At 56.1% G+C, this 174,240-nt stretch carries 143 protein-coding genes, 5 tRNA genes, 1 CRISPR repeat array and 1 riboswitch (1 of these 150 cut by a window edge); of the genes, 103 read left to right on the forward strand and 45 right to left on the reverse strand.

Annotated features, from left to right (window positions below; genetic code table 11):
* The 4 genes from HMPREF1628_RS04745 to HMPREF1628_RS04760 all read left to right on the forward strand — a co-directional run.
* Positions 1 to 1,261 carry the 3' portion of an ABC transporter substrate-binding protein gene (locus HMPREF1628_RS04745; RefSeq protein ID WP_156956886.1) on the forward strand. Its footprint begins 131 nt before the window's first position, so only the last 1,261 of its 1,392 coding nucleotides appear in the window; the start codon falls outside the window, past its left edge; it ends in the stop codon at positions 1,259 to 1,261.
* Between the two features lie 65 nt (positions 1,262 to 1,326).
* On the forward strand, positions 1,327 to 2,313 hold the full coding sequence (locus HMPREF1628_RS04750) for a carbohydrate ABC transporter permease (protein ID WP_034508623.1): 987 nt from the start codon (positions 1,327 to 1,329) through the stop codon (positions 2,311 to 2,313).
* Positions 2,306 to 3,250, forward strand: a complete 945-nt coding sequence (locus HMPREF1628_RS04755) for a carbohydrate ABC transporter permease (RefSeq protein WP_034508999.1) — start codon at positions 2,306 to 2,308, stop codon at positions 3,248 to 3,250. The genes HMPREF1628_RS04750 and HMPREF1628_RS04755 overlap by 8 nt, the downstream gene beginning before the upstream one ends.
* A gap of 376 nt (positions 3,251 to 3,626) precedes the next feature.
* On the forward strand, positions 3,627 to 4,970 hold the full coding sequence (locus HMPREF1628_RS04760) for an AGE family epimerase/isomerase (protein ID WP_034508625.1): 1,344 nt from the start codon (positions 3,627 to 3,629) through the stop codon (positions 4,968 to 4,970).
* 91 nt (positions 4,971 to 5,061) lie between these two features.
* On the opposite strand, the gene HMPREF1628_RS04765 is transcribed toward HMPREF1628_RS04760, so the two are convergent.
* The gene (locus HMPREF1628_RS04765; RefSeq protein ID WP_034508629.1) at positions 5,062 to 6,204 is read right to left on the reverse strand and encodes a zinc-binding dehydrogenase; all 1,143 of its coding nucleotides are present in this window, start codon (positions 6,202 to 6,204) and stop codon (positions 5,062 to 5,064) included.
* 113 nt (positions 6,205 to 6,317) lie between these two features.
* On the opposite strand from HMPREF1628_RS04765, the gene HMPREF1628_RS04770 reads away from it, so the two are divergent.
* The 5 genes from HMPREF1628_RS04770 (at position 6,318) to HMPREF1628_RS04790 (ending at position 10,821) form a co-directional block, all read left to right on the forward strand.
* A tRNA-Ser gene (locus HMPREF1628_RS04770) sits at positions 6,318 to 6,407 on the forward strand.
* 334 nt (positions 6,408 to 6,741) lie between these two features.
* Positions 6,742 to 8,016 carry an esterase/lipase family protein gene (locus HMPREF1628_RS04775; protein ID WP_034508633.1) on the forward strand — a complete coding sequence of 425 codons (1,275 nt, stop codon included), beginning with the start codon at positions 6,742 to 6,744 and terminating at the stop codon, positions 8,014 to 8,016.
* Between the two features lie 204 nt (positions 8,017 to 8,220).
* A complete protein-coding gene (locus tag HMPREF1628_RS04780) occupies positions 8,221 to 8,766 on the forward strand; it encodes a hypothetical protein (RefSeq protein ID WP_034508636.1) in 546 nt (181 codons plus the stop codon).
* A gap of 91 nt (positions 8,767 to 8,857) precedes the next feature.
* A tRNA-Ser gene (locus HMPREF1628_RS04785) sits at positions 8,858 to 8,947 on the forward strand.
* A gap of 296 nt (positions 8,948 to 9,243) precedes the next feature.
* On the forward strand, positions 9,244 to 10,821 hold the full coding sequence (locus tag HMPREF1628_RS04790; RefSeq protein ID WP_034508639.1) for an SLC13 family permease: 1,578 nt from the start codon (positions 9,244 to 9,246) through the stop codon (positions 10,819 to 10,821).
* A gap of 92 nt (positions 10,822 to 10,913) precedes the next feature.
* Here the strand turns inward: HMPREF1628_RS04790 and HMPREF1628_RS04795 are convergent, their stop codons facing one another.
* A complete protein-coding gene (locus HMPREF1628_RS04795) occupies positions 10,914 to 13,898 on the reverse strand; it encodes an ExeM/NucH family extracellular endonuclease (RefSeq protein ID WP_232219386.1) in 2,985 nt (994 codons plus the stop codon).
* 324 nt (positions 13,899 to 14,222) lie between these two features.
* Between HMPREF1628_RS04795 and HMPREF1628_RS04800 the strand changes: the two genes are divergently transcribed.
* Positions 14,223 to 14,615, forward strand: coding sequence for a rhodanese-like domain-containing protein (locus HMPREF1628_RS04800; protein ID WP_034500404.1), 393 nt, complete (start codon positions 14,223 to 14,225; stop codon positions 14,613 to 14,615).
* 96 nt (positions 14,616 to 14,711) lie between these two features.
* Positions 14,712 to 14,787: transfer RNA gene (locus HMPREF1628_RS04805), tRNA-Arg, on the forward strand.
* A gap of 139 nt (positions 14,788 to 14,926) precedes the next feature.
* Here HMPREF1628_RS04805 and HMPREF1628_RS04810 read toward each other — a convergent pair.
* From HMPREF1628_RS04810 to HMPREF1628_RS04820, 3 genes are all read right to left on the reverse strand, one after another.
* On the reverse strand, positions 14,927 to 16,258 hold the full coding sequence (locus HMPREF1628_RS04810) for an MFS transporter (protein ID WP_034508644.1): 1,332 nt from the start codon (positions 16,256 to 16,258) through the stop codon (positions 14,927 to 14,929).
* 35 nt (positions 16,259 to 16,293) lie between these two features.
* The gene (locus tag HMPREF1628_RS04815) at positions 16,294 to 17,022 is read right to left on the reverse strand and encodes a glycerophosphoryl diester phosphodiesterase (RefSeq protein ID WP_034508647.1); all 729 of its coding nucleotides are present in this window, start codon (positions 17,020 to 17,022) and stop codon (positions 16,294 to 16,296) included.
* A gap of 435 nt (positions 17,023 to 17,457) precedes the next feature.
* Complete coding sequence (locus HMPREF1628_RS04820) at positions 17,458 to 18,327, reverse strand: fructosamine kinase family protein (protein ID WP_034508652.1); 870 nt, start codon at positions 18,325 to 18,327, stop codon at positions 17,458 to 17,460.
* Between the two features lie 180 nt (positions 18,328 to 18,507).
* On the opposite strand from HMPREF1628_RS04820, the gene HMPREF1628_RS04825 reads away from it, so the two are divergent.
* Genes HMPREF1628_RS04825 through HMPREF1628_RS04835 form a run of 3 tightly spaced genes read left to right on the forward strand, consistent with a single transcriptional unit; the run spans position 18,508 to position 20,467 of the window.
* Complete coding sequence (locus HMPREF1628_RS04825; protein ID WP_034508656.1) at positions 18,508 to 19,404, forward strand: ABC transporter ATP-binding protein; 897 nt, start codon at positions 18,508 to 18,510, stop codon at positions 19,402 to 19,404.
* Complete coding sequence (locus HMPREF1628_RS04830) at positions 19,401 to 20,243, forward strand: ABC transporter permease (protein WP_052038881.1); 843 nt, start codon at positions 19,401 to 19,403, stop codon at positions 20,241 to 20,243. The genes HMPREF1628_RS04825 and HMPREF1628_RS04830 overlap by 4 nt, the downstream gene beginning before the upstream one ends.
* On the forward strand, positions 20,243 to 20,467 hold the full coding sequence (locus tag HMPREF1628_RS04835; RefSeq protein WP_034508659.1) for a helix-turn-helix transcriptional regulator: 225 nt from the start codon (positions 20,243 to 20,245) through the stop codon (positions 20,465 to 20,467). The genes HMPREF1628_RS04830 and HMPREF1628_RS04835 overlap by 1 nt, the downstream gene beginning before the upstream one ends.
* A gap of 129 nt (positions 20,468 to 20,596) precedes the next feature.
* On the opposite strand, the gene HMPREF1628_RS04840 is transcribed toward HMPREF1628_RS04835, so the two are convergent.
* Positions 20,597 to 21,583 (reverse strand): diaminopimelate dehydrogenase, encoded by a 987-nt coding sequence (locus HMPREF1628_RS04840; protein WP_034508662.1) that lies wholly within the window; start codon positions 21,581 to 21,583, stop codon positions 20,597 to 20,599.
* A 272-nt stretch (positions 21,584 to 21,855) separates the two neighbouring features.
* Here HMPREF1628_RS04840 and HMPREF1628_RS04845 point away from each other — a divergent pair, with 272 nt between their 5' ends.
* The 11 genes from HMPREF1628_RS04845 to HMPREF1628_RS04895 all read left to right on the forward strand — a co-directional run bounded on the left by HMPREF1628_RS04845 (position 21,856) and on the right by HMPREF1628_RS04895 (position 35,713).
* The gene (locus HMPREF1628_RS04845; RefSeq protein WP_034508665.1) at positions 21,856 to 24,753 is read left to right on the forward strand and encodes a CRISPR-associated helicase/endonuclease Cas3; all 2,898 of its coding nucleotides are present in this window, start codon (positions 21,856 to 21,858) and stop codon (positions 24,751 to 24,753) included.
* Positions 24,746 to 26,416, forward strand: coding sequence for a type I-E CRISPR-associated protein Cse1/CasA (casA, locus tag HMPREF1628_RS04850; protein WP_052038882.1), 1,671 nt, complete (start codon positions 24,746 to 24,748; stop codon positions 26,414 to 26,416). Before HMPREF1628_RS04845 ends, casA begins: the two co-directional genes overlap by 8 nt.
* Positions 26,406 to 27,020, forward strand: coding sequence for a type I-E CRISPR-associated protein Cse2/CasB (gene casB / locus HMPREF1628_RS08645; RefSeq protein ID WP_052038883.1), 615 nt, complete (start codon positions 26,406 to 26,408; stop codon positions 27,018 to 27,020). Before casA ends, casB begins: the two co-directional genes overlap by 11 nt.
* Positions 27,017 to 28,144, forward strand: a complete 1,128-nt coding sequence (cas7e, locus tag HMPREF1628_RS04860; RefSeq protein WP_232219387.1) for a type I-E CRISPR-associated protein Cas7/Cse4/CasC — start codon at positions 27,017 to 27,019, stop codon at positions 28,142 to 28,144. The genes casB and cas7e overlap by 4 nt, the downstream gene beginning before the upstream one ends.
* Positions 28,141 to 28,848: a type I-E CRISPR-associated protein Cas5/CasD gene (cas5e, locus tag HMPREF1628_RS04865; RefSeq protein ID WP_034508668.1), complete on the forward strand. Its 708-nt coding sequence runs from the start codon at positions 28,141 to 28,143 to the stop codon at positions 28,846 to 28,848. The genes cas7e and cas5e overlap by 4 nt, the downstream gene beginning before the upstream one ends.
* Positions 28,849 to 28,850: 2 nt before the next feature.
* Entirely contained in the window at positions 28,851 to 29,522 is a 672-nt protein-coding gene (gene cas6e, locus HMPREF1628_RS04870; RefSeq protein ID WP_034508672.1) for a type I-E CRISPR-associated protein Cas6/Cse3/CasE, read from the forward strand.
* 8 nt (positions 29,523 to 29,530) lie between these two features.
* Complete coding sequence (gene cas1e / locus HMPREF1628_RS04875; RefSeq protein ID WP_034508677.1) at positions 29,531 to 30,460, forward strand: type I-E CRISPR-associated endonuclease Cas1e; 930 nt, start codon at positions 29,531 to 29,533, stop codon at positions 30,458 to 30,460.
* 8 nt (positions 30,461 to 30,468) lie between these two features.
* On the forward strand, positions 30,469 to 30,864 hold the full coding sequence (gene cas2e / locus HMPREF1628_RS04880; protein WP_034508681.1) for a type I-E CRISPR-associated endoribonuclease Cas2e: 396 nt from the start codon (positions 30,469 to 30,471) through the stop codon (positions 30,862 to 30,864).
* Between the two features lie 61 nt (positions 30,865 to 30,925).
* Positions 30,926 to 32,786: a CRISPR direct-repeat array (repeat unit 29 nt; unit sequence ATGCTCCCCGCGCATGCGGGGATGACCCC).
* A gap of 115 nt (positions 32,787 to 32,901) precedes the next feature.
* Entirely contained in the window at positions 32,902 to 33,087 is a 186-nt protein-coding gene (locus HMPREF1628_RS04885; protein WP_034500319.1) for a hypothetical protein, read from the forward strand.
* Between the two features lie 552 nt (positions 33,088 to 33,639).
* A complete protein-coding gene (locus HMPREF1628_RS04890; RefSeq protein WP_034508686.1) occupies positions 33,640 to 33,825 on the forward strand; it encodes a hypothetical protein in 186 nt (61 codons plus the stop codon).
* Between the two features lie 370 nt (positions 33,826 to 34,195).
* Entirely contained in the window at positions 34,196 to 35,713 is a 1,518-nt protein-coding gene (locus HMPREF1628_RS04895) for an MFS transporter (protein ID WP_052038886.1), read from the forward strand.
* 79 nt (positions 35,714 to 35,792) lie between these two features.
* Here the strand turns inward: HMPREF1628_RS04895 and gluQRS are convergent, their stop codons facing one another.
* Together gluQRS and HMPREF1628_RS04905 are read right to left on the reverse strand one after the other, a co-directional pair.
* Positions 35,793 to 36,701, reverse strand: coding sequence for a tRNA glutamyl-Q(34) synthetase GluQRS (gluQRS, locus tag HMPREF1628_RS04900; protein ID WP_034508689.1), 909 nt, complete (start codon positions 36,699 to 36,701; stop codon positions 35,793 to 35,795).
* A gap of 39 nt (positions 36,702 to 36,740) precedes the next feature.
* The gene (locus HMPREF1628_RS04905) at positions 36,741 to 37,502 is read right to left on the reverse strand and encodes a hypothetical protein (protein WP_034508694.1); all 762 of its coding nucleotides are present in this window, start codon (positions 37,500 to 37,502) and stop codon (positions 36,741 to 36,743) included.
* Positions 37,503 to 37,582: 80 nt separating this feature from the next.
* Here HMPREF1628_RS04905 and HMPREF1628_RS04910 point away from each other — a divergent pair, with 80 nt between their 5' ends.
* The 5 genes from HMPREF1628_RS04910 (at position 37,583) to HMPREF1628_RS04930 (ending at position 41,135) form a co-directional block, all read left to right on the forward strand.
* Entirely contained in the window at positions 37,583 to 37,984 is a 402-nt protein-coding gene (locus HMPREF1628_RS04910) for a fluoride efflux transporter FluC (protein WP_034508698.1), read from the forward strand.
* On the forward strand, positions 37,981 to 38,394 hold the full coding sequence (locus tag HMPREF1628_RS04915) for a fluoride efflux transporter FluC (protein ID WP_052038887.1): 414 nt from the start codon (positions 37,981 to 37,983) through the stop codon (positions 38,392 to 38,394). The genes HMPREF1628_RS04910 and HMPREF1628_RS04915 overlap by 4 nt, the downstream gene beginning before the upstream one ends.
* 113 nt (positions 38,395 to 38,507) lie before the next feature.
* Positions 38,508 to 39,497 (forward strand): methionine ABC transporter ATP-binding protein, encoded by a 990-nt coding sequence (locus tag HMPREF1628_RS04920; RefSeq protein WP_034509024.1) that lies wholly within the window; start codon positions 38,508 to 38,510, stop codon positions 39,495 to 39,497.
* Complete coding sequence (locus HMPREF1628_RS04925) at positions 39,494 to 40,198, forward strand: methionine ABC transporter permease (protein ID WP_034508702.1); 705 nt, start codon at positions 39,494 to 39,496, stop codon at positions 40,196 to 40,198. The genes HMPREF1628_RS04920 and HMPREF1628_RS04925 overlap by 4 nt, the downstream gene beginning before the upstream one ends.
* Positions 40,199 to 40,298: 100 nt before the next feature.
* The gene (locus tag HMPREF1628_RS04930; protein WP_034508706.1) at positions 40,299 to 41,135 is read left to right on the forward strand and encodes a MetQ/NlpA family ABC transporter substrate-binding protein; all 837 of its coding nucleotides are present in this window, start codon (positions 40,299 to 40,301) and stop codon (positions 41,133 to 41,135) included.
* 85 nt (positions 41,136 to 41,220) lie between these two features.
* Here the strand turns inward: HMPREF1628_RS04930 and upp are convergent, their stop codons facing one another.
* Positions 41,221 to 41,859, reverse strand: coding sequence for a uracil phosphoribosyltransferase (gene upp / locus HMPREF1628_RS04935; RefSeq protein ID WP_034508711.1), 639 nt, complete (start codon positions 41,857 to 41,859; stop codon positions 41,221 to 41,223).
* Positions 41,860 to 41,940: 81 nt separating this feature from the next.
* Between upp and tadA the strand changes: the two genes are divergently transcribed.
* Together tadA and HMPREF1628_RS04945 are read left to right on the forward strand one after the other, a co-directional pair.
* Positions 41,941 to 42,579 (forward strand): tRNA adenosine(34) deaminase TadA, encoded by a 639-nt coding sequence (tadA, locus tag HMPREF1628_RS04940; protein WP_232219388.1) that lies wholly within the window; start codon positions 41,941 to 41,943, stop codon positions 42,577 to 42,579.
* A 25-nt stretch (positions 42,580 to 42,604) separates the two neighbouring features.
* Positions 42,605 to 42,690 (forward strand) — tRNA-Ser (locus HMPREF1628_RS04945).
* A 1,445-nt stretch (positions 42,691 to 44,135) separates the two neighbouring features.
* Here HMPREF1628_RS04945 and HMPREF1628_RS04950 read toward each other — a convergent pair.
* From HMPREF1628_RS04950 to HMPREF1628_RS04970, 5 genes are all read right to left on the reverse strand, one after another.
* The gene (locus HMPREF1628_RS04950; RefSeq protein WP_034508713.1) at positions 44,136 to 44,543 is read right to left on the reverse strand and encodes a hypothetical protein; all 408 of its coding nucleotides are present in this window, start codon (positions 44,541 to 44,543) and stop codon (positions 44,136 to 44,138) included.
* Positions 44,544 to 45,476 carry a bifunctional DNA primase/polymerase gene (locus tag HMPREF1628_RS09290; RefSeq protein WP_034508715.1) on the reverse strand — a complete coding sequence of 311 codons (933 nt, stop codon included), beginning with the start codon at positions 45,474 to 45,476 and terminating at the stop codon, positions 44,544 to 44,546. It lies immediately after the preceding gene.
* The gene (locus tag HMPREF1628_RS09295; protein ID WP_084703243.1) at positions 45,473 to 45,718 is read right to left on the reverse strand and encodes a helix-turn-helix domain-containing protein; all 246 of its coding nucleotides are present in this window, start codon (positions 45,716 to 45,718) and stop codon (positions 45,473 to 45,475) included. The genes HMPREF1628_RS09290 and HMPREF1628_RS09295 overlap by 4 nt, the downstream gene beginning before the upstream one ends.
* Before the next feature lie 415 nt (positions 45,719 to 46,133).
* On the reverse strand, positions 46,134 to 46,337 hold the full coding sequence (locus tag HMPREF1628_RS04965) for a helix-turn-helix domain-containing protein (protein ID WP_034508720.1): 204 nt from the start codon (positions 46,335 to 46,337) through the stop codon (positions 46,134 to 46,136).
* Between the two features lie 243 nt (positions 46,338 to 46,580).
* A complete protein-coding gene (locus HMPREF1628_RS04970) occupies positions 46,581 to 47,669 on the reverse strand; it encodes a tyrosine-type recombinase/integrase (protein WP_198030404.1) in 1,089 nt (362 codons plus the stop codon).
* A gap of 765 nt (positions 47,670 to 48,434) precedes the next feature.
* Here HMPREF1628_RS04970 and HMPREF1628_RS04975 point away from each other — a divergent pair.
* Positions 48,435 to 50,795 (forward strand): glycogen/starch/alpha-glucan phosphorylase, encoded by a 2,361-nt coding sequence (locus HMPREF1628_RS04975; RefSeq protein ID WP_034508727.1) that lies wholly within the window; start codon positions 48,435 to 48,437, stop codon positions 50,793 to 50,795.
* 86 nt (positions 50,796 to 50,881) lie between these two features.
* Here HMPREF1628_RS04975 and HMPREF1628_RS04980 read toward each other — a convergent pair whose 3' ends face one another.
* The 4 genes from HMPREF1628_RS04980 to HMPREF1628_RS04995 all read right to left on the reverse strand — a co-directional run bounded on the left by HMPREF1628_RS04980 (position 50,882) and on the right by HMPREF1628_RS04995 (position 54,479).
* On the reverse strand, positions 50,882 to 51,766 hold the full coding sequence (locus tag HMPREF1628_RS04980) for an NAD(P)-dependent oxidoreductase (RefSeq protein ID WP_034508731.1): 885 nt from the start codon (positions 51,764 to 51,766) through the stop codon (positions 50,882 to 50,884).
* Positions 51,767 to 51,793: 27 nt separating this feature from the next.
* Positions 51,794 to 53,227, reverse strand: a complete 1,434-nt coding sequence (locus HMPREF1628_RS04985; RefSeq protein WP_034508734.1) for a four-carbon acid sugar kinase family protein — start codon at positions 53,225 to 53,227, stop codon at positions 51,794 to 51,796.
* Between the two features lie 206 nt (positions 53,228 to 53,433).
* The gene (locus HMPREF1628_RS04990; RefSeq protein WP_034508737.1) at positions 53,434 to 54,129 is read right to left on the reverse strand and encodes a FadR/GntR family transcriptional regulator; all 696 of its coding nucleotides are present in this window, start codon (positions 54,127 to 54,129) and stop codon (positions 53,434 to 53,436) included.
* Positions 54,130 to 54,287: 158 nt separating this feature from the next.
* On the reverse strand, positions 54,288 to 54,479 hold the full coding sequence (locus tag HMPREF1628_RS04995) for a PspC domain-containing protein (protein ID WP_016444584.1): 192 nt from the start codon (positions 54,477 to 54,479) through the stop codon (positions 54,288 to 54,290).
* A gap of 211 nt (positions 54,480 to 54,690) precedes the next feature.
* Here HMPREF1628_RS04995 and HMPREF1628_RS05000 point away from each other — a divergent pair, with 211 nt between their 5' ends.
* Positions 54,691 to 55,449 carry an ABC transporter ATP-binding protein gene (locus tag HMPREF1628_RS05000; protein WP_084703249.1) on the forward strand — a complete coding sequence of 253 codons (759 nt, stop codon included), beginning with the start codon at positions 54,691 to 54,693 and terminating at the stop codon, positions 55,447 to 55,449.
* On the forward strand, positions 55,446 to 57,950 hold the full coding sequence (locus HMPREF1628_RS05005; protein ID WP_034508741.1) for an ABC transporter permease: 2,505 nt from the start codon (positions 55,446 to 55,448) through the stop codon (positions 57,948 to 57,950). Before HMPREF1628_RS05000 ends, HMPREF1628_RS05005 begins: the two co-directional genes overlap by 4 nt.
* A gap of 80 nt (positions 57,951 to 58,030) precedes the next feature.
* Here the strand turns inward: HMPREF1628_RS05005 and HMPREF1628_RS05010 are convergent, their stop codons facing one another.
* On the reverse strand, positions 58,031 to 58,660 hold the full coding sequence (locus tag HMPREF1628_RS05010; RefSeq protein WP_034509031.1) for a superoxide dismutase: 630 nt from the start codon (positions 58,658 to 58,660) through the stop codon (positions 58,031 to 58,033).
* 244 nt (positions 58,661 to 58,904) lie between these two features.
* Between HMPREF1628_RS05010 and HMPREF1628_RS05015 the strand changes: the two genes are divergently transcribed.
* The 18 genes from HMPREF1628_RS05015 (at position 58,905) to HMPREF1628_RS05100 (ending at position 83,285) form a co-directional block, all read left to right on the forward strand.
* Entirely contained in the window at positions 58,905 to 60,413 is a 1,509-nt protein-coding gene (locus HMPREF1628_RS05015; protein WP_034508745.1) for a DUF7059 domain-containing protein, read from the forward strand.
* A gap of 131 nt (positions 60,414 to 60,544) precedes the next feature.
* On the forward strand, positions 60,545 to 63,277 hold the full coding sequence (topA, locus tag HMPREF1628_RS05020; RefSeq protein WP_034508749.1) for a type I DNA topoisomerase: 2,733 nt from the start codon (positions 60,545 to 60,547) through the stop codon (positions 63,275 to 63,277).
* A 63-nt stretch (positions 63,278 to 63,340) separates the two neighbouring features.
* The gene (gene tmk / locus HMPREF1628_RS05025; RefSeq protein WP_034508753.1) at positions 63,341 to 64,003 is read left to right on the forward strand and encodes a dTMP kinase; all 663 of its coding nucleotides are present in this window, start codon (positions 63,341 to 63,343) and stop codon (positions 64,001 to 64,003) included.
* Entirely contained in the window at positions 64,000 to 65,181 is a 1,182-nt protein-coding gene (locus HMPREF1628_RS05030) for a DNA polymerase III subunit delta' (RefSeq protein WP_034508756.1), read from the forward strand. Before tmk ends, HMPREF1628_RS05030 begins: the two co-directional genes overlap by 4 nt.
* A gap of 7 nt (positions 65,182 to 65,188) precedes the next feature.
* Positions 65,189 to 66,748 carry an alpha/beta hydrolase gene (locus HMPREF1628_RS05035; protein ID WP_052038888.1) on the forward strand — a complete coding sequence of 520 codons (1,560 nt, stop codon included), beginning with the start codon at positions 65,189 to 65,191 and terminating at the stop codon, positions 66,746 to 66,748.
* 173 nt (positions 66,749 to 66,921) lie between these two features.
* A tRNA-Thr gene (locus tag HMPREF1628_RS05040) sits at positions 66,922 to 66,994 on the forward strand.
* Between the two features lie 399 nt (positions 66,995 to 67,393).
* On the forward strand, positions 67,394 to 68,401 hold the full coding sequence (locus tag HMPREF1628_RS05045) for a LacI family DNA-binding transcriptional regulator (protein ID WP_232219392.1): 1,008 nt from the start codon (positions 67,394 to 67,396) through the stop codon (positions 68,399 to 68,401).
* A 168-nt stretch (positions 68,402 to 68,569) separates the two neighbouring features.
* Positions 68,570 to 70,012: a hexose-6-phosphate:phosphate antiporter gene (gene uhpT, locus HMPREF1628_RS05050; RefSeq protein WP_052038889.1), complete on the forward strand. Its 1,443-nt coding sequence runs from the start codon at positions 68,570 to 68,572 to the stop codon at positions 70,010 to 70,012.
* Positions 70,002 to 70,787, forward strand: a complete 786-nt coding sequence (locus HMPREF1628_RS05055; protein ID WP_034508763.1) for an inositol monophosphatase family protein — start codon at positions 70,002 to 70,004, stop codon at positions 70,785 to 70,787. The genes uhpT and HMPREF1628_RS05055 overlap by 11 nt, the downstream gene beginning before the upstream one ends.
* A 277-nt stretch (positions 70,788 to 71,064) precedes the next feature.
* Entirely contained in the window at positions 71,065 to 72,261 is a 1,197-nt protein-coding gene (locus HMPREF1628_RS05060) for a cobalamin-independent methionine synthase II family protein (RefSeq protein WP_034508767.1), read from the forward strand.
* 167 nt (positions 72,262 to 72,428) lie between these two features.
* Entirely contained in the window at positions 72,429 to 73,646 is a 1,218-nt protein-coding gene (locus tag HMPREF1628_RS05065; protein ID WP_084703251.1) for an ATP-binding protein, read from the forward strand.
* 181 nt (positions 73,647 to 73,827) lie between these two features.
* Positions 73,828 to 74,757 carry a carbohydrate ABC transporter permease gene (locus HMPREF1628_RS05070; RefSeq protein ID WP_034508770.1) on the forward strand — a complete coding sequence of 310 codons (930 nt, stop codon included), beginning with the start codon at positions 73,828 to 73,830 and terminating at the stop codon, positions 74,755 to 74,757.
* Positions 74,754 to 75,653, forward strand: coding sequence for a carbohydrate ABC transporter permease (locus HMPREF1628_RS05075; protein WP_232219389.1), 900 nt, complete (start codon positions 74,754 to 74,756; stop codon positions 75,651 to 75,653). Before HMPREF1628_RS05070 ends, HMPREF1628_RS05075 begins: the two co-directional genes overlap by 4 nt.
* 62 nt (positions 75,654 to 75,715) lie before the next feature.
* Positions 75,716 to 77,020, forward strand: coding sequence for an ABC transporter substrate-binding protein (locus HMPREF1628_RS05080; protein ID WP_034508773.1), 1,305 nt, complete (start codon positions 75,716 to 75,718; stop codon positions 77,018 to 77,020).
* 158 nt (positions 77,021 to 77,178) lie between these two features.
* Positions 77,179 to 78,270 (forward strand): ABC transporter ATP-binding protein, encoded by a 1,092-nt coding sequence (locus tag HMPREF1628_RS05085; RefSeq protein ID WP_034508776.1) that lies wholly within the window; start codon positions 77,179 to 77,181, stop codon positions 78,268 to 78,270.
* 149 nt (positions 78,271 to 78,419) lie between these two features.
* Positions 78,420 to 81,623, forward strand: coding sequence for a DEAD/DEAH box helicase (locus tag HMPREF1628_RS05090; protein WP_034508779.1), 3,204 nt, complete (start codon positions 78,420 to 78,422; stop codon positions 81,621 to 81,623).
* A 76-nt stretch (positions 81,624 to 81,699) separates the two neighbouring features.
* Positions 81,700 to 82,398, forward strand: coding sequence for a TetR/AcrR family transcriptional regulator (locus HMPREF1628_RS05095; protein WP_034508782.1), 699 nt, complete (start codon positions 81,700 to 81,702; stop codon positions 82,396 to 82,398).
* A 149-nt stretch (positions 82,399 to 82,547) separates the two neighbouring features.
* The gene (locus tag HMPREF1628_RS05100) at positions 82,548 to 83,285 is read left to right on the forward strand and encodes a phosphoglyceromutase (RefSeq protein ID WP_034508785.1); all 738 of its coding nucleotides are present in this window, start codon (positions 82,548 to 82,550) and stop codon (positions 83,283 to 83,285) included.
* Between the two features lie 96 nt (positions 83,286 to 83,381).
* Here HMPREF1628_RS05100 and phoU read toward each other — a convergent pair whose 3' ends face one another.
* Positions 83,382 to 84,032, reverse strand: a complete 651-nt coding sequence (gene phoU, locus HMPREF1628_RS05105; protein WP_034508788.1) for a phosphate signaling complex protein PhoU — start codon at positions 84,030 to 84,032, stop codon at positions 83,382 to 83,384.
* Between the two features lie 177 nt (positions 84,033 to 84,209).
* Between phoU and HMPREF1628_RS05110 the strand changes: the two genes are divergently transcribed.
* The 6 genes from HMPREF1628_RS05110 (at position 84,210) to HMPREF1628_RS05135 (ending at position 90,277) form a co-directional block, all read left to right on the forward strand.
* Positions 84,210 to 85,394: a sensor histidine kinase gene (locus HMPREF1628_RS05110; protein ID WP_034508791.1), complete on the forward strand. Its 1,185-nt coding sequence runs from the start codon at positions 84,210 to 84,212 to the stop codon at positions 85,392 to 85,394.
* Complete coding sequence (locus HMPREF1628_RS05115; protein WP_034508794.1) at positions 85,395 to 86,090, forward strand: response regulator transcription factor; 696 nt, start codon at positions 85,395 to 85,397, stop codon at positions 86,088 to 86,090.
* Between the two features lie 58 nt (positions 86,091 to 86,148).
* Positions 86,149 to 86,655, forward strand: coding sequence for a CarD family transcriptional regulator (locus tag HMPREF1628_RS05120; RefSeq protein ID WP_034508797.1), 507 nt, complete (start codon positions 86,149 to 86,151; stop codon positions 86,653 to 86,655).
* A 156-nt stretch (positions 86,656 to 86,811) separates the two neighbouring features.
* Positions 86,812 to 87,576 (forward strand): 2-C-methyl-D-erythritol 4-phosphate cytidylyltransferase, encoded by a 765-nt coding sequence (ispD, locus tag HMPREF1628_RS05125; RefSeq protein ID WP_034508800.1) that lies wholly within the window; start codon positions 86,812 to 86,814, stop codon positions 87,574 to 87,576.
* Between the two features lie 68 nt (positions 87,577 to 87,644).
* Positions 87,645 to 89,030 carry an MFS transporter gene (locus tag HMPREF1628_RS05130; protein WP_034508803.1) on the forward strand — a complete coding sequence of 462 codons (1,386 nt, stop codon included), beginning with the start codon at positions 87,645 to 87,647 and terminating at the stop codon, positions 89,028 to 89,030.
* A gap of 5 nt (positions 89,031 to 89,035) precedes the next feature.
* On the forward strand, positions 89,036 to 90,277 hold the full coding sequence (locus tag HMPREF1628_RS05135) for an MFS transporter (protein ID WP_052038891.1): 1,242 nt from the start codon (positions 89,036 to 89,038) through the stop codon (positions 90,275 to 90,277).
* On the opposite strand, the gene ispF is transcribed toward HMPREF1628_RS05135, so the two are convergent.
* Positions 90,274 to 90,768 (reverse strand): 2-C-methyl-D-erythritol 2,4-cyclodiphosphate synthase, encoded by a 495-nt coding sequence (ispF, locus tag HMPREF1628_RS05140; protein WP_034508806.1) that lies wholly within the window; start codon positions 90,766 to 90,768, stop codon positions 90,274 to 90,276. The two genes, HMPREF1628_RS05135 and ispF, sit on opposite strands and share 4 nt — an antisense overlap.
* A gap of 68 nt (positions 90,769 to 90,836) precedes the next feature.
* On the opposite strand from ispF, the gene cysS reads away from it, so the two are divergent.
* Genes cysS through rlmB form a run of 3 tightly spaced genes read left to right on the forward strand, consistent with a single transcriptional unit; the run spans position 90,837 to position 93,936 of the window.
* Positions 90,837 to 92,267 carry a cysteine--tRNA ligase gene (gene cysS, locus HMPREF1628_RS05145; RefSeq protein WP_034508809.1) on the forward strand — a complete coding sequence of 477 codons (1,431 nt, stop codon included), beginning with the start codon at positions 90,837 to 90,839 and terminating at the stop codon, positions 92,265 to 92,267.
* The gene (locus tag HMPREF1628_RS05150; RefSeq protein WP_052038892.1) at positions 92,252 to 92,905 is read left to right on the forward strand and encodes a rhomboid family intramembrane serine protease; all 654 of its coding nucleotides are present in this window, start codon (positions 92,252 to 92,254) and stop codon (positions 92,903 to 92,905) included. The genes cysS and HMPREF1628_RS05150 overlap by 16 nt, the downstream gene beginning before the upstream one ends.
* Positions 92,906 to 92,964: 59 nt before the next feature.
* Positions 92,965 to 93,936 carry a 23S rRNA (guanosine(2251)-2'-O)-methyltransferase RlmB gene (rlmB, locus tag HMPREF1628_RS05155; protein ID WP_034508812.1) on the forward strand — a complete coding sequence of 324 codons (972 nt, stop codon included), beginning with the start codon at positions 92,965 to 92,967 and terminating at the stop codon, positions 93,934 to 93,936.
* Positions 93,937 to 93,964: 28 nt separating this feature from the next.
* On the opposite strand, the gene HMPREF1628_RS05160 is transcribed toward rlmB, so the two are convergent.
* The 4 genes from HMPREF1628_RS05160 to HMPREF1628_RS05175 are packed head-to-tail and all read right to left on the reverse strand — an operon-like array spanning position 93,965 to position 98,226.
* Complete coding sequence (locus HMPREF1628_RS05160; RefSeq protein WP_034508815.1) at positions 93,965 to 94,801, reverse strand: energy-coupling factor transporter transmembrane component T family protein; 837 nt, start codon at positions 94,799 to 94,801, stop codon at positions 93,965 to 93,967.
* Positions 94,802 to 94,803: 2 nt separating this feature from the next.
* On the reverse strand, positions 94,804 to 96,762 hold the full coding sequence (locus HMPREF1628_RS05165; protein ID WP_052038893.1) for an ABC transporter ATP-binding protein: 1,959 nt from the start codon (positions 96,760 to 96,762) through the stop codon (positions 94,804 to 94,806).
* A 7-nt stretch (positions 96,763 to 96,769) separates the two neighbouring features.
* Positions 96,770 to 97,324, reverse strand: a complete 555-nt coding sequence (locus HMPREF1628_RS05170; RefSeq protein WP_034508817.1) for an ECF-type riboflavin transporter substrate-binding protein — start codon at positions 97,322 to 97,324, stop codon at positions 96,770 to 96,772.
* Between the two features lie 44 nt (positions 97,325 to 97,368).
* On the reverse strand, positions 97,369 to 98,226 hold the full coding sequence (locus HMPREF1628_RS05175; protein WP_034508819.1) for an SAM hydrolase/SAM-dependent halogenase family protein: 858 nt from the start codon (positions 98,224 to 98,226) through the stop codon (positions 97,369 to 97,371).
* Between the two features lie 279 nt (positions 98,227 to 98,505).
* Between HMPREF1628_RS05175 and putP the strand changes: the two genes are divergently transcribed.
* On the forward strand, positions 98,506 to 99,996 hold the full coding sequence (gene putP / locus HMPREF1628_RS05180; protein ID WP_034508821.1) for a sodium/proline symporter PutP: 1,491 nt from the start codon (positions 98,506 to 98,508) through the stop codon (positions 99,994 to 99,996).
* 198 nt (positions 99,997 to 100,194) lie between these two features.
* Complete coding sequence (locus HMPREF1628_RS05185) at positions 100,195 to 103,791, forward strand: bifunctional proline dehydrogenase/L-glutamate gamma-semialdehyde dehydrogenase (protein ID WP_034508823.1); 3,597 nt, start codon at positions 100,195 to 100,197, stop codon at positions 103,789 to 103,791.
* 83 nt (positions 103,792 to 103,874) lie between these two features.
* Here the strand turns inward: HMPREF1628_RS05185 and HMPREF1628_RS05190 are convergent, their stop codons facing one another.
* Together HMPREF1628_RS05190 and HMPREF1628_RS05195 are read right to left on the reverse strand one after the other, a co-directional pair.
* Positions 103,875 to 105,563 carry a glycoside hydrolase family 13 protein gene (locus tag HMPREF1628_RS05190; protein ID WP_052038894.1) on the reverse strand — a complete coding sequence of 563 codons (1,689 nt, stop codon included), beginning with the start codon at positions 105,561 to 105,563 and terminating at the stop codon, positions 103,875 to 103,877.
* Between the two features lie 20 nt (positions 105,564 to 105,583).
* A complete protein-coding gene (locus tag HMPREF1628_RS05195; protein ID WP_034508826.1) occupies positions 105,584 to 106,606 on the reverse strand; it encodes a LacI family DNA-binding transcriptional regulator in 1,023 nt (340 codons plus the stop codon).
* A 288-nt stretch (positions 106,607 to 106,894) separates the two neighbouring features.
* Between HMPREF1628_RS05195 and HMPREF1628_RS05200 the strand changes: the two genes are divergently transcribed.
* The 12 genes from HMPREF1628_RS05200 to HMPREF1628_RS05255 all read left to right on the forward strand — a co-directional run bounded on the left by HMPREF1628_RS05200 (position 106,895) and on the right by HMPREF1628_RS05255 (position 123,584).
* Positions 106,895 to 108,118: a sugar ABC transporter substrate-binding protein gene (locus HMPREF1628_RS05200; protein WP_034508829.1), complete on the forward strand. Its 1,224-nt coding sequence runs from the start codon at positions 106,895 to 106,897 to the stop codon at positions 108,116 to 108,118.
* 66 nt (positions 108,119 to 108,184) lie between these two features.
* A complete protein-coding gene (locus HMPREF1628_RS05205; protein WP_034508832.1) occupies positions 108,185 to 109,804 on the forward strand; it encodes an ABC transporter permease subunit in 1,620 nt (539 codons plus the stop codon).
* Complete coding sequence (locus tag HMPREF1628_RS05210) at positions 109,804 to 110,709, forward strand: sugar ABC transporter permease (protein WP_034508834.1); 906 nt, start codon at positions 109,804 to 109,806, stop codon at positions 110,707 to 110,709. The genes HMPREF1628_RS05205 and HMPREF1628_RS05210 overlap by 1 nt, the downstream gene beginning before the upstream one ends.
* 249 nt (positions 110,710 to 110,958) lie before the next feature.
* A complete protein-coding gene (locus HMPREF1628_RS05215) occupies positions 110,959 to 112,248 on the forward strand; it encodes an adenylosuccinate synthase (RefSeq protein WP_034508838.1) in 1,290 nt (429 codons plus the stop codon).
* 276 nt (positions 112,249 to 112,524) lie between these two features.
* A complete protein-coding gene (locus HMPREF1628_RS05220) occupies positions 112,525 to 114,354 on the forward strand; it encodes a phosphoenolpyruvate carboxykinase (GTP) (protein WP_034508842.1) in 1,830 nt (609 codons plus the stop codon).
* A gap of 123 nt (positions 114,355 to 114,477) precedes the next feature.
* Positions 114,478 to 115,767 carry a phosphoribosylamine--glycine ligase gene (gene purD / locus HMPREF1628_RS05225; RefSeq protein ID WP_442853078.1) on the forward strand — a complete coding sequence of 430 codons (1,290 nt, stop codon included), beginning with the start codon at positions 114,478 to 114,480 and terminating at the stop codon, positions 115,765 to 115,767.
* Positions 115,768 to 115,801: 34 nt separating this feature from the next.
* Positions 115,802 to 116,821 (forward strand): hypothetical protein, encoded by a 1,020-nt coding sequence (locus tag HMPREF1628_RS05230; protein ID WP_232219390.1) that lies wholly within the window; start codon positions 115,802 to 115,804, stop codon positions 116,819 to 116,821.
* Positions 116,821 to 117,687 (forward strand): phosphoribosylaminoimidazolesuccinocarboxamide synthase, encoded by an 867-nt coding sequence (locus tag HMPREF1628_RS05235; protein ID WP_034508849.1) that lies wholly within the window; start codon positions 116,821 to 116,823, stop codon positions 117,685 to 117,687. Before HMPREF1628_RS05230 ends, HMPREF1628_RS05235 begins: the two co-directional genes overlap by 1 nt.
* A 206-nt stretch (positions 117,688 to 117,893) precedes the next feature.
* A complete protein-coding gene (locus tag HMPREF1628_RS05240; RefSeq protein ID WP_034508853.1) occupies positions 117,894 to 118,151 on the forward strand; it encodes a phosphoribosylformylglycinamidine synthase subunit PurS in 258 nt (85 codons plus the stop codon).
* The gene (gene purQ, locus HMPREF1628_RS05245; RefSeq protein ID WP_034508856.1) at positions 118,148 to 118,825 is read left to right on the forward strand and encodes a phosphoribosylformylglycinamidine synthase subunit PurQ; all 678 of its coding nucleotides are present in this window, start codon (positions 118,148 to 118,150) and stop codon (positions 118,823 to 118,825) included. The genes HMPREF1628_RS05240 and purQ overlap by 4 nt, the downstream gene beginning before the upstream one ends.
* Before the next feature lie 322 nt (positions 118,826 to 119,147).
* Positions 119,148 to 121,601, forward strand: coding sequence for a phosphoribosylformylglycinamidine synthase subunit PurL (gene purL / locus HMPREF1628_RS05250; RefSeq protein ID WP_034509066.1), 2,454 nt, complete (start codon positions 119,148 to 119,150; stop codon positions 121,599 to 121,601).
* 237 nt (positions 121,602 to 121,838) lie between these two features.
* Positions 121,839 to 123,584: a helicase HerA-like domain-containing protein gene (locus tag HMPREF1628_RS05255; protein WP_034508859.1), complete on the forward strand. Its 1,746-nt coding sequence runs from the start codon at positions 121,839 to 121,841 to the stop codon at positions 123,582 to 123,584.
* A 17-nt stretch (positions 123,585 to 123,601) separates the two neighbouring features.
* Here HMPREF1628_RS05255 and HMPREF1628_RS05260 read toward each other — a convergent pair whose 3' ends face one another.
* Positions 123,602 to 124,084, reverse strand: a complete 483-nt coding sequence (locus HMPREF1628_RS05260) for a flavin reductase family protein (RefSeq protein ID WP_052038895.1) — start codon at positions 124,082 to 124,084, stop codon at positions 123,602 to 123,604.
* Between the two features lie 291 nt (positions 124,085 to 124,375).
* Here HMPREF1628_RS05260 and gdhA point away from each other — a divergent pair, with 291 nt between their 5' ends.
* Together gdhA and HMPREF1628_RS05270 are read left to right on the forward strand one after the other, a co-directional pair.
* Entirely contained in the window at positions 124,376 to 125,710 is a 1,335-nt protein-coding gene (gdhA, locus tag HMPREF1628_RS05265) for an NADP-specific glutamate dehydrogenase (RefSeq protein ID WP_034509073.1), read from the forward strand.
* Positions 125,711 to 125,778: 68 nt separating this feature from the next.
* On the forward strand, positions 125,779 to 126,132 hold the full coding sequence (locus HMPREF1628_RS05270; RefSeq protein ID WP_034508863.1) for a sterol carrier family protein: 354 nt from the start codon (positions 125,779 to 125,781) through the stop codon (positions 126,130 to 126,132).
* Between the two features lie 92 nt (positions 126,133 to 126,224).
* On the opposite strand, the gene ptsP is transcribed toward HMPREF1628_RS05270, so the two are convergent.
* Entirely contained in the window at positions 126,225 to 127,898 is a 1,674-nt protein-coding gene (gene ptsP, locus HMPREF1628_RS05275; RefSeq protein ID WP_034509075.1) for a phosphoenolpyruvate--protein phosphotransferase, read from the reverse strand.
* A 171-nt stretch (positions 127,899 to 128,069) separates the two neighbouring features.
* Here ptsP and HMPREF1628_RS05280 point away from each other — a divergent pair, with 171 nt between their 5' ends.
* Entirely contained in the window at positions 128,070 to 128,327 is a 258-nt protein-coding gene (locus tag HMPREF1628_RS05280; protein WP_034508866.1) for an HPr family phosphocarrier protein, read from the forward strand.
* Positions 128,328 to 128,400: 73 nt separating this feature from the next.
* On the opposite strand, the gene HMPREF1628_RS05285 is transcribed toward HMPREF1628_RS05280, so the two are convergent.
* Positions 128,401 to 128,664, reverse strand: a complete 264-nt coding sequence (locus HMPREF1628_RS05285; protein ID WP_034508870.1) for a DUF4235 domain-containing protein — start codon at positions 128,662 to 128,664, stop codon at positions 128,401 to 128,403.
* 131 nt (positions 128,665 to 128,795) lie between these two features.
* Positions 128,796 to 128,895, forward strand: a riboswitch (TPP riboswitch).
* Between the two features lie 60 nt (positions 128,896 to 128,955).
* Here HMPREF1628_RS05285 and HMPREF1628_RS05290 point away from each other — a divergent pair.
* Genes HMPREF1628_RS05290 through HMPREF1628_RS05300 form a run of 3 tightly spaced genes read left to right on the forward strand, consistent with a single transcriptional unit; the run spans position 128,956 to position 132,733 of the window.
* Positions 128,956 to 130,017 (forward strand): thiamine ABC transporter substrate-binding protein, encoded by a 1,062-nt coding sequence (locus HMPREF1628_RS05290; RefSeq protein ID WP_034508878.1) that lies wholly within the window; start codon positions 128,956 to 128,958, stop codon positions 130,015 to 130,017.
* Between the two features lie 19 nt (positions 130,018 to 130,036).
* Positions 130,037 to 131,740, forward strand: coding sequence for an ABC transporter permease (locus HMPREF1628_RS05295; RefSeq protein ID WP_034508881.1), 1,704 nt, complete (start codon positions 130,037 to 130,039; stop codon positions 131,738 to 131,740).
* A 12-nt stretch (positions 131,741 to 131,752) separates the two neighbouring features.
* A complete protein-coding gene (locus tag HMPREF1628_RS05300; protein ID WP_034508883.1) occupies positions 131,753 to 132,733 on the forward strand; it encodes an ABC transporter ATP-binding protein in 981 nt (326 codons plus the stop codon).
* A gap of 47 nt (positions 132,734 to 132,780) precedes the next feature.
* Here HMPREF1628_RS05300 and HMPREF1628_RS05305 read toward each other — a convergent pair whose 3' ends face one another.
* The 4 genes from HMPREF1628_RS05305 to HMPREF1628_RS05320 form a co-directional block, all read right to left on the reverse strand.
* Positions 132,781 to 134,097: a DUF4921 family protein gene (locus HMPREF1628_RS05305; protein ID WP_034508885.1), complete on the reverse strand. Its 1,317-nt coding sequence runs from the start codon at positions 134,095 to 134,097 to the stop codon at positions 132,781 to 132,783.
* A gap of 191 nt (positions 134,098 to 134,288) precedes the next feature.
* Entirely contained in the window at positions 134,289 to 134,696 is a 408-nt protein-coding gene (locus HMPREF1628_RS05310; protein WP_034509081.1) for an ACT domain-containing protein, read from the reverse strand.
* Between the two features lie 142 nt (positions 134,697 to 134,838).
* Positions 134,839 to 136,731, reverse strand: coding sequence for an ABC transporter ATP-binding protein (locus tag HMPREF1628_RS05315; RefSeq protein ID WP_034508888.1), 1,893 nt, complete (start codon positions 136,729 to 136,731; stop codon positions 134,839 to 134,841).
* Complete coding sequence (locus HMPREF1628_RS05320; RefSeq protein ID WP_034508890.1) at positions 136,728 to 138,458, reverse strand: ABC transporter ATP-binding protein; 1,731 nt, start codon at positions 138,456 to 138,458, stop codon at positions 136,728 to 136,730. The genes HMPREF1628_RS05315 and HMPREF1628_RS05320 overlap by 4 nt, the downstream gene beginning before the upstream one ends.
* Before the next feature lie 86 nt (positions 138,459 to 138,544).
* Between HMPREF1628_RS05320 and HMPREF1628_RS05325 the strand changes: the two genes are divergently transcribed.
* Positions 138,545 to 139,162, forward strand: a complete 618-nt coding sequence (locus tag HMPREF1628_RS05325; protein WP_156956892.1) for a hypothetical protein — start codon at positions 138,545 to 138,547, stop codon at positions 139,160 to 139,162.
* A gap of 7 nt (positions 139,163 to 139,169) precedes the next feature.
* On the opposite strand, the gene HMPREF1628_RS05330 is transcribed toward HMPREF1628_RS05325, so the two are convergent.
* Positions 139,170 to 139,559, reverse strand: a complete 390-nt coding sequence (locus HMPREF1628_RS05330) for an RNA-binding S4 domain-containing protein (protein ID WP_034508892.1) — start codon at positions 139,557 to 139,559, stop codon at positions 139,170 to 139,172.
* Positions 139,560 to 139,597: 38 nt separating this feature from the next.
* On the opposite strand from HMPREF1628_RS05330, the gene HMPREF1628_RS05335 reads away from it, so the two are divergent.
* On the forward strand, positions 139,598 to 141,172 hold the full coding sequence (locus HMPREF1628_RS05335; protein ID WP_034508894.1) for a TrkA C-terminal domain-containing protein: 1,575 nt from the start codon (positions 139,598 to 139,600) through the stop codon (positions 141,170 to 141,172).
* Between the two features lie 66 nt (positions 141,173 to 141,238).
* Here the strand turns inward: HMPREF1628_RS05335 and HMPREF1628_RS05340 are convergent, their stop codons facing one another.
* On the reverse strand, positions 141,239 to 142,519 hold the full coding sequence (locus HMPREF1628_RS05340) for a M18 family aminopeptidase (protein ID WP_034508896.1): 1,281 nt from the start codon (positions 142,517 to 142,519) through the stop codon (positions 141,239 to 141,241).
* Positions 142,520 to 142,528: 9 nt separating this feature from the next.
* Positions 142,529 to 142,963, reverse strand: coding sequence for a GNAT family N-acetyltransferase (locus tag HMPREF1628_RS05345; protein ID WP_034508897.1), 435 nt, complete (start codon positions 142,961 to 142,963; stop codon positions 142,529 to 142,531).
* 146 nt (positions 142,964 to 143,109) lie between these two features.
* Here HMPREF1628_RS05345 and thrC point away from each other — a divergent pair, with 146 nt between their 5' ends.
* Positions 143,110 to 144,555, forward strand: coding sequence for a threonine synthase (thrC, locus tag HMPREF1628_RS05350; RefSeq protein WP_034508898.1), 1,446 nt, complete (start codon positions 143,110 to 143,112; stop codon positions 144,553 to 144,555).
* Between the two features lie 40 nt (positions 144,556 to 144,595).
* Here the strand turns inward: thrC and HMPREF1628_RS05355 are convergent, their stop codons facing one another.
* Positions 144,596 to 145,258 (reverse strand): LysE family translocator, encoded by a 663-nt coding sequence (locus tag HMPREF1628_RS05355; protein WP_156956895.1) that lies wholly within the window; start codon positions 145,256 to 145,258, stop codon positions 144,596 to 144,598.
* Complete coding sequence (locus HMPREF1628_RS05360) at positions 145,258 to 145,638, reverse strand: metallopeptidase family protein (protein ID WP_052038897.1); 381 nt, start codon at positions 145,636 to 145,638, stop codon at positions 145,258 to 145,260. The genes HMPREF1628_RS05355 and HMPREF1628_RS05360 overlap by 1 nt, the downstream gene beginning before the upstream one ends.
* A gap of 231 nt (positions 145,639 to 145,869) precedes the next feature.
* Here HMPREF1628_RS05360 and dnaK point away from each other — a divergent pair, with 231 nt between their 5' ends.
* The 5 genes from dnaK (at position 145,870) to HMPREF1628_RS05385 (ending at position 152,134) form a co-directional block, all read left to right on the forward strand.
* Positions 145,870 to 147,735, forward strand: a complete 1,866-nt coding sequence (dnaK, locus tag HMPREF1628_RS05365) for a molecular chaperone DnaK (RefSeq protein ID WP_034509092.1) — start codon at positions 145,870 to 145,872, stop codon at positions 147,733 to 147,735.
* Positions 147,732 to 148,358, forward strand: a complete 627-nt coding sequence (locus tag HMPREF1628_RS05370) for a nucleotide exchange factor GrpE (RefSeq protein ID WP_034508901.1) — start codon at positions 147,732 to 147,734, stop codon at positions 148,356 to 148,358. Before dnaK ends, HMPREF1628_RS05370 begins: the two co-directional genes overlap by 4 nt.
* 29 nt (positions 148,359 to 148,387) lie before the next feature.
* On the forward strand, positions 148,388 to 149,404 hold the full coding sequence (locus HMPREF1628_RS05375) for a DnaJ C-terminal domain-containing protein (RefSeq protein ID WP_034508903.1): 1,017 nt from the start codon (positions 148,388 to 148,390) through the stop codon (positions 149,402 to 149,404).
* A gap of 11 nt (positions 149,405 to 149,415) precedes the next feature.
* The gene (locus HMPREF1628_RS05380; protein WP_034508904.1) at positions 149,416 to 149,871 is read left to right on the forward strand and encodes a heat shock protein transcriptional repressor HspR; all 456 of its coding nucleotides are present in this window, start codon (positions 149,416 to 149,418) and stop codon (positions 149,869 to 149,871) included.
* Positions 149,872 to 150,136: 265 nt separating this feature from the next.
* Positions 150,137 to 152,134 (forward strand): KAP family P-loop NTPase fold protein, encoded by a 1,998-nt coding sequence (locus HMPREF1628_RS05385; RefSeq protein ID WP_034508905.1) that lies wholly within the window; start codon positions 150,137 to 150,139, stop codon positions 152,132 to 152,134.
* Between the two features lie 57 nt (positions 152,135 to 152,191).
* Here HMPREF1628_RS05385 and HMPREF1628_RS05390 read toward each other — a convergent pair whose 3' ends face one another.
* The gene (locus tag HMPREF1628_RS05390) at positions 152,192 to 152,833 is read right to left on the reverse strand and encodes a hypothetical protein (protein ID WP_034508906.1); all 642 of its coding nucleotides are present in this window, start codon (positions 152,831 to 152,833) and stop codon (positions 152,192 to 152,194) included.
* Positions 152,834 to 152,931: 98 nt separating this feature from the next.
* On the opposite strand from HMPREF1628_RS05390, the gene HMPREF1628_RS05395 reads away from it, so the two are divergent.
* From HMPREF1628_RS05395 to HMPREF1628_RS09255, 3 genes are all read left to right on the forward strand, one after another.
* Complete coding sequence (locus tag HMPREF1628_RS05395) at positions 152,932 to 154,170, forward strand: MurT ligase domain-containing protein (RefSeq protein WP_034508908.1); 1,239 nt, start codon at positions 152,932 to 152,934, stop codon at positions 154,168 to 154,170.
* Entirely contained in the window at positions 154,167 to 154,904 is a 738-nt protein-coding gene (locus tag HMPREF1628_RS05400; RefSeq protein ID WP_034508910.1) for a type 1 glutamine amidotransferase, read from the forward strand. The genes HMPREF1628_RS05395 and HMPREF1628_RS05400 overlap by 4 nt, the downstream gene beginning before the upstream one ends.
* Before the next feature lie 94 nt (positions 154,905 to 154,998).
* The gene (locus tag HMPREF1628_RS09255) at positions 154,999 to 156,012 is read left to right on the forward strand and encodes a hypothetical protein (RefSeq protein ID WP_052038898.1); all 1,014 of its coding nucleotides are present in this window, start codon (positions 154,999 to 155,001) and stop codon (positions 156,010 to 156,012) included.
* Between the two features lie 137 nt (positions 156,013 to 156,149).
* Here HMPREF1628_RS09255 and HMPREF1628_RS05410 read toward each other — a convergent pair whose 3' ends face one another.
* Positions 156,150 to 158,213 carry a prolyl oligopeptidase family serine peptidase gene (locus tag HMPREF1628_RS05410; protein WP_034508912.1) on the reverse strand — a complete coding sequence of 688 codons (2,064 nt, stop codon included), beginning with the start codon at positions 158,211 to 158,213 and terminating at the stop codon, positions 156,150 to 156,152.
* Between the two features lie 170 nt (positions 158,214 to 158,383).
* Here HMPREF1628_RS05410 and clpB point away from each other — a divergent pair, with 170 nt between their 5' ends.
* Positions 158,384 to 160,978, forward strand: coding sequence for an ATP-dependent chaperone ClpB (gene clpB, locus HMPREF1628_RS05415; RefSeq protein WP_034508915.1), 2,595 nt, complete (start codon positions 158,384 to 158,386; stop codon positions 160,976 to 160,978).
* Between the two features lie 101 nt (positions 160,979 to 161,079).
* Here the strand turns inward: clpB and HMPREF1628_RS05420 are convergent, their stop codons facing one another.
* The gene (locus HMPREF1628_RS05420; protein WP_034508918.1) at positions 161,080 to 161,895 is read right to left on the reverse strand and encodes a serine hydrolase domain-containing protein; all 816 of its coding nucleotides are present in this window, start codon (positions 161,893 to 161,895) and stop codon (positions 161,080 to 161,082) included.
* Positions 161,896 to 161,904: 9 nt separating this feature from the next.
* On the reverse strand, positions 161,905 to 162,666 hold the full coding sequence (locus HMPREF1628_RS05425; protein WP_034508921.1) for an exodeoxyribonuclease III: 762 nt from the start codon (positions 162,664 to 162,666) through the stop codon (positions 161,905 to 161,907).
* Positions 162,667 to 162,731: 65 nt separating this feature from the next.
* Here HMPREF1628_RS05425 and HMPREF1628_RS05430 point away from each other — a divergent pair, with 65 nt between their 5' ends.
* From HMPREF1628_RS05430 to HMPREF1628_RS05445, 4 genes are all read left to right on the forward strand, one after another.
* On the forward strand, positions 162,732 to 163,493 hold the full coding sequence (locus HMPREF1628_RS05430) for an SDR family NAD(P)-dependent oxidoreductase (RefSeq protein WP_034508924.1): 762 nt from the start codon (positions 162,732 to 162,734) through the stop codon (positions 163,491 to 163,493).
* The gene (locus HMPREF1628_RS05435; protein ID WP_156956897.1) at positions 163,490 to 164,680 is read left to right on the forward strand and encodes a sensor histidine kinase; all 1,191 of its coding nucleotides are present in this window, start codon (positions 163,490 to 163,492) and stop codon (positions 164,678 to 164,680) included. Before HMPREF1628_RS05430 ends, HMPREF1628_RS05435 begins: the two co-directional genes overlap by 4 nt.
* Positions 164,677 to 165,291: a response regulator transcription factor gene (locus tag HMPREF1628_RS05440; protein WP_034508931.1), complete on the forward strand. Its 615-nt coding sequence runs from the start codon at positions 164,677 to 164,679 to the stop codon at positions 165,289 to 165,291. Before HMPREF1628_RS05435 ends, HMPREF1628_RS05440 begins: the two co-directional genes overlap by 4 nt.
* An 83-nt stretch (positions 165,292 to 165,374) precedes the next feature.
* Positions 165,375 to 167,006, forward strand: a complete 1,632-nt coding sequence (locus HMPREF1628_RS05445) for an MFS transporter (protein ID WP_052038899.1) — start codon at positions 165,375 to 165,377, stop codon at positions 167,004 to 167,006.
* A 41-nt stretch (positions 167,007 to 167,047) separates the two neighbouring features.
* Here HMPREF1628_RS05445 and HMPREF1628_RS05450 read toward each other — a convergent pair whose 3' ends face one another.
* On the reverse strand, positions 167,048 to 168,469 hold the full coding sequence (locus tag HMPREF1628_RS05450; RefSeq protein WP_198030406.1) for a YkvI family membrane protein: 1,422 nt from the start codon (positions 168,467 to 168,469) through the stop codon (positions 167,048 to 167,050).
* Between the two features lie 166 nt (positions 168,470 to 168,635).
* Here HMPREF1628_RS05450 and pyrE point away from each other — a divergent pair, with 166 nt between their 5' ends.
* Together pyrE and HMPREF1628_RS05460 are read left to right on the forward strand one after the other, a co-directional pair.
* Positions 168,636 to 169,202: an orotate phosphoribosyltransferase gene (gene pyrE, locus HMPREF1628_RS05455; protein ID WP_034509104.1), complete on the forward strand. Its 567-nt coding sequence runs from the start codon at positions 168,636 to 168,638 to the stop codon at positions 169,200 to 169,202.
* Positions 169,203 to 169,357: 155 nt separating this feature from the next.
* Complete coding sequence (locus HMPREF1628_RS05460; RefSeq protein ID WP_034508935.1) at positions 169,358 to 170,443, forward strand: Fic family protein; 1,086 nt, start codon at positions 169,358 to 169,360, stop codon at positions 170,441 to 170,443.
* 121 nt (positions 170,444 to 170,564) lie between these two features.
* On the opposite strand, the gene HMPREF1628_RS05465 is transcribed toward HMPREF1628_RS05460, so the two are convergent.
* On the reverse strand, positions 170,565 to 171,422 hold the full coding sequence (locus tag HMPREF1628_RS05465; protein WP_034508938.1) for an HAD-IIA family hydrolase: 858 nt from the start codon (positions 171,420 to 171,422) through the stop codon (positions 170,565 to 170,567).
* A gap of 126 nt (positions 171,423 to 171,548) precedes the next feature.
* Between HMPREF1628_RS05465 and HMPREF1628_RS05470 the strand changes: the two genes are divergently transcribed.
* From HMPREF1628_RS05470 to HMPREF1628_RS05480, 3 genes are all read left to right on the forward strand, one after another.
* Positions 171,549 to 172,223: a TrmH family RNA methyltransferase gene (locus HMPREF1628_RS05470; protein ID WP_034508941.1), complete on the forward strand. Its 675-nt coding sequence runs from the start codon at positions 171,549 to 171,551 to the stop codon at positions 172,221 to 172,223.
* A gap of 105 nt (positions 172,224 to 172,328) precedes the next feature.
* Positions 172,329 to 173,354 (forward strand): class II fructose-bisphosphate aldolase, encoded by a 1,026-nt coding sequence (gene fbaA, locus HMPREF1628_RS05475; protein ID WP_034508945.1) that lies wholly within the window; start codon positions 172,329 to 172,331, stop codon positions 173,352 to 173,354.
* Positions 173,355 to 173,475: 121 nt separating this feature from the next.
* Positions 173,476 to 174,240 (forward strand): sulfite exporter TauE/SafE family protein (locus HMPREF1628_RS05480; RefSeq protein ID WP_034508949.1); only part of this gene is annotated, 765 nt, incomplete at its 3' end.

Here is a 174,240-nt window from a genome sequence, read left to right on the forward strand (position 1 = left end):
CGAAGCTGGTGGAGATACCGATTGCTCCGCGTTTGAGGAGTACGGCCACTTCGATGGCGAATCCGTTTCGCTATTCTCGTCCATTCGTGAGGTTGAGGCCGATCAACTTCAGCAGACGTTTGATAAGTTCACCGAGTGCACGGGCATTGATGTTCAGCACAACGGTGTTGGCGAGTTCGAATCTCAGGTTGTCGTCCAGGTTGAGGGCGGTAATGCTCCTGACCTAGCGATCTTCCCGCAGCCAGGCCTGTTGGAGCGCATGATCAAGGATGGTCACGTAATTGCGGCTCCTGCAGAGGTAGAGAAGAACGTTGACGAGGGCTGGTCTGAAGATTGGAAGGCCTACGGCACGGTTGATGGCAAGTTCTACGCTGCACCGCTCATGGCTTCTGTGAAGTCGTTCGTGTGGTACTCGCCGTCCATGTTCAAGGAGGGTGGCTACGAGGTTCCACAGACTTGGCAGGAGCTTCTTGATCTGACCGAGAAGATCGCTAAGGATCACGAGGGCGAGGATGTGAAGCCCTGGTGTGCAGGCATTGAGTCCGGTGGCGCTACCGGCTGGCCGGCAACCGACTGGGTTGAGGATCTAGTTCTGCGCTCGGCAGGTGCTGATGCTTACGACAAGTGGGTTGCGCACGACATTGCGTTCAACGATCCGGCTATCGAGAAGGCAACCGAAGAGGTTGGCAAGATTCTGCGCGATGACCGCTATGTAAACGGTGGTATTGGTGACGCTCGTTCGATCGCTACGACCTCGTTCAATGATGGTGGTCTGCCGATCCTTGAGGGCCAGTGCTACATGTACCGCATGGCTTCGTTCTACGAGGCACAGTGGCCGGAAGGCACCGATGTTTCTGAAAATGGCGACGTATTCGCTTTCTACCTACCGGGCATGACTGCGGACGAGAAGCCGCTTTTGACCGGTGGCGAGTTTGTTGGTGCGTTCAATGACCGCGATGCAACGAAGGCTGTCCAGGCCTACATGTCCTCGAGCCTGTGGGCAAATACTCGTGTTGAGATCGGTGGCGTGACCTCCGCAAACAAGGGTGTTGACCCGTCGCTCGCAACGTCTGACATTCTGCGTCTAGCAATGGAGCTTTTGCAGGATAAGGACGCGGTGGCTCGTTTCGATGGCTCTGACCTGATGCCTTCCGAGGTTGGTGCAGGCTCCTTCTGGACTGCAATGACTCAGTGGTTGAATGGCGAGAAGGACATTCCGACCGTCCTTGGAGAAATCGAAGCCTCTTGGCCAACTAAGTAACAGGTGCTGAGCATCTGATTTTCAAGAGCGGGGCGTACCAGTTACGTCCCGCTTTTGGAGGATCAATGGACTACTTTCTAAATACAAAGATTGGCCAGATGATCTTTGCGGTCATCTTGCTGGCAGTTGTGGTGCTGGTGCTGCTAGGTTTGGCTTCACTGGCAGACAGGATGAAGGGGCGCGGGCGCACGGTCGCAAGTGTGGCAGTGTTCCTCGGTCCCGGTCTGCTGCTGTTGGCACTCGGCCTCATTTATCCGGCTATTCGAACGATTCTCATGTCGTTCATGGATAGGCGTTCAACGCAGTTCGTGGGCTTTGATAACTACGCATGGTTGTTCACGGCCACTGACTCTAAACAGGCGTTCATCAATACGTTCTTGTGGGTGCTTCTCGTTCCAATCATCTCCACTGTTGTCGGTTTGCTGTATGCGATCCTTATTGATGGCAAGCGTTTTGAAAAGCTAGCGAAGTCGCTGTTGTTTATGCCCATGGCTATCTCGTTCGTGGGTGCGGGCATCATTTGGAAATTCGTTTACGAATACCGTGGTGCTTCTCAAACTCAGCGCGGCTTGCTAAACGCGATCATTGTGGGGCTCGGCGGCGAGCCCGTGCGTTTCTTGCAGGATTCACCTTTGAACACGATCTTCTTGTTGATCGTGATGATTTGGATTCAGGCTGGTTTCGCTATGATGTTGCTGTCCGCAGCTATCAAGGCGATTCCGCATGACATTGTCGAGGCTGCAATGCTTGACGGCGTGAGCCGGTGGCAGATGTTTAGGAACATCACGGTCCCGTCGATTCGCCCAACCCTCGTGGTGGTGCTGACAACTATCACGATCGCAACCTTGAAGATCTTCGATATTACGCAGACGATGACGGGTGCGAAGTTTGGCACGCAGGTGCTGGCGAACATGATGTATGACCAGTCTTTTACGTACGGCAACAATGGGTACGGTTCGGCGATGGCGGTTGCCATCTTCGTTCTTGTTATTCCGATTGTTCTTTACAACGTGCGGCAAATGCTGATCAACAAGGAGGTGCGTGGTGCCTAGCTCTGTAGATGTTGCGCAAAGTCCTGCCGCGCTGGAGGTGAAGAAGCCGGTGCGAGGCGAACGTAAGACTGCTTCTGCGGAGGCAAAACGCGCCCTCTCGGGTAGGTTTGGATCGTTTGTTGCGATACTGATCGCAGTCTTTTGGACGATTCCGACGTTTGGCCTGTTCATAACCTCGTTCCGGCCAGAAGCTCAGATTAAGAGTTCGGGGTGGTGGACATTCTTTGCTAACCCGGATTTCACGCTGGAGAACTACCAGACGGTGTTATATGGAGCGAAATCGCAGGGGGATCTCGCCTCATATTTCATTAACTCCCTGGTAATTACGGTTCCGGCAACTCTAGCGCCACTGTTGTTTGCAACGATGGCGGCGTACGCGTTTTCGGTGCTTAAGTGGAAGGGTCGCGACACGGTTTTCGTGATTGTGTTTGCCCTACAGATTGTGCCGCTACAAATGGCGCTGATTCCGCTTTTGCGCGTGTTTTCTGGGACTGCGGTTGCGAGTGCTTTCCCGTTCTTGTCGATCTGGGTGGCGCACACTATTTTCGCCCTGCCTCTAGCTATCTTCTTGCTGCACAACTTCATGGCTGAAGTTCCTAAGGAGCTTGTGGAGGCTGCACAGGTTGATGGAGCGGGGCACGTGAAAACATTCGTGTCGGTCATGCTACCTCTGATGGTTCCTGCGATCGCGTCATTCGCGATTTTCCAGTTCCTGTGGGTGTGGAATGACCTGCTGGTTGGTCTGACCTTCTCGGGCGGCATGGAGCTGACCCAGCCGCTAACTGCGCGCTTGGCTTCCATGGCTGGCTCGCGTGGTCAAGACTGGCACTTGCTGACTGCAGGCGCGTTCGTTTCAATGATTATTCCGCTGGCAGTGTTCCTAACTCTGCAACGCTACTTCGTGCGCGGCCTGATGGCCGGATCCGTGAAGGGATAGCGGGTGTAGGTGCCCTGAAATGGCGGACATGCTTAGAGCCCCGAGCTTTTGCTCGGGGCTCTAAACTATCCCATCAACACAGTGCGAGTTTCTTAGCCTCTGGAAAGTCCATGAAATCTCGAACCCTTCAACCAGTCGGTTTAGCCGATCTGGCGAAGTTATTTCTAACAGTAGGTTTTGAATCTGTGCGTAGGTTGAAATGAATCTTAGAGTTTCCTGAAAATTTGGAAATAAAATGTGAGCCGCGTCTCATTTAGGTGGTGTTGGGGCCGGTTTTCATTTTGAACTTAAATTCTCTTTGCGAATTAACTTAGGCGCAGACAGGGTAACCTCAAAGAGTTAGCAATGTTGCTTCTTTAAAACCAGGGGGATTCACTTGGGTTGGATAGAGTCTGTTGAACATAACCGCTGGCTGAGCCACCAGATGCAGGCCTTGATTTGTGCGGGCCGTAAGGCAATGGTTGAGACTGGCTTTGGTTTTGTCACATCCGAGGGCGAGATTGATACGTCTCAGCCGGTTGATCTTGCAATGACGGGGCGTTTGACGCACGTGTTTTGTCTTGCAACCCTCATGGGCTTGCCCGGTTCTCGTAAGTATGCGGATCACGGTATTAAGTGTTTGCGAAAGTATTTTGTTGACCCGGAGCACGGTGGTTGGTATCCGGCCATTAAGCATGAGCTTGATGCGGATGGAAACGGAATTCCGTGTGAAGAGGCGCTGGAGTCGAAGTCCCAGTACGCGAACTCATTCATGATGTTGGCTGCGGCTTCGGGCGTGGCGGCAAACCGTCCGGGAGCGCATGATCTGCTACTGGAAGTTATTCGTGATCAAGAGGCGCACTGGTGGGATGAGAGCGTAGACCGTGTTCGCCACCGGTATTCGCGTGACTATTCTGAGGTTGCGAAGTACTACGGTATGGATTCGAACTTGCACACCACCGAGGCCTACCTCGCGGTTGCAGAAGTTATGAATGATCCGATTTGGATTGACCGCGCTACTTCAATCCTGAAGTTTGTTTACGAAGAGGCCGGTCGAAATGATTGGCGCATTGGCGAGCATTACGACGAGAACTGGCGTGCCATGCGTGAGCATTACGGTCATTCACGTCTGGATAAGTCAGTGCCGTACGGCGTAGTGATTGGACACCAGTTTGAGTGGTCCAGGTTGGCGTTGCATGTTCGTGCCGCTAACCGCACGCTGGGTAGGCAAAGCCCGGATTGGTTGCTGGAGTTTGCGCGCGAGATGTTTGAGCGCACTCGCGTTGACGGATGGCGCCGTAACGGCAAGCCGGGGTTTGTGTACACGGTTGATTTTGAAGGCAATCCGGTGTCTACGAACCACATGTACTGGGTGGCTGCGGAGGGTATTGCCGCAACGGTGGCTTTGCGCCGCGCTCATCTTGATGACGGTGCCAGCTTGGGTGAGGTGGAGCATTACGACCACTGTTACCGCTCGTGGTTGGACTTCATTGAAGAGTTCGTTATTGAGGAGCCGGGTCAGTTTAGGCGCGAGCTTGATGAGAATAATGATGTTGTGGAGTCCAGCTTGCCGGGCTTGCCGGATAACTATCACGCCGTGCAGGCTTTGCTGATTCCGAGGTTGCCGTTGTGGCCGCCGTTTGCGTCCGCACTGTCGCGTGGCTTGTTGGATCATCCGCAGGAGCCGCCCAAGGATCGCAAGGGGTTCAACCTGTTTAAGCGTCGTGACGCTGAAGACTGATTAGGTAGTCAAATGAGTGGTGGTCATCTGGAAATCCGGGTGGCCGCCACTTTTCTGCTCGCGGGCTGCGCGGAAGGTTAGCCGGGCTTTGCTAGAGGGTGATTACGATCTTTCCGAAGGCGGAGTCGCCGCGCCCAGCAATCGCCTTGTGGGCGGCAGCGATTTCTTCGAGTGGGTAGGTCGCTCCTATGACCGGCTTGATCTGGCCCGCTTCAACAGCTGGCCACACGTACTCGCGCAGTTGTTGAAGGATCTCGATCTTGCGCTTTGGTGTTTGGGAACGCAGGGTTTGCGCGGTGATAGAGGCGTTTTTGGCGAGGAGGTAGCCCAGGTTAAGCTCGGCTTTCGCCCCTTGGAGCAGCCCGAGAACAGCGAGGTGTCCATATCGCGCGAGAGCTTTCAAATTGGTGCTCAGGCCGCCTGCTCCAAGTACATCCATGATGACGTCCACGCCGCTTGGTTGTAGCTCCTTCAGTTGCTCAAGCCACGCGTCGTGGTAGTCAAAACACTTGCTGGCGCCAAGGTCTTGCACTCGCTTGCACCGCTTGGGTGATCCCGCGGTTGCGTACACGGTATTGCCCGTCGAGTTAGCTAGCTGCACAGCGATGGAACCGACTCCGCCTGATGCCCCGTGAATAAGAACGGACCGGCCCGGGTTTGACGCAAGCTTGCCGATGTTTTCCAAGATCATCCACGAGGCCGCCGCTGACTCCACAAGGCCCATTGTCGCTACGAGTGCCCCCATGTCCGGGGCGCTCGCGGCCGCAATGTTAGAGGTTTCCTCTGTAGCGGGGATGATATTGTTTGCTCGGTTCGCCTCGGCTCGCAAGGCAGCGGTCGCGGCGTCGGGCAGTGTGGGGATGGGGAGCACTTGCTTGGCGTCAACAACGGCGTAGTCGGCGTACCCGCCACCTTCCAGCAGTGCGCACGCAGCTACTCCCTCATGAATCCACGAACAGCCGGGTAGAGAGGTAGCTTCGGCGCCAACTTGATCGATGATTCCAGCGCATTCGAGGCCGAGGACGCGGCTAGCTCCTTGCGGGGCAGGGTACGCGCCCTTTGATTGCAACACGTCAGCGGGGTTCACTGCGGTTGTGAGCACTTTGATGCGAACCTGGTTGGGTGCAGGGTTTGGAGGAGTGGTGTGGATCAGCGAAAGACGATCGCTGAGCTGCGTCACGCCGGTGGCGTTTGCAAAGTGGGTTTGGTCCGCGGCGCTGATGATTGCTCTCATGGTTCCATGATGCCCGCAATGTGGACAAAAATTTGGAACCGCGCCTGTGGTGCACTTTGCAAATGGCAAGTTTCAGGGTTTAAGTAAAACCGGGTTACACTAGGGAATCATCAGGAGGGTTGACCGAGCGGCCGAAGGTGACGGTCTTGAAAACCGTTGTGTCCTCACGGGCACCAAGGGTTCAAATCCCTTACCCTCCGCCATGAAACCCGCGCTATTGCGCGGGTTTCGTTTATACCCCGGCGTCTGCCTGTAAGCGGTCTGCGATCGAGAGTGCATGCCCCAGTGCGGCGACTTTAACGCCTATCTGGAGACCGGCGCGGCGGCTTATAGTCCGTTTTTCGGGTTGTTGTTGCCTGAGCGTTTGTGCCATCGTATAGGACTTAAGGTATACATACGTGCGATTGAGGGTTGATTGGACATATCGAAGATTCTCTTTGTTAGCCTAAAAACGCGCTGAGACGAAGCTGTCGAAGGCGAATTATTAGAGCTGGCACGTGTACAGGGTTGTGCATGTGACTAAGGGGAAAGATAATAGTGAAACTCAAACCACTTTCTTATAGCGCTGCTGCGTTGTCAGTATTTGCCCTTGTATTTGGGGCTGCGGTTCCCGCCTATGCGGAAGAAGCGCCATCTGCGGCACCTGCCGCTGACGAGTCTGCTGTTGTAGAGCAGGACGTTAATCGAGAGCCGGATGTGAATGTTTGCTCCAGGTACGTGGGCCATCCGCAGCTCCTTGACTCAGACACGCAACCTGATGGCTCGCCAATCAAGGCGCAGAGTACAAAAAATGCCACCCCGGTTGTCCTCGTTCATGGCTGGGTTTCGTACTTCAAGCACGATGATGACCATGACGGTTACTTTTCTAAGTATGTAGATCGCACCGCAAATGGTCACGCAGGCATCCTCCTTGCGGATTCCGACGTTAAATCTTCAATGATCGGAATTGCTCAGCAGGTTCCGGGCGCCCAGGTGTACACCTTTGATTACTCCGAGGTTGCCGCTCACTGGGTTGCTGACCCGTACATTGGCCCTAACCTAGCTAAAGGTATCGAATGTCTTGCTGAAGCCTATGGCAACAAGGTGGTTTTGGTGGGCCACTCAATGGGTGGTTTGACGATTCGTGAAGCTCTGTCGCATGATACCTCGGCAGGCGCTCCGGTTTCTGATTTGGTAAGCCAGGTACTTACCATCGGAACTCCAAATACCGGCTCAATCTACGCCGAGCTTGGCGGCACGGTATTTGAGAATGCTTCCACTTCAAAGATCAGTGCGCTACGCGTGCCTTCGAAACTCGTTTGGGATGCGCTTGGAGTGTGCAACAGCCTGTATGAGGCGAATGTGAAGTGCACCCCGATCCCCGCGCTTAACGCTTTCCGTGGCGAGGGAGGACAGGCTTTGCGTACCGGTTCGCAGGAGTTGCGAGATTTGGCTCCTATGCCCGAAAACGTGAACTACACGGCAGTGTCTGGCGATATTCAGCTAGGTGGTTTCAGCCTGTTTGGCAAGACCAGTGATCCCATCGTTTCGCTGGGTGACCTCCTGGTGGATCAAAAGTCCGCTACCTTCGCTGCTGATAAGCAAGTGAACAATGTGTGTAAGTACGGCGTGGTTTCCAAGTGGTCCGCTAAAGAAAAGATCCAGCGTATCGAGGCTATCGGTAAGCCCGGTTCGGAACGCCCCGCTTCCCTGGCCTCCACCCCATGCTGGCATGAAGCGTTGTTGAAAGAGACCAACACTGCCAACACCCTCGTTGACGTTATCAATCACGCTGTGATCGAAAACGGTTCACTCGTTGCGGATGGGGAGTAGTCGCTAACTTAAAATGTTTCTGGCCCCAGCGGTGGATTTCGCGGGGCCAGAAACATTTTCGCGTCCGATCGTTGTTGCGTTTGATCAAGCCAGGGGTTTGAAAGCTAGAAGATGGGACGCAACGGATGGGGCGCAATAGGGTGACGATGGCAAACGGCCTTGTGGATTGTTCAAAAACTAGGTCTAGAAAGAGTTGAGATTAGCGTGAATCGAAAAAAGGTGTTGATTGTAAGCGCTGTGGTAGTGCTTATAGTAATAGTTGGCTTAGTTATCGCCTCCGTGCGGTCAAGTAATCCGTCTGCAAAGGTTGAAAATGCTACGACGTTAACCTCGTCAACGTTGGAAACAGACCCGTCTGCCAGTGAATCGAGCACAACTGGTACCACAGCGGGCGAGGCCCTCGATTCTGAAGCGCCTGATAGCTACGCCCCAGTTGCGGATTCTCAGCTACCCGACACGGATAAAGCCCTCAATAATCTACGAGATTTGCCCAAAGCGCCAGAGACGATGATTGAGCCGGAGGTGGCGCAAAATTTTGACGTTGATTTGGCGGATATGTTTGCAGATGGCACCACTCTAGTTCCCTACCCGCAGACATGGACTGATATTGATGAAACCACTGCCATGGTGGTCGTGAAGATGGCGAAGCCTAATCAGGATCCCGAATACTACTCGGCCCTGCTTGAGCTGGTAGATGGCGAATGGAAGCTTGTGGCTACCGTGGACTACGAGGGTGACATTCCCGAATAGAAATTATTTGCGAACGAAAATCTAGTTTTGCAGTCAAAAGTAGGTGCTCGTTTGGAAACGCGTTGTCCTACCCCTTAAGATGGGGTGGTCTGGAGCTGTCGCATAGTGGCCTAGTGCGCCTCCCTGCTAAGGAGGTTGGGGCGTTCGCCCCTCGCGGGTTCAAATCCCGCCAGCTCCGCCAAGTGAAGTCTCGCGACAAAGTCCCCGCTGTGTCGCGAGATTTTTTATTGCGCGAAGGGGCGTAGATCCTGCGTGTGGATGCCGGTCCGGGATTCGTTTCAGTGGCCCTGAACGTTTGCTCGAATCGTTGAACTGGTATACCCCGAGGGGTATCGTTGTCGATAACTCGTTCTCGAGAGTCCCTAAAAGCGAGATGTAACGCTCCTTATCGTGAGATGAGGTGTTCTGGGACTCTGGATGCGAGCAGGTCCCTGTCCTAATCACGCGAGTGCAAAGACGTACTCGAAGGAGATACTCATGAGCTCCCAGACGAAGAACTCTTCTTGGATGCCTCAGGAGATTCTCGATTCAGCACCATCTCCTCTTGAATGGAAGCGTCGCTGGATCGGACTCCTGCTAGGTGTTGTTCTAGCCGGCATTGTCTATCTAATTTTCCCATCGAGCGGAGCCGACCTGGTGAACGCTACCGTTACCGACGGAGAAACTGTTTACAGCCTCACTTCGCTTAGACTCACCGCAGCGGGTGCGGTACTGATGGGTGTTTGGTGGATGACCGAAGCGATCCCGCTGGCAGCCACTGCGCTCGTGCCACTGGTTCTGTTCCCGACCTTCCAGGTCATCGACTTCAAGGCCATCGCAGCTCCGTATGCCTCTTCGACAATCTTCTTGTTCATGTCCGGCTTCATTCTGGCTCTTGGCATGCAGCGTTGGAACCTCCACCGTCGCCTGGCCCTGCTGGTTGTGCGCACGGTTGGAACCAGCCCTAAGCGCCTCATCGCTGGCTTCATGATCGCCACCGGATTCTTGTCAATGTGGGTTTCCAACACGGCTACCGCAGTTGTGATGCTACCGATTGGCCTGTCCGTCCTCACGCTCACGGCTGATCGCGTGGGCGGATTCAAGAATCAGAAGAACTTCTCTACGGCGCTTATGCTCGCAATCGCGTACGCCGCATCTATTGGATCGCTGGGCACCGTGATTGGTACGCCGCCCAATGCGCTACTGGTTGCATACCTATCGGAAAACCACGACATTCACATCGGATTTGGTCAGTGGATGCTGGTTGGCGTGCCACTATCCGTGGTGTTTATGATGCTCGGCTGGCTGTTGCTAACCACCATTTTCAAGCCGGAAATGGACACGATTCCGGGCGGTCGCGAGCTGATCGGTGACGAGCTGAAGAAAATGGGGAGGATGACGCGCGGCGAAAAGATGACCGGCGTGATCTTCCTACTTGCAGCACTATCCTGGGTGTTCATTCCGATCATCTTGAAGATCACCGGATCGAGCCTCAACATTGCTGACGCTGGCATCGGTATGACTGCGGCGCTACTCATGTTCCTCATTCCCGTTGATGCGCGCCGAGGAATCCGCGTTATCGACTGGAAGACGGCCGAGCGAATCCCGTGGGACGTCCTCCTGCTGTTCGGTGGCGGCCTCGCCCTGTCCAAGATGTTCACCGAGTCGGGGCTGTCCATTTGGATTGGCCAGGTTGCGCAAGGACTATCGGTGCTGCCAACCCTGCTCATTGTTGTTGCGATTACTGCGCTCATCATCTTCCTCACCGAACTCACGTCCAACACGGCAACCGCAGCTGCGTTCCTGCCGATCATCGGTGGCGTGGCCGTGGGCATCGGCCTCACGGATGGCGCACCGCAGAACGTCATGCTGCTAACCATCCCGGTGGCGCTTGCCGCGACCTGTGCGTTCATGCTTCCTGTGGCAACTCCTCCGAACGCCATCGCGTTTGGTTCTGGCTATGTGAAGATCGGCGAGATGGTGAAGGGCGGCCTGTGGCTGAACCTGATCGGCATCGTCCTCATCACGATCACAACTTACGCTCTCGCGGTTCCGGTGTTCGGCCTCGTCCTGTAATCACCAGCCGCTTAGATAAGTCAGTCCCCCGATGGTTTCACATCGGGGGACTAGCCTATTCAGTTGCTATAGCGCTGATTTGTGAGGTGGAATCACTTCACTCGCGAGGCGCGAACCGCGCCAACTCCAGCACCTGCAAGCATTAGGGCAACAATGGCGAGAAGCCCCGTCTCAACACCGGTCTTAGCCAGTGGTTTGCTTACACCCGTGTTGCACTTGCCGTTCATCATTGCGGTCCAAGACCATTCGGTCTTGGCGTTTGGTGCGAACGTGAATCCGTCTACCGGCTCGGCCTTGACGATGATCGTCTTGCCGTAGGGGTAGACGAACTTGCCCTCGGCGTTAGCCTTGAGCTCCTTGCCGTCCACGGTAACCGTGTACTTCACGCCCTCCATATCCTTAACCGTTGCGAACGGCTTAACCGTGCACGAGGCCGGATCGGAGGCAGACGGATTGATGAACTCCGGCGCAGCTGGGGTCACAACCATGCCCTCACCGGGATCGCCGGGTTCTGGCGTCTTCTCGAACGTCTTTAGCCCCATCTTGAGTGGGTTGTGGTCAGACGAACGGTACGGCGTCAGATCGAACAGCTGATCCGCTTTCACGTTGTAGTTGTAACGCGAGTATTCGAATGCAAGCGGCTCCATCGCGTTCACGTCCCAAACGTCAGCTCCGACCACCAGATCTTTCGCAAGATCATTTGCGAGGCCGTGATCAAGCGAGCCAACGCGTGCGCCAAACAGGTAGGAAGCATTCTGGATGTTGAACATGTCAGCAACCGAAGTGTAGCCGGCCTCCTCGATGGTAAGAACAGGATCTTCCTTAGAGTAGGAGTTCAGATCACCAAGCAGAATGGCTGGCTTGCCAGCAAACTGAGCGGCCACCCAGTTGGTGACTTCCTGAGCCTGCGCGATGCGGAGCAGGTTGTTGTTGCCCTGCCACTCGTCCTCGTCATTTTCGAACTTCTTCGCAAGGGAACCCTTGGACTTGAAGTGATTAACAACGGTTACGAACTTGGTGCCAACCGGTTGCCCCTCGTCAAGTGCCTGCCATTCTTGGGCCAGCGGTTCGCGAGCGTAACCCGTGAACCATTCGCTACCCATCAGGATCGAGGAATCTCCAATGGGGGTTACCTCTGCCGGCTGGTAGATGTAGGCCAAGCGGATGACGTCCTCGTCTGCGGGAACGTCCTCAGGGGAAGGAACAAAAGTCCACTTGTCGGCACCTGCCGCCTTGTTCAGCTCTTGTACGAGTTGCTTTAGTGACTCGTCTCGATCGTGACCGAACTTGGCTGAATTCTCAATCTCTTCCAAGCCAACGATGGAGGAATCCAACTCGTTAATGGCAGCAACAATTTTTGCCTGCTGACGTTCGAAAGCAGCCTTGGAGTATGCGCCGCGAACATTGCAGTAGTTGGCGGTCACGGGCCGAGCCTCGCGATCCTGGTAGTACTTACAACCTGCTTCGTTCTCACCCAGGTCGGTGAAGTAGTTCAGGACGTTGAAAGAGGTGAGGGTCAGGTTAGCGCCGGCTTCGCTGAAATCACCCGGGGCTGCTGGCCGCTCGTTGTTAGTGATGTCGATCCACTGATCGGTGTTGTCCACGCCCTTAACATTCACCGGCTCGGTTGGCTGGTAGTTCCATTGGAAGCGGAAGTCTAAAACCACCGGCTTCTTGATGGTGACCTTCGAGCCTACGCGGAGCGGGTCATTGACGTTCAGGTACGGAACCGGAATGAGGTGGTTCGGGTACTTGAAATTGGTGTAATCCGTAGATTGGCCATCATCGAGAGCAATAATAGAGGCCTTGTTAGCAGCTTCGAGTGCCCCAATCTCATTGGGATTACTTGCCGGATGGTAAACGTCAGAGGGTTGGCGTAGAGGCTTGTCCTGCGTGGTGAATAGCACCGTGCCGTAGCGGTTAGTTCCGTAGTTATCGGTAACCGTATGAGCCTTGGTGATCCGCAAAAGCATGCCCTCGAGAGCCTCGCGGCCTTCCTCGGTATCTGGCGCCGCTTCGAGCTCTAGAGGCTGGATTGCTTCCACGCCCTCGGGACGATCAATCTTCTTGAACGACGTGGCGGAGATTTGCGTTGAAGAGGTGGTAGCACCCTTAGTCTGGTATTCGCTTACCTTGCCGGTCACCTCAACGAAATCGCCAATCTGGAACTGCTTGGCGAAGTCCTTCGAGTAAATGAAAATCGCGTCCGAAGCGTCCGGGTTGGTGCCGTTGAACTGAATGTAAGCGCCGTTGAAACCGCCGGTGGGGTAGATCGCAGTGACTTCGCCGCGCGTGGTCACCGTTTGGTTCACCATCGTTGAGGCTGGTCCGGTGCCCTGAATATCCTCAATCGAAATGATGTTGGCTACCGGCTCGGGGTTTTGCGGATCAGACGGTTCTGGCGTTTGCGGATCGGTAGGTTCTGGAGCGGTAGTAGTGCTCTTGCTGTTTTGTGGGGTAGTAGTCGATACTGAGAAATCGGAAGCATTGTTATTGGTGTCCGCACCGCTCGCGCGTTGGAACGATTTGTCGTCCTTTGACTTGTTTGCATTTGCAGCGGACTCAAAAACCTTTGTGTCGCCCCATCCAAAGGCATCAACTACATTTGCGTCTGCGGAAGTATCGCCCGCAACCGTTAGAGCTTCAGTGCCTTTTGCCAGGATGACGCTTCCATCATTTCCGGCAAGGCTGAAGTTGCCCTGAGCGTCCGGATCGTACTTTTGGAAGGCTTCGTGTTGACCGTTCTTGTCTGCCGAGTTTCCAGCAAGCAAGAAGTATCCTTTAGCTGCAATCGTTCCTTGCAGAGGAGAGACGCTGGCTTTCGTGGCAGTTAGGTTCTTTTTGCTGAAGTACTGAAGTGACATGCCGTCAAGCGAGATCGCTTCAGTTGTTGGGTTGTACAGTTCAACAAAGTCACGAAGCGTGCCGTCGGCACTGTCTCCGCGCGTGTAAACTTCGTTGATTACTACGTTGTCGCCCGCTGGGGTTGCCAGGGACGGCACGGGGGTGAGCGGGGTTAGAATCAGGGCGCCCGCAGCGGCTACCGCAATCCCACCCGCAAAGCGTTTGAGCTTCACCATAAGATTCCTAGTCTCTTTGAGATTTCTTATTCACGTCGCGCTGAGGCAAATATGTACGTCTTTGTAACAGCGGCAACGCATACCTTCGGCACCTCCGGTTGCGCGCGCGTTATTCAAGGCGTTTTGCTCTTGGCCAGCCGGTTGGGAGGTTGTCCTGACCGAACTCGCCGTTTAATGCTACTAAACGGAAAGGGTGTACTTTTCACATTTAATGCGTGACTTTTCAGCGTTGTGTCGTTGATGTCCAACTAGACAACTGTTGTTAATACCGGCAAGCTTTTGTTAAATGACCATTTCCGCATCTGTGTATTGGAGGATCGCGTGAAGAAGTTGGTTGCCCAGGCGCTCGCGGTGTCGCTCGCGGCCTTCGCTTTAGCTGGATGCGCTGGGGATAGTCAGACTGAAACAAAAGAAAATGAGGGAGTAACCATGGAAAGCGTTGTTGAAGCTGGCACCATCTTGGACGTGCGCACGCCGGCAGAGTATGCGGAAGGCCACTTGGAAGGCGCAGTGAACATTGACGTTACTGATCCGGGGTTCGAGGACGCCATTGCCTCTCTGGATCCTAATGGGGCTTACTCCGTTTACTGTCGTTCCGGTCAGCGCTCCGGCAAGGCGGTAGCGATCATGGAGCAGAAGGGTTTCAAGAACGTAACTAATGTTGGTGGGGTTCAGGATGCCTCGGCGACGTTGGGGATCGATATCGTCAAGTGACGGTTCGCCTGCCGCTTGGACTGTGGCGAGTATGACAACCTGTTGATTTGGTTGTTTGCCGGAATACCCACTAAACTTGTTCAGGTAACAACCAATGCGCTCGTAGCTCAATGGATAGAGCATCTGACTACGGATCAGAAGGTTGGGGGTTCGAATCCCTTCGAGCGCGCCAAAGCACCCACTCGGTGAGACCCATCGGCTGGGTGCTTATCCAATTGTCCAGCGTATTAATCGGCACTGGCTTCGGGCAAGCAAAGGGGCGCCCGGCTGATGCCAAGCGCCCCTCTTAGTGGACAAACTCAAATGATGGTTTACGCAGCTACCTCAGCTTTGCGTGCGATCCGCCTATTGGTGTAATCCAACGCCCATGCGGCAAGCGCACCAACAACCGAAGCGCCCACGGTAATCATGAACACCTGCTGGTATCCAGCCGCGGGGTTACCCGCCTCGGTTGCGCGATCCACCAGGCCAGCCGTGGTGGGGTTGCCCCACAGGATCGAAGCGTAAGCGAGGAATGAGCCTACAGCCATTGCCGAGCCGTTGATCTCGTCCGGAAGGTTCAACTCGGCAATCGGGGCGAGGATAACTGCCTTACCCATGAAGACGCCGAACGCCATGATGAACAGCAGAACCATCGCAACCCAAATGTTGGTGGGTGGAAGCATGAAGATCGCGATCGAACCAATAGCCGTAACGGTTAGTGCCACGGCCATCATGCGAGTGGAGGACTTGAATACGTAATCCGCAAGAAGACCAGCTACCAGGCCTGCGAAAATGCCGACGAGGCCCGTGTTGAAAATGCCGAACGCGCCAGCCTGCGCATCCGTTGCCTTGAACACCAGGGAAAGGTACGGAGCGGAGGAGTAGATCAGGTTGACGTACGACCAGTAGACGCACAGTGCGGCAATGCCAGCAGCCCAAACGCGCGGACGAGCAAGAACGTGAATGAGGCCGCGCAGAGCAGCCTTGTTCTGCGTATCGCTTTCGCTTTCAGCCTGCGCAACAGCGTTCTTAGGCACCCAACGAAGGATTGCGAAGATCAGCGGGATCAGAATGACCGTGTACAGGATTGCCATGATGCGCATGACGCTGGTGGCGTGGTCTGCAAATACTGCGAGCAGACCAACAACGATGAGGTTCATCAAAAACTCAGCGGCGCGGCGGATGGACTCAAGCAGACCCATTGCAAGGCCGCGACCCTCTTGATCTTCGTCCTTAGAAATAAACGCAACACCGTTAACCACTGCGGGCCAGCCGATGGCGTCCCAAACACCCCACGATATTGCGATCGCGATCATTACGTTGAAGCTAAGACCGGGAATCAAGAAGAGGATGAGCGCGGTGGCACAGCGCCACGCGGACCAGGCAACCAGGAGCTGGCGGATGGTGAAGCGGTTGTTCACCCAGCCTCCTGGCACGTAAAGGAACATCGCGATGCCTAGCCAGCCCATGAGGATACCGAACTGGCCAATCGAAATGCCAAGGACGTTGGTCAGTGGGATCATCAACGATCCCTTGAATGCCTCGAATGCGGAGTACGTTAGCTGACCGGCCATTACCACCGTTAGGAACGGGGCGGCCTTGCCGCGGCGCAAAAACGCCGGGAGGCGGCTCTTCTTTCCAGAAGCTGCTGCACTTTCCATTTGTATTTCTTTCTCTTAGTCGAAATGTGATGGGTTTATTTCTTTAGCATCTGGTGTGCGACGTCGGTGAAAATACCGGTCACGCCCCAGTTGAAAAGCTCATTTGCCCGCGCGGGGGAGTTCACCGTCCAAACGTTCACCCCGTATCCGGCCTCGCGGAACGCCTGCACCTGCGCGCGGGTCAGTGCGGAGTCGTCAGGGTGAATGTAGTCGGCTCCTACGAGCTCGAGGATGGACTTCCAGTCATCCCATAGGTTTTCGGCCACGAACAGTGCGCCTACACTGTATTGGGGCGCCTTGTCCTTGAAGATTTTCAACAGCACGTGGTTGAACGAAGAGATGATCACCTGCGGACCATCTAGGGCTTCGAGTTCTTTTAAAATCGCGTCAACCAGTTGGAGGCTCATTTGCGCTCCGGCCTCGTTCGACTTGATTTCGATGTTCGCGTTAAGGCCCGTCTCGTTCATGACAGCCACGAGCTGCGCTAACGTGGGGATTCTTTCGCCCGCGAACTCGGGGGAGAACCAGGAGCCTGCGTCAATGTCATCCAAGTCAGAAACCGTGAGGTCGTAGTAGCTACCAGACCTGTTCGTTGTGCGATCCAAAGACGAATCATGAATGAGGATTGGTGTTCCGTCCTTCAGGACGTCCACATCTGTCTCGATCCAGGTGGCGCCGGCCTCGACTGCTTTCTTGAAAGCGGCCATGGTGTTCTCGGGAGCGATGGCACTGGCGCCGCGGTGAGCGAAAATTGTCTTATCCATTTTTAAAACCTCTTTGTTAACCGATAAGGATCCCAGATTACCGTCAAATTGAGTAGGTAAAATCAAAAATGCTGCTCAGACGTGTTTTGCTGACCAAAATGTGCAGTTCTTCTAACGAGTTTTCCAGCTTGGGAGGACAGAAATAAACATGACTAATGTGAAAATTGAGTGTCTAACGCGTTAACAATGGGTTAACAAGGTGAGCTAGGTCACTCCTCTGAGCAGAGTTTTGGATCTTCTCCCGAGTGCCTGACGTCTGTTCAAATGTTTGGCTAGCTGTTTGCCTGGCGTATCTAATAGCTCTCTGCTCGCGAGAGCAGGGCACCGTCTGTGTTGCCTAATCTCCGTCTTAGTGGTTTAAGATTGGCGGCGTGTGAGTGCCCGCAGTAGTGCTTGCTTCTTACGCTTTCGCGCCTTGTTCCCAGGGGCTTGCGGTTATGCGTAGCGCCTGCAGGTTGCTATCACCTGGTCCCCGTAAGAACCGCCGAACAGCTCCGCGTGGATCATCAAAATGTGAAGCTGATGTAAACCAATGCGTTCTTGCCAGCCGGGTTCAAGCTTAGATTCGGCCTCGTAACCGGCATAAATGTCACCCAGGTAGGGCTGGCCGAACACGCTTAGGTCAGCCAGATCCTTCTCCGCATGGCCGCCGCATGCTGCCGGATCGATCAGCACCCCTACTGTTCCTGGTAGGTCTTGATGAGTGGTGCCGAGTCCGGCATTTGCAGGCGCCCAATCAAGTAGGTCAGAGCGCGACCACAGTACGTTTCCGCTCCAAAGATCGCCGTGGATCCTGGAAGCAGATGTTTTGACGAGGGCGGGCTCGGGCGCATCAAAATCACCGTCGCGAAGGCGTTCGCACACCTGGTCAACAACCCGCATGTATCCGCGCGGAATCGCTCCATTGTTAATGGCTGCTGGAAGGTGTGGCAAGATGCGTTCTTGCGCAAAGAAATCGCCCCACGTGCAGTATTCTCCGGGCCTTGTGAATGACAGGTTAGCCATCCCCATCCAGCCGCGGCCCTCCCAGCCCATGGGAGCCTGCCCATAGTAGTCCGCTCCCTGCGCGTGTGTTAGCGCCAAAGCTCGACCAAACTGGAACGCCGCTTCCTGCGTGACCGAGCTGCTTTGCACCGCCCTCGTCGAGATTTCTCCATCTTTAACGCTGACGACGGGCACCACGTGTGCTCCACCAAACTCCATGGCTTCACCAAGCCACTGCAAACCCAGCGCTTCCAGTTGCGGTGCATCTGGGTTTGCTGAATCAGTTTTGACAAACACGTCGTTATTGCGGCGAACACTCATGCTTCCACTATTGCAAAGCAGGCGTGGATGCGCGAGTGACCGGGGTGCGATTGGTGTGGTTATGCAGGTTCGTAGGCGTAGAAGTTTCAATTACCAAGAGTAAAGTAGCTGAGGTCTTGTCAAATATAGTAGAAGTGCTATATTTAGAAATGTAAGTTATATAGATTGTTGGGAGGGTGCATGGTTGCCTTGATAGAAGCGCACGATCTGCATTTCGCCTACGGGAAAGTGCAAGCCCTGCGTGGCATTGACCTGTCGATCAGCAGGGGAGAGGTGGTAGCTATCCTCGGCCCAAACGGTGCTGGCAAAACAACCTTCGTTGAAACCCTCATGGGCTCCATTCGGCCAGACGAGGGTGACATAAAGGTATTCGGAAAGAATCCGTCTGAGTTTTCTGCCCGTGAGTGGACGCGGATCGGCCTCGTGCAACAACACTGGAAAGACCACGAAAAGTGGCTCGTAGAAGAGCACCTGAAGTGGATCCAATACGCACATGAGAGTATCGGCGCAGACACGTATGACCCGTTCGAGCTGTTGGCAAGCCAGGGTCTGGGGGATAAAAGAAAAGCGAAAATGAGTTCTCTATCTGGCGGTCAACGCCGGCGCGTAGACTTCATCGCCGCCATGATTTCCAAGCCCAACCTGCTCTTGCTCGATGAGCCAACCACCGGCCTCGACCCGGAGGCGAAGGCGATGATCCATGACATAGTGAGTGCCTCCGCAGACCTTGGAGCAACCGTTGTGCTAACAACTCATGACCTGCATGAAGCTGAAAAGCTGGCGTCGCGCATCCTCATTATCAAAGACGGCAAGCTCATCGCGGATGCCAGCGTACCTGAACTTAGTGACCAGCTTGTAAAACCTGCACAGATTACGTGGAAACAAGACGGCAAACGTTTTGTTCACGCTACCAATCAGGTGGAACCGTTTGTGAAAACGTTGGATCTAGACGTTATAACCGGCCTTTCAATCTCGCGGCCCACGTTAGAGGACGCCTACCTTGCCCTCGTCGATGACAAGAAAAACAACTATGCGGTGGAAGTGAAACCAGCCGAGGCTACGGGAGGCGCGCTGTGAAAGTGTCTGGATTCTTGAAAATGATCGGCATGCATGTGAAGGCCGAGATGCGCATAAACCTACTGGGCGCTGCTATCTTCAATCTATTCTTCACACCCCTGGTGATTTTAGGTGTTGGCAAATGGATAGATGGCAAAGCCTTGGAGCAGATCGGGACCTCGATCGGCAGGTACATGGTCATTTCGATGACTGCGGGACTTTCGATGCTAATCATCATTCAGCTGACTTCAGAGATGATGATGGAACGTAGTTCCGGGGTTCTGTTGCGCGCCAGGTCGCTACCGAATGGGCCGATGGCGTGGGCGATCGGTAAATCAATTTCGACCGGCATCGTTGTGTTACTTATGCAGATTCTAATTCTGATCGGTGGATTCGTTTTCTTTGATATGAGCCAGTTGGGTACGGGAACCATCCTGCTGGTAGTGCTGGTTATGCTGTTCGCTGTTGCTACGCACGCTCCCATTGGGTTGATTCTCGGAAGCCTGGTCCGAGAAATGTATGGAAATGTTGTGATTGTTCTGGGCGTGTTCGCTCTGTTCGCGACTTCCGGGATCGCGTTTCCTTTAGATATTTTGCCCCGACCGGTGCAGGCGGTGCAGCTGGTTTTGCCAACGTTCTGGTCTGGCCACCTTGTGCGCTCCGTGGTGATGCCCGCCCAGGCCGGCGCCGCGGAGGTAGTTGGATCGTTCCAGCCCTTGCTAGCCTCGGGTATTCTTGCTCTGTGGCTCGTAGCCGGGTATTTCGTTGCATCGTTCTTGATCAAACGCTTCTTCCGCCACGAGTCCATAGGAGCAATGCAGAAAATGCAAAATAATCTTCGTAGTCAATTGGGTGCGTAATGGCTGAGGATCGAGTTTACAACCGCATCGCAGTTATGCGGGCAGACAGGGGAGTCTCGCGACGCGAACTTGCCGATGCCCTTGGCGTGCACTACCAGACGGTTGGCTACTTAGAGCGCGGCGAGTATGCCCCCTCGCTTGCCCTTGCACTCCAACTGGCTGCGTTCTTCGACGTTCCAGTTGAGTCCCTATTTTCTTTAAAAGAATTCCCGCCTTTGCGCTGATTTGTTATTCGCCGGTGAGGCTGTTGCAACCAGCCGCCGATAGCAAACACAGTAGGAGAGTAGATGGGAGGCCGGCCCTTGCACGCGCAGGGGCCGGTACATTTATCTGACTGTCTCGCGCTTTGCGGTTTAGAGAAGTTCCTTGCGAAGCTGTGCGGGCGTTTTTGGCGAGTAGTAGGCCGGGGGAATATCGAAAACGGTTGCCGCCCCGCGCTTGCCAGCCTCGAATAGGCGTGCGGTTGCCCGTGCGGTTGCGGCAACCATGGCGCCAGTGAACTCGGGATTAGATTCGAGGGTGAGACTGTATGAGATCGCCTGGTGTGTGCCCGGGGACGTCTCGCCGGCTCGAATCACTTCGCCGCCGTGCGGCATGCCCGAATGGTCACTGGCCATCTGCTCGGAGCTAATGAACTCAACCGTCGTGTCATAGTCTGCGAAATAGGCAGGCATAGTGACGATAGCTTCGCGAATCGCGTCCTTGTCAGCGCCTTCTTGCGCAACCACGTAGACAAGGCGCGTGTGCTTGTCCCGCGTGGAAAGCTCAGTGTTCTGGCCGACGCGAACGCTCTCTTTCGCAGCTTCTACGGGAAGCGTGTACTGGACGGCGTCAGCCACGCCCTCGATGCGGCGAACCGCCTGCGAATGCCCCTGCGATACTCCCGGCCCCCAAAACGTTGTAGTAGAGCCGTTTGGCAGTACAGCCTCCGCCATGAGGCGGGTCAGAGAGAACAGGCCGGGATCCCAACCGGAACTGATCACGCTGACGTGGTCCGCGGCTTTGGCGGCCTCGTCGACCGAATCAAAATAGGCGGGAATGTTGGAGTGGTTGTCGTAAGAATCAACCGTGTTGAACAGCGCCGCAAACTGCGTTCCTTGATTTACGAGGTCGGTGGCCGAACCCCCACAGTTCACGCAAACATCCACTTGGCCCACGTACTTGGGGGCGTCCTCAATGGGCGCTGCCGGGGCAAACTTGGTTCCCAGGCTTGCTGGGTCGCGGCGGGTGAAAATGGCAACGAGCTCCATGTCGGGGCTTTCATGTACGGCCAGCTCAACTGCGCGGCCCAGGTTTCCGTACCCGTTAATGGCAACTCGTATCTTGCGTGATTCTGACATGACCTCTCCTTTCGTTGCCTATAGTGTTCCGCGTTTACCGCGCCCCTCGCATCCGCAGTTCATCATGTGGTTCGGGGCAGGTGGGTTTCATTCTTCTTGCGCGTGTGGGGTTTGCCGCCTCGTTTGTGCTGATCACGATTGGTGGTACATGTGCTCCGCGTGTGTGGGGTTTGCCTTGTCGCCAGGCGAGTGATTAGTGGGTTTCAAAAATAATGTCCGTACCCTCTGCTTAGATAAAAACAACCTAAAAGATGACACTTTGTGAGGGGCAAATGCTTAACGCAGCGACGCGAAAACTTTGGGCGAAGAGCTCGAACTATGAGGGTGGCCAACCAACGGCCTGGCTGCCCCTGTACTTGCATTCCATGGACGCGATGGGGGTGGCTGACAAATGTTTAGAAGAGTGGATCGCGCCCATGCAGTTCGAGACGCTGATGAATCAATCCCCTAGAAGGCTTTCGAAAGAAGCGGTCAAAGCACTCGCGCGATTCCTTGTGGGCGCCCACGATATCGGCAAGGCAAGTCCGCCGTTTTCGGGGAAAGTGCCTGCGCTACACGTGAACGTGATTGATTTAGGATTCGATAATCCTTCTATGCTTCCGAAAACTCGTTCAGTTTTGAAGCATGGATTGGTTGGTGCGGAGTTTGTGACCGACTACCTGTTGGGACGTTCATGGGGACGGAGTACAGCGGTTGCATTAGGGTCGGTCGTTGGTGGTCACCATGGGGTGCCTGCTTCGATTTTTGACCTTAATGATGTTCGGGGTTCACAAAACGCTTTGGGTTCTAAAGGTTGGGTTGAGTCCAGAGCCGAGCTTTTGGATTGGCTTTTCGAGCGTTCAGGGATGAAGGCTTTTGAGGATGAAGTTAGGGATACGCACTGGACGCAAGCGGCGTTAGTGGTTCTTGAAGGGCTGACTATTATCTCGGACTGGATTGCTTCAAATGACCGCTATTTTCCGATCTTCCCCGTGGGGTCGCAGGAGCCGCAAAAATATTTAGAAAATGAAGAACTTTTCCGTCAGCGCGTGGAACGCGGTTGGAATCTGGTTCATATTTCCCCAACTTGGGAAGCGACAAGCTTGGAGGGTGACGCTGATGAAGTGGTTAGGCGCAGGTTCGGGTTAGGGCCGTCTGCGGTAGCGCGTCCACTTCAAGCAGAGGTATTGAACGTTGCGAGAGAGATGGACGCTCCGGGAATTCTTTTGATTGAAGATGTCATGGGCGCGGGGAAAACAGAGGCAGGATTGCTCGCGGCAGAGATTCTCGCTCAAAGGAGCGGGGCTTCCGGAATTCTGATGGTGTTGCCTACCCAAAGCACTACGGACAGCATGTTCGCTCGCGTTAAAAATTGGGTTGAATCTGGTACGGATCTTGCCGGTAACGCAAGTCGAGCGACTATGGCGCTGATGCATGGAAAAGCTCAGATGAATGAACTGTATCAGAACATGGAATTCGCGAATTCGTACAGTGCGTGGGACTTCGGGTTTGACTCAGAAAGCTACACTCCTTCCATTCCAGACGCGTCTGAGAGTAAATTGAGTGTTACTGGAAAGACGGTTCGCTCGCCATGGATGTCAGGCAAGAAGAGTCTCTTATCTGAGATCGTTGTTGCAACAATCGATCAACTGTTGATGGTTGCTTTGCGAGCCAGGTATTTGGCGCTTCGGCACATGGGGATTAGTCGAAAAGTTGTGGTCATTGACGAGGTGCACGCTGCTGACGTTTACATGCGTGAATACCTTTATACGGCTTTGGAATGGTTGGGTGCTTATGGCGTACCGGTCGTAGCACTGTCGGCAACCTTAAGTCCGAGTATTCGGCAAGAGATCACCGATGCGTATGGGCGTGGAGCAATGTTGCGAGACGAAGTGGGGGAGAAGAAAACGGCCCGAGCCAGAAAGATTAGTGATTCTGTAGATGGCAAACCAGATTTGCCTTATCCAGTACTCACCTACACGAAACGAAAAAGGGCAACGAGTCTCGAAATGCCACAGGCTTTGCCCGCAAAGTGCGTCAATTACGAGTTCGTTGAAGAGCGAGACATTCCTGGCCTTGCAAGCCGTTTACTTGACGATGGTGGCTGCCTGCTAGTAGTTCGCAATACTGTCAAGGATGCGCAGAAGGTGTACGGCGAGCTTCAAAAGCTCTTCGGAGAGGACGTGCGGCTCGTGCACGCTCGATTCACATCTAAGCATCGTTCAGAAAACGATGGTTGGTTGCTTAAGAGATTCGGGAAGCCCGACCCGGATGTACAGAGGCCGAAAAGGCAAATCGTGGTAGCAACTCAAGTAGTTGAGCAAAGCCTGGATTTAGATTTCGACGCAATAATCACTGATTTAGCGCCTATCGACTTGGTTTTTCAGCGGATTGGTAGGGTTCATCGCCATGAACGTGAGCGGCCCGAACGGCTTCGTACACCCAAGTGCTTCTTAGTTGGTGTTCCGGATTTAGGTAACGACACTCCGCAAGAGATGAAATCTATCAAGTGGAACGTCTACGAACCGTTGCATCTGCTTCGCACCGCCGAGTTGCTACGTATGAAGCAACCGCGTCAGTTGGTGATCCCAGATGAAATACCGGAACTGACATTTCAGGTGTTTGATTGCGCGGGTGCAAGTAACCCCAGGTGGGAAACGGCTGAATCCGGGTTAGAACAACAAGCCGCCGATGTCGTGCGGTTTCGCAAAGGAGGCGCAAACGCATTCCGCTTGCGTAGCCCAAGTGAAGGCAAGAAAGGATTAACCGATTGGCTCTATGCATCAACCACAGATGATGATGCGTTCGCCAGAGCTAAAGTCCGTGATGGAGAAGATTCAATAGAAGTCCTACTCGTTGAAGATGAGGGAACTGCGGAGAACCCGGTGTGGAAGATTTTTGATCCGGGAAGTGACCGCGATGCTAGGTTCCTGCCAATGAACGGGCCTATATCTGACGAAGAAGCGAGACTTTTGAGCGAATCATTGGTGCGTTTGCCCGGGTTCGCCGCAGATGTTCGCTATATTGATAAAATATTAGATCAACTTAGTTATCATGTTGATGACTGGCAGAAAAACAGGCTGATTGCAGGCCAACTTGTTTTGCCGCTTCGAGATGGGCAGGTCGTGTTGGCTGGAAGAAAATTGAGGTACACACGAGAAAGAGGTCTTGAGGAGGTCAAGGATGACTGATAGATACTTCAATCTTGTAGAAGAAGGGTGGCTTCCCGTGACCCTCCTTGACGGGAGTGTTCGTGAGCTTTCATTGAGAGAAGTATTTAGGGATGCCGAGAATATTCGATCTATTTCATCGGAGTTAGGAACGATGGATGGCGCGATTTTGCGGCTGCTACTGGCAATCGTGTATTGCGCTTATCGTGAGTTTGACGACGAGGATGTTGTTGAGATCTTTGACTTTGAAAACTGGGAAGACGCGTGGAAAGATCCGACGCTGATGTATTCCACGGTCGAAGAATACCTTGACCGGACAATAGATCGTTTTTGGCTTTTTGATGCGGATTCGCCTTTCATGCAGGTTGCGGATCTCGAAACTAAGTCAGGTAAGACGGATTCGATAGCGAAGATCATTGCGGAGATTCCGGATCGCGAGCCTTTCATGGTCATGCGAAGCGGAGAAGGGGCGGAGTCGGTAAGTATCGCTGAAGCTGCAAGGTGGCTCGTCCACTGTCAGTCTTACGATACATCTGGGATCAAGTCGGGAGCTTTAGGCGATCCGCGAGTAAAAGGCGGGAAAGGCTACTCCATAGGTACAGGTTGGGCAGGCCAACTGGGACTGATTTGGGTTGAGGCCGAAAACCTGCATCAAACGATTCTTCGTAACCTGGTTCCGATAGATTTTTTCGCGGATTTTCAGCTTGAATACCCGAATCCGGCTGGTGATCTAGCGCCCTGGGAGAGAGCGCCAGACACTTCGCAACAGCGAGGCCCAGTGGGTGCTGAACAAGCGCCGCTTAACGGCATTGTCGAGCTTTTGACGTGGCAGTCACGCCGCGTCCGGCTCTTTAGGGAACGGGATCGCGTTCGCTCAGTTTTGCTCGCGCAGGGAGACAAAATTCTTCCGCAACACAAGCAGGCTTTTGAGACGATGAGTACATGGCGGTATTCGGATCCGCAGTCAAGAAAATTTAAGACTGATGTGTATATGCCGCGAATGTATGACCCGTCCGTTGCAATGTGGAGAGGTTTGGAATCGGTACTGGTCGGAACCAGTCCTAAATATCTCGGTCGTAATAAGACGGAAGTTCCTCGCTACTTGCCCTCCGCAATCGTCAAATGGAATGCGCACCTGGTGTGGCAACGTTTTGTGAACGGAGAAGAGATCATTCCACTGCGGGGCGTGGGTTATGTGTACGGGTCGCGGTCATCGTCCTATGCTGAGTTATTCGACGATCGTATTCTTCTTCCTGCCTCTTTGTTATCGAGCACTTCGATGCGGCGACTTATTGTAGACACGCTCTCATGTACCCAAGATGTGGTCACGCAGATTTCTTATTTTGCTTCCAACTTGTTGAAGGCAGCGTCGATAAGTGCATCCTCTAATCAGGCGTCTCTGGCCCGAGCGAAAGAAAAACAAATTGTTTTCTTCATTCTGGATGAACTATTCAGACGCTGGCTTGTTTCAGTTGGTTCAAGTGAGAAACAGGCCCGTCATCGATGGGCGGATCAGCTTAGAAATGTTGTGCGACAGCGTGAAGAAGAGCTGTCAAGATCGGTCAACGAAGCCGCCTACTTGGGGAACGAGTCCATGAGTTTAGGGAAGGCGCAAATCTTCCTGAGGATGGCTGTTAGTAAAACTTTGAGAAAATACGAGGGGGATGAAACTGATGAGCAGTGAAGCTCAGTTGTTGAGTTACACCGAGAAAAGAAACCAACTCGCAAAACTGGTGGTAGCCAGAATTCGCTCGTTGTATGCGAAAGCAGAAGCTGGTGATTCCACTTCGAAAGGTCAACTTGCCACCATGCGGAGGTCTGTTTTTTCTCCATATGCGGCAGACCCGCAGGTTTGGGATTTAACGCATGTGCCTGATGGGTTGATGCCTCCTATCAGAGGCGAACGGTTAACTCATGAAGAGCGGGTGGTTCATGCCGCGATGTGTCTGTTTGCGCGTCACCAGCAAAGCAAGTCGGATCTGATGCACAAGGAAGGTGTCAGCTTTGCTGGGGCGGCGAGGCAGCTGGCTTTTATAGAGGGAAGCGAGTCTGAAGGGGTGCGAAGGCGTATGAACGCAGCCGCTACAGCAGTCTCGTTTGACGAGTTAGTTCGCCATATTGCATCTCTCATATCAATGATGCGCGGGGCGAATATCAAGCTCGACTACTACAAGTTGGTGCAAGACCTATTCGACTATGATTCCGCGTTTGGCCGGGAACGGGTTCGGCGGGCCTGGTCACGAGACTACGTATCTAACAATCTTGATAAAGAACTAACTGACAAGTGAGGACTCTCATGTTTATTGACATTCACGTTATTCAACCGCTGCCTTCTTCCAATGTGAACCGTGATGAGACGGGAAGCCCAAAGACTGCGCTATACGGTGGTGTTAGGCGCCACCGAGTCTCTTCGCAATCTTGGAAGAGAGCTACCCGCGAGACGTTTGCAGATTTCGTTTCGGAAGAGTATTTGGGCACTCGCACTAAGCGCGCTATTGAACTGGTTGCAAAAGAAATTGTTCAACTGGACCCAGAGGCAGCTGAGCGGGCAGTTGTTCTAGCTGAAGGCGTATTCAAACCGCTTGATCTTGGCATGGAAGCCGTAACTGAGACTGACGGTGATGGTGAGGAGAAGGCTAAGGAGCTGAAGACGCTGTTCTTCCTCTCTAAAACCCAGGTTCGGGCCCTGGCTAATCTGGCGTTAGAGAGCCAGGGTAAGCCGAAGAAGGCTGAAGCTATGAAAGCCTTGCAGTCTGATAATGCTTTCGACATGGCCCTGTTTGGGCGTATGGTGGCTAATACGCCTGCTTTGAATATTGATGCTGCATGTCAAGTGGCCCACGCTATTTCTACGCATGCTGTTGAAGCCGAGTTTGACTACTTAACAGCGGTTGATGACTACAAAGCGATGACTGATAAGACTGACGCGGGTGCTGCGATGATAACAACCGTAGAGTTCGTATCTTCCTGTCTGTACCGTTATGCGACGATCAATGTGCGCCAGCTAATTTTAAATCTCGAAAGTTCAGATGATGCGCGCAATGTTGTGGAAGCTTTCCTTAAAGCATTTGTTAGTTCTATGCCTTCAGGCAAGGTGAACACGTTTGCTAACAACACGCTGCCGGCAGGTGTTTATGTGACTTTGCGTGAGGGGCCGATGTCTTTGGTAGGAGCGTTTGAGTCCGCAATTCGTTCCGACCGCGGCGACGGGTACGTGAAAAAGTCTGTTGATTCGCTGGTCGACTATGCGCAAACCATGTACGAGGCTTATGGGGATCCAAAGGACCAGTTTGTAATGGTTGCGGACAGAGCTGCTGGCTCGCTTACAAAGCTTACGGATAACAAGTTCTCGCTAGATTCGCTTGCGACGCAAGTGGCGGCTACCGCAATTCCGACAGGTGATGGCGAGTGACTACGCTTCTGATTCGAGTTGCGGGACCTCTTCAATCGTGGGGTGATTCCTCGAGGTTTACGGTCCGTGGTACGAGACGGGAGCCAACTAAGTCCGGAATTGTAGGGCTTTTGGCTGCCGCTCTGGGCCGGCCTCGCGATGCGTCTGTAGATGATCTAGCGCGCCTGAAAATGGCTGTGCGAACCGATCAGCCAGGCACACTCTTGGAGGATTTTCAAACGGCTGAAAATGACAGTGGGAGGAAGATGCCTTTGACGCGGCGACTTTATCTTGCTGATGCGGTGTTTACAGTTGCCCTCGAAGGGGACCGTGAATTTTTAGAAACCGTCAAGGATGCGTTAAACGCACCGGTGTTTCCCCTGTTTTTGGGTAGGCGCTCTTGCCCTCCAACGACTCCCCTGGTTATCGGCATGTCTGACCTGGGGGTGAAGGAGGCGCTGGAGCCACCTAACTTGCCATGGCAGGCGAGTGACTGGTTTAAGAAGAGGCAACTTCGCGTTGGATACAGGGCGGATCTGGTATTTGACGCAAATGCTGAGAATGATGCCGATCCAGCTTGCTTTGTTGAAACCGCGCGGGACGTTCCGGTTAGTTTTGACCGCACGTATCGAAAGTATGCTTGGCGAAGAGTTGCGCGAACCTCGGTGGTAATGCTTGAAGCAACCAAGCCGGTTCATGACCCGATCAGTGCATTGGAGGGATAGCTGTGTATCTCAGCAGATGTGAGTTGAACCCCAACAAGCGTGGCGCGCGGGAACTGCTTGGTAGCCCGCAACGCATGCACGCTGCTGTGCTTAGTTGTTTCCCTCGATCGATGGCTGATGCTAACGGCCGCGTACTGTGGCGGGTAGATTACGATGATCGGGCTACCTACCTCTATGTGGTTTCTGAAATGAAACCGGACCTGGCGGTCATTCAAGAACAGGCGGGCTGGCCCGAGACTCCTACGGCAGTGAGTAGAGATTATTCACCGCTTGTTGAGAATCTGGCTAAGAGGCAGCAGTTTCATTTCCGTCTGACTGCGAATCCTGTGAAACAGGAGTTTGTGAGGGGTGGGAGAGGCAAACTGGTTGGACACAAGACTCCTGAACATCAAATACGTTGGTTGTTGGAGAGAGCGTCTCAGCATGGCTTCAAAGTTGTGTCACAAGCTCTTCCTGACGGGTCAGAGGCTCCGGCTGTTGATGTAACCAGAAGTCAGCAGCTCTCTTTCTCTAAGGGTGCGGATCGAGGCCGCAGGGTTTCGCTACGCGTTGTCACGTATGAGGGTGTTCTAGAAGTGGTCGATCCAGATCTGCTACGTATTGCGCTCGTTGGAGGGATCGGGCGAGCGAAAGCATATGGATGTGGGTTGATGACTTTGAGTCCTGCTAGGTAGGAAATGTAATGAGTTCACGTCCCCCGCTCGAACGTGTCGCATTACCGCGTGTAACTGATCGTCTTTCATTTTTGTATGTGGAGAGGTGCGTTATCCACCGCGATCAAAACTCTTTAACTATACGAGATGAGAAAGGCACGGTTCGCTTACCAGCAGCGAGCATTACAACTTTGCTGTTAGGGCCTGGAACTAGCGTTAGTCATCAGGCGGTTTCGTTGGTGGCGGAGTGCGGTGTTACATGCGTTTGGGTGGGGGAGAACTCTGTGCGCTATTACGCGCACGGCAGGTCGTTGGCGCAGTCTACGGCTCTATTACAAGAGCAGGCGAGAAAAGTTTCAAACGAGAGGCTGCGTCTTGAGGTTGCGCGATCAATGTACAGTCTGCGTTTTGCCGGAGAGGATGTCTCTGCGTTAAGTATGCGTTCACTGCGGGGGCGTGAGGGCGCACGCATGCGGGAGATATATAAGGAGAACTCGCTACGGACGGGAGTGCCTTGGACTCGGAGGGCTTACGATCCTAATCGGTTTAGTGATGGCGATCCTGTTAATCAGGCTCTTTCGGTTGCAAATTACTCGCTTTATGGCGTGATACACGCGGTCATAGTGTCATTGGGTTGTTCTACTGGTCTTGGCTTTGTACATGTGGGGCATGACAGGTCTTTCGTTTATGACATAGCAGATTTATATAAGGCTGAGACTTCGATTCCTATTGCGTTTGATGTTGCTCGTGACTATCCGGATGATTGCGTTGTAATGGCGAGGAAGAAGATGCGGGACAGCATATTTGAGAAGAAGATCATTGAACGTGCTGTTCGTGATGTGAAGATTCTTTTAGAGGGCGAGACTGTGACGGCTGAGCAGTTGGAAGCGAACGTAGTTTCGTTGTGGGACTTGAAGCAAAGTTCTGTGGCTGCTGGTACGAATTACGCTGATTTCTAGGGCTTTTCATGATGGTTCTGGTAACAACTGCAGTGTCAACGGGTTTGCGTGGCGAGTTGACGATGTGGTTGCTTGAAGTGTCGCCAGGAGTTTTTGTAGGAACGGTGTCTGCACGAGTTAGAGATCAGATTTGGGAGTTTACTTGCGAGAATATTGGTAACGGCAGGGCCACCTTGATCTTTCCTCAAAGGAATGAGCAGCGTTTAGGGATTAAGACGATTGGTGATGCTTGGGAAGCTACTGACTTTGATGGCATGACTCTCATTCGCAGGCCTGACTTGTCGGGCAAGGAAGTTACGGGCAAAGTGACGGATCGTGCGAAGGTGCGCGAGGCTTCGGGATGGTCGATTGCGGGGCGTAGACGTTACTATAAAAACTCGATCGAGCGTCGGCAACGCAAATAAAGTTGGTCAGAAACACGGTTATGATTTAATTAATTCCTTAGGAAATCAACGATTTTTAAGTATGCTCCCCGCGCATGCGGGGATGACCCCGCACAGACCGCAGAGACAAAGCGTACAGGCGAATGCTCCCCGCGCATGCGGGGATGACCCCCGTCAATGCCAACTTGGATTGTGTACCGGGTAATGCTCCCCGCGCATGCGGGGATGACCCCAACCGACTGATCCTCAAGCTGGTTGGGGTTGTATGCTCCCCGCGCATGCGGGGATGACCCCCGCAAAACGGTTCCGGAGGGTGAAGAACTACCATGCTCCCCGCGCATGCGGGGATGACCCCAGGCAGACAATCCAGACCCGCGCGGCCACGTGATGCTCCCCGCGCATGCGGGGATGACCCCGGGCGACCCGGAGTTGCGTTACACGCCTAGTGATGCTCCCCGCGCATGCGGGGATGACCCCGCTCTCAGGCAAGAACTAAAAGAACAGGCGGCATGCTCCCCGCGCATGCGGGGATGACCCCAGTCACCGGTCTCGACCTCCATACACATCATTATGCTCCCCGCGCATGCGGGGATGACCCCGGTTAGAGACGCGGCGCGGGCCGCTTCCTGAAATGCTCCCCGCGCATGCGGGGATGACCCCCCGGTGGCGGCGTGACTAGCTGCGCCACGGACATGCTCCCCGCGCATGCGGGGATGACCCCATCCTTGATGCCGCACCAGTGATCGCACAGCGATGCTCCCCGCGCATGCGGGGATGACCCCGATCACTACCTTGTTGGCGGCGGGCACGTTAGATGCTCCCCGCGCATGCGGGGATGACCCCTATGCGAGGACTGACACAAGAAGAACTCGCAGATGCTCCCCGCGCATGCGGGGATGACCCTCGACTCGCGCGCCTCCGTAGCCTCATCCCACGATGCTCCCCGCGCATGCGGGGATGACCCCTTAGCAAGGCATCAATTCGGGGGAGTACGGACATGCTCCCCGCGCATGCGGGGATGACCCCCCAACGCATAAGGGGCGTGTTATTCAAAAAGTATGCTCCCCGCGCATGCGGGGATGACCCCGATTCACGCTACAAGGCGCGCGGATCACCACGATGCTCCCCGCGCATGCGGGGATGACCCGGATCGAGTATCAGAGGACAGGACACGGAACGAATGCTCCCCGCGCATGCGGGGATGACCCCCCCCACAACGAGGCCTCCAAGGCAAACAGGCCGAATGCTCCCCGCGCATGCGGGGATGACCCCATTGACGAAGAAGTCGCGAACACGGCGCGAGGATGCTCCCCGCGCATGCGGGGATGACCCCGATTTTGGTTCTCACCCCGTAGCGGGCCGCATATGCTCCCCGCGCATGCGGGGATGACCCCGGTGTTAAACCCGGTTTCACTGCAACGCTCCTATGCTCCCCGCGCATGCGGGGATGACCCCCACTAGCTCCTGCCGGGCCAGACGCTCCAGGCATGCTCCCCGCGCATGCGGGGATGACCCTGGTATTGGATCTATGGCCGGCGCGATCTGGGAATGCTCCCCGCGCATGCGGGGATGACCCCCGTGGTGTCAAGCTTGCCGCCACGTTGCGTAAATGTTCCCCGCGCATGCGGGGATGACCCCGAGTACAACGCCGGGTCTTTCCGGTGCACAGTATGTTCCCCGCGCCTGCGGGGATGCCCCCTGGACAGCATCACCAGGATCAATAGATACAGGATGTTCCCCGCGCCTGCGGGGATGACCCCTGGTACAACAAACAACACGCAGGCAAGGCAGCATGTTCCCCGCGCCTGCGGGGATGACCCGTCCAAGAAGCATGGATCTTAGAACTCGGCGAGATGTTCCCCGCGCCTGCGGGGATGACCCCTGCGAGATAGCTGTGGTGATTATGCTGGTTGCATGTTCCCCGCGCCTGCGGGGATGACCCCCGGCTAACCCCAAGCCAGCTCATAATCTACGGGCAACCAATCAGTCGCGATTACGCGAACACGCGCGTAACCTACTATGGCAACGAGCAAATCAACCGGCTAAGGAGAATCACAAATGACCCGCACTAACCCTAAGAACCCCCGCCGCCTCACCATCCAAGAAAAGTGGGCGTTAGACACCGGCGAGAAAGCAACCGGAGGAGGCAAGCAGTTCAAAGAGGCGCGTGAATACATTAAGCAATACGAGGCTAAAGAAGCGAAGCGAGAAAAACAAGCCAAGAAAGACAAGCGCACCAAGTAACAACACCAAACACAATCCCCCCGAAAGGCCGGGAAACCTATAGCGGTGTGAGGACAAAAGGCGTAAACTGCTGGCTTGAGGGGTCCCCCGATGTCCTGAAATTATGGACTAGACCAAGGTTTAACGATCGGGGCTTGCCCCTCGTTTTCTTTCAACCTTAATTTGGTCTCGTTTCCCGTCATGTGAGGACAAGACTCATAAGCTTCGAACCTAATAGTTCTAACTTCGTATATTTAACGCTCCTTACGTATACAGGGTGATCTCACATGCGGCCAACAAAGACTAGAATGCTATGTGTGTTCCCTGCACTTGCGGGGATGACCCCATTTTTTCAATTTCTGGTTCAAACACGTACCATTTCTCCCCGCGCTTGCGGGGTTTACTTTATCGCCAGTCAAGCGACTAGCGGGTTTCAAAAATAATGTCCGCACCCTCTGTTTAGATGAAAATGTCCGCCTTACAGGCGGGGCTTCCTAAATCGACCGGCTAAGGAGAATTACAAATGAAACCCCCTATCCCTAAGGCCCCCAACCGCGTCACTATTCAGGAAAAGTGGGCGCTAGATACCCCGGCACAGTAACCGGGGAAGGTAAACATTCCAAAGAGATGCGTGAATACCTTGAGGAATTGGAAGAAGAAGCCAAGCGAGCCAAGGAAGCCGAACAAAAGAAGCGCGCCGAGGAAGCCGCTAAAAACAGTTTGGTCGCCAGCCCTGAGGAAGGCTCGGCACCTGATTAGCAATAGCTAGGGACCTAGGGACGCCACTACCCGTGAAAGACCCGAAAGGGTAGGAGGCGCGTTGCGGCACGACTCCCGACCAGGTCAGGATCATGACACTCAACCTGACTCGGCCAGCACCGCGCTGCTAGTTTCACGCGGCACATACCCAAAACGTACCACGCCAGGCACCAACAACTGCCCCAAACGCGAGGCCCCGTTCCGCGCGCGCTCGTAATCACGCGTGAGCCCGCGATCGAGCACACAACCAGAGCCTTTACAACGGGCACCTTTACAACGGGTGCCCGCACAACGGCTGTCTTATGCATCCACCCGGGCGGATGCTTATATTTAACAATGTTGAGCGTTTGAAGAAATAAGGAGGAAAGCGGTGGCTGACAGTTTCTCCCCGGGCGACTCATTTGACGGAGAAATCCGCGTACCCGGCGTAGACCGCGTTTACAAACCCCGCAAGATCCTCGCAGTCCTCCTCATCCCCCTAGCCATGTCACTAATCGCAGTGTCATCCGTCAACGTAGCCCTCGCCACCATCGGCGTAGGCCTGAACGCCACCGACTCTGACCTCCAATGGGTACTCTCCGGCTACGCCCTCGCCATCGGCATCGTGCTAGTACCAGCCGGGCGACTCGGAGACCTCATCGGACGCGGCACCCTCTTCCAAATCGGCCTCATCACCTTCGTAGTCGGCTCCATCCTCTCCGGACTCGCACCAGACCCCACGTTCCTCAACATCGTGCGGATCATTCAAGGCATCGGCGGCGGCCTCTTCTCACCCCAAGTCATGGGCATCATCCAACAAACCTTCAAAGGCCAAGCCCGTGCCAAAGCCTTCGGCCTGTTCGGCATGACCGTAGCCGTCGCCGTCTCAATCGGCCCCGTCCTCGCCGGCGCCCTCATCACCCTAATCGGCGAGGAAAACGGCTGGCGCTACACCTTCTTCATCAACGTCCCCTTCGGCATCATCGGATTCATCCTCGCCCTCTACTGGCTTCCCTTCGCCAACGAACGCAGACGCGCCGCTGCCCGGCGCGAACGCCGCCAAGCCAAGAAAAACTGGCAAATCCTCCCCGCCAGGCAGCGGCAAAAAATCGACCTCGACCCCATCGGCATCATCCTGCTCGTCACCGCCGTGCTTGGCATCATGTACCCATTCACCGTGCGGCCACTCCGCTGGCAGCTCGCCCTCATCTTCGCGCTTGCCGTCGCCCTCCTATACGCCTGGTGGCAATGGGAAGCCCACTACACCAAACGAGGCAACTACCCCCTCGTCAATCTTGACCTACTAAGAATCCCATCATTCTCCATGGGCACTATCGTTGCTGGCGCCTACTTCCTTGGCTCCACCACCACCTACACCATCATCGCGATGTACCTCCAAATAGGGCTCGGCGCCTCCGCCATGGTTGCAGGCACCATCGCGCTACCCAGCTCGTTCTTCTCCGCAGTAGCCGCCCGCTGGGCATCAAACCGCGCCCTCAAAGCCGGCCGCAAAGTCGTGCAAATCTCCCTCATCCTCATGATCGTAGGGTCACTACTCACTGCCGTTTCAGTGGCCCTCATCGCCAGCCACGACATCAACCTGTGGTGGATGGCCGCGCCCCTCTCCCTCTTCGGCTTCGGTCAAGGCGCATTCGGAGCCGTCAACCAAACCCTCGCCCTCCAAGACGTCCCCATCCAACACGGCGGCACCGCCGGCGGCGTCAAACAAACCGTAGAACGTATCGCCACCGCCATCGGCAACGCAATCATGACCGCCATCTACTTCGCCACGGCCCCCATGTACGGCTTCCACAATGCCGTCCTCATCGCCTTCATCGCGATCATCACCGCGCAACTCTTCGCCCTGCTAGTCGGCTACCTAGACCTACGCCGCGCCCGTAAGGCATAACAGCATTCACGAGGAGGCCACCAACCCCTCAATCACGCGCCTTCCCACTGGCTACGCGGGCCGGCGCCCGCCCCCTCAACTAATTAGCGGGGCCAGCCGCAGGAGAGAACACCCACGGAGTGCGCACCATCTTGCGCTGATCAAACACGTCCAGGAACTGCTCCGCCGACCTCGCCTCAAACCCGAGCGACCCTGCGATCTTGCTCACCACGTCCGCAACAGTCCAACCCAAATCGAAGAACTCGCGCAACGTAACCGCACCATCACGCTTAGCCAGCCGGTCACCCGCCTCATTAATCACTAGAGGCACGTGCGCATAACGGGGCTGCTCGAGCCCCAGGGCGTGTGCAATATAAGCCTGCGCGGGCGCTGACGATAGCAAATCATCGGCCCGCACCACCTGATCCACACCCTGAAACGCATCATCCACAACCACCACCAGGTTGTACGCCAAGGTGCCATCACCGCGCTGCAACACCACGCAATCGATCGGCTCCGTCACCGTGCCAAACAAGTCATCTTCAACCGACCATTCATCAACCGTCGGATTCAACCGCAAAGCAGGTCGCCGGCCCACACTCGCCAGCTCCGCCCTGCGCTGCTCACGTTCTGCCGGCGACAAATCGCGACAAGTTCCCGGATACGAACCCGGGCGCACATGCGGAGCGCTTGCCGCCTCCTTAATATCCCTACGCGAGCAGTAACACTCAAACAACAAGCCCGCTTCGCGTAGCTGCGCAATCGCAGCCTCATGCGCCGGCCTGCGAGTGCTCTGGAACAGCACATCGCCATCCCAATCAATACCCAGCGTCGCTAAATCCTCAATCTGGCGCTGCGCCGCGCCCGGTTTCACCCGGTCAATATCCTCCACGCGAAGCACAAAATCGCGGCCCGACTGCCGCGCCCACGCCCAAGCCAACAACGCCGTGCGCAGATTCCCAATGTGCATATCACCCGACGGACTCGGCGCAAACCTACCAGCAGCCACGCGGCCTCCCCTCCACACGCTCAATGCGTAAAAACAAGCCTACCGCCGCAAAAACCATGACAGCGAAATCATGCCCGCACCCAAAATGCCAACCAGAACCGCATACAGCGACACTCCGCCCACCACAAACGAGGCCGCCGACAACGCTGCAAACCCCAGGCCAGCCACCAGCAGAATCCGCGCATTCGGGCGCGCATTATCCGGGCTCTTCAATACAAACTCAGCCGCCACCTGCCACGGGTCACCAAATGCTTCCTGCAACGGCAATCCAGCCTCATTTGCGCTCGCGGTTGTAGCCTCCACTGCGTGCCTCACCGCCTCATCAGGCCATGAATAATACCGAGACAACAGGGCCGAAAGCTGCGTCCGCCACGCCTCGTCACCGCGCGGAACACTAGGCCAGCGCGCATTAGATGCTCGAAACGCCATCACCGTTGAAGCCACCCCCAGCAACGCTAAAAGAGGGCGCGGCAAACCAACCGTCACCACATCCAAACGTGAAACTTCAGCAAACGCGCGCACAAACACAACCGTTGCCACCAGCCAACCCAACACCACCAGCACCGCATTGGAATCACGGCCAAATGCCCACTCTCGATGCACCACGGGAGCCGCGAATAACGCCATCGCCACCACCGACGCAAACATCAAATAACCCGGCTTCGCCACCACGTCAGCCGTCAGCGACCCGGTGGAAAACACCGCCAAGAAGAAAGTGAAAAATGCCAGTGCTGCCCAAATCGTCTTCGGATTCGACCACAGCCCAGAACGCGTCTCGCCGGGCAACTCGCAACAAGACATGGCCGTGAACCTCCCCAAAATCCCGTCTACCACTAAGAGTAGACTGGCTGGCGGCACCACTCACAGCAAGTAGAGAGATTATGTACGAGATAAAACCAGGCCTCCTCGTGTTCCTTGGCGCAGCGCTGGGAACCCTCTCGCGTGCCCTCATCGACACCCTCATTGCAAGCACCTTCGCAGGCATCAACGTGTCCACCGTTTTTGTGAATATGGTTGGCGCATTCCTCATGGGCGGCCTAATCACCACGTGGAGTGTTCGACGTGGCATGCACCCCCTGTGGGACCGCATAAAAATTTTTGCCGGCACCGGCTTTCTTGGAGCCTTCACCACATACTCCGCCTTCGCCCTCGCTATTGCGCGCGGCACTAACCTTGCCCTTGCGCTAGGCGCGGGCGCCCTCACCATCCTTTCCGGCATTGCGGGCGCATGGCTTGGAACTCGACTTGCGAAAGACCTCGCCGCCAAAGGAGTGCAAGCATGACCTGGCTCTACCTGGCCCTTGCCGGCGGCCTCGGCGCCTATGCGCGCTACCGCACCGACCTAGCCCTCCAAAACCTGCTCAAACGCCGCGGCCTCATTCCCGTCAAACCCAACGCCGGACTGATTCGTCGCACCGCCCTGGCCTGGCCCATCATCACCATCAACATAATCGGGTCCTTCCTCGCCGGCCTCCTAGTTGGACACCTCAGCGCGGAAACCTGGCTGATCATCGGCACCGGACTACTGGGAGGCTGGACCACCTTCTCCACCGCAATGGTCGACGTGCTTAACATCCTCACCTTGCCCGAGGCCCGCAAAACGAGCATCACATCCGGCGTGATCACCGCAACATTTGGCCTACTAGCCAGCGTAGCCAGCGCCCTCCTTGGCCTTGCAATCAGCGGGATGTGAGGTAAACCTCGCGCCAAAAGGTGGACACGAAGAAGGGATTTGAGGCAACTCGTCCTAGAATCGTAGACATCCTCAAGAACGTCAGACATGAAGGAGGGGACATGAGCCAGCCTATGATCAAGCTCGAAAACCTCTCCAAAACGTATGTCCTGCGCGGCGGAAATGAAGTGCGCGCACTCAGCGACGCAAACCTGACCGTAAATGCGGGGGAAATTCATGGCATCGTTGGCCAGTCCGGAGCGGGCAAATCAACTCTGATCCGTTGCCTCACCGGTCTTGAACAGCCCACCGATGGCTCCGTATACCTGGACGGCACAGACCTATCCGGCCTCGGCCACTCGGCCCTTCGCAAAGCACGCCGCAAGATCGGCATGGTCTTTCAATCCGCTAACCTAATGGACTCGCGCACCGCCCTTGAAAACATTGCATACCCGCTCAAAATTGCGGGGGTGTCCAAAAAAGAGCGCCTTGAGCGAGCAACAGAACTACTCAAAGTTGTCGGCCTTGAGAATCGCGCCGGCTCCTACCCCTCCCAACTTTCGGGTGGACAGCAACAGCGCGTAGGCATTGCGCGCGCCCTCGCCACCAAACCAGCCGTGCTGCTGTGTGACGAGCCCACCTCCGCCCTCGACTCTGAAACCACGCGCCAAATCCTGGCGTTGCTACAACAAATCAGGGACGAAGTTGGCGTAACCATCGTTATCATCACGCACGAAATGGGTGTTGTGCGTGAAATTTGCGATTCCGCAACCATGCTTGAACACGGGCAGATCCTCGAATCCGGTCCCGTCCACGAGATCGTTGCAAACCCCAAATCGAAACTTGCGCGTGAACTCGTCCCCATGCCGTCCATTGACGAAACCGATAAGGACGCCAACTCGACGATTCTTGACGTCATGTTCACGTCAACCCCCGGCGTCCCAACCGGAGCCACCGTCCTTGCCATGGCATCACGAATGGGTGGCGACGTAACGGCAGGAACATTTGAAACCCTGTCCAACGTCCAAGTAGGACGCCTTGCTTTAACCGTGCCCACCATGCACTTAAAGCAAATCATGGAAACTTTGGAACAGAACGATGTAGCAGCGGAGGTGCGATCATGAGCGTAGCAACAGCGCTAGTCGCTCTCGCTGCTGACAGTCAGTGGCTAGATAACCCCGCCATTAAAGAGGCATTCTGGCCGTCCGTATGGCAAACACTAGGCATGACCGCATGGGCAACCGTGATCACCGTAGTGATTGGAACCCCGCTCGGCCTCTTCCTGGTATCTACAGCCCGCGGTGGCCTCACCCCAAACCGGGTAGCAAACCAAATACTCGGATTCATCGTTAACGTTGGCAGGTCAATCCCATTCATCATCCTGCTAATTGCAGTTCTTCCATTTACTCGCTTCGTTGTAGGCACCACCCTCGGCTGGAAGGCTGCAGTGGTGCCGCTCAGCGTTGGCGCAATCCCATTCTTTGCCCGCATCGTAGAAACAAACGTGCGCGGCGTCAGCGCCGGCAAGATCGAAGCCGCCCACATGATGGGTGCCAGCAGGTGGGAAATCATGTTTGGCGTACAGGTACGCGAAGCTCTACCTGCCCTCATTGACTCCGTAACAGTTCTTGCAGTCACCCTCATCGGCTACTCCGCAATCGCGGGCGTGCTCGGTGGCGGCGGCCTCGGCCAACTCGCAATGAACTACGGTTACAACCGATTCCAAGGAGACGTCATGCTAGTTTCCGTGGTGGGAATCGTAATCATCGTTCAAATAGTCCAAGTTGTTGGAGACATGCTGAGCCGGCTGGTGGATCACCGCTGAGCTCTCCACCAGCCGGGATAACAATCCTGGACTTCCCGGGCAACACGTTTGCCATCACTCCAACAAATTTCAAACTTGAACACAGAAAGACTTGATTACAATGCGTAAGACCCGTGTATTTGCCGCAGCAGCAGCTGCGCTAGCCCTAACCCTCGCAGGATGCTCCTCTTCCGGCGGAGAAACCAGCACTGAAAGCCAGTCGGCTTCCGAACAGGGTGTCACCACCCTCACGGTTGGAGCTTCCCCCGCACCTCACGCGCGGATCCTGAAGTTCGTTAAGGATGAGCTCGCTGCTGACGCTGGCATTGATCTCAACATCGTTGAATACACCGACTATGTCATCCCTAACCAGGCCCTAAAGTCCGGCGATATCGACGCTAACTTCTACCAGACTGTGCCTTACCTCGAGGGTCAGAAGAAGGAACTAGGCGTTGACTTCTCGCACGGCGAAGGCATCCACTTGGAGCCCCTCGCGATCTACTCAGACAAGATTGAGAAGCTAGACGACCTCAAGGATGGCGCCAAGATCGGCATCATCAACGACACTGCGAATCAGGGCCGCGCCCTCGACCTGCTTGCAGTCGCCGGCATCGTGAAGGTTCCCGAAGGTGAAGACGCAACGATCTTCAATGTCGAGAAGCTAAAGAACGTTGAGTTCGTTGAGGTTGAAGGCCCGCAGCTAGTGCGTTCCCTCCCGGACGTTGACATCGCGGTCATCAATGGTAACTACGCCGAAGAGGGTGGCCTGTCCTCTGCAAAGGACGCTCTCCTCGTAGAGAATCCTCAAGGCTCGCCGAACGTCAACATCCTTGTATGGCGCGCCGAAGATGACAACAACGAGGCCATCCAGACCCTTGACAAGCTCCTGCACTCGCCAGAAGTTGCACAGTTCATCAAGGACACCTGGCCCGATGGCTCGGTTATCCCCGCGTTCTAACAACGTGAGAGAAGCTGACTGAATAGGTAAAAGTTGAGCCCGGATCGTTTGATCCGGGCTCAACTTCTATCTCAACAAGAAAAGATTAGTCCAAAACTCCGTACAGGCGATCGCCCGCATCACCCAAACCGGGAACAATGTAAGCGTTCTCGTTCAAACACTCATCCACAGATGCGGTTACGATCTGTACATTAGCGCGGTCGCCAACAGCCTCCTCAACCGTCTTCAATCCTTCTGGAGCGGCCAGCAGACACAGGCACGTCACATCGCGTGCACCGTGGTCAAGCAAGTAGTTGATTGCCGCAACCATGGTGTGGCCGGTAGCCAACATCGGATCCAAAATGAAGCACTGACGCCCCGACAGGTCATCAGGCAAACGATTCGCGTAAGTCTCAACCTCAAGCGTCTCGTGGTCACGCCTCATGCCGAGGAAGCCAACCTCAGCGGTTGGAAGCATCCGCGTCATGCCCTCCAGCATGCCCAAACCGGCACGCAAAATCGGCACAACCAGCGGACGCGGACCAGTGATCTGCTTACCAACAGTCTTAGTAACCGGAGTCGTAATTTCGACGTCCTCAACCAGGACGTCGCGAGTGCCTTCATAGGCAAGAAGCGTAACGAGTTCGTCAGCAAGAAGACGGAACGTCGCAGACGGCGTCCTCTCGTCACGCAAAACAGTCAATTTGTGAGCAATGAGGGGGTGTTCAGCAACATGTAAACGCATGCTTATACCGTACCTTGACCAGGTACGAGGAAGTTAATCTTTGCGGCATTCTTTGCAAATAGTTCGCTAAAATCAAGCATTATGGCTGATCATTCATTTCCGAGTCGGGTAGAGATACACGGCACCCAAAACCTCAAAGCACACCTTGAGCAAGCCGAAAAACAAGCCAGGGCCAGGGCTCGGCTGGCTGAGCAAGAGGCACGCACCAAAGCTCTGAGTGCGCGTGGGGAGCGCAGGAATCCGCCTACGCCCTTGGAAATGAAATCCATCTACGAAAACGCCATGAGCCGCGCCCTCTACCTGGCTGACCGGGCGCGAGCCGCGGGAGACGTGCCCGTTGGGGCTGTTGTGATCGACGAATGGGGCACGATCCTGGGGGAGGGGTGGAACACTCGAGAAGCGGAATCCGATCCTGCCGGCCACGCCGAAATCAGTGCGCTACGCGATGCCGCGAAACTCCGCGGCACGTGGAGGCTAGATGACCTCACCCTTGTGGTCACTCTTGAGCCGTGCACAATGTGTGCCGGCGCAATAGTGAACGCGCGCGTAAAACGCCTAGTGATGGGCGCGTGGGATCCAAAAGCAGGGGCTGCAGGATCAATTCGAGATGTGGTTCGCGATTCGCGTCTCAACCACCAGGTGGAGGTAATTCCCGAGATTTTGCGCACGGAATGCGAAATTCAACTCCGCGGGTTTTTCTCAACGCGTCGCACCATGTAGTATGAGGGCCGGATGAAAGTCCAAAGGTAGCGTGTCCGAGCGGCCGAAGGTGCAGCACTCGAAATGCTGTGTGGTTAATAGCCACCGTGGGTTCAAATCCCACCGCTACCGCCCCTGTAAATCCCGGAATCACGCGGAAAAGTGGTTCCGGGGTTCTTTGTTTGTAGCGTGCGTGCAACATATGTGCAACATCTTTTTTAGTTTTAGATTCACCACCAACAGGCCGCCACTGTCATAGCGTCACCCGCGAGCGCAATAAGCCTCCGTTGTTTAGCTATTACAGACGGCAATGGGGGCTTTGTTGTAGAAACATTCGTCACGCTCAAACAGCCATGCCGCTTCTAAGGTGCCTAACAGCGCTTTTAACGGCCTAACAGTTTGCGCCCGCTATCTTCCTACGCGCGAGCGTTGTACGCCGCTTACAGCGCAAATCGAACACGTATGCATGCCGGGAGGTATCCCTTCCCCTGGGCCAGTTTGCACCGCAAGCGTGATAGGTCATGGAAAACGGTACGGGTTACAAGGTCGATTTGCCAAAGTGATTGTAAGCTTGACGGGTTGATTCAGTTGACATATGGGCGTTGAAGTTACTAGCCCGCTATGTTGAGGGGCGGTAAGTCTGTTTTGCTTATGCTCTCATCTCAAAACGCCGCCGGGTGAAAGCCTAAGACAAGGGCAATACCTAGCAGATCGTGGGCTCTGAAACCGCCGCGCTACCTAACCACGTACTGATGAACCGCCTGCGGATCGCCCGCAATCTCTATCGTGATAGTCTTGGTGTTATGTATCGCTTGCTTCTTTGCTTTGCGATACTGGCCGGCTAGGGTTGTGTTCTTTCTCCCCTTCCGGTCGGGAGGCGCGTTGCCGCGCGCCTCCCACCCTTATAAGGGACTTTTACAGGTCAACCGGGTAGCCGTCCGTGATGCTGTAATAACTTTCTTGCTGGTTCTCACGCCCTAGCATTTCGGCCTGCTCTGCCGTATCTACAAGACGCGAAACATCAAGCACAAACCCGCCGCGGTCTCCCTTAATTCGTATTTTGAACGTGCTGTGAGGAATCCTTGTGCGTCTACATAGTTAAGCGTTACTCATACTTTTAGCGTCTACCTGTGTTCCGATTAGTCGCCTAACACGTCCTAAGAACTCTTGCTTACTCATCGCCATAACCGAACACTGGCTTGGGGCGTTAGCGATTAGATTGACGCTTGAAACTTTCATCAATGAGTTGCACTGTCTTTTACTGCGCGCGCTGTCGGTGCGCACGCGTCAAACTCTCCGCCCGCTCTTATCAAGTGCAAGCTGTTAATCGTGAGTGCTACGTGCGGGGGCTTTCGCTACTGCTTGGTTACATAGTTCTTATAGTTATATGGGTAGGACACTTGTCCGCCCTTTAGGTAGGACACTTGTCCGCCCTTTCTTGATTTACACACCTTGTTAAAGGTAGGACACTTGTCCGCCCTTTCTAGGAATACGAGAAAGCGCCACCGAACAACGGGTTAAGGTTGCTCAGTGGCGCTACTCAATCAATAGCGCACCGCTAAGGGAGCGCCAAACGTTTACACGCTCGTAGTAATACCCCGCCTTTCTGCAACGCCAGCGGCTTGCCGTTTCATTTCTTCAAAGGGCGGGATGCGGTACACGCAAGCGTGCCCGTTAAAGGCGTACACGGGTTTTCCGTTCTTACCGGGGTTGATAGGGACGCGCCAATCAATGCCTTGCTTTGCAAGCCTTCGTTTAACGCGCCCTATAGATTCGGGTTTAACCCCTCCATATTTAGCCGCCATAACCTCTTGCGTAATAAAGCATTCACGCGCCCTATACGTCCTACCTTCAACCTCACGATCAGTCTTCTTATCTGTTTCGTGTGGTGCGCACCCTGCTATGACTAACAGCAAGCTGAGTTCGCTACGGGATAGCACCCCCGCGAAAGCCTGGTGAACTTCGTCTTGGAGCGTGTAGCTCACTCACAAACCACCACCCGCCACGCGCTTACGTGCTGAAGCGATTGTGCATCGCACTTCGGTAAGGGTTAGCCCCTTAGATATAGCTACACGCTCAAGCTCTGATAGTTCGCCCTCCGTTACATCGCGCTCAGACAGGGTACACGCGACTTTAAAAAGCAAGTTGTTGCGCTGACCAGGTTTAGCGTTGTCCTGATACCACGCGATCAAAGCGTGGTTAGCCCTCGCGCACCGTCTTGGTGACATTGCCCCCATGTATATGTGACCACTTACCACCGCCCGCCGCGCGCCGTGCTGTCCACCGCTCGCGCTCGCGGGTCGGTAGTCTTTATCAAGCGCCGCTTGCTTTAGTATTAACGCCGCTCTTTCAGGCAGCTCGGCTATCGGATGCGGTACTAGCTTGTAAGGCAATCTCGTTTGTGGGTGCAATGACGGGGGAAACATTACGCCCCACCCGCCACCCTTTGACCGTGTGAGCACGTCAAACCCGTTACCCAACGCGGACGCGTGCTGAGGAATGCTCCAAGCGTCAATGCCCTTGCACTTGAACCACAAGTGCACGCCGCCATCACCGCGCCCGCTATGCACTTCAAACGTTTCGGGTAGATCGCCTACCACGTCTTTTAAGTGCCAAAACATATCCATCAAGCCGGGACAGGTTACCCCGTGGGGGTTGAAGTTGCGAACGTCAAGATCAAATATCACTACGTCGCTAGGAATCAACACGCCAACGTTGTGATTAGGGTTCGCCCTCCACCACGCGCGCACCTGTTCAAGGTCGCTAGTAGCGTTTGTGTTTCCTTTAATCGCGGGGCGTTTCGTCCTCGGCTTGCAAGGATAAACTTCTAAGCCAGCACGCGCCGCCGCGAGCGCCCCTGCCAATAGCGGCACCCCTGAATCTATGCGTGTTAGCTCGTCATGGTTTATCACGCTCATATGCGGGCCGCCTTCCTAGTAGACCCAACACATCCCGCATAGTTTATTGATCGCTTTTGTGATGGCGTTGTCGCTAACCCGCGGTTTGCAATGTCATTAAGTACGTCACGCTTAATCATTCGCCGCCGCCCTAATCTCACGGTAGGAATCACACCGCGCGCCACTAGGTCACGCAAGTGACATAGGCTCATGCCCAACGCGTGCGCCGCCTCTTCGGTTGTGAACAAAATCTTTTCACTCATCTAGTTCACCCCCTCGCACACGAAAGAAACGGCCTCGCGTTTAAGATCACGTTTCACACGTTCAATATCGTGAACTGATTTTGCAGTCCTTCGCCTGCGCCACCCTTTACCGCCCGCGTCGCTCGCGGACATGTAGGCGTTGATACGATACCGCCCGTTATCTAACGGTTTGGTAGTGATTGTTATTCGCGTGGTCGTCTCGTAAACAGTCTTGACGCTCGCGCCGGGTGTCCCGTCTAATGCTGGGCTGTTGCTTGCCGCCCTATTGTCAACGGGTATAGATTCAGCCCCCACCCTACAGACGTGCCCCATATCACTGCTGGTATTAGCCGGTGACTCTGTATAATCGTTTATGTTATATCTCTTCCCTTTAAGACCTTCCACAATCATTAAAGGGAGAATTATTTGAATGTTGCTACTCACTGGCAACACCTCTTTCGAGGTCGAGCCCGGTGGTAGCAACATTTTTTATTAGCTGCCCATCGAGCTTGATTCGTTTTCCGATTCTCACACTCGGAACCAAACCCTTCGCTATCCACACGTACAGCGTCTTTCTAGACACCCCTAAAAGGTCCGCCGCTTCCTCAACGGTTAGTGAACCGCCAACGAATTGATTCACCCATCCACCTACTTTCATTAACATAACGTCTTGAGATTTATCTCAGACACTTGAAAGATAGAACAGACGTTCGAACCTGTCCAGCAAGTCCGGCAAGTCCGGCTCGTCGTTTTGGTGCAACCTGTGGATAACTTAAACACGCTCAGGTGTACATGACCTTTACGGGGGCGTACACGAGCGTACTGGACACATGAGCCACCGCTAACCGTGTGACCGGTTTCACACGCCGCGTCGCGTTCGTATTTACTCTTCGGTTCCGGTCGGTAGTTCAATGACGTTGGACGGGCCGAAGATAGCGTCGCTAACCCCTTCGGCTAGGCGTTGTTGTGCCTGCTGGGTGGCGTGCATATAAGTCAAACTCATGTTCGGGGTTGAGTGTCCTAACAGGTGTTGAATGTCTCGCACACTCACACCGGGCACACTCGCGGCTAACGTCGCCCCCGTGTGCCTTAGGTCGTAGGGCGACGCGGTTTCTAGCCCTAGCCTTTTCATAGCCCGCCTAAGGTTAATCTGCATGGTTGATTCGCCTATATGTTTACGGGGGTTTTGCGAGGACGGGAACACTAAATCATCCTTACCTTTAAGTAGGGTTTTACTTAACGCGTCTTCAATCACCGCGAGCGCTTCATCAGTAAGCGATAACGTGCGCACCCCGTCCTCAGTCTTAGGAGCGCCAACTGCTTTGCGTTTACCGTCACCGGAACATGAACGCCTAATAGTAACCGTCCTACCTTCAAGGTCTATATCCCCGCGTCTTAGCTCTCGTGCTTCCCCCGGTCGTAGTGCAAGCAAGACCTGTAAAAGAAATATCCCTTGCTGGGATGGGGGCAGGTCGTTAGCAATCATAAGTATTACGTCTGGTGATAGCGCTCGCGGTTCGTGCCTACGCGACTTAAAGCCCTGTGCTTTGCGGGCTTTTGGCATTCCCTTAGGTGGCAGTGGGGAAACGTCTAAGTACTCATCGCTAATAGCTTCGTTGATAATGGCTCTGAACGTGTCGTAGACGGACTTCAAGGGCAAGCTTTTACCCTTGCGTTTAGCCACTAGCTCGCTGTCTCTCCACTGTTGCACGTCGCGTCGTGTGATGTCTTTAAGTGCCACGTTAACCCACCGCTTAGAAATGTGGTTCCGGTAGTGGCTTTCATAGGCGTGCCAAGTAGTGCTTGCAAGCGTGCCCGATTTGCGCGGCGCGTAAACCTCTTCCCAATACTCGCCTAACGTGTACCCGTCAATGAGTGCTTGTCGTTCCGCTTCGAGTCGTTCCGCTTCAAGCTGCTCGGGTGTCTTCCACTCACCGCGCTCAATCTCACCAGAGATTTCAGCTATCCACATATTAGCTTCGCGGCGTGTAGCGAAAGTGTAGGGGGCGTTAATGCGTCGACGTTTGTTACTCGTAGACTCCGGATGCTCTACGCTCGCTTGATACCGTCCCGATTTTAGCTTTCTAACTGAGCCTACCGATGACCTGGGCATGATTATTCCTTGAGTTAATAAGGGAAAGTGAATGAAGGAGTGTGCAACAAGCGTGCAACATATGTACAACATCTCGACATGTTTTAACCCTACTAGACCATAATTGATAGATCAAGTAGATTAGCACTTTTGCTTGTTATATCAGGGAAAAGGTCGCTTTTGCCCGGAATCTCAAGGCGCTCAAAATCGCGTAGCGTGTCTTTCAAATCCCACCGCTACCGCTGAGTGAAATCTCGCGACATATGTTCTGCATATGCCGCGAGATTTTTGTTATGGCGCCCCGCCCGCCCCTCCGATCTGGTGTGGCTGTGAAATAGAAGAGGTGGGACAAGCGCAACGCAGAAGAGAAGTGGCCCCCTTGATCGCCTATTCACTGATGCTTGCACCGGCCTGGATTGTCATCACCATCGTTCGGTTATTTATCTACATATTCAATAACAGCGGTGACATTCTAGGCCCGTACAACGACTGAGCGCTTTTTACGGGTGTCTTTGAGCACAAAACGGGGCTTTATTGCATTGGAGGATTCGAGCAATGGACGCCATCTCGGTAAACTAGCGACGATGTTCAAGCTCGCTTGGCTGAAACGGTTTGGCGAGTCTGTTCACTTTGGAAGGATAACTAATGACCGACTTTACGACGGCATCCGCTGGAGCGGTTCGCGCCGTCTCTGGACGGCCCCCGGCAGTTTCAACTCCGATGGAGTTCTGGCAAGGACTATCCGCATCAGTGGTAGACCAGATTGCTGACAACTGGTACGCAACCAAAGAGCTCTACCGCAAGGGAAGGCGTCAGCACTACTTCTCCGCTGAGTTCCTCATGGGCCGAGCCCTCCTCAACAACCTCCTCAACCTTGGCCTGGTAGATCAGGCCGAAGAGGCTGCAAAAGCATTTGGTCAAGATCTGTCACAGATCCTCGAAGAGGAACCCGACGCTGCCCTCGGAAATGGTGGCCTTGGACGTCTAGCAGCATGCTTCCTGGATTCTTGCGCAACCCAGGACCTCCCCGCAGTAGGTTACGGCATCCTGTATCGCTACGGGCTTTTCAAGCAAGAGTTCCGTAATGGTTTCCAGACCGAGCATCCCGACTCCTGGATGGAAGAGGGATACCCACTGGTCATTCGCCATGAGGAAGAGATGCGTATCGTTGACTACGCCGACCTCAAGGTAAGGGCTGTTCCATACGATATGCCGATCACCGGCTATGGCACGAAGAATGTTGGCACGCTCCGCCTGTGGAAGGCCGAGCCGATGGAAGAGTTCGACTACGACGCGTTCAACTCGCAGCGCTTCACCGACGCTATCGTGGACCGCGAGCGCACACACGACATTTCTCGCGTGCTCTACCCGAACGACACCACGTATGAAGGCAAGGTGCTGCGCGTACGCCAGCAGTACTTCTTTGTCTCTGCTTCGTTGCAGGAAATCGTTGAGAACCACCTGGAAGTGCATGGCACGTTTGAGAACTTTGCACAGTACAACTCGGTGCAGCTGAACGATACGCACCCGGTGCTCGCCATTCCAGAGCTCATGCGTCTGCTGATGGACGAGCATGGCCTCGGCTGGGTTGAAGCTTGGAAGATTGTTTCTAAGACATTCGCCTACACCAACCACACGGTCCTTGCTGAAGCGTTGGAGACTTGGGAGATCTCGATTTTTGATCGCCTATTCCCGCGCATCATGGAGATCGTTTGGGAGATCGATCGTCGCTTCCGTATGGAGATGAAGGAGCTCGGCCTCGATGACGGTCGAATCAACTACATGGCTCCCGTATCCAACGGTGTTGTCCACATGGCGTGGATTGCGTGCTACGCGTCCTACTCCATTAACGGTGTTGCGGCCCTCCACACAGAGATCATCAAGCGTGAAACGCTTGGCGAATGGCACGACATTTGGCCGGAGAAGTTCAACAACAAGACCAATGGTGTAACGCCGCGTCGCTGGCTTAACCAGTGCAACCCGCGCCTCGCCGCCCTCCTCAACGAAGTGACTGGCGGAGATGAGTGGGTGCGTGACCTCGATGTGTTGAAGAAGTATGTAGACGCCGGTAACGACGAAATCTATGATCGTCTGAACGAAATCAAGCACGCAAATAAGGTTGATTTCGCGAAGTGGATCAAGAACCGTCAGGGTATTGACATTGATCCGGACGCTATTTTTGACGTTCAGATCAAGCGCCTCCACGAGTACAAGCGTCAGTTGCTCAACATCATGTACGTGCTTGACCTGTACTTCCGTCTAAAGGATGACCCGAAGGCAGATATTCCGCCGCGCGTATTTATTTTTGGTGCTAAGGCAGCTCCCGGCTATGTGCGTGCCAAGGCGATTATCAAGTTGATCAACGAAGTTGGCCGCCTAGTCAACAACGATCCTGATGTTTCTAAGGTTCTGAAGGTCGTATTCGTGGAGAACTACAATGTTTCGCCAGCTGAGAAGATCATTCCGGCGGCGGACGTTTCAGAGCAGATTTCTACCGCAGGTAAGGAGGCGTCTGGCACCTCGAACATGAAGTTCATGATGAATGGCGCCCTGACCCTCGGCACGCTCGACGGTGCAAATGTGGAGATCGTGGATTCGGTTGGCTACGACAACGCTTACATTTTTGGTGCGCGTGAAGAGGAGCTCCCCGAGCTTCGACGCACTTACGACCCGCGCCACCAGTACGAGAGCGTTCCGGGCTTGCGCCGCGTGCTTGACGCGTTCACCGACGGCACTTTGGACGACGGTGGTACGGGAATGTTCCACGATCTGCGCTGGTCCCTTCTCAACACGAACGGCTATGAGCCGGCCGACATGTACTACCTGCTCGGCGACTTTGAGGACTACCGCAAGGTGCGCGACCAGATGGCTAACGACTACGCGGACCGCAAGAAGTGGGCGGCAATGACTTGGAAGAACATCACCGAGTCCGGTCGCTTCTCTTCTGACCGCACCATCCGTGACTACGCGAACGAAGTGTGGAAGATCGAACCAACCAAGATCTAACACGCGAAAATAGTTTAGGCTCTCAACCCAACGGTTGAGAGCCTAAACTATTTAGATTTCAACGAAGAAGCATTCGGGCTAACGTGTTAAGCCTGCGGTGCCACCACGCGGATTACAGATGAATCATCTTTCGCGGCCATACCCTGAGCAACCCCGATGAGGTATTCCTGTTGTGCGGCTGCCGCTACCGGAACGGCCAAACCTACTGATTTAGCGGCGTCCGTGACGATTCCCATGTCCTTCACGAAAATATCGAGGCGTGATTTAACTTCGACGTCCTCTTCTTCATACGCCCGCAGCATCCGCTCGCCGCGGTCCCCGAGCATAAACGATGCTGCCGCGCCTGACATGAGAGCATGGAGTGCCTGGGGGACGTCAAGCTCAAGCTTTCGCGCTAGTGCGAGTGCCTCGCCAGCCGCTGCAATATGAACGCCGCAGAGTAGCTGGTTTACAGTCTTCATGGCCTGTCCCTTGCCGGCCGTGTCGCCAACTTTAACGAGAGTTCCGGCCATTTCCTCAAGTACAGGTAGTGCCCTCTCGTATACCTCGGGCACCGCACCGACAACTACCAGAAGGTCTCCCTCACCTGCGCGCACGGGGCCGCCTGACACGGGGGCATCGACCAAACCGATACCCTTTTGTGAAAGAGGTTCCTGGGCATTGGAGGCGACGTCGACACCGACAGTTGAAGTCAAGATGATGGCAGCGCCCTCGTTGAGCACCGCTACCACGCCGTCCTCGCCGTAAAGAGCGTTGTCAAGCTGCGCCTGGTTACGTACAGCCAGTACAACAAAATCTGCGCCATTGGCCGCCTCGCGCGCCGACGAAAACGTAGCGATACCGGCATCTGCGGCAAGTGCGGTTCGCTCTGCAACGGGGTCGAAACCGGTAACCGTAAACTTTTTGTTCAGGTTAGTGGCGATGGGCAGGCCCATAGCTCCAAGTCCCAAAACAGCGATTTTCTTAGACATTTTTGATCTCCTTTGATCCTTAGAAGATTAGTTTGAAAGTTTTTCTACGACGGCGGCCAGTGAAGTTTCATTTCCCACATTGCCTGCGAAAACAATGTAAGGAATGCCGCGAGCAGGCTCGTTCTGTCCGCTCCAAAGTGAAACAATTCCCGGAAGCATGGGGCCAATAACGGTTGCGCGCCTAATGCCCAATCCCTTCGAAGCCACGTCAGATGAAGTGATTCCACCTTTAGCAATCACGAATCGAGGAGTGGTGCGTCCAACGATTCCTCGCACGACGTTGACAACTGCTGCTGACACCCGCCGGGAGATTTCAAGTGATGAAGCACCATCGTTACCTCGCACCAGTTTGCGTGACGTGCGAACAACTACGTGGCCATTATCAAGACCCGAAATCGCACTGCTTACAACGTCGGCGATATGCGAGTCTCTAGCGTTGTCATCAAGAATTTTTTGAACATCGATCTCATACTCTTCCAGTTCAACGTTGTCGCGCAAATAGTTCAACTGACGAGTGGTTAGATCTACGTGGCTTCCGATAACGATCAGCCCGCCTGGCACAGTGCTTCGTCCCTGTCGGGAAGATTCCACCTCTTTTGTTGTAAGCGGGGATTTAGGATCTTGTCCGATGCGGGCCCTAACAAACGGGGGGCCAACTCGGTATATGAAGCTTGAACCAGACGCCTCCGCACGATTCAACGCAAGTGAAAGAAGCCGCAGGTCATCTTCAGTGACAGAATCGCAAATGATCGGCTGCCTGTTTTTAGCGGCACGCAATTTTTCGACGACAGCGTCAAGATCGGTTCGAAGTGTCGTTAAGTCGATTGCAATGACGTCGCTGGCCTTTGTAGCACCGCCTGTTTTTTCTTCAATCCACGCGGCCAACGCCGAGGAACTGAAACCGAACGTTGCGTCTTTGGCGAACTCGGTTTCACCCACAGGCGTGAAACCATCAGCCTCAGACCCCGCATAGTGGATCCCGTCTACCGTGATCCTGCCAGCATCTGCAAACGCGGGAAGAACCACGATGCCATCAACGTCGCGCCCCGTCTGCTCTTTCATCGCGTCGGCTAGAGTGTTCGGCTCAAGCGGGAAATGACCGCGTAGCGTTGAATCAGATCTGGATACAAAACTGATTTCCAGACCATCGTGTTTTTTGATCGCCTTGTAAGCGGACTCGGCTACCTCGCGATTTATCTGCTTCGCATCTTCGGGGGAGAGGGAACGGGAGTTTGTCATCACGTAGATAGCTGGTTTTCCCGTGCTGAATCCCCATTCGAGGTCTTCGGGCTCCCAGGACGTTAGTACAGGCAAGTCGGATACGGACTGCGTACCGGTGGGGTCGTCGTCGAGCACCACAAGGATGGGCGGCGAGGTCCGAGCGTTTTCATCACGCACTCGTTGCGCGTCGACGTTCACGGCCGGCGGATGTGCCGCAGTTAGTTCAGCTAGCGTCTTCATGCAACAACTCCTTTGTTGAAACCCTAGAGACCTTAGACGTCAGAGGTCTAAGACAATTTAAGAATAGGTTTACCCGGTTGAGGTGTCAAGGTTTCAATGAATGGAGCTTCAACGGTGCAGGGCGAAGGGGTAAATCGCTATCCGACCGCAACAGGCGTGAAAGCAGCAGTCGGGTGCAAACAAGCGCTTTTGGGGCCTCTAACTGGTTAATCCGACAGGTGTGTCTCAATGTCAGAACTCGTCTGAGTCATGTGAGATCGCATCGCATCCTTCGCCCTTTGCGCATCGGATTGTTCAATGGCCTCCAAAATCTCAAAATGGTGATGCCTAGCCCGCTTGCGAATCTGGGGAACAGAGGTTGTGAGAAGCCTAGAATCATGGAGCGCGGTAGAAAGTGGGGTCATGATCGAAGCTAGGAAAGGGTTTTTAGAGGCGCTTAAGATGGCTTGATGGAACTCGAGGTCGGCGCGAGTAGCTGCCTCGATATCGCCCTGCTCGCTTGCGGCATCATATTCATCTAGTTTTTGTCTCAAATGTTCGATATCGGCATCAACGCGACGTTCTGCAGCTAAACCGCATGCGCCAACCTCTAGCATTCGACGAACTTCCGAAAGGTACATTCCCAGCTCTTTTGGAGACGACGTTTGCGATATCCACCAAATAATCGAACTGAGGTCCGTCCACTCGGCCGGGTCAACTACAAACGTTCCTCGGCCGTGCACCACGTTTACTACACCACGCTCAGTAAGTGTTCGCACAGCCTCCCGCATCGTTGGACGCGCAACTTGCAACCACTCCGCAAGCTCAATCTCAGGAGGGAGGGCTTCACCAACTTTGAACTTCTTTGAAACGATTGCGTCAAGAATCATCGTTGTCGCTCGTTGGACGCGGTCGCTAGGCATGAATTTTTACCTCAGTGAAGAATGGGTTATTGCCCAATTAAACAACGAAATGAACCGAGATATCTAGTCTTACGCCAGAACGCGCATCAGCCGATCGTAAAACAAGGGTGTGGGACTCCGGAAGAGCCCCACCCCCTTGCAAGCGAAACAAATAGAGATCAGTACATCGGTTCAAGCGGGACGATCGCCCACAAAATCAGGTATACAAGCAGGCCCGAACCCATGCCCAGAATCAGCAGTAGCGCAACAATTCGTACAAGGGTGGGATCCCAGTTGTAAGTCCTAGCAAGGCCACCGCACACGCCACCGATGTAGCGGTCCGTGCGCGAACGGTAAAGACGTGGTGCCATGATTTCCTCCAACCACTAGGTTTTTCGTACTTCCATTATGGAATTAGGCGGATTGTAAAACTATCGGGGATAACCCTGATTTTTAACCAATAACCCGCAAAATTAACCGGCTTCGTAACTCAGGGATAAACCAGGGTGTTACCGGATAACGCGAAAACATGGCTGTCGATAGTTTGGAAACAACGATTTAAACCTATCGAAAGAGGAAATAATGTCCGCTCACAAAATGCCGGTTGCAAGGCGCGCAAGTAGCCAACGCACACCGATCGTACAGTTACGTTCCGTTACAAAAATCTATGGTCGAGACGACACTCGCGTGGTAGCCCTCGACAACGTCGACCTCGACATTTTCGAGGGCGAGTTCACCTCAATCATGGGCCCATCCGGGTCCGGAAAATCGACGCTCCTGCACTCGTTGGCTGGCCTTGATTCAGTAACGCGAGGCACCGTCACAATCGCCGGGCGCGAGATCACCAGCATGAACGACCGCGTACTAACCCACTTCAGGCGCGACAACATCGGCTTCGTCTTCCAAGCCTTCAACCTCGTTCCCACAATCGATGCGGAAGCAAACCTCACCCTTCCCATGCGGCTTGCCGGCAAACGCGTTGACAAACAGTGGATGAACCAAATCGTGCGCAACTTACAGCTCGAAGACCGCCTCACGCACAAACCGCACGAGCTCTCCGGCGGCCAGCAACAACGCCTCGCTGTTGCCCGCGCACTCCTGTCTCGCCCAGCCGTCCTCGTCGCCGACGAGCCAACCGGAAACCTCGACTCCGCCGCCTCCGCCGAAGTTCTCAACATGCTTCGAAGCGCCGTAGACCACCTCGGACAAACCGTAATCATGGTCACCCACGACGTGCATGCCGCCTCAATCGCGGACCGCACACTGGTTGTACGAGACGGGCGCATCGTTGCTGACATTGCGCAGCCCACGCCCGAAAAGATTGGAGACGTGACCCGGTGAAAGGCTTACTATCCGCAAACATGAAGTCGCACGGTTCGCGTTACCGGGCGACAGTAATAGCCGTGGCGCTCGCGGTAGCGTTCATACTCACCGCGTTCGGACTAGCTGGTGCGCTCCAATATTCTGCCAAAGCTTCAGTCGCATCGAATGTATCAGGCGCTGACGGAATCATAAGCGACGAGAACCTTGATGACTCCGCGCAAAATCCGACGGACAAAATCTGGGAACACCTCAAAAACGATCCAAAAGTTCACGGCGAACCAATATATGTCGGCATTGAAGAAGTGACCGTTCCCGGCGGGGCCGATAGCGGTTTTCTCAGAATCGCGCAGGTGCGACCCGAACCGTTTGGAAACCCGAAACTAGCCGAAGGTAAGCTACCAGCCGCGTCAGATGAGGTGGCACTTCCCGAGTTCGTTAAAGCCAACCTGTCTGTGAAGGTGGGCAGCAAGGTCAAAATGACTGGGATAGACCGCGAGTTCAAGATTTCCGGCTTCACTGAAGTGGAGAACGGGATCAACTTCGCCCCAAGCATTTTGTACGCCGCCGGCCAAATCCCGAAGCTCTACGATGACCGCTATGTGTCTGAGGTTGTCTTCAACGTCGATGGCAAAAAGGGAGAGGACGCAGCTGAGTATGTCCGCGAGCAAGTCCACGAGCTCATCCCGAATCTAAATACCGACAAAATTGTTTTATCGGCAGAAAAATACGTTGAAAAACAGATGGAGTCTCTCTCAAAAGAGATGCCCGCCGTGCTTGCGGTAATCCTCGTTTTCCCTGGCATTGCAGCCGTTACCGCCGTCATCGTTATCTCAACTACCTTCCAGGTGATGCTGGCACAGCGTAAACGAGAACTTGCGCTTTTGCGAGCTATTGGCGCGGATGCGCGGCAGATTCGCGGCCTTATGATCAAAGAAAACCTGATCGTTGGTCTGCTGGCCTCGATTGCGGGCTTGTTGCTTGGTGCGGTTAGCTCAACGCTTCTAAACAAGTTCACAAAAATTGTTCCCGAGTGGGTTGACGCGTTCTTGGCTATCCCGCTCTGGGGTTATGCTTCAGCCCTCGTGATTGGCGTACTCATAACCCTTATTGCAGGTATTCGCCCGGCATTCCAAGCAGGAAACCTTTCGCCAATGGTTGCTCTAGAGCCGGTTGATAGTGCTGCCGTGCAGAAGAGCAAGCGGCTCACCCGCTTGATCTTCGGCATCGTAATCGCGGGTATGGGTCTCGCGTGCATCACCATTGCCACCGTGAGCCCCGGCTTCGGAAAAGAAGCGGCTCAGTTTGGCCTCGCATTCCTCGGTGGCGTGGTCAGCTTTATCGGTGCGCTCATGCTTCTAACCTGGCTGGTTCCATACATTACGCGAGGCATTGGGAAGCTCATTGGCAAGAACAGTGTCACCTTCCAAATGGCCGGTGAAAACACGTGGCGCAATCCCGCTCGTACCGGAGCTACCGGAACTGCCCTCGTTCTTGGAATCACACTGGTGACCATGATGATTGTTGGCGCAAAATCGGTGGAAACCTCCGTTTTGACGGAGATTGACGAGAAGCGTCCGATTGATCTGATTGTCAGTACTGAAGATAATCGCCCTTTGACGGACGCGGAAATCACGGCCATTAACAAGACTGAGAACGTTACCCAGGTTGCAGTTACCAAGGCTCTACGAGTTCCAGCCGGTGACGAGGCTGATCCTATGGACAACGGTTATATGCAGATCAACGAGGCCGCAGACCTCTCAAAGGTTGCCCACACTGATGTTGCCACGCCGCCTGAAGGAACCGTTGGAGTGGACGGGTGGCTGTACGACCCGGATGAGGGAACAAAACAGTTCAGCGTTGGCGACAAGTCGATGACGTTTGCAGTACAGGCTGCACGTACACCGAACTACACGCTATCTTCGAAAGATTTCGAGGCGGTGCGCGCAATGTACGGTGATGAGGCAGTGGACTCGTCGGTGGCATTTGTGAGGATAAAAGATGGGCTTTCCATCTCGCAGGTGCTGGAGACGAGGAACAACCTCATGGACAAAGTCCAGGCTCCGCAAATGGGAGGAAGCGCCCTAGAGCGTGCGGCAATGGTTTTGGCAATCAAATCAATGTTGATCGCAACCGTTGTCATGCTGGCCGTATCGGTATTGGTGGCTCTTGTGGGCGTTACCAATACGCTCGCCCTGTCTGTGGTTGAGCGCCGACGTGAGAATGCGATGGTGCGAGCACTTGGTATGACCAAGGGCGATCTGCGTCGCATGATCACTTGGGAGACCGTACTGATTGCAGGCGTAGCCACCCTCGTGGGCGTGGCCATGGGAATCGGATACGGAGCGCTTGGACTGCATGCACTTCCCATTGGCGAGGCTACGCGTCACCTGGTTATCCCGTGGGATCAGGTTGCAGTTGCTGCTTTGATCTCGTTCCTGGCGGCCCTGATGGCATCGATTGTGCCGGCTCGCCTGGCCGCGAAGGCATCCCCGGTAGAAGCCCTCGCTGATGTCGGCTAAAAGATCACTGCTTAGGTAGAGTTTCAGCCCCGCTCCAAATCACGGAGCGGGGCTGAAATGAGTATTACCAGGCAGTTAGCTTAGGCGTTAACTACCAGGAGGTCACCGAACTTGGCACGGGCGTTGTCGAAGCGCTTCGCAACGTCCTCCCAGTTAACGACGTTCCACCAGGCCTTCACGTAGTCGGCCTTCACGTTCTTGTAATCCAGGTAGAAGGCGTGCTCCCACATGTCGAGCATGAGGAGGGGTACAACGCCTACCGGGATGTTGCCCTGCTGATCGGTCAGCTGGTAGGTGACCAGGCGGCCCGAAATCGTGTCAAATGCGAGGATTCCCCAGCCCGAGCCCTGCAGGCCAAGTGCTGCGGCGGCGAACTGTGCCTGGAACTTCTCAAAGGAGCCGAAGTACTCGTCGATAGCGGCTGCAAGTTCACCCTCGGGGCGGCCCTGACCGTTTGGCGTCATATTCTTCCAAAAAACCGAGTGGTTTGCGTGGCCGCCGAGGTTAAAGGCCAGGTTCTTTTCCCACAGGTTGATTGCGGCAAAGTCGCCGTTTTCGCGTGCCTCTTCAAGCTTTTCGAGGGCGGTGTTTGCGCCACCTACGTAGTTTGCGTGGTGCTTGGAGTGGTGTAGCTCCATGATCTGCGCCGAGATGTGCGGCTCAAGAGCCGCGTAATCGTAATCAAGTTCTGGCAGGGTGTAGACAGCCATGTTCAACTCCTTGGTTAAGGTCGGTGTCAACTTCAATAACTGCATCGGATTTCCCGTTGCGACACTTCGACTCTACCGAAGGCTGTAGTGCCTCGCATGCCGGTGAGACCTATATCTCCGGCGCGGAATCCTACAAGCGAAGGTGGGTTGATTTGCAAATTTGCGTTCGTTTCGTTGATATATTGCGCCTTTATGGAAGAATGATTGAGGCTCATTACATGACATTAAGGTTGAGTAAATAAATATGCCCGTTCTATTACTTGAACCAGATTTGATCCGCCGTTTACGAAAAGATCTAGTTGCCGCCCGCTTTTTCGTGGACGATGTGAATGCCTTATTTTGCGAGGTTGCAGCTAACGCTCTGCTGCGAAATGAGCGGGTGCCGGCGTTGCTGACGGCTCGCGGCGGACAGGGCGATCTGAGCGTATTGACGCGGTTATTTGTGCTTTGGGATGAGGTTTCCGCCCCCGAGGCGGCTCGGGCTCTACCGACGGTGGGCGTGGACGGTCTGGTGCGTTTGGGCCTTGTGGAAGAACGCGAGGGGAAGGTGCGCGGCCTTGTTCAGTTGCAGCCGCATGAGGCGGTGACGAGTCAGGCCGAGTTCAACTGGTGGATAGCTTCGGACCTGGGCGAGGGGCTGACCGGTATGGCCCCGCGTCGCGATCATGTGTTGGGAATCGGCGGCGCCACGCGTACACTATTGCAGCTGACGCCGCGTGATCGGGTGGACAGCGTGCTGGATTTGGGAACGGGTTGCGGCGTGTTGGCAATGTACGCGACAACGCATGCAAACCGCGTGGTGGCAACGGATTTGTCGGGCCGGGCGCTTGATTTTGCGCGCTTCAATTTCGCGTTGAACGAGCTGGACATTGAGACTCGTGAAGGTTCCCTGTATGACCCGGTGGAGGGCGAGCAGTTCGATCTGATCATGTCTAACCCTCCGTTTGTAATCACCCCGGATTCACTTCGCGGCGCCGGCCTCGTGGAATATCGCGATGGTGGTCGCACGGGTGATGATTTGATGAAAGAGGTGGTCATGGGCGCGGCGGATCACTTGAAGTCGGACGGACGCGCACTGCTGCTAGGAAACTGGGAGATCTCGGAGCAGTGGGATTACCATCCGCGCGCGTGGCTTGAAGCGGCGGGGTTGAATGGTTGGGTGGTACAGCGCGAACAGTTGGATCCGGCTCAGTATGTGGAAATGTGGATGCGTGATAATGGTGCGCGTCTGGCGATGAGCCCCGCTGAGTACGAGGAGGCCTTCGCCCTGTGGATTGCAGATTTTGAGCGTCGCGGTGTGCAGGCCGTGGGGCTGGGCATGGTAGCGCTGGAACGCGGCTCACAAACCCCCTCAATTGTCTGTGAACAGGTGGTGACTTCGCAGAGCGCCTCGGGTGACTACATTGGTAGCGCAATGAGGGAAATCTTCCGGTTCGAGATAACGCCGGAAACTTCTGAAGATGCTGTGTTTGTGCGCGAAAGTGATGTGCGCGAGGAACGCCATTACGAGCCGGGAGCCACGGACCCGCAAGTGATTGTCGCGACGCAGGGAGGCGGGTTTGGCAGGCGAATCCAGTTGAACTCGTGGATGGCGGCCGCGTTGGGGGCGTGTGATGGGGAGCTGGCGATTGGCCAGATCATTTCGGCCCTGCACGTGCTGACGGATGAGGATAGAGATGTAATCTCTAAGCATGTGTATAGCCAGCTTGGGTTGCTTGTGCGGGCTGGTATGTTGAAACGGGTGACAGCCTAAGACGCGGTTTGCGTGTTTCTCTGGTTGGCGTCTGTGATAGGACTTGTGCAAAAGTTGTTTAACAACCGACGTTTCGGGTTCGACTTTAGGGAATGATCCGTATCCGCTAGTAGCGGAAGGAAGAGGAAAAAGTGGCGGGTAACAAACTCGTTATTGTGGAGTCTCCAGCCAAGGCGAAGACGATTGGTAACTATCTTGGCCCGGACTTTACTGTCTTAGCCTCGGTTGGGCACATTCGTGATTTGCCCCAACCTTCGGAGCTTCCTGCGGATAAGAAGAAGGGACCGCTCGGTAAGTTCGCCGTGGACGTCGAACACGATTTTGCGCCCTATTACATGGTGAACCCGGATAAGAAGAAAACGGTTACGCAGTTGCGCCGCGCGCTTAAAGAGGCCGACGAACTCTACCTCGCAACGGATGAGGACCGCGAGGGTGAGGCCATCGCGTGGCATCTTTTGGAAGTTTTGAAGCCGAAGGTGCCGGTTAAGCGTATGGTGTTCAACGAGATCACGAAAGACGCGGTGACTGCGGCGCTTGAAAATACGCGTGATATTGATACGCGTTTGGTGGATGCACAGGAGACGCGCCGAATTCTTGACCGTCTGGTTGGCTACGAGGTTTCCCCGGTGCTTTGGCGCAAGGTGAATCGCGGGCTATCGGCGGGCCGCGTGCAGTCGGTGGCTACGCGCCTGATGGTTGATCGTGAGCGCGAGCGCATGGCTCACGTTGCCGCTAATTATTGGGATATCGAGGCCGAGTTTGAGGCTGAGAGCAAGTTCACCGCCCGGGTTAGCCAGGTGGATGGGCTACGCGTGGCGCAGGGCCGTGATTTTGGTGATGACGGCCAACTGAAGAAGCCGCTTGAGGTTTTGCATTTGAACGAGGGCGCCGCGAAGGCGCTCGCGGATGTGCTTTCCGGCCTGGGCGCGGGCGGCGCGAAGGTTTTGTCGGTGGAGCAAAAGCCGTATAAGAGGCGCCCGGCTGCTCCGTTTACAACTTCGACGTTGCAGCAAGAGGCCGGTCGTAAGCTCCGTTGGAATTCGCGCGACACGATGCGAACGGCCCAGTCGCTGTACGAAAACGGTTACATCACGTATATGCGTACGGACTCTACGGCGCTGTCGAAGGAGGCCATTTCGGCGGCGCGGGCGCAGGCTCGCGAGATGTTTGGGGCAGATTCGGTGCCGTCGTCCGCGCGGGTTTATGCGAAGAAGGCAAAGGGTGCGCAGGAGGCGCATGAGGCTATCCGTCCGGCGGGTAATCATTTCCGCACGCCGGCCGAGCTTGCAACGAAGCTGAGTTCGGCGCAGCTTGCCCTCTACGATTTGATCTGGAAGCGCACGTTGGCGTCGCAGATGACGGACGCTACGGGTACTACGGATACGCTCCGGATCGGGATGCGCACGCCTTCGATGAACGAGGTGGGTCCGCTTGCGTCCGGGGAGCATGATGTGATCGCTTCGGTTTCGGGCACGGTAATAACGCATCGCGGTTTCTTGGCGGCCTATGAGGAGGGTCGGGACGCGGAGCGCTACGCAGATAAGCAGTCCGGTGATCAGCGTTTGCCGAAGTTGGGCGAGGGTGCGCAGGTTGACGTTGTGAGTGCCACCGCTGAGGGGCACGAAACTACGCCGCCGCCGCGTTATACGGAAGCCTCGCTGGTCCGGGCGATGGAGGAGCGCGGGATCGGCCGCCCGTCTACGTATGCGGCAACGATTTCGGTGATTACGGATCGTGGATATGTGACGAAGCGCGGGCAGGCGTTGGTCCCGTCTTGGCTGGCGTTCTCGGTTACGAGGCTGCTTGAGAAGCATTTTGGCAATCTTGTGGATTATGATTTCACGGCTTCGATGGAGCAGGATCTGGACCATATTGCGGCTGGGGATCAAAATGCGGTTGCCTGGCTGAAGTCGTTCTACCTGGGTGAGGGGGATGACGCGCCGAAGGTTTCGGCGGACGGCAAGGGGCTCCGCCACCAGGTTGAGTCGCTTGGGGATATTGATGCGCGCGCGGTGAACTCACTTGATTTGGGTGGTGGCGTAACGGTTCGTGTGGGTCGTTACGGGCCGTATTTGGAGCGCGAGGACGAGGCTCGCGCGAATATTCCGAGCGATGTCGCCCCTGATGAACTGACGCCTAATAAGGTTGCGGAGCTATTCAAGGAAGCTGAAAATGACGGCCGCGTGCTGGGTATGAATCCGGAGAATGGCCGCGACATCGTGGCAATGAATGGCCGTTTTGGCCCCTACGTTTCCGAGGTTATTAGCGAGGAGGAGCAGGCCGGCTCGAAGAAGAAGATTAAGCCGGCTACGGCCTCCCTGTTTAAGTCGATGGATTTGGCAACGGTGTCGCTGGAGGAGGCTTTGCAGCTTCTGTCTTTGCCGCGCGAGATTGGCAAGGATGAAGAGGGTACGCCTATTACCGCGCAGAATGGCCGGTACGGGCCCTACATCAAGCGAGGCACTGATTCGCGTTCTTTGGAGAGCGAGGAGCAGATTTTCTCGCTCAGCCTCGAGGATGCGTTGGCGCTGCTTGCACAGCCGAAGACGCGGGGCCGCAGGGCAGCGAAGCCGCCTTTGCGCGAGTTTGGGTTAGACCCCGTTTCGCAAAAGAAGGTGACGGTTAAGGATGGTCGTTGGGGCCCGTACATTACGGACGGTACTACCAACATTTCCGTGCCCAGTAGTGAAAGTGTTGAGGGGCTTTCCGAAGCGCGCGCTTTTGAGCTGTTGGCGGAAAAGCGGGCGAAGGGGCCGGCAAAGCGGCCTGCGCGTAAAACGACTACGAAGAAGAAAGCCACAAGAAAGACAACTGCGAAGAAGCCTGCTGCAAAGAAAACCGCAGCGAAGAAGGCCGCTGAGTAGTAGTAAGCGCGGCCGGGTGGGCGGATCCAAAAATTTGTCTTACCCTCATGCGAGGATATTTATATGAGTTCAACTGATACCTACCCCGGCTTGTTCATTACGTTCGAGGGCGGCGATTCTTGCGGTAAATCCACGCAGATCGCGCTAACCAAGCAGTGGCTTGAGGGGCGCGGGGTTGCCCCGTTGCTTACGCGCGAGCCGGGTGGCACCGAGCTGGGGGAGAAGCTTCGCGAGCTCATCATTCATGGTCCGGATGACATGGATCCTCACACGGAGGCCCTGCTGTATTCTGCGCAGCGCGCCTATCACATGGAAACGAAGGTGCGCCCGGCGTTGCATCGCGGCGAGGTGGTGTTGCAAGACCGCTACTTGGATTCTTCTGTGGCATACCAGGGTGCTGCGCGTGCGTTGGGCGTGGATGAGATTTTGCAGTTGAATTTGTGGGCTGTTAGGGGATTATTGCCGGATGTGACGATCTTCTTGGATCTGGATCCGGAGGTTGCATTTGAGCGTCGTACGGGCGAGCCGGACCGGTTGGAGAGGGAGCCAAACTCGTTCCAGCATCGCGTTCGCAAGCAGTATTACGAGCTGTCTAAAACCTATGCGGACCGCTATCGTGTGATTGATGCTTCTGGCGATATTGAGAGCGTGCAACAGCAGATTCGCCGGGCTTTGGAGCCGCTAGTTGAAGAGCATTTGCGGGCAAACAAAGTTGGCAACGCGTGAGTGTTTGGGATGATCTTGTAGGCCAGGCCCGTGCCGTTGAGACGCTGCAGGCCGCGGCAAGGCGTGCCCGCGACATCGTAGAGAATCCTGAAAATACTGAGAACGCTAGGGCAATGACGCACTCGTGGCTAATCACGGGCCCTCCGGGATCGGGGCGTTCGAGTGTGGCCAGGGCCTTTGCGGCAGCATTGCAGTGCACGGGCGAAGAGGTAGGGTGTGGAATTTGCCCAGGTTGCACCTCGACGTTGGCCCGTTCAAATGGTGATGTGACCGATGTTGAGACCAGCTCGGTGATCATCCCGATCGAGCAAATCCGTGACCTCGTGTATCAATCGCAGTCCGCGCCTTCGCGGGGTCGCTGGCGCGTAATCCTTATTGAGGATGCGGATCGCATGATGGAGCGCGGGGCAAACACGTTGCTTAAGGCGATTGAAGAACCTCCCGAGCGTACGGTTTGGTTGCTTTGTACACCGAGCCCAGAAGACATGATCACCACGATTCGTTCGCGGTGCAGGCACTTGACGCTTCGGATCCCGCCGGCAGGTGACGTGGCTCAGCTTCTTACGGATAAGTACGGGGTAACTCCAGAGCGGGCGGCTGCCGCCGCGCGCCTGGCGCAGTCCCATATTGGTCGAGCTAAAGGCTTGGCTAGTGATGATACGAAGATCCGTGAATACCAAGAGCTCATGGATTTAGCGCTGGGTGCCACGTCGATCGGCGAGGCCGTGTTGAACGCGGAAACTCTGATGGCGCGCGCCACGGAGATTGAAACGAAGCGGCAAGAAGTGGCGTTTGAAACTGAGGAGGCTGAACTTCGCCGCGCATTGGGAATCGGTGAGGGAGAGTCGATTCCAGCCCATATGCGTTTTCACTTTAAGAACTTGAAGGAAGAGCAAAAACGTCAGGCAACGCGTATGCAGCGCGATGCGTTAGATAGGGTTTTGCTTGATTTGTTGGCGTTCTTTAGAGATTTGCTGGCGGGCCAGTTGGGCGCTGAAGTAGGGCAAATTAGCGTGGGCTTAGATGACGTGCTTCGCGATAGGGCACGAAAACTGGATGTGCATGCAACGTTGGAATCCATTGGCCATGTGGAACGTAGCCGGCAGTTGTTACAAACAAATACGAAACCGCTCCTGATTATGGAGGCCCTATTAGCTGCGCTAGTGCCAGGAAGGTAGAGGAAGCGTGAAGTATGTGAAGTTCCTGGCAACAGTGGGTGCGGTAACGCTGCTGTTGTCGGCTTGTTCTACTATGCCGCAGGCGCAGGTGCCGGAGGAAACAGTTCAGATAGAGGCTCCCGAGCCGGCACTTCAAACCTTTTACGATCAGCGCGCTGGCTGGCAAGACTGCGATGGTGACGCGTCCGTAATGGACTTTACGGATGGGCGCGCGGCGGAAAAAGAGTTTAAGTGTGCGAAAGTAACCGTGCCCCTCGAATATGAGAGTCCGAGCAATGGCACCATCGAGTTGCAACTGGTGAAGTACTCAAAGTCTGCAGGCGCTAAGCCGCTTGTGTTCAATCCAGGTGGGCCTGGAGGTAGCGCGGTTTCTGCGCTACCGAGCATGGTGGATTACACGTTTACCGAGAAGCTGATGACAGGCTACGACATCGTTGCCGTTGATCCGAGGGGCGTTGGCCTGTCTGCCCCCGTGCGTTGTTTGACTGCCGAGGAAACTGACCAGTTTAGAGCTGAGGATACTCCCGCAACAGTGGAGGAGATCCGCGAAGCGTCTCGCAAACTGGGGGAGGCATGTCTGGAGAAGTCGCCAGAGATGGCCAGACATTCTGATTCTGAATCCGCAATGCGTGACATGGACATAGTCCGCGCAGCGCTCGGGCAGGAAAAGCTTGACTACATGGGCTTTTCTTACGGCACGTTCCTCGGAGCGTTGTACGCGGACACGTTCGCACAACAGGTAGGGCGTTTTGTGCTCGATGGGGCGCTTGACCCGTCAATACCAGTGGACGAGGTCGCAGAAGGCCAGGCTTCTGGGTTTGAAAATATTCTCGCCTTCTGGCTAGATGCGGGCTCAAAGAAGGGGCAGATTCCGCTCAAGGGCACCACGGATCAGATGAAAGAGCAATTGGGCCAGTGGTTGGAGACTTTGAAGGATGAGCCGCTACCTACCGCCGACCCGAATCGCCCGCTCACCAAAGCGTTGGCAACGTCTGCCATCCTCGCCCTCATGTATGACGATTCAACTTGGAACGTAGCTTGGGCGGGCTTGTCGCAGGCAATGAGCCAAAAAGATGGGTCCATCTTGTTGCAGGTTGCTGACCTGTATGCGGATAGGCAGGATGACGGGTCTTATAAAACCAACTCGTTTGACGCGTTCACGGTGATTAACTCTTTGGATTACAAGGCCTTGGACGATGAGCAGATGCAGATGTATGCGGACCGGATCTTGCGTAATTCGCCGCTACTAGGTGAGGGGTTCATCTACTCTTCTGCGTCTATTGAAGGCTGGCCGGTTGAGTCGCGTGACACTCGTCGAGAGGTGAAGGCAAGCGGCGCGGATCCGATTCTGGTTATTGGTACCACGTTTGACCCGGCAACCCCGTACTACTGGGCCGAGAGCCTCGTTAAGCAGTTGGAGTCTGGCCACCTGCTTAAAGTGGAGGGGCTCAAGCACACGGCCTACTCGCGTAAAGCGGGCAACTGTGTGACGGATTCGGTTGATGACTTCATGCTTGCCGGCAAGCTGCCTGATGAGGGTAAAACTTGCCAGCTACCCAAGCAATGACAGCTAATTCCGCATTGCCGGGTTATCGGTCTGGCCGAAGGGCAAGGCGCTCGCGGATTGATTTGCACTATCTGTGGTAATACCAAGGCCGCTGAGCCGGTTGTAGATCACAGCGCGCGGTTTGGCGGTGGGGGTGTTCATTCGCTAGAGTAAGGCTCGTGCCTTGTGGCGTTGCCGCCTTAGCTCAGTCGGCAGAGCGATTCACTCGTAATGAATAGGTCGTGGGTTCGATTCCCACAGGCGGCTCTGAGCTGGCCCCCGCGAAAGCGGGGGCTTTCGCATATCCATGAGAATGATTACTGTAGCGGGCGCTTTCTCCGGCGCCCAGCAGGCGCCGGACAGGGTCATCACCGGACAAAGCATGTGTCTATCAGTGAAGTGTTGTTTTCAGCCTGAGCTTTTGTTGTGGGTATGCGAAACTGCGGGTTTAGCTTGTTTCAAGCCGTAAAGATAGTGCATCTTGTTTAGCCAAGGGCTGACGTGGTCGGCCGCGGTGGCGTTGCATCGTTTAGTATGGCTACAGGCGCACTTGGATTGTTTGGTCGAAGGTTACTGAATAATTGGGTGCAGGCGTTGGTGTAACTCTGATCAGCATTGTGTGGTTTGTCGGCACTGCAGTGAGGTTCTAGCATGCGCAAAGTGACCATGCGAGATGTAGCCGAGAAGGCGGGGGTCTCTATCTCGACCGTTTCATTAGCATTGCGTAATGACGAGCGGATAACGCCTGAAACTCGTAAAGAAATCCATGATCTTGCAAGCAAAATGGGATATTCGCGTGATATCGCTGGCACTTTGTTGCGGATGGATAAGGCCAGAATCATTGGGGTTGTTGGGCAGTTAAACCAGGAGTTGCACTCGGAGTATGTTGCTCGGATGCACGAAATTGCAAGCGGAGAATGCTTCCAGCTGATCTCCCAAGATGCGAACGTTTACGGCGGCTATGAAGCTGCGTTCAACCGACTTATGCAACTACGGGTCAGTAATCTGATTGCGGTCAATCCTAGCTTTCTAGACATAGAAGTGTCGTCGGCCATTCCCTCAGTTGTAATAGGGCAGGCGTCGCCCTTCGACGGGGCAGATCTCGTGCGCTCATCTAACGAGCAGGGCATGCTAAAGCTCGTTGACCACCTGGTAAATCTGGGCCACAGGCAGGTTCTATACCTGGATGGCCCAGCAGGCATTTCCGCGCAATGTCGTCTCGATTCCATGCGCAATGCGGCCACACACTGTGGTGTTGAAGTGACGGTAGTCCCGTCAGGCAACACGATGGATGACGGTTTTAGAGTCGGCAACGAACTAGTGGAAAAAGGCCTGTTCGCCCCTAAGAGTGCAGCTGCTTACTCAACCCAAAAGAGTCCAACCGCGCTGGTGTGTTACAACGATCAATGTGCGCAGGGCGCCATCATCGCGTTGAACAGATCTGGTATTTCAGTACCTCACGATGTGTCCGTAGCAGGATTTGATAACTCCTCTATCGCGCAGTCAAAGGCATTTGATCTTACGAGCGTGGACAGAGGAGTGAACGAAGTGTCAGCTCTGGCGATCAATTTGGCGATTGAGCGTCATGAATACCCGGAGCTGTCCCCGAGAGTGCGTGAAGTTCCCACAACCCTCGTCGTTCGTAGCTCAACCGCGCCAGCGGCGCAACGTTAGTTTTAGCGCCAAAAAAGGGGCCTAATTTTCTAAAAAATTATTTTGTGAAAGAAAAGCTTGACGCGTGTTCAAACGTTTGAATACTATTGTCCTTACAAAATGGATTGAACAATTCTTTTTGCTTTTGCCTGCAAAGGAGCAGGCCGTAGTAACTAGGAGGATCCTCGAATGGAACGCAGAGGACTTTTTGCAATAAATAGAATCGCGCCGGGTGGCATTCCGATCAGTCACCAGCGCAAAAAGTGGCTACTGGAATTTATGAAGGTGTATGCCGTGCTGGTCATTGGCTACGGATCCTTTTACCTTCTGCGAACAAACTTCAAAGCAGCACAGCCTGAGCTCATTAACCAAGCAGGTTTTTCAACTACAGAACTAGGTATTATCGGATTCGCATTCTCCCTAACATACGGGTTCGGTGGCCTCTTTCTTGGTTTCTACTTCGACGGTCGAAATACTAAGAAAGCGCTCGGCTTCCTGGTTACGGCAGCGGGCATACTTTCTGTAATCATCGGCCTTGTGCTGATGACCATGCGTCACCCATACGGCTTCTTGATTCTGCTATGGTCCATAAACGGATTGTTTCAAGCCCCAGGCGGCCCGTGTTCTAACTCCACGATGAACCGTTGGACGCCAAGACAGTTACGAGGCCGCTTCATCGGCTGGTGGAATGCTTCGCACAACCTAGGTGCCATGCTTGCGGGTCTGCTCGCAGTGTGGGGTGCAAACACGTTCTTTGGTGGATCCGTAGCCGGCATGTTCATCGTGCCCGGCTTGGTTGCAATCCCCATCGGTATTTGGGGCTACTTCTACGGCAAAGATGACCCGGCAGAACTTGGGTGGAACACTGCAGAGGAGATTTTTGATGAACCTACCGCTCAGGTAGACGTTGCTTCCATCAATCTCAGCAAGCGACAAATTCTGGTCAATTACGTACTAAAGAACCCAGCGGTTTGGCTACTGTGCATTGCTAACGTTGCGGCGTACACCGTCCGTATTGGCATCGATAACTGGAACGTCCTCTATTCTCAAACCGAACTAGGGTTCTCTCAATACACCGCTGTAAACACAACCTTTGCACTAGAAACCGGCGGCCTTCTTGGCTCGCTATTGTGGGGTTACTTCTCCGATAAGCTTGGCGGCAGGCGCGCGCTTAGCGCAGCTATCGGCATTGCCTTGGTGACAATACCGATTTGGATGTACTCGCAGGCAACAACTGTTGGAATGGTTTACGTTTCGCTATTCTTCATTGGTTTCCTAATCTTTGGCCCCGTAACCCTGATCGGCATTTGCGTGATTGGGTTTGCCCCAAAGAATGCAACAGTGGTTGTAAACGCAGTGCCTCGCGCTTTTGGTTACGTATTCGGCGATTCGATGGCAAAGGTTCTTCTGGGACGTATTGCTGACCCGACGAAGGACGGCGTTGAGATTTTCGGACATGTGCTCCACGGATGGGGTTCTACCTTCACCGTGCTGTTTGTCTCCTCATTTGTTGGTTTAATCTGTCTCGTCCTGGTTGCTGTTTTTGAAGAACGAAACCTGCGACGCGACAAGCAGGCCGCACAAGCAAAAGAAGCGGTAGGACAGTTAGGAGAAACTAGCGATGACGCGTGAATCATTAACGCATGAAGAACTGCGTGACATTGCCATAGCCGCAGTGGAGGATGCGTGTGAAACCGCAAAAAATCCGCCCAGCGACTTGGGCATTTCGTGCAAGACCAACCGCAATGATCTTGTTACAGCGATCGACAAGAAGATAGAAGAGGACATTGCGCAGGTACTTGCGCAGCAGACTGGATACGCGCTTCTTGGCGAAGAACGGCATTCGCTTTCCTCTTTTGCTGGACGTGTTTGGGTGCTTGATCCTATTGACGGCACGATGAATTACGTTGAAACTCATCGGGACTTTGCGATATCTCTCGCGCTATGTGAAGACGGAGTGCCTGTTGTTGCGGTCATTGCTGACGTAATGAAGGGTGCGATCTACAGTGCGATTAAAGGCCAGGGCGCCTTTTGCGGTGAAGAGCCGCTAGCTCTCGTGGACGCGGAGAGGACGTATCAAGATGCCGTGATCATCACGGATATCAAAGAAATTAATGCCTTGCCTAGGTTGCAACAAATTCTGCTCGAATCACGCGGGCATCGGCGTTACGGTTCGGCTGCACTAGAGATCGTTGAGGTTGCGGCTTCGCGTGCTGGAGCCTTTGTTCACCTTTGGGTTTCGCCATGGGATATTGCCGCTGCAACTCTAATCTGCCAAGAGGCCGGAGGCACGGTCACGCGCCTTGATGGAACTCCGATGGACATACGGTACAAAGGGTCTGTATTGGCTGCGTGGCCAACTGTGCATCGAACCGTGCATAATCGTCTGATCGTCGAACCCGTCTAGTGGGTACTTAATTTGGTTCGCTCATGGCTTTTAAAGCTGTGAAAGCGAGCGTATAAAAGTGGGCTACCGACCAGAACCCAGGGTTGGTAGCCCACTTGATTTATTGGGTAGCCCTGGTTCGAAATATCCTGCGAAGCCGAACGTGAGTTACGCGTTCTTAGCACATTGTGGTGCTCTGTCTACTCGGGTGATCGGATTGTGACGGCCCCGAATTCGTTCCTCCTGAAATTGTTATCTTGGAAAGCACCATCGTCGATTTACTGTTGAAGGAGGAAAGATGGCGATTCGTACCACCCATGTCGGCTCCCTGCCGCGTACCGAAGAACTGCTCAACGCAAATTTGAGGAGAAAAGAGATGGGAGAGCGCATGTTCGCCCAGATCCTTCAGTCTTCGGTAAATGATGTTGTTGCAAGGCAGCAAGAGATCGGCATTGACTGGGTTAATGACGGCGAGTACGGCCACGTAATGACTGAAAAACTCGATTTCGGTCCGTGGTGGTACTACTCGTTCTCGCGTTTTTCGGGGCTCGAAATGACTGACGAAGAGTACCCGCTTGCGCCACCCGCACCCGGTTCTAACATCCAGTTGGTGGAGTTCGAGCAGCGCCGAGACTGGGTGAAGTTCAAAGAAGTTTATTCGGATCCGGAGGCCGCGGTACTACCCGGCGTGAAGCAGCTGTCGGAAGATGACCAAGCTAAGCAGGGCTTCCCTGCGATTACCGGTCCGATCGAGTACATCGGTCATGACGCTGTAAAGCAGGATATTGATGCGCTGGTTACCGCTCTTGAGGCTAACGGAATTGATCGCAAAGACGGGTTTATAGCCGCGGTTTCTCCCGGCTCGGCAGCCCGTCTGTCTAACGCCTACTACGACAATGATGAAGAGGTCGTGCAGGCGTGGGCGCAAGCCCTTCGCGAAGAGTATCGCGCCATTACGGACGCGGGCCTCACCGTGCAGATCGATGATCCGTCACTGGCAGAATCGTGGGATCAAATCAATCCTGCGCCCAGTTTTGATGACTACAGGCGTTATATCCAGGTGCGTGTTGATGCGATTAATACCGCGCTAGAAGGGATTGATCCTGATCTGGTGCGCCTACATCTTTGCTGGGGTTCTTGGCACGGGCCGCACACCACGGATATTCCGTTGAAGGAAATCGTGGACAACGTTTTGACCGTCAACGCCAAATACATTTCGTTCGAGGGGGCCAATGCGCGTCACGAACATGAGTGGACGGTTTGGCGTGAAGTCGACCTGCCCTCGGACCTGGTTTTGGTTCCTGGCGTTGTCAGTCATTCTACGAACGTTGTGGAACACCCTGAGCTGGTAGCTCAACGCATTTCCAGATTCGTGGACATCGTTGGCCCAGATCGGGTGGTGGCATCCACGGACTGCGGCTTCGGGGGACGTATTCATCCCTCGATCGCGTGGGCGAAGTTGAAGTCATTGGCTGAGGGCGCGCAACTAGTTTAAGCTCACACAGAAACGAAACCTCCGCGAAAGCGGAGGTTTCGTCATGTAACGGCGGATTTCGAGGATAAAAATGAAAACGTCGGCTAGGAATGCTTGAAAGTGTCGGTTAAAATAGATTGAAAATGTCGGATAAAAGCTCTTGAAAATGGCGGATAGGAGTTTTTGGCATGGCTGATTACATTCCTAGAGTGGCTGATAAATACCTCGTGGAGGCACTTCAACGTGCGGGCGCGGTGCTCGTTGAAGGGCCCAAAGGTTGTGGAAAAACCGAAACCTCCCGTCAAGCTTCCAAGAGCGAAGTCCAAGTTGATACCGATCCGAACGTGGCGATAGCAGTCGATTTAGATCCCGCCCTTGTACTTGAAGGAGCTGTGCCCCGCCTCATCGATGAATGGCAGATTCATCCGGTGCTTTGGGATGTGGCTCGTCGGATAGTGGACCAGCGCCGCGCCAAAGGGCAGTTCATACTCACCGGTTCTACGGCACCGAGTGAATCGGTAGCGAAGCACTCTGGCGCGGGCAGGTTTGCTCGGTTAACGATGCGCACCATGACCATGTTTGAGTCTGGAGAGGCATTTGGAGGCGTGTCTATATCGGAGCTCGCTAAGGGTGAATCTTTTACCAGCGTCGGAGAAGACTGGACGGTTCATGACCTCTTTGAGCGTATTTGCCGGGGAGGGTGGCCGGGTAACCTTGACCTCAATATCAAACAGGCACAAGAGAACAACAAAGATTACCTGCGCACTATCGCTGAGGTAGACATTAATACCCCTGATGGTGTGCGTCGGGACCCCGTGCGGGTGATGGCAGTGCTCCGTTCTTTGGCTAGGGGAGTGGGAACAGAAATGAGCGTCACCACAATTGCAAACGACGCGGGGGTGACCCGGGAAACTGTATCCGACTATCTGGACTCTCTTGCTCGAATCTTCGTTAGCGAAGATCAACCTGCCTGGACGCAACAGTTGCGTTCGCGCGTGCCTCTTCGACAAGCTCCTAAACGTCACCTGACGGACCCGGCGTTGGCAATGGCCGCACTCGGAAAAGGGCCCGAAGCTCTGCTGGGCGACCTCAAATACGCTGGTCAGCTTTTTGAATCATTTGTTGTCCATGAACTGCGAGCTTTGACGCGAGGGTTCGTCTATCATGCTCGACTTCAGAACCAACAGGAGGTTGACGCGCTCGTTGAGATAGATGGAACCGTCCTAGTGATTGAAATGAAACTCGGGCATAATCCGGCAGTCGTAGACCGGGCAGCTGAAAACCTATTGCGATTCAGCGAGCTTATAGATTTGCCCACGGTTCCCCTCGTGATCACGGGTAGCGGATTGTCATATCGGCGAGAAGACGGAGTTAACGTAGCATCAGTTGCTGCGCTTGAGCCTTAACTGTAAGCAAGGCGCTTCCTTGCTAAGAGGCAAAACCTAACAACTAATTTGGTGCGGCAACACTGGAATCCGCGTGTTTTGCGAGGCCGCGCAATTTAGTGGCCTGGGGCTCACTTGTCCGACACGGATCGTTCCTGGCCGCGATACCTGCCGTTAACTTTGGATCCCTACAGTTTCACGCATGTGGTCGATTACGTCTGCCAAAGAACGGCGTGACACGCTGCAAAAACGCTCAGACCGGCCTGACTGGAACGAGTGGTGGCTAGCAGCAATCTTGCTCGTTCCCAACCTGATTTTCCTTGCGGTATTCACTTACCGTCCGCTTGCCGATAATATCCGCCTATCGTTCACCAACTGGAACATCTCCTCACCGACTGCGGAATATATCGGATTTGCTAACTACAAAGAATGGTGGAGCCATCCAAATACTTGGACAGTGGTCACCAACACCGTAGTGTTCACAGCGGCAACCGTGATCGGATCGCTACTACTGGGCCTGGGCCTTGCCCTTGTGCTCGATCAAAAGCTAAAGGGTCGAAACTTTGTTCGCTCGGTAGTGTTTGCGCCCTACATCATCTCTGGAGCCGCAATCGGGGTTGCCTTCCAGTTCGTGTTCGACCCCAGCTTCGGCCTCATTGCAGACATTTTTATTCGCTTGGGTAGCCAGTCGCCGGACTTCTATCAACGCCCCGGCTGGGCTCTTTTCATGGTGACCCTGACTTACATTTGGAAGAACTTGGGCTACAGCTTCGTCATCTACCTCGCTGCCTTGCAGGGCCGGCGCAAAGACCTGGACGAAGCGGCAGAAATCGATGGAACCTCTGCGTGGAGGCGCCTCACCCGCGTGCTTCTGCCCCAATTGCGCCCCACAACGTTCTTCCTGTCAATCACCGTGTTGCTCAACTCGATGCAGGTGTTCGACATTATCAACGTGATGACTCGGGGTGGCCCGCAGGGCACTGGAACGACCACGATGGTCTACCAGGTTTACCAAGAAACGTTTGTGAATTCTCGTGCGGGATACGGCGCAACCGTCGCAACCATCCTGTTCCTCATCCTGCTGGTAGTCACCATGATTCAAGTGCGTTACATGCAGCGAGGTGAAAAGTGAGCGCTCTACGCATGCCTCTTCGAAGGAAGAACAAGAAGAACAGTGACTCTCACGAAGAACTCAACTACGTGGGCCAGCACTGGGGATTCAAAGTCCTTGGCTACGCGGCCATGGCCCTGTCCCTAGCCATCATCCTCGTGCCCATCTACTGGATCGTGATTGCTGCGTTCAAAACTCCGGGTGATATTTACACCCATCCGGCCAATTACTGGCCTAACCCGTGGACGCTGGACAACTTTGAGACGGTTCGCAGTGACCTCGCGTTTGGAAAATACCTGCGCAACTCAATCATCATTACCGCGGTTCTCTCGGCCATCAAGATTGCGCTGGGAGTCGCCTCGGCCTACGCCCTCGCACTTTTGCGCTTCCCGGGGCGCAATCTCATATTCCTGTTTGTGATCGCGTCCTTGATGGTGCCTAATCAGATCACCGTCATCTCCAACTACTCGCTCATTGCAACCATGGGTCTGCGCAACACCTTCATCGGCATAATCATGCCTCTTGCAGGCACCGCGTTTGGCACATTCCTAATGCGCAACCACTTCATGTCACTACCCACCGAAGTGATTGAGGCGGCAAGAATGGACGGAGCGCGTCCCATGAAACTTCTGTTCCGCATCGTTCTTCCGATGTCGTGGCCCACACTGTCCGCGTTCGCTCTCATCACCATCGTCAACGACTGGAACGAATACCTCTGGCCGTTCCTCATGTCGGACGACGAGTCCACTGCGCCCCTCCAAATTGGCCTTACCTTCCTCCAAAACAACGAAGGTATGACCAACTGGGGGCCCGTAATGGCCGGAACCGTACTAGCTGTCATCCCCGTACTCATCGTCTTCCTGATTCTGCAGAAGAACATGATCAAGGGGCTAACATCCGGCGCTGTCAAGGGGTAATCCCAAAACGCGCCACCAACATCTGATCCATCCCAAAACAACAATCACCTGAAAGGTAGAAAATGGACATTCGACGCATTGGCATCGCCGGCTTCGCGGCCGTCGCGCTTGGCCTCGCAGGTTGCGCCGGAACGGGCAGCGCCCCAACTGACAACGGCGCAGACAACTCCGGCGCTGACCAAGCTGATGTTACCACCATCGAGTTCTGGTCAAACCACCCCGGATCTTCGAAGGCTCTTGAAGAAGAGATGATCGCAGCTTTCGAGGCTGAGAATCCCGACATCAAGGTTAAGCTGACCGATGCGGGTAAGAACTATGAGGAAGTGGCCCAGAAGTTCAACGCTGCGCTATCGGGTGGACAGGTGCCTGACCTCGTTGTTGCATCCGACGTGACCTGGTTCAACTTCGCACTGAACGATCAGCTCGCTCCGCTAGATGAGCTACTGGACCCGGCAGACACCGCTGACTACGTTCCCAGCCTCTACGACGAGTACGTGCTAAACGACAAGCACTTTGCCGTACCTTACGCGCGCTCCACGCCGCTGTTCTACTACAACAAGGACATGTGGCAGGCAGCCGGTCTGCCTGACCGCGGCCCGAACACCTGGCAGGAATGGAACGACGAGTTCGCTCCTAAGCTTGCGCAGGCAAACCCGAACGTGGCTCCGCTGGTGATTCCCGATGGTTCCTCCTACATGGACTGGTACTTCCAGGGAATGATCTGGTCAATGGGTGGCGCGTACTCCAAGGACTACACCATGTCCATGTCTTCGCCGGAATCTGTGAAGGCCGGCGAGTTCCTTAAGTCGCAGTTCGACCAGGGCTACTTCAAGGCGGTTAAGGAAGCCACCGCTCCGTTCGTATCCGGTCAGGGTGCGGCAATGCTCGAATCCACCGGTTCGCTTAAGGGCGTGAGCGAGGATGGCAAGATCAACGTAGGCACCGCCTTCCTCCCCACGCCCGAGGGTGTTCCCGGATGTCCTACCGGTGGTGCTGGCGTTGGTATCGCGGCCAAGTCTGAGAAGAAGGAAGCCGCAGCTAAGTTCCTCGCCTTCCTCACCAACACGGAAAACGCGGTGAAGTTCTCGCAGTCCACGGGCTACATGCCGGTACGCATCTCCGCTAAGGAGACCGACGAGGCAAAGAAGTACTTTGAGGAGAACCCGAACTTCAAGACCGCTGTAGACCAGCTTGAGTTCACCCAGAAGCAGGATGCTGGACGCGTCTACGTTTCCGGTGGTGGTATGCGTATTGGTGCAGCGCTAGATAAGATCGCGCAGGGCGCTGACGTTGCGCAGACTTTCAAGCAAATCGATGAGGAACAGCAGGGAATCATCGACTCCGACATCAAGCCAAAGCTCCAGTAGCGGCTTGGTAAATCGAACTATTTTGGCCTCTTCAATAAGCAGAGCTTAGCTCTGCGGCCGTGCCCCACTTAGCGGGGAGTGCAAGTGGGGCACGGCCACCCTAAGAGGCCAACAATATGGACCTAGATCCAAGTTAGATAACTACTGAAGGACAAACCGTGGCTAGTGTGACTTTTGAATCCGCAACCCGAGTCTTCTCTGGCGCCTCCAAGCCCGCAGTTGATTCGCTCAACCTCCAAATAGAAGACGGCGAATGCGTTGTACTGGTTGGGCCTTCCGGATGCGGGAAATCCACCTCGTTACGAATGGTTGCAGGCCTGGAGCCCACCACGTCTGGTCGCGTCCTTATCGGTGATAAAGACATGACAGGTGTGCGTCCTCGTTCGCGGGACGTCGCCATGGTTTTCCAGTCTTACGCTCTGTACCCCAATATGACCGTGGCGCAAAACATGGCATTTGCGCTAGAGAACATGAAGGTATCTAAGAGCGAAATTAAAGAACGCGTGCAGTGGGCTGCCAGCATGCTAGAACTCGATGAGCTGTTGGAGCGTAAACCCTCCGCGCTATCTGGAGGTCAGCGTCAGCGTGTGGCGATGGGGCGCGCAATCGTGCGCAAACCTACCGTGTTCTGCATGGACGAGCCACTATCCAACCTCGACGCTAAACTACGCGTCACGATGCGCGGCGAGATCGCGAACCTGCAGCGCAACCTGGGCGTAACCACGGTGTACGTGACCCACGACCAGGTGGAAGCCATGACCATGGGAGACCGCGTTGCCGTAATGCGGGACGGCCAGCTCCAGCAGGTTGATACGCCCGAACACCTCTACTCCAACCCCAACAATGCCTTCGTTGCCGGATTCATCGGCTCGCCAGCAATCACCCTTTTCAACACGACCGTAGATGGCGGCCGAGCCCTCCTGGGCAGCAACGATGTGCACCTCCCTCGAACTGTTGCCGAGGCGGCCGGGCCGCAGGTCATTGTTGGCGTGCGCCCCGAAGCATGGGACGTGGTTGCGCCCTCTGAAGGCGGAATTCCGATCCGTACCAGCCACGTTGAACTCCTGGGCTCACAAGCTTTCCTCTACGGCGAAATGGTAGATGCAAACGGTGTTGTCACCGCTCCCGAAAGAGTTGCGGTAATGCTTCACCGCAAAGCCCGCCCCCAGCCCGGCGACATTGTCTACGTGCGTCCACAAGAAGACGAAATCCTCTTCTTCGACGCTGAAACCGAACACGCGATCCGCTAGGCCACGCCGCGCTGGCAACCGCTTAGTGAGTCGACATTTTGCATCTGCCGGTGTGCGCTCTCCCAGAAGAATAAGCAACAGAAAATTTGCGCTGCGCTTTCGTAATATGAAAGCAAAGAATAAGCTGCGTAGTTTTCTGGAAGTGTTTGATGGACGAGCCTTTCGACCTGCCGCCCGGCCTATACGAGACGATTATTGACGCCGGTCTCGAAGCGGCCCTGCACAAGTATGGACAGCGCGTCGTAAGTGAAGCCATTGACAACGCGGACTTCCCCTACGTCATATCCAAATACATAGCGGAACGATTTGAAAACTCCCTCTTGAAAACCAAAGGGCAACGCGAGAGGTTCCTCCTAACAGACCGAGTTCTGGAGGTCATTAACGGCGGAAACAGCGCAGACAAACCGATTGCCTTGAGGGACGGCAGAGCGCAGCTACTTACGGAAATCAAAGTTTTTGACAACTCGGACAAAACCGTGAGGCCCGATACTCCGCTTACTGACGCGGCGCTACTGACCAACGCCGAGTATGACCCCTCTATTCAAACGGAGCTTAAGAAGGAGTTTCGTTCTGCGGACCGTGTGGACGCCCTCATCGCATTCATTAAATGGACGGGGATCCGCACTATTGCTGAAGAACTCGCTGATCTCAAAGCTCGTGGGGTTCCTATCCGTATCATTACAACCACGTACATGGGGGCTACAGATCGCAGAGCTCTTGACCGCCTCGTTCGCGATTACGGCGCTCAAATCAAGATCAACTACAACACCAAATCCACGCGCCTGCATGCGAAAGCCTGGCTGATTCACCGCAACACTGGCTACCACACCGCATTCGTAGGCTCCTCCAACCTGTCGGCTGCCGCTATGCAGGACGGCCTGGAATGGAATGTGCGTCTGGCAAAAAATAACACTCCCGCGGTATTTGAAAAGTTCGAAACTACCTTCGACTCATACTGGGCCTCGCCCTCGTTTGAAATTTACGATCCAGATCGCGACGCGGCAAAACTTGACCGGGCGCTCCAAGATGGGCGTGGTTTCGAGCAGAAATCTGACGCCGAGATTGACTTCACCGCACTCGACATACGGCCCTATCCCTACCAGCAGATCATGCTGGACGACCTCGAGTATGAACGAGCGATGGGGTGCCACAAAAACCTTGTTGTGGCTGCCACGGGCACCGGGAAGACCGTTGTGGCGGCGCTCGATTACAAGGCGCTACGCGAACGCATGGCCAGCGAGCTGGGCCGGCCCCCTCGAACACTGTTTGTGGCCCACCGCAACGAGATTTTGAACCAATCCATGAGGACCTTCCGCGATGTAGTGAAGTCGCGGCAGATCATCTGGTCCACCTCCGATGGCTACAGTCTGGCACAGCTCAATGACGCTACGCTGAACCGCTACGACAACATCGCTTTCGCCTCTATCCAGTCACTTCGCCCAGACGTGCTGAACGAAATTCCGCGAGATTTCTTTGACATCATCATTATCGACGAATTCCACCACGCTCAAGCCGCCAGTTATCAGCGCCTGATGCGCCACTTCAATGCACGCGAGTTGGTGGGCCTGACCGCAACCCCTGAGCGCGGTGACGGCGTGAACGTTGCCCTCGAATTCTTCAACGGGCGTGTGGCAAGCGAACTGAGGCTATGGGACGCACTAGAAGAAGGCCTGCTGTGTCCCTTCCACTACTTCATTCAATATGACGACACGGACTTATCCGGCGTAAAAATGGTGCGCGGTGACTACGTAACCAGTGAGTTGTCGAATGTCCTGACCGGCAATGACGCGCGTGTGCGTCAGATTGTGCAGGCCATGCGCGACAAGATCTTAGACTTAGAGGGCATGCGTGCACTTTGCTTTTGCGTGGACATTGATCATGCAAAATACATGGCGCGCTCGTTTAGAAAGTTTGGCCTCAAAGCCGAGTACGTCACCTCCGCTGAATCCTCTATGGAGCGTGACAAGGCGCTTGGAGCCCTCGCTAGCGGCCAAATTCAGATCATTTGCTCAGTAGATATTTTCAACGAGGGCGTTGACGTGCCGAGTGTAGACACGGTGTTGATGCTACGGCCAACCCAATCCCCCACGGTGTTCTTGCAGCAACTAGGCCGCGGCTTGCGGCTGTCGAATAACAAGACGGTCTTAACTGTTTTGGACTTTGTGGGTAACCAAAACGAGGCCTTCCGCTTCGACCTTAAGTTGCAGGTGCTTACGGGTACGTCGCGCAAGAATCTCATGGCAGCTGTGGAGAAGGGCTTTAGTCATCTGCCTGCCGGATCGCAGATTTTCCTCGAAGAAAAGTCGCAGAAGGTAGTCCTGCAATCAATAAAGAACAATCTGAACGTATCCACGCAGAAACTACCGGCCGAAATTCGGAACGCGGCCCTTGCCGCGCGGGTTGACGCGCAGGACTACCAACTCACGGATTATTTGAAAGACTCCCACCGCGACATTGCAGACATTTACAGTCGAAAAGACTTCAGAAAGCGCCCCATTTCGTGGAAGCGTTTACTGCACGTGGCGGCCACGGGTAGCGATCTCGCCGCGGATGCTTATGAGGACGTTCGCCGCAGGCTTCGCGCTTTCGCGCACGTGTCTGACCCAGAGCGGATCGAAATCTACCTCAAGATTCTTTCCACGCCACACTACCGTTACGAGGCGATGACGGCGCGCGAAAAGTTCTACGCGCACATGCTCATGTACTCGTTTTGGCCCAGCGGTAAACGTGACGAGAAAAAGATCGCGTCCATCGACTACGCCTTGCAAGTTTTGAGATCCACACCGGACCTCGTTGATGAACTGAGGCAAATATTCGTAGCTGTTAGTGATCGTACGAAGAAGCTATACCAGCAGCCCGCTGGCGAAATGGGGCTGTGGTCACCGCTTAAAGTGGGCGCGGTGTACACGCGCGAAGAATTGCTGGCTGGCATCGGCGTTGGATACGAGTTTCAAGGCCAGGCGCCCGGCGGCGTGCGTGAGGGGGTTAAGTACTGCGAGTACACCAACACGGAAGCCTTGCTGGTGACACTTGTAAAGTCGGAGGCTGACTATTCACCTAACACTCTGTACCGCGATTTCGCGCTTACACCCACGCTATTTCACTGGGAATCGCAGTCTAGCGCAGGACCGCACACCAAGGCGGGCATGCGGTACCTGGAGGGGGAATCCAACATTGCCCTCTTCATCAGAGAGCATAAGAAAGACGCTTTGGGGGAGGGTGCGGCATACACATTCGCTGGTCCCGCGCATCTGGTTGAAGCCAAAGGGGCGCGGCCGATGCAGATCACGTGGGAGCTTGACCACTCGCTGCCTCCAGACCTTTACATGTCCGCCCGGGCGGTAGCTTCCTAACTTAGCGCCACAAATCGGGTAGGTTATCCACACCCGCATATAATCTTGAAGGCGCACGTGACAGGGAGGAGCCGGCGTGAGCAGCAGGTTTGAAACCCAGCAGCGACTCATTGATGCAACGCGCGAGATCATAATTCTTGAGGGAGTAGAGGGCTTCACTCTCGATAATGTGTGCCGCCGCGCGGGTTTTACCCGGGGCGCGTTCTACTCAAACTTTTCTACAAAGGAATCGTTGCTCGCGGCGCTCGCGGAGGACGAGTATGCGGATCTGATTGAGCGTCTTGACATGCAGGTTGAAAAATGGCGCAGCGTGGACGCGGCAAAGCCAGCACAAATCGACTCCCTGTTGTTTGACGCGATGGACGCGATTGGGGTTAACCGCACTCTTCACGCCCTCCACACAGAAATGCAGGCCCGTTCCGTGCGAGACCAGGAATGGGGCGCACGCCTGGCCGACCTCAACGAGGAGTTTTTAACCGCTTTGGGGGGAGTTCTTGAAACGATCCTCCAGGCCGCAAGGCGTAAACCCGAGGCGCCGATGCGCGTGATCACTCACGCCGTGATCGGAATTGTTTTGAGGGCTGCCGCGGTTGACGCCCTGGTGGAGAGCTATAAGGAACACCAGAGCCAGGCTCGAAGCCGCGTGGTTGGCCCGGCTTCACCGCCGCGGATTGAACGCACGGTGCCACAGCATCTTCCCATTGCGCAGTCGCCCGCTAAGCCGATTGTTGAAACGATCATTCCGCTTCTGTACGCGATGTCGAAACCGATTTGAGCGAAGCTTCTCGCCAAAGAATGTTCCCTCTTTAAGACGTGCAACAATTGGCGGAAAATAGGGGGAAACGAACCACGAGTTGGAAGTTTATTGACCAAAACCAGGCTTAACCTAAAGACATTGACTGCCAGACATGGGATAATGAAGCCATGGCTTTTAAACTGATTCTGCTCCGTCACGGGCAAAGCGATTGGAACGAAAAGAACCTGTTCACTGGATGGGTTGACGTTCCGCTGACAGAACTAGGTAAGGAAGAGGCCGTTCATGGCGGCGAGCTTCTTAAGAAGGAAGGTGTCCTGCCGGACATCCTCTACACGTCCCTACTTCGCCGCGCAATCTACACGGCAAACCTGGCGCTAGACGCTGCTGACCGCCACTGGATTCCGGTTAAGCGTTCCTGGCGTCTAAACGAGCGTCACTACGGTGCGCTGCAGGGCAAGAACAAGAAGGAGATCCGCGACGAGTACGGCGAGGATCAGTTCATGCAGTGGCGCCGCTCCTACGACGTACCGCCACCGGCAATCGAGGCTGGTTCGGAGTTTGCTCAGGATGGCGATCCGCGTTACGCGGGCGAGCCGATTCCGGCAACCGAGTGCCTAAAGGACGTCCTCGAGCGTCTGCTTCCGTACTGGGATGAGCAGATTGTTCCAGACATCAAGAGCGGCAAGACCGTTCTGATTGCAGCGCACGGCAACTCGCTACGCGCAATCGTGAAGCACCTTGATGATGTTTCCGACGAGGACATCTCGGCAGTGAACATCCCCACCGGCGTTCCGCTACTTTATGAGCTTGACGAAGAAACGCTCAAGCCCATCAAGAAGGGCGGCACCTACCTTGATCCCGAGGCTGAGGCGAAGATCGCTGCTGTAGCCGCGCAGGGTAAGTAAGCAAACTACAAGAAGGGGCGATGACCGCAACGGTCATCGCCCCTTCTTTGCGCTAAGAACAGTAGGGAGCGCCTCTAACTAGCAGGGACACGTAGCCTAGTCAGTGAGGAAGCGTTCACCCTCGATCAGGTACATGACATTGCGGCCAACATTGGTGGCGTGATCGCCAAAACGCTCGTAATAGCGGCCAACCAGCGTCAAGTTAATGATCTGCGCGGGGGTGAGCACAAAGCTGGGATCCAAAAGCATGCGGTGGAGCTGCACGTGCAGGTCATCCATCACGTCATCATCGGTCTGCATTTGATTTGCGAGGTCGGTGTTGGGATCCTCCATCAGCTTCGCAGTGTTCTCGCCCGCGATTCGCGCCTGTTCGCCCATCTTCGTAACAATCTCCGCGATCTCGGGCGGCAGTGCGTCGGTGTGTGCCTGCTGGCGAGCAATAACCGCAATGTTGCGCGCAAGGTCGCCCATGCGCTCTAGCGTCTTGGTCATGCGCAGGCCGGTAACGATCAGTCGCAGATCGCGGGCAACAGGAGCTTGCAGGGCCAGAAGCTGCGTGCACATCTCATCGATAATGTAGGCGAGGTCGTCAATCCGCTCATCCGCATCGATAGTCTGTTCTGCCAGTGCACTGTCATTCTCATCGAGTGCGCGTGAGGCGCGGCCAACAGCTCGTGACACCTGCCCCGCCATACGTGAAAGTTGGTTGCCGAGCTGGGTGAGCTCCTGGGTGTACATCTCCCGCATTCTTATTCCTCCAATGTGGTGCTTGAGGCCCAAAGGGAGGGCCTACTTATAGCCGAAAGTAATAACACCATGCGCGGGTGTCCCGGCTGGATGCAACAGGTTAACGAACGGTTAACGGATGCCGGATGTTTAGTGTAATCACGACAAGCGCTAGGTTTTGGCCCTATTGTCTATATTGTGGGTGGTGTAGAGACCAGTTTGCTAATTTTGGTGGCCCTCGTTGGCCTATTCGTGGGGGCCGGAGCGGGGCTTGCGTTTCGCGTATCGCAATCCCAGATTCGTGAATCATCACAGGACGAGGAATTTGAGCCGCCTGTGAATCCTGAGCTTAAGTCGGCTCTCACTGCTATGGCGTCAAGCTCTGTCATTGTGGACAGTGAGAATCATGTTGTACGGGCGGACGCCCAGGCGTACACCCTTGGCCTCGTTCGTGACGAAGAGATCGCGCACAAACAAGTGCTTGAAATGGTTGAGGACGTGCGCAAAAACGGGGTGACACTGCGAAAGAAGATGCAGCTACCTCGCTCGCGATACTCGTCGGATTCCCCCATTTACCTAGATATTCGCGTGGCGGCGCTCCTTGGCGGGCGCGTGCTCATTTTGATCGACGATGAGACGAAGCAAAAACGGGTTGACGCGGTTCGCCGTGACTTCACTGTAAACGTGTCCCACGAGTTGAAAACCCCGATCGGTGCGATCGGTCTGATTGCTGAAACTCTGCAAGACAGTGACTACGATCCCGAAGTGGTTCGCATGTTCACCCCCAAGATGGCAGCGGAGGCCGCGCGCCTATCCACCCTCGTGCAGGATCTGATTGAGCTTTCGCGCCTCGAAACCGGTGATCCTCTGATGCGGGCCCAGCGGATTAACATTGACGAGGTTGTGTGGGAAGCCGTTCAGCTGGAGAGCAACCGGGCGTCTGCCTCGAATATTGATATAGAGGTGGGGGAGCCTTCTGGTGGCATCGTGTGGGGTGACCACAACCTGCTTGTCACCGCCGTTCGCAACCTGGTGGATAACGCGATTCGTTACTCGGATCCGCACACGCGCGTGAGCGTTAAAAGCTCGGTTGTAGATGACCTGGTGCGCGTGGCGGTTGTGGACACCGGAATCGGTATGGACGAGGCCGAAAAGGAACGCGTTTTTGAAAGGTTTTACCGTGTGGATCCGGGCAGGTCGCGAAATACTGGCGGATCGGGCTTGGGCTTGTCTATTGTGAAACACGTTGCTGCAGATCATGGTGGAACTGTTTCGGTGTGGTCCAAGAAGGGCCACGGTTCCACATTCACACTGGTGATTCCGCAAGCCGAGGGCGAAGAGAATGTGGATTCTGAGGATTTGGAAGAGAGCGAGGAAGGCTAAATGACGACGATTTTAGTTGTTGAGGATGAGGAATCGTTGCGCACTCCTCTTGCTTTCAGTCTGCGCAGAGACGGGTACGAGGTGCTAGAGGCGGAAAGCGGCGAGGTTGCTCTTGCAACTTTGGAGGCCACCACTCCTGATCTGATCTTGCTTGACCTGATGCTTCCAGGAATCTCGGGCACGGAGGTGTGCCGCCAGGTGCGCCGCACTTCGAAGGTGCCGATCATCATGGTGACGGCTAAAGACGATGTGGTAGATCGCGTGGTGGGCTTGGAGCTCGGCGCGGATGATTATGTGACAAAGCCGTACTCTTACCGCGAATTGCTTGCACGCATTCGTGCGGTGTTGCGCCGGCGCGTACCCGAAATTGAAAGCGGAGACGAGGAAGATGTCCTCACTGTTGGTGATGTGCTTGTGCGCGTTGACCGACACGAAGTTGAGGTGGGTGGAGAGCCGGTTCACTTGCCGCTTCGCGAGTTTGAACTGCTTGAGCTTTTGATGCGCAACGTGAATCGCGTGCTTACGAGGACGCAGATTATCAACATCGTGTGGGGCCCGGATTACGTGGGGGACACGAAGACGTTGGACGTGCATGTAAAGCGCTTGCGTTCGCGCATTGAAGCAGATCCTTCTAATCCGCAACTGTTGCAAACTGTGCGCGGACTGGGATACAAGATGGTGGATCCCCTCGAGTAAGTGCACGTAATTGCTGGTAAAATAGGGGTGTTGAGCTAACATCAGGAGTTTTACAGCAATGACATTCAAAGTGGGCGAAACCGTTGTGTACCCACATCACGGCGCTGCCACAATCGAAGAGATTTCTACGCGCAAATTTGCTGGCAAGGAAAGAACTTACCTTACTCTTCGCGTGACTACGGGGGATCTAACTATTCAGGTTCCTGCAGAGAACGTGGAGCTCGTGGGGGTTCGTGACGTCGTTGATGAAGAGGGTTTCGAAGAGGTCATGGATACGCTCCGTGAGGAGAACACGGAGGAGCCTTCAAACTGGTCGCGCCGTTACAAGGCAAACCAGGAAAAGATTGCGACCGGCGATATTGTTCGCGTTGCAGAGGTTGTTCGTGACCTGTCGCGTCGCGACGCCATGAAGGGCCTATCGGCCGGCGAGAAGCGCATGCTCTCAAAGGCTCGCCAGATTCTGACTTCCGAATTGGCTCTCTCGCGCGAAGTTGATGAGGACGAAGCGAGCGATCGCCTGGATGAGATCCTCGCGGAAGGGATTGAAGAGGCGGAAGAAGAATAAACTGATCCTGCGATTTTGAGGCCGCACCTGCGGCCTCAAACTTTATGCGGGGCCGGCGTGAGAAGCTTTGGAGTGTCCAAATGGGCTGGCTGGCTCAAGGATTAGTGCGGGTGGTTTTGAGTAGTGGGCAGTGTTGCCACGGTGCGAGGAGGCGTGATGAGTAGTTCGGTTTTTGCAGTCGTTACGGCTGCAGGTTCGGGATCGCGGCTTGGCCATGACACGCCGAAAGCGCTGGTGCAGCTAGCTGGAGTGTCCTTGGTGCGCCGAGCTGTGGATGGTATTCGCGTTGCGGGTGTGGATGGTGTTGTGGTGACTGCCCCGCCAACTCACTTGGGCGAGTTCGAACAGATTTTCGCTCAGGAACCAGATGTGGCTGTGGTTCCAGGCGGCAACATCCGCCAGGATTCGGTGTATAACGGCCTGCTCGAAATTCCGCGCCTCGCCAAACGGATTGGCAAGGAATTGGATGAGCGCACGCCCGTGCTTATTCACGACGCCGCCCGATGCCTCACCCCCAAGCGCGCCATTAGAGACGTCATTGAAGCGCTGGAGAGCGGGTTAAAAGCTGTCATTCCGGCGGTTCCTGTTACCGACACACAGAAGGTTGTGGAGCCGGTGGGGGCCTCCTCGAAAATTGAAAAAGTCGTTGGGCAAGTTGATCGCGCGCAGCTGCGCGGAGTTCAAACCCCGCAAGGTTTTCACTGGGAAACCGCTATGCGCGCACACGAGGCGGGCCGCGAACTGCTGGCCCAAGGTGTGGAACTAACCGACGATGCCGGGCTTGTGGAAGCTCTTGGCGAGGATGTGCATGTGACGCCGGGTAGCGCGCTGTCCATGAAGATTACAACCAAACTAGACCTGGTGGTTGCCGCAGAAATCCTGGCCCGGCCAGACCGGTATCAGAGCCTGTTGGAGGAATAACATACCGCCAACGAAACTAAATGGTCTTTAAATCCATAATTTTCTGATTTCGGGTTAAAGTCAGAAGCGTGACTACTTCATCAACTAATCACAGCTTTGGCAACGAGGCCCCCGCTAAAAAAGAAAGCATCCTAAATAAGACCGTTCTTGCATGGTCGCTTTGGGACTGGGGTTCGGCCGCATTCAACGCGGTTGCCACCACATTCGTATTTTCTGTTTATTTGACTTCCGGCATGTTTGCCGACACGGATAAGTCATCAGAGTCGCTGAGCCTTGGCCTCACTATCGCGGGTTTTGTGATCGCGCTCCTCGCGCCGATTACCGGCCAGCGTGCAGACCGGCGCGGTAAAGGCACGTTCTGGCTGGGTTTCAACACTTACGTAGTGGTGATGCTGACCGGCATGATGTTTTTTGTCCACCCCGAGTCGGTGTTTGGCCCGCTCGGCGCAATGTGGCTTGGCATCGCGCTACTTGGCTTCGGAAACGTTTTCTTTGAGTTCGCGTCCGTGAACTACAACGCGATGCTCGCGCGCGTGTCCACGCCCAAGACTATGGGCCGCGTGTCTGGCCTTGGCTGGGGACTTGGCTACGTGGGCGGCATCATTTTGCTCCTGATCCTCTACTTCGGTTTTATCGCCCCCGAGGTGGGCCTGTTCGGTGTAACGGCCGAGAATGGCCTGAACGTTCGCGTATCTATGCTGATTGCCGCGCTCTGGTTCGGGCTTTCCACAATCCCCGTGTTAATCGCGGTTCCCGGCCGTAAGGTTGCAGGCGCTGACGAGGCCGGACACGAGTCGATCATCGACTCCTACAAGCTTTTGTTTAAGACCGTAAAAGACCTATGGAACACGTCGCCGCACACAATCTTCTTCCTGATCGCGTCGGCCATCTTCCGTGATGGACTTGCGGGCGTGTTCACGTTCGGCGCTATCATTGCGGCCGGCACGTTCGGATTCAGCGCCGGTGACGTGTTGATTTTCGGCATCGTGGCAAACATTGTAGCGGGCATCGCGACTATCGGATTTGGCGCGTTGGACGACAAGATCGGCCCGAAGGCCGTTATTTTGATCTCGCTTATCGCAATGGTGGTAGATGGCATTTTGATCTTCATCCTCCACGATGCGGGCACCGGCACGTTCTGGGTGCTTGGCCTGATCCTCACCGTGTTCGTCGGCCCCTGCCAGTCGGCTTCACGCACCTTCCTCGCCCGCCTCATTCCACAGGGCCGCGAGGGAGAAGTGTTTGGCCTGTACGCCACAACCGGCCGCGCCGTGTCCTTCCTCGCGCCGCTGTGCTTCGGCCTGTCCGTGCGGCTTGGATCTAATTTCGTTCCCGAGGGCACCTCGTCGCAGTACTGGGGCATCCTCGGCATTGTCCTCATCCTGTTTGTGGGCCTCATGCTGATCCTGCCGGTTAAGACTGAGCAGGCACATCTGGGTGCCTTTGAGGACTGAACGCTATGAGCGAGCCGCAGCCGCCCGATAAGGAACAGCCGCGTTTCGAAGGTCACGACCTGCACAGTCCGCAGTATCGAAAGATCTCGATCAGCCTGTTTCTAGCCGGCTTGGCAACGTTCGCTTTGCTTTATGACACGCAGCCCGTTTTGCCGCAAATCAGCGCGCATTACGGGCTGCGTCCCGATCAGGCGGCCCTGTCCGTCTCTATTTCCACTATTGGCCTGGCGCTGGCGTTACTGTTCGTGGGGCCCATATCCGAAGTACGGGGCCGCACCCGCATCATCTTCATCTCCCTTTTTGCGGCAGGCGCCGTGGCAATCTGCGTAGGACTCGCACCAACGTGGGAGCTGATGCTTCTGCTTCGCCTCATACAAGGAATTTCCGTGGCGGGCCTACCCGCAGTGGCTATGGCATACCTAACCGAGGAAGTGCACAGGTCTGCACAAGCCCGCGCCGCCGGCCTCTACATTGCGGGTACAGCGCTGGGCGGCATGACGGGGCGCCTCGGCGTATCCGCATTCGCGGAGGTAGTGGGGTGGCGGGGCGGCCTCATCGCAATGGGAGTGGTAGCGCTGCTCTGCGCAATCCTGGTATGGCGGTTTCTGCCCCGGTCTCAGGGGTTTATTCCCGGCGAGTCAGGGCTGGCCAACCTTGCGCATCGAACCTCCGCAATCATGCGTGACCCGGTACTGCTCGGCCTGTTTTTCATTGCCGCGGTGGGAATGGGCTCATTCGTTGGTGTATTTAACATCATGGGGTTTCGGTTAGAGGCCGATCCATATGGTTACTCTGTTGGCGTGGTGGGTCTGATCTTCCTGGTGTATGCGCTCGGATCCTACTCGTCAGCCTATGCTGGGAAACTCGCGCAAAAATGGGGACAACGCAAAGTTGAACCCTACGCGATCAGCGTGATGATCTGTGGCCTGCTCCTCACGCTCGCCGCACCCATATGGGTCATCATCATCGGCCTCGCCATCTTCACCGCTGGCTTCTTCGCCACCCACGGAGTCGCATCCGGATGGGTGGCCGCCCGCGCCCGCGCCGGCGTTGGCGCAACCGGACAAGCCTCGTCGGCCTACATGTTCTTCTACTACCTGGGCTCATCCATTTTTGGTGCGCTCGCGGGAACTTTCTGGCATTGGAACACCTGGCTCGGCGTGGTACTCATGGCCGGCGTGCTACTGTTTACCGGCTTGGGAGTGGCGCTTGCACTTAGGCGGGTCAAGCCCCTCGGAGCGCGCTAGTCTACGCGCTGCACCAGCGCGGACGCGATGCCCGCAACTCCCTCGCTCCGCCCGGCAAAACCAAGCTTGTCGGTGGTTGAAGCGCCAAAACTTACCGGAGCTCCAACAACCTCGCTCATGCGTTGTTCCGCCTCGGACCTACGAGCCCCGATGCGCGGGCGCTCCCCGATGATTTGCACGGACACGTTCACAATCGCGTAACCAGCCTGCTCTACCAGGCGTACCGTTTCGCGTAGGAGCACCTCGCCGCTCGCGCCCGACCACTCTGGTCTTGACGTGCCAAAGTTTGTTCCCAGATCGCCCAGGCCTGCCGCCGCAAGTAAAGCATCGCAGCACGCGTGCGCGGCAACGTCAGCATCGGAATGGCCTTCCAAGCCAACCTCGCCGGGCCATTCAAGGCACGCCATCATCATCTTCCGTCCCGAATCTGCGGGCGCAAAAGCGTGCGTGTCAAAACCAATACCGGTGCGAATAGGTAAAAGCGAAGTCATGGGGCCAGTTTAACGCCGCGCGTTGAAAACGTTATGCCCCATGCGCGCAGGCTGGGTAGGCTAGGGGCGTGAATCTTCATCTTTACGACACCAAAAGCCGTTCCCTCCAGCCACTGAAGCCCGTTCACGAGGGCGAGGTTGGCATCTACCTGTGCGGAGCCACCGTGCAGGGTAGCCCCCACATCGGGCACTTGCGGTCCGCGGTAGCGTTTGACACGCTGATCCGCTGGCTAAAGAAGAACGGCATGAAGGTCACCTACATCCGAAACATTACGGATATTGATGACAAAATCTTGAACAAGTCCGCCGAGGCCGGGCAGCCATGGTGGGCATGGGCATCCAAGTTTGAACGCGAGTTCGCCCAGGCTTACGACGCTCTTGGGCTTATTCCGCCCACGTTTGAGCCGCGCGCAACCGCACACATCCTGGACCAGGTCCAGCTGGTCCAACGGCTCATCGATCGCGGACACGCATACCCGGATGGGGCCGGCAACGTCTATTTCGACGTGCATTCGCTAGATGACTACGGTTCGTTAACCCACCAGGATTTAGCGCAAATGCGCACCACGGAAGACGAGTCGCAGATCGATTCTAGTGTCGAGGCTGGAAAGCGCGACCCGCGTGACTTCGCCCTATGGAAGGCCGCTAAGCCGACTGAGCCGAGTACTGCTTCCTGGCAGTCCCCGTGGGGGCTAGGCCGTCCGGGCTGGCACTTGGAGTGTTCCGCAATGTCGCGCCGCTACCTGGGGGAGGCGTTCGATATTCACGGAGGCGGCATCGACCTGCGTTTCCCCCACCACGAGAACGAGCAGGCGCAGTCCCATGGCGCTGACTGGCCGTTTGCAAGCCTGTGGGTGCACAACGCGTGGGTGACGATGAAGGGGGAGAAGATGTCGAAGTCGCTCGGCAACTCCCTGGCGGTTGCAGACATCTTGCAACGCGTGCCCGCACCGGTGTTGCGTTTCGCTCTAGGCACGGTGCACCACCGCTCTACCGTGGAGTATTCCGAAGAAACGATCCACGCTGCAGCCGCCGCTTGGGAGCGTATTTCCGGATTCGTCCAGCGCGCCGGTGAGGTAGCGAGTGTGACCGTGAGCGAGGTCGCCGAGCGAGCTGTACCGCAAGCCTTCGCGGCTGCCCTCGACAATGATCTGAATGTGGCGGGCGGCTTAGCCGTGGTTTATGAGCGCATGAAGGCCGGTAATCAGGCCCTCACGGATGGCTCCGAGGGGGAGGCGCGCGAGGCGTTGCTGGATGTGCGCGCAATGCTCGACATTCTTGGCTTGGATCCGGCATCGCCGCAGTGGGCCAGCGATGATGCGGAGGCCGGTGGAAAAGACAAGGCTCTGGACGTCCTTGTGAATCACTTGATTGAGCAGCGGGAGCAGGCGCGTACCGCGAAAGACTGGGCTACGGCCGATTCGATCCGAGATGGCCTGGCTGCCGCTGGCGTTGTTGTTGAAGATGGAGCTGATGGCGCCAGATGGCATATCGGCTAGATCCGCGCGTTCAAGAGGTCGTGCCTCGCGGGCGCGGCCCTCTTTTGGAGCGTCTTGCCGGCCCGCTGGGCGTGGTCTTGCTCGTGTGGGTGGCATTTATCCTGCAACCGCTTGGAGGCCGGGAGTTACTGCTTAACTTTGGCGTTCCCGCACATGATTTCACGAGGCCGTGGACGTACTTTACGTCCATATTCCTGCACGGCTCCGTAGCGCATGTAAGTGGTAACACCACATTTCTTGCGCTCCTCGGGGTCCTAATCGGGCTGGAGGGGAGGCGGCGCTGGCTGGCCGTGTTCGTGGGGTCTGCAATCGGGGCGGGCCTGTTTATCAGCGCGTTCACGCCGGTGGGCCTCACTATTGGTGCGTCTGGAATCGTGTTTGGCTACTTCGGATACATTCTTGCGGCCGCCCTCGTGGAGCGAACCCCGTGGGTCAAACTGGTGCGGATCGTGGTTGCGATTATGCTTCTGAGTGCCTACAGCGCCACCATTCTCGTTGGTTTCTTACCATCTGGGGGAGTGTCCTGGCAGGCACACGTTGGTGGTTTCGTAGGCGGCATCGTGGTTGCGGTAATAGCCGAGAAGGTTGTTGAACCCAGATCCGAAAACGCCGCGCGGCGCCCTTCAAATCCCTATTAAGTCATGGCTCAGATCTTCGCTACAATAGGCGCCAGTAAATCAAGCAAAGGCAGGTAATCATGGCGGTTGATGGCGGCGCTCGCGGGCGCAGGCGTGCAGGCAAAGGTCCAACCAAGGGAAGTGGCGGTCAGCGTCGGCGCGGACTGCGCGGCAAAGGCCCAACCCCGAAGGCAGAAGACCGCGAATACCACGTAGCGTACAAACGCAAGCAGGAGCGCGAGGCCGAGCTGGCTAAGCAACGCCAACGCGAAGCACACCGAAACCGCACCTCCATCAAGATCGCTCGCGGCCACGAACTCATTGTGGGACGCAACCCCGTGTGGGAGGCCGTCGAGTCGGGCATCGAAATCGTGCGCGTGTTTATCGCCAGTGACCCCACTGATGATCGCGTGGCCAGCGTTCTTCGCGCCGCCTCTACCCAGGGCGCTTCCATCATGGAATGCACGCGCCGGGACCTCGAAAATGCGTCGGGCGAAACCGCACACCAGGGCATCGGCATTGAAGTTCCCGAATACGAGTACGTAACTGCCGCCGACCTGCTTCAGATTGCCGAGGACGACTTCAAAACTCCACTGATCATTGCTCTTGATCAGGTAACCGACCCGCACAACCTGGGTGCCGTGCTACGTTCGGGCGGCGCATTTGGTGCTACCGGCGTGCTGATCACTGAAAGGCGTAGTGCCTCGGTTAACGCAACCGTGTGGAAAGTGTCTGCCGGCGCCGTTTCGCGAGTGCCCGTTGCGCGTGAAACAAATCTCGTGCGGTCGCTACGCGCATTAAAAGAGTCAGGATGCTTCGTCATCGGCCTTGATGGTGGGGCGGACGTCAGCTTGCGCGACGTTGAACTAGCAACTGAACCACTCGTTGTAGTTACCGGAGCGGAAGGTAAGGGACTCTCCCGCCTAGTGCGCGAAACCTGTGACCAAATCGTGTCTATCCCAATCAGCTCTGCAGTTGAATCCCTCAACGCGGCTGTTGCTACCGGCATCGCTCTCTACGAGATTTCACAAAAACGAGCCGCACAGGGCTAATCACAGTTCGGAACCTAGTGGGCGGGCGCTAAATGAACGGGTTGTAGAACCGTCCTCCATTAACGGTAATGAGCCAGGCAGCCAGCGCAAGTAGGGCTACCGAAAGCGCGATGGCTACCCAATCGCGGGCAAGCAGTGGGCGAGTGGTGTACCACGTGCGCGTCTTGTGCTTGCCAAACCCGCGTAGCTCCATTGCGGTAGAAATCGTTTCAATGCGTTCCAGGGATGACAGCAGCAGGGGGAACAGGATGGACGCGCTGTTCTTGACGCGCGTGGCAAACGAAACATCTTTGGACGTGTCGATCCCGCGAGCTTGCTGTGCTTGAGAAATCTCGCGGTATTCGCGCTGAACGTCCGGAATATAACGAAGCGCTAATGCAACCGAGTAGGAGGCCCGATAGGGAACTCCGATCCGGTTGAGCGAAGACGCGAACTCGGAAGGGGACGTGGTGACAATGAATAGCAGGGCTACGGGCAGTACCGCAAAATATTTCAGCGTCACGTTCAACTGGTAGAACAGTTGCTCTGTAGTGAACGTGTAGCGGTTAGTCAAATGCCAAAGCGGCGTGCTGGTCCCGTAAATCTCGGTGCCGTACTGCGGGGCGAAGACGAAAATCATGATGTTGTTCAAAATCATAAGGACAAAAATGAACCACAGCACGACCTTCAGTTTTGACAGCTCAATTTTTGAAGAGACCCACAAGAACACGGACACGAAGACCATGAGAACCAAGAAGCGCGTGTCAAATCCCAGCATTGCTGCGATAGACGCGTTGATCATCATGATGAGTTTTGTGGTCCCCGTTAGCGAATGCATAAACGATTCGCGGGGGATATAGCCTAAAACGGCAGTTCTTTCAGCCACTGTTATCGCCCCGTTCCCAAGTGCTTAGCGAGGACGTCCTCACGCCACTCGTTTTCGCGCACAATGAACTGCTCAATGAACGCGGTTGGGTCCAGCATGCTTTCTGCCTTCGCGCTGGAGTGCTCATTGCCATTATCGAGGAGGCCTTGCTGTGCTCCGATTCGAACAGCCAGGTCAAACAGCGAGGTGGTTCGCAGAGACGCTGCGTGGGTTAGCTCAGGGTCTGCTAGCACGGAGGCGGAAGAGCGAGCGGCGATCACCTTGCCATCAGACATGACGAGTGTGCGTTCGGTGTATTCCAGCGCCAGGTGCATGTCGTGGGTAATCAACACAACCGTGATGCCAGAGTTGTTCAAACCCTTTAGGAACTCCATGATTTCGGTGTAGTGCGCCCAGTCTTGTCCGGCTGTGGGCTCATCTAAAATGATGATTTCTGGAGTTGTAACCATCACCGATGCTATCGTGACGCGCTTGCGCTGCCCGTAGGATAGCGCAGATATAGGCCATTCCCGATACGCCCACAGGCCGCACGTGCGAAGCGCTTGCTCAACGCGCCGCTTCTTCTCTTCGGCAGAAATATCGAGGCCTTGCAGGGCCAGGGAAACCTCTTCAATGATCAGGGTTTTCGAAATCATCTGATTGGGGTTTTGAATGACAAACCCGATTCGGCGGCCGCGGCGGGTGATGGGAGCGTCAGTGATGTCCTCGCCATCTAGGTAGATGCGACCAGAATCTGGCTTTTCAAAACCGCAAATGAGCTTGGCCAGAGTGGACTTGCCCGCCCCATTGGTGCCGCAAATAGCAACTACCTCGCCGCGGTAAATCTCGGTTGAAACCCCTTTTATGATTTCAACCTCGTTAATCCCGAAATTAACGTTTTCCAGCTTCAAAATCGGGTCAGGTTTGCGTGGAGTCTTGCGTGGTTCACGCGCCCACTGCACGAGCTCGGCCCGCGCATTATCTGGAATGTGGACGGAGTGTACCGACTCGGGTTCGTCCGCCGCGGTGACGTTGTGTCCGGCCATGCGCAGAGCCGTAATGTAGAGCGGTTCGCGAATCCCGTGATCGGTCAATACTCGCGAAGCAATAATTTCGTTCGGCGTACCGTCCGCTACGATCTGGCCGCGATCTACAACGATGATGCGATCCACGTGTCGGTGCAGGACGTCCTCTAAACGGTGTTCGATGATGATGACGGTTGCGCCCTCCGGCGGGCGCTGGTGCAGCGCATCAATCGTCTCAATGGCCTGCTGGCCAGAAGCGGGGTCAAGGGAAGCAAGAGGCTCGTCAAAAAGCAGAATCTGCACGTCGTCTACGATCACGCCGGCCATGGATACGCGCTGTTTTTGGCCGCCTGACAAGTCTTGGGGGGATGCCTCTAGGCGGTTCTCAATGCCAACGACGGAGGCTGCCTGTTGCACCCGCGAATGCATCTGGGTTTGCTCCACCAGGTCGTTTTCTAGCGAGAAAGCAATGTCTTCTGCAACTGTCAGCCCAATGAACTGGCCGTCTGGATCCTGCAGTACAGTGCCCACGATTTTAGAAAGCTCGTGCAGGGGAGTTTGGGTTGGGTCAATGCCGGCAACCTTCACCGTGCCGGAATGTTCCCCGGGGAAGCGGTAGGGGATGAGCCCGTTGATGACGTGTGCCAGTGTGGACTTACCAGAACCAGACTGGCCTACAATCGCAACTTTTTCGCCACGGTTGATCGTCAGATTGATACCCCGAAGAGTGGGAGACGATTGCGCGCGATATTGAAAAGTGAAATCGCAAAACTCAATGATGGGTTCAGGCGCAGTACCTGATGAGTTCGGTTGGTCCTGTGTCCGGGCGGCTTCCGAACTCGAGCGAGGTACAGTGCCCGTGTTGGGGGCGTCATTCGCGGGGCGAGCCTGCATGCCCGCAGCACTTGCCGCACTGCCGGCGCTTAGGCTCGCCCCATCCGAATGAAACTCAGTCACAGGAGGCTTATTCCTTTTCCTCAAGCGAGCCGGCGGACGTGCGGGTCTTCGCGTAGGCAATCACAATCAAGGAGCCAATGATAGCGGTGGTAAGGATGTTAGAAATACCAGCGACTGCTCCCTGCGTGAACACCTTCGAAGCGGGCTCAGAGTAGAACAGGATGTCCAAAAGCGGGGCTGCGATGCCCCACGACACAGCGTGCGCTACCACCACGGCAACGTTGAAACGTACCAGGCCGCCACTGTTGATTGGGCCGTCCTGCACGTTATCTTTCAGCGTCATTAGGCCCATGATCAGACCGGCAATAGCCGAAGCCACGATCCAGGACCACCAGGGGCCGTAGGAGGTGGCGTCGATCAGGAAGTGACCAATCAACCCCATAAGGCCGGCAACCACTGGGCCGTAAAGCAGTGCGAACACGGCTAGCAGCGCGTACTGGATGTTAATGGTTGTGTTTGGAATCGGCGTTGGGATTACAAGAAAACGGCCGAGTACAAAAAAGAGGGCCGCGCCAATACCCGTAGCTACCACAGCAGTGGTTGGCGAAGTCTTATTGATCATTGTTTTCCTTCTACTTGAATTTGTACTGAAAGGGATGAGGGGGATTAGGCGAGGGGCGCATCATCTAGCGGATACTCAAAATCCACCTTCCACTGCGTTCCCTGCCCAACTGAGTACGCCATTGCGAACGAACCGCGGTTAATTGCGATAGCCATGTTGTCCAAAGAGTTCGTATAAATGAGCGGTTCACCAACCGACACATCCGCAAACGAGCGCACGTACTTAAGCGGAGCCGAATAGACGTCGCCGTGCTGGTTTTCAATGTGTACGCGAACGTACTCGCCCATTTCGACACCAAGTTCAAGGAACAGTTCGCGCGGAATGTTTGTCCAAAGAGACCCGTATCGAACGTCGTGCGTGTCAATAGTGCCGAAAGCCTTGTTCTGCTCAATTTTCGGCTCCATGACGGGTAGCTTGATGGCCTTCTCAACATCGAGGGCGGGGCCGACCTCCTCGAAAGTGATCTTGCCGGATGCTAGCCGAGCACCCGTGTATGCGTAAATGTCACGCCCGTGGAATGTGTAGGAGTGACCCGAACCCGGCAGTCGGTTAACGGACTCGTCAATCTCACGAAGCTCATCTAAACCGTACGTAACCGCAATATGAGTCAGTGTCCCGTTGTCAGGCGTTACAACGAAATGGCCAGACTTGGTTTTTGCCACCACGGACAGGCGATCCGAGCCAACGCCGGGATCAACAACCGAAACAAACACCGAACCCGCGGGCCAATACACAAGAGTTTGCGCGAGCCTACAAGAGCCCTCCCACACGTCGTAAGGAGGAATGTTGTGAGTGAGGTCCTCAATAGGAAGACTCGAGTCCACGCCGTACGCCACGCCGTGCATGGCTGACACGGCGCCATCTGAATATCCAAAGTCGGACTGCAAAATTAGGGGCTTCATGGGTTTCCTGAACGTAGGGATCTGGGAACGGGTCCATCATACGTGCATACACGGACAGCAACTTCACGCGATCTCATAATGGACGCGTAGCGTCGCGCGGCGCCCTACAAGCGCATTTGTGTGCAAATGTCCTATTATAGCGCCAATTTCTTAAAAGTGACCGAAACGTGAGATCAGCAGAGAGTCAAATGTCACGAAAAGATAACGAGCCTTGACATCGAGGATCTTTGTCGCGGATTGTTAGGTTCACTGAAAACTGCCCAGAAGGAGGATACCCGCATGTCGACGACGACATATCAGGCAATCGCCATGATCATCTACCTGGTAGCCATGGTTATGATCGGCCTGCTTGCCTACAACCGAACGAGTGACTTTGACGATTACATGCTCGGCGGTCGCAAGCTCGGCCCAACAGCCGCGGCCCTATCCGCCGGCGCATCCGACATGTCCGGCTGGCTCCTCATGGGCCTTCCCGGAGCGATCTACCTGAACGGTCTCATCGAAGGCTGGATCGCGGTTGGTCTAACCATTGGCGCATGGCTTAACTGGAAGTTCGTGGCGCCGCGCCTACGCTCCTACTCGCAGGTGGCGTCCGATTCCATCACCGTTCCCTCATTCCTCGGTCAGCGTCTGCGCGACCGTTCGCACCTTATCCGCATCGTTGCGGGCATCATCATTTTCGTCTTCTTCACGTTCTACGTCTCGTCCGGCATGGTGGCCGGCGGCGCCTTCTTCGAAGCGTCGTTTGGCATGAACTACCACCTCGGTCTCGTCATTGTTTCTGCAATCGTTGTGCTCTACACGCTAATCGGTGGCTTCCTTGCCGTGTCGTGGACGGACGTGGTGCAGGGCCTCATGATGGTTACCGCGCTCGTCCTCGTTCCGATCGTTGGCATCGCGCACGTGGGCGGCTTCTCCAACATGGTTACCGCCATCAACGAGGTTGATCCCACCATCTTCTCCCTCTCCGGTGGTGCCGCTGCGGGCGTGGCCGCGATGGGCATTATCTCCGCGCTTGCTTGGGGCCTCGGATACTTTGGTCAGCCCCACATCATCGTGCGCTTCATGGCCCTGCGTTCCGCGAAAGAATCTGCCGCCGCTCGCCGCATTGGCATCGGCTGGATGCTACTTGCGGTTATCGGCGCCGGCATGACTGCCCTCGTGGGTGTAGCAGTGTACAAGCATGATGAGGCTCAGCTCGCTAACCCCGAGTCGGTATTTATCTCGCTGGGCCAGCTCCTCATGCACCCGCTTGTTGCAGGCTTCATGCTTGCCGCTATCCTCGCGGCCATCATGTCTACCATTTCTTCGCAGCTACTGGTCACGTCTTCTGCGGTTGTTGAAGACATTTACCGAGCTTTCACTAAGCGCGACTTGTCGGGCAATGACGGCGTGCTCGCGGGCCGTATCGTTGTGGCAGTCATTGCGATCCTTGCTGGCGCCCTCGCTTGGCCGCGCTCGGACACCATCCTTGCCCTCGTTGCATTCGCGTGGGCTGGCTTTGGAGCTTCGTTTGGCCCCACCGTTCTGCTCTCGCTCTACTGGCGCAAGTTCACCTACCAGGGAGCCATCGCCGGCATGATCGCTGGAGCGGTCACGGTTGGTATCTGGGGCAACGTTTCGGGTGGCATTTTCGACCTTTACGAAATCCTTCCCGGCTTCCTGCTGAACCTGCTGTTCGCGGTCATTGTTTCTAACATGACGTACAAGCCGAACGACGAGATCGATAAGGAGTTTGACGACGCCCTCGCGGGGGTCTCGGCAGACTGACCCACACAAGTAGCGCAGCTCTTGCAAAGTGCAAGAGCTGCGCTCACGTGTGCACCAGGTATCGCACGTTAAAGCGGATGAAATAATTCGCGTAAAAGATATAAATTGCTTTTCCTGTGCACTAGAAGAATTCCCCAATATAGTTAGAGCAAAACCTCGCATAGCCTCGCATGCGTAAAGTCAATCAAAGGAGATCAAATGACTGCGCCGGAAGTAACGGACTTTTCCCAAATCGCAGAACGGGCGCTCATTCGGGCGCGCAAATGGGCAGACGAATCAACGAAATACCCCATTGATCCGGCCGCAAAGCTCCTTGCAGACGTCCTCGAAGATGAGGGCGGCCTTGACTACACCGTCTCGTTCGTTGACGGGGTTGTGAGGCCCGAAGATCAGCAGGTGGCGGCAGACCACCTGGCTGAAACAGGTAAGAAGAACCCGGATTTCCTCCCGTGGTACCTGCGCACCCCCGCCCTCATTGGTGGAACCGTTGGCAAGTTTGTTCCAGAGGTTTCCGTGCCGGCCGCACGCCGCGTATTCCGGCAGTTGGTGGGAGACCTCGTTGTTGATGTAACTAATGACAAGCTTGGCCCCGCAATCCAACGCCTCAAGGCGGGCGGCGCCTCGCTGAACGTAAACCTTCTTGGCGAGGCCGTTCTGGGGGACAAGGAAGCCGCGAAGCGTCTAGCCGACACCAAGCGCCTGCTTGAGCGCGACGACATCGACTACGTTTCGCTGAAAGTTTCAGCCGTCACCGGCCCGCACAACCCGTGGGGTTACGACGACGTTGTTGATCACGCGTTCACCGAACTGCTGCCTCTGTACAGGTATGCCGCCGCGCACCCTGCCCGCAAGTTCATCAACCTGGACATGGAAGAGTACCGCGACCTGCACCTCACCATTGACGTGTTCAAGCGCCTCCTCGACCAGCCGGAAATGAAGAACTACTCGGCAGGCATTGTGCTGCAGGCCTACCTGCCGGACACGCTCAACGCTATGAAAGACCTGCAGGAGTGGGCCGCAAAGCGCGTTGAAAATGGCGGAGCGCCCATCAAGGTGCGCGTGGTGAAAGGCGCGAACCTTGCCATGGAGCGCGTTGACGCCGCCATGCGAGGGTGGGAACTAACCACCTGGGAATCTAAGCAGGCCACCGATGCGAACTACCTGCGCATCATCAACTGGGCGATGACCCCGGAGCATCTACAAAACGTGAAGCTCGGCGTTGCCGGACACAATCTGTTCACTATCGCAGCGGCTTGGGAGCTTGCCCTCGAGCGCGGCGTGCAAGACCAGATTGAAATCGAAATGCTCTCGGGCATGGCTACCCAGCAGGCTTCAGCCGTTCGCGAGGACGTAGGCAACCTCCTGCTGTACGTCCCGGTTGTAAGCCCCGACGAGTACGACGTGGCAATCTCTTACCTGGTTCGCCGGTTGGAGGAAAACTCAGCGGATGAAAACTTCATGGCCTCCATTTTTGACATCGGCACCGACCTTGGCGCATTCGACAAGGAGAAGAAGCGCTTCCTCGCCGCCGTTGAGCAGATGGAGCGCGAAGGTGACCGTCGCGTGGGCGCGAACCGCCACCAGGATCGCAGTACGGAAACGGCCGAAGACATTGCGAAACCAGTAACTACTCCCGCGGGAGGCTGGACGTTCAAGAACACTCCGGACTCCGACCCGTCGCTACCTGAAAACCTGCAGTGGGCGCGCGACATCGCGGCTCGCATCAAGGACTCCAAGCTCGGTAACGAAACTATCGAAGCCGCAGTAATCGACACCGAAGACGCACTGAATGAAATGCTCGATCGGGCGGTTGAAGGAGGTCGCGAATGGGCGGCACGCAGCGCTAAGGAACGCTCCGACCTCCTCCACAAAGTTGGTGTGGAACTGGGCAAGCGCCGCGGTGAGCTCATCGAGGTGGTTGCATCCGAACTCGGTAAATCGCTTCAGCAAGCTGACGTTGAAGTCTCTGAAGCTATCGACTTTGCCCACTATTACGCAGAACGTGCCCTTGACCTCGAGAATCTCCAGAGTGCTAAGTTCGAACCGGTAGATGTAACCCTGGTGACTCCGCCGTGGAACTTCCCAATCGCTATCCCCGCGGGCGGTACCATCGCGGCGCTCGCGGCGGGAGCCGCCGCCATTTTGAAGCCGGCCTCGATCGCGCGTCGCACCGGCGCAGTGTTGGCTGAATGCATCTGGGCTGCAGGCGTCCCTGAAACCGCATGTATCCTTGCCTCCGTTGGGGAACGCCAGCTGGGCCGCGAGCTAGTGACTGACAAGCGCGTTGGCCGCGTCGTTTTGACGGGCGGTGTGGAGACCGCGCAAATGTTCCGCTCTTGGGATCCCACCTTGCGCATCATGGCTGAAACCTCGGGCAAGAACGCTATCGTGATCACTCCGTCAGCCGACCTTGACCTCGCTGTGAAGGACGTGATCGACTCCGCTTTTGGTCATGCGGGCCAGAAGTGCTCGGCAGCCTCGTATGTGATCCTTGTGGGATCAACCGGCTTCTCCAAGCGCGTGCGTAACCAGCTGGTCGACGCCGCGAAGTCGCTGCACATCGGTTGGGGAGACGATCTATCGGCAGAAATGGGGCCGTTGTCTTCCGAGCCGGGAGAGAAGCTCCTGGCCGGCCTGACGACTCTTGATGAAGGACAAAAGTGGGTGCTTAAGCCGCGTCGCCTTGACGACACGAACAGGCTGTGGAGCCCCGGCGTGCGCGTGGGCGTGGAACCAGGATCTGAGTATCACATGGTCGAATACTTCGGCCCGATCCTTGGCATCATGCGCGTTGACACTCTTGAAGAGGCCATTGCAGCGCAGAACATGGTGGACTTTGGCCTCACCGCTGGCTTGCACTCGCTTGATCCCGATGAGATCAACTACTGGCTCAACAACGTAGAAGCGGGCAACGTGTACGTTAACCGCGGTATTACCGGTGCAATCGTGCAGCGTCAGCCGTTTGGCGGATGGAAGCGCTCCGCGGTGGGTGAAACCACCAAGGCGGGAGGCCCGAACTACCTCTACGGATTTGGCGATATCAAACCCGTTGAGCCTACCGCTGAGGGTGAGCGCGACGCCGCGTACCCTCCGGCTGTCGAACACGAGGCCAACGTGAAGGCCCCGCAACTGCGTGAGCTCCTAGAATCCGCAAAGCGCCTTCTGTCAGAAGAGGACTACGCGCGCCTCGCGGTTGCCGTCGAGTCTGACCAGCACGCGATCGACACCGAGTTTGGCCGTCTGCATGACCCGTCGAAGGTCGGCGTGGAACGCAACATCTTGCGCTATCTGCCCGTTGGCGCCCAGATTCGAGTGGGCAAGTACGCCTCTCTCTACGAGGTGTTCCGCGCGGTCTCTGCAGGTATCGCCCTGGGGGAGATCGTGAAGGTAGATCCGGATGACGAGACCTCGTTTATCCGCGAACTTCCAGCCGGTGCTTACACAGGCATGGACCTTACGGTGTCAACGGAAACGTTCCTCCCAACCGATCCGTCGATCATGTTGGGCAATCTTGGCGTTGACATCCTCGTTGAAAACAAGCGCCAGTTTGCTGAGCGTGTTCAAGCAGAGGTGGAAGCCGGCGAGAACCTCGACATTCGTATCCGCATGATTGGCGAGGACGGCGACGAGCTGCGACGCGCAGTAGACGGATCGATTGACGTTGCCATTTGGGATGGGCCAGTCACTACGTGCGGTCGCGTGGAGATTCTGCCGTTTGTGCGCGAGCAGGCAGTCTCGATCACCAACCACCGGTTCGGCAACAAGACCCCGCTCTCTACCCAGGTGCTGGTGTAGTAGGCGAGCGGTTTAGCTAGAAGTTTGGGCGGTCACCTCTTGGGTGATCGCCCAAACTCTTGCTCTGGCATAAAATCAGACGCTTATAGCGTGTACCAAACCGTCGAGTTTGGCGCGGCCTCCTCACTAGAAACTTGGGCGGGATCGACCTCATTGGTAGACAGCAAGATGCGTGCGCCCGCGGGTAGTGCAACGGCCTCATCAAATGCCATAACAATGTGCACGTCAGCGCGGCCAGGAAGCCGAGATACGTAGTGCAAATGGGCCTCCTGCGCGTCCAGAAGTTCAGCCCGGCCAAGTCCTAGATCTTCACGTAGGCGATACATTTTCTTAAAGAAATTCAAGGATGAGGACGCCTCGGACTCCTGCACGTCCACGGCAAGTGTCCGCCAACTTGCAGGCTGAGGGAGCCACGTGGAGCCGCCAGGAGAGAAGCCAAAGCCCGGGGCGTTCGCTTCCCACGGCATGGGTACGCGGCAGCCGTCACGGCCGGCTTCACGCCCCTGAGTGCGGTAGAAAGCGGGGTCCTCGCGCAGCTCGTCGGGCACGGCCATGTGTTCGGGTAGTGACAGCTCTTCGCCCTGGTAGATGTACATGGAGCCGGGCAGTGCTGCTTGAAGGGCATGAGCGGCAAGGCCGCGGCGCCGACCTAGTTCGGCGTCCGGTTGCTCCTCAAATGGGCGGATGCCATTAGGTCCCTTGCCCGTCCTGGATAGTCCAAAACGGGAGGCGGCACGCACCACGTCGTGGTTTGAAAGCACCCAAGTGGTTGGAGCACCCACGGTGTCCATTTCTTGCAAAGAGTGGGCGATAACCCGACGGTAAGATTCGGCGTCCACAGGTGAAGTGAGGAAGTCGAAGTTGAACGCTTGGTTCATCTCGTCCGCTCGTACGTAAAGCTTCGCGTCCTCGGGCCTGTTTAGCCACGCCTCGGCAACCAGCGCCCGGTCGCCTTCGTACTCGTCCAACACCTGCCGCCATTCGCGGTAGATGTCGTGTACGCCAGGCTGGTTCCACTGGGGAGGTTCGGGAACATCCTCGGGTAGCATGTTTCCACCCGAAACCATGTCCCAGTGGTACTGGTAGTTTGGTAGATCAGGATCTTTTACGAGACCGTGTGCCACATCTACACGAAATCCGTCCACGCCTAGATCCAGCCAGAACCGCAGGATGCTGCAAAACTCTTCGCGCACCCGCGGATTGTCCCAGTTGAGGTCCGGCTGGGAGGAATCGAACAGGTGCAAGTACCACGATTCATCGTTCTCCCAAGCGGAGCCAGGAGCGTCCGCGCGATCTTTCACGCGCGTCCACGCCTTTCCACCAAAAACGGACAGCCAGTCGTTGGGCTCTTGAGGGCTCTCGCGAAACCAATAGAGGTCACGCTCCGGTGCGTCCACTCCGCCTGCAAGAGCCTTTTGGAACCATTCGTGTTGGTCGGAGGTGTGGTTAGGCACGAGGTCAACGACTACGCGAAGCCCAAGCTCATGGGCCCGCGAAATTAGGGCGCGAGCGTCGTCCAAGTTTCCAAACAGTGGGTCGATAGCCCGGTAATCGGACACGTCGTAGCCGCCATCCTTTTGCGGGGACGCATAGAACGGGGAAATCCAGACGGCGTGGGCGCCTAGATTCGCAATGTGGTCAAGGCGCGAAGTGACTCCGGCGAGGTCTCCGATCGATCCGGAGCTGGAAGCAAAGGAGCGTGGATAAATCTGGTAGATGACAGCCTCGCGCCACCATTCGCGTGAGGTGTTTGCCGGGTGAAGGATCTGCATGGGTTCGCGGGCCTATTCGTTCATGAGGATGTGGCCTGCTTGGCCGGAGCGGTGGTTTCACGCACCACCAGTTCTGGTTTGAACGTTGTGAGCGTCATTTCGTTTGGTGTTCGTTTGATACGAGAGACGAGGGTGGTTACCGCTGCCTCACTGATGGCGCGCACGGGTTGGCGAACGGTCGTGAGCGCGGGGGAGAGGAAGGGCATCATTGCGGAGTCATCGAAGCCGATGATCGATACGTCTTCTGGAACGCTCATGCCCTGGTCGACGATGTAGCGCATGGTTCCAAGCGCCATGATGTCGGAGGTGCAAATGATTGCGGTTGCGCCCTGATCGAGAGCGGCCTGCGCTGCCACCTGCCCGCCCTCTACGGTGAACAGCGTTTCGGAATGGATGGGCGCGGAATCGGGAAGCATTTGTTCCACACATTCGAGGTAGCGTTCGAACTTGATGTGTGCTGGGCTGAAGCGCAGTGGGCCCGAAACAAATCCGATGCGTTTGTGTCCTAGGCCCACCAGGTGACGCATGGCCTGAGTGATGGCGTCCGCGTCGTCGGTGGAGAAGTCAGGCGCATCAATCTTGGAGTTGGCTCCATTGATTGTGACGAATGGGATGTGGCTTTCGATTAAGTTCTGATAGCGCTGCGTGTTTGCCGTGAGGTCGGCGTGCAGGCCAGAAACGAAGACGAGGCCAGCAACGCCTTGGCTCATAATGGCTTCTACGAGGGAATCCTCGGTTGAGCCGGCCGCAAACTGGGTTCCAAACAGCGGGGTGTAGCCCTGTCGGAGCATTTCGGTGGATAGGTGTTGCACGAACTGCGGGAAAATGGGGTTGGTGAGCTCTGGAACGATCAGTCCGATGAGCCCGCCGGAGCGTGCTCGAAGTTTTTCTGGGCGTTCGTATCCGAGGAGGTCGAGGGCGCGCAGAACCGCTTGGCGAGTGTCTTCGGCAACCTCTGATTTCCCGTTGAGCACTCTTGAGACCGTTGCGGTAGATACACCGGCTTGCTGCGCAAGGTCGGATAAGCGCAGTCGCTCAGCCATCGCCACTCCTTTGTAGCCTGCTCTTACATACATGTTTGAAAATGTTTTGCAAAAATTTGCGGGTTACATAAAACACTACATGAGGCGCGGGAAAAATGAGAAAAGATTAAGCTGGTTGTCTGGAAATGCGCCTGTTCAACCCCTCTTTATAAACATCTGATTACATTCCTTACAGAAATCTCTGAAAACTCTTGCAAAAACCTGAAAGCACGTTACAATCAGGAATGTCTAGATCGCTTGTGTGACAATGACGAACACAGTTTTAGGTTGAATCTCAAGGAGAAAAGAATGCGAAGGGGCATTGCACTAGCAACAATTGGCGCTCTGTCTGTTCTTGGGCTTTCCGCATGTGGCGGCTCAGGTACCACAGAGGTAGAAACTGACGGGTCGGCGGCAGAGTCCACCGGCCAGGGTCTAACCGTTTGGGTTGACGCCAACCGCGAGGCCGCGTTTAAGAAGGCAGCGGACGCATACAAGAACGCTACTGGCAACAACGTTGAGCTGGTTGTTAAGGATAACGACCAGATGCGTACCGAGTTTTCTACCCAGGTTCCAACCGGTCAGGGCCCGGACATTGCGTTTGGCGCTAACGACTGGATCGGCGAGTTTGTGAACAATGGCCTCGTAGCTCCCGTTGAGCTTGGCGACAAGGCAGGGGACTTCTCGGAAGGCTCCGTTGCAGCGTTTACGTTTGACGGCCAGGTTTACGGCGTTCCTTATGCGGTTGAGAACCTTGCAATCATCCGTAATGCCGACCTCGTTGATGCAACGCCTGCTACTTTTGACGAAATGATTGAGAAGGGCAAGGCTGCGGGCACCGAGTACCCGTTCGTCATCCAGGTTGGTGACGAGGGTGACCCGTACACCATGTACCCGTTCCAGTCCTCCTTCACCGGCCCGGTGTTTGAGCAGAACGCTGACGGTTCCTACACCTCGAATCTCTCCATTGGCGGCGCAGAGGGTGAAGCCTTTGCTAAGTGGCTGCAGGAAAAGGGCAACGAGGGCGTCATTAGCCCCTCCATTTCTTATGACGTTGCTGTTGATGCGTTCAAGAATGGCAAGTCGCCTTACATTCTCGGTGGCCCGTGGATGCTCGCTGACTTTGAGGGCATGAACATCGCGGTTGATCCGATTCCGTCCGCAGGCCCGAACAAGGGTGTCCCATTCCTTGGCGTACAGGGTGGCTTCATCTCGGCTAAGTCTGAAAATGCTCTGCTGGCTAACGACTTCCTCGTTAACTACGTGGGTTCCCAGGAAGTTCAGGACGAACTGTTCGCAATCGGTAACCGCCTCCCGGCTCTGACTGCTTCGGCTGACAAGGCTGCGGCTGATCCGCTAATCGCTGGCTTCCAGGCAGCATCTGAGGGTGGCTTCCCGATGCCGAACATTCCAGAAATGGGTGCCGTCTGGACCTTCTGGGGCAAGACTGAGGCTCAGATCCTAAACGGCTCTGATCCGGCTGAGACCTGGAACAAGATGATTTCTGACATCCAGGCCGAGCTGGGCAAGTAGTTCACTTAAAAAGGTGCGGCTGATTCTTCCGGCCGCACCTTTTTAATAACAGGAACCGATGCTGATATGTCGCAAATGTTGAAAGAAACCGACGCAACACGTCGGAGGAAAGAGCGCCGCGCTGAACGCCGTAAGCGCGATTCTGTGGCGACCTCGTGGGGGCCGGGCTCCATTGTGAAGCTCATCCTCATGGCGCTTGTTAACGCGCTTGGCATTTACATTGCCGCAACCGCATTGAGTGGCGGGTCCATGGTGCTCGGCATCGGAATGCTACTCTTGCTTGTTGCCGTTGACTGGATCTACTTCTCTAAGCGAGACAGTCTAATTCCTGCGAAGTACTTGGCTCCCGGCCTCGTCTTCCTAATTATTTTCCAAGCGTTCACGATCGTTTACACCGGTTACATCGCGTTCACTAACTACGGTCACGGTCACATACTCACGAAGGAAGCGGCAATCGAGTCGATCCTTCTGCAAAACAACACGAAGCGAGTGGAGGGTTCGCCCGAATACCCGCTCGCCATTGTGGAGCAGGGTAACGAACTAGGTTTTGCCGTTTTTGATGGGACGGAAGTGAAGGTTGGTAGCGCCGAGCAACCGCTTGAAAAGGTGGGCGCGAAGGTCTCCAACGGGCGCATTACCGAGGTTGATGGGTGGAAGGTTCTTTCCATCGCGGAACTGGGGGCGCGACAAAGCGAGGTAACACAGCTTCGGGTGCCACTATCTGAAGACTTGAACGAGGGTGCAATCGGTACCCAAAACGGTATGACAGGCTTCGAGTTCACCTCGACCATCCAGTATGACCAGCAGACTGACACGATGGTGAACACGGAAAACGGTACCGTTTACAAGGCCGATGACACGGTGGGTTCGTTCATTTCAGAGGACGGTAGCGCCCTGGGCGTTGGCTGGCGTGTTGGCGTTGGATTTAAGAACTTCGTCGACGGGTTCTCGGATGCACGCTATGCGCAGCCATTCCTCAATGTACTGGTATGGAACGTGATCTTCGCGTTCATGTCCGTGCTTACCACTTTCTTGCTGGGCATGTTCCTCGCGATCGTGATGAACGATGATCGCATGCGCGGGCGCAAGGTTTACCGAACCATCATGCTGCTTCCGTACGCTTTCCCCTCATTTATGACCGCGTTCTTGTTTGCGGGCATGATGAACGAAAAGTACGGCTTCTTTAACCAGTTGCTTGGAGCTTCCATCCCGTGGCTCACCGATCCAACGATGGCTAAGGTTTCGGTGCTCCTGGTGAACTTGTGGATGGGCTTTCCCTACATGTTCCTGATTGTTACGGGCGCACTCCAGTCGATTCCTCACGACCTCATTGAGGCCGCAGAGATCGACGGTGCTAGCTCGATGGAAGTGTGGCGCCACGTGACGCTCCCGCAGCTCATGATTGCCCTCACTCCGCTACTTATTTCATCGTTCGCGTTCAACTTCAACAACTTCAACCTGATTTACATGTTGAATGGCGGTGGCCCGGCAATGTCGGATGCTTCCGTCCCGGTTGGACATACGGACATTTTGATTTCGATGGTTTACAAGATTGCTGGCCTAACCGGCGAGGCGCTGCCAAACTACGGTCTAGCCGCAGCCATGTCGCTGGTTATCTTCCTGATCGTTGGCGCAGTGTCCATGTACTCCTTTAAGAAGTCGAATGCCATGGAAGGAGTGGCGTGATGAGTGCTCAAACAGTTACTGCAAGTGCGAAGCCGGCTGCAACGAAGAATCGGATGCCGTTTGGCAAGTGGTTCCGCGGTATTGGTTTCCGTCACGTCGTGGGTGTCCTCGCAGCGATCTACGCAGCGTTCCCCATTCTGTACGTGTTTTCAGCGGCTTTTAACCCGAACGTTAAGACAACACTCACGGGCGCGAACTCGCTGTTCTCATCGGTTTCAACCGAGAACTTCACGGAGCTGTCCGACACGATGTTCTGGACTTGGTTTGGCAACACGATCATCATCGGCGTGGCCACATCGATTGGAACCGTATTGATGGGCGCTGCGGCGGCCTACGCGTTTTCGCGCTACCGCTTCTCTGGTCGCAAGGTTTCGCTTCAAGCCCTGCTGATCATCCAGATGTTCCCGCAGTTGCTGACGTTTGTAGCTATCTTCCTGCTTCTAACCACGCTGGGTGAGGTCATTCCGGCGCTCGGTATTAACTCGAAGATGGCGCTGATCTGCGTTTACTGGGGCGGCGCACTAGGCGCCAATACGTTCCTCATGTACGGCTTCTTCAACTCCATCCCGATGGATCTAGACGAGGCCGCGAAGATCGATGGAGCTTCCCATGCTCAGATCTACTGGACCATTGTTCTACCGCTGGTCATTCCGATCCTTGCGGTAGTGGGCCTGCTGTCCTTCATCTCGGCGTTTAATGATTTCGTGCTTGCGCGCACGATCTTGACCTCGCAAGAGAACTGGACGCTGGCGATCGGCATGAACATTTGGGTCGGTGGCAATGAGAAGAACTGGGATTGGTTCGCATCCGGCGCTGTGATTGCGGCTATCCCAATCTTGCTTCTGTTCCTGTTCTTACAAAAGTACATTGTTGCCGGTCTGACCGGTGGCGCTGTGAAGGGTTAGAAGTTTCCCTGTGGTGGGGCGCTCGCTTGGTTGAGCGCCCCACCATTTTTGTGCTGAGTTGCGTGTGAGGACGAGGCGGGTTGGGTGCACATGAGGCTCCGTCCTCAAATGTGGGACGAACTGTGAGCAAAGTATCGTCTTTGCCACACTTCACGTAGACTCTGGGAGGTAGAAGCTCCATTCTGCTCAAGGCAAAAGCCTTGAAAAAACGAGTTGCGCGAGGGATAGGACCTCGCATGGAGGGTAAAAATGCCAGCGGTAATAGTCGTCGGAACGCAGTGGGGCGACGAGGGCAAAGGCAAAGCAACCGACCAGCTAGGCTCTGGGGTTGACCTGGTTGTTAAGTTCAACGGTGGAAACAATGCGGGCCACACTGTAGTGGTTGATGGAGAGAAGTATGCACTTCACCTCCTTCCCGCGGGCATCCTCACCGAGGGCGTAACGCCGATCATTGGCAACGGCGTGGTGGTGGACCTTGAGGTCTTGTTCCAAGAGATGGATGAGCTGGCTAGTCGCGGCCGAGACACCTCTCGTCTGCGCATTTCCTCGAACGCGCACATCATTCCCTCGTATAACCGCCTGATGGATCGCACTACTGAGAAGTTCCTGGGCAAACGGCAGATTGGCACTACGGGCCGCGGCATTGGTCCCACCTATGCGGATAAGATGAACCGCATCGGCCTGCGCGTACAGGATTTGTTTGACGAGTCGATTCTGCGCCAGAAGGTCGAGGGGGCGCTGGCGAACAAGAATCACCTGCTGGTGAAGGTTTTCAACAAGCGTCCTGTTGATGTTGACGAGGTGGTGGCAGAGCTGCTGTCTTACGCTGATCGCGTTCGTCCGATGGTTGTAGACGCCTCTCTGCTGGTTAATGATGCGCTGGATGAGGGCAAGACTGTGCTGTTTGAGGCGGGTCAGGCAACGATGCTGGACATCGACCACGGCACCTACCCGTTTGTGACATCCTCGAACGCGACTGCGGGCGGCGCCTGCACGGGCGCTGGCGTGGGCCCCACGCGTATCACTTCGGTGGTTGGCGTTACGAAGGCTTACACGACGCGCGTTGGCGAAGGCCCGTTCCCCACGGAGCTTTTCGGTGACGAGGGTGACGAGCTGCGTGAACGCGGTGGTGAGTTTGGTGTGACCACGGGACGGCCTCGCCGTACCGGATGGTTTGATGCCGTGGTGGGCCGCTACGCAACCCGCGTGAACGGTTTGACGGATCTGGTTGTGACTAAGCTGGATGTCCTCACCGGATATGAGCAGATTCCTATCTGTGTTGCGTATGAGGTGGATGGCAAACGCATGGATGAGATGCCTATGAATCAGTCCGACTTCCACCACGCGAAGCCCATCTACGAGTACATGCCCGGCTGGAGTGAAGACATCAGTGGTGCGCGCACGTTTGAAGAGCTGCCGGCCAATGCGCAGCGTTACATCGAGCGGCTTGAGGAGCTTTCTCGCGTGCGTGTGTCGGTGATCGGGGTGGGTCCGAGCCGTGATGCGGCGATTGTTCGCCACGACCTCGCCGCGGAGTGAAACCAATAAGGTAAAACTGCCTTTGCTTTTACGCCGGTCCGCTTGGGCCGGCGTAAATCGTCTTACCGGCATTTGCAGATCGGCAAAAACCGCCATATTGCACAAATATGCGTTTGTATATGGCTATTTCGGACATATTTGGCTCGTCCAGAACGTGCAAAATCTTGTTAAATAAGCCATAATTGGAGGCAGTGGCCAAGATCCCTAAATGGGGTCTAGTCGATACCTTTGGGTGCATACGGCACCCAGGAAATACAACGCCCAGGAGGCTTAGGTATGACCGTAACGATTGAGGATATCAAGTCGGTTGCCCCGGCTAATGTTCCCGAAGAAGTTATCAAGTGGGTTGCTGAGATCGCTGAGCTCACCACCCCGAAGTCAGTTTATTTCTGTGACGGATCCGAGGAAGAGTGGGATCGTCTCACTTCCGAGATGGTTGAGTCCGGAATGTTCACGAAGCTGAACGAGGAGAAGCGCCCGAACTCTTTCCTTGCTCGCTCCAAGCCGTCTGACGTGGCTCGCGTTGAGTCCCGTACCTTCATTTGCTCCGAGAAGGAAGAGGATGCAGGCCCGACCAACAACTGGGCTGATCCGAAGGAGATGAAGGAGACCCTGAAGCACGTATTCACCGGTGCTATGAAGGGCCGCACTCTTTACGTAGTTCCGTTCTCGATGGGCCCGATCGGTGGCCCGATCTCCCAGCTGGGTATTGAGCTTACGGACTCCCCGTACGTTGTTGTCAGCATGCGCATCATGACTCGCATGGGCAAGGCTGCTATGGACCTCATTGCTGAAGGCAAGCCTTGGGTTCCGGCTGTTCACTCCGTTGGTGTGCCGCTAGAGGACGGCGAGAAGGGTGACTCCTGGCCGTGCAACGACGAGAAGTACATCACCCACTTCCCGGAGACCAACGAGATTTGGTCCTTCGGCTCGGGTTACGGCGGTAACGCACTGCTCGGTAAGAAGTGCTACGCCCTGCGTATTGCTTCGACCATGGCACGCCGTGACGGCTGGATGGCTGAGCACATGCTCATCCTGCGCCTCACCCGCGAAGAGACCGGCAAGCAGTACCACATCACCGCGGCATTCCCGTCGGCTTGTGGTAAGACCAACCTCGCTATGCTTCAGCCGACCATTGACGGCTACAAGGTCGAGACCGTTGGCGACGACATCGCGTGGATGCGCCCCGGTCCGGATGGCACGCTCCGCGCCATCAACCCGGAGGCAGGCTTCTTCGGTGTTGCACCGGGCACGTCTTACAAGACGAACCCGATGGCTATGGACACCATGCGCGCGAACACGATCTTCACGAACGTTGCACTCACCGATGACGGCGACGTCTGGTGGGAGGGCATCGACGGTGACGTTCCGGCACACCTGATCGACTGGCACGGCAATGACTGGACGCCGGAGAGCGGCGAAAAGGCTGCTCACCCGAACTCGCGTTTCGCAACGCCTGCTTCGCAGTGCCCGATCATCTGCCCCGACTGGGAAGCTCCTGAGGGTGTTCCGGTAGACGCAGTCCTCTTCGGTGGCCGCCGCGCTACCAACGTTCCGTTGGTTGCCGAGCAGTTCTCGCCGGAGCACGGCGTGTTCATCGGTGCAACGGTTGCTTCCGAGCAGACCGCTGCGGCTGAGGGTGCTGTTGGCTCGCTGCGTCACGATCCGTTCGCAATGCTCCCGTTCTGTGGCTACAACATGGCTGACTACTGGGGCCACTGGATTGAGATGCAGAAGGAGCTTGGCGACAAGTTCCCGAAGGTATACCAGGTCAACTGGTTCCGTAAGGACAAGGACGGCAACTTCATGTGGCCGGGCTTCGGTGACAACGCTCGCGTTCTCGACTGGATCGTTCGCCGTCGTGCGGGCGAGGTCGAGGCGATTGAGGGCCTCACCGGCTACTACCCGAAGTTCGAGGACTTCAACCTCGAGGGCCTCGACATCGACGAGAACGTTTGGGCACAGCTGTTCGAGACCGATCCGGTAGCTTGGGAAGCTGAGCTTGCGGACACGGAGAAGTACTTCGAGCAGTTCGGCGACAAGGTTCCTGCACCGGTCGTTGAGGAGCTCAAGAAGTTCCACGCTCGTATCGAAGCTGCTAAGTAATCCAACTTAGTTAAACGGGGGTCTGCGCTTTGCGCAGACCCCCGTTCACTTTTGCGTGCAATCGGGGCCGTCTTTTGGGCGCCTACCCATTTCAGTTTTAAAAATTGGCAGAATGGAAGAGTATTGCACCGCAACAATGAGGGCGAAACCATGAACATCTTGCTGCTTGGATCCGGAGGGCGCGAGCACGCGCTGGCACTTGGACTCGCACATAACAACACCTTGTTTATTGCTCCCGGAAATCCCGGCACCAAGCACGTTGGTACCAACGTGTCTATAAATCCGAATGATCCGGATAAGGTGACGAAGTGGGCAACCAGCAACGGCATTGACCTTGTGGTGATTGGTCCAGAAGCGCCCCTCGTTGCGGGTGTGGCAGACGCGGTGCGAGCGGCAGGGCTGCCTGTTTTTGGACCTTCGCAGGCGGCAGCGATGCTGGAAGGGTCAAAAGCATTTGCCAAAGACGTGATGGAAAACGCAGGTGTTGATACCGCTACATCGGTAGCGTGCAAGACAATGAGCGAGGTCGAAGCCGCGCTGTCTCGCTTCGAGCCTCCGTACGTGGTGAAGAACGACGGGCTGGCAGCCGGCAAGGGAGTTATTGTTACTCCCGATATTGATGCCGCTCTAGCACACGCGCGAGGTTGCATGGAAGCCCCCGGCGGAGCGCTGCTGGTAGAAGAGTTCATGGACGGCCCCGAGGTATCTCTATTTTGCGTGACTGACGGCAAGACGGTGGTGCCACTTTTGCCCGCGCAGGATTTCAAACGTGCTCTCGACAATGATGAAGGGCCAAACACGGGTGGAATGGGTGCCTATTGCCCGCTTCCGTGGCTACCGGAAGGATTTTCTGATGAGGTTGTCGCAAAGGTAGCGCAGCCGGTGGTTGATGAGATGGCTCGCAGAGGCACGCCGTTTGTGGGTTTGTTGTACTGCGGCCTGGTGGTGACGAGCCGCGGCACGCGGGTTATCGAGTTCAACGCGCGCTTTGGTGACCCTGAAACGCAGGTGATGCTCTCCCTACTTGAAACGGATCTAGCGGACCTATTGTTTGTCGCAGCTACCGGCACTTTGACTGACTTCGAACCACTGCGATGGAGTGAGGCCGCCGGGGTAGGCGTGGTTGTGAGCGCCGAAAACTATCCGGCAACACCGGTGCTTGGTGACCTCGTGGAAGGAATAGACGAGGCTGAATCGGATCCGAATACTTGCGTATACATTGCGGGCGTGAGTGAGGTCGAGGACGGCCTTGTAACGAGTGGTGGCCGCGTGCTTATGGTCAGCGCTACGGGCAAAACGCTAGCGCAAGCTCGCGAACGCGCGTACGAGGGCGTAGCTAGGATCTCGATCCGCGGTTCGCACCATCGCACCGACATTGCTGCTCGCGCCGAGCAGATCCGTATTCCCGGTTGAACTTAGGTGCCAAAGCGTACAGGCGGTAGGCTAAATGAGTTCAGGGAAGGGGAGCGCCTACATGACATGGAATGGCTCTGGTGAGCAGGGCGAAAATGCAGATAACGCTTCGCGCAGTTTAGATAGGTTGTTGCTAGAGACGCGGCGCCGACTCTACGCGGCGGCAGCAAGCGCGGATTCCGAGGTGTTTGGGGAAGTCCAGGCGCTTCCAAACTCTGAGGTTGAGGCTATGGAGCGGCGCTTGCGCGGTGGCCTGCGTTCGGCTGAGCTTGACCACCGCCGGGCAGTGGCTCGCCTTGCCAGCCCTGAAACTCCCTTGCCGTTTGCCGATGCGGCCTCGGAATTCGAATCTCCTGGCCGTATCAGTGGTCGGATTGGTACTCAGTATTCGCGAGAAGCGAGCGTGGATGAGGGGGAGCGTTCGCAGCTTTTGGGCGCAAGCCTTGGCAAGCTAGGGCTTTCCGAACTAGGGTTCACAAAGGGCTTGCCGGTGGGCGAACTGCCGCGTTTCAGTGTGAAACCGGGCCAGGCAGTGGTGGTGATTGGCCAAAATGGTCGGCCCGAGGATGCCCTGGACGTGGCAAGCCGCCTGGGTGCGCGCATGCGAGCCCCTTATGAGATTGTTCTGGCGGGTGCGCGAACGGTGAATCCCGGATCAGGACCGCGCGCTCGTTCGGCTGAAGAATTTGCGCAGATTCGGGAGGAAAACCCGGACGCGGTAGTTATTCTCTCGGTGGTTAATTCGTCTGTGGAATCGCATCAGCGCAACGCGGCTCGCATCATTTCTTCGACCGAGTTTGCAGCTGTGTGGGTGGTTGTAGATGCGCGATCCGACATGGGCAACGTGACGCGGGCGGTTAATGACCTTCCGGGCGAGGTTGAAGCTAGCATGATCGCTCTAACTCATGTTTGGGAGGCCGCAAAGCCCGGCCAGGTGCTCGAATGTGGAATCCCTGTGGGCCTAATTGATGGGGCTCCAGCCTCAACGGCGCTGTGGTCGCTTGTTGCAGATGACGCGTATATTCGGATGGTTTCTACGAACAAGGAGCAGTAGTGCAAAACATCGCGGGGTTCAAACACGTTTCGTCGGGCAAGGTTCGCGACCTTTACGTAAGTGAGGTCGATGAGAATCAGCTTCTCGTTGTGGCTTCTGACCGCATTAGTGCTTATGACTACGTGCTGTCCACACCGATCCCGGACAAGGGCAAGATCTTAACGCAGCTTTCCGTATGGTGGTTTGAGCAGTTGGGCTTTGATAACCACGTGATTTCGATGGACGTGCCGGCAGAGGTTGCTGGCCGCGGCATGCTCTGTGAGCGGCTCACCATGTTCCCGGTGGAGTGCGTTGCGCGCGGATATCTGACCGGCTCGGGCCTCGCTGAATATCGCGAAACCGGCGAAGTCACAGGGATTGCACTTCCCGAGGGGCTTACCGAGGCCTCCAAACTGCCTTCGCCAATCTTCACGCCGGCAGCTAAGGCGGAACTTGGTGAGCATGACGAGAATGTCCCGTTTGAGCGGGTTGTGGAAATGGTTGGCGAGGACGTGGCGGCAGCGCTACGGGACGCTACGCTGATGATTTACTCGCGTGCGGCCGAGATTGCGGCGGAGCGCGGCATCATTTTGGCTGATACGAAGTTTGAGTTTGGTGCGCGAGAGGATGGTTCTCTGGTGCTTGCAGACGAGGTCCTCACCCCGGATTCTTCTCGATTTTGGCCGGCAGGCCAGTGGGTGGAGGGCCGGGTGACTCCATCGTTTGATAAACAGTACGTGCGTGATTGGCTGACTTCCGACGCTTCGGGGTGGGACCGCGCGAGCGGCGCGCAGCCTCCGGCGTTGCCGAGTGAGGTCGTGGAGCGCACGAGTGAGCGTTACATTGAAGCATTTGAACTGCTCACCGGTAAAAAGTTCACCGCGTAGAGCGCGCATAAGAGAGTAAATAAGTGGCTCCGCAAGCCCGGTGGGTAGCGGAGCCACTTTTTATTCTAATTACAAGATTTTGCCGTAAAACCTGGCCGCTTCAAAATAGCGTCCAAATACCGCTCGCCCCCTGTTTTTCAAGGGCGGCGCTTGTAGCATTAATTTGTAAGTCAACCGCTTCGACTTACGTTGGGAAGGAAGAAGTGATGGGACGCATCAAAGTCGAAATTCTGCCAAAATTCGAGATTCTGGATCGTCAGGGTAAGGCCGTGATTGCCGCGCTTGCGCGCGTCGATGTCACGGCCTTTAAATCTGTTCGTCAGGGGAAGACGTTCTACCTTGAAACTGAAGGCCCTGTTACCGAAGCTGATCTGGAAGTTGCACGTGAAGTTGCAACTTCTGTTTTGTCTAATCCGAATATTGAGGACGTCGTGAGCGTTGAGGCGTTGGAGGACGAGCGGTGAAGGTTGGTGTTGTAACTTTCCCGGGCACGCTCGACTCGGCGGCTACAACTCGTGCCGTTGAACTTGCGGGCGGGCAGCCGGTAGCTCTTTGGCATGAGGATAGTGACCTGCACGGCGTGGACGCCGTGATTGTGCCGGGCGGCGCGACGTATGGAGATTACGTTCGCCCCGGTGGCCTCGCCGCGCTATCACCCATCATGACCGCCATTGCGGCGGCCGCCAAGCAGGGCCTACCCGTCCTCGGCATCGGAAATGGGTTCCAGATTCTTTGCGAGGCAGGCATTTTGCCGGGCGGTTTTGTGAGGAATGAGGACGGCCGTTACATTTGCCGCGATGAGTCGTTCAAGGTAAACGCAGATTCTGCTTGGACATCCAAGTATGAACAGGGCGAGGAAATCACGCTTCCGCTACGCACAGCGACGGCTCTTTACGTTGCTTCTGACGAGACTCTCGAGGAGCTGGAAGAGAAGAACTTGGTTGTGCTCCGTTTTGCCCAAAACCCCACTGGTTCTGCCGCTAATATTGCGGGTATTCGGAACGAGGCTGGGAACGTGGTTGGTGTAATCGCAAGCCCGGAGAACGCGGTTGCGGCCGGTTTTGGCCCAGAAACTGCATCCGGGCCGGCGGCTGGCACGGACGGGTTGCGTATTTTTACCTCGATTATCGCTAAGTAGCCCAATCTCAAAGAGTTACACGCGAGGGATTCAAGTCGAGAAGATTTCGCTTCTGTAAGGCTGTGAAAAACTCGTTTTCTTAACAGCTCCAAACCCGGGTTATCCACAGGTTCGTGGAAACCTTGAAAATTCGATACACAGCTGTGGACAACTTGGTGGATAACCTGTGGATCATTGCGGCGAACGTATTTGACCTCGCAGAAAATTCGCCGGGAAATAACAACAATTACGTTAAACAGTGGCTGATATCACGAGGCGTGTTTTGTTTGTACACATGTGTAATAGGCAAGACGGAATGGCAATGGTGAACAAGGAAGAGAATATGGGCGCGCAGACCATCTCTAACGTCATTTTTGAAAACCCCCGCCCAAGTGGGGTGCCCGACACGGTTGAGAACGCGAAAGCGACTCCCAACGAGGAAATGCCGTGGCACTCGCTTGGTCTTAAAGAAGATGAGTACAAGAAGATCGTTGAGCTACTCGGACGCCGCCCCACGATTGCGGAGCTTTCCATGTATTCGGTTATGTGGTCCGAACATTGCTCCTACAAGTCCTCAAAAAAGCATTTGAAAGAACAGTTCGGTTCTAAGACCACCGAGGAGATGGGTAAGAACCTCCTGGTCGGTATTGGCCAGAACGCCGGTGTTGTGGATGTTGGCGACGGTTGGGCTGTCACGTTCAAGGTTGAGTCGCACAACCACCCGTCTTACGTTGAGCCGTACGAAGGTGCGGCAACGGGCATTGGCGGCTGCGTTCGAGACATTATTTCGATGGGTGCTCGCCCGATTGCGGTTATGGACGGCCTGAACGTTGGTGATCCTAGGCACCCCGACACTGCTCGCGTGGTCTGTGGCGCGGTTGACGGCCTGGCTGGCTACGGCAACGTTCTGGGTGTTCCTGCCATTGGTGGGGAGACCACGTTTGACTCCTCCTACCAGGGCAACCCGCTTGTAAATGCGGTTTGTGCAGGAGCTGTGCGCCATGAACATGTGCGCCTTGCCGATGCGAAGACGCCGGGCAACATGGTGGTCCTCTTCGGTGCCCGCACGGGTGGAGATGGCATTGGCGGCGCGTCGATCCTCGCCTCCGAATCATTCGAGGATGATGAGTCGATCGCACGCCCCACGGTGCAAGTTGGCGATCCGTACATGGAAAAGCAGATCATCGAATGCTTGATGGAGCTGTTCGAAGAGGGCGTGATTGAAGCTATCCAGGACCTTGGTGCGGCGGGAGTTTCCTGTGCAACCTCGGAACTGTCTTCAAATGGCGGCACGGGCATGCACATTCATCTTGAGAACGTGCTGCTACGTGACCCCACGCTGACGGCCGGTGAAATCCTCATGTCTGAATCGCAAGAACGCATGATGGCAACCGTTGCCCCGGAAAACATGAATGAGTTTTGGCGAATCGCAACCAAGTGGGGAGTGGAAGGCTCGGTAATTGGCGAGGTAACCGATACGGGACGCCTGATTATTGACCACTTTGGACACCGCATTGTTGATGTGGATCCCAAGACGGTTGCCCACGACAGCCCGGTTTATGACCGTCCATACGCGAGGCCCAAGTGGCAGGATGCGCTACAGGCGGACACTTCTGAAAATCTTGCCCGCCCGGCTTCGGGTGAGGAAATCGCCGAGCAAATCAAGACGATCATCACTTCCGCTAACGGCGCTTCGAAGAAGTGGATGACGGACCAGTTTGACCACTACACGCTGGGCAACACCGCGATGGCGGCTCCCGATGATGCGGGTGTTGTGCGGGTGGATGCAAGCACGGATCGCGGTATCGCAATGGCGATCGATTCTAATGGTTGGTTCACGAAGCTCGACCCGTACGAGGGGGCAAAGCTCGCACTTGCGGCCGCTTACCGCAACGTGGCGGCTGTGGGAGCCAACCCGATTGCAATCTCGGATGGCCTTAACTTCGGTAACCCGGAGGACCCGGATGCGATGTGGCAGCTCGTGCAGGCTATGACCGGCCTGGCCGATGGATGCAAGCAGATGAGCATTCCGGTAACCGGCGGTAACGTGTCTTTGTACAACTCTTCTGGCACGCAGATGAGCCAGCCAGACTCGTCGATCAACCCCACGCCAATGGTTGTCATGCTGGGTGTAATTGACGATGTTAAGCGCGCCCGCCCGTCCGGCTGGTTCGAGCAGGGCATGGCAATCTACCTGCTGGGCGATACTGCGGAAGAGCTGGACGCTTCGGCGTGGGCACGCGACGTGCACGGTCACTTTGGCGGTCTACCTCCGAAGGTGGATTTGGACGCAGAGATGGCGCTTGGTCGTGTAATCCACGCCCTCGTAAACACTGACGGTCCGGATGGTCAGCCTCTTATTCACGCCGCGCATGACGTGGCTGAAGGCGGTCTAGCGCAAGCATTGATCGAGATGGCAACGCGCCGCGGAATTGGCGCCAGCATCGACCTGTCGGCGTACGTAAAGTCGCAGAAGATCAGCGACTTTGTGGCGCTGTTCTCCGAGTCGACGGGCCGCATGGTTGTTGCGCTTCCCGAGGGCGCAGTTCCGGCCCTCACCGCCGCGGCTGAAGCCGAGGGCGTCAGCTGCACGCGCATAGGCCTGTCGGGCGGTACGCTGCTCACCATCGCTGGCTTTGACCAGTTGGGCGATGCGGGCGGTTTTGATGCGCAGGTGCTCGCCGAGGTTTCAGGTGAAGCCATTCCGGATGGCGTGGGTCAATCCGGCCCGATCGTGTTCCGGGTGCGTGAACTTGCCGAGCAGATGGGCGCGGTGATTCCGGGCTTGTTTGCCTAACTGGTTGAACGTACAAGAGAGGGGGTCTGTGGCTTTTGCCGCAGGCCCCCTTAGGTCGACCGGTTCCGCAGAACTAAGCTGACAACTTTTCTTCGCGGCGGCCCGAACCTAGCTTCCAGTATTTACGACTGCGGCGTCGAGTGCAAAATTTTCGCTATTTATAAGTGTTTTCGCGTGTAGCGCACGAGTTACGCGGGTAACGAGCTTTCTGTCCATGCTGGGCGCTACTATGAACGCATGAGTGACATGCCAGATCTGGAAGCGTTGAAGAAGGCTGCTGAGGCAGCAGCAGAGCAGGCCGCTGCCGCCCAAGCTGCGCTTGAAGCCGCGATGACAGCCGCCGTTTCGGATGATTCCGCTATCGGCCAGATTGCCAGCGGATACCGGTTTGACGGTGAAACCCTACCGCTCGGTGTTGCGCTAGATGATGGTGAGCCAGTGCCAGCCGCTGAGGTGGGGTTGCCGCTGGCGATGATGAATCGGCACGGCCTCGTTGCTGGAGCTACGGGTACGGGTAAAACCCGAACGCTGCAGCTGATGGCAGAGGGGCTTTCCGATGCGGGCGTGCCCTCGTTCGTAATGGACATCAAGGGCGACCTTACGGGCCTGCTTGAACCGGGGGCCTCCTCGGAAAAACTCCTTGAGCGCACGGGTGGCCTTGGCCAAGAGTGGCAGGCAAAGTCATTCCCCGTAGAGCTTTACAAGCTTGGTGAGGGTGGGGTTGGGATACCGATCCGCACATCTTTGTCGGACTTTGGGCCGCTACTTTTGGCGCGCGTGTTGGATTTGAATGAGACGCAAGAGTCCGCGTTACAGCTGATCTTCCACTGGGCGGACATGCAACATTTGGCCCTTATTGATGTGAAAGACCTGCGTTCCGTTGTGGGTTACTTGACGGGGGAGGGCAAGGACGAACTAAAGGAGATTGGTGGTATTTCTGCTGCGACCGCTGGGGTAATCCTGCGCAAGGTTGCTGCGCTGGAGGCTCAGGGCGGTGACGTGTTCTTTGGGGAGCCGGCTTTTGATACCGCGGATCTGCTGGAAACCAGGGGTGGAGCAGGCGTCATTTCTGTGTTGGAGCTACCTAATGTGCACGACCAGCCGGCATTGTTCTCTACATTTGTGATGTGGCTACTGGCCTCCCTGTTTCAGACTTTGCCGGAGGTAGGGGATCAGGAAAAACCGAAGCTCGTGTTCTTCTTTGACGAGGCCCACCTGCTGTTTAACGGAGCTTCAAAGGCATTCTTAGCGGAGGCCCAGAAAACCGTTCGATTGGTGCGGTCAAAGGGTGTGGGTATCTTCTTCGTTACTCAAACTCCTAAGGACGTTCCCGAGGATGTTCTGGCGCAGCTGGGGGCCCGCGTGCAGCACGCGTTGCGCGCATTCACTCCTACGGATGCGAAGAAGCTAAAAGAGACGGTTTCTACATTCCCTACCTCCCCGTTTGATCTGGGGCAGATTCTCACTTCGCTGGGTACGGGTGAGGCCGTGGTAACCGTGCTGGACCGCAAGGGCCGACCAACTCCGGTTGCTCCAACGCGCCTGTACGCGCCGGCTGCGAACATGGGTGAGGCGGATGCGACGGTGGTGCAGCAACACGTGGCTGCCTCGCCAAATCTGGCCAAGTACAAGGATGCGGTGGATCCCGAATCCGCTTTTGAACTGCTCGAACAACGTCTGGAAGCTGAAGCGCTAGCTCGCGAAGAAGAACAGAGAAGGGCGGAAGAGAAGAAGGCGCTGGATGCTAAGGCTAAGGAGCTAGAAAAGGAGCTTGCCCGGCAGGCGAAAGAGCGGGAAAAAGAACTGAAACGCCAAGCGAAAGAGCGAGAGCGAGAATATGAGAAAGCGCGGCGTGAAGCGGAGCGTGCAGAGCGCGCGGCGCAGGCGAGGCGCGAGCGGTTTGCAGACGACCTTATGCGAACAGCCGGACGCACTCTAACGAGGGAAATCACCCGTACACTTTTTGGTACGCGCAGGCGCTAACTTAGCCGCGGCCTGGATCAGCGGATCTCTTTGAAGCGTGACTGGTGAAAAACAAGAGGCTTGGCGTGCGGATCGACGTCGAAGTCGGTGACCTCGCCAATCACAATGATGTGGTCGCCGCCGTCGTAGGTGGCCCACGGCGTGGCGGTGAAGTAGGCGTGGGAATCGTTTAGGCGCGGCGCGATACCAGACGTGTTCCAGTCCGCAACAATATCCTGATCTGATCCGCCTGCAAACTGCATGGCGGTGGGTAGCTGGCTTTCGCTAAGCACGTTCACCGTAAACGGTTTGCTGTTAAAAACGTGAGCAGCCTTTGATCCGCGGCGAATGTTGAACAGTACTAACGTTGGGTCAAGCGACAAAGAGGTAAATGAGCTTACCGTAAGGCCAAGCGGACGGTCTTCGTGTTCGTACGTAACTACCGTGACGCCCGAGGCAAAAGCGGCAAACGCATCGCGCAACGCCCTGATGTCCACCTTTGTATCGACACTGCTAGTCATTTCAACCTCCGCACCGAGCCTAAAACATCATGTACGACTTCGCATAGGATCGCGGTCACTTTGAGAAAGTGCGACGAGCCAGAACATTGCGCTCATACGTGCGAGGCGGATCAGAAAGGGAAGATTTGTGCGCGGAGGTAACGCATACCACTATCGGAAAATGAGAAGAGAAGCATAGAAGTTTCTACGTGAAGGTCTAGATGGTGTTTACTGTTTTATGACTGAGTTTTTCCTATTTGGAGATTCATTCGTGTGTGGCGGAAGGCTGCGCAGGATAAGAGGGAGACGAAAATGAAGAGAATCGAAGAGGTCTACGAGGAAGTCCTAAAGCGAAATCCCGCAGAACCCGAGTTCCACCAGGCAGTACACGAAGTGCTGGAAACCCTCGCCCCCGCTATTAAGAAGCACAGCCGCTACCAGGACTACGCCCTCCTTGAGCGCCTGGTTGAGCCGGAGCGTCAGATTATTTTCCGAGTTCCGTGGATTGATGACGAAGGCAAAGTCCAGGTGAACCGTGGCTACCGCGTTGAGTTCAACTCGGCGCTCGGCCCCTACAAGGGCGGCCTACGCTTCCATCATTCAGTGAACCGAAATATCATTAAGTTCCTCGGTTTTGAACAGATCTTCAAGAACGCTCTAACCGGTCAGGGAATCGGTGGAGGCAAGGGCGGCTCTGACTTCGACCCGCACGGCAAGTCCGATAATGAGGTCATGCGTTTTTGCCAGTCATTTATGACGGAGCTGTACCGCCATATTGGTGCGCAAACCGACGTGCCGGCCGGTGATATTGGTGTAGGTGCGCGAGAGATCGGTTATCTGTTTGGCCAATACAAGCGCCTGACTAACCGTTTTGAAGCCGGCGTACTTACGGGTAAGGCCCTGGGTTGGGGCGGTTCGCTGGTGCGTACAGAAGCAACCGGTTACGGCGCAGTCTTGTTTGCGCAGTCGATGTTGCAAACCAAGGGCGAGGGGCTGGCGGGCCAGCGCGTGGTTGTGTCCGGCTCCGGTAACGTGGCTACCTACGCGGTAGAGAAGGCGGAGCAGCTTGGCGCAATCCCCGTCACCATCTCAGACTCATCCGGTTGGGTTTACGACTCTGAGGGCATTGATGTAGAGCTGCTGCGTCAGGTGAAGGAAGTTGAGCGTGGCCGCGTGTCCGATTATGCGAGCCGTAAGAAGGGCGCGGAGTTCCATAAGGAAGGCTACGTGTGGGACGTTGCCTGCGACATTGCGCTACCGTGTGCAACTCAGAACGAGTTGAAGGAGGAGGACGCACGCACCCTCCTCAAGAATGGCTGCAAGGTTGTTGCTGAAGGCGCGAACATGCCGTGTACCCCGGAGGCCATTGAGCTGTTCCAGGAGTCGCGCATTCTGTTTGCTCCAGGCAAGGCCGCTAACGCTGGTGGCGTAGCAACTTCGGCCCTCGAAATGCAGCAGAACGCTTCGCGTGCGCAGTGGTCTTTTGACCGAGCCGAGCATGAACTTACGAAGATCATGGAGAAGATCCATGACGACTGCCTTGCAACCGCGGAAGAGTATGGCCAGCCTGGTGACTACGTGCTGGGCGCGAACATTACCGGTTTTGAGCGCGTAGCGGACGCAATGCTTCAGCACGGCGTAATCTAAGTAGCTCGACGGATTCGATAAGCTAAAAAGCGTGGCCTTTTGGCCGCGCTTTTTACCTTGGAGGAAGCATGCGCCAAATAGATGATGCGAAGGGACTGGAGGCCGTGACGCAGTGGCAGGAGGGCGACGCTGCGCGTCCGGTTGTGGCTCTTGCGGTCCGCTGGAGTCTGGGCAAACTAGAGACGCTACTTCCGGGCCACGCGGTGGAGGTGCGCGTACCGCCGTTTGGGGCAGTACAAATCCTGGGAGGAACTATGCATCGGCGCGGCACTCCGCCAGCGGTAGTGGAGATGAATGCGAGTACGTGGCTTGGACTTGTGACCGGAAGAGTGGTGTGGAGCGATGCCCTCGAAAATGGGGATATATCCGCTTCTGGGCAACGCGCGGATCTATCGGCGCACTTCCCTCTGATTGGTTTTTAAGGTCACCAATCCGTCTTAGCTCCGCGGGTAAAGCCGGAGCGGCCCGCATCGCGGGGGCCTGGCCTCTTAGGCAGACTAGACATCAAAGCAGGCTAGCCGTTGATTCCTAGCGCCTCGCGCACGCGGTAGCGAGCATCGCCCTGATCCCATGCGCCCAGAACCGCCTCGGCGGCTGCTTGGCATTGCTCCAGGGTGAACTGGGAGAGTTGCGCGCCAACGGCTTGTAATGCTGATGGCGACATTGAAAGCGAAGTGATCCCCATGCCGGTCAGGACAACGGCAAGCAGCGGGTCGGCTGCGGCCTCGCCACAAACACTCACGGGCGTGCCCGTCTTTTTACCTGCTTGTGCAATTTGATTGATGAGGGCAAGAGCGGCCGGTTGCCACGGGTCTGAGTATTCGGCCAGGTCGGGTGAAAGCCTATCTGCCGCCATCGTGTACTGCGTGAGGTCATTGGTGCCAATGGAGACAAAGTCGACCAGCTCCATGAACTGCTCCGCGAGGATCGCGGTGGATGGAACTTCCATCATGATGCCGGGAATCATGCCGCGTTCGCGCACCAGGCTGGCAAACCATTTTGCTTCGGGCAGGGTGGACACCATGGGAGCCATAACCCACGTTTTGTCATGCCCGTGACTCTTCGCCGCGGCGGCGACGGCGTCAAGCTGGTGCGGAAGCAGATCCGGGTAGTGTCCGGATGTGCGCAGGCCGCGCACGCCAAGAGCCGGGTTGGCCTCTTCGTGCAAAGTTGCGTAAGGGACGGGTTTGTCCGAGCCGGCGTCAAGCGTGCGGACCACAACCTTGCTGGTTGGGAACGTTCCGAAAGCGGGCTCGTAAACCTGGCGTTGGGCTTCAACGGATGGTTCGGACTGCGAGTCGAGGAAACACAGTTCGGTGCGGAGTAAGCCAATGCCTTCGGCTCCCAAACTGGCGGCCTCCTGTGCGCTCTCCCCGTCGCGCACGTTGGCAAGTAACTCGATGCGCGTGCCGTCCGCAAGACGCGCCGGGCCTTCCCACTGCTCAATTAGTTTGCGTCGCTTCTGGTCTTCCTCCAGCTGCCCCTTGGCTTCCTCGGCCGTCACCCCAACTTGGATGGTGCCAGCCCGGCCGTCTACCAGCACGTATTCGCCTTCGGAAATGCTGGAAATGTGTCGGGCTGCAACGATGCAGGGAATCCCTAGTTGGCGGGCGATGATTGACGTGTGCGAGGTGGGTCCGCCCAGTTCGGTGACGAGGGCGAGGAACATGTCCGGGTTGAGTCCGGCCGTGTCAGCCGGACTGAGGTCATCGGCAAAAAGGACAACTGGGCGATCCGGCTTGGGAACCCCCGGTTCGGGCCTGCCTTCGAGGTGCGCGATCACGCGGTCGCGCACATCGCGCAAATCCGTGGTGCGTTGCGCCATGATGCCGCCCTGGCGTTCGAACAAGGTGACGAACTCTTCGGTTGCTTCCATTGTGGCTTGAACGGGTGGGATACCGCGGGCAATGCGTTTCTTGATGCCTTTGCGCCAGGCCGGGTCGTTAGCCATGGACGCACTTACCTCAAGCAGAGCGCAGGCGTGGCCGGTAGCTTTCGAGGCGCGCGTGCGAAGGTTAGCAACTACGGCGTCTGCGGCTTCCTCAAACTGCGCCATCGCCGCCGGACGTTCGTACTCGGGCAGGTCCGGTGCGCTGAGGGCAGGAATACTGGGCCTGCGCGTCCACACCACGGGGGCGTATGCGATGCCGTCTACAACGGGCGTTCCATAAACAATTGATTGTTCCACGAGGATCACCTTTGTTAATTATCCGCAACATTTTAACAATACTCGAGTGAAGCCCATGCGGTGCTACTCGATCATGCCCGCGCTCATTTGTAATCAATCGCACTGAGTTGAATGGGTAGAAAGCGCCGGTTTTATGAGAATGTATAGAAGGCGAGCTCGCGAGGAGGCGAAATGTACACGCAGACAGCACGGGTAGGTTCTGAAGTGGGACTACATGCCCGCCCAGCGGCTCTGATCGCTCGCAAGGCTCAAGAGTTTGAGACCGCGGTTTTTGTGACCCTCGGTGATGAAACAGTCGAGGCCACATCCGGGCTGATGATCATGACTTTGGGAGCTCAATACGGTGACGAGGTTGTGATCTCTTCGGAAGATGAAGAGGCCGTGAAGCAAGTCTCGAAGCTTGTTGAGCAGGCGATAACGCCGCTGTAAAACCGGATACCGGCAAGTAAAAAGCCCGCAGTTGCGGGCTTTTTTGGTGCCTTGGTAAGGCCAACTTGGGGCTTTAGGAGGCGTCGGGTGCAGCTTCGATGCGCGGGGCAAAGAACTTCTTGGTGCCCTTTAGTGCGTAGCGGCGAGTAACTGTAACGAGCACGCCGGAGATCACGGCAAACGCAATGAGCTCCGCGAACTTAGCCTGGTCTTCATCCTCGCCCTGCGGGGAGGGGTGCCCGGTGACGAGCTTCCAGCCCTGGTCAACTACCTTGTTTGCGATGATGCCCGATAGCGCTAGAGCGCCTGCGGTTGCGAGCTTGTATGGAACGTCCACGGATTGTTACCCCAATCTTGAAAGTTATGGCTTTTGGTATCCATCATGCCTAGTTTTTGCCTGCCTCGCCAGATTTTGAGGGCACCCGGTGAGTCAGAATTAGATTGAATAGGGCCTGCAAGGTAGGCTTTTAGGTGCGACAGGGGAGCGGTGAGCCGCTGAGAGTGCGCGTTGCGCAGACCCTCGAACCTGACGGTTAGTACCGGCGTAGGAAGTCGAGTTCTCTAAACGCACTAAGGGTGCGATTCTCCTGCACGCAACTGAACCGTACATGATTGTGAGGAGAAGTTAATGAGGCGTGTTTGGGCTGGCGTGGCAGTTGCTACGGCATTGGTTTTGGCTGGATGCTCGTCATCCACGGGCGGAACGCCCAAGGAGTCTTCGCCGGCTTCCGATGCTGGCGCAGGTAAGGTCACGGTTGTTTCGTATGACTCGATGGATCTGCCTGAAGAGATGATTGCGAAGTTCAAGGAAGAAACGGGCTATGACCTGGAGGTTTCTCAGGTTGGTTCGGGCGGCGAAATGGTGAACCAGCTGGTTTTGACCAAGGATGAGCCGCTTGGTGACGTTGCATTTGGAGTGGACAACATTTCGGCTTATCGCGCGGTTGCCGAGGGCGTGTTTGCCGATGATGCGGGCGAGGTTCCCGAGTGGGCCGCCAAGCAGCAGATCGAGGGCGCGCCTGGCTTGGTGCCGTTTGATCAGGGCGATGTGTGCGTGAACATTGACCACGCGTGGTTTAAGGAAAAGGGGCTGGAGGAGCCGACGACTTTTGAGGACCTCGCGGACCCGAAGTACAAGGACATGTTTGTGACCATGAACCCCGCTTCGTCCTCGCCGGGTATGGCACTGTTTGTAGCAACGGTTGGCGCTTTTGGTGACGGTTGGAAGGACTACTGGACCAAGTTGCGTGACAACGGCGTGAAGGTAACCAAGGGATGGTCGGACGCGTTTGGCGTTGACTATTCAGCAGGTGAGGGCGCTGGCCCGCGTCCGCTTATGACGTCGTACTCGTCGTCCCCGGCCTACACGGCTAACGATGATCTAACCGAGTCCACCACCGGCGCACTGCTTGACACCTGCTTCCACCAGGTGGAATACATGGGCGTTCTGAGCGGTGCGAAGAACGTTGAGGGCGCGAAGGCATTTATCTATTTCATGCTGCAGGTTCCCCAGCAAGAGGTTGTGTCTGAGTCCAACTACATGCACCCGATCAATCCGGAGGCAAAGGCCCCGGAGGCTCTGGCAAAGTTCGGCAAGATGGCCGATAAGCCGCACCAGGTAGATGCTAAGACGATCGCGGAGAACCAGCAGGAGTGGCTCCGCGAGTGGTCTGACCTGATGGGCCAGTAACCCGGGATTCCGGCTGATCATGGCTGATTTGAGGCGGGCACTCCCAGACCGCGCTCTACCACTGGCACTGACGGTGGTGGCGGTGGGAGTGCCCGTCATCTTTTTGGCTATATTCTTCCTCGTTCCCACGGCAAACCTGGTGGGGCGGGGATTCTTAGATTCGGCAGGATCGCTGGATCTGAGTGGATTTATGCAGGTTTTGGGCAGGCCCCGCACGTGGCGAGTGGTGTGGCAAACCGTGTGGATGGCCGCGGTGGCAACCGTCTTGTCAGTGGCCATCAGCCTGCCTTCCGCGTGGATCTTGTACCGCCGAGTTTTTCCTCTGCGAGGTGCGATTCGCGGGATTGTGGCTGTCCCGTTTGTGTTGCCATCAGTGGTTGTGGGCGTGGCGTTCCGCTCGCTGTTTATTGAGTCAGGGCCGCTCGGCGCGTGGGGTTTGGACGGTACCCACACGGCGATCATTGTCGGCATGGTGTTTTTTAACTATTCGCTGGCGGTGCGCACAATCGGAAACATGTGGGTGCGGCTAGATCCGAAGATGGAGGAGGCCGCAGCTGCTCTTGGGGCAGGCCCGCTACGAGTGTTCTTCACCGTGACATTGCCTCGGCTTATGCCGGCATTCGCATCGGCTGCAGCGGTTATCTTCCTGTTTTGTGCAACCTCGTTTGGCCTCGTCCTCATCCTGGGTGGTACGCGAACGCAAACGGTTGAGACGGAGATTTACTTCCTCACCAGCTCGCTACTCGATTTGCGCTCCGCGTCAGTGCTGTCAATCGTGCAGCTGATCGTGATTGCGCTTGCCCTATGGATGGGGTCGCTTGCGCGCAGCGCTGGAGCAGCTACGCAGAAGATGCGCACGGACCTAGCTCCCCAGCCTCTTAAACGAGCGGATATTCCCGCTCTGGTTGCAACTTTGGTGCCCGTGCTAGTGCTACTGGTAGCTCCTATGGGCATGCTGGTGTGGAGGTCCTTGCATCGCTCTGGCCAGATCACGCTCGCTAACTATCAAGACCTGTTCAATGCAGATGCAACAAAGTTCTTGCAAACCTCGGTGGTTTCTTCAACGGTGCGCTCTGTTGAAATCGCGCTGATCGCCATGGTGACTGCTGTAGTGATCGGTGGCCTGGTAGCGATTGTGATTACCCGCAGACCAAGAACTCGCGCGGGTAAAGCGGCGTTGAAGGTTCTGGATGGCCTGTTCATGCTCCCATTTGGTGTATCCGCAGTGACCGTCGGATTCGGCTTCTTAATCACATTGAATCGACCGCCGCTGGATCTGCGCGGCTCGTTCTGGCTGATCCCGATGGCGCAGGCAATGGTGGCTATTCCGCTGGTTGTGAGAGTGGTAAGCCCCGTCCTCGCCTCTATCGATCCGCGGCAAAAAGAGGTGGCGGGTGTGCTTGGGGCCGGCCCGCTTCGGACCCTGTTCGCAGTTGAGGGCCCGTACGCTGTTCGATCACTTTCAATCGCGGCGGCGTTCGCATTCTCGATGTCGCTGGGTGAATTTGGTGCCACCAGCTTCTTGGCTCGTCCCACTAATCCCACGCTTCCAGTGGCTATCTACCGGTTGATCTCGCAGCCGGGCGCAACCGAGCAGGGCATGGCGCTCGCGGCCTCGGTTTTGCTGGCTGTGCTAGCCGGGTCGGTGATGGCAATCGTGGAGGCTGCAGCAGACCGCTCGTCTCGAACTGGTACCAGTGTGAAGCTTGTAGAAGGCATGTAGGGAAGAGGAACAATGGGTTTAAGCCTGGAAAACATAGACGTGCTCTACGGCAGTGTGCACGCGGTGAAAGACGTGTCTTTGCAGTTAGAGACGGGGCAGATCTTGGCGCTACTGGGCGCTTCCGGTTCTGGTAAGTCCTCCCTTTTGCGTGCCATTGCAGGGCTGGAGGCTTCCTCGGGTCAGATAATGTTTGACGGCGAGGATGTATCGAGGCTACCCGTGCACAGGCGCGGTTTTGGCCTCATGTTTCAAGATGGGCAACTGTTCCCGCACCAGAACGTGGGGCAGAACGTGGCGTTTGGATTGCGCGGCCGCATTCCGCGCGGACAGTGGGAGGGGCGGGCAACGCAGCTCCTTGAAACGGTTGGTCTGCCGGGTACGGCGAGCCGTCTGGTTACTACGCTCTCTGGTGGTCAACAGCAGCGGGTGGCGTTGGCTCGGGCCTTGGCGCCGCGGCCTCGTCTGTTGCTTCTTGATGAGCCCTTATCTGCGTTGGATCGCGCGCTGCGCGAACAGCTTTCGGTGGAGGTTCGCCGCATTGTGAAGGAAACGGGAACCACTGCGGTTTATGTGACGCACGATCAGGATGAGGCGTTCACCGTGGCGGACCAGGTGGCAGTCATGGAGGACGGCGTGATTGCTCGCATGGGCACGCCGGCGCAGGTGTGGGCGCAGCCGGGCACAAGGTCGGTGGCTAGCTTCTTGGGTTACAGTCCGATTTTGGGGGCCGAGGAGGCCGCGGCTTTCGGTGTGGACGCGGCTGTCGGCTCGGAGCTTGCGTGCGGCCCGGGGGCGTGGAGTGTGGCTGATACAGCCGGCGAGGGCGCCGCGGTGCAGGTGGTGGAAAGCCACGCGGTTCGCGGCGCCAAACAGGTTACTGTACGGCTGGATTCGGGCAAGATCGCCCGGGTTAATCTGCCAATCCACACCCGCGTGAGCGAGCCCAGCATGCGCGTCAAACTAGATGCGGAAAAATGCGCGCAGGTTACCTAAGGCCCAACCCGCAGCTAGTCGTGCGGGTCCAAGGAGCCGCGACACCGTCACGCATCTAGTGCAGTGACGTCTACCTTGCATTCGTCGCCGATCTTCATAGGCGCGATCTTGCCCGCTTCACGCAGTTCAACCAGTTTGGGCAGCACGCGGTCGCGCACACCCCATGGGTCGATCGTGTTCAGGTAGATTCGCGTGCCGCCCTCAAATCCAGCCAGAGTCGATATGCGCCACTTCAGCAGCAGACGCCAACGCATGGGGGAAGGCACGTCAACGGGGCGGTGGTACCACTCCTCGTTGCAAGGAACTTCGGCTCCGGTGGCGGCGTGCATTGCGTGTACGAGGTCGGAAACGCCGCGCAACTTCTGCGGGCTTGCTTCCCAGGGGTTGTGCGCTTTGCCGAGCGGCCAGATAGCGATGGACGGGTAGCGGTGTCCGATACCGGCGAGGGCGATGGCATGCTCATTTTGAGCCAGCAGCAGGCCGCGCGTGATGGCGGTGTGCAAGATCTTCTTGTAAATGTCAGGGTCGCGGCGGAGCCGGCCGAGCTCAGCTTCGGTTTGCACCGAATGCTCATCGATTGCAACTAACTGTTTGTGCAGGTGGTCGAAGGAGGCTCCCGCGGGCTTGAGCCAGTTCTGGAAGCACGCCACGTATGCCACGTGCTCGTTGAGTTGGTACAGGTCCTCCATCGCCTCGGTAGTTAGCTTCATGTACTGGTAGTGCTCTTCGGGCGTCAGCGTGCCCGAAGACGCCAGTTGCGTGTCCATCGTGGCGCCTGGCGTGTAGTGGCGTCTTGCGACGATGAGGTCGTGACCGCCGCTAAAAAACCCGGAGGCTTCGGGTAGCAGTTGCGAATCGTCCAGGCTGGCAACCTCGTCCGCGGTTTGCCCCGATGCCATGAGGCGGGCTTTAACCACTCGCATAACGTGGTCGTAACCCGCGGGGCTGGCCAGGTAGTCTGCCATCCTGCGGTGCTGCGCTTCGGAGGGGAGGTGCCCGTGGTTTAGGTGCCAGTACTTGTAGGAAACGATCTCAAACAGGTTGGGTACGCGGCGGAATTCCGCCACGGTTTCACGCAGGTCTTCAGGGCGCAGGTTTTCAAGCTTTTGCCAAGTTCCGTCCTCGTGCTTTACTACGCGCGTCTTTTCAGGAGGGGTTTCAAGGTAGCGGTGCTCGCAAAATGCGCAGTATTCTCCGTGGCGCTCTAGATCTATTGGAGCCTGCGTGGTTGCGGGGACGGTTAGGGGACGATGTCCGCGTCCGGGAACGGTCCACACTTCCGTTCCAGTGAGCATATTGGTTTGTTTAACAGTTCCATCGGCTAGACGCTCGATTGCTTTTACATCAGATTGCTCTTTGGACATACTCCAAGCGTAATGGATTGAGTCCGCCCGGGTGGGTATGAGGGGCCGATTGCAGAACAAAGCGGCCAAATGAGCGGAAAAAGAATGTGCCCACGCTATGCGCGGGCACCGGAATGAGTCTGGAAATGTTTTGTGAAACGCGGCGTTGGACTTGCTACATTGCACGGCCCGTACCGCTGGAGTCTGTTGGCTTACTGGGGGAGCCAGCCCTTGGCTTGCTCTTTGAGGTCATGGAGAATCTCAAGAGCCTCGTCTGCCTTATCTACTTGAACGAACAGGTGATCGCGATGGAAACCGGCAAGCGAGTTACAGGTGATTGATCGAGACGCAAGAATCTGCGCGATCGTTGCCGTAATGCCAATGGTTTCCAGCGAGGAAGGCACGTCGAGCGAAATTCGGGTGAAGCGCTTTTCGGTGGGCAGTCCAGCTTCGATTGCACGATCTTCAGAAATGACGATCGTTTGGCCCTCGTATTCGCGTACGGTTGCGAAGGGCTCAACGCCTTCTGGAATCTCATCAAGTGCTACAAAAACGTAGATTCCCTGCGGCTTCAACTCCATGTTCGCAAGGATGTGATCCAAAGATAGTGAACTTGTCATGTAGGCACCGTAACGCAAAATATACGTTCTGTGCGTGTCTGTCTCATGTCTTGATTCTCATTAAGCACTTCGCCTGCGCGCTCGCAATAACCGGGGCCGGCTCTCCAGAGAAAGCCGGCCCCGGTGAGATGTAGCGCCAGGTTTATTCTTCGAACTGCAGCGCGTGCAACTTCGCGTAAGCTCCTTGCGCGGCGAGTAGTTCTTCGTGACTGCCCTGCTCAACCACGTCACCATCTTCAAGAACTAAAATCACGTCCGCCGAGCGGATTGTAGAGAGCCGGTGGGCAATCACAAACGAGGTGCGGCCCTTGCGCAACCGCTCCATCGCCTCTTGAATCACAGCTTCCGTACGCGTATCAACAGAAGAAGTGGCTTCATCCAAAATGAGGATGTCCGGTTGCGAGATGAAGGCCCGCGCAATGGTTAGCAACTGGCGTTCACCCTGCGAAAGGTTGGAACCCTCGGCCTTCACAACCGTGTCGTATCCTTGCGGCAGGTGGCGAATAAACGAGTGTGCCTGCGCCTTCTTCGCAGCGCCGACTACCTCGTCCATCGAAACGTCGCGGCCAGCACCGTAAGCAATGTTTTCAGCAATGGTGCCTTCGAATAGCCACGTGTCTTGCAAAACCATGCCGATTCCCGCGCGCAAATCATCCTTATTGATGTCTGCAATTGAGCGGCCATTAATCGCGATCTTGCCAGAATCAATCTCGTAGAACCGCATCAACAGGTTCACGAGCGTCGTTTTACCGGCGCCCGTGGGCCCGACGATAGCAACCATGTGGCCGGGCTCCACCGTCAAACTGAGGTCGCGAATAACGGGCTTTTCCGGGTCGTAACCAAACCGCACGTGTTCGAACGTAATCGACGCGTCGCGCAAATCTACCGGGCTTTCCTTCGGTGCATCCTGATCCATTTCCTGCGCGTCGAGGAACTCGAAAATGCGTTCTGCGGAAGCAACCATCGACTGCGCCAGCGTAGCTAGCGAAGCAAGGGCGGAGATCGGATGTCCAATCTGGCGCGAATACTGGATGAACGCCTGCACGCCGCCCAGCGAAATCGCGCCGGCTGCTACCTGCAGGCCACCCGCAATCGCAACCAGAATGTAAGAAAGATTGGATGTGAGCATCATCGCTGGTTGCATGAGCGAAGAAATAGCCTGTGCCCGCACAGCAGAGCCGTACAGGCTCTCATTGGCCTCGTCGAACTGGCTGAGGAACTCGTCGTTCATTGAGAACGCCTGCACGACCTCGTGGCCCGTGTAGGCCTCCTCCACGATGCCGCCCAGTTGTCCCGTGGCCTTCCACTGCTGGCGGAAATAAGGCTGTGCTTTCTTCGCAATCATGCCAGCCACAACAGCGCCGAGCGGGATCGCAATAATCGCGAGGATTGCCAGACGCCACGAAATCCAAAACATCATGAACAAAATGCCAATGATGGTCAGGAAGCTTTCAAGCACCTGCTGAATCATTTGCGTGAGCGACTGCGTAACGTTATCGACGTCGTTAGTCACGCGTGACATGAGGTCGCCGCGCCTGCGCGAATCCATGTAGGAAAGCGGGAGCTTATCGATCTTGTCTTGCACCTTCTTGCGAAGAGTGAAGCCGGTATTCTGCACGATCTTGCGAACAATCATGCCAACGCTGAAATAGGCCAAAGACGCCAATGCGTACACCGTGAAAGCAAACAGGAGGACGCGGGCAAGAGCCTCGAAATCCACGCTTGACCCGGGCGCGAGATTCATGGATTCCAGCATTTGCGCCAGCTGATTATTGCCCTCGGCGCGTAGCTGGGTCACGTACTCGGCCTTCGTCATGCCCTCGGGGATGAAGCTGGAGGCCACTCCGTTGAAAATGATGTTTGTGCCATCACCCAGCAGCTTCGGGCCCGCAACCGTGAGGGCTACCGCAAGGGCCGTCAACAGTACGGTTAACGAGATACGTAAGCGCTCCGGGCGAAGCTCGCCAAACAAGCGCTTTACAGAGCCCCGGAAGTCTTTGGTGTCGTTTTTGTAAGCGTCGCTGCGAGAACTCATTTTGCCTCCCCAACCTGCGAGCTTGCGATCTCGCCATATAGCGGGCAATCGCGTAGCAACTGCGAGTGCGTGCCAAGGCCCTGCGCTTGGCCTTCGCCAAGCACCAGAATCTGATCTGCATCCACAATCGAGGACGTCTTTTGTGAAACAACGATCACCGCGGCCTCGCCCACATACTCAGGCAGGCCATCGCGAAGCCTCTTTTCAGTAGCTGCGTCAAGGGCGGATAGAGAGTCATCAAAAATGTACAGGTCCGCGTCGCGGTAGAGTGCGCGCGCAATCGCGAGCCTCTGCCTCTGGCCGCCCGAGAAGTTCTGGCCGCCCGTGTCTACCTCGGAATCGATCCCCTCATCGAGGGCACAGACGAAGTCGTAAGCCTGCGCTCCCTTAAGCGCCCACTCAACCCGGTCACGGTCAATCAACTTCTCATCCGAGCTGCCCGAAACCGTCGAAGCGATCGTGCCTGAAAACAGGTACGCCTTCTGCGGCACTAGCGAAATGCGACGGCGTACCTCGGACAGGCGGTAGTCGCGCACGTCCTCGCCATTCATCTGAACCTGGCCGCCAACCACGTCAAACAGGCGCGGAATCACTTTTACTAAAGACGATTTACCCGAGGCCGTTGGGCCAATCACTCCGGTTACGGACCCGCGCGGGAAGTTCACGGACAGGTTCTTGAGGACGGGAGCCTCGGCCCCTGGATAACTGATGGTCACATCGTTCAAGCTGAATTCAGCGGGGCCCGCCAGAGCCTTGGGGTGGCTGGGAACGTGCAAGTTGGACTCGGTTACCAGCACTTCGTTGATGCGCTCAGCGGACACGGAGCCGCGCGGCACCATCACAAAAATGAAACCTGCCATCATTACCGACATGAAGATCTGCATCAGGTAGTTGATGAACGCGATCAGCGATCCAACCTCCATACTGCCCGCCGCAATCAGGTGGCCACCAAACCAGATGACCAGCACCTGCGCGGTCCAAATCACCAGCTGCGTGGCGGGGAACATGAACGCGAAGAGAGCGCCAATCTTCATGGCTACCCCGCGCAGTTCAGTATTGACCTGCTCGTACTTGGCGCGCTCCGTTTCTTGCCGCACAAATGCGCGGATCACGCGCATACCTGAAAGCTGCTCGCGAAGCACCGTGTTCATGCGGTCAATGCGCTTTTGCTGCGTCTTAAACAGCGGCACCATTTTCCACATCACCAGGCCGATTACCGCCGCAATCAAGGGCACAACCACCAGCAGCATTTGTGACACCTGCACGCTTTGGCGCAACGCCATCACAATCGCTCCCACACCCATCAGCGGCGCCATTACGGCCATGGTTAGCGTCATGAACGTAACCATCTGCACCTGCTGCACATCGTTGGTTGTGCGCGTAATCAAAGACGGCGGCCCGAAGTGGGTCAGCTGATCCGTAGAAAACGTCTGTGCATTCACAAACTGTTTCCGCCTCAGCCAGCGTCCCAACCTCATCGACACTACGGCAGACAAAATGATCGCCAGCGTTGAGCATACGATCTGAACCACAGTGAATGCGATCATCAACCCGCCCAGGCGCCAGATCGTTGCCGTATCGCCAACCGCGACGCCCTCATTAATGATTCGAGCATTCAAATCAGGCAAAAACAGAGCGGCTACCGTCGCCCCGATCTGCAAAAGAAAGATACCAAGCAGTGTGGGAATGCGGCGGTGTAAAAACTTCCAAGCCAATTTGAAAAGCAAGAAAACTCCCAACAAGCATTGACCCGAATGAGAACCAGCCTTTAAGGCGCGCAAAACAGGTCAGTAGACCATAGTAACTTTAAGACATGAGCCAACTTAAGTCTTTCTCAGACAGTGTGCTAAAAGTCGCGATCCACTACGCATTTGCGCGCACCCACGGCCTCGCTCCGATTAAAACAGACGAGGACTCCGAGGAGCTCGCCGTTATCCTCGCCGGCCTTGGCGTGGCTGATCCGGAGGGCAGAGCCGAGCAAATCCTCGCGCTTGCGGCCGCTTCTAAGCGTCGGGCAGACGAGGGGGAGGGTTCCTCTCTGTCGGCACAAAAGTATGACCAAATTAGGGCCGAGATCCTGGCTGAACTGGGGCTTAAATCCGCGCGCGGAGTGAGGCTCTGGCCACCCACTTACCAAACCGTCATGCAGCGTTTTGGCGGAACGTGGGCCGGCGCGATGAAAGAGTGTGAGCTCGCGGCGTCTAGCGACGGGAAAGTTGGGCGAAGGAACGCCCGGTTTAGTGAAGCTGATCGGATTCGCGCCATCCGCGCTTACCTCGCGGAATGCGAGAGGACGCAAACCGGCTCCTCGTACGCCGGATACGCCGAGTGGGCTAAAGAAAATGGGCGGCCATCCGGCTCAAACATTCGCCAGGTCTACGGAACTTGGAACCGGGCGCTAGAGCAGTTGGAGGGCCTCGAAAACGCTTAACGGGGCCTCAAATGCGGCCGGTGTTTGTATCGCGACCACGTAGGCGATCCAGTTCGCGACGCTCGCGCTTAGTGGGCCTGCCTGAACCGCGCTCGCGGCGAGGAAGCGCCATCATCACGTGAGCCTCGGGCCGCGGCTCTGAATGATCCACATATGCCTTCTGAGCAATCGGAGCGCCCACGCGCGTACGCAGAATCTGAACTACCTCTAAGACGCGATCAAAACCTTGAAAACGATACGTCACCGTGTCGCCCACACTAACTTTTTGGGATGGTTTAGCGGTAGAACCATTGATCTTCACGTGACCCGCCTTACACGCGGCGGTAGCTTGAGAACGCGACTTCAACTGCCGCACGCTCCAAAGCCACGTGTCTACTCTGACGGATTCATCACTCACATTCCCATGCTATAGGAGCCGTGGCATAGGCTAAGAGCGTGTCCGAAATACTATCCCAAAGCGCTATCCTCACTTTCTTCCTGGTAGTGGCCCTAGGCGCCGCATTCGGCCAGATCAAGTTTTGGCACCTAAAGTTCGGTGCGGCAGGAGCCCTCTTCGTGGGCCTGGCTCTGTCCGCCGCCTACCCTGACCTCGGCCAAAACATGTCTCTACTGCAGTCCATCGGCCTCGCCATGTTTACCTACACGGTAGGTGTGGCCGCTGGTAGCACCTTCATGCAGCAGCTGAAGAGTCAAGCCCCGCTGATCGGCGCGGCCGCCCTCATGACCCTCGCCGCTGGCGTCGTCACCGTTGTGGGAGGCAAACTCCTCGAGATTCCCGCCGAGTTATCCACCGGGCTGTTTACCGGCGCCCTCACCTCCGCGCCGGCCCTCGACTCTGCGCTGCGCGTTACCGGCTCTGCAACTCCGGGCGCCGGCTACGCCGTGGGCTATCCGTTTGGCGTCATCGTTGGCATCATCATCGTCACCATCGTGGTGGAGCGGCCCTGGAAGGGCGAAAAAGATACGCCTTCACTTGCCGGCGCCGGCCTTGTAGCCCGCACCGCGCACGTTCAAAAGACCATCAACCTGCGCCAAATAGAACCGTGGGCATGCCAGGACGTGCGTCTGTCCTACCTGCGCCGCGGCGACAAGACCCGCGTGGTTGTTCCCGGCGAAGAACTCCAGCCGGATGACCTCGTTGTTGTAGTTGGCATTGAAGATCGCGTACACGAAACCATCGACATCCTCGGATATGAATCTAGCGTTCACATTGCAGATGACAGGCGAGCGGTGGACTTTGAAAAGATCCGCGTCTCCAACTCGGACATGACCGGACGAACCATCGCGGAGCTCAACATTCCCGTGAAGTTCGGCGGCATCATCACGCGCGTTACGCGCGGCGACCTAGAACTGCTAGCCAAAGACGAACTGGCGCTACAACCCGGCGACGAAGTTTCGGTTTCCGTCCCGTCTTCGCAACTGAGCGCGGTACGTCGTTTCTTTGGCGATTCGGATCGCCGTATCGCCGAGGTGGACGCCCTCACCTTTGGCCTGGGCATGGTGCTCGGTCTGCTTCTTGGCCTTGTGTCTGTTCCCATGCCCGGAGGCGCGATGTTCTCGCTTGGCGCAGCGGCCGGTCCGCTCGTGGTTGGCATGGTGCTGGGTGCGCTTCGCCGCACCGGCAACCTGATCTGGTCCATGCCAGAATCCGTGAACCTCACGGTGCGCCAGCTTGGCCTCCTGTTCTTCCTGGCGGCTCTTGGCCTTGGTGCCGGGCCCGCATTCAAGGAGGTCGTGCTTACCTCGCTCGGTTGGAAGGCTGCGATCCTCGCCACCTCAATTACCTTGATTTCTGCAACCCTGCTTGCCATTGCTGGCCGTCTGCTGAAGCTGTCCGGCCCGCGTACTGCGGGTGGCGTTGCCGGCTTCCTCGGCCAGCCCGCCATCATGCAGGCCGCTGCCGCGAAAGTTGCGGACGAGCGCATCGAGTCGGCCTACGCCGCCCTCTTTGCCTCCTCGATCGTGTTTAAGATCCTGCTGGTGCCGGCGATCTATGCGTTCTTGGCGTAACAAACAGCCCTTCGCTTCCTAAGCGGAACCGAAGGGCTGTTTCATTAGATTACGCGAGGCGGGCGCTCATGCGCCCTTCCAGTATTCCTCGAGCACGCGCGACATCGCCAAGTGGTCGCTCACGTGGCTCATTTCGCGAGCCGAGTGCATCGACAGCAGGCCAATGCCCACATCGACGGTAGTGATACCCAAACGCGTTGCCGTTAGCGGGCCAATGGTAGAGCCGCACGGCATTTCGTTATTAGACACGAACGCCTGCGCGGGCACGCCCGCTGCTTCGCACATGCGGGTCCAAAGCGCCGTGCCAACCGCGTCCGAAGCGTAACGCTGATTCGCGTTCAGCTTCAGTAGCGGACCCTTACCCGGCATCGGATGGTTGTTCGGATCGTGGCGCTCCGCGTAGTTCGGGTGCACAAAATGCCCGGCATCAGCAGACACGCACGTGGTGCCCGCGAGCATCTGATGGTAGCCGTCCTCATCCTTGCCCAGGCCAGTTGCGATCCGGCGTAGCGTAGATTCAAGGATCGGGCCCGACGCTCCCGACCTGGTGGAAGACCCGATCTCCTCGTGATCAAATGCAGCAAACACCGCAATATCAGCAAAATCGGAAGATTCCATGCGCTCTAATGCGGTGAGGCCGGCGTGTACTGAAGATAGGTTGTCTTGCCGTGCAGCCGCGAAGAACTCCTCGTCCAAACCAAAACGAGCCGGTGCCTGCGCCGTAAACGACACGAGGTCGTGGCCCGCAATGTCTTGTTCTGACTCCAGGCCCGCCAGCTGCGCCAAATGTGTAAATAGCGACTTGTCGCCCAGTGTCCACACCGGCTGCATGTGCTTTTGCCGGTCCAGCTTGAAACCTGAGTTAATATCGCGATCCAAGTGAATCGCCAGCTGGGGAACGCGCGCAATCGGACCTGTCTTAACCAAATGCTCATTGCCGTGGCGGTCCATAATTCGGCCGGCAAACCCGATCTCGCGGTCTAGCCACGAGTTCAGCAACAGGCCACCGTACAGCTCGACGTCAATCTGACCCCAACCGTCGGGCGACTTCGAAGAGCCTGACGGCTTTACCTTCAAGCCGGGTGAATCCGTGTGACACCCAACAATCCGGAAGGCCGGCTGGGTTACCTCTTCGGGAATGAACCATGCCATCACGGCGCCATCACGCACAAAGAAATGGCCGCCGGGCGTGACATCCACCGGGTCGCATTCAAGCATCTGCGAATACCCGTGGGTTTTCAGCCTGGCGGCAATCTCTCGTGCTGCGTGAAAAGAAGAGGGGGAAGCCTCAATGACCTTCCCAAAATCCTCTACCTGCTTAACTTCTGCATCACTAAAAATACTCACGTATCCAAACTAGCAGTTATAGCGGTAAACATTGGTCTCGCGCTGCTCGAAACCGGTCCGGCGGTACAGGCGATTCGCTGCCTCGCGGGTGGGGCGTGATGTCAAGTCCACGGTTTTCGCGCCAATCTTGTGCGCGTACTCAACCGATGCGTCCACCAGCTGGCGGCCCGCGCCCTGACCGCGAGTCTCCTCGGCCACCACAACGTCCTCAACCCAGGCGCGAATACCCGTCGGAATCTCAAACACCACCAGCGTTAGCATGCCCAAAATGTTGTCCGGATCATCATCTGGCGTGTACACAAACAGTGTTGTGGAAGGCTGTTCCAAAAAGCGTGCCACGTCCTCTTCACTCATTGAAGTAGCAGACGATGAAAGCTGCGGCAGTAGCCTGTTCATGCCGTCAACAACAACCTTCGACGCCTCATTCACAATCTTGATAGCCATGATGTATCCCCCTTGTGGTTGATAATTTTCTTCATTCTAAAACGAGGAGGGGGCCCGCACGCAGACCTGGATAAAGTGGCGCGCAACTTTTGCCCCACACTTTGGAACGCTCGGAACCAGGTGCGTGAAATCGGTAGGCTTACCGCATGCGCTACATTTCTACCCGCGGAGTGCCAACCGACCAGCCCCGCACGTTCACCGAGATCCTCCTCGCTGGCCTCGCACCCGATGGTGGCCTCTACATGCCCGTCGAATACCCGCAAGTAGATGCGGATACGTTGCTTACATGGTCTAAGGTTTTCCGGGAAGAAGGCTACGCGGCCCTAGCTTTTGAGGTGATGCGCCTCTACATTGATGACATTCCCGAAGCAGACCTGCGGGAAATGTGCAAGCGCGCATACAGCGTAGAAAACTTCGGTTCGCGCGAGGTTGCGCCCATGACGCAACTATCGGACCACATTTGGCTACTGCACCTGTCTAACGGGCCAACCGCCGCGTTTAAAGACATGGCGATGCAAATGCTGGGGCAACTTTTTGAGTACGCGCTGGGCCAGAGTGGAACAGAGCTCAATATTCTAGGGGCAACGTCGGGGGATACCGGCTCTTCGGCCGAGTACGCGATGTTGGGCAAGGCCAGAATCCGCGTCTTTATGCTCACGCCCGCCGGCCGGATGACGCCATTCCAGCAGGCGCAAATGTACGGCATTGATGACCCGGCGATTGTCAACATTGCCCTCGACGGCGTTTTTGATGACTGTCAAGACGTGGTGAAGGCAATCTCGGCAGACGCTGACTTCAAAGCGCGTTACAGCATTGGAGCGGTGAACTCGATTAACTGGGCTCGCCTGCTCGCCCAAGTGGTGTATTACGTAGCCGCATGGATCCAAGCTAGTGGCACGCCGGCCAATAAGGTTTCTTTCTCTGTGCCAACGGGCAACTTTGGCGATGTTTTTGCCGGACACGTTGCGCGTAGCATGGGCGTGCCTATTGACCAGCTAATTGTCGCAACCAATGAAAACAATGTGCTCGATGAGTTCTACCGAACCGGCATTTACCGCGTTCGCTCCTCTGAGCAGACTTATAAGACTTCAAGCCCGTCGATGGACATTTCGAAGGCGTCAAACTTCGAACGTTTCGTGTTTGACCTGGTTGAGCGTGACCAGGCGCGTGTGCGTGATCTGTTTGTGGACCAGTTGGGCGCTCGCGGGGAGTTCTCTCTGGCTGAAACACGTGAGTTCAAGGATGCGCGCCGCAAGTTCGGTTTCCTCTCCGGCTCTTCAACGCACGCTGACCGGATCGACTCGATCCAATCGGTGTACCGCCATGACCACGTCCTCATTGACCCGCACACCGCAGATGCGTGGAAGGTCGCGCGCGATGCCCTGCGTGGGGGAGCGGTGGAGCAGCCCCTCGTTGTCCTCGAAACCGCTCTTCCAGTGAAGTTTGCTGAAACCATTGAAGAGGCTTTGGGAATCACGCCGGAAGTGTCCGAGCGTTTCGCTTCTGTGATGGATGCCGGCCGACACGTGGTAGATCTGCCCAATGACCCGGAAGCGGTGAAGGCTCTGATCCTCGAGGTTGTCGACGGCTAAAGTCTTGGCGCGCCGTTTGGTAACGCTGGTGCCGCTTAACTTAGGTGAAGAGCGTTCCCCACGGGATCAGGGCCGCGCCCAAAACTACGAATAGTCCGCCGAGTGCGGCATCGATCGGTTTGTGCAAGCGCTCGTACCCGCGCACGAAAGCCGGCATTGAGGCGGCGAGGGCAACCGCGGTGAACCAACAGCTGGAAATCGCTACCATCACCAGGGTGAGCGCCCCGCCTTCCAAAAAGGTGATCGAGGGCGGCAACATTGAGGCAAACAGGGTCGTGAAAAAGATGACCGCTTTCGGATTACCAACAGTTGTGGTCAAGAAACCGAGGCGGAATGCCTTCCACGCCGGGTAGGGCTCGCTCGAGGGTGCCGGCCGCTCCTCATTAGTGCTTTCAGAGGGGACGTCATTCCTCGCACGCATAAGTGAGGCAAGAATGCGGATGCCGTAGCCCGCAAGAAATACTGCACCTACTAGGCGAACCGCGAAAAACGCAGTTTCAGAGCGTGAAATGAGGGCCACCACCCCGGCCATTGTTCCTACCGTCCACAGCGACGTACCCGTGCCAATACCGATGCCCGTTGCTATTCCGCGGCTGCGTCCCCTTGAAAGAGTCATGCGTAGCGTTGCCAAAAAGTCAGGGCCCGGTGAAATAACCGCCAGAGTGAACGTCGTTAAGAGCGTAAGCCAAGTAGATGCAGTCACTACGCCCACCCGAGTTCGTGCAACTGATCATCGTCGATGCCAAAGTGGTGGGCAACCTCGTGCACGATCGTCACCTGAATCTCGCGCCGAAGCTCGTCCATATCAGCGCACATGCGCAACAGCGGCAGACGAAACAGTGTTATCTGGTCGGGCAAGTCGCCAAATCCGTAGTCACCGCGCTCGGTCAGGTCAACGCCCTCATAAAGCCCCAATAGGTCAGAGCCGTCTTCAGGCTCTTCGGCTACGAAAATCGCCACGTTGTCAATGCTTTCGAGCATGGATTCAGGCAACTGCGCAAGAACTTCCTCCACGAGGGCGGCGAAGGCGTCCTCGGATATGTCCAATGCGGTTTCGCTGCGCTCATCATTTTCGCTCGACATGTACCCGATGTTAGCGGCCTAGCATCTGCCAATGCACGTCCAAGTTCTTGTCGAAAAATGCGCGGTGTGGCGCGGTTCACTTGAAACGAGTAGCAGACGGGAATAAATAAAGGGTCCAAAAGGTTGAGCTTAGTAGACTCAAGTTTGGGGCATTCGGGTTGACAGGAAAACCGCGAAAGGTAGACTTGAGTGCAACAGACTCAACTTGATTTTATGAAGGAGGCCATTGATATGGCACGTGCAGTAGGTATCGACCTTGGCACCACGAACTCGGCAATCGCCACGCTTGAAGGTGGCGAGCCCACAATCATCGCGAACGCGGAAGGTATGCGTACCACGCCGTCCGTTGTTGCATTCTCAAAAACGGGCGAGGTCCTGGTAGGCGAAATCGCTAAGCGCCAGGCAGTGACCAACGTTGATCGCACCATCATGTCGGTTAAGCGCCACATGGGCACCGACTGGGAAGTGAAGATTGACGATAAGGCTTACACGGCGCAGGAAATTTCCGCTCGTATTCTTGGCAAGCTCAAGCGAGACGCGGAGGAGTACCTCGGTGAGCCGATCACTGACGCCGTGATTACTGTTCCCGCATACTTCAACGATGCTGAGCGTCAGGCAACGAAGGACGCGGGCCGCATTGCCGGCATGAACGTAACCCGTATCGTGAACGAGCCTACCGCGGCTGCTCTCGCATACGGCCTCGAGAAGGGTAAGGAAGACGAGCTCATCCTCGTATTCGACCTCGGTGGCGGTACGTTTGACGTTTCGCTCCTAGAGATCGGTAAGGACACCGAGGATGGCGCTGAGTTCTCCACGATCGAGGTTCGCGCAACTTCCGGTGACAACCGCCTCGGTGGTGACGACTGGGATAAGGCAATCGTGGACTGGCTGGTCAGCCAGGTAAAGAGCAAGACCGGCAACGATCTTTCGAAGGATCCGGTAGCGATGCAGCGTCTGCGTGACGCGGCAGAGCAGGCAAAGAAGGAGCTTTCGTCCGCAACTTCCACGAACATTTCGCTGCAGTACCTCACGATGGTTGACGGCGTTCCCGTCCACCTCGACGAGTCGCTGAGCCGCGCAAAGTTTGAGGAAATGACGGCTGACCTGCTTGGTCGCACGCGCGCTCCGTTCGAGGCTGTGATCCGTGACGCGGGCATTTCGGTGAACGACATTGACCACGTGATCTTGGTTGGTGGCTCCACCCGTATGCCGGCCGTTGCTGAGGCGGTTAAGAAGATGACGGGCGGCAAGGAGCCCTCGAAGTCTGTTAACCCGGACGAGGTTGTTGCGCTTGGCGCTGCCCTCCAGGCAGGTGTGATGCAGGGCGACCGCAAGGACGTCCTCCTCATTGACGTGACACCGCTTTCGCTTGGTATTGAAACCAAGGGTGGCTTCATGACGAAGCTGATTGACCGCAACACCGCAATCCCGACGAAGTCCACGGAGATCTTCTCGACGGCTGAAGACAACCAGCCTTCGGTTCTGATCCAGGTGTTCCAGGGTGAGCGCGAGTTCGCTCGCGACAACAAGCCGCTAGGAACGTTCGAGCTGACCGGTATTGCGCCGGCTCCGCGCGGCATCCCGCAGATTGAGGTCACGTTCGACATCGACGCGAACGGCATTGTGCACGTATCCGCTAAGGATCGGGGCACGGGCAAGGAGCAGTCGATGACGATCACCGGCGGTTCTGCGCTTCCGAAGGATGAGATCGACCGCATGGTTAAGGAAGCGGAAGCTCACGCGGAAGAGGACAAGAAGCGTCGTGAAGACGCGGAGGTTCGCAACCTTGCGGAGCAGACCGTATACCAGATGGAAAAGATCTTGAAGGACGAGGCGGACAAGATTTCGGACGAGACCGCGAATGCTGTCAAGACCGATGTTGAGGCCGTAAAGAAGGCTCTTGAGGGTGACGACACCGAAGCGGTGAAGAAGGCGCTTGAGACGCTGAACGAGTCCGGCATGAAGATCGGCCAGGAGGTCTACCAGGCTGCGCAGGCCGAGCAGGCCCAGCAGGCTGAAGGTGAGGCCGCTGACGGCGATAATGAGGACGAGGTCATCGACGCGGAAGTTGTCGATGAAGAAGAGGACAACAAGTGAGTGAAGAGCAAAATCGCGATCCCTTCGAGGACCGTGAGGAAGGTGCGGGGGAAGACCCCCGCACCGGCTCTGGCTCGCAATCATCCCCCGGCCAGCCAGCTGATCCGAACGATATTTCGCATTTGGAGGAGCAGCTTGCAGATGTCAACGCGGAAGCGGACGTCGATGATCCGGCGGCGCTGCGCGAAGAATTAGCGAAGCAGGGCGATGAGCTTGCGCGCGCGAGGGCTGACCATTACAACCTCACGCAAACGCACAACAACTATGTGCGCCGCTCGAAGGCGGACATGTCTAACGCTCGCAAAATCGGGCAGAGCGAGGTCGTGGAGGCGCTGATGCCGGTGCTGGACGACATTGCTGCGGCTCGTGATGCGGGCGCGCTAGAGGACGGCCCGTTCGCATCGATTGCGAACAAGTTGGAGCAGACGCTGGCTTCCCAGTTTGGGATTGAGCGCTTCGGTGCAGTTGGTGATGAGTTTGATCCAATGATTCACGAGGCCGTTATGGCGCAACCATCTTCTGATGTGCAGGTGGAAACGGTTGCGCAGGTAATCCAGGCGGGTTACAAGATCGATGACAAGGTGCTACGTGCAGCGAAGGTCATCGTGGCAAACCCGCAGTAATTGCAACAAAACTTTGGAGGTGAGAAGTAGTGGCTGGACAAGATTGGATGGAGAAGGACTTCTATAAGACGTTGGGCGTGTCTAAGGATGCGTCGGAGTCAGAGATTAAGAAGGCTTACCGCAAGCTTGCGCGCAAGCATCACCCTGACCAGAATCCGGGTGATAAGAATGCGGAGGAGAAGTTCAAGGCGGTTGGCGAGGCCTACCAGGTTTTGTCTGATCCGAAGCAGCGCAAGCAGTACGACGCGATTCGTGCGATGGCTGGCGGAGGGGCTCGCTTCTCTGCGGGGCCGGGTGGTTCTGCCTCTGGGTTTGAAGATGTTTTCTCCATGTTTGGTGGTGGAGGAAACGGCTCTCGGGTTCGCTTCTCCACTTCTGGCGGCTCATCCGGTGCGGGTTTTGAAGATATCCTTTCGAACCTGTTTGCCGGTGGCGGCCAGGGTGGTCACCCGAATTTCTCGGACTACGCGGGTAGGGGAGCGTTTGGCCAGGCCGCGCAAAAGGGCGCTGACCTGTCGGCTGCTACCACTTTGACGCTACGTCAGGCCGTGGAGGGCGCGACGCTGAAAATGACCGTCGAGGGGCGATCAATGACGGTGCGCATACCCGCCGGTGTGACGGACGGACAGAAGGTTCGTTTGCGCGGCAAAGGTAGGCCGGGCGTGAACGGGGGGCCTGCGGGCGACCTCGTGGTTGCGATCTCGCTTGAGAAGCATCCGGTGTTCAGCTTGGACGGGCAGAACTTGCGCATGAAGTTGCCGGTTTCGTTTGCCGAGGCTGCGCTGGGCGCAAGTGTTTCCGTGCCGCTACTCGATGGCTCAACCGTGACCGTGAAGGTGCCGGAGGGTACTTCCTCCGGAGCACTTTTGCGGGTCCGCGGCCGCGGCGTGAAGAAGGGGCGTAAGAAGGGCGACCTCATTATTGAGATTGAGGTTGCTGTGCCTAAGAACATGTCGAAGGAAGCAAGGGAGGCGGTGGCGAAGCTCGGTGAGCTGACCGCTGACTTCGATCCGCGTCAAGGTCTAGAAGCAAACGCTCGTAAGTAGAGGGAGGTCATATGGCGAACAAGAGGGGTACAACCTACGTTATTTCGGTTGCTGCCGAACTTGCGGGCATGCATCCGCAAACGCTTCGCCAGTATGACCGCCTGGGCATAGTAACGCCGGCGCGTACAAAGGGCCGGGGCCGTCGCTACAGTGCAAGCGATGTCGAGCGGTTGCGTGAAGTTCAGCGCTTATCGCAGGACGAGGGCGTGAATCTGGAGGGTATCCGCCAGATTTTAGAACTGAAACAACGTCTAGATGAGAGCGCAGAGGCAATGCAACTAATGCGCGAAGAGTTAGAAGTGCTGCGCACGCTGGTGCGGGAGGAAAACGAGAAGCGCTCACGCGTTTTTGCCGCCACGCCAGATGGCAGTGTGCATACGGTTCGCCGCGGCACACGGTTGCGGGTTTCTGGTAATGAACTGGTGCGCCATCCAAAATCAGGGGCGCTGGTACTTTTCCGTCGCTAAACCAAATGCAGTATTGAAGCTGGGGCGAGTTTTCTCGCCCCAGCTTTGCGTTCGTAGGCGATGGTCTCAGCGCCAGAGCAAGTGGGTTTGGACGTATATCGAAGTACCCTGTTTTCACGCGCGAGCAGTTATCCTTGCGAATGATTACGTTGGCTACCCCAGCGCTTCGCCGGGCGCGGATATACTCGTTGCTGTTCTCGTGAAATCTGCGGTTAGCGTGTTACGAAGTACCGGAAGAGAAGTTCGACGGAGAACTGGAGTAGATATGACTGAAACAAGCTTTACAGGGTTTAACGATGAGCCCACTGAAATAGATTCGTTGAATATAAATGCATATATTGCAGGTTTCAGAGAATTTATAAAGTCGTGTCCCACGCCTATGACGGCCGCGATTCAAGGTGACTGGGGTTCTGGAAAAACCAGCGCTTTGAAGCGTATTAAGAAAAAGCTTGACGGCGAAGGAGCCCAGGTTGTCGAGTTTAATACTTGGCAGTATTCTCAGTTCAATCTCGGTGAGCAGCTGGTTTTCTCTTTGCTCGGTGGCGTTCTTTCAAGTTTGGAGAAACGTATCGATTCTGGGAAGGAGGGGAGAGCAACTGCAGCGAAGGAGAAAATTACTAAGCTTCGGAAGGCTTTGATCCCACTGGCGCTTGCGAGCTTGAAGGTGGCGGGTTATGGCGTCGTAGTTGATGCCGCCGACGCAATGAAAGAGAGAATTGACAAAGCTAAGAAGAAAGATGCCGAGGCGTCAGTTGGTTCTCATCAACTCATCGAAATCATTTCTACAATGCGGGACGATTTTCAAGCGTTGATCAACGAGTTTTTGAAATTTTCTGAAGACACTGGTAAATGTCAAAGTGCCGCGAAACAGGATCGAATATTTATATTTATTGATGATTTGGACCGGCTTGAACCTGAGCGCGCTGTTGAAGTGATGGAGGCACTCAAGGTCTTCATGAATGTTAAGGGTTGCGTTTTTGTTCTCGCAATTGATTTTGAGGTGGTCCTTCGCGGTGTGCGGGCAAAGTACGGACAAGATTTCGACGAAGGTAAAGCTAGAGACTTTTTTGACAAGATAATCCAGGTTCCGTTCAATCTGCCTGTGCAAGCGTATGGAATCAATGGATTGATTAAAGAGGGGCTGAGTGCTCTTGAGATAAAACAAGGCGAAGAAAACCTGGAGAAGTATGTTGATCTCGTCAGACTTTCCGTGGGAACGAACCCACGATCAGTTAAGCGCCTCTTGAATTCGTTTAACCTACTGCAGTACATAGGCAAAAAGCGTCGCAATGAGACAGGGCCGAATGGTGGCGAGCCAACGCAAACTGGCAAAAAGGAAAAATCTCAGGAACAACAGGAACAACAGGAACAACTTGATACCTTCGCAATGCTCGCTCTTCAAACCGGATTCCCCTACATGTTCCAGGATCTAGTAAAAAATATGAGTAGTGGAAACCAGGTGCGTTCATTCTTGCAATCCGTTCACGATATTTGCTCAGACGATGATCATGAGGATTTGGATGAGAACGCTGTGGGCGAGTCCGATCATGGCGAAAACGGTTCTTCCAAAGACTCAACGAAAACGCCCGTTAATCGTCAAGAACGACTCGATGAGTGGAAACTGGGGCGTCATCGAATTACTGATGCTCGACTGATAACAGAAAAGATAATGGAGATATTTGAACTAGATCAAGAACCGGATAACGACAATAGATTACAAAAGGCATTAGAGAACGCTGCGGTCACAACCGTAGGTGTCAGGCCAGACGATCTGGGTAATGGAACAAAAATAGTTTCATTAGATGAGAGAATCCGTGGTCTCGAGGATAGTAATCTAGACGGTAGTGTTATAGACGCCGTTAAGGCCTTTGAAAGTGGGATCACATCCCAAATGGGTGATTTCACTGTCAAAGTTACCGGTGGCGCAGGATACTGGAGCTATATTCTTCAGAATCCGAAACCTGGCTTCGAAAAGCGTAAAGATAGAAAATGCTGTGAAGTGCACATTTCAGGTAACGGCTGCCGAATTGGATTTGGAGGCCCCGATAAATCAAGGGCAAAAGCAATGTGTGAGTGCCTTCAGCAAAAGGGGCTACCTATTCATCTTTTGACGAGCAACCCGCCTTTATCTTTCAAAGAAATTAAGACTGTTGACGCTGCTGAGGAAGTAGCGAAGATCGTTGCTTATGTTTATAAGAAAGAACTCCACCCCGAACCTGAACAAGATGTGGCTTTCCCTGGATTAGAGCATCTAATTCTTTAGCTTTGAGTGTCTCTCTATTTACCTTAGGAGCTACAGGAAACAGGTCTTTCTGATTATCTACTCCAGCGCGTCGCCGGGTTTGAAACGCATAGTCTGGCCGCCTTCGTGCGTACACGTAGTTGCGTCCTCGTCCATCGTGCACGTGAACACGCCCGCTGAGATGGTCTCCCCATCATTCAGAACAGGAGCAGATAACAGGTTATTTTCGCAGAATTCGGCAGAAAAATCGTCTAACGAAGCCGGATCGGTCAGACACATTTGCTGCAGTGGCACATCGGACTGGCACCTGCCGTACTCGGCGCCTTCTGCGGAGAGCGTGGCCTGAGTCCCCATGAAAATGCCTTGGTCACATGGAGTATCTTCCACCGGGAAGGCAGGGAATGCTTCACACCGAACGTAAGGGGCGGAAGCTGCCCCCTCGACAATAATGGTGCAAAGAACCGAGTGGTCACTGTTTGCAAACCAGTAGCCCGCATTACCGGCCTGCGCTAGTTCCGTGTTGGCGCCAAGCTCGTACGCCGCCGAATCAACCTGCGCGGAGGCATCCTCGGACGAGGTGGGGGTTTCGACGCTAGTTTCGGAAGGGGCAGTCAGAGGAATTGGCGTGGGAGAAGGGCCGGGAAGCTCCTCATCAGACGAACACGCTCCTAAAATCATTACAGAACATGCGAGCGCGGCCAATGCTATGTGGCGCTTCATTGCTAACTCCTAACGGCCCAAACTGGGAGCCAAATTATTTCGGTGACCCCAAACATTTGTAAACTGAGTCTTGTTAATCGTAACGAGAGGTGCGGACAATGCAGGTTGGTTTGCGTGGGTCCCTTGCAAAAAATGCGGGCCGTTTCGCGGCCTGGGCGTCACAAAAAAGTGGCCGCGGGTCAGGCGGAGTGATTGGTGGCCGGGTTGCGTTAGCTCTTGATCCCAAGGTTTTAGAAAAGGTTAGCCGCGGCAAGAAGATCGTTATTGTGACGGGTACCAACGGCAAATCGACTACTACCTCGATGGTGCGCGAAGCCTTGAAAACTAAGGGGCGGGTGGCGTCAAACGTGCTTGGTGACAACATGACGGGTGGTGTTGCCGCTGCGCTGATTGAAGAGTGCGAGGCGGAGTTTGCTGCCCTGGAAGTTGATGAGCTCTACGTGCCGGCAGTTGCCCGGGCGGTAAAGCCGGCGGGTTTTGTGCTACTTAACCTGTCGCGAGATCAGCTGGATCGAGTGGGTGAAGCCGGGGCTGTGGAGGCGCGAATTCGCCAGGCTGTTGATGAGAATCCGCAGGCGTTTGTGGTGGCTAACTGCGATGATCCGCTGATTGTGTCGGCCGCATGGGATGCGAAGAGCCCGATTTGGGTGTCTGCGGGTGTTACGAGGACGGCTGACTCGGTGACATTCCCCCGCACTAACACTCCGGTGGTCCGTTCCGGCGATTTTTGGCACGTGCCCGGATCTTCATTCGCGCGGCCAGAACCCGCGTGGACAGTGGAAGATGGTGCGGTTGTATTTGCAGGCGCTGCGCACCCCCTCGCTCTTGCCCTGCCTGGGCGGGCAAACCGAGGCAACGCCACGCAGGCGGTTGCGGTTGCCCACGCCCTCGGGGTCAGTATCGATCAGGCCATCGCGCAGATCAATAAGGTCACGCAGGTGTCTGGGCGCTACGCCCGGCGCAACTTGGATGGCCGTCTAGCCCGCATTGTCCTCGCAAAGAATCCGGCTGGATGGCAAGAATCTCTTTCGATGGTGGAGGAGGATGCTTGCATTATCCTCGCGGTGAATGGCCGGGTTGGGGACGGTGAGGATCTTTCTTGGCTGTGGGACGTGGATTTCGCACCCCTGCAAGGCCGGAAGATCATCGTGTGCGGGGAGCGTCGCGCGGATCTTGCCGTGCGGCTCGAGTATGCAGATTTCGAGTTTGAGCTTGTCGAAACTCCGCAAGATGGCCTCAAACGCGCGCCCGAAGGCAACGTGGACGTGGTGGCGAACTACACGGCTGCGCACGGGCTTAACAATTGGATTTCCCGCGAGTATGAGGAGGCCAAATGAGCGCCCTGCAAATCGGTTTGATCATGCCCGAAACGATGGGCGCGTACGGTGATAGTGGCAACGCCATCGTGCTTGAAAAACGCCTGCAAAAACGCGGTTTTGACGCTGAAATCGTGACCGTACACGTGGGGGATGAGGTGCCGGATAGCCTCGATTTTTATCTTCTGGGAGGAAGTGAGGACGCCGCGCAGCAGGTTGCGGTGCAACGCCTTGAAGAGTCCGGAGCGCTACGCCGAGCCGCGGATCGAGGAGCGATAGTTTTTGCGGTTTGTGCTGGTTTGCAGGTGCTTGGCGCTTCTTATGAGGACGAGGATGGGCGCAAGGTGGATGGTCTGGGACTGCTCGATGCGCAAACCCGGCGGGGAGCAGAGCGTAGTGTGGGTGAACTTGTAACCACGGCTTTGCTCCAGGGCGTTGGCGAGCCGTTGACCGGGTTTGAAAACCACCTCGGAGTTACTGAGCTAGGGGCTGATGCGCAACCACTTGGAGCTGTCTTGCATGGACACGGAAATGCCCTGGATTTGAGTGATGAGGGGCAGCGGGTAGACGGGGCGGTGCAGGGAAGCGTGTTTGCAACCTATATACACGGGCCGGTGCTTGCGCGAAACCCGCAACTGGCCGATTATCTGATCCGTCTTGCAACCGGCCAAAAAGATCTGAGCCCAATCGATACTGCCGCAACCGTTCTACTGCGTAAACAGCGGCTAGAGGACTCCGGAATTACCCTCAAATAACCCTGAAATAGCCCTGATTTTACGCATTATCCATTTAGGAAAATAACAGGCCCAAGTAGTATGAACATGTAGGCCGCGAGCGTAAGGATTTACCATGAGCGACAATCAAGACTTTGACCGCAACGAACCGCAAGACGGCGGGCAGGTGCCCGAGCAGCCGCAGTTTGGCCGCAGGATTGAGGACGAACCTGGCTACGGTCAGCCGAGTTACGGCCAGTCCGGCCAAGGTGATGGCCAAGGCTACGGTGGTTTGAACGGGGAGCAGGCCGGTCATAATCAGTCCGGTCAGCCCGGCTACGGCCAACCCGACTATAGCCAGTCCACTTACGGCAACTACGGGTATGGAGCAACAGGTAACCGCAGTCAGCAGGGCGCAGACGGTTATGGTCAAACCGGTTACAATCAGCCGGGTTATGGCCCGGCTTATGGGCAACCTTCTAATGGTCAGCCGGGATATGGCCAACCTGGTTACGGTCAGCCCGGTTATGGCCCAGCATATGGGCAGAATGGTTACCAGGGTGGTGGCCGAGCACCAATGCAGCTTCCGGGTAGGGGTGGCTCGATCGCGATGATCGTGATTGGCGTGGTCATGATGCTCGTGATTGCTCCCGTAGCGTTCTTTATGAGCGTCGCAGTAGGTGCGCTTCAGTCCTTGGACACGTCTTCTTTTGAGCCGGTTCAAAATGGCGGGAGCGTAGAGGTTGGAAGCACAGGCGTGGTTACGGTTGTTTATTCCAATGACATGTCCGGGTCTGATGAAGCGTCTAGTGGGCTAGACGGACAGGTTGGTACGGTGACCCCATCTTGTACTTTGGTTGGGCAAAATGACACCTATCCGCTGGTGCCGGTAGGCGATGGGGAAGGCGCGATGGCATCCGATGTGCCTGCTGGAACTTACACGCTTAAGTGCGAGAATGCAGATGGCCAGGGCATCCTCGTTTTTGGTGGCGAGTTCTTTGACGACGTGATCTCTTCGTTCGGGCCAAGCATGATTATTTCGGCGATCGTCGGATTTGCTGGTTTGGCTCTGCTGATTTGGGGCATTGTAAAACTTGCGGGTGTGAACCGCGAGCGTAGAGCTATTGAGCTGCGAATGCAGGGCTGGTAAGCCGCATAGCTAAGTAAAAATGATCGGAGCGAAAAAATGCTCCGATCATTTTTTATGCCCTAACCGTGCCTGGCTTGCGTCCCTGCCGCGGAGTTGCGTGAGCGCTTGGCGCTGGTGCGGTTACCTGCCCGATGTGGCTATTCGCCGCCGAGGTGCTGCCAGAGGAATTCCCAGGCAAGTGCACTCATTTTTGCCCGCTGTTTGTTGTCGGCCGCGCCGGCGTGGCCTCCTTCAATGTTTTCGTAGAAGAGCACATCGGCGCCCGCCTCATCCATTTTCGCAACCATGGTGCGCGTGTGTGCGGGATGCACGCGGTCGTCGCGCGTGGAGGTGGTGAATAGGACCGGCGGGTATTGCCTGCCCGCCTGGAACAGGTGGTAGGGGCTGAATGTTTGGATGAACTCCCACTGCTTCGGGTCGGATGGGTCGCCGTATTCTGCCATCCACGAGGCGCCGGCTAGAAGTGTGTGGAAGCGGCTCATGTCTAGCAGGGGAACCTCGCAGACGATGGCGCCGAAGTGTTCGGGGTATTTGGTGAGCATCATGCCCATTAGGAGGCCGCCATTGGAGCCGCCTCGCGCGCCGAGCTGTTCTTTTGTGGTTACACCGCGGGCTACGAGGTCATCGGCAACTGCTACGAAATCCTCGTAGGCGCGGTGACGGTTGGCCTGCAGTGCCGCTTGGTGCCACTTGGGGCCGTACTCACCGCCTCCGCGAATGTTGGCAACCACATAGGTGCCGCCGCGCTCAACCCAGGCCGGGCCGGCCATGCCGAGGTAGGAGGGGGTTAGGGAAACTTCGAAGCCGCCGTAGCCGTACAGCAGGGTTGGTGCGGGTTCGGTTCCCGGTGTGCTGATCTGGAAGTAGGGAACTTTGGTGCCATCTGCGGAGGTGGCGAAGTGTTGGCTCACTTTCACATGCTCCGCGTTGAACGTTGCGGGGGCTTTGCGAACCGTGGTGGCGCTCAGGGTTTCTCCGGATTTGGATAGTTCGAGCAGTGAGAGCGTCATGGGAGTGGTGAAGCCTGTGGTGTGCAGCCACAGCTGGTCGCTGGTGCGGCTATCAACCGCGCTTACTTGGATGGTTGCGTGCGCGGGAGCTTGCTCGTTGCCGGTTGCTAGTTTGAGGTCGCGCCTGTCCCACCCCGTGTGTTCGGTAGTGGGAGGGGTGAGGATGCCGAGGCGGTTGGAAACGTGGTGGAGCACGTTCACCACAACGTGATGCCTGGTGGTTGCGACGTATTCGAGGGCGGAGGCATCCGTCGGTGTAAACAGGCTGTGTGCTTCGAAGTCCTCGTCGAAGGCGTTGTCGAACTGGGTTGCAACCAGGGATCCTGCTTTGAAGGTTTTTCCGCCTACGGTCCAGTCCTGCTTTGGGCGCATGAGCATCCAGTCGCGCCAGGGTCCGGCCTCTACGTGTGTTGGGACCTCAACTTTCTTGAGAACGTATTGTGCCGTGGGGTCTGCAACGTACGTTTCTGATTCGTAGAACGTGATGAGTCGGCTAATCATTACGCGCTGCCAGCCGGGCATCGAATCGAAGTGGGGGAATACGCCAACGTCGCTTTTCTCGCCCTCAAAAATGATCTGCGCGTCCTTGAGGTCTTGTCCGCGCTTCCATAGTCGAACCTGACGCGGATAGCCCGAATCGGTCATGGTGCCGGGGCCGAAGTCGCGGCTTACCAGGATTTGGTCCGCTGTTATCCAGCTGCATTCTCCCTTTGATTCGGGCAGGTTGAAGCCGTCTTCAACGAATGTGCACGTGTCAACGTCGAATTCGCGAATTACGTCCGCATCGCAGCCGCCATCGGAGAGCGCGATGAGCGCCCGCGAATATTCGGGGAAGAGGAGGGAGGCTCCGTGGAACACCCACGCTTTACCTTCGCGCTTGGCTAGCTCGTCGATATCGAGCAGAACCGACCAGTCGTCCGCTCCTTGCAGGTATGCCGAGGCCGGTTGGCGGCGCCACAGGCCGCGCGGGTTCTTCTCATCAACCCAGAAGTTGTACGCAAAGTCGCCTCTGATGCTGGCGTAGGGGATGCGGTCTGGATCGTCTAAAACGTTCTTAATCTGTTCTTCGATGTTTAAGAAACGCTTCGTCCCCAGCGCGCTAAGTGTGCGGCTGTTGTGGGAGTTAACCCAAGCAAGGGCCTCTTCGCCCTGAATCTCGTCAAGTAGTTCGATGTTGATCTTTTCATTCATGTTTTAAGTATCGGGCACTGGGCGCCTTGCTACTACCTCGAAACACGAGAATTCGCTGCTAGCTGTGAGCTGGTTCTCAAAAAATCTGAAGTTGAGTGGAATAGACTCAAGTTTAGAAGCGTTGTACTTCATAGATGACATTTGCCCAGTGGGCGAAAGGATGATTTGAAGTGGACAATAAATTTACAACCAAGGCCCAAGAGGCGATCAGCGTAGCCGTGCAAACTGCTGGCGCTGCGGGCAATCCTTCAGTTGAGCCCATGCATTTGCTACATGCGTTGCTCGATCAGCCTGAAGGTATCGCGATTTCAGTTCTGGAGGCCGCGGGTGCTTCTCGCAAGGGCGTGGGACAGAAGGTCCGCGCCGCGCTAACCCAAATGCCGTCAACCCAGGGTGCCTCGGTTTCGCAACCGGCTGCCTCGCGTGCGTTCGGCAATATTTTGGTGGAGGCGGAGTCGGATGCGCGCGCCATGGGGGACGAGTACACCTCCACGGAGCACCTGCTCATTGCGCTCGCAAAATCTGACACGGATGCAGGCCGCATTTTGAACGAAGAGGGCGCTAGTGCAAGCGCCTTGCAGTCAACACTATCTGCGCTTAGGAAGGAGCCGATCACGACTGCTGACCCGGAGGGCTCGTTTGAAGCTCTCAAGAAGTATGGGCGCGACTTAACCGAGGTTGCGCGCGAAGGCAAACTTGATCCTGTGATTGGGCGCGATGAGGAGATTCGCCGCGTCGTTCAAGTGCTTTCCCGCCGTACAAAAAACAACCCGGTTCTGATTGGTGAGCCGGGCGTTGGTAAGACCGCGGTGGTGGAGGGTCTGGCGCAGCGGATTGTGGCCGGTGACGTGCCCGAATCGCTTCGCAACAAGAGGCTGATCGCCCTTGACCTGTCCGCTATGGTTGCGGGCGCGAAGTATCGCGGCGAGTTCGAGGAACGCTTGAAGGCCGTTTTGAACGAGATCAAGTCGGCAAACGGTGAGATCATCACGTTCATTGATGAGCTCCACACCATGGTTGGTGCGGGCGGTGGCTCCGAAGGCGCGATGGATGCGGGCAATATGCTCAAACCCATGCTTGCGCGTGGAGAGCTACGCATGGTCGGTGCAACCACCCTCGACGAATACCGGGAGAACATCGAGAAGGATCCGGCGCTTGAGCGGCGTTTCCAGCAGGTGTTTGTAGGTGAGCCTTCCGTGGATGACACGGTTGCGATCTTGCGCGGTATTGCGCCTAAGTACGAGGCTCACCACAAGGTGACTATCTCTGACGGCGCGCTCTTGGCAGCCGCGGAGCTGTCCAACCGCTACATCACGGGCCGGCAGTTGCCGGATAAGGCAATCGACCTTGTGGACGAGGCGGCGTCTCGTCTGCGCATGGAGCTTGACTCATCTCCCACGGAGATCGACCAGCTTCGCCGCCAGGTGGACCGGCTTCGCATGGAGGAGTCCTACCTAACCGAATCCGATCCTGAGGGCGGGGATGAGCAGACCGCTACGCAGCTTGAGAAGGTGCGTGAGGAGCTTGCCGATCTTGGGGAGGAACTTGCGGCGCTCACCGCCAGGTGGGAGGCCGAGAAGGCTGGCCGTAACAAAGTTGGTGATCTGCGCGTGAAGCTCGATGAGCTTCGTACCGAATTGGAACTCGCAATGCGTGAGGGCCGTTGGGAAGAAGCAGGGCGCCTACAAAACGGTGATATTCCCCAGGTTGAGGCCCAGATCGCGAAGGCGGAGGAAGCTGAGGATCGCGCTGATGAGGGCGAGCCGATGATTCCCGAGCGGGTTGGTCCTGCTGAGATCGCAGCCGTGGTTGAGGCGTGGACGGGAATCCCCACGGGCAGGTTGCTGCAGGGCGAAATGGAGAAGCTACTTTCCATGGAGTCCTACATCGGTAAGCGCTTGATTGGGCAGGTGGACGCGGTTCGCGCCGTGTCTGACGCAGTGCGTCGTTCCCGCGCTGGCGTGTCTGACCCGAATCGTCCAACCGGTTCGTTCATGTTCCTGGGCCCAACGGGCGTGGGCAAGACAGAGCTTGCGAGGGCGCTCGCGGACTTTCTCTTTGATGACGAGCACGCCATGGTTCGCATCGACATGTCAGAGTATTCGGAGAAGCATTCGGTGTCGCGCCTGGTTGGTGCGCCTCCGGGATATGTGGGTTACGACGAGGGCGGCCAGTTGACTGAGGCCGTGCGTCGCCGCCCCTACTCGGTGGTGTTGTTGGACGAGGTGGAGAAGGCTCATCCGGAGATTTTCAACATCTTGTTACAGGTGCTTGACGATGGCAGGTTGACGGATGGTCAGGGTCGTACGGTTGATTTCCGGAACACGATCCTGGTACTAACCTCCAACCTTGGTTCGCAGTTCCTGGTGGATTCTTCGATGAGTGAGGACGAGCAGCGTGAGGCCGTGTTGAACACGGTTCGTGCGGCGTTCAAACCGGAGTTCTTGAACCGTCTGGATGAGATCTTGGTGTTCAAGGCGCTAACTAAAGAAGAGTTGTCGAAGATTGTTGACATTCAGGTCGATCAGATGGCACAGCGTTTGTATAGCCGCCGGATTGCCCTGCACGTTGATGATGATGCGAGGACGTGGCTGGCCGAGCACGGGTATGATCCCGCGTTTGGTGCACGCCCGCTGCGTAGGTTGATTCAGCGTGAGATCGGAGACCGCTTGGCTCGCATGATTATTGGAGGCGAGGTCGAGGACGGTGGCTCGGTAACCGTGAGGGTAAGCGGTGATGGGCTGAAGTTGGAGGCCAGCGCCTAATCTGTGCCCAAGGTAGAGGGGCTAGCTCAATGAGCTAGTCCCTCTATTCGTACATCTACGCTTAATTTTCTCCCCAATTAAGCACCGAAGTAAACACCGCGTCAGACCATTTCGAGGAAGTGGTCGCCCAGGGCTTGCCAGTTTTTGCGATGCCAGGCACCGAACGGTTCGGCCCCGAGGAAGGCCATGGCGCGCACAGATTCGGGGTCTACCCAAAGGAATGAGCCAGATTGGCCGAAGTGGCCAAACGTCGAAGCCGAGGCTGCGCGCGGGAACCAGGTGCGCACTTTCGCTCCTTTGATTTCAAAACCTAAACCCCACGTGTTGTCCGAATATCCGCCGTAACCGGGCGTGACACCTTTCAAACCCGGGTAAGCAACCGAGGTTGCCTCTCGCGCCAACTCAGGCGATATGAGTGTGGTGTTTTGAAACTCGCGGGCAAGGGCCACGAGGTCGCGGATGGATCCGGCCCCTGCGTATGCTGCGGATCCGTCGATGTGTGTCTCTATCAGGCCGAGCGGTTCCAAAACGGTTGCCTCAACCCAGTCCTCGAACGTGAATCCCGTGGCGGCCTCTACCGCCCACGACGCCTCTTCAATGCCGCGGTTCGAATAGATCCGCTTTTCCTGGGTACCGGCCTCTAGCACAGGCTCGTTGAACGCAAGGCCGGAGGCGTGGGCAAGCAGGTGGCGCAGCGTGACAACCCGCTGGCCGTCGGCAATGGTCACCTCATCATCGAGGCTGATCATGGCCCGCTGCACGGCAACAAGAACTCCCATTGCAGAGAGCAGTTTGGTGACCGACATGAGGGGGTAAACCAGCATGGAATCGCCGTATTCGAGGACGTGGCCAGGCTCCATGAAAGCCATCGAATATTCGAATGGTGGCCGCAGATTGTCGGGTAGGCCGTCAGGCATTTCGACCTCCTAAAAGTCGATGATGACGGGCACGTGGTCAGAAGCGCCCTCACCTTTACGCTCGTCGCGGTCAATCTGCGCGCCGGCCACCGCAGAGGCGAGGACCGGGGAGGCGTAAATGAAGTCGATTCGCATGCCCTCATTCTTAGGGAACCGGAGCTTTTGGTAGTCCCAGTACGTGTAGTTGGTGACTCGCTCGCGCGTGACCTCTTCCATTCCGAGCTGCGCGAAGTAGTTGAATGCGTCGCGTTCGGGCTCTGAAACGTGGGTTGCGCCCTCAAAAACGGAAATGTCCCACACGTCCTCATCGAATGGGGCAACGTTGAAGTCGCCCACAACCGCTAGTTGGCGCCCTTCCATTTGCGCGGCGGCGTGGTCGGCCAGACCGCGCATGAACTCAAGCTTGTACTGGTAGTGCGGGTCGGTAAGCGAGCGCCCGTGAGGAATATACGTGCTCCACACGCGCACCGGGCCGCACGTGGCGCCGATTGCGCGCGCCTCAATCTTGTCGCGGAATGTGGGTTGGCCAGGGAAGCTGGTTTCAACCTCATCTATTCCAACGCGAGAAGCGATTGCCACACCGTTCCACTGGTTGTAGCCCACCATTTCCACCTCGTAGCCGGCCTCTTTGAACGCTTCCAGAGGGAACTGGTCCGGCTTGCATTTGAGTTCTTGCATGGCAAGCACGTCAATGTCGGCGCGGTTCAAAAAATCAATCACGCGCTCGTGGCGCGCGCGGATGGAGTTCACATTCCAAGTGGCTAGTCGCATGCTTTAACCCTACCTTCCGGCGCGAAATGTGGCATAAGGGAGGGGACGCCGCCTAACCTATTTGTATGGGTACTGCTTTGGTTACCGGGGCTTCTTCGGGCCTCGGGGAAGAGTTTTGTTGGCAGCTCGCGGCCGCGCGGCACAATCTGGTGCTGGTTGCGCGCAGGGAGGATAAGTTGCGTGAAATCGCAGCGAAGATCGAGGCAGCCTCAGGCGTGCACACCGAGGTGCTCGTGGCGGACCTCAGCACCGCGAGGGGGCGCAAGACGGTTGTGGAGCGGCTCCGCCAAGATGAGCGTCCCGTTGGCCTGCTCGTGAACAACGCTGGTTTTGGTTTGGGCGTGCCGTTTCGGGAGAACAGCATGACTGCTGAAACGAAGGCATTGGATGTGATGGTGCGGGCCGTTATGGAGCTTACGCACGCGGCGGTGAATGCCATGTTTGATCGCGGTCACGGTGCAGTTCTGAACGTTTCTTCCGTTGCGGCAGACACTGGCATGGGCACGTATTCCGCACACAAGGCGTGGGTGAAGGCGTTTTCCGAGGGAGTGGCTGAGGAGCTGCGCGGGACGGGTGTGAGCGTCACGGCAGTCATGCCGGGCATGGTTAATACGGCGTTCCACGACAGGGTACAAACTGTTCCCGAGGAGGCTCCAAAAATCTCTTGGATCAGCGAGGCTCAGGTAGTGGAGCAGGCCCTCGCGGCGGTTCGCCGCCGTCAGGTACTGGTGACTCCCTCGGCGCGCTATAAGGTAGCAATGTTTGCCACCAAGATGTCGCCGCGTTGGATGGTCCGCGCGGTCATTTCGCGTCTGCCCCACATGTGAGTGCTTTGAACTCGCGGGCTTTAGCTATTGCAGCCTCGCTCCTACTGGCCGTGACAACCGTTGTGGGCGTGGCTGGAGCATTCACGGGTGGCCACCCGGTTCTAGGCGTCATTTTGGGCGTCGGGTTCTTGGGCGCGTATGCGGCTGGAATGATGCTGGGGCATCGTGCGCACGCCAGCTCTGAGGATTTAGGGCAGGGGGTTTCGCACGGGCGTTACACGATCGTGTGGATGTTGGTGCTCACCTTGATTTGGGTGGGCCTGCTGGCTGTGTCAGATACGGCCATTTGGCTTGCATTCGCGTTGGTAATCATCCAGGTTGGCGTGCTCGGCCCTTTGTGGGGCTCGGTAGCGGCAGGCATAACGGGCCTAATCGCCGTGGGAATTTCCGTTGCGCGACTACCCGCAGATCACCCGGTTGGCGCCGCAATTTTGGGACCACTCCTGGGCGTAGGCATTGCCCTGGTAATAACGTGGGCGGGAGTCACCGTGATTACCGAGGCGGCTTCGCTACGCAAAGCCCTTCGTGAACTGAGTCAGGCGCGCACGCTCCTAGACCGGGCCGAGGAAGAACGCATTTTGCAGCGTGAACGGGCGCGCATGGCGGGCGAAATCCACGACACGGTTTCGCAGGATTTATCCGGGGTGGCGATGCTGTTGCAGGTTGCGCAGACAAGCCGCGATCCGCACGAGGTCGCGCGGCTGATCGATCAGTCTTTGCAGGCTACGCAGGGGGCGCTCGCTGATGCCCGGCGGGTAACTAAGGCTCTGGCTCCGCGCGAGCTTTCGGCTGGGCGCCTCGAAGTTGCCCTTCGCGGCCTCGCTAATGAACCCGTCCTTAGGGGCTTGAACATCACTTTTGATATTGATGAGGGCGTGGCTACGCTCAACCTAGGGCAGGAAGCGGCGCTGCTTCGCGTGGCCAAATCCGCCCTCGTGAACGTGAAGGAGCATTCGGGAACCGCGGCCGCCACCGTTCGCCTGCAGACAGATGAGGGAGCCGTGCGGCTCGAGGTTGAGGATCGCGGGCAGGGTTTTGATACGTCCATGCCAGAAGACGGACGCGGTTTTGGTATTCCCGCCATGCGGGAGCGGATGAGTGAAGTAGGTGGCGCTCTAGAGATTTTTAGTGAGGACGGTGTGCTCGTGCGTGCCTCGGTTCCGATAGGTTCGGTGGGGGCCGAGTGAAGGTCGTAATTGTCGATGACCACGCGGTTGTGCGGATGGGACTGCGCGCGGTTTTAGAAAACGCAGACGGCGTTAGCGTGGCTGCTGATTTTGCGCGAGCTGAGGATGCTATCAACTGGCTTCGAGCCCACCCGGTAGACCTCGTGATCATGGACCTGCGGTTCAAACAACCTGGGGCAATGAGTGGCACCAGTGCCGTGCGAGAAATCAAACAGATGGGCGGGCCGCCCGTCCTCGTTGTCACAACATACGGGTCCGAACCGGAAATCTTGGGCGCTCTAGCTGCGGGCGCGGCCGGCTACGTTCTGAAAGATGCGGACACTGCGGAACTGCAACGCGCGGTTGAGACTGCGGCGCGGGGCAAACAGTTCTTGGGTTCGGGAGTGCAAGCGCAGATCAAACACAGCGGAATGCCCGAGCTTACGGGCCGGGAACTAGATGTGCTTCGCCTTGTGGCGCAAGGCAAAACTAATGCGGCCGCGGCTAGGGACCTATTTCTTTCTGAAGCCACGGTTAAAACTCACCTGAACCGCGTGTTTGAAAAACTAGCGGTGAACTCACGGACCGCGGCCGTGGCGAAAGCGCGATCCGTGGGCTTGTTGGAGGAGTAGGGCGAATTCAACCTTTTGGTTGATGTGGCCCGCGCTTTGCCTCACCACTATGGAAGTAGAAGTTTCGTAGTGTTGGAGGGAAAGTGCAGGACGCACAAAGGGCGCAATCAAGCGGTGAAACGGGTGTAGTGCAGGCGCCCTCGAAACGAGATTGGGGTGCGCTGGCGGTGCTCGCCGCTTCGCTGGGAGTGATCGTGTTAGACGGCACGATCGTGGGTGTGGCGCTGCCAAAAATCATTGGGGACCTAACACTGACGCTCTCGGATGCCCAGTGGGTGAACAGCTTGTATGCGGTGATCGTGGGCGCGCTACTACTTGCCAGTGGTTCTGCGTCAGACCGGCTTGGGCGGCGCAGGCTACTGGTGATTGGCATGATCATTTTCATGGCGGGATCTGCGGTCGCAGGTGTTGCCGGGTCGGCCGATGCGCTCCTGTCAGGCCGCGCGGTACAGGCAGTAGGCGCTGCGGGAATAATGCCGGCCACGCTCTCAACAGTGAACGCTCTGTTTCGTGGAAAGTATCGCGCGGCCGCGTTCGGTATTTGGGGCGCGGTAATCTCCGGAGCCGCCGCGATAGGTCCCCTGCTCGGAGGAGTGCTAACAGAGTGGGTTTCCTGGCGTTGGATCTTTTACGTGAACCTGCCCCTGGGCGCGCTACTCGTACTATTTGCCCTCAAGGTTGTTCCTCAAACCAGGGGTGAGGCCGGTGGGAAATTTGACGTGCTGGGTTTCGTGCTCTCCAGTCTGGCGCTTGGTAGCCTCGTGTTCTCCATCATTGAGGGACCGCACGTGGGGTGGTGGAAGCCCACTTCAGAGTTCAGCTTTCTCAGTCTTACATGGACGCAGGCGTCAGCGATCTCGGTGGTACCCATTTCACTAGCGATCGCGCTGGTCGCACTCGCGCTGTTCATCTGGTGGGAGTTGCATCTAGCTAACCGCGCCAACGGCCCTTTGTTGGACCTATCAATGTTCACAATCGGCACGTTCTCGTGGGGCAATCTCACGGCCGCAACGGTTGCAATCGGAGAGTTCGCCCTGCTGTTTGTGCTTCCGCTCTACCTCATCAACGCGTATGGGACCAGCGTGATCGATGCCGGTCTGATTCTCGCAGCCATGGCTCTGGGAGCATTCCTATCCGGAGGCCTTGCGCGCCACATCGCAGCCAGGCTCGGCCCGGCAGGCACAGTCATTTTAGGGCTTGGTCTGGAGCTTGCAGGAGTTGCCGCTCTTGCCTCCTTCATGGATCCGGCCAAGTCCCTGGCCTACCTCGTTGCCCCTCTTCTTGCGTACGGTCTTGGCCTGGGTCTCGCGTCTGCGCAGCTGACCGGCACCATCTTGCGGGACGTCCCCGTCACTAAATCTGGCCAAGGTTCGGCAACCCAGTCCACGGTTCGTCAGGTCGGTTCGGCGCTTGGCACAGCGTTCTCGGGCGGCGCGCTCGCGGTGGGGCTCGGTAGTTCGTTGCCGAACGCGCTGTCCTCGTTCAATTTGCCCGCCGCAAAGCTGGATGATCTGATCGCTGCCACGAAGGCTTCGGCGGGTTCAAATCTATTGCAAATGCGCGAGCAGATGGGCGCTGATTCTGAGCTGGTGAGTCATCTGGTGGGCGGTTTTGCGCAGGCAACCCGCTCTTCCCTGTGGGTATCCGCAACTTTCCTCGGCGTCGGGTTGCTGGGTTCGATTATGGTTTGGCTCGCGGCTCGCAAGTCAGATTAAAGAGGTGGTTCTCCACTGCATGCGCCAGCCTGCGCTAACGATCAGACAGACTTTTCTTGGTTAGGTTCCTCCACCGAGGGGCGAGCCTTATTCGTTTCTTCCGCTCGGACAACTTCCTCGGCTACCTCATCGGTTTCGGGCTCTTCGTAGTCGTCGAGGGCGTCCTCTTCAAGCTCTACGTTGGTGATCTCTTCGAAGTCGATCGTTGCCGGATGGTCGTAGGCCAGTCCCTCATCTTCCAACTCGTCTACCACTTCGAGCACGGAGCTGGTTTGCAGGTCTGAATTTTCAACCGGTGATTGCTCAATCGCCTCGGCAAGCTGGTCTGCGTGTCCTTGGTGGAAGTGCTTGTCTTTACGCATGAGTCGGCGCAAGAGTTTGCGGATGGCCATGCGGCGTGCGATTTCCTCACGAATGTCTTCTCGGCTTCGTACCCAGTGCACTACTAGCAGCAGAATCAGAAGCATGCCCGCGTAGCCGATCACCGGGTATAGGTAGCTCACAAACGTTTCGAATCCCACAAATGAGATCGCGAAGCCAATCAGTGCCATTGAAATCAGCCAGATGCGGAAGCGTTTTGGGTCGCCCTTCGAAAACCTGGAGGCGAGGGCGTAGTACATGCCGATCGCGGTGTTGAAGATCATGCCGAAAACCACGAACGCCATGACGGTGCCGAATGCGGGATGGATGCTGGTGAGCAGCATGAGGGTGGGCATGTCGGAGTGGCCCACTTTGTCGATTTGTGCAAACAGTGCAGAGGACGAGATGAGGATCAGCATCCCGTAGATTATGCCGCCCAGCATGCCGCCGCGTCCTGCTACGCGCGGGTCGCGGATTTGGCCTCCCATCACGATTGACATGGACACGGCCATTGCGAGCGACAGAGCCACGTAGTTTGCGGCGGAAACCCACCAGTTTGGCAGGGTTGATCCAACTTCAAGCGCCATGTCGTTAAGCTGCGCGAATGAGTAGTCTACGTGCGTGTATGACCAAATCGCAGCGCCAACGATCAGCACAACGATGAACGGTGTGATTGCTCCGATGATTGCGGTCACGCGGTCTACGTCAAGCATTCCAACCAGGATTACGAGGATGGTGATGATGACTGATCCCACCCAGACGGGTAGCCCGAATTGTTGGTTCAGGCTGGCACCTCCGCCGGCGATCATCACAAAGCCCATGCTAAATAGCGTGAGGGTAATGAGGATGTCGAAGAAGCGGGAAGTGATGGGCGGGGATACTTCGGTGAGCACGCGGTTGTGATCGCTGGCTAGGAAGAAGGAACCGAGTTGGAGGATCGCGTATCCGGCGATTCCGAGGATTATGAGAGCGAGGGTGACTGCCCACATTCCTTGGACGCCAAATCCTACGAAGTATTGGAGGATTTCTTTCCCTGATGCGAATCCCGCGCCTACTACCAGGCCTACGAAGGCCATTGCAACTGTTATTACTTGCCGGTTCATGTTTTGCCAGCTGTGTAGATTTGGCGGCTGGTACGCCTCAGCGTTTTTACTTTACCGAGTTTGCGCAGGTTTGGGGATTTTCGTTGCGCATGTAACGAAACGGGGCGTGGGTTAGCTCAATCGTGTGATTTTCGAGGGGAAGCTGGCTTTCGCTTACGATAGGGGTATGACTAACGATCCGCGCAAGGCCCGCCTGGCCGAACTTGTTAAAGAGCTTGCTGTTATTCACCAGAAGGTGACTTTAGCTTCGGGTAAGGAGTCTGACTTTTACGTTGATATGCGCAGGGCAACGTTGCATCATGAGGCGGCGCCTTTGGTGGGGCACGTGATGCTCGACATGCTTGAGGACAATGGTTTTGCACCGGATGATTTTGATGCCGTGGGTGGCCTCACGATGGGTGCGGATCCGGTTGCGACGGCGATTTTGCACGCGGCGGCCTCACGGGGCTTGTCTGTTGATGCGTTCGTGGTGCGCAAGGAAGCGAAGGATCATGGCATGAAGCGCCAGGTTGAGGGGCCTTCTGTTGAGGGTAAGCGCGTGATCGTGTTGGAGGATACCTCGACCACGGGTGGTTCTCCGATGCAGGCGGCTCGCGCGCTTGAGGAAGCGGGCGCGCAGGTTCTAGCTGTTGCGGTGATTGTGGACCGCGATACGGGTGCGCGCGAGGTCATCGAGGGCGCTGGTTACAAGTATTTGAACGCTTTGAGGTTAGAAGACCTCGGCCTCGCCTAATCTAAACATCTTCACTTTCACCTAATCGGGACGTGTACAGATTTTGTACACGTCCCGATAACGTGTTAAAAATTTCGCGAATTTTGCACAGGTCTAGATAATGTGTTAAAAATTCGCCATAATTTGTACACGTTCAATATGTGTGGAGGTGCAAGATGAGTGTTGATCCGAAAAAGCCGTATCAGGATCTGACGTTTCTTCCTCCTGCGTGTGAAGTGGAGACACCTCAGGTGCTTCGCGCAGTTATATCTGCCTCGAGAGCATTGGAAAAGGCAAATACAGCTGCAGAGCTCCTTCCAAATCCGCGCATATTGATTGACTCGGTCCCCTTGCTCGAGGCGCAGGCTTCGATAGAGATAGAGAACATCGTCACCACTAATGACGAGCTTTTCCGTGCAGCATTGGAAGTCGGTAAACCGACTCCCGCTACACGTGAGGGATTGCGCTACCGCGAAGCCATGAATCTCGGTGTTGCTTTGTTGAAAGAACGCCCGATCACCGTGAATATGGCCAAGCAAATCTGCTCACGTATAACGAATTTCGACATGGATATTCGTGGTGGCACGGGAACATACATTGGTAATCCAATAACGAAAGAGTGTATTTACACGCCTCCTGAAGGCAAGAGCGTTATCCTTAGGCACCTCGCTAACTGGGAGGAGTTCTTACACGAGGATGACTCGCTAGATCCATTGATCAAACTTGCCTTACTGCATTACCAGTTTGAAGCTATCCACCCGTTCTCGGATGGTAATGGGCGAACCGGCAGGATTTTGAACGTCCTCTATTTGGTTCATGCCGATCTGCTTACCAGCCCGATTACTTACCTGTCGGGTTACATTGTGCAACACAAGCAGGAGTATTACCGGCTACTTAATGGCGTAACGCAGCGAGGTGAGTGGATTCCATGGATCCTCTTCATTTTGCGCGCAGTGGAAGTAACTTCAAAGTGGACCAGTGATCTCATTTACGCCGTAAATACTTTGATTGACGAGGTTGTGGAGCTGCTGCGCGGTAGCGGCCTGCCGCAGCGGGATGTGGCGTTCATGCTGTTTGAGAAACCGTATGCACGCTACCGTGATTTCGAGGCCGAGCTGGGCGTGAGCCGGCAAACTGCCGCGAAGTATGCGGGCAAATTGGAGGCCTCGGGTTTGCTAGAAAAGGTGTCTGCTGGCCGCGAAGTGCTGTTTGTGAACGGCAGGTATCTTGATTTGTTGTTCAACACTGCACTGCCTAGGTGAAGCTATCGGGACGTGTACAGGTTTTGTACACGTCCCGATAACGTGTTAAAAATTTCGCGAATTTTGTACACGTCGCGGAAACGTGTACAAAATTTCAACACTTCGCGAGGTTAGCTACGTCCTACTCGCCGGATTCTTCGAGCAGTCCGGCTTCTTTGGCTAGCCGGTGGTTTTCGCGCACAACCTCGATCATGTCGGCAATCGAGTTCTTGGTGCGGTAGGGACGGAACGGGAAGCTCTGAATCTCGCTCTCGCTCGTTGAACCACTGAGAACGAGGAAGGTGCGCAGTCCCGCTTCGATGCCGGCTTGTACGTCGGTGTCCATGCGGTCACCGATCAGGGCGGTGACTTCAGAATGGACGCCAATCTTGTTGAGGCCGGCGCGTAGCATCATCGAGTTGGGCTTGCCCAAAAAGTAGGGCCTGCGTCCGGTTGCTTTGGTGATCATCGCGGCCACGGATCCGGTTGCGGGCAGGACGCCCTCGTCGGAGGGGCCGGTGACGTCCGGGTTGGTAGCGATGAACTTGGCGCCTGCTTCGATGAAGCGGATAGCCCGGGTGATGGCGTTGAAGTCGTAGCTACGAGTTTCACCAAGCACAACGTATTCGGGGTTCGTTTCAGTCATTACGTACCCGGCGCTGTGTAGAGCGGTGGTAAGTCCGGCCTCGCCAATGACAAATGCGGACGAGTTTGGCGACTGCTGGGACAGGAACGCCGCGGTTGCAAGCGCGGACGTCCAAATGTGCTCTTCGGGCACGTGCAGACCGGAGTTATCGAGGCGAGCGGATAGGTCTCGCGGCGTGTAGATCGAATTGTTGGTGAATACGAGGAACGGGATGTTCAGCTCGTGCATAGTGTCAATGAATTCTTGCGCCCCGTCGATTGCGCGTTCCTCGCTTACGAGAACGCCGTCCATGTCGGATAGCCACGAGGTGATTGGGGGCATTTCGTCTAGTGAAAAGTTTGTTGTGGTTTCCATATTTGTCTCCTTCTGTAACTGCTTTTAGCCTATCGTTCCAGATGATCGCGGGGTAGATGATCGCGGGTTTTGTGCACGCTCGTTCATGGCGGGCGGCTGGCTTTGACGGTTTCTCGCGTTGTTTGTATGTTCGAGGGCGTGGCAGAAATAGACAAGAATGAGGTGCGGTCGGTTCCTGGTAGCGGCGTGGGGCCGTGGCCGGGTGCTGAAGAGAATTGGCCGCAGGGCGATCAGTATGATCCGGTGCTACTTCGCGAGGGTGATACGCGCAATGTGGAGGATCGCTTCCGCTACTGGTCGAATGAGGCGATTAAGGGCTTCCTAGACAGTGTGGGCAGGCCGGATTGGCTTGAAGTTGCGGTGCAAAACTTGGGGCACGACTTCAATATTGGGTCTATTGTGCGCACGGCAAACTGTTTGGGGGTCCGCCGCGTGCATATTGTGGGGCGTCGCAGGTGGAACAGGCGCGGGGCGATGGTGACGGACAGGTATTTGGAAGTTGTACACCACCGGGAGATAGACGAGTTCTTGGACCATGTGGGTTCGCGCGGTTTGCACGTGATTGGGATTGACAATATTGAGGGGTCCAGGCCGCTGGAGGGCCGGGAGCTTCCCGATAAGTGCGTGCTGGTGATGGGGGAGGAATCCACGGGGCTCAGTGAGGATATGGCACGGGCGTGCGAATCTGTTTTGCATATAACGCAGTATGGTTCTAGCCGGTCGATGAATGTGGGGCACGCTGCGGCTATCGCTATGTGGGCGTGGGTTATCCAGCATGGGAGCGATCCAGAAGGCGCGTAGCGGGGGCAAGCCGAATAGGGTTGTCAAGACTTTGGACGCTAAAGCATTGCGAACCTAAATGTGGGATAATGGAGAAGTCAAAATGTCTAGGCAAGGAGGCAATTAATGCCTATCGCAACCCCTGAAGTTTACAACGAGATGCTGGACCGTGCGAAGGAAGGCAAGTTCGCTTACCCGGCGATCAACGTTACTTCTTCGCAGACCTTGACGGCTGCTATTCAAGGCTTCGCCGAGGCCGAGTCTGACGGTATTATCCAGGTTTCGGTTGGTGGCGCCGAGTACTGGTCTGGCGCCACGGTTAAGGACCGCGTAGCTGGCTCGCTTGCAATGGCTGCGTACGCTCGTGAGATTGCTAAGAACTACGATGTGACGGTTGCGCTTCACACGGACCACTGCGCAAAGCAGAACCTTGATTCTTGGATTATTCCGATCATGGAGCTCGAGGTTGAAGAGGTTAAGGCTGGCCGCCTTCCGTTCTTCCAGTCCCACATGTGGGACGGCTCGGCTGTGCCGTTGAAGGAGAACTTGGAGATCGCGCAGAAGATGCTTGATCTTGCTCAGAAGTCGCACACCATTCTTGAGGTTGAGATTGGTGTTGTTGGCGGCGAGGAAGACGGCGTTGTTGGCGAGATCAACGAGAAGCTTTACACCACCACTGAGGATGGTATTGCAACGGTTGAGGCTCTGGGCCTTGGCGAGAAGGGTCGTTACCTGACTGCTCTTACGTTCGGTAACGTCCACGGTGTTTACAAGCCTGGCCATGTGAAGCTTCGTCCGGAGATTCTGGGCACCATTCAGGAAGAGGTTGGCGCGAAGTACAACGCTGGCGATCGTCCGTTCGACCTGGTTATGCACGGTGGTTCGGGCTCGTCTGCTGAGGAGATCCGCACGGCGGTTGAGAACGGTGTTATCAAGATGAACGTTGACACCGACACCCAGTACGCTTTCACCCGCCCGGTTGCCGAGTGGATGTTGCGCAAGTACGACGAAGTTCTGAAGATCGACGGCGAGGTTGGCGTTAAGAAGTCTTACGACCCGCGTTCGTGGGGTAAGGCTGCTGAGGCTGGCATGGCTGCTCGCGTTGTTGAGGCTTGTGAGCGCCTCGGCTCCGTTGGCACCAAGATGAAGTAAGTCGCTTCTGGCTTCTTTTGAAGGGCGCGTCCAAATGGGCGCGCCCTTCGCTATGCGCGGTAGTGTGACTGAAGTAAGTATTTTTGCGAGGCCGGTTAGTTCTGGCTAGAGGGAGCGCGGTTTGGAAGCGGTTGCGTTGGCGGCGGTGATTGGTGTTGGCGTGGGCGTTGTGGTTGGGGCGCTTGGCGCGGGAGGTGGCATACTTGCGGTTCCGGCGCTGACTTACCTGCTGGGCCAGACTCCGCACGCGGCTGCCCTCGGTTCGCTTGTGATTGTGTTGGCAACCGCATTGTCTGCGTTGCCGCAGCGGCTTCGCGCAAAAACTATCCGGGTGAAGCAGGGCTTGATTTTTGGGGCGATCTCGATAGTTGGTTCTGTGGTGGGTGGGCGTTTGGCCGCCCTGGTGGATGGCAACGTGTTGATGCTCTTGTTCAGTGCGATGCTGGCCGTGATGGCGGCAGTGATGATCTGGAAGGGTCTGCGTGAGCGCAACCTTCCGGGCGGCGAGGCGCCGCGGGGTAAGCCGCGCGGCCTCGTGGCGATAATATTGGCAGGCCTGGGAACTGGATTCTTGACGGGATTTTTTGGCGTGGGAGGCGGCTTTATTGTGGTGCCGGTGCTCACGGTTGTGCTTGCGTTTGGAATGAGAGAGGCAGCAGGAACCTCTTTGATTGTCATGTCGATGGCTGCAATTGGGGGCCTGGTGGCTAGAGCGGGCAACACGCCGCCAATCGATTGGGGTGTTGTGGTGGCGTTCATGCTGGGGTCGATGAGTGGCGCCGTGGTTGGTGGTCCCCTTTCTAGCCGGGCTAAGCCGTATCAACTGACACTAATCTTTGGGCTACTACTAGCAGTGGTTTGCATAGCGAGCTTGAGCGCCACGCTA

Source organism: Actinomyces sp. S4-C9 (assembly GCF_000758775.1).
GTDB classification, from domain to species: Bacteria; Actinomycetota; Actinomycetes; order Actinomycetales; family Actinomycetaceae; genus Gleimia; species Gleimia europaea.

Excerpts from the sequence above, each read along its gene's own strand:
- HMPREF1628_RS04845 (WP_034508665.1), top strand. The coding sequence starts at position 21,856 with ATGCTTAACGCAGCGACGCGAAAACTTTGGGCGAAGAGCTCGAACTAT.
- dnaK (WP_034509092.1), top strand. The coding sequence starts at position 145,870 with ATGGCACGTGCAGTAGGTATCGACCTTGGCACCACGAACTCGGCAATC.
- gdhA (WP_034509073.1), top strand. The coding sequence starts at position 124,376 with ATGAAGAGAATCGAAGAGGTCTACGAGGAAGTCCTAAAGCGAAATCCC.
- HMPREF1628_RS05305 (WP_034508885.1), bottom strand. The coding sequence starts at position 134,097 with ATGTCCAAAGAGCAATCTGATGTAAAAGCAATCGAGCGTCTAGCCGAT.
- HMPREF1628_RS05290 (WP_034508878.1), top strand. The coding sequence starts at position 128,956 with ATGAGGCGTGTTTGGGCTGGCGTGGCAGTTGCTACGGCATTGGTTTTG.
- HMPREF1628_RS04765 (WP_034508629.1), bottom strand. The coding sequence starts at position 6,204 with ATGAGAGCAATCATCAGCGCCGCGGACCAAACCCACTTTGCAAACGCC.
- HMPREF1628_RS05360 (WP_052038897.1), bottom strand. The coding sequence starts at position 145,638 with ATGTCGAGCGAAAATGATGAGCGCAGCGAAACCGCATTGGACATATCC.
- HMPREF1628_RS05080 (WP_034508773.1), top strand. The coding sequence starts at position 75,716 with ATGGACATTCGACGCATTGGCATCGCCGGCTTCGCGGCCGTCGCGCTT.
- upp (WP_034508711.1), bottom strand. The coding sequence starts at position 41,859 with ATGCGTTTACATGTTGCTGAACACCCCCTCATTGCTCACAAATTGACT.
- cas1e (WP_034508677.1), top strand. The coding sequence starts at position 29,531 with ATGAGTTCACGTCCCCCGCTCGAACGTGTCGCATTACCGCGTGTAACT.
- HMPREF1628_RS05230 (WP_232219390.1), top strand. The coding sequence starts at position 115,802 with ATGAGTTCAGGGAAGGGGAGCGCCTACATGACATGGAATGGCTCTGGT.
- HMPREF1628_RS05220 (WP_034508842.1), top strand. The coding sequence starts at position 112,525 with ATGACCGTAACGATTGAGGATATCAAGTCGGTTGCCCCGGCTAATGTT.
- HMPREF1628_RS05385 (WP_034508905.1), top strand. The coding sequence starts at position 150,137 with ATGACTGAAACAAGCTTTACAGGGTTTAACGATGAGCCCACTGAAATA.
- HMPREF1628_RS05460 (WP_034508935.1), top strand. The coding sequence starts at position 169,358 with ATGAGTGTTGATCCGAAAAAGCCGTATCAGGATCTGACGTTTCTTCCT.
- HMPREF1628_RS05465 (WP_034508938.1), bottom strand. The coding sequence starts at position 171,422 with ATGGAAACCACAACAAACTTTTCACTAGACGAAATGCCCCCAATCACC.
- HMPREF1628_RS04995 (WP_016444584.1), bottom strand. The coding sequence starts at position 54,479 with ATGGCACCACGTCTTTACCGTTCGCGCACGGACCGCTACATCGGTGGC.
- HMPREF1628_RS05065 (WP_084703251.1), top strand. The coding sequence starts at position 72,429 with ATGGCTGATTACATTCCTAGAGTGGCTGATAAATACCTCGTGGAGGCA.
- pyrE (WP_034509104.1), top strand. The coding sequence starts at position 168,636 with ATGACTAACGATCCGCGCAAGGCCCGCCTGGCCGAACTTGTTAAAGAG.
- HMPREF1628_RS05470 (WP_034508941.1), top strand. The coding sequence starts at position 171,549 with ATGTTCGAGGGCGTGGCAGAAATAGACAAGAATGAGGTGCGGTCGGTT.
- HMPREF1628_RS05090 (WP_034508779.1), top strand. The coding sequence starts at position 78,420 with ATGGACGAGCCTTTCGACCTGCCGCCCGGCCTATACGAGACGATTATT.
- HMPREF1628_RS04825 (WP_034508656.1), top strand. The coding sequence starts at position 18,508 with ATGGTTGCCTTGATAGAAGCGCACGATCTGCATTTCGCCTACGGGAAA.
- ispF (WP_034508806.1), bottom strand. The coding sequence starts at position 90,768 with ATGACTTCGCTTTTACCTATTCGCACCGGTATTGGTTTTGACACGCAC.
- HMPREF1628_RS05200 (WP_034508829.1), top strand. The coding sequence starts at position 106,895 with ATGCGAAGGGGCATTGCACTAGCAACAATTGGCGCTCTGTCTGTTCTT.
- HMPREF1628_RS05400 (WP_034508910.1), top strand. The coding sequence starts at position 154,167 with ATGAGCGCCCTGCAAATCGGTTTGATCATGCCCGAAACGATGGGCGCG.
- HMPREF1628_RS04835 (WP_034508659.1), top strand. The coding sequence starts at position 20,243 with ATGGCTGAGGATCGAGTTTACAACCGCATCGCAGTTATGCGGGCAGAC.
- HMPREF1628_RS05115 (WP_034508794.1), top strand. The coding sequence starts at position 85,395 with ATGACGACGATTTTAGTTGTTGAGGATGAGGAATCGTTGCGCACTCCT.
- ispD (WP_034508800.1), top strand. The coding sequence starts at position 86,812 with ATGAGTAGTTCGGTTTTTGCAGTCGTTACGGCTGCAGGTTCGGGATCG.
- HMPREF1628_RS05195 (WP_034508826.1), bottom strand. The coding sequence starts at position 106,606 with ATGGCTGAGCGACTGCGCTTATCCGACCTTGCGCAGCAAGCCGGTGTA.
- HMPREF1628_RS05210 (WP_034508834.1), top strand. The coding sequence starts at position 109,804 with ATGAGTGCTCAAACAGTTACTGCAAGTGCGAAGCCGGCTGCAACGAAG.
- HMPREF1628_RS09255 (WP_052038898.1), top strand. The coding sequence starts at position 154,999 with ATGAGCGACAATCAAGACTTTGACCGCAACGAACCGCAAGACGGCGGG.
- HMPREF1628_RS05310 (WP_034509081.1), bottom strand. The coding sequence starts at position 134,696 with ATGACAAGTTCACTATCTTTGGATCACATCCTTGCGAACATGGAGTTG.
- HMPREF1628_RS05270 (WP_034508863.1), top strand. The coding sequence starts at position 125,779 with ATGCGCCAAATAGATGATGCGAAGGGACTGGAGGCCGTGACGCAGTGG.
- HMPREF1628_RS04980 (WP_034508731.1), bottom strand. The coding sequence starts at position 51,766 with ATGTCTAAGAAAATCGCTGTTTTGGGACTTGGAGCTATGGGCCTGCCC.
- HMPREF1628_RS04920 (WP_034509024.1), top strand. The coding sequence starts at position 38,508 with ATGATCAAGCTCGAAAACCTCTCCAAAACGTATGTCCTGCGCGGCGGA.
- HMPREF1628_RS05060 (WP_034508767.1), top strand. The coding sequence starts at position 71,065 with ATGGCGATTCGTACCACCCATGTCGGCTCCCTGCCGCGTACCGAAGAA.
- HMPREF1628_RS05070 (WP_034508770.1), top strand. The coding sequence starts at position 73,828 with ATGTGGTCGATTACGTCTGCCAAAGAACGGCGTGACACGCTGCAAAAA.
- HMPREF1628_RS05255 (WP_034508859.1), top strand. The coding sequence starts at position 121,839 with ATGAGTGACATGCCAGATCTGGAAGCGTTGAAGAAGGCTGCTGAGGCA.
- HMPREF1628_RS04925 (WP_034508702.1), top strand. The coding sequence starts at position 39,494 with ATGAGCGTAGCAACAGCGCTAGTCGCTCTCGCTGCTGACAGTCAGTGG.
- HMPREF1628_RS05185 (WP_034508823.1), top strand. The coding sequence starts at position 100,195 with ATGACTGCGCCGGAAGTAACGGACTTTTCCCAAATCGCAGAACGGGCG.
- HMPREF1628_RS05280 (WP_034508866.1), top strand. The coding sequence starts at position 128,070 with ATGTACACGCAGACAGCACGGGTAGGTTCTGAAGTGGGACTACATGCC.
- tmk (WP_034508753.1), top strand. The coding sequence starts at position 63,341 with ATGAGTTCAACTGATACCTACCCCGGCTTGTTCATTACGTTCGAGGGC.
- HMPREF1628_RS04915 (WP_052038887.1), top strand. The coding sequence starts at position 37,981 with ATGACCTGGCTCTACCTGGCCCTTGCCGGCGGCCTCGGCGCCTATGCG.
- purL (WP_034509066.1), top strand. The coding sequence starts at position 119,148 with ATGGGCGCGCAGACCATCTCTAACGTCATTTTTGAAAACCCCCGCCCA.
- HMPREF1628_RS05100 (WP_034508785.1), top strand. The coding sequence starts at position 82,548 with ATGGCTTTTAAACTGATTCTGCTCCGTCACGGGCAAAGCGATTGGAAC.
- HMPREF1628_RS04750 (WP_034508623.1), top strand. The coding sequence starts at position 1,327 with ATGGACTACTTTCTAAATACAAAGATTGGCCAGATGATCTTTGCGGTC.
- HMPREF1628_RS04885 (WP_034500319.1), top strand. The coding sequence starts at position 32,902 with ATGACCCGCACTAACCCTAAGAACCCCCGCCGCCTCACCATCCAAGAA.
- HMPREF1628_RS05300 (WP_034508883.1), top strand. The coding sequence starts at position 131,753 with ATGGGTTTAAGCCTGGAAAACATAGACGTGCTCTACGGCAGTGTGCAC.
- HMPREF1628_RS05205 (WP_034508832.1), top strand. The coding sequence starts at position 108,185 with ATGTCGCAAATGTTGAAAGAAACCGACGCAACACGTCGGAGGAAAGAG.
- HMPREF1628_RS05150 (WP_052038892.1), top strand. The coding sequence starts at position 92,252 with ATGGCATATCGGCTAGATCCGCGCGTTCAAGAGGTCGTGCCTCGCGGG.
- HMPREF1628_RS05240 (WP_034508853.1), top strand. The coding sequence starts at position 117,894 with ATGGGACGCATCAAAGTCGAAATTCTGCCAAAATTCGAGATTCTGGAT.
- fbaA (WP_034508945.1), top strand. The coding sequence starts at position 172,329 with ATGCCTATCGCAACCCCTGAAGTTTACAACGAGATGCTGGACCGTGCG.
- HMPREF1628_RS05010 (WP_034509031.1), bottom strand. The coding sequence starts at position 58,660 with ATGGCTGTCTACACCCTGCCAGAACTTGATTACGATTACGCGGCTCTT.
- uhpT (WP_052038889.1), top strand. The coding sequence starts at position 68,570 with ATGGAACGCAGAGGACTTTTTGCAATAAATAGAATCGCGCCGGGTGGC.
- HMPREF1628_RS05430 (WP_034508924.1), top strand. The coding sequence starts at position 162,732 with ATGGGTACTGCTTTGGTTACCGGGGCTTCTTCGGGCCTCGGGGAAGAG.
- HMPREF1628_RS05450 (WP_198030406.1), bottom strand. The coding sequence starts at position 168,469 with ATGAACCGGCAAGTAATAACAGTTGCAATGGCCTTCGTAGGCCTGGTA.
- HMPREF1628_RS05170 (WP_034508817.1), bottom strand. The coding sequence starts at position 97,324 with ATGATCAATAAGACTTCGCCAACCACTGCTGTGGTAGCTACGGGTATT.
- HMPREF1628_RS05325 (WP_156956892.1), top strand. The coding sequence starts at position 138,545 with ATGAGCCAACTTAAGTCTTTCTCAGACAGTGTGCTAAAAGTCGCGATC.
- HMPREF1628_RS04810 (WP_034508644.1), bottom strand. The coding sequence starts at position 16,258 with ATGGAAAGTGCAGCAGCTTCTGGAAAGAAGAGCCGCCTCCCGGCGTTT.
- HMPREF1628_RS09295 (WP_084703243.1), bottom strand. The coding sequence starts at position 45,718 with ATGAGTGAAAAGATTTTGTTCACAACCGAAGAGGCGGCGCACGCGTTG.
- casA (WP_052038882.1), top strand. The coding sequence starts at position 24,746 with ATGACTGATAGATACTTCAATCTTGTAGAAGAAGGGTGGCTTCCCGTG.
- HMPREF1628_RS04970 (WP_198030404.1), bottom strand. The coding sequence starts at position 47,669 with ATGTGGATAGCTGAAATCTCTGGTGAGATTGAGCGCGGTGAGTGGAAG.
- HMPREF1628_RS05260 (WP_052038895.1), bottom strand. The coding sequence starts at position 124,084 with ATGACTAGCAGTGTCGATACAAAGGTGGACATCAGGGCGTTGCGCGAT.
- HMPREF1628_RS05190 (WP_052038894.1), bottom strand. The coding sequence starts at position 105,563 with ATGCAGATCCTTCACCCGGCAAACACCTCACGCGAATGGTGGCGCGAG.
- HMPREF1628_RS05055 (WP_034508763.1), top strand. The coding sequence starts at position 70,002 with ATGACGCGTGAATCATTAACGCATGAAGAACTGCGTGACATTGCCATA.
- HMPREF1628_RS05380 (WP_034508904.1), top strand. The coding sequence starts at position 149,416 with ATGGCGAACAAGAGGGGTACAACCTACGTTATTTCGGTTGCTGCCGAA.
- cas2e (WP_034508681.1), top strand. The coding sequence starts at position 30,469 with ATGATGGTTCTGGTAACAACTGCAGTGTCAACGGGTTTGCGTGGCGAG.
- phoU (WP_034508788.1), bottom strand. The coding sequence starts at position 84,032 with ATGCGGGAGATGTACACCCAGGAGCTCACCCAGCTCGGCAACCAACTT.
- HMPREF1628_RS04790 (WP_034508639.1), top strand. The coding sequence starts at position 9,244 with ATGAGCTCCCAGACGAAGAACTCTTCTTGGATGCCTCAGGAGATTCTC.
- HMPREF1628_RS04820 (WP_034508652.1), bottom strand. The coding sequence starts at position 18,327 with ATGAGTGTTCGCCGCAATAACGACGTGTTTGTCAAAACTGATTCAGCA.
- casB (WP_052038883.1), top strand. The coding sequence starts at position 26,406 with ATGAGCAGTGAAGCTCAGTTGTTGAGTTACACCGAGAAAAGAAACCAA.
- HMPREF1628_RS05000 (WP_084703249.1), top strand. The coding sequence starts at position 54,691 with ATGTCCGCTCACAAAATGCCGGTTGCAAGGCGCGCAAGTAGCCAACGC.
- HMPREF1628_RS04840 (WP_034508662.1), bottom strand. The coding sequence starts at position 21,583 with ATGTCAGAATCACGCAAGATACGAGTTGCCATTAACGGGTACGGAAAC.
- HMPREF1628_RS09290 (WP_034508715.1), bottom strand. The coding sequence starts at position 45,476 with ATGAGCGTGATAAACCATGACGAGCTAACACGCATAGATTCAGGGGTG.
- tadA (WP_232219388.1), top strand. The coding sequence starts at position 41,941 with ATGGCTGATCATTCATTTCCGAGTCGGGTAGAGATACACGGCACCCAA.
- HMPREF1628_RS05390 (WP_034508906.1), bottom strand. The coding sequence starts at position 152,833 with ATGAAGCGCCACATAGCATTGGCCGCGCTCGCATGTTCTGTAATGATT.
- HMPREF1628_RS05345 (WP_034508897.1), bottom strand. The coding sequence starts at position 142,963 with ATGGCTATCAAGATTGTGAATGAGGCGTCGAAGGTTGTTGTTGACGGC.
- HMPREF1628_RS04910 (WP_034508698.1), top strand. The coding sequence starts at position 37,583 with ATGTACGAGATAAAACCAGGCCTCCTCGTGTTCCTTGGCGCAGCGCTG.
- HMPREF1628_RS05315 (WP_034508888.1), bottom strand. The coding sequence starts at position 136,731 with ATGAGTTCTCGCAGCGACGCTTACAAAAACGACACCAAAGACTTCCGG.
- HMPREF1628_RS04990 (WP_034508737.1), bottom strand. The coding sequence starts at position 54,129 with ATGCCTAGCGACCGCGTCCAACGAGCGACAACGATGATTCTTGACGCA.
- HMPREF1628_RS05045 (WP_232219392.1), top strand. The coding sequence starts at position 67,394 with ATGCGAGATGTAGCCGAGAAGGCGGGGGTCTCTATCTCGACCGTTTCA.
- rlmB (WP_034508812.1), top strand. The coding sequence starts at position 92,965 with ATGGCGGTTGATGGCGGCGCTCGCGGGCGCAGGCGTGCAGGCAAAGGT.
- HMPREF1628_RS05135 (WP_052038891.1), top strand. The coding sequence starts at position 89,036 with ATGAGCGAGCCGCAGCCGCCCGATAAGGAACAGCCGCGTTTCGAAGGT.
- HMPREF1628_RS05420 (WP_034508918.1), bottom strand. The coding sequence starts at position 161,895 with ATGCCTGACGGCCTACCCGACAATCTGCGGCCACCATTCGAATATTCG.
- HMPREF1628_RS05175 (WP_034508819.1), bottom strand. The coding sequence starts at position 98,226 with ATGAAGCCCCTAATTTTGCAGTCCGACTTTGGATATTCAGATGGCGCC.
- HMPREF1628_RS04930 (WP_034508706.1), top strand. The coding sequence starts at position 40,299 with ATGCGTAAGACCCGTGTATTTGCCGCAGCAGCAGCTGCGCTAGCCCTA.
- putP (WP_034508821.1), top strand. The coding sequence starts at position 98,506 with ATGTCGACGACGACATATCAGGCAATCGCCATGATCATCTACCTGGTA.
- HMPREF1628_RS05295 (WP_034508881.1), top strand. The coding sequence starts at position 130,037 with ATGGCTGATTTGAGGCGGGCACTCCCAGACCGCGCTCTACCACTGGCA.
- HMPREF1628_RS05395 (WP_034508908.1), top strand. The coding sequence starts at position 152,932 with ATGCAGGTTGGTTTGCGTGGGTCCCTTGCAAAAAATGCGGGCCGTTTC.
- HMPREF1628_RS05015 (WP_034508745.1), top strand. The coding sequence starts at position 58,905 with ATGCCCGTTCTATTACTTGAACCAGATTTGATCCGCCGTTTACGAAAA.
- HMPREF1628_RS04815 (WP_034508647.1), bottom strand. The coding sequence starts at position 17,022 with ATGGATAAGACAATTTTCGCTCACCGCGGCGCCAGTGCCATCGCTCCC.
- HMPREF1628_RS04985 (WP_034508734.1), bottom strand. The coding sequence starts at position 53,227 with ATGAAGACGCTAGCTGAACTAACTGCGGCACATCCGCCGGCCGTGAAC.
- HMPREF1628_RS05215 (WP_034508838.1), top strand. The coding sequence starts at position 110,959 with ATGCCAGCGGTAATAGTCGTCGGAACGCAGTGGGGCGACGAGGGCAAA.
- thrC (WP_034508898.1), top strand. The coding sequence starts at position 143,110 with ATGCGCTACATTTCTACCCGCGGAGTGCCAACCGACCAGCCCCGCACG.
- HMPREF1628_RS05425 (WP_034508921.1), bottom strand. The coding sequence starts at position 162,666 with ATGCGACTAGCCACTTGGAATGTGAACTCCATCCGCGCGCGCCACGAG.
- HMPREF1628_RS05410 (WP_034508912.1), bottom strand. The coding sequence starts at position 158,213 with ATGAATGAAAAGATCAACATCGAACTACTTGACGAGATTCAGGGCGAA.
- HMPREF1628_RS04905 (WP_034508694.1), bottom strand. The coding sequence starts at position 37,502 with ATGTCTTGTTGCGAGTTGCCCGGCGAGACGCGTTCTGGGCTGTGGTCG.
- HMPREF1628_RS05120 (WP_034508797.1), top strand. The coding sequence starts at position 86,149 with ATGACATTCAAAGTGGGCGAAACCGTTGTGTACCCACATCACGGCGCT.
- HMPREF1628_RS04975 (WP_034508727.1), top strand. The coding sequence starts at position 48,435 with ATGACCGACTTTACGACGGCATCCGCTGGAGCGGTTCGCGCCGTCTCT.